General features: G+C 46.4%; 220 protein-coding genes, 3 tRNA genes and 1 pseudogene (2 of these 224 only partly in view). 87 read left to right on the plus strand and 137 right to left on the minus strand.

All coding sequences use genetic code 11. The annotated features are described in order from the left end of the window. From J0M30_12490 to J0M30_12505, 4 genes and pseudogenes are all read left to right on the plus strand, one after another. On the plus strand, window positions 1–372 hold the 3' portion of the coding sequence (locus J0M30_12490; GenBank protein MBN8668312.1) for a 5'(3')-deoxyribonucleotidase. 159 nt of this gene lie to the left of the window's left edge; 372 of the gene's 531 nt are visible here — the last part of the coding sequence; the start codon falls outside the window, past its left edge; its stop codon occupies window positions 370–372. A 59-nt stretch (window positions 373–431) separates the two neighbouring features. Continuing rightward, window positions 432–1688: pseudogene (locus tag J0M30_12495) on the plus strand (DUF2723 domain-containing protein). 2322 nt (window positions 1689–4010) lie between these two features. Then, window positions 4011–5108 carry a VWA domain-containing protein gene (locus J0M30_12500; protein ID MBN8668313.1) on the plus strand — a complete coding sequence of 366 codons (1098 nt, stop codon included), beginning with the start codon at window positions 4011–4013 and terminating at the stop codon, window positions 5106–5108. Between the two features lies 1 nt (window position 5109). Then, entirely contained in the window at window positions 5110–6639 is a 1530-nt protein-coding gene (locus tag J0M30_12505) for a magnesium chelatase (GenBank protein ID MBN8668314.1), read from the plus strand. A 102-nt stretch (window positions 6640–6741) separates the two neighbouring features. Here the strand turns inward: J0M30_12505 and J0M30_12510 are convergent, their stop codons facing one another. The 5 genes from J0M30_12510 to J0M30_12530 form a co-directional block, all read right to left on the minus strand. Continuing rightward, window positions 6742–7221 (minus strand): hypothetical protein, encoded by a 480-nt coding sequence (locus J0M30_12510; GenBank protein MBN8668315.1) that lies wholly within the window; start codon window positions 7219–7221, stop codon window positions 6742–6744. A 56-nt stretch (window positions 7222–7277) separates the two neighbouring features. Then, window positions 7278–8297, minus strand: coding sequence for a UDP-N-acetylmuramate dehydrogenase (gene murB, locus J0M30_12515; GenBank protein ID MBN8668316.1), 1020 nt, complete (start codon window positions 8295–8297; stop codon window positions 7278–7280). A gap of 69 nt (window positions 8298–8366) precedes the next feature. After that, window positions 8367–8786 (minus strand): pyridoxamine 5'-phosphate oxidase family protein, encoded by a 420-nt coding sequence (locus J0M30_12520; protein ID MBN8668317.1) that lies wholly within the window; start codon window positions 8784–8786, stop codon window positions 8367–8369. Next, window positions 8783–9004, minus strand: a complete 222-nt coding sequence (locus J0M30_12525) for a ferredoxin (protein ID MBN8668318.1) — start codon at window positions 9002–9004, stop codon at window positions 8783–8785. The genes J0M30_12520 and J0M30_12525 overlap by 4 nt, the downstream gene beginning before the upstream one ends. Further along, window positions 8997–10247, minus strand: coding sequence for a U32 family peptidase (locus J0M30_12530; protein MBN8668319.1), 1251 nt, complete (start codon window positions 10245–10247; stop codon window positions 8997–8999). Before J0M30_12530 ends, J0M30_12525 begins: the two co-directional genes overlap by 8 nt. Before the next feature lie 150 nt (window positions 10248–10397). Here J0M30_12530 and J0M30_12535 point away from each other — a divergent pair, with 150 nt between their 5' ends. Continuing rightward, on the plus strand, window positions 10398–10826 hold the full coding sequence (locus J0M30_12535) for a 6-carboxytetrahydropterin synthase (GenBank protein MBN8668320.1): 429 nt from the start codon (window positions 10398–10400) through the stop codon (window positions 10824–10826). A gap of 291 nt (window positions 10827–11117) precedes the next feature. Here J0M30_12535 and priA read toward each other — a convergent pair whose 3' ends face one another. From priA to J0M30_12550, 3 genes are all read right to left on the minus strand, one after another. Next, on the minus strand, window positions 11118–13571 hold the full coding sequence (gene priA, locus J0M30_12540; GenBank protein ID MBN8668321.1) for a primosomal protein N': 2454 nt from the start codon (window positions 13569–13571) through the stop codon (window positions 11118–11120). A 245-nt stretch (window positions 13572–13816) separates the two neighbouring features. Then, entirely contained in the window at window positions 13817–14581 is a 765-nt protein-coding gene (locus tag J0M30_12545; GenBank protein MBN8668322.1) for a 1-acyl-sn-glycerol-3-phosphate acyltransferase, read from the minus strand. Continuing rightward, window positions 14581–15057, minus strand: a complete 477-nt coding sequence (locus tag J0M30_12550) for a DUF4258 domain-containing protein (GenBank protein ID MBN8668323.1) — start codon at window positions 15055–15057, stop codon at window positions 14581–14583. Before J0M30_12550 ends, J0M30_12545 begins: the two co-directional genes overlap by 1 nt. A gap of 252 nt (window positions 15058–15309) precedes the next feature. Here J0M30_12550 and mtaB point away from each other — a divergent pair, with 252 nt between their 5' ends. From mtaB to J0M30_12565, 3 genes are all read left to right on the plus strand, one after another. Next, the gene (gene mtaB / locus J0M30_12555; GenBank protein MBN8668324.1) at window positions 15310–16584 is read left to right on the plus strand and encodes a tRNA (N(6)-L-threonylcarbamoyladenosine(37)-C(2))-methylthiotransferase MtaB; all 1275 of its coding nucleotides are present in this window, start codon (window positions 15310–15312) and stop codon (window positions 16582–16584) included. Window positions 16585–16713: 129 nt separating this feature from the next. Continuing rightward, window positions 16714–16788: transfer RNA gene (locus tag J0M30_12560), tRNA-Val, on the plus strand. 55 nt (window positions 16789–16843) lie between these two features. After that, window positions 16844–17134: a hypothetical protein gene (locus J0M30_12565; protein MBN8668325.1), complete on the plus strand. Its 291-nt coding sequence runs from the start codon at window positions 16844–16846 to the stop codon at window positions 17132–17134. Window positions 17135–17162: 28 nt separating this feature from the next. Here J0M30_12565 and J0M30_12570 read toward each other — a convergent pair whose 3' ends face one another. After that, complete coding sequence (locus J0M30_12570; protein ID MBN8668326.1) at window positions 17163–17465, minus strand: ATP-dependent Clp protease adaptor ClpS; 303 nt, start codon at window positions 17463–17465, stop codon at window positions 17163–17165. 183 nt (window positions 17466–17648) lie between these two features. On the opposite strand from J0M30_12570, the gene J0M30_12575 reads away from it, so the two are divergent. The 4 genes from J0M30_12575 to J0M30_12590 all read left to right on the plus strand — a co-directional run bounded on the left by J0M30_12575 (window position 17649) and on the right by J0M30_12590 (window position 21663). Further along, window positions 17649–17723, plus strand: a tRNA-Val gene (locus J0M30_12575). Between the two features lie 48 nt (window positions 17724–17771). Continuing rightward, window positions 17772–18029 (plus strand): GIY-YIG nuclease family protein, encoded by a 258-nt coding sequence (locus J0M30_12580; protein ID MBN8668327.1) that lies wholly within the window; start codon window positions 17772–17774, stop codon window positions 18027–18029. A gap of 63 nt (window positions 18030–18092) precedes the next feature. After that, window positions 18093–20939: a class I SAM-dependent DNA methyltransferase gene (locus J0M30_12585; GenBank protein MBN8668328.1), complete on the plus strand. Its 2847-nt coding sequence runs from the start codon at window positions 18093–18095 to the stop codon at window positions 20937–20939. Between the two features lie 67 nt (window positions 20940–21006). Continuing rightward, entirely contained in the window at window positions 21007–21663 is a 657-nt protein-coding gene (locus J0M30_12590) for a hypothetical protein (GenBank protein MBN8668329.1), read from the plus strand. A 396-nt stretch (window positions 21664–22059) separates the two neighbouring features. Here the strand turns inward: J0M30_12590 and J0M30_12595 are convergent, their stop codons facing one another. Together J0M30_12595 and J0M30_12600 are read right to left on the minus strand one after the other, a co-directional pair. Beyond that, window positions 22060–22500: a hypothetical protein gene (locus J0M30_12595; GenBank protein MBN8668330.1), complete on the minus strand. Its 441-nt coding sequence runs from the start codon at window positions 22498–22500 to the stop codon at window positions 22060–22062. A gap of 258 nt (window positions 22501–22758) precedes the next feature. Next, window positions 22759–23490 (minus strand): esterase, encoded by a 732-nt coding sequence (locus J0M30_12600; protein MBN8668331.1) that lies wholly within the window; start codon window positions 23488–23490, stop codon window positions 22759–22761. A gap of 364 nt (window positions 23491–23854) precedes the next feature. Between J0M30_12600 and J0M30_12605 the strand changes: the two genes are divergently transcribed. From J0M30_12605 to J0M30_12615, 3 genes are all read left to right on the plus strand, one after another. Beyond that, on the plus strand, window positions 23855–24268 hold the full coding sequence (locus tag J0M30_12605; GenBank protein ID MBN8668332.1) for a response regulator transcription factor: 414 nt from the start codon (window positions 23855–23857) through the stop codon (window positions 24266–24268). 14 nt (window positions 24269–24282) lie between these two features. After that, window positions 24283–26964 (plus strand): valine--tRNA ligase, encoded by a 2682-nt coding sequence (locus J0M30_12610; GenBank protein ID MBN8668333.1) that lies wholly within the window; start codon window positions 24283–24285, stop codon window positions 26962–26964. A 131-nt stretch (window positions 26965–27095) separates the two neighbouring features. Beyond that, entirely contained in the window at window positions 27096–27485 is a 390-nt protein-coding gene (locus tag J0M30_12615) for a GxxExxY protein (GenBank protein MBN8668334.1), read from the plus strand. A 41-nt stretch (window positions 27486–27526) separates the two neighbouring features. On the opposite strand, the gene J0M30_12620 is transcribed toward J0M30_12615, so the two are convergent. Then, the gene (locus tag J0M30_12620) at window positions 27527–30352 is read right to left on the minus strand and encodes a hypothetical protein (protein ID MBN8668335.1); all 2826 of its coding nucleotides are present in this window, start codon (window positions 30350–30352) and stop codon (window positions 27527–27529) included. Window positions 30353–30404: 52 nt separating this feature from the next. Here J0M30_12620 and J0M30_12625 point away from each other — a divergent pair, with 52 nt between their 5' ends. The 3 genes from J0M30_12625 (at window position 30405) to J0M30_12635 (ending at window position 34099) form a co-directional block, all read left to right on the plus strand. Next, entirely contained in the window at window positions 30405–30980 is a 576-nt protein-coding gene (locus tag J0M30_12625; GenBank protein ID MBN8668336.1) for a DUF1572 family protein, read from the plus strand. A gap of 26 nt (window positions 30981–31006) precedes the next feature. Then, window positions 31007–32167 carry a Na+/H+ antiporter NhaA gene (nhaA, locus tag J0M30_12630; protein ID MBN8668337.1) on the plus strand — a complete coding sequence of 387 codons (1161 nt, stop codon included), beginning with the start codon at window positions 31007–31009 and terminating at the stop codon, window positions 32165–32167. A 63-nt stretch (window positions 32168–32230) separates the two neighbouring features. Further along, on the plus strand, window positions 32231–34099 hold the full coding sequence (locus tag J0M30_12635; protein ID MBN8668338.1) for a mucoidy inhibitor MuiA family protein: 1869 nt from the start codon (window positions 32231–32233) through the stop codon (window positions 34097–34099). 60 nt (window positions 34100–34159) lie between these two features. Here J0M30_12635 and J0M30_12640 read toward each other — a convergent pair whose 3' ends face one another. Beyond that, entirely contained in the window at window positions 34160–35782 is a 1623-nt protein-coding gene (locus tag J0M30_12640) for an alkaline phosphatase family protein (GenBank protein MBN8668339.1), read from the minus strand. A 156-nt stretch (window positions 35783–35938) separates the two neighbouring features. On the opposite strand from J0M30_12640, the gene J0M30_12645 reads away from it, so the two are divergent. Together J0M30_12645 and J0M30_12650 are read left to right on the plus strand one after the other, a co-directional pair. Further along, window positions 35939–37201, plus strand: a complete 1263-nt coding sequence (locus J0M30_12645) for an aminotransferase class I/II-fold pyridoxal phosphate-dependent enzyme (GenBank protein MBN8668340.1) — start codon at window positions 35939–35941, stop codon at window positions 37199–37201. A gap of 342 nt (window positions 37202–37543) precedes the next feature. Then, window positions 37544–38140: a UbiX family flavin prenyltransferase gene (locus tag J0M30_12650; GenBank protein MBN8668341.1), complete on the plus strand. Its 597-nt coding sequence runs from the start codon at window positions 37544–37546 to the stop codon at window positions 38138–38140. Window positions 38141–38155: 15 nt separating this feature from the next. Here the strand turns inward: J0M30_12650 and J0M30_12655 are convergent, their stop codons facing one another. Both J0M30_12655 and J0M30_12660 read right to left on the minus strand, forming a co-directional pair. Next, the gene (locus J0M30_12655; protein MBN8668342.1) at window positions 38156–38815 is read right to left on the minus strand and encodes an outer membrane lipoprotein carrier protein LolA; all 660 of its coding nucleotides are present in this window, start codon (window positions 38813–38815) and stop codon (window positions 38156–38158) included. A 78-nt stretch (window positions 38816–38893) separates the two neighbouring features. Next, complete coding sequence (locus J0M30_12660; GenBank protein MBN8668343.1) at window positions 38894–41413, minus strand: DNA translocase FtsK 4TM domain-containing protein; 2520 nt, start codon at window positions 41411–41413, stop codon at window positions 38894–38896. 111 nt (window positions 41414–41524) lie between these two features. On the opposite strand from J0M30_12660, the gene J0M30_12665 reads away from it, so the two are divergent. Beyond that, a complete protein-coding gene (locus J0M30_12665; protein ID MBN8668344.1) occupies window positions 41525–43441 on the plus strand; it encodes a sensor histidine kinase in 1917 nt (638 codons plus the stop codon). On the opposite strand, the gene J0M30_12670 is transcribed toward J0M30_12665, so the two are convergent. The 9 genes from J0M30_12670 to J0M30_12710 form a co-directional block, all read right to left on the minus strand. Further along, on the minus strand, window positions 43429–43827 hold the full coding sequence (locus J0M30_12670; protein MBN8668345.1) for a DUF423 domain-containing protein: 399 nt from the start codon (window positions 43825–43827) through the stop codon (window positions 43429–43431). The two genes, J0M30_12665 and J0M30_12670, sit on opposite strands and share 13 nt — an antisense overlap. Then, window positions 43820–44329 carry a shikimate kinase gene (locus J0M30_12675; GenBank protein MBN8668346.1) on the minus strand — a complete coding sequence of 170 codons (510 nt, stop codon included), beginning with the start codon at window positions 44327–44329 and terminating at the stop codon, window positions 43820–43822. The genes J0M30_12670 and J0M30_12675 overlap by 8 nt, the downstream gene beginning before the upstream one ends. Before the next feature lie 14 nt (window positions 44330–44343). Then, window positions 44344–45528, minus strand: a complete 1185-nt coding sequence (locus J0M30_12680) for an acyl-CoA dehydrogenase family protein (protein ID MBN8668347.1) — start codon at window positions 45526–45528, stop codon at window positions 44344–44346. An 89-nt stretch (window positions 45529–45617) separates the two neighbouring features. Next, window positions 45618–46445 (minus strand): orotidine-5'-phosphate decarboxylase, encoded by an 828-nt coding sequence (gene pyrF, locus J0M30_12685; protein MBN8668348.1) that lies wholly within the window; start codon window positions 46443–46445, stop codon window positions 45618–45620. 387 nt (window positions 46446–46832) lie between these two features. Next, entirely contained in the window at window positions 46833–48332 is a 1500-nt protein-coding gene (locus tag J0M30_12690; protein MBN8668349.1) for an SET domain-containing protein-lysine N-methyltransferase, read from the minus strand. A 3-nt stretch (window positions 48333–48335) separates the two neighbouring features. Continuing rightward, window positions 48336–49421: an ATP-grasp domain-containing protein gene (locus tag J0M30_12695; GenBank protein MBN8668350.1), complete on the minus strand. Its 1086-nt coding sequence runs from the start codon at window positions 49419–49421 to the stop codon at window positions 48336–48338. Window positions 49422–49461: 40 nt separating this feature from the next. Continuing rightward, entirely contained in the window at window positions 49462–50742 is a 1281-nt protein-coding gene (gene kynU / locus J0M30_12700; GenBank protein ID MBN8668351.1) for a kynureninase, read from the minus strand. Further along, on the minus strand, window positions 50739–51386 hold the full coding sequence (locus J0M30_12705) for an FMN-binding negative transcriptional regulator (GenBank protein ID MBN8668352.1): 648 nt from the start codon (window positions 51384–51386) through the stop codon (window positions 50739–50741). The genes kynU and J0M30_12705 overlap by 4 nt, the downstream gene beginning before the upstream one ends. Before the next feature lie 27 nt (window positions 51387–51413). Next, a complete protein-coding gene (locus J0M30_12710) occupies window positions 51414–52508 on the minus strand; it encodes an Mrp/NBP35 family ATP-binding protein (GenBank protein MBN8668353.1) in 1095 nt (364 codons plus the stop codon). Window positions 52509–52650: 142 nt separating this feature from the next. On the opposite strand from J0M30_12710, the gene J0M30_12715 reads away from it, so the two are divergent. The 3 genes from J0M30_12715 to J0M30_12725 all read left to right on the plus strand — a co-directional run bounded on the left by J0M30_12715 (window position 52651) and on the right by J0M30_12725 (window position 55690). Continuing rightward, complete coding sequence (locus tag J0M30_12715) at window positions 52651–53250, plus strand: carboxypeptidase-like regulatory domain-containing protein (protein MBN8668354.1); 600 nt, start codon at window positions 52651–52653, stop codon at window positions 53248–53250. 189 nt (window positions 53251–53439) lie between these two features. Next, a complete protein-coding gene (locus J0M30_12720) occupies window positions 53440–54342 on the plus strand; it encodes a 3-hydroxybutyryl-CoA dehydrogenase (GenBank protein MBN8668355.1) in 903 nt (300 codons plus the stop codon). A gap of 130 nt (window positions 54343–54472) precedes the next feature. After that, window positions 54473–55690, plus strand: a complete 1218-nt coding sequence (locus J0M30_12725) for a T9SS type A sorting domain-containing protein (protein MBN8668356.1) — start codon at window positions 54473–54475, stop codon at window positions 55688–55690. Between the two features lie 421 nt (window positions 55691–56111). On the opposite strand, the gene J0M30_12730 is transcribed toward J0M30_12725, so the two are convergent. The 4 genes from J0M30_12730 to ribD all read right to left on the minus strand — a co-directional run bounded on the left by J0M30_12730 (window position 56112) and on the right by ribD (window position 60612). Next, window positions 56112–58019 (minus strand): family 20 glycosylhydrolase, encoded by a 1908-nt coding sequence (locus tag J0M30_12730; GenBank protein MBN8668357.1) that lies wholly within the window; start codon window positions 58017–58019, stop codon window positions 56112–56114. Window positions 58020–58116: 97 nt separating this feature from the next. Continuing rightward, window positions 58117–58725, minus strand: coding sequence for a YigZ family protein (locus tag J0M30_12735; GenBank protein ID MBN8668358.1), 609 nt, complete (start codon window positions 58723–58725; stop codon window positions 58117–58119). Next, a complete protein-coding gene (locus tag J0M30_12740; GenBank protein ID MBN8668359.1) occupies window positions 58718–59596 on the minus strand; it encodes an EamA family transporter in 879 nt (292 codons plus the stop codon). The genes J0M30_12735 and J0M30_12740 overlap by 8 nt, the downstream gene beginning before the upstream one ends. Then, window positions 59584–60612, minus strand: coding sequence for a bifunctional diaminohydroxyphosphoribosylaminopyrimidine deaminase/5-amino-6-(5-phosphoribosylamino)uracil reductase RibD (gene ribD, locus J0M30_12745; GenBank protein ID MBN8668360.1), 1029 nt, complete (start codon window positions 60610–60612; stop codon window positions 59584–59586). The genes J0M30_12740 and ribD overlap by 13 nt, the downstream gene beginning before the upstream one ends. Before the next feature lie 251 nt (window positions 60613–60863). Between ribD and prmC the strand changes: the two genes are divergently transcribed. After that, a complete protein-coding gene (gene prmC, locus J0M30_12750) occupies window positions 60864–61715 on the plus strand; it encodes a peptide chain release factor N(5)-glutamine methyltransferase (protein MBN8668361.1) in 852 nt (283 codons plus the stop codon). A gap of 51 nt (window positions 61716–61766) precedes the next feature. Here the strand turns inward: prmC and J0M30_12755 are convergent, their stop codons facing one another. From J0M30_12755 to pepT, 4 genes are all read right to left on the minus strand, one after another. Further along, window positions 61767–62165, minus strand: coding sequence for a biopolymer transporter ExbD (locus J0M30_12755; protein MBN8668362.1), 399 nt, complete (start codon window positions 62163–62165; stop codon window positions 61767–61769). A 9-nt stretch (window positions 62166–62174) separates the two neighbouring features. After that, window positions 62175–62882, minus strand: a complete 708-nt coding sequence (locus tag J0M30_12760) for a MotA/TolQ/ExbB proton channel family protein (GenBank protein MBN8668363.1) — start codon at window positions 62880–62882, stop codon at window positions 62175–62177. A gap of 146 nt (window positions 62883–63028) precedes the next feature. After that, window positions 63029–63970, minus strand: coding sequence for an SPFH domain-containing protein (locus J0M30_12765; GenBank protein ID MBN8668364.1), 942 nt, complete (start codon window positions 63968–63970; stop codon window positions 63029–63031). Between the two features lie 32 nt (window positions 63971–64002). Then, the gene (gene pepT / locus J0M30_12770; protein ID MBN8668365.1) at window positions 64003–65262 is read right to left on the minus strand and encodes a peptidase T; all 1260 of its coding nucleotides are present in this window, start codon (window positions 65260–65262) and stop codon (window positions 64003–64005) included. A gap of 133 nt (window positions 65263–65395) precedes the next feature. On the opposite strand from pepT, the gene J0M30_12775 reads away from it, so the two are divergent. After that, window positions 65396–65938, plus strand: a complete 543-nt coding sequence (locus J0M30_12775; GenBank protein ID MBN8668366.1) for a hypothetical protein — start codon at window positions 65396–65398, stop codon at window positions 65936–65938. Between the two features lie 94 nt (window positions 65939–66032). Here J0M30_12775 and J0M30_12780 read toward each other — a convergent pair whose 3' ends face one another. After that, entirely contained in the window at window positions 66033–66488 is a 456-nt protein-coding gene (locus J0M30_12780; GenBank protein MBN8668367.1) for a peptidylprolyl isomerase, read from the minus strand. 129 nt (window positions 66489–66617) lie between these two features. On the opposite strand from J0M30_12780, the gene J0M30_12785 reads away from it, so the two are divergent. Continuing rightward, window positions 66618–67844 carry a DUF1343 domain-containing protein gene (locus tag J0M30_12785; protein MBN8668368.1) on the plus strand — a complete coding sequence of 409 codons (1227 nt, stop codon included), beginning with the start codon at window positions 66618–66620 and terminating at the stop codon, window positions 67842–67844. 23 nt (window positions 67845–67867) lie between these two features. Here J0M30_12785 and J0M30_12790 read toward each other — a convergent pair whose 3' ends face one another. Together J0M30_12790 and J0M30_12795 are read right to left on the minus strand one after the other, a co-directional pair. Beyond that, window positions 67868–68485: a response regulator transcription factor gene (locus J0M30_12790; GenBank protein ID MBN8668369.1), complete on the minus strand. Its 618-nt coding sequence runs from the start codon at window positions 68483–68485 to the stop codon at window positions 67868–67870. Continuing rightward, complete coding sequence (locus J0M30_12795; GenBank protein ID MBN8668370.1) at window positions 68485–70422, minus strand: tetratricopeptide repeat protein; 1938 nt, start codon at window positions 70420–70422, stop codon at window positions 68485–68487. Before J0M30_12795 ends, J0M30_12790 begins: the two co-directional genes overlap by 1 nt. A 174-nt stretch (window positions 70423–70596) precedes the next feature. Here J0M30_12795 and J0M30_12800 point away from each other — a divergent pair, with 174 nt between their 5' ends. The 3 genes from J0M30_12800 to J0M30_12810 all read left to right on the plus strand — a co-directional run bounded on the left by J0M30_12800 (window position 70597) and on the right by J0M30_12810 (window position 74953). After that, complete coding sequence (locus J0M30_12800) at window positions 70597–72294, plus strand: hypothetical protein (GenBank protein ID MBN8668371.1); 1698 nt, start codon at window positions 70597–70599, stop codon at window positions 72292–72294. 179 nt (window positions 72295–72473) lie between these two features. Beyond that, window positions 72474–73925, plus strand: a complete 1452-nt coding sequence (locus J0M30_12805; protein ID MBN8668372.1) for a hypothetical protein — start codon at window positions 72474–72476, stop codon at window positions 73923–73925. Between the two features lie 128 nt (window positions 73926–74053). Next, window positions 74054–74953: a methionyl-tRNA formyltransferase gene (locus tag J0M30_12810; GenBank protein ID MBN8668373.1), complete on the plus strand. Its 900-nt coding sequence runs from the start codon at window positions 74054–74056 to the stop codon at window positions 74951–74953. Between the two features lie 79 nt (window positions 74954–75032). Here the strand turns inward: J0M30_12810 and J0M30_12815 are convergent, their stop codons facing one another. From J0M30_12815 to J0M30_12850, 8 genes are all read right to left on the minus strand, one after another. Then, complete coding sequence (locus J0M30_12815) at window positions 75033–75980, minus strand: LysM peptidoglycan-binding domain-containing protein (protein ID MBN8668374.1); 948 nt, start codon at window positions 75978–75980, stop codon at window positions 75033–75035. Between the two features lie 35 nt (window positions 75981–76015). Next, window positions 76016–77386, minus strand: a complete 1371-nt coding sequence (locus J0M30_12820; protein MBN8668375.1) for a hypothetical protein — start codon at window positions 77384–77386, stop codon at window positions 76016–76018. A gap of 9 nt (window positions 77387–77395) precedes the next feature. Further along, window positions 77396–78865, minus strand: a complete 1470-nt coding sequence (locus J0M30_12825) for an NAD(P)(+) transhydrogenase (Re/Si-specific) subunit beta (protein MBN8668376.1) — start codon at window positions 78863–78865, stop codon at window positions 77396–77398. Window positions 78866–78873: 8 nt separating this feature from the next. Beyond that, the gene (locus tag J0M30_12830) at window positions 78874–79182 is read right to left on the minus strand and encodes an NAD(P) transhydrogenase subunit alpha (GenBank protein MBN8668377.1); all 309 of its coding nucleotides are present in this window, start codon (window positions 79180–79182) and stop codon (window positions 78874–78876) included. Window positions 79183–79206: 24 nt separating this feature from the next. Continuing rightward, on the minus strand, window positions 79207–80316 hold the full coding sequence (locus J0M30_12835) for a Re/Si-specific NAD(P)(+) transhydrogenase subunit alpha (GenBank protein MBN8668378.1): 1110 nt from the start codon (window positions 80314–80316) through the stop codon (window positions 79207–79209). Between the two features lie 87 nt (window positions 80317–80403). Beyond that, the gene (locus J0M30_12840; GenBank protein MBN8668379.1) at window positions 80404–81210 is read right to left on the minus strand and encodes a class I SAM-dependent methyltransferase; all 807 of its coding nucleotides are present in this window, start codon (window positions 81208–81210) and stop codon (window positions 80404–80406) included. Window positions 81211–81224: 14 nt separating this feature from the next. Then, window positions 81225–81719 (minus strand): dihydrofolate reductase, encoded by a 495-nt coding sequence (locus J0M30_12845; protein ID MBN8668380.1) that lies wholly within the window; start codon window positions 81717–81719, stop codon window positions 81225–81227. Between the two features lie 65 nt (window positions 81720–81784). Next, window positions 81785–82594, minus strand: coding sequence for a thymidylate synthase (locus J0M30_12850; GenBank protein ID MBN8668381.1), 810 nt, complete (start codon window positions 82592–82594; stop codon window positions 81785–81787). 299 nt (window positions 82595–82893) lie between these two features. On the opposite strand from J0M30_12850, the gene J0M30_12855 reads away from it, so the two are divergent. Continuing rightward, window positions 82894–83286, plus strand: coding sequence for a hypothetical protein (locus J0M30_12855; GenBank protein MBN8668382.1), 393 nt, complete (start codon window positions 82894–82896; stop codon window positions 83284–83286). Window positions 83287–83334: 48 nt separating this feature from the next. On the opposite strand, the gene J0M30_12860 is transcribed toward J0M30_12855, so the two are convergent. From J0M30_12860 to J0M30_12870, 3 genes are all read right to left on the minus strand, one after another. Continuing rightward, entirely contained in the window at window positions 83335–84573 is a 1239-nt protein-coding gene (locus J0M30_12860; GenBank protein ID MBN8668383.1) for a proline dehydrogenase family protein, read from the minus strand. 42 nt (window positions 84574–84615) lie between these two features. Further along, the gene (locus J0M30_12865; protein MBN8668384.1) at window positions 84616–85365 is read right to left on the minus strand and encodes a hypothetical protein; all 750 of its coding nucleotides are present in this window, start codon (window positions 85363–85365) and stop codon (window positions 84616–84618) included. Between the two features lie 249 nt (window positions 85366–85614). After that, the gene (locus J0M30_12870; GenBank protein MBN8668385.1) at window positions 85615–86331 is read right to left on the minus strand and encodes an SDR family oxidoreductase; all 717 of its coding nucleotides are present in this window, start codon (window positions 86329–86331) and stop codon (window positions 85615–85617) included. A gap of 53 nt (window positions 86332–86384) precedes the next feature. Between J0M30_12870 and J0M30_12875 the strand changes: the two genes are divergently transcribed. Both J0M30_12875 and J0M30_12880 read left to right on the plus strand, forming a co-directional pair. Then, window positions 86385–87857, plus strand: coding sequence for a cryptochrome/photolyase family protein (locus J0M30_12875; GenBank protein ID MBN8668386.1), 1473 nt, complete (start codon window positions 86385–86387; stop codon window positions 87855–87857). 86 nt (window positions 87858–87943) lie between these two features. Continuing rightward, window positions 87944–88456 (plus strand): acyl-CoA thioesterase, encoded by a 513-nt coding sequence (locus J0M30_12880; GenBank protein ID MBN8668387.1) that lies wholly within the window; start codon window positions 87944–87946, stop codon window positions 88454–88456. A 134-nt stretch (window positions 88457–88590) separates the two neighbouring features. Here J0M30_12880 and J0M30_12885 read toward each other — a convergent pair whose 3' ends face one another. The 4 genes from J0M30_12885 to J0M30_12900 form a co-directional block, all read right to left on the minus strand. Next, on the minus strand, window positions 88591–89331 hold the full coding sequence (locus tag J0M30_12885; protein MBN8668388.1) for a 1-acyl-sn-glycerol-3-phosphate acyltransferase: 741 nt from the start codon (window positions 89329–89331) through the stop codon (window positions 88591–88593). A gap of 117 nt (window positions 89332–89448) precedes the next feature. Then, complete coding sequence (locus tag J0M30_12890) at window positions 89449–90873, minus strand: T9SS type A sorting domain-containing protein (protein MBN8668389.1); 1425 nt, start codon at window positions 90871–90873, stop codon at window positions 89449–89451. Window positions 90874–91150: 277 nt separating this feature from the next. Then, a complete protein-coding gene (gene rpsA / locus J0M30_12895) occupies window positions 91151–93049 on the minus strand; it encodes a 30S ribosomal protein S1 (protein ID MBN8668390.1) in 1899 nt (632 codons plus the stop codon). Window positions 93050–93233: 184 nt separating this feature from the next. Continuing rightward, the gene (locus J0M30_12900; protein MBN8668391.1) at window positions 93234–94445 is read right to left on the minus strand and encodes an NAD(P)/FAD-dependent oxidoreductase; all 1212 of its coding nucleotides are present in this window, start codon (window positions 94443–94445) and stop codon (window positions 93234–93236) included. A 197-nt stretch (window positions 94446–94642) separates the two neighbouring features. Between J0M30_12900 and J0M30_12905 the strand changes: the two genes are divergently transcribed. Then, a complete protein-coding gene (locus tag J0M30_12905; protein ID MBN8668392.1) occupies window positions 94643–95593 on the plus strand; it encodes a 1-acyl-sn-glycerol-3-phosphate acyltransferase in 951 nt (316 codons plus the stop codon). Here the strand turns inward: J0M30_12905 and J0M30_12910 are convergent. The 25 genes from J0M30_12910 to J0M30_13030 form a co-directional block, all read right to left on the minus strand. After that, window positions 95590–96759: an ATP-binding protein gene (locus tag J0M30_12910; protein ID MBN8668393.1), complete on the minus strand. Its 1170-nt coding sequence runs from the start codon at window positions 96757–96759 to the stop codon at window positions 95590–95592. The two genes, J0M30_12905 and J0M30_12910, sit on opposite strands and share 4 nt — an antisense overlap. A 58-nt stretch (window positions 96760–96817) precedes the next feature. Next, window positions 96818–97642, minus strand: a complete 825-nt coding sequence (map, locus tag J0M30_12915) for a type I methionyl aminopeptidase (GenBank protein MBN8668394.1) — start codon at window positions 97640–97642, stop codon at window positions 96818–96820. A 222-nt stretch (window positions 97643–97864) separates the two neighbouring features. Further along, window positions 97865–99205 carry a preprotein translocase subunit SecY gene (secY, locus tag J0M30_12920; protein ID MBN8668395.1) on the minus strand — a complete coding sequence of 447 codons (1341 nt, stop codon included), beginning with the start codon at window positions 99203–99205 and terminating at the stop codon, window positions 97865–97867. A gap of 74 nt (window positions 99206–99279) precedes the next feature. Then, window positions 99280–99729 carry a 50S ribosomal protein L15 gene (gene rplO, locus J0M30_12925; protein ID MBN8668396.1) on the minus strand — a complete coding sequence of 150 codons (450 nt, stop codon included), beginning with the start codon at window positions 99727–99729 and terminating at the stop codon, window positions 99280–99282. 74 nt (window positions 99730–99803) lie between these two features. Next, the gene (gene rpmD / locus J0M30_12930) at window positions 99804–99986 is read right to left on the minus strand and encodes a 50S ribosomal protein L30 (GenBank protein ID MBN8668397.1); all 183 of its coding nucleotides are present in this window, start codon (window positions 99984–99986) and stop codon (window positions 99804–99806) included. A 61-nt stretch (window positions 99987–100047) separates the two neighbouring features. Beyond that, window positions 100048–100566 (minus strand): 30S ribosomal protein S5, encoded by a 519-nt coding sequence (gene rpsE / locus J0M30_12935; protein ID MBN8668398.1) that lies wholly within the window; start codon window positions 100564–100566, stop codon window positions 100048–100050. A 35-nt stretch (window positions 100567–100601) separates the two neighbouring features. Continuing rightward, window positions 100602–100961, minus strand: a complete 360-nt coding sequence (gene rplR / locus J0M30_12940; protein MBN8668399.1) for a 50S ribosomal protein L18 — start codon at window positions 100959–100961, stop codon at window positions 100602–100604. Window positions 100962–101005: 44 nt separating this feature from the next. Further along, on the minus strand, window positions 101006–101560 hold the full coding sequence (rplF, locus tag J0M30_12945; GenBank protein MBN8668400.1) for a 50S ribosomal protein L6: 555 nt from the start codon (window positions 101558–101560) through the stop codon (window positions 101006–101008). A gap of 87 nt (window positions 101561–101647) precedes the next feature. Next, on the minus strand, window positions 101648–102046 hold the full coding sequence (gene rpsH, locus J0M30_12950; protein ID MBN8668401.1) for a 30S ribosomal protein S8: 399 nt from the start codon (window positions 102044–102046) through the stop codon (window positions 101648–101650). Between the two features lie 163 nt (window positions 102047–102209). Continuing rightward, window positions 102210–102479: a 30S ribosomal protein S14 gene (gene rpsN / locus J0M30_12955; protein ID MBN8668402.1), complete on the minus strand. Its 270-nt coding sequence runs from the start codon at window positions 102477–102479 to the stop codon at window positions 102210–102212. Between the two features lie 29 nt (window positions 102480–102508). After that, window positions 102509–103075, minus strand: coding sequence for a 50S ribosomal protein L5 (gene rplE, locus J0M30_12960; GenBank protein ID MBN8668403.1), 567 nt, complete (start codon window positions 103073–103075; stop codon window positions 102509–102511). Continuing rightward, window positions 103072–103419 (minus strand): 50S ribosomal protein L24, encoded by a 348-nt coding sequence (rplX, locus tag J0M30_12965; GenBank protein ID MBN8668404.1) that lies wholly within the window; start codon window positions 103417–103419, stop codon window positions 103072–103074. The genes rplE and rplX overlap by 4 nt, the downstream gene beginning before the upstream one ends. A gap of 42 nt (window positions 103420–103461) precedes the next feature. Continuing rightward, window positions 103462–103830 carry a 50S ribosomal protein L14 gene (gene rplN / locus J0M30_12970; protein MBN8668405.1) on the minus strand — a complete coding sequence of 123 codons (369 nt, stop codon included), beginning with the start codon at window positions 103828–103830 and terminating at the stop codon, window positions 103462–103464. A gap of 105 nt (window positions 103831–103935) precedes the next feature. Further along, window positions 103936–104193: a 30S ribosomal protein S17 gene (gene rpsQ, locus J0M30_12975; GenBank protein ID MBN8668406.1), complete on the minus strand. Its 258-nt coding sequence runs from the start codon at window positions 104191–104193 to the stop codon at window positions 103936–103938. A gap of 37 nt (window positions 104194–104230) precedes the next feature. Further along, the gene (gene rpmC / locus J0M30_12980; GenBank protein MBN8668407.1) at window positions 104231–104440 is read right to left on the minus strand and encodes a 50S ribosomal protein L29; all 210 of its coding nucleotides are present in this window, start codon (window positions 104438–104440) and stop codon (window positions 104231–104233) included. Between the two features lie 24 nt (window positions 104441–104464). Continuing rightward, the gene (rplP, locus tag J0M30_12985) at window positions 104465–104884 is read right to left on the minus strand and encodes a 50S ribosomal protein L16 (protein ID MBN8668408.1); all 420 of its coding nucleotides are present in this window, start codon (window positions 104882–104884) and stop codon (window positions 104465–104467) included. Window positions 104885–104931: 47 nt separating this feature from the next. Further along, on the minus strand, window positions 104932–105714 hold the full coding sequence (rpsC, locus tag J0M30_12990; GenBank protein ID MBN8668409.1) for a 30S ribosomal protein S3: 783 nt from the start codon (window positions 105712–105714) through the stop codon (window positions 104932–104934). Window positions 105715–105771: 57 nt separating this feature from the next. Next, window positions 105772–106239: a 50S ribosomal protein L22 gene (rplV, locus tag J0M30_12995; protein ID MBN8668410.1), complete on the minus strand. Its 468-nt coding sequence runs from the start codon at window positions 106237–106239 to the stop codon at window positions 105772–105774. Window positions 106240–106313: 74 nt separating this feature from the next. Beyond that, window positions 106314–106586, minus strand: coding sequence for a 30S ribosomal protein S19 (gene rpsS, locus J0M30_13000; GenBank protein MBN8668411.1), 273 nt, complete (start codon window positions 106584–106586; stop codon window positions 106314–106316). 28 nt (window positions 106587–106614) lie between these two features. After that, window positions 106615–107454, minus strand: coding sequence for a 50S ribosomal protein L2 (rplB, locus tag J0M30_13005; GenBank protein MBN8668412.1), 840 nt, complete (start codon window positions 107452–107454; stop codon window positions 106615–106617). 52 nt (window positions 107455–107506) lie between these two features. Then, a complete protein-coding gene (gene rplW / locus J0M30_13010; GenBank protein MBN8668413.1) occupies window positions 107507–107806 on the minus strand; it encodes a 50S ribosomal protein L23 in 300 nt (99 codons plus the stop codon). 20 nt (window positions 107807–107826) lie between these two features. Further along, window positions 107827–108459, minus strand: a complete 633-nt coding sequence (gene rplD / locus J0M30_13015; GenBank protein ID MBN8668414.1) for a 50S ribosomal protein L4 — start codon at window positions 108457–108459, stop codon at window positions 107827–107829. 2 nt (window positions 108460–108461) lie between these two features. After that, window positions 108462–109079, minus strand: coding sequence for a 50S ribosomal protein L3 (rplC, locus tag J0M30_13020; protein ID MBN8668415.1), 618 nt, complete (start codon window positions 109077–109079; stop codon window positions 108462–108464). Between the two features lie 279 nt (window positions 109080–109358). After that, on the minus strand, window positions 109359–109664 hold the full coding sequence (gene rpsJ, locus J0M30_13025; protein MBN8668416.1) for a 30S ribosomal protein S10: 306 nt from the start codon (window positions 109662–109664) through the stop codon (window positions 109359–109361). A 148-nt stretch (window positions 109665–109812) separates the two neighbouring features. Continuing rightward, window positions 109813–111999, minus strand: coding sequence for a right-handed parallel beta-helix repeat-containing protein (locus J0M30_13030; protein ID MBN8668417.1), 2187 nt, complete (start codon window positions 111997–111999; stop codon window positions 109813–109815). Window positions 112000–112065: 66 nt separating this feature from the next. Between J0M30_13030 and J0M30_13035 the strand changes: the two genes are divergently transcribed. Continuing rightward, the gene (locus J0M30_13035) at window positions 112066–112950 is read left to right on the plus strand and encodes a flippase-like domain-containing protein (GenBank protein ID MBN8668418.1); all 885 of its coding nucleotides are present in this window, start codon (window positions 112066–112068) and stop codon (window positions 112948–112950) included. A 20-nt stretch (window positions 112951–112970) separates the two neighbouring features. Next, window positions 112971–114515, plus strand: coding sequence for a glycosyltransferase family 39 protein (locus tag J0M30_13040; GenBank protein ID MBN8668419.1), 1545 nt, complete (start codon window positions 112971–112973; stop codon window positions 114513–114515). Between the two features lie 193 nt (window positions 114516–114708). Here the strand turns inward: J0M30_13040 and J0M30_13045 are convergent, their stop codons facing one another. The 3 genes from J0M30_13045 to J0M30_13055 all read right to left on the minus strand — a co-directional run bounded on the left by J0M30_13045 (window position 114709) and on the right by J0M30_13055 (window position 117175). Further along, window positions 114709–115701, minus strand: coding sequence for a helix-turn-helix transcriptional regulator (locus tag J0M30_13045; GenBank protein ID MBN8668420.1), 993 nt, complete (start codon window positions 115699–115701; stop codon window positions 114709–114711). Between the two features lie 205 nt (window positions 115702–115906). After that, entirely contained in the window at window positions 115907–116884 is a 978-nt protein-coding gene (locus J0M30_13050; protein MBN8668421.1) for a helix-turn-helix transcriptional regulator, read from the minus strand. Between the two features lie 69 nt (window positions 116885–116953). Beyond that, entirely contained in the window at window positions 116954–117175 is a 222-nt protein-coding gene (locus J0M30_13055) for a PspC domain-containing protein (GenBank protein ID MBN8668422.1), read from the minus strand. 103 nt (window positions 117176–117278) lie between these two features. On the opposite strand from J0M30_13055, the gene J0M30_13060 reads away from it, so the two are divergent. The 12 genes from J0M30_13060 (at window position 117279) to J0M30_13115 (ending at window position 130241) form a co-directional block, all read left to right on the plus strand. Then, window positions 117279–119549: an aconitate hydratase gene (locus J0M30_13060; protein MBN8668423.1), complete on the plus strand. Its 2271-nt coding sequence runs from the start codon at window positions 117279–117281 to the stop codon at window positions 119547–119549. 44 nt (window positions 119550–119593) lie between these two features. Next, window positions 119594–120091: a VanZ family protein gene (locus tag J0M30_13065; protein ID MBN8668424.1), complete on the plus strand. Its 498-nt coding sequence runs from the start codon at window positions 119594–119596 to the stop codon at window positions 120089–120091. Between the two features lie 64 nt (window positions 120092–120155). Continuing rightward, a complete protein-coding gene (locus J0M30_13070; protein ID MBN8668425.1) occupies window positions 120156–122306 on the plus strand; it encodes a S9 family peptidase in 2151 nt (716 codons plus the stop codon). 364 nt (window positions 122307–122670) lie between these two features. Then, a complete protein-coding gene (locus J0M30_13075; protein MBN8668426.1) occupies window positions 122671–123111 on the plus strand; it encodes a HAMP domain-containing histidine kinase in 441 nt (146 codons plus the stop codon). A 26-nt stretch (window positions 123112–123137) separates the two neighbouring features. Further along, entirely contained in the window at window positions 123138–123548 is a 411-nt protein-coding gene (locus tag J0M30_13080) for an SET domain-containing protein (protein MBN8668427.1), read from the plus strand. 122 nt (window positions 123549–123670) lie between these two features. Next, the gene (locus J0M30_13085; GenBank protein ID MBN8668428.1) at window positions 123671–125032 is read left to right on the plus strand and encodes a hypothetical protein; all 1362 of its coding nucleotides are present in this window, start codon (window positions 123671–123673) and stop codon (window positions 125030–125032) included. A 151-nt stretch (window positions 125033–125183) separates the two neighbouring features. Next, window positions 125184–125993 (plus strand): 3-keto-5-aminohexanoate cleavage protein, encoded by an 810-nt coding sequence (locus J0M30_13090; protein MBN8668429.1) that lies wholly within the window; start codon window positions 125184–125186, stop codon window positions 125991–125993. Beyond that, window positions 125965–126630, plus strand: coding sequence for an acetyltransferase (locus J0M30_13095; protein MBN8668430.1), 666 nt, complete (start codon window positions 125965–125967; stop codon window positions 126628–126630). The genes J0M30_13090 and J0M30_13095 overlap by 29 nt, the downstream gene beginning before the upstream one ends. Continuing rightward, a complete protein-coding gene (locus tag J0M30_13100; GenBank protein ID MBN8668431.1) occupies window positions 126617–127576 on the plus strand; it encodes a glycosyltransferase in 960 nt (319 codons plus the stop codon). Before J0M30_13095 ends, J0M30_13100 begins: the two co-directional genes overlap by 14 nt. A gap of 11 nt (window positions 127577–127587) precedes the next feature. Next, window positions 127588–128223, plus strand: coding sequence for a DegT/DnrJ/EryC1/StrS family aminotransferase (locus J0M30_13105; GenBank protein ID MBN8668432.1), 636 nt, complete (start codon window positions 127588–127590; stop codon window positions 128221–128223). 19 nt (window positions 128224–128242) lie between these two features. Next, a complete protein-coding gene (locus J0M30_13110) occupies window positions 128243–128827 on the plus strand; it encodes a sigma-70 family RNA polymerase sigma factor (GenBank protein MBN8668433.1) in 585 nt (194 codons plus the stop codon). After that, entirely contained in the window at window positions 128817–130241 is a 1425-nt protein-coding gene (locus J0M30_13115) for a hypothetical protein (protein ID MBN8668434.1), read from the plus strand. Before J0M30_13110 ends, J0M30_13115 begins: the two co-directional genes overlap by 11 nt. 84 nt (window positions 130242–130325) lie before the next feature. On the opposite strand, the gene J0M30_13120 is transcribed toward J0M30_13115, so the two are convergent. From J0M30_13120 to glmM, 3 genes are all read right to left on the minus strand, one after another. Beyond that, window positions 130326–130808: a hypothetical protein gene (locus J0M30_13120; protein ID MBN8668435.1), complete on the minus strand. Its 483-nt coding sequence runs from the start codon at window positions 130806–130808 to the stop codon at window positions 130326–130328. Between the two features lie 156 nt (window positions 130809–130964). Continuing rightward, complete coding sequence (locus J0M30_13125) at window positions 130965–132092, minus strand: cysteine desulfurase (GenBank protein ID MBN8668436.1); 1128 nt, start codon at window positions 132090–132092, stop codon at window positions 130965–130967. A 192-nt stretch (window positions 132093–132284) separates the two neighbouring features. Continuing rightward, complete coding sequence (glmM, locus tag J0M30_13130; GenBank protein ID MBN8668437.1) at window positions 132285–133667, minus strand: phosphoglucosamine mutase; 1383 nt, start codon at window positions 133665–133667, stop codon at window positions 132285–132287. A 58-nt stretch (window positions 133668–133725) separates the two neighbouring features. Between glmM and J0M30_13135 the strand changes: the two genes are divergently transcribed. Further along, window positions 133726–134469, plus strand: a complete 744-nt coding sequence (locus J0M30_13135; GenBank protein MBN8668438.1) for a class I SAM-dependent methyltransferase — start codon at window positions 133726–133728, stop codon at window positions 134467–134469. Here the strand turns inward: J0M30_13135 and J0M30_13140 are convergent. After that, window positions 134463–136484 (minus strand): sulfatase-like hydrolase/transferase, encoded by a 2022-nt coding sequence (locus tag J0M30_13140; GenBank protein ID MBN8668439.1) that lies wholly within the window; start codon window positions 136482–136484, stop codon window positions 134463–134465. The genes J0M30_13135 and J0M30_13140 overlap by 7 nt on opposite strands. Before the next feature lie 107 nt (window positions 136485–136591). On the opposite strand from J0M30_13140, the gene J0M30_13145 reads away from it, so the two are divergent. Continuing rightward, entirely contained in the window at window positions 136592–137182 is a 591-nt protein-coding gene (locus J0M30_13145) for a phosphatase PAP2 family protein (protein ID MBN8668440.1), read from the plus strand. 4 nt (window positions 137183–137186) lie between these two features. Then, window positions 137187–138479 carry an HlyC/CorC family transporter gene (locus J0M30_13150; GenBank protein ID MBN8668441.1) on the plus strand — a complete coding sequence of 431 codons (1293 nt, stop codon included), beginning with the start codon at window positions 137187–137189 and terminating at the stop codon, window positions 138477–138479. Window positions 138480–138486: 7 nt separating this feature from the next. Here the strand turns inward: J0M30_13150 and J0M30_13155 are convergent, their stop codons facing one another. Beyond that, window positions 138487–138981, minus strand: coding sequence for a hypothetical protein (locus J0M30_13155; protein ID MBN8668442.1), 495 nt, complete (start codon window positions 138979–138981; stop codon window positions 138487–138489). Between the two features lie 73 nt (window positions 138982–139054). Between J0M30_13155 and J0M30_13160 the strand changes: the two genes are divergently transcribed. Together J0M30_13160 and J0M30_13165 are read left to right on the plus strand one after the other, a co-directional pair. Next, complete coding sequence (locus J0M30_13160; protein MBN8668443.1) at window positions 139055–139621, plus strand: HupE/UreJ family protein; 567 nt, start codon at window positions 139055–139057, stop codon at window positions 139619–139621. A 36-nt stretch (window positions 139622–139657) separates the two neighbouring features. Beyond that, window positions 139658–142036 (plus strand): M1 family metallopeptidase, encoded by a 2379-nt coding sequence (locus J0M30_13165; GenBank protein MBN8668444.1) that lies wholly within the window; start codon window positions 139658–139660, stop codon window positions 142034–142036. 71 nt (window positions 142037–142107) lie between these two features. On the opposite strand, the gene J0M30_13170 is transcribed toward J0M30_13165, so the two are convergent. From J0M30_13170 to J0M30_13185, 4 genes are all read right to left on the minus strand, one after another. Then, window positions 142108–142293 carry an Arc family DNA binding domain-containing protein gene (locus J0M30_13170; protein MBN8668445.1) on the minus strand — a complete coding sequence of 62 codons (186 nt, stop codon included), beginning with the start codon at window positions 142291–142293 and terminating at the stop codon, window positions 142108–142110. A 10-nt stretch (window positions 142294–142303) separates the two neighbouring features. Beyond that, window positions 142304–142807 carry a hypothetical protein gene (locus J0M30_13175; protein MBN8668446.1) on the minus strand — a complete coding sequence of 168 codons (504 nt, stop codon included), beginning with the start codon at window positions 142805–142807 and terminating at the stop codon, window positions 142304–142306. Between the two features lie 10 nt (window positions 142808–142817). Then, window positions 142818–143681, minus strand: a complete 864-nt coding sequence (locus J0M30_13180; GenBank protein ID MBN8668447.1) for an SPFH domain-containing protein — start codon at window positions 143679–143681, stop codon at window positions 142818–142820. A gap of 183 nt (window positions 143682–143864) precedes the next feature. Continuing rightward, window positions 143865–144554 (minus strand): hypothetical protein, encoded by a 690-nt coding sequence (locus tag J0M30_13185; protein ID MBN8668448.1) that lies wholly within the window; start codon window positions 144552–144554, stop codon window positions 143865–143867. Between the two features lie 78 nt (window positions 144555–144632). Here J0M30_13185 and J0M30_13190 point away from each other — a divergent pair, with 78 nt between their 5' ends. Next, window positions 144633–147164 (plus strand): hypothetical protein, encoded by a 2532-nt coding sequence (locus J0M30_13190; protein MBN8668449.1) that lies wholly within the window; start codon window positions 144633–144635, stop codon window positions 147162–147164. Between the two features lie 97 nt (window positions 147165–147261). Here the strand turns inward: J0M30_13190 and J0M30_13195 are convergent, their stop codons facing one another. The 14 genes from J0M30_13195 to J0M30_13260 all read right to left on the minus strand — a co-directional run bounded on the left by J0M30_13195 (window position 147262) and on the right by J0M30_13260 (window position 157911). Next, window positions 147262–148545, minus strand: coding sequence for an acetyl-CoA hydrolase/transferase family protein (locus J0M30_13195; protein ID MBN8668450.1), 1284 nt, complete (start codon window positions 148543–148545; stop codon window positions 147262–147264). An 85-nt stretch (window positions 148546–148630) separates the two neighbouring features. Beyond that, window positions 148631–149059, minus strand: a complete 429-nt coding sequence (gene aroQ, locus J0M30_13200; protein ID MBN8668451.1) for a type II 3-dehydroquinate dehydratase — start codon at window positions 149057–149059, stop codon at window positions 148631–148633. Between the two features lie 27 nt (window positions 149060–149086). Further along, window positions 149087–150202, minus strand: coding sequence for a glutamine-hydrolyzing carbamoyl-phosphate synthase small subunit (gene carA, locus J0M30_13205; protein ID MBN8668452.1), 1116 nt, complete (start codon window positions 150200–150202; stop codon window positions 149087–149089). A 119-nt stretch (window positions 150203–150321) separates the two neighbouring features. Continuing rightward, complete coding sequence (gene rplQ / locus J0M30_13210) at window positions 150322–150807, minus strand: 50S ribosomal protein L17 (protein MBN8668453.1); 486 nt, start codon at window positions 150805–150807, stop codon at window positions 150322–150324. A 110-nt stretch (window positions 150808–150917) separates the two neighbouring features. Next, window positions 150918–151919, minus strand: coding sequence for a DNA-directed RNA polymerase subunit alpha (locus J0M30_13215; protein ID MBN8668454.1), 1002 nt, complete (start codon window positions 151917–151919; stop codon window positions 150918–150920). Window positions 151920–151990: 71 nt separating this feature from the next. Further along, on the minus strand, window positions 151991–152596 hold the full coding sequence (gene rpsD, locus J0M30_13220; GenBank protein ID MBN8668455.1) for a 30S ribosomal protein S4: 606 nt from the start codon (window positions 152594–152596) through the stop codon (window positions 151991–151993). 112 nt (window positions 152597–152708) lie between these two features. After that, on the minus strand, window positions 152709–153119 hold the full coding sequence (gene rpsK, locus J0M30_13225) for a 30S ribosomal protein S11 (protein MBN8668456.1): 411 nt from the start codon (window positions 153117–153119) through the stop codon (window positions 152709–152711). Window positions 153120–153273: 154 nt separating this feature from the next. Further along, entirely contained in the window at window positions 153274–153654 is a 381-nt protein-coding gene (gene rpsM / locus J0M30_13230) for a 30S ribosomal protein S13 (protein ID MBN8668457.1), read from the minus strand. Window positions 153655–153688: 34 nt separating this feature from the next. Continuing rightward, window positions 153689–153805 carry a type B 50S ribosomal protein L36 gene (gene ykgO, locus J0M30_13235; GenBank protein ID MBN8668458.1) on the minus strand — a complete coding sequence of 39 codons (117 nt, stop codon included), beginning with the start codon at window positions 153803–153805 and terminating at the stop codon, window positions 153689–153691. 36 nt (window positions 153806–153841) lie between these two features. Then, a complete protein-coding gene (gene infA, locus J0M30_13240; GenBank protein ID MBN8668459.1) occupies window positions 153842–154060 on the minus strand; it encodes a translation initiation factor IF-1 in 219 nt (72 codons plus the stop codon). Between the two features lie 121 nt (window positions 154061–154181). Beyond that, the gene (locus J0M30_13245; protein MBN8668460.1) at window positions 154182–154574 is read right to left on the minus strand and encodes a hypothetical protein; all 393 of its coding nucleotides are present in this window, start codon (window positions 154572–154574) and stop codon (window positions 154182–154184) included. Between the two features lie 136 nt (window positions 154575–154710). Next, complete coding sequence (locus J0M30_13250) at window positions 154711–155868, minus strand: homogentisate 1,2-dioxygenase (GenBank protein ID MBN8668461.1); 1158 nt, start codon at window positions 155866–155868, stop codon at window positions 154711–154713. 276 nt (window positions 155869–156144) lie between these two features. Beyond that, window positions 156145–156579 carry a hypothetical protein gene (locus J0M30_13255; GenBank protein MBN8668462.1) on the minus strand — a complete coding sequence of 145 codons (435 nt, stop codon included), beginning with the start codon at window positions 156577–156579 and terminating at the stop codon, window positions 156145–156147. Between the two features lie 228 nt (window positions 156580–156807). Next, window positions 156808–157911 carry a PD40 domain-containing protein gene (locus tag J0M30_13260; GenBank protein ID MBN8668463.1) on the minus strand — a complete coding sequence of 368 codons (1104 nt, stop codon included), beginning with the start codon at window positions 157909–157911 and terminating at the stop codon, window positions 156808–156810. 79 nt (window positions 157912–157990) lie between these two features. Between J0M30_13260 and J0M30_13265 the strand changes: the two genes are divergently transcribed. The 4 genes from J0M30_13265 to J0M30_13280 all read left to right on the plus strand — a co-directional run bounded on the left by J0M30_13265 (window position 157991) and on the right by J0M30_13280 (window position 163373). Next, window positions 157991–158704 (plus strand): tetratricopeptide repeat protein, encoded by a 714-nt coding sequence (locus tag J0M30_13265; GenBank protein MBN8668464.1) that lies wholly within the window; start codon window positions 157991–157993, stop codon window positions 158702–158704. A 74-nt stretch (window positions 158705–158778) separates the two neighbouring features. Further along, complete coding sequence (locus tag J0M30_13270; protein MBN8668465.1) at window positions 158779–159429, plus strand: ribulose-phosphate 3-epimerase; 651 nt, start codon at window positions 158779–158781, stop codon at window positions 159427–159429. After that, window positions 159426–161987, plus strand: coding sequence for a TonB-dependent receptor (locus J0M30_13275; protein ID MBN8668466.1), 2562 nt, complete (start codon window positions 159426–159428; stop codon window positions 161985–161987). The genes J0M30_13270 and J0M30_13275 overlap by 4 nt, the downstream gene beginning before the upstream one ends. A gap of 87 nt (window positions 161988–162074) precedes the next feature. Continuing rightward, window positions 162075–163373 (plus strand): alpha-L-fucosidase, encoded by a 1299-nt coding sequence (locus tag J0M30_13280; protein ID MBN8668467.1) that lies wholly within the window; start codon window positions 162075–162077, stop codon window positions 163371–163373. Window positions 163374–163487: 114 nt separating this feature from the next. On the opposite strand, the gene J0M30_13285 is transcribed toward J0M30_13280, so the two are convergent. Further along, a complete protein-coding gene (locus J0M30_13285; GenBank protein ID MBN8668468.1) occupies window positions 163488–163922 on the minus strand; it encodes a hypothetical protein in 435 nt (144 codons plus the stop codon). A gap of 165 nt (window positions 163923–164087) precedes the next feature. Here J0M30_13285 and J0M30_13290 point away from each other — a divergent pair, with 165 nt between their 5' ends. The 7 genes from J0M30_13290 to J0M30_13320 all read left to right on the plus strand — a co-directional run bounded on the left by J0M30_13290 (window position 164088) and on the right by J0M30_13320 (window position 168036). After that, window positions 164088–165053 carry a PhoH family protein gene (locus J0M30_13290; GenBank protein ID MBN8668469.1) on the plus strand — a complete coding sequence of 322 codons (966 nt, stop codon included), beginning with the start codon at window positions 164088–164090 and terminating at the stop codon, window positions 165051–165053. A gap of 94 nt (window positions 165054–165147) precedes the next feature. Then, window positions 165148–165609 (plus strand): hypothetical protein, encoded by a 462-nt coding sequence (locus tag J0M30_13295; GenBank protein MBN8668470.1) that lies wholly within the window; start codon window positions 165148–165150, stop codon window positions 165607–165609. Window positions 165610–165617: 8 nt separating this feature from the next. Further along, window positions 165618–165977: a fluoride efflux transporter CrcB gene (gene crcB / locus J0M30_13300; protein MBN8668471.1), complete on the plus strand. Its 360-nt coding sequence runs from the start codon at window positions 165618–165620 to the stop codon at window positions 165975–165977. 4 nt (window positions 165978–165981) lie between these two features. Then, entirely contained in the window at window positions 165982–166524 is a 543-nt protein-coding gene (locus J0M30_13305) for an inorganic diphosphatase (GenBank protein ID MBN8668472.1), read from the plus strand. Then, entirely contained in the window at window positions 166521–166949 is a 429-nt protein-coding gene (locus J0M30_13310) for a sulfite exporter TauE/SafE family protein (protein ID MBN8668473.1), read from the plus strand. The genes J0M30_13305 and J0M30_13310 overlap by 4 nt, the downstream gene beginning before the upstream one ends. Before the next feature lie 196 nt (window positions 166950–167145). Continuing rightward, window positions 167146–167664, plus strand: a complete 519-nt coding sequence (locus J0M30_13315) for a sigma-70 family RNA polymerase sigma factor (protein ID MBN8668474.1) — start codon at window positions 167146–167148, stop codon at window positions 167662–167664. Between the two features lie 9 nt (window positions 167665–167673). Then, complete coding sequence (locus J0M30_13320; protein ID MBN8668475.1) at window positions 167674–168036, plus strand: hypothetical protein; 363 nt, start codon at window positions 167674–167676, stop codon at window positions 168034–168036. Here J0M30_13320 and J0M30_13325 read toward each other — a convergent pair. Next, window positions 168033–168554: a DUF1905 domain-containing protein gene (locus J0M30_13325; GenBank protein ID MBN8668476.1), complete on the minus strand. Its 522-nt coding sequence runs from the start codon at window positions 168552–168554 to the stop codon at window positions 168033–168035. The two genes, J0M30_13320 and J0M30_13325, sit on opposite strands and share 4 nt — an antisense overlap. Window positions 168555–168735: 181 nt before the next feature. Between J0M30_13325 and J0M30_13330 the strand changes: the two genes are divergently transcribed. Further along, entirely contained in the window at window positions 168736–169035 is a 300-nt protein-coding gene (locus J0M30_13330; GenBank protein MBN8668477.1) for an RNA-binding protein, read from the plus strand. Between the two features lie 69 nt (window positions 169036–169104). Here the strand turns inward: J0M30_13330 and J0M30_13335 are convergent, their stop codons facing one another. Then, complete coding sequence (locus J0M30_13335; GenBank protein MBN8668478.1) at window positions 169105–169674, minus strand: thioredoxin domain-containing protein; 570 nt, start codon at window positions 169672–169674, stop codon at window positions 169105–169107. Window positions 169675–169953: 279 nt separating this feature from the next. On the opposite strand from J0M30_13335, the gene J0M30_13340 reads away from it, so the two are divergent. Further along, window positions 169954–171348, plus strand: coding sequence for a sialate O-acetylesterase (locus tag J0M30_13340; protein MBN8668479.1), 1395 nt, complete (start codon window positions 169954–169956; stop codon window positions 171346–171348). A 107-nt stretch (window positions 171349–171455) separates the two neighbouring features. On the opposite strand, the gene J0M30_13345 is transcribed toward J0M30_13340, so the two are convergent. Further along, complete coding sequence (locus J0M30_13345; protein ID MBN8668480.1) at window positions 171456–171803, minus strand: cytochrome c; 348 nt, start codon at window positions 171801–171803, stop codon at window positions 171456–171458. A gap of 367 nt (window positions 171804–172170) precedes the next feature. On the opposite strand from J0M30_13345, the gene J0M30_13350 reads away from it, so the two are divergent. Together J0M30_13350 and J0M30_13355 are read left to right on the plus strand one after the other, a co-directional pair. Then, the gene (locus tag J0M30_13350; GenBank protein ID MBN8668481.1) at window positions 172171–173076 is read left to right on the plus strand and encodes a lytic transglycosylase domain-containing protein; all 906 of its coding nucleotides are present in this window, start codon (window positions 172171–172173) and stop codon (window positions 173074–173076) included. 332 nt (window positions 173077–173408) lie between these two features. Further along, window positions 173409–173813, plus strand: a complete 405-nt coding sequence (locus tag J0M30_13355; GenBank protein ID MBN8668482.1) for a hypothetical protein — start codon at window positions 173409–173411, stop codon at window positions 173811–173813. 341 nt (window positions 173814–174154) lie between these two features. Here the strand turns inward: J0M30_13355 and J0M30_13360 are convergent, their stop codons facing one another. Next, window positions 174155–177067 carry an FAD-binding protein gene (locus tag J0M30_13360; GenBank protein MBN8668483.1) on the minus strand — a complete coding sequence of 971 codons (2913 nt, stop codon included), beginning with the start codon at window positions 177065–177067 and terminating at the stop codon, window positions 174155–174157. A 93-nt stretch (window positions 177068–177160) separates the two neighbouring features. On the opposite strand from J0M30_13360, the gene J0M30_13365 reads away from it, so the two are divergent. Both J0M30_13365 and J0M30_13370 read left to right on the plus strand, forming a co-directional pair. Beyond that, entirely contained in the window at window positions 177161–177475 is a 315-nt protein-coding gene (locus J0M30_13365; GenBank protein ID MBN8668484.1) for a hypothetical protein, read from the plus strand. Between the two features lie 65 nt (window positions 177476–177540). Then, a complete protein-coding gene (locus J0M30_13370) occupies window positions 177541–177978 on the plus strand; it encodes a tail fiber domain-containing protein (protein ID MBN8668485.1) in 438 nt (145 codons plus the stop codon). Between the two features lie 83 nt (window positions 177979–178061). Here J0M30_13370 and J0M30_13375 read toward each other — a convergent pair whose 3' ends face one another. From J0M30_13375 to J0M30_13390, 4 genes are all read right to left on the minus strand, one after another. Further along, a complete protein-coding gene (locus tag J0M30_13375) occupies window positions 178062–179138 on the minus strand; it encodes a hypothetical protein (GenBank protein ID MBN8668486.1) in 1077 nt (358 codons plus the stop codon). Between the two features lie 160 nt (window positions 179139–179298). Next, window positions 179299–180444: a T9SS type A sorting domain-containing protein gene (locus tag J0M30_13380; protein MBN8668487.1), complete on the minus strand. Its 1146-nt coding sequence runs from the start codon at window positions 180442–180444 to the stop codon at window positions 179299–179301. Between the two features lie 367 nt (window positions 180445–180811). Then, on the minus strand, window positions 180812–182059 hold the full coding sequence (locus J0M30_13385; GenBank protein MBN8668488.1) for a DEAD/DEAH box helicase: 1248 nt from the start codon (window positions 182057–182059) through the stop codon (window positions 180812–180814). Window positions 182060–182202: 143 nt separating this feature from the next. Next, entirely contained in the window at window positions 182203–182991 is a 789-nt protein-coding gene (locus tag J0M30_13390) for a CHAD domain-containing protein (protein MBN8668489.1), read from the minus strand. 159 nt (window positions 182992–183150) lie between these two features. Here J0M30_13390 and J0M30_13395 point away from each other — a divergent pair, with 159 nt between their 5' ends. From J0M30_13395 to J0M30_13410, 4 genes are all read left to right on the plus strand, one after another. Then, window positions 183151–184617 (plus strand): hypothetical protein, encoded by a 1467-nt coding sequence (locus J0M30_13395; protein ID MBN8668490.1) that lies wholly within the window; start codon window positions 183151–183153, stop codon window positions 184615–184617. Between the two features lie 172 nt (window positions 184618–184789). Further along, the gene (locus J0M30_13400) at window positions 184790–186121 is read left to right on the plus strand and encodes an aspartate aminotransferase family protein (protein ID MBN8668491.1); all 1332 of its coding nucleotides are present in this window, start codon (window positions 184790–184792) and stop codon (window positions 186119–186121) included. A gap of 91 nt (window positions 186122–186212) precedes the next feature. Then, window positions 186213–186494 carry a type II toxin-antitoxin system RelE/ParE family toxin gene (locus J0M30_13405; protein MBN8668492.1) on the plus strand — a complete coding sequence of 94 codons (282 nt, stop codon included), beginning with the start codon at window positions 186213–186215 and terminating at the stop codon, window positions 186492–186494. 9 nt (window positions 186495–186503) lie between these two features. After that, window positions 186504–186803, plus strand: coding sequence for a HigA family addiction module antidote protein (locus tag J0M30_13410; GenBank protein MBN8668493.1), 300 nt, complete (start codon window positions 186504–186506; stop codon window positions 186801–186803). 35 nt (window positions 186804–186838) lie between these two features. On the opposite strand, the gene clpB is transcribed toward J0M30_13410, so the two are convergent. Continuing rightward, the gene (clpB, locus tag J0M30_13415) at window positions 186839–189448 is read right to left on the minus strand and encodes an ATP-dependent chaperone ClpB (GenBank protein MBN8668494.1); all 2610 of its coding nucleotides are present in this window, start codon (window positions 189446–189448) and stop codon (window positions 186839–186841) included. Window positions 189449–189655: 207 nt separating this feature from the next. Between clpB and J0M30_13420 the strand changes: the two genes are divergently transcribed. Both J0M30_13420 and J0M30_13425 read left to right on the plus strand, forming a co-directional pair. After that, the gene (locus J0M30_13420) at window positions 189656–190831 is read left to right on the plus strand and encodes an aminotransferase class I/II-fold pyridoxal phosphate-dependent enzyme (GenBank protein MBN8668495.1); all 1176 of its coding nucleotides are present in this window, start codon (window positions 189656–189658) and stop codon (window positions 190829–190831) included. 134 nt (window positions 190832–190965) lie between these two features. Then, window positions 190966–191988: a beta-lactamase family protein gene (locus tag J0M30_13425; GenBank protein ID MBN8668496.1), complete on the plus strand. Its 1023-nt coding sequence runs from the start codon at window positions 190966–190968 to the stop codon at window positions 191986–191988. Window positions 191989–192078: 90 nt separating this feature from the next. Here J0M30_13425 and J0M30_13430 read toward each other — a convergent pair whose 3' ends face one another. Beyond that, window positions 192079–193797, minus strand: a complete 1719-nt coding sequence (locus J0M30_13430) for an amidohydrolase (protein ID MBN8668497.1) — start codon at window positions 193795–193797, stop codon at window positions 192079–192081. A 120-nt stretch (window positions 193798–193917) separates the two neighbouring features. Between J0M30_13430 and queG the strand changes: the two genes are divergently transcribed. Further along, window positions 193918–194847 carry a tRNA epoxyqueuosine(34) reductase QueG gene (gene queG / locus J0M30_13435; protein MBN8668498.1) on the plus strand — a complete coding sequence of 310 codons (930 nt, stop codon included), beginning with the start codon at window positions 193918–193920 and terminating at the stop codon, window positions 194845–194847. Between the two features lie 47 nt (window positions 194848–194894). Here the strand turns inward: queG and J0M30_13440 are convergent, their stop codons facing one another. Genes J0M30_13440 through J0M30_13455 form a run of 4 tightly spaced genes read right to left on the minus strand, consistent with a single transcriptional unit; the run spans window position 194895 to window position 198770 of the window. Beyond that, the gene (locus J0M30_13440; protein MBN8668499.1) at window positions 194895–195491 is read right to left on the minus strand and encodes a hypothetical protein; all 597 of its coding nucleotides are present in this window, start codon (window positions 195489–195491) and stop codon (window positions 194895–194897) included. Between the two features lie 5 nt (window positions 195492–195496). Further along, entirely contained in the window at window positions 195497–196756 is a 1260-nt protein-coding gene (locus tag J0M30_13445) for a hypothetical protein (protein ID MBN8668500.1), read from the minus strand. A 54-nt stretch (window positions 196757–196810) separates the two neighbouring features. Then, complete coding sequence (locus J0M30_13450) at window positions 196811–198220, minus strand: hypothetical protein (protein MBN8668501.1); 1410 nt, start codon at window positions 198218–198220, stop codon at window positions 196811–196813. Then, a complete protein-coding gene (locus tag J0M30_13455; GenBank protein MBN8668502.1) occupies window positions 198207–198770 on the minus strand; it encodes a sigma-70 family RNA polymerase sigma factor in 564 nt (187 codons plus the stop codon). Before J0M30_13455 ends, J0M30_13450 begins: the two co-directional genes overlap by 14 nt. A gap of 158 nt (window positions 198771–198928) precedes the next feature. Between J0M30_13455 and bioA the strand changes: the two genes are divergently transcribed. Then, entirely contained in the window at window positions 198929–200179 is a 1251-nt protein-coding gene (gene bioA / locus J0M30_13460) for an adenosylmethionine--8-amino-7-oxononanoate transaminase (protein ID MBN8668503.1), read from the plus strand. A gap of 4 nt (window positions 200180–200183) precedes the next feature. Here the strand turns inward: bioA and J0M30_13465 are convergent, their stop codons facing one another. The 4 genes from J0M30_13465 to sppA all read right to left on the minus strand — a co-directional run bounded on the left by J0M30_13465 (window position 200184) and on the right by sppA (window position 204263). Continuing rightward, window positions 200184–200693 (minus strand): DUF2911 domain-containing protein, encoded by a 510-nt coding sequence (locus J0M30_13465; GenBank protein MBN8668504.1) that lies wholly within the window; start codon window positions 200691–200693, stop codon window positions 200184–200186. Window positions 200694–200866: 173 nt separating this feature from the next. After that, the gene (locus J0M30_13470; GenBank protein ID MBN8668505.1) at window positions 200867–201358 is read right to left on the minus strand and encodes an SRPBCC family protein; all 492 of its coding nucleotides are present in this window, start codon (window positions 201356–201358) and stop codon (window positions 200867–200869) included. A gap of 4 nt (window positions 201359–201362) precedes the next feature. Further along, window positions 201363–202472 carry an ABC transporter permease gene (locus tag J0M30_13475; GenBank protein ID MBN8668506.1) on the minus strand — a complete coding sequence of 370 codons (1110 nt, stop codon included), beginning with the start codon at window positions 202470–202472 and terminating at the stop codon, window positions 201363–201365. Between the two features lie 36 nt (window positions 202473–202508). Beyond that, the gene (sppA, locus tag J0M30_13480; GenBank protein ID MBN8668507.1) at window positions 202509–204263 is read right to left on the minus strand and encodes a signal peptide peptidase SppA; all 1755 of its coding nucleotides are present in this window, start codon (window positions 204261–204263) and stop codon (window positions 202509–202511) included. Window positions 204264–204324: 61 nt separating this feature from the next. On the opposite strand from sppA, the gene folK reads away from it, so the two are divergent. Genes folK through J0M30_13495 form a run of 3 tightly spaced genes read left to right on the plus strand, consistent with a single transcriptional unit; the run spans window position 204325 to window position 206680 of the window. Continuing rightward, window positions 204325–204816 carry a 2-amino-4-hydroxy-6-hydroxymethyldihydropteridine diphosphokinase gene (gene folK, locus J0M30_13485; GenBank protein ID MBN8668508.1) on the plus strand — a complete coding sequence of 164 codons (492 nt, stop codon included), beginning with the start codon at window positions 204325–204327 and terminating at the stop codon, window positions 204814–204816. Then, window positions 204813–205445: a deoxynucleoside kinase gene (locus tag J0M30_13490; GenBank protein MBN8668509.1), complete on the plus strand. Its 633-nt coding sequence runs from the start codon at window positions 204813–204815 to the stop codon at window positions 205443–205445. Before folK ends, J0M30_13490 begins: the two co-directional genes overlap by 4 nt. Before the next feature lie 5 nt (window positions 205446–205450). Then, the gene (locus tag J0M30_13495) at window positions 205451–206680 is read left to right on the plus strand and encodes an MFS transporter (GenBank protein MBN8668510.1); all 1230 of its coding nucleotides are present in this window, start codon (window positions 205451–205453) and stop codon (window positions 206678–206680) included. A gap of 18 nt (window positions 206681–206698) precedes the next feature. On the opposite strand, the gene J0M30_13500 is transcribed toward J0M30_13495, so the two are convergent. Then, window positions 206699–207181, minus strand: a complete 483-nt coding sequence (locus J0M30_13500; GenBank protein ID MBN8668511.1) for a YkgJ family cysteine cluster protein — start codon at window positions 207179–207181, stop codon at window positions 206699–206701. Between the two features lie 101 nt (window positions 207182–207282). On the opposite strand from J0M30_13500, the gene gcvP reads away from it, so the two are divergent. Next, complete coding sequence (gene gcvP / locus J0M30_13505) at window positions 207283–210156, plus strand: aminomethyl-transferring glycine dehydrogenase (protein ID MBN8668512.1); 2874 nt, start codon at window positions 207283–207285, stop codon at window positions 210154–210156. Window positions 210157–210439: 283 nt separating this feature from the next. Here gcvP and J0M30_13510 read toward each other — a convergent pair whose 3' ends face one another. Further along, a complete protein-coding gene (locus J0M30_13510; GenBank protein ID MBN8668513.1) occupies window positions 210440–211738 on the minus strand; it encodes a PAS domain-containing protein in 1299 nt (432 codons plus the stop codon). A gap of 161 nt (window positions 211739–211899) precedes the next feature. Then, window positions 211900–213702, minus strand: a complete 1803-nt coding sequence (locus J0M30_13515; protein ID MBN8668514.1) for a DUF4139 domain-containing protein — start codon at window positions 213700–213702, stop codon at window positions 211900–211902. A 141-nt stretch (window positions 213703–213843) separates the two neighbouring features. On the opposite strand from J0M30_13515, the gene J0M30_13520 reads away from it, so the two are divergent. Beyond that, complete coding sequence (locus J0M30_13520; protein ID MBN8668515.1) at window positions 213844–214695, plus strand: dienelactone hydrolase family protein; 852 nt, start codon at window positions 213844–213846, stop codon at window positions 214693–214695. Between the two features lie 8 nt (window positions 214696–214703). Here J0M30_13520 and J0M30_13525 read toward each other — a convergent pair whose 3' ends face one another. Then, window positions 214704–215624 (minus strand): hypothetical protein, encoded by a 921-nt coding sequence (locus tag J0M30_13525; GenBank protein MBN8668516.1) that lies wholly within the window; start codon window positions 215622–215624, stop codon window positions 214704–214706. An 81-nt stretch (window positions 215625–215705) separates the two neighbouring features. Here J0M30_13525 and J0M30_13530 point away from each other — a divergent pair, with 81 nt between their 5' ends. Then, window positions 215706–216362: a J domain-containing protein gene (locus J0M30_13530; protein MBN8668517.1), complete on the plus strand. Its 657-nt coding sequence runs from the start codon at window positions 215706–215708 to the stop codon at window positions 216360–216362. A gap of 98 nt (window positions 216363–216460) precedes the next feature. Here the strand turns inward: J0M30_13530 and J0M30_13535 are convergent, their stop codons facing one another. Together J0M30_13535 and J0M30_13540 are read right to left on the minus strand one after the other, a co-directional pair. Next, complete coding sequence (locus tag J0M30_13535; GenBank protein ID MBN8668518.1) at window positions 216461–217249, minus strand: universal stress protein; 789 nt, start codon at window positions 217247–217249, stop codon at window positions 216461–216463. 92 nt (window positions 217250–217341) lie between these two features. Then, complete coding sequence (locus J0M30_13540) at window positions 217342–217926, minus strand: N-acetyltransferase (GenBank protein MBN8668519.1); 585 nt, start codon at window positions 217924–217926, stop codon at window positions 217342–217344. A 71-nt stretch (window positions 217927–217997) separates the two neighbouring features. Here J0M30_13540 and J0M30_13545 point away from each other — a divergent pair. Continuing rightward, window positions 217998–218071 (plus strand) — tRNA-Met (locus J0M30_13545). 76 nt (window positions 218072–218147) lie between these two features. On the opposite strand, the gene mgrA is transcribed toward J0M30_13545, so the two are convergent. From mgrA to J0M30_13580, 7 genes are all read right to left on the minus strand, one after another. Next, window positions 218148–219149: an L-glyceraldehyde 3-phosphate reductase gene (mgrA, locus tag J0M30_13550; GenBank protein ID MBN8668520.1), complete on the minus strand. Its 1002-nt coding sequence runs from the start codon at window positions 219147–219149 to the stop codon at window positions 218148–218150. Between the two features lie 50 nt (window positions 219150–219199). Continuing rightward, window positions 219200–221266, minus strand: a complete 2067-nt coding sequence (locus tag J0M30_13555; GenBank protein MBN8668521.1) for a tungsten formylmethanofuran dehydrogenase — start codon at window positions 221264–221266, stop codon at window positions 219200–219202. A gap of 57 nt (window positions 221267–221323) precedes the next feature. After that, window positions 221324–221935, minus strand: coding sequence for a fumarylacetoacetate hydrolase family protein (locus J0M30_13560; GenBank protein MBN8668522.1), 612 nt, complete (start codon window positions 221933–221935; stop codon window positions 221324–221326). 136 nt (window positions 221936–222071) lie between these two features. Beyond that, window positions 222072–222647, minus strand: coding sequence for an aminoacyl-tRNA hydrolase (locus tag J0M30_13565; GenBank protein ID MBN8668523.1), 576 nt, complete (start codon window positions 222645–222647; stop codon window positions 222072–222074). Window positions 222648–222762: 115 nt separating this feature from the next. Next, complete coding sequence (locus J0M30_13570; GenBank protein MBN8668524.1) at window positions 222763–223380, minus strand: 50S ribosomal protein L25; 618 nt, start codon at window positions 223378–223380, stop codon at window positions 222763–222765. A gap of 25 nt (window positions 223381–223405) precedes the next feature. Next, window positions 223406–224359, minus strand: coding sequence for a ribose-phosphate pyrophosphokinase (locus J0M30_13575; GenBank protein MBN8668525.1), 954 nt, complete (start codon window positions 224357–224359; stop codon window positions 223406–223408). A gap of 83 nt (window positions 224360–224442) precedes the next feature. Next, the gene (locus J0M30_13580) at window positions 224443–224658 is read right to left on the minus strand and encodes a hypothetical protein (GenBank protein ID MBN8668526.1); all 216 of its coding nucleotides are present in this window, start codon (window positions 224656–224658) and stop codon (window positions 224443–224445) included. Between the two features lie 111 nt (window positions 224659–224769). On the opposite strand from J0M30_13580, the gene radC reads away from it, so the two are divergent. Continuing rightward, a complete protein-coding gene (gene radC, locus J0M30_13585) occupies window positions 224770–225462 on the plus strand; it encodes a DNA repair protein RadC (protein ID MBN8668527.1) in 693 nt (230 codons plus the stop codon). Window positions 225463–225510: 48 nt separating this feature from the next. Here the strand turns inward: radC and J0M30_13590 are convergent, their stop codons facing one another. The 4 genes from J0M30_13590 to J0M30_13605 all read right to left on the minus strand — a co-directional run. Beyond that, window positions 225511–225825 (minus strand): DUF3467 domain-containing protein, encoded by a 315-nt coding sequence (locus tag J0M30_13590; GenBank protein MBN8668528.1) that lies wholly within the window; start codon window positions 225823–225825, stop codon window positions 225511–225513. Window positions 225826–225894: 69 nt separating this feature from the next. Beyond that, entirely contained in the window at window positions 225895–226833 is a 939-nt protein-coding gene (locus J0M30_13595) for a hypothetical protein (protein MBN8668529.1), read from the minus strand. Window positions 226834–226947: 114 nt separating this feature from the next. Continuing rightward, entirely contained in the window at window positions 226948–228378 is a 1431-nt protein-coding gene (locus J0M30_13600) for a SusD/RagB family nutrient-binding outer membrane lipoprotein (GenBank protein MBN8668530.1), read from the minus strand. A 35-nt stretch (window positions 228379–228413) separates the two neighbouring features. Further along, window positions 228414–230686, minus strand: the 3' portion of a protein-coding gene (locus J0M30_13605) for a SusC/RagA family TonB-linked outer membrane protein (protein MBN8668531.1). Its footprint extends 940 nt past the window's final position; 2273 of the gene's 3213 nt are visible here — the last part of the coding sequence; its start codon lies beyond the right edge, outside the window; it ends in the stop codon at window positions 228414–228416.

Here is a 230686-nt window from a genome sequence, read left to right on the forward strand (position 1 = left end):
AAACATGTATATGAACCGGGTTTCTTTCTTACCGCCCCGGTGATCCCGCATAGCCAGGAGGTATTGAAAGCCCTCCACGACCGGTTTGATGTTTTTATCGTCTCGGCCGCCACGGAATTTCCTCAAAGCCTGCCCGAGAAACAGGTCTGGCTGGGACAACATTTCCCCTTTATATCCTGGCAACAAATGGTGTTCTGCGGGTCAAAGACCATCATCCGGGCCGACTGGATGATCGATGACCATTTCAAGAACCTGGACCATTTTTCCGGGGACACCATCCTGTTCTCCCAGCCCCATAACCTTTTACGGGAAAATGGCCGTCACCGACGGGTCCAGGGCTGGACAGAGGTTTGGGATATATTTAATTCCTAATTATTGATTATTAATTATTTTTGGCACTCCCGATAAAAAAGGGGTCAAATCAATACGTTATGAATTTTAGGAAAGTCAATAACATCACCGGATGGGTCGTGTTTCTGATCGCGGCGGTAACCTATACCATTACCCGCGAGGCCACCGGTAGTTTTTGGGATTGCGGCGAGTTTATCGCCTGTGCGTATAAAATGGAGATCCCCCACCCACCGGGATCACCCTTCTTTTCCATGATGGGTAAATTGTTCATCGTTTTATTCAGCGGTGGAAACCCCGAAAATGTAGCCAGCGCCGTAAACCTGTTGAGCGCATTGGCCAGTGCCGCCACCATCTTATTCCTGTTTTGGTCCATCACCCATTTTGCCCGCAAAATGTTTGTAAAGGCGGGTGAGAACCTCGATTCACAACAGATGATCGTTACCATGGCCGCCGGTGCTGTAGGCGCCCTGGCCTATACTTTTAGTGATTCATTTTGGTTCAGCGCGGTAGAAGGTGAGGTTTATGCTCTTTCTTCCTTCTTCACCGCCCTGATCATCTGGGCTATGCTGAAATGGGAGCACGCGGATGAACTGGCAACAGACGCCACGGAAAAAGCCAAGGTTGACCGCTGGATCGTGTTTATTTTCTTTATGATCGGTCTGGCCGTTACTGTTCACTTGCTGAACCTGTTGACCATTCCCCCGATCGTAATGATCTACTACTACCGCCGCTATAACTATTCGGTGCGCGGAGGGATTTTCGCCTTTATCCTCAGTGGACTGATCACGGGTCTGGCCTTATGGATATTTATCTATTTATTACCCCGCTGGTCGGCAGGTATGGACCGCATATTTGTCAACAATTTCGGACTCCCCTTCTTCTCCGGGTTTAGCTTCTTCTTTGCTTTATTGGGACTGCTCTCATGGGTTGGTCTTCGTTATGCCAGCAAAAAAGGCAGCCATCTGTTGCGATTGGGGATCTGGTGTTTTCTTTTCATCCTGGTAGGTTTCTCTACCTATGTGACGACCCTCATCCGCTCGAATGCGAATCCTGTGATCGATATGGCGAATGTGGACAATCCCATGAGCCTGGCCTCTTATTTTGGCCGTGAACAATACGGTAGCGCTCCCCTTTTATATGGCCCCACATTTGAATCACAACCAGTGGATGTCAAAGAAACAAGGATGCGTTATCGCAAAGACTCTACGCAATACAAAGAGTTGGGAAAAGACTTTGAATATGTATATGATAGTAAGGATAAAATGATCTTCCCACGTGTATGGGATGCATCGAATGACCAATACCATTTTGATACCTATGTTGACTGGCTTGATCTGGAAGTGAAGGCCCGTCAGTTGAGTGTGATCACTGGAGTAACACCCGGTGTGGGTGTGCAAACGCAGAATGAGCAGGGACAACCTGACTTTTATGAAGTGGGCGAAAATGCACAGATCACTGTGCAGAAGGGCGCTGTGGTAAGACCCGGTGACCGGATCGCCGTAAAGAAGCCCACTTATGGAGATAACATCGAATGGTTCATGAGTTATCAAATGGGAATGATGTACTGGAGATACCTGCTGTGGAATTTCTCTGGTCGTCAAAACGATCTTCAGGCCTCGGGTAATAAAAGGGATGCCAACTGGATCACCGGTATCTCCTTTATCGATAATGCAAGATTGGGAGACCAATCAAAGTTGCCTGAATCATTGAAAGAGAACCAGGCCAACAATAAGTTATTCCTGCTTCCCTTTATCCTTGGGATTTTGGGTTGTGTGTACCAGTTCCTGTTTCACCGAAAAGACTGGCTGGTCACTTTCCTGCTATTCTTCTTTACCGGTATCGCCATTGTGCTTTACCTGAACCAACCGGGTAACCAGCCCCGTGAACGCGATTATGCCTATGTGGGTTCCTTCTACGCCTTTGCTATCTGGATCGGGCTTTCGCTGGTAGGTTTCTATAGACTGATCAAAGAACACAAGGAAAAACAAAAAGACCTGGTGGCTACACTGACCTATGGTTCCATCCTCACCTTCCTCATTATTTTGATGGCAGGTGCGCCTGGAACAGGGGGAAGCATGCTGATCTCTGCCGTGATGTCTACAGCCCTGTTTGCCGCTGTGTCAACAATACTTTATTTCCTTTTCAATGCCCTATCCGGAAATGGCAAAGCCCTGACCGGTTCGCTTGCGGTTGTTGGACTTGCCATTCCTTTATTAATGGCCAGCCAGGAATGGGATGACCATGACCGTGGTAAAAAAGACCTGGCGCGTGAAACCGCCCGGAATACCCTGGAGAGCTGTCCCAAAGACGCGATCCTTTTCACCTTTGGTGACAATGATACCTATCCGCTCTGGTATGCACAGGAAGTAGAAAATATCCGTCCTGATGTACGCATCGTTAATAACAGCTTGTTGGGAATCGATTGGTATATCAATCAACTGCGTAATGCGGTGAATGGTTCCAAGGCACTGGATGTCGTATTCAGTGTGGATGATATTGAAGGAAACAAACGCAATTACCTGCGCTTCCGTCCTGAACTGAACCAGGAAGTGTATAATGATCTCGACACCGTATTGCAAGCCCTTCGTTTACCCAAATACGAACAGTATTATCCGGTACGCAAATTCAAAGTACCTGTGGATACAGCCAAGGTTAAGGCCAATGGTACATTGCTTCCAACGGATCCGGTTATGACCGAACTGCGTTTGGAAGTTCAGGAAGGAAAGCCGATCACCAAGAGTGACCTGATCATTCTGGCCCTGATCGCCTCCAATGATTGGAACCGTCCGATCTGCTTTACCGCCCCCTATCCGGACCTTGGTTTTTACCAAAACCTGCGTAAGGAAGGAACAGTTTACCGCCTGATCCCTAAAATGGTTGAAGCTCCACAGGCCAATTGGGCTACCGAGCAGGCCATGCGCGAGAATTACCTGGGAGGTACACAGATCCGGGAAAACAATACCGACTCGATGTACAGCCGCCTGATGAATATTTTTGCGGCCGGCTCCCTGAATAAACCTGGTATTTATCTCGATGAAGTTAACCGTCGTGAAGCACTGGGAATGCGGAATGCCTTTGCTGAAATGGCTGGTAACCTGGCCGACAAAGGAAGAAAAGAAGACGGGCGTAAACTGCTCACTAAATTTGAGAGCATGGTAAACCCGGCTAACCTCCCCTATGCAGCAGCTGCCCATTACAATGCCCACAACCAGTCGAGCCTGATCTATATGGAAGCCGCCTACAAAACCGGTGATACCGTATTGGCAGAAAAAGTGAGAAAGGCACTGGTGAAGGACCTGGATGAACAGGAAAAATATTATACCTACCTGAAGAATAGTAAACCTGAATTTTACACCGGGCTTCGCACCGAAGAAGCCATCAACAACAGCCTCAAAGAAGTATTGAATACGGTGTTGTTGCGCTATGACCCCGCGAAGGCCGCGAAGTCAACCCTACCAGAAATTCCTGCCATCCCGCAGCCTGGAGGAGCCGGACAGGATACAATACCCAAGGATACAGGTAAAGTAAATTAACCTTTGTTTCATATTTCAAAGCCCTCCCTGCGGAGGGCTTTTTTATTTTTGAACTGAATCGTTGTTAGCGTGTTATTTATTACTTATCACCGCGAAATATTGTCGTAAATTGGTGAATAGGAAACCATGAAAGGATACCATTTCAGAGGCTATGACCCCAATCAGGAAGGGAAAACAAGATTCGAGCAATTGCTCGATATTTTCCTGCAAATTCTCACCTATACCAGTGGGGATGCGGGCGAAGCTTTGTCCTGGATGAATGAACTGGACAAACAATACCAATTGACCGATGGTGAATATGGGATGGGGGATTTTATTGATGACCTGAAAGAGAAGGGATACCTGACTGACGAGAATCAAAAAGGAGAGATAAAGATCACCCCAAAGACCGAACAGGGTATTCGTAAGAAAAGCCTGGAGGACATTTTTGGCAAGCTTAAAAAGACCAAACAGGGTGATCACCGAACCCATAAGCCCGGACAAGGTGATGAGACAAATCCCGAAACACGCCCTTTTCGCTTTGGGGATATGCTGGAGCAAATCGATTTTACGGAATCCATCCGCAATGCACAGATCAATCATGGCATTGAAGGATTTCATATCCAGGAAGATGACCTGAGCATTAAAGAAACTGATTTTAAATCACAGACCTCTACGGTGCTGATGATCGATATCTCCCATTCCATGATCCTCTATGGCGAGGACCGGATCACACCCGCCAAAAAAGTGGCCATGGCCTTAAGTGAATTGATCACCACCCGTTATCCCAAGGATACCCTGGATATAGTGGTATTTGGGAATGACGCCTGGCCGGTGGAGATCAAAGACCTGCCCTATTTGCAGGTCGGTCCTTATCATACCAATACCGTAGCCGGCCTGGAACTGGCAATGGATATTTTGAGAAGAAGAAAGAACCCGAACAAACAGATCTTTATGATCACGGATGGGAAGCCTACCTGTTTGAAGATCGGTAAACGCTATTATAAAAACAGTTTTGGCCTTGACCGAAAGGTAACCAGCCGGTGTATGAACCTGGCGGCCCAATGTAAAAAATTAAAGATCCCGATCACAACCTTTATGATCGCGACCGATCCCTATCTGCAGCGGTTTGTGCAGGAGTTTACGGAAACGAATAATGGAAAGGCCTTTTTTGCAAGTTTGGATAAATTGGGGGCGTTCATATTCCGGGATTTTGAATCGGGGAAGAGGAAAACAGTATATTGAAATGAAACACAACGAAATAAAGACCTTAGGACAGTTAAAGAAATCGGGGTATCAATCCCGGTCGATCAAAGAAGAGATCCGGCAGAACCTGATCAAGCGGCTCAAGAACAAAGAGAATAGTTTCCCGGGCATCCTGGGCTATGAGGATACGGTGATCCCGGATGTGGAGACCGCTTTGCTTAGCCGGCATAATATCCTTTTTTTAGGATTGCGGGGGCAGGCCAAGACGCGCATGGCCCGGCTAATGACCGATCTGCTGGATGAATACATTCCCGTAATAGCCGGATCGGAGATCAATGATGATCCCCTGCATCCCATCTCCCGTTATTCACTCGACCTGATTGCTGAGAAAGGTGATGATACCCCAATTGCCTGGTTGCACCGGGCCCAACGTTATGGAGAAAAACTAGCCACACCTGATGTAAGCGTGGCCGACCTGATTGGCGATGTGGATCCCATAAAAGCGGCTACACTCAAACTCACTTTTGCCGATGAGCGGGTGATCCATTATGGTATCATCCCCAAGAGCAACCGGAGCATATTTGTGATCAATGAATTGCCCGATCTGCAAGCACGGATTCAGGTGGCTTTGTTCAATATATTGGAGGAAGGAGATGTACAGATACGTGGTTTCAAATTGAGGCTGCCATTGGACATTCTTTTTGTCTTTACGGCCAATCCGGAAGATTATACCAATCGGGGTTCCATCGTTACCCCGTTAAAAGACCGGATCGAGAGCCAGATACTCACACACTATCCCAAGGATATAACAACAGCCCTGGAAATAACCGCACAGGAAGCAGCGGTTACCGAAGAGCAAAGCAAAAAGGTCCGTATCAGTGACCTCGGCAGAAGGCTGATTGAGCAGGTGGCCTTTGAAGCCAGGGGCAGTGAACTGGTGGATAAAAAAAGCGGGGTCAGTGCACGATTGACGATCTCGGCCTATGAGAATGCGATCAGCACGGCTGAACGAAGGGCTTTTGTAAATGGAGAAAAGGAAACACAGGTTTGGATCAGTGACCTGGCGGGAATTATTCCTTCTATAACAGGAAAGATCGAACTGGTGTACGAAGGAGAACAGGAAGGTCCTTACCAGGTAGCCATGAATCTATTGGACAAGGCTGTACGCAGTCAGTTCATAAACTATTTCCCCAATCCCGAATCACTCAAGCGTCGGGTCAAAGGCAAACAGGACCCCGAACAAAAAGACGAAAACCCCTATCGTCCGGTAACCAATTGGTTCGACAAGGGCAATCATCTGGATATTTTCTTACATACCAAAGATGAGGATAAGGTACAACAGCTTTATAAAGTGGAAGGCCTCCATGCACTTGTAAAAAAGTTTTATAAAAATGCCAATGAAAAAGAGTCGGCCCTGCTGATGGAATTTGTCTTACATGGGTTGGCATCCTTTTCGCTGATCAGCAAGAAAATGATCGATGGTCGTATTGAGTTCAAGGACCTGATGGGATCGATGATCAATTTGGGCGGAGGAGATGAAGTGGATTTTGATGGCGAAGATTTTACATAAGTATATATTTATAGCAACGTCGCTAAGACGCAAAGGGCCGCTAAGAATTCTTAGCGGCCCTTTGTGTCTTAGCGACGTTGCGGTTAGAACCAAAAAAGGCTATTATTTCTTTCCACCAAATTTATATCCAAAAGATACCCCACCGTAATAAGGTATAAAATAACCTTTACCAAATATTGGGCTAATAAAGGCGCGGAAGGTAAAGCCACCATCAGCGGGTTGCATCCGGTAACCAAAAGATACGTGTCCGAAGGTAGAAGTAAAGTCACCATCGCTGGAAGAGTTGGATGCGATCACGGGCGTGATGCCTCCGCCTAATTCAAAATAATTTTTTCCATCGCGGCCCATCAGGTAGTTAACTCCGATGGGAATAAAAACAACCCCCACGCGGTCTCCACTGGTACCAACACTAAATCCACCCACACCCACACGACCGCCAAATCCATCATCTGATTTTGCGAAACGTGTATCAAAGTTGATGGAGGCCAGACCGGGTCCACCTAATTCAAAATACATGGATTGGGCTTGTACAGCAACAAATCCGATCAGAGCAAAGGATAAAGTCAAAAGGATCTTTTTCATAAAAGTTGTTTTTTTGGAATGACAAGATAAAAACAAAATCCGCTGTTTTGCAAATGTTAAAGAATATTCACTTCTCTTTCCAGTATCACACCAAATTTACTCTTGACAGATGCCAATATTTCTTCACTGAGGGAAAATAACTCCTTCCCGGTAGCATGACCATAGTTAACAAGGACAAGCGCTTGTTTTTCGTGACAACCGGCGTCCCCTTTCCTATAACCCTTCCAACCGCACTGTTCGATCATCCATCCGGCGGCCAATTTTACCCGGTCGCCCATTACTGAGTACCCAACGATATCAGGGAATTGCTGGCGTAAATTGTTAAATTCCTGGGCACTAATTTCAGGGTTTTTAAAGAAGCTGCCCGCATTGCCGATGAATTGCGGATCCGGGAGTTTGGATTTTCGGATGCGGATCACCGCTTCAGCAATGGCCTGAATGGATAACTGCTGCACGCCCATTTTTTCCAATTCCTGGGTGATAGCACCATAACTGGTATGAAAGACCGGGTGCTTTTTTAATCGGAAGGTGACATTGAGGATAGCCACCTGCCCTTTTAATTCCTGTTTGAACACACTGTCACGGTAACCAAAACGGCAATCGGAATTCGTAAACGTAATGATCCGTTTGTCTTTCAGGTGAAAAGCCTCCAGGTCCAGAAAAGTGTCCCTCAGTTCCACTCCATATGCACCGATATTCTGAATGGGGGCGGCACCTACATTCCCCGGAATGAGAGAAAGGTTTTCCAACCCGGCCCAATTGCGGAGGGTACAATATTGAACAAACTGATGCCAGTTTTCACCGGCACCTACTTTGACATATACATACTCCCTGTCTTCATGTACCTCTTCAATTCCTCTGCAGTCATTTTTCAATACCCAACCGTTAAGGTCCTGAGTCAGTAGGATGTTGCTCCCTCCTCCCCAAATCCATGTATCGCTGGTGACGCTTTTTTGCTGTTGATCCAATAGTCCATCCAACGATTCGGCGGAAGAAAATGATGCAAAATACCTTGCTCTTGCCTCTATACCGAAAGTGTTATAGGGTTTGAGGGAGATGTTTTCGAGGACGTTCATATGGCAAAGGTGAAAAGAAATTACGGAATATTCAATTATCCGTTTCCTGCGAATGGAGGGGAAATTCTTTTACCGGTTCCACTCGATCTTGGTCCCAAATCCCTTACTGCTATCAGTCATCTTGATATGCTGTATCCTGATCACCCAGATATCACCACCCATGGCGAGCGCAAAGGGATAGCGTAAATGATAATCACGGGAGGCATGGGTTGTATCCGGATCACCCGGCCCGATAACAACCCCTTCAAACTGTACACCTTTGACGATCACCGGGTCGGCTTTGCCAGGGAGGATCGTGCCGGCCACCTCCATTTTTTTCGTCATCATTGGCACATGGTGTGAATTGGCATGTGTTTTATAAATTAAAATGACTTTTTCTTCGTCAAAAACATAGAAACAACTAAAGCAATACGGATTCCCTTGCTCATCTACGGTACAAACCGTAGCCGTTTTTTGCTTTCTGATGAATTTAATGATATCCTTGTTCATACCCATTTTATGATATGTACGGGACAGTCGCGGACTACACGCCTGATAAGTTCCTCTTCAATAAGTGGAATTTCCCGTACATAGGTTTGATTTTTCTTTTCTCCTTTTACCAGCGTGGCTTTCCCATCCCTTTTTGACATCCGCCACCAGGCCGGTTGTAATTGATGACAAATACCACAACCAATGCACTTATCCCGGTATTGAATGAGTTTAGGCATTGGCTTCAGTGATCTTATACAATTTATCGCCCGGGGCTACCTTGGTCGCCACCGGGATCGTGATCTTATCTCCCTTTTTCGCCTTTTCCGAAGGTTGGCCATTGACCATGAGTGGTTCCAGTTTCATTTTCACCATTCCATGTGCATTCCCGATCAGCATGACGATATCTCCCTGCTCGAGGCTTCCTGTCTCGATATCAAACTCCCCTACCCCAATTTTCCCATAATATTTCACACCCTTGGCTACATAGATCTTTTTCTCCGTTGCACTGGAACCAGGTGTGGAAGTCCATTCTCCCGTCGAATGTCCGGCATAATATCCTTCCCAGAAGCCCCGGTTATAAACGGCATTCAGGCGATTCAGCCAGACCGTTTTTTTATCCGGCGTATAGGTTCCTGCTTCAATCGAAGCGATCGCTTCTTTGTAACAGCTCGTAGTCTCAAAAACATAATCGGCTCCCTTGCTCCGGCCTTCGATCTTGAGTACATCCACACCTGTTTCTATTACCTGGTCGAGGATGCCAATGGTACATAGGTCCTTGGGAGACATGATATACTCATTGTCGATCAATAACTCTTCGCCCGTCTCCGCATCGGCCACTTTATATGGCCTTCTGCAGTTTTGTACACAGGCACCCCGGTTAGCGGAAGCCCATTGGGAGTGAAGACTGAGGTAACATTTTCCGGAAACAGCCATACACAAAGCGCCATGAACAAATATCTCTACCTGCATGGGTTCTCCCGACACTCCTCGGATGTCCTTGCGCTTTATTTCGGACGTAATATGGGCGATCTGCTGGAATGTCAACTCCCGGGCCAAAACCACCAGATCGGAGAACCGTGCATAAAATTCAACGGCGGCGAGATTGCTGATATTGGCCTGTGTGGAAACGTGTACCGGGATACCCAAAGCCATGCATTGCTGAAATACGGAAACATCCGCCGCAATCACAGCATCAATACCCTGTTCCCGGGCCTCCTTTAAGATCAATTGTAACAGGCGAAGATCATGATCATACATTATGGTGTTCAGTGTGAGATAGGCTTTTACCCCCGACGCATGACATATCCTGACCACCTCTTTGATATCCCCGATCGAGAATCCACCTGAGGACCTGGTACGCATATTCAATTGCTCGACTCCGAAATAGATGGCATCAGCGCCCGCATTAATGGCTGCGGTTACACAGTCCATCGACCCCGCCGGGGCCAGTAATTTTACTTTGGTTTTGGATTTTGTCATTGGCAAAAATGATCGCTGCAAAGTTAACCCAAGGCTCCCCTGCAAAGAATGGCATCGACCTGACAATTATCAATTCAATGGATGAGACAGATCATGCGGTGTTGCCTAACCGTTGCAACCTTTGTAGGTTAACGTTTGAATTGTAAAACCATGATCCGACTCACCAAGATCTTCCACTTTGAAATGGCACATGCCCTTTCCCAATACAATGGCCCTTGTAAGAATATCCATGGACATACCTATACCCTGCATGTGACCATTGGGACAAATGAAAGCATAGAGGACTATATCCCTTCGCCGGGCATATTGATTGATTTCAAACTGATCAAAAAGATCGTTCAGGAAAATATCATTCAGGTTCTTGACCATTCCCTTCTTCTTTCCCGGGAGTACACGGAGCAAAATCCGGCCTGTCTGGCCTTACACAACCTTATCATCTTTGAGGCAGAGCCATCGGCAGAAAACCTGCTCTTATTTATACGCAAACAACTGATCGAATTCCTCCCCGCCGGGGTTGATTTAAAGAAATTAGTCTTGTTCGAAACCGGGGATTCGTATGCGGAGTGGGAGGAGGGGTGACGGATTTTGGATGACAGATGACGGAGGAGGGATGACAGATGTCAGATGACAGATGACGGAGGCAGGCTGTGCGAGACCTCTGGTCTCGCACCTTTCTCCCGTCGCCTCTGGCGACACTAATTAAACAAGACAAAATTTAACTGTACTATAATCGAGTCGCCAGAGGCGACAAGACAATCGTGCGAGACCAGAGGTCTCGCACAGCCTGCCTCCGTCATCTGTCATCTGACATCTGTCATCCCTCCTCCGTCATCTGTCATCCAACATCCGTCCTCTGTCCTCTCTCCTCCCTCAAACCACATCCACATCCGGCACAACCGTCACACTCCGAAAGCTTTTATCCTGGTGCAGGATGGCGATCTGCTCGAGTATATCGCGTTTACATTGCGCGATGAGTTTTGTATCGCGCGGAAGTTTAAAAAGTAACTCCATCAGGTATTGATTCCGTACACGGCCTACAACGGGTTCTGCAGGGCCTACAAGATAGTTTCCGTATTTATTATGTAAGGATTGGGCAAAACGTTCTGCCGCTTTTTCCACCACCTCTTTAAACTTGTGTTTAAATCCTAAATGGATCAACCGGGATAAAGGGGGATAATGAAATTGCTGGCGGCTTTTTATTTCCGCCTCAAAAAAACCTTTGTAATCATGTTGCTGGACAAATTGGAGTACCGGATGTTGCGGTTGCATGGTTTGGATCAGCACCTTTCCCGTAGCTTCTTTTCGCCCAGCCCGGCCACTCACCTGCTCCAATAATTGAAAAGCGCGTTCATGGACCCTGAACTCGGCGAAATGCAATAACCCATCCGCATCCAATACCCCAACCAGGTCGACACTGTCAAAATCGAGTCCTTTGACAACCATCTGCGTACCCACGAGGATATCTACCCGGCCATTCTCAAACTGCTGGATCAGGGTATCATGTGCATTTTTACCCCGGACCGTATCCACATCCATGCGGGCAATACGGGCTTCGGGAAATGTTTCCTGCAATTGTTCTTCGATCCGTTCGGTACCAAAGTTCTTTTGCATGAATTGATGGCTGCCACAAGCCGCACAGGTGACCACGGGTGGATAGGTAGTTCCACAATAATGACAAACCAATTTATTCGTCAGTTTATGAAAAGTGAGCGATACATCACAATACCGGCATTGTGGTATCCATCCACAGGCCATACATATCTGGAGCGGTGAATACCCTCTTCGGTTTTGAAAAAGGATGATCTGTTTCCCTCGATCCAATACTTCTGTGATCGCTTGTGTGAGCGGTTCGGAGAGAATGATCTTATTCCTGTCCTTTTGTATCAGTTTGCGTGTATCGATAAACTCGATCGGTGGCAGATTGACCTCTCCATACCTTTCCATTAATTCTACAAGGCCATATTTCCCCTGCCGGGCATTGTGATAGGTTTCCAGGGCAGGGGTTGCGGATCCAAGCAGGACCTTTGAATCGGGAAACATGGAGGCAAAGAAAATAGCGGCATCACGACCATGATAGCGTGGGGCGGGATCCTGTTGTTTAAAGGAGGAATCATGCTCTTCATCCACGATGACCAGACCCAGGTCCTGATACGGAAGAAAAATAGAAGAGCGGGCCCCCAATACGATCTTTAGTTCCCCTGATCTCACTTTATTCCAGATCTCCACTCGCTCATTCTGGTTGAACCGGGAATGATAGATGCCGATATATCCCCCGAAATGTCTTTGTAAACGCCGGATGATCTGGGAGGTCAGGGCGATCTCGGGTAGCATATAAAGTACCTGTTTCCCCTTTCTTATCTGCTCTTCAATAAGTTTGATATAAAGTTGTGTCTTACCACTGGAGGTAACGCCATGCAGCAGACAAGCTGATTTTTCCTGCAGTTGTTGTTTCACCTCCTTCCAGGCTTTCTCCTGGGCTGGCGACAATTCAAAATCAATTTGAACATGAGGTGCGAGATAGCGGATCCTGTCCACTTCTCTTTTTTCCACGCGCAGGATCCCTTTTTCCACCAGCCCTTTGAGTTGTGCTTCACTGGCGCCTGATTTTTTTAACAGGGAAGGACGAGTTACCTCACCTTCTGTCTTTTCCAAATGGAGATAAGAAAGTAACAATTCCATTTGTTTGGGGGCGCGGGACCAGTTGTTCAGCAGCTCCGCCAGTTTTTCTTCTTCTTTATACATAGCCTCCAGCACCACAAAATGTTCTTTCTTGGGGGTATAGGAATTCTTCAGTGCTTCCCATACATGCGCCAGTTTTTTCTGGATCAACCGGTTGATGACCGGGTAAACATGGGAGGAATCCAGGAGCTGTTGTACTTCCGAAATGGAAAGTTCCTTCTTGATCAATAAGGCTTCCCCTACCAGGTATTCATCATGATCAAGGGTAGAAAAATCCTCACCAAATTCCTCGTTAAACACGACGATCGTTTCCGAGCTCAGTTTGAAATGCGAAGGCAGGGCCGCAGCCATCACCTCTCCTTCACTGCACATATAGTAGGATGCCATCCACTCCCAGAGCCTGAGCTGACTTTCGTAAACCACCGGTTCTGTATCCAGCACATTCAGAATTTCTTTGGGTTCAAAGAATTCCGGTTTCTCCTGGTGGATCCGCTTGACAATACCGGCGTATTTTTTATTCTTGCCCAGGTTCACTTCCACCCGAATGCCGGGTTTTACCGCCTCAGCCATAGAGGTTGGTACCTGCCAGGTGTAGTTCTTGGGCAGGGCCAACGGAATGATGATCTCGGCGTAGCGGTTGGGCATAGGGGGCAAAGCTAAGGATTTAGCGTCTTGGATGACGGATGACGGATGACAGATGACGGATGACGGATGTTGGATGTTGGATGTTGGAGGCTTGCTGTGCGAGACCACTGGTCTCGCAGGATTGTCTTGTCGCCTCTGGCGGCTCGAATTTTTTTCCCATCCTTACTTTCAAATCTATGAATGTTTTGTCGCCAGAGGCGACGGGAGAAACGTGCGAGACCGGAGGTCTCGCACAGCAAGCCTGACTACGCTTTGCCGATCCATGAAGCGCCAACCGATCGCAGTTTTTCCTCCATCACTCCCCGCACCTTTTCTTTTAGTGCTCCGATATCCTCTATGGTCAATCCTTCTACCGGAATCTCCGGAAGAAAAACAGAACGGGAGCGGCCGGGGTTTAAGGAAAATACCGAGCGATAGTGCATCCGGTCATAGGCATCCAGAAAAAGAATGGGTTTGATCGGGGTTTGGGTTTCGATGGCAATGCGAAAAGCTCCGTCATAAAAAGGAAGAAGCGGTTGATCGGTCATATTGAAGGTGCCTTCCGGAAAGATGATGATCGAGATGCCTTTGTTCAAAACGGATTTAAGGTTGCGAATACTTTTAGCCCGGTGTTCTGCATCACTGCGATCAACTTTCACCACGGCATAGGAGTAAATAAATCCAAAAAGGGGGATCTTCTCCATTTCAATTTTACCGAGCGCTCGCATTGGCTGTCTTAGGGTTTTTACCAATTCAGGACCGTCAAGGTAAGAGATATGATTGGCAACAAAAATATACTGCCGTTTTTTGTCATGCGGAGATTCGTAACTATTCCGGTGCCATATCCCGATCAGGAAGTACCAGGCATCCGCCCAGTGCATACATATCCGGTAAATGATATTCCCCCCACGGATCTTTCCAAAAAGGGAAGCCAGCAGTACCAGCGGGAAAATGATGATCAGCATGACCACAAAAAGGGAAAAGGCATAGACCAGATAAAGCCAATGAAAGGGTTTGACCAGGTGGCGCATCAATTCTTGTTTTGGTATTTTTTATCATCCCCCGGGCAGTCGCATTTATAATCTGTTTCCAGGTCAATGACGGTGACCACGGTAGTGGATTCATTGCACTGGGCAAAAATAATCCGAACCCGTTGGTCATCCCGGGTACGTCCTTCAAGGGCATAGCGGGGACAGCGGGCATTCTGGAGATCGCTTTTTTTATAGTTGATGGTGCCGTCACGCATGATCTCTTCCACTTCGGCCTGGGATATTTTTCGACAGGCCATCCGGCATTTTGCATGATTGCTGTATTCGATATAAGAAATGCGGCGGTCGAATCCTCTGTCGCGGTCAACCCGGGAGGCGGGATCCTTTGTCGTAGTGGTGGTTCGGGGTTTTGGAGACGGGGCAGGATTGGCCGGGTCCTTTTTTAGCCACTGAACCAGTACCAGGACCAGGAGTAACAGGCCAATGAGGAGATAGGGGGCGTATTTCTTCAGGGACATGGGCAAATGTAGGAATTTGGGGTGTTTTACCGATCAAAACGTGGTTCACCGCGGAGAACAAGAGAACGCGGAGTTACGCAGAGAAAAATGAATTATTAATTATTAATTATTAGTTCCTGTTTACAAACTGAGTCTTATAGACTGAAACCAGGACAAACAATAATTATTAATCAATAACCTCTGCGTAACTCTGCGTTCTCCTGTTCTCCGCGGTAAATGCCAGAAACGCTAAATTTCGTACCTTTGTCCGCTATGTCAGCCCCCAAAACAGTCGCTTTTCACACCCTTGGCTGCAAGCTCAATTTTTCGGAGACCTCTACCCTTTCCCGCACCCTGGAATCGGAAGGCTTTTTGAAAAAAGAGTTTGAAGACCAGGCGGATGTATATGTGATCAACACCTGTTCGGTGACGGACAATGCCGATAAAGAATGTCGCCAGATCGTTCGACGGATCCAACGACGGGCTCCGGAAAGCCTCGTCGTGATCACCGGCTGTTATGCCCAGTTAAAACCTAAAGAGATCGCGGAGATACCCGGGGTGAACCTGGTATTGGGGGCAGCAGAAAAATTCAATATTGCCAGTCATCTTCGCGAACTTACCCAGGGTGATTCGGGTAAGATCTGTAGCTGTGACGTAGGCGAGGTAACGGGATTTCATTCCAGTTTTTCCATCAATGACCGCACCCGTACTTTTCTGAAAGTACAGGATGGCTGTGATTATAATTGTTCTTTTTGTACCATTCCCATGGCCCGTGGTAAAAGCCGGAGTGATTCGGTGGCGAGTGTATTGGAAAATGCCAGGTCATTGGCCCGGACCGGAGTTAAAGAGATCGTGCTGACCGGGGTGAATCTGGGCGATTTTGGTCGTGGCCCCCATGGAGACGAAGGCTATTCCGAAAATTTCTACGACCTGATTTGTGCGCTGGATGAATTGGAGGGGATCGACCGGTACAGGATATCCTCTATTGAGCCTAACCTGTTGACCAATGCGATCATTGAGAAGGTTGCTTCCAGTCGTCGCTTCATGCCCCATTTTCATATTCCCTTACAAAGTGGGAGCAATAAAATATTGGGACAGATGCGGAGACGCTACAGGCGTGAATTATATGCCGATCGCGTAACGAGTATCCGGGAGCTGATGCCTCATTGTTGTATCGGGGTGGATGTGATCGTAGGGTTTCCCGGCGAATCGGATGCTGAATTCGAAGAGACCCGACAATTTCTGGCCGACCTGGATATTTCCTATCTCCATGTATTTACCTATTCCGAAAGGGATGGTACCCATGCACTCGGACTTGGCCCGGTTGTACCAATGTCCGTCAGGCATGAACGAAATAAAATTTTGCGTGAATTATCCTATCGTAAGATGCAGGATTTCACTCAACGTCATACTGGTCAAACCCGGAAAGTGTTATTTGAAAACCGGAACAAGGAAGGTATGATGGAGGGGTATACCGATAATTATATCCGGATCGTAACACCCTATCGTGAAGAATGGGAAAATGCGGTGGTGGATTGGGTGGTGTGAGACGAGAGGCGTGAGACGTGAGGTGATACTCACGATTCACGTCTCACGACTCACGATTCTCGTCTCACGATTCTCGTCTCACGACTCACGTCTTACATCTCTCAAAATATTCGATATATTTGCCGCCATGGAACGTTAGCTCAGTTGGTTCAGAGCATTACTTTGACAGAGTAGGGGTCACTGGTTCGAGTCCAGTACGTTCCACTACCCGGACAAAGGGAAACGACGGATCGTTTCTCTTTGAATCGGTCTTCACTTCATGAAAAAATTCCACGTGACGATACGGTTTGATATGGATGAGGAATTTATGAACCTGGTCCCACCTCACCGTACCTATATCAATTATCTGATCAACAAAGGCGTGATCGAGCAATATGCGGTCAGTATGGAAACTCAACGCGTATGGATCACCTTATTGGCCAAGGATAAGCAGGAGGTCAGCAAGATTCTGGAGAAATCCCCATTAAAGAAATATTGGACAGAAGAGATTGATGAACTGTTTGTACTCGATGGGCAGCATTACCGGTTGCCTGCAGTGACGCCGAATTGAGGAGGCGTGAGGTGTGAGAATGTATTCACTATGCCACTACTTCTTCGATCGTTGCTCCGATCCCCCGCTCTGTAATTCCATCACAGAGAGGTTTGAGTCGATCGTAGCTGTCTTTTTTTACAGCATATTTTCCCTGGTGGTGAATGATGTAGGAGCATTGTTCAGCTTGTTCATAGCTATGTCCGCAAACTTCTACTAGCGTTTCGATCACCCATTCAAATGTATTGACCTCATCGTTCCAGACGATCAGGTTGCAGGGACCTTCAGTATCCAAGAGGAGTTCCGTTTCTTCGAAGGTTGATTTTTGAGTATGTGTATTTTCCCGAGCCATTTTGGTAGATTAACAAAGATAAAAAAACCCTTTTCATGTACAAGTGTCCAGCCGCGAAGAACCTGGATTATTGATTATTAATTATTTATTTAATTTTTTAGGGTAAAATTTTGTGTGGAAAGGGTGAAGTCTTATCTTTGCCCTCCCAAAATAATTAGCCCTGCTAATGCTTTGGGGATCAAAGGGAGTTTAGCTCAGCTGGTTCAGAGCATCTGCCTTACAAGCAGAGGGTCGGCGGTTCGATCCCGTCAACTCCCACAAAAAGCCTTCACCAAGTGAAGGCTTTTTCTATTTAAACCTATCCCTATGTATATAACCTATATTCTCTATTCCCAGGAAAAGGGCAAATTCTATATTGGTCATACAGGGGGGGCCATTCATGGGCGTTTGAGAAAACATAACTCTAATCACAAAGGATATTCAGGAACCAACCATGATTGGGTGATAATGCACACAGAAGAAATTCAGACAAAAAGCGATGCCTACCAACGGGAGCAAAAGATAAAAGGTTGGAAAAACAGGAAGAAGATAGAACACCTTATTGCTTCCCAAAACCCCGATTAACCCACAATACCCCATTTTCATCAAAAAAAGGGAACTTTCTATTGTCTCCGACAAGATCCGGGAATGACATTTTTGTATATTGCAGGAAACCAACACCTTACAAACCTTATGCCACTTAGTTGGAATGAAATTAAAACTAGAGCCACTTCGTTTTCAAAGGAATGGGAAAAGGAAACAAATGAAGAGGCAGAAGCCAAATCATTTTGGGATGGCTTTTTTAACGTCTTTGGAATTTCCAGGAGACGGGTTGCCACCTTTGAACAACAGGTTAAAAAAGTCAACGACAAACATGGCTATATAGACCTACTCTGGAAGGGAATGATACTAGTTGAACACAAAAGCCGTGGAAAAAACCTGGATAAGGCATTTCAACAGGCCAAAGAGTATTTTCCTGGCCTTACAGACAAAGAACTTCCCAAATACATACTTGTCAGTGATTTTGAGAGATTCAGGCTTTATGACCTCGATAACGGCTCACAGACCGAATTTAAAATCTCAGATTTTGTAAACCATGTCGGCTTGTTCAGTGAGATTGCCGGGTATAAGAAAAGAACCTATAAGGAGCAAGACCCGGTTAACATTGATGCTGCAGAGTTAATGGGTGAGCTCCACGACAAGCTAAAGGCTATTGGTTACACAGGCCATAACCTTGAAGTATATCTGGTTAGGTTGGTGTTCTGTTTGTTTGCTGATGATACAAATATTTTTGAACGAGGCATTTTCAATGAATATTTGGATTTAAAGACTGCACCCGATGGAAGTGATTTAGCCCCCCACCTTGCCCAACTATTTGAAGTGTTGAATACTCCCAAAGAGAGCAGGCTTAAAAATCTTGATGAAAACTTAGAAGCTTTTCCTTACGTTAATGGAAAGCTATTTGAAGAGCATTTACCTACAGCAGCATTCGACAGTGAGATGAGAAACATTCTCCTGGAATGCTGTTCACTGGATTGGGGACGTATTTCGCCGGCTATATTCGGTTCACTGTTCCAGTCCGTAATGGATGAAAAGGCAAGAAGAAATTTAGGGGCACACTATACCAGTGAAAAGAATATCCTGAAATTGATAAAACCCCTTTTTCTGGATGAACTTTGGAAGGAATTTGAGAAGGTAAAGAAAGAAAGTAGGATAAGTGTAGAGAAGTTCCATAACAAAATAAGCAAACTTCGTTTTCTTGACCCAAGTTGTGGGTGTGGAAACTTCTTGATTGTTGCATACCGAGAACTTCGATTACTGGAAATAGAAGTAATAAAAGAATTATTGAAAGACAGTCTGAAAAAGCAACAGGCAGTCACAGATATCGGTATTTACTTACAGATTGATGTTGATAGGTTCTATGGTATAGAGTATGAGGAATTCCCGGCACAGATAGCGCAAGTAGCAATGTGGTTAATAGACCATCAAATGAACATGCTTGCAAGTGAAACCTTTGGGGAATATTATGTAAGACTGCCATTAAGAAAAAGTGCAACTATCAAACAGGGAAATGCTTTAAGAATAGATTGGCAAAGTCTTATTGAACCAATGCCTTGGGAGAAAGAACAGCCACGGTACCATTATATATTAGGCAATCCTCCCTTTATTGGGAAAAAAGAACAAAGTGGAACCCAAAAAAATGACATGGAGTTAATATTTTCTGGAATTAATGGAGCAGGAATCCTTGATTATGTTTCGGCATGGTACATTAAAGCAGCCACTTACCTAACTCAACACCAAATTGAAGAGAAGAATTTGCCAAAAACAATGGTTGCTTTTGTGAGCACAAACTCAATTTCACAAGGGGAACAAGTAGCAGTTTTATGGAATGAATTGTTTTTTAAGAGTAAGATAAAAATTCATTTTGCTCACAGTACTTTTAAATGGAGTAATGAAGCAAAATCAAATGCAGGTGTAAGTGTAGTAATTATTGGTTTTTCAAATTTTGATAGCCCTGAAAAAAGGCTCTTTGAATACGAAGATGCCAAAGGTGAGGCACATGAGTTAAAAGTTAAAAACATAAATCCTTACTTGGTTGAAGGCAATGATATACTTATCCAAAACAGAAAAAAGCCGGTTTGCCAAATTAATGAAATCGTTTATGGCAGTTTTGCTTTAGATGATGGAAACTATACACTTTCAGAGGATGAAAAAGATGATATAGTGCTTTCCAATCCTGATGCTGCTAAATATATCAAACCGTTCATTGGGGGAAGAGAACTTCTTTATTCTGAAAAAAGATATTGTCTGTGGCTATTAAATGCTTCACCAAATGAGATTAGAAATATTGAGAAGATTAAGAAAAGAATCGAAGCAGTTAAACTTTGGAGAGCTAATAGCAACAGAGCTACAACAAAAAAGCTTGCTGACACACCAATGCTATTTGCTGAAGTACGTCAGCCTAATTCTAAGTATCTTGCTTTCCCAACTTTATCTTCGGAAAACAGGAAATATATCCCTATAGCTTTTCTAACACCAGACATTATTGCTTCAAATCAAATATATGTCTTGCCCAATGCCAACAAATTTCATTTCGGAGTTTTAACATCGGAAATGCACATGGCTTGGATAAAATATACATGTGGTAGGTTAGAAAGTAGATATAGATACTCTGCAAGCATCGTGTATAATAATTTCCCGTGGCCTGACAATGCAACAGAAAAACAAAAAGAGACTGTTGAAAAGGCAGCACAAGTAGTATTAGATACAAGGGCACAATTCTCCGATAGCACCCTTGCAGATTTGTATGACCCTAACACAATGCCGCCTGTATTAGTTAAGGCTCACCAAGCACTGGACAAGGCAGTTGATTTATGTTACAGGCCTCAGCCTTTTCCCAATGAAACAAAAAGAATTGAATTCCTATTTGAGTTGTATGATAAATACACAGCCGGATTGTTTGTCGAAAAGAATAGTAAAATCAAAAAAAAATAGGAACCAAGGTTACTAAGCATACAATATTGTACTTTAATTACTTACAATAACTTAAAAAATAAATGTCATGTATTATTTTAAAACTTTGAGTCCAAATGATTGGATGATATTTATAGGCGCCGTTATAATTGCCTTTTTTACCCTTCGGAAATCCTTCTTTTCTGAATTGAAAAATAAACAAGATGGTAAAAACATTGAAAGTATAAAAGTGGATGCCTCAACAATACTAAAAATTCAACAAAAAATTGATGCCACCCAAGATACAATGACCAAAACCTTGCAATCTGTTGAACTAGTCCAATATAAGCTTGCCAAAGTTCAAAACGATATGGATAATTTCATTCGCTTAAATGCTGAACAAGAAAATCAGTATAAAATTAACAGGAAGAATGATGCGAAAATTGAAGCCATTCAGATCTATAAAATAATTGATAACCAACTTGTTCGATTAATCACCCACTCCTACTATACATATAAAGAGTATATGTTCAAAACAAGAGATGATATAAATAAATGTTATGAATCAATTATAAAACTGCGGACGAATATTTACGTTTCCGAAACCCCTGAAATTAGCAGGCAAATTGCTGAATTAGACGCTATTGTAAAAGAGGCATGTAATTGGATTAATTCAAATGATGATATTCCTGAAAATCTTAATAAATTAAATGATAATTTATCCAAATTCTGGGAAAAGGGAAATGAACTATTAAAAGAAGGCTAGTATATTGATAATTACTAAATGTAATTCTCTGAAATTCATTTATTAAAATCCAACACCCATTCTAAGCTTTCATTATTGCGCATATTTCAAACTAATAACTTTGGCAATTAAACCCATATCCATAAGACACCTGGTATAAAATTTATCCTAATACAATTATTATCAAACCCATAAAAACCAAAAAGGACTACCATGCAGCTCTTTCCCGGCTGGAAATCATATTTGATGCAAAGCCCGGCAGTAAAGATGGAGATGAACTGGAAGTTTTAGGCATTCTAATTGAAAAATATGAACAGGAGCACTATCCCATTGGTTCTCCGGATACAAATGAAGCTCTCAAGTTCCGAATGGAACAGGTATAAAGGCCTATTGAACCAGGAAAAAGGATATCCGTCTTCACTCCGAACTCAGTATATGATAATGCTTTTTCCCGGCTTCATTTAATTGTGGTATGCTCATTTTATCAGCCGCCTGGGCTTCGAACCAGACCATTTGAAAACGGGGTAAGGAGGTGAGTTCATTCTCGAGTAAAAATTTCATCTCCCCCGGGCCAAGGATCAACAGGGAACTGACTTGTTCGATCTGACCAATAACCTCGCGGCAAAAATGGAGAAATTCCTGGTTATGTTTTTCCTGCGTCTGTGTTTGCTTGTTGCGCGTTTGTGCCCCTACCCGGGTCTTATTGGATGTTTCCCCTTCGAATCGTGTGCGTCTTCCCAGTCCAGACCGGAGGGTGATACAGGTGAAATGATCCTCCGCATCAAATTTTCCGATAAGGGCTTTTTTCTGATCTATCCAGATGACATAACGATTCAGGTCCGTATTCTTTGTAGGCATGGTAATCCGGTTTGAATCTGATGTGAAAGTAGACAGACCAGAACCAGCTTACAATGAGAACGGTCGGAGGAAATGCTGACCTTTCTCATTTTTGAGGATAACTTTAAGGTAGAGGGCTACCACAGAGTCACAGAGACACAGAGGAAAAAATACATTTTCCTAATTTAATGGCTTTGGGTTAAACAAACGCCAAACCAAAATATTGGAGGGAATTCCAGGCTCTCTGTGCCTCTGTGTCTCTGTGGTTATGCCTTTCTTTTAAAACCTGGTCTCGAGATAATGCGGCAACATGGCCTTCCAGGTTGGCCAATCATGTTTCCATTCTTTGCCCCAGATATCTAATTCATACCAGATCCCTTTTTCATACAAGATCCGGGCAAAGCGACCAGCACTGGTAGGGTCTTCATAATCGCCGCTACCGGAGAGGATATGAATATGTCCACTGCGGCGGATCTGTTCCAGTATGCCGTGATCGGACAGGTTGGGCATATAGTGCATCGGGCTATTGAAGTACACGTCTTCATCAAAATGCCCCTTGGTATATTCAGTCAATTCATATACCCCACTCATCGCAATGACTCCGTTGATCAGGTCGGGACGTTTGAGAAAAAGGTTCATGCTGTGCAAGGCACCAAAGGATGCCCCGCAGGTAATGATCGGTGTCTCGGGACTACTGGAATTTCGGATAAAGGGCACCACCTCGTTGTACACATAGTCGTTCCACTGCTTGTGGCGTACCACCTTATCATACGGGTGCATGTGATTATTCATCCAGCTTTCATTGTTGATGCTGTCAATGGAGTATATCTTAACCTTTCCGGCCTCCACCCATGGCCGAACATGATCCATCAATTGAAAGCGCTCATACTCGAGGTAATCCGCGGATGCCGTGGGCACCAACAATAACGCGAAACCGTAATGCCCATAGGTTGCGATCGGCATTTCTTTGTTCAGGGAAGGGCTGTACCAGGAAGTCAATTCTCTTTGCATGTTTTCCAATTTTCTGGGGGCGAAAATAGGGTTCTTTTTGAGGAGTAAGCAGCCCTGACCCCTCTTTCCCCTCCATCTGGCCTATAAAATAATATTGTAAAAATACTTGGTAATATTCACGAGTGTTTCTACTTTTGTATTTCAGTATTTTTACTGCTTAGAATCGATTTCCATCCCCTTGCTTTCTACCCTTAAGTGACCCAATCACCTTTAAAAACCTAATTTTCAATCCTTTATTCTTAGTAAAAATACTAACTGAATTTAGGTAGAAATACGTATTTCTCATTGCAATTTGCAACCTGGAAGTTCCAGACAGAGTCTTGAAAAGCAGGCGCTGTTAGAATGGCCTACAATGAATGTAAGAATGGAAAAAAACCTCATCCGTATCATTCTGGTCGAAGACCATGAAATGGTTCGGGCTTCGCTGAAACAACTGTTTAAAGATATCCGCCATATTGAAGTGGTGGCTGATTGTAGCAACGGATTGGATGCCATAGACCTGGCTTCCGAATTAAAACCGCATGTTGTTCTGGTCGATGTCAATATGACCCCGATCGATGGGTTTGAGACCTCCCGCCGTCTCCTGGATAGCGAACCCGCTGTCCGGGTGATCGGCCTTTCCATGAATACCCACCCCCATTATGCCCAACGTATGTTAGACAACGGTGCCAGGGGTTATGTGACCAAAAGTTCACCCTTTGCGGAGATACTCCGGGCCATCGAAGAAGTACATGAAGGGATCGTCTATATCTGTGAGGAGGTCAGGAAGAAGATGTAAATTTGCCGCTCATTATGGAACTGAGCAAAAACTTTGAACCAGGGACCACGGAAACCAAATGGACCTCCCACTGGAAAAAAAAGAAATATTTTGAAAGTCACCCCGACAACCGGCCCCCTTTTACGGTGGTCATCCCCCCTCCCAATGTTACCGGTGTGCTCCATATGGGCCACACCCTCAATGAAACGGTACAGGATATCCTGATCCGTCGTGCGCGGATGAGTGGATTCAATGCCTGCTGGGTTCCCGGAAGTGATCACGCCTCCATCGCCACGGAAGCGAAAGTGGTGCAAATGCTTGAAAAGGAAAAAGGGATCAAAAAAGCCGACCTGAGCCGTGAGGAATTCCTTCGCTACGCTTTTGAATGGAAAGAAAAATATGGTGGAATCATCTATAATCAGATCGAGCGACTGGGATGTAGTGTAGATTGGAACCGGGTGAACTTCACCATGGATGATCATTACTACAAAGCGGTGATCGAGATTTTTATCAACCTGTATGAAAAAGGATTGATCTATCGCGGCGCCCGTATGATCAACTGGGACCCCGAAGCCAAAACAGCCCTGAGTGATGAAGAAGTGGAATACAAGGATATCACCGGTAAGCTGTATTATGTAAAATATTATGTAACAGACAACCCCTCATCAACCAACACAGATCCGTCGTCAGAATATATAACCGTTGCCACCCAACGCCCGGAAACCATTATGGGGGATACTGCAGTTTGTGTGAATCCCAATGACCCGCGCTATACCCACCTGAAGGGAAAATATGTGATCGTACCGCTTATTAACAAACCCGTACCGATCATTTATGATGAATACGTATCGCTTGATTTTGGAACCGGCGCCCTTAAGGTTACCCCGGCCCATGATATCAATGACTATAACCTCGGATTGAAATTCAATCTCCCGGTTATTGACACATTGAATGAGGATGGTACACTGAGCGAAGCGGCCCAGGTATTTGTAGGCATGGACCGTTTCAAGGCACGTAAAGCGGCGGTGGAAAAATTAAAGATTGACGGCCTGCTGGTAAAGGAAGAAGAGTACAGCACCCGCATGGGGTATTCGCAACGTACCAATGCCGTGGTGGAGCCCCGGATCTCTACCCAATGGTTTGTGAAGATGAAAGAATTGGCCGAGCCGGCCCTTAAGGAAGTATTGGAAGGACGTATTCGCATTCATCCAGGTGAGAAATTCCTGGCCACCTACAAATATTGGTTGGAAAATGTAAAAGACTGGTGTATCAGCCGGCAACTCTGGTGGGGTCAACAGATCCCTGCCTGGTACACCCCAACCGGTGAATTTGCCGTTGCCGCCACCCGTGAAGAAGCCTTCGCGAAATTGACGAGCATACATGGTTCACGTTTCACGATTCAGGATCTCACCCAGGATCCTGACGTCATGGACACCTGGTTCTCCTCCTGGCTTTGGCCCATTGAGGTATTCAATGGCATCACCGAGCCGGGCAATAAAGAAATCAACTATTACTACCCCACCTCGGTATTGGTTACCGGACAGGATATCATCTTCTTCTGGGTTGCGCGTATGATCATGGCCGGAATGGAATTTAAACAACAGAAACCTTTCCATGATGTGTATTTCACCGGCATGGTAAGGGACAAACAAGGCCGGAAAATGAGTAAGAGCCTTGGGAATTCCCCCGACCTGTTGGAACTCATCGATCGCTATGGCGCCGATGCCGTACGGTTTGGGATCATGATTTCCTCCCCTGCAGGTAACGACCTGCTGTTTGACGAATCTACACTGGAACAGGGTCGTAATTTTAATAACAAGATCTGGAATGCACTTAAGTTGGTAAGGATGTGGGGACAGAATACTGTTGCATCCACAGAAACGGAAAACGATTTCGCCGTAACCTGGTTTGAACAGCGACTTCGCCAGGCAGAAATGGAAGTGAGCGAATTAATGAAGGACTTCCGCCTGAGCGAAGCCCTTAAAACCATCTACTCCTTAATATGGAATGACTTCTGTAGCTGGTACCTTGAATGGGCCAAACCTGCCTATGGCCAACCTATTTCCGAAAAAACCTACCGGAAGACAATCCAGTATTTTGAACAATTACTCCATTTGCTGCATCCCTATATGCCATTTGTAACTGAGGAGATTTATCACCTATTACAGGACCAATCGGATGACCTTTGTGTTAAACAATACAGCCAGAAACAAGATTTCGATAATTTAGTAGTACAAATTGGCCAATTTCTCAAGGATGATATTTCTCAAATTCGAGACGCCAGAAACAAATCAGGCATTAAACCATCCGAACCTATTCCTTTTGATATGAATGCTACTTCATGGAGAATATATGGCAAATACATAAAGGATATTATCCATATTTTAGAGAAACAATGTAATATTAAAATTGATCAATCAATTTCGCTGCCAGATAACATAGGTGAAACAATAAAAAACCAAATTGTAGTAGTTTCATCCGATCGCAAATTCTTTCTTGTACCGACGACAACTGTAAGTACAGAAAATCAAAAGCAAGAATTAGAAAAAAACCTATCCTATTTAATAGAATTTCTGGCTTTGACTGAAAAGAAATTAAATAACCAAAAATTTATTTCAAACGCTAAACCAGAAGTGATTGAACTTGAAAAAAAGAAAAAAGCAGATACAGAAGACAAAATCAGGACAATAAAAGATACCTTGAAGACCATGAATTGATTTAAACCACAGAGGCACAGAGACACAGAGGATTTTGAGGTTTTCACCATTGCCACATCAGAAAAATAACATATTCTGATGTGGTTTTTTTATTTAATTGTATTTCTTCATCTATTAGCTTTAGAAATAAAATGGAACTGGAAGAATACAATTGGATTACAAAAATAATCATAGACTGCTGTTTCCACATACATAAAGAATTAGGGCCTGGATTATTAGAAAGCGTATACCAGAAATGCCTTGCGTTGGAATTAAGAGAAAGGGAGTTAGATTTTCAGGAACAAGTTAAACTACCCGTCATATACAAAGGTCAAAATATTGGCCTGGAATTCAGGCTTGATTTTATCGTTGAAGAAGCAATTATAATCGAATTAAAATCTGTCGATACTATTCATCCCATTCACCAAGCCCAGATAATAAACTATTTAAAAATATCAAATTTGCCAGTAGGTTTACTTATCAATTTCAATGTCCCATTAATAAAAAATGGCATAAAACGTTTCATTAACAATACCCATTAAAAATATCCTCTGTGTCTCTGTGCCTCTGTGGTTAAAAAAGTCTACCTGGGTATAATCGCCACAGGCAAAATTATTTCAAACCAATTATCTCCTGCCCTGCGTTGCAAGAACAGATCATCATCCAACAGATGATTGATCCGGAAACCAAAGGTCAGCTCATATTGATTCCACCATTTGGTGTCAAAAAAGAACTCTGCGCCGACGCTTCGAAGATCCCTGGATAGTAATTTATTATTGGAAAAAACGCGTTGAAGGTCATAAAACCCATTCCCCCGAATACGCTGGATGTAGACAATGTTCCCAACCCCCCAATCCGGGAGAAGTAAAGGAAGGTGATAGTTAACGGATATCTTCCACATCCGCGAAAAATAATAATCGGTAAATCCCCTGGCCCCGGCGAGACGGTTAGCAAAGAGTGCCCGGCTAGTATCCCGCTGCTGAAAAATTCCGGAAAGAACGATCGAATGATTTTGCAGAAGCCCGGGCAGATAAATGTTTCCATTGGCTAAGAACTGATACCCCTCAAATTTGGTAACTGCATGGCGATGCTGTACCTGGGCATTGTATCCAAACCGCGGGAATATATGCTGACGTGCCTGTTGCACCTGCTGGCTCCAACTGATAAAGTGTTGGAGATAGGTAAAACTATTAGTGGTAAAATTATTTTTATTGGGCCCTGTGTTAAACTCATTACGCAGAAAATAATTGGTCCCGAAATTCAGGAAATTGAAAAATCGTCCTCTGGTCAGGTTCAAAGGGATATTAAACCCTATACGTGTATCCAACTGGTTCCATTGCCGAAGCTGGCTGTTCACCGAATCCTGCCGGGCAAACGTTAATTGGGTTCCCACACTCAGGTATGGAAACCAACCCCCAAATGTCTCCGTGATTCCCAGGGCATGGGTCTTTTCATTTTGGTTATAGAGATAATACCATTCTGACTCAAGCGTGTTCAAAACATTATTACCATATAATGAAAAACGGAATTCCGGGTCTTCATAATAAGGCCTCCAGCTATGGAAATTCAACAACCGGGTAGCCTGTTTGTATTTTGTTTCTGAAAAACGGGTAGCCAGGGTCTCCTGTAAGAATCCGGTGCGTCCATCCAAAGTTCCGCCAACAGGAAATCGTAAAAGGGGCAATTGATCCTCCATCAGATAGAAAGGTTTTGAACCTTTCTCCACGGCCTGTTTCACCAACTGATAACCTTCGGCTGTAAACCGGGAATAGACAACCGAATCCTCTCTGGCATTCACAAAATAATATCCTCCCCCACCCTGTGTTATGATCCTGAGTTCTTTGGAATCAAGTGAAACAGAGAATACATCATCATTACCCTGGTAAGAGGCTGTAAAATAAACCTGATTATTGTTGACCTGAGGATATCCGATCACCGAATAGGTAGGAGGCGTAACCCAATCCAAATCTCCCGAGGATAGGGTAAAACGTCCCAGGGCCATTCGCCCATCGGGTAAGCGCACGGCCGTTACCAGTTGATCATCATTGATAAATTTTGGATCGGTAAATACATATTGTCCGGTATTGGGCAATTCCCGGGTTAATTTTCCATCCGAAGCGGACAATAAATGAAGGGCATTGGTTCCTTCAGCGGTCATCTGAACGGCGACCACTGTAGCGCCATCTGGCGAAATATCAGGTGTAAAATATTTGGATTTCTTCGTGAGTACTTTTTGTTTACCCGTTTCAATATCCAGTAAGCGCAATTCACTATAGTCACGCCAGCCCCAACGCACAGCTGGCTGGTATGCAGCATATACGATCTTCCCATTACGATAACTGAATTGGTCATCCAGGGAAATATCCCTGGTCCGGACCTTTTTGGGTAACCCACGCTGATGCACATAAAATGCCGGTCTGTGCCGATAGGTTGTCCGTAAAAAGATCAGTGAGTCATCCCCTGCCTGGTAAGGAAAGAGATCATTCTGCAGATATCTTTTATTGACCGGCAACACATTCACCTGCCCTTGCTCGGGAACTGTTGCCTGTATCTCCTTATAATAATCAAAGGCTTCGCGGGTAAAGGTTTTATAATCCACCCCGGCATGGGTCTTGATCGCTTTTTGGAATGGATAGAACAATCCCTTGAAGGCACTGGCGTCGTTGGTCACTTTCGACCAGAAGGATGGGCCGTATTTACTACGGCCATAGTTGACCAGCAGATAACCCAGGGGATAATGGGAAGGGACAAAATCTTTCAGGGAACCATTGCGCAATTTCATCCAACTGTATTTCTTTCCTTCATTCCAGAGAACCTGGTATTGGTTGAGGAAAAAAGGAAGACGACCCCGACCTTGCAAGGACAGGCGGGTTTCATTATAAACCGCATCCCCTTCATAGAACCAGTCGGGAATGGATGCATTGATAGCTACTGCCAGCCCCTCTTCACCAAAAAGGGTATGCATGAGTTTGCTGGCTCCGTTACGAAAATTATTGAACTGCTGAACATGCCGGTATTCGTGAATGGTGAGGGCATCGACCCAGTTCAGGCTTCCCAGTTCAAAGTTATTCAGGGAAGGCGTCAGGTAAAATTCACTGCGAAAAGGACCTAGGCCTACATACCCATTAGAGATGGTGGTTTGATTCTGAAGCACCACATCCACTTTAAAGAGTTTCTTACCCAGAGCAGAAACGCTATCCCTTGCCATGGCATGAATAAACGAGGCTGCACGCTGAGCCCTTGCCTCCTGCCCGTACGGAAAAATCACCCGAACCGTATCCGTATTGATCTGTTTCCATTTGTGCGAAGGCGGATTGCCACCGAATTCCTGTGCCGAGGAAGTCAGAGAAAATAAGAAATTAGAAACGAGAAATAAGAAATAAAGAAGGGAAATTTTGAAAGGGCGCATGCCGGCAAGTTTATGGAGTAATTTACAAAATAATAGCGGTAATTTTATACTCATGCAAAACGAATTTCTTATTTCCGCCAGGAAGCAATTTGCTTTTTACAAACAGCTGGGCGAAAAAACCTTTGACCAGCTGAAAGATGAGCATTTGTTTCACCAATTTAATGAAGACAGCAATAGTGTGGCCACGATCGTTAAACATTTATGGGGCAATATGCTATCCCGTTGGACAGATTTTCTTCATTCCGATGGAGAAAAGGAATGGCGTGACCGCGAAGGGGAGTTTGAAACACCGGTCAGTTCCCGTCAGGAAATGATGGAAAAATGGACTGAGGGTTGGGATCGTCTGTTTCAGGCGCTGGAAAGCTTGCAGCCTGAGGATCTTGACAAAATTATTTACATCCGTAACCAGGGACATTCCGTAATGGAAACCATACTCCGCCAATTGGCCCACTACTCCTATCATGTGGGGCAGATCGTTTTTGTTGGTAAAATGCTTGCCGAAAATGGATGGACCTCCCTGTCCATTCCGCGCGGAGAATCGGCGAACTATAATAAAGACAAATTTTCCCAGCCCCGGAGCAGGACGCATTTTACCGATGAATTTTTGAAAGGAGAAAAAGAGAAATGAAGGATAAATTCCGGGCCATATTACCGATGGAGAACAGGTTGAGTACTTTGTTCACAGAATTTTTTCAGAGTGAAAAGGCTGGTGGTTTCATCCTTATCGGTTGCACGATCATATCCCTGCTTATTGCAAACTCATCCTGGGGTGATTCTTATATTCATTTCTGGCATGAAAAAGTGGGTGGACTTTCCATCGAGCATTGGATCAATGATGGATTGATGGCTGTGTTCTTTTTATTGGTGGGTCTGGAGATCGAACGGGAGTTATATGTTGGGGAACTTTCGGAATGGAGAAATGCCATGTTGCCAATTGCCGCGGCCCTGGGAGGAATGCTCATCCCTGCCATCTTTCATTTTGCATTCAATACTGGCACCCCTACGGTGAATGGCTTTGGTATTCCCATGGCTACCGATATAGCCTTTGCGCTGGGTATTCTTTCCCTGGCAGGCAATCGTGTGCCCGTCAATTTGAAGATCTTTCTCACGGCCCTCGCCATCATTGATGACCTTGGAGCAATTCTGGTGATCGCTTTGTTTTATACAGATGATCTGAACCTGATCTATTTATTTTCCGGATTAGGAATTTTCGGTGGTTTATACCTGATGGGAAGATTGGGTGTACAAAAGCTCATTTTTTATATCCTGCCCGGATTATTGCTTTGGTTTTGTTTTCTCCAATCTGGTGTACATGCTACGATCAGTGGAGTATTGCTGGCCTTTGCCATACCCTTTGGAAAAGGCGATGAAGGGTCTCCCTCGTATCGGTTGCAACATTTTCTGCATAAACCCGTGGCCTTCTTCATCCTGCCTGTTTTTGCTTTGGCAAATACGGGCATAGTGATTGTGGAAGGATTTCACCGGTCTCTTTTTACAGCCAATAGCCTGGGGATCATGGCCGGATTGGTATTGGGAAAACCCATTGGAGTTTTAGGGTTCTCCTGGCTGGCGGTAAAGATCCGGCTTGCCACTTTGCCATTGGGTGTAAATTGGAGTAAGATCCTTGTGGCTGGGATCATTGCCGGCATCGGGTTCACGATGTCCATCTTTATTACCCTGCTTGCTTTTTCAAATCCGGATCTGGTAGTATCCTCAAAAATGGCTATCCTGTTGAGTTCCATTGTTGCTGCTCTATTGGGCTGGCTGGTTTTATATTTGACTGGCATTAAAAAGAAGGCGGAGATTTCAAAATAATCTTCTCTTCTCAGAATCTTTTATGTAATTCAGCGATTTTGGACATCTCATAAAAAAACTTTTATGAGATTCATTACACTCCTTCTGATTTTTGCAGGATATAACCCCATACTTGGCCAGGAAAAGAAACCCCTTAAATCACAGATCGAAAAAGTGACCCTCTACCTTGAAGGTGCACAGGTGGAGCGGGTGTATAAGGGGGTAGTTGGGACAGGCCGGATGGTTCTGTCATTTGATAATGTATCTCCGCATATCGATAAGCAGAGTATCCAGGTACAGGCCGATCCGTCCCTGGTGGTTTATTCTGTTTTGCATCAGATCAATTTTATGACGGAGCAGGAAAAAAGGGAAGAGATCACTTTACTGGAGGATAAGAAAATGGTATTGGATGAAAAACTGGCTATGGAGCGAAATATGCTGGCGGTTTTGGGTCAGGAAGAAATATTGCTTTCCAAAAATCAGGACATTGGTGGGAGCAATGGGATAAAAGTGGTTGACCTGAAAGATGCAGCGGATTTTCAACGGGCGCGGCTAACCGAGATCTTTCAAAAAAAGCAGGAAACCAATCAGCGTATCCGGAAAATCGAGGTTGAAATGGGTAAATTGATCCGTCAACTCAATGAACTCAACCAGAAAAAAGATCAGTTCACATCGGAGATACAGGTTTCGGTAGACAGCAAATCAGCTTCCCCCGTCAGCATTACAATACGCTACCTGGTACAGAAGGCGGGATGGAGTCCGAGTTATGATGTCCGGGTCAAGGATATCACACAACCAGTCGACCTACAATATAAGGCCAATGTATTTCAACAGTCCGGCGAGGATTGGAAGAACGTTAAACTCTTTTTATCGACCGGAAACCCCAATGACAAAGGAAGTAAACCCGAATTAAAACCCTGGTATTTGCGATACAATTCCATACCGGTAAGACCTATTGCCCAAAAGGGATACAATTCATTTGAATATATATCCGGCAGATTGTTAGATGAAAAAGGGCAACCACTATTGGGTGCTTCGGTTATTGTAAAAGGTACCAGTCAGGGTGTAGTGACGGATAATCAGGGAAATTTTCGCATACAGGCGGCCCAGTCACAAAGTACCCTGGTGGCTTCGATGGTAGGATATGAGGCCATTGAATTCAATGCCTCCAAAGGTGCTGTTGTCAATGTATCTCTGGTGCCAAGTACGCGGTTTTTGGAGGAGGTGGTTGTGGTAGGTTATGGAAGCTCACGATCGGCGGGGGAATCAAATGACTATCGAGAGTCACCAACCAACAAAAAGAAACAACAGGTCAACGCCATCTCCACGGTTACCACCTATCAACCAACCACAGTCGTGTATGAGATCAAGGAACCGTATTCCATTCCCAATGATGGCAAGACTTATGCGGTAGAAATTGATGCGTATGAATTAAATGCGAGTTATGAATATTTTGCCGCCCCAAAACTGGAACCGGATGTGTATTTAACGGCCAATATTGTGGACTGGCAGGATCTCAACCTTCAACCCGGAGAAGTGAATTTATTCTTTGAAAACAATTATCTCGGTCAATCTTTTCTGGATGTATTAAATGCCAATGACACGTTGAAACTTTCTTTGGGCAAGGACAAAGGGGTTGTGGTAAAACGAACCCTGCTCAAGGAATTCAGTACCCGAAAATTTCTGGGCAGCAATAAAACAGATACAAGACTGTATGAGATCACAGTTCGGAACAATAAGAACCAACCCATTTCGATCACCATCGAAGACCAATTGCCTGTCAGTACCGACAAAGAGATCGAAATACGGGACAAGAAATATGAAGGCGCCAAACTGGAGGAAGAAACACAGAAACTAAGCTGGCAATTTACCCTGGATCCAAAAAAGGAAAATAAATTAAAGGTGGGGTATGAAGTGAGGTATCCGAAAGAGAAGGTTTTGTACCTGGACTGAGAATAAAAAAATAAGGAAGTCGGGAAGTATTTTCTTCCCGACTTCCTTATTTCACATTTCTTATTTTATTACTTCCGAAATTGGTTTCCCAATCGCTCCACTTGGCATTTGAATACGCAACAGGGCAGCGAGGGTGGGTGCAATATCGGTCATATAGTATTGGTTGGTGGAACGTCCTTTTTTGATCCCCCACCCCATCCACACCAGAGGGATATGGGAGTCGTAGGGATACCAGGAGCCGTGTGTGGTACCTGTTTTTCCACCATAAAAATTACCGGGTTTCAGTATCACCTGAATATCGCCACCCCGCTTGGCATTATAGCCCTTAAGGAACATTTCTTTTACTTCTGTTGGCAGATTGGCTTCAATGATCTCTTCGTTGTCAAATGCATACAGCACACCCTCTTGCTGAAGGAGGAAATGAATAATGAATTTTTTGATGGCATCGCGATCGGCGTCAGCGCTGTCAATGGCTTTATCATTCAGGTAGAACTGATAATTGGCTGCGTCCAGAATCAGGTTGGGAATCCCAAATTTCTCTCCCAACTTTTTCTGCAGATCGGAGGTGGTTGACACCAGGCTTTTACCCGGAAGTCTATTGGCCTGATCAAACCCAGGTACATGTGCTACAGCATGATCGGCGGTTAGGAATACTGTGTATTGTCCTTTTCCTACCTTGAGGTCCAGGTAAGCAAAGAAAGCGGCGAGGTCACGGTCGAGGCGGAGATAGGTATCTTCAATTTCGATGGAATTGGGCCCAAACTGGTGACCCACATAATCCGGAGAGGACAGACTGACGGCCAGGATATCCGTGATATTGTCTGCGCCCAGGGCTTCGTTTTCGATGGCTTTGCGGGCAAAATCAAGGGTCATGGTATTACCATAGGGTGTAGCAGAAATCAACCCATAATTTTTTCCAATCTGAGAAGCCAGTTCATGGGGAAATACAGGTTTGGATTCATGCCCATACTTACCTTCATATGGCATGTCATCCTTATCACTTTGTACATAGGAAGTGATTGGGTATAATGTATTCCAGTTTTGTTTATAAAAAGAGTCTGTGATCTTTCGGTTGTTGAATTTATCCACCCAGGCCGGAAGGGTTTCCATATAGTAGGTACTGGTCACCCAGTTTCCGGAGCGGCTGTCGTACCAATAGGCGGCATTGGCGGAATGTCCTGCAGGAAGGATACCTCCCCTGTCTTTGATGGCAACACCGATGGTTTTTCCGCGAAAATTGGTAGCCAGTCGCAATTCATCACAAATCGTGGTTGCCCATAGGTTACGGGGTGATTGAGGTTCGGCCTTATCTGACCCTCCAATTACTTTTACCGATTTATCCTCGGTACAGTACACATCCCGTCCCAGGGCCTTATCGTACCATTCATTTCCCATGATACCGTGAATGGCCGGAACACTGCCTGTATAAGCGCAGGTATGTCCGGCGGCTGTTACCGTTTGGGCATAGGGGATATTTGTATTATCACAGGTGAACCCCTCTCCCAGCATCCGTCTGAACCCTCCGGTTCCATAGCGTTCGGCATACCGGTACAGGAAATCCCAGCGCATCTGGTCCACCACGATCCCGACAACAAGTTTGGGCCGGGAAGGGACAGGGGCCGGTTGGGCAAAAAGGGAGACGGAAGACAGCAGGGCAAGCAGACAAACCAGACGGTATTTCATGACAGAAACATTTCGCCGAAATTAAGGATTTGCCTGTGAAATCACCCTGGTTTTGAATAGGTTAATAAGAATTTCATGGGGCAAAAAAATCGCTCCGAATCACCCCGGAATAAATTACCTTTGCGCCATTTGAAACCCCTCAAATCACGCGAAAATATGGGAGATATATTTGAAAGACTGGTCACGAATTACGGTCCAATCGGGCAACACAGAAAAAATGCCCATGGCTATTTTGCCTTCCCCAAATTGGAAGGAGATATCAACAGCCGGATGAATTTCCGCGGCAAAGAAAAGATCGTTTGGAGTTTAAATAATTACCTGGGATTGGCCAACCACCCGGAGGTACGCAAAGCCGATGCGGATGCCACTGCTCAATATGGCCTTGCCTACCCCATGGGCGCGCGGATGATGAGCGGAAACAGCAATCACCACGAACAATTGGAAAAAGAACTCGCTGAGTTTGTACATAAAGAAGATTCCATTCTCCTGAACTACGGTTACCAGGGAATGAGCAGCCTGATCGATACACTGTGCAACCGTCATGATGTGATCATTTATGATGCAGAAAGCCATGCCTGTATCATTGACGGACTTCGTATGCATGCTGGTCATCGCTATGTTTTCAAACATAATGACATGGCCGATTGCGAAAAACAATTACAAAGAGCCACGGCCCTGATCGAAAAACAAAATGCAGGTGGTATCCTGCTGATCACCGAAGGTGTATTTGGTATGGCCGGTGACCAGGGAAAATTGAAAGAGATCGTTGAACTGAAGAAATCTTATTCCTTCCGTCTCCTCGTGGATGATGCGCACGGTTTTGGCACATTGGGAAAAACAGGTGCCGGTGCCGGAGAAGAGCAAGGTATTCAGGATGGCATTGACCTCTATTTCTCCACCTTTGCAAAATCCATGGCCTCTATTGGTGCCTTTATCGCCGGAGATGCCCAGATCATTGATTATATCCGTTACAATATCCGCAGCCAGATCTTTGCCAAGAGTCTTCCCATGCCCCTCGTACTGGGTAACCTGAAAAGACTTGAACTCCTGCGTACCAAACCCGAACTAAAAGCCAAATTGTGGAGCAATGCCCTGAAACTTCAGAATGGCTTGAAAGAACGTGGGTTTGATATTGGCAAAACAGATTCCGTAGTAACACCAGTGTATATGAAAGGTGGTGTGGAAGAAGCATCCGCCATGGTGATGGACCTGCGTGAGAACTACAACATTTTCTGCTCGATCGTTGTATATCCTGTTATTCCCAAAGGACATATCATTTACCGCCTTATCCCCTCCGCTGCCCATAACGATGAGGATATAGCGCTGACCCTGAAAGCCTTTGAAGAAACGAAGAAGAAATTGGATGCAGGGGCTTATAAAGTGGCGGATGTGCCAAATATGGCGGAAACAAAAGCCTGATAAGTCTATTTAACCAAAGAGGCGCAGAGACGCTGAGAAATAAAATTCTCTTTGTCTCTGCGCCACTTTGGCTATAAAAAAAGAACCCCCGAATAAATTCGGGGGGCCCTAATCAAAAACCATTAACCATTAAACCTTATCCTATGAAAATTCGTTGCTAAGTAAGTTAATAATTGAATAACAAACACCATGTAATTGGTGTTTTTTATGCCCGAAAAGGATAATTTGTATAGCTGTTCGTGAATTATTGATTTATATCAATGTTTCAACAGTATTTTGTAGATTATATTCTACAAGAACCTTTATCATGCAACGACGATACACTTATCTAATTTTGTTATTATGACAGCGCGCCCACAACAGACTTCTTCAGCTTCCCTTCACCGGATCGCGGTAGCCATTACCGGGGCCAGCGGTTCGGTCTATGCCAAATGTCTATTGGATAAGCTTGTCCTGTTAAAGGATCAATGGGAGGAGGTCTCCGTTGTCATGACCGACAATGCAAAGCAGGTGTGGTCAACCGAGCTTGGAAATGAGCAGTATGATCAATATCCATTCCGGTATGTGGACAAGAATGATTTCATGGCTCCTTTTGCTTCGGGATCGGGTCGGTATGGGACGTTGATCATCATACCTTGTTCCATGGGAACGCTCGGACGTATTGCCAGTGGTATCTCAAATGACCTGATCACGCGTGCAGCCGATGTTATTTTAAAAGAAAGAAGAAAACTGATCTGTGTTGTGCGGGATACACCCTATAATCTCGTGCATATCCGAAACATGGAAACCGTTACACTGGCAGGCGGGATCATTTGTCCGGCCACACCTTCATTCTATAGTCGGCCTAAAACCATCGAGGAGGTTGCCGCCACGGTCGTTGACCGGGTCATTGACCTTGCCGGACTATCGCAAAATACCTATCGCTGGGGAGAAGAATAAATTAATTCAGGGCGATCACCGAAGATCGATCACTTCCACACCAGGGTAATTCTTGGCTTCAAAAACAAATTGAGAATCGGCAATGGTCGTGTTGGGAGACATGGTATTGACTGAATATACATAGGTACTTCCGCCTTTTTCCAACACTTTGGTGCTGCTGATCGTCTTTGCTGTTTTGTCAACCGAAATATACACTTTATGGAAGGGTCTGGTTTTATCGGTAGGGGTCATTTCAATTTCCTGAATGGTTTTGGTGCCTACCTTTTTTTCGCCATTGAGTTTGTATAAAAAATCTTTATCGTAGAAGTTGGTGAATAATTTCTGGGGGGTGATGGAGCTGCCCGATGCATCCAGTTTGGTGATGGTGACCTCATTGGCTGAATTATCATAGGTCCAAACATTGGAACCATCACAGAATATCTCCTGGCCAACAAAGCTCACCCGGTATTTATTCCCTTTCATATACACGGTGCCATTCTTGGTGGACAATACCTTCCCTTGCGCATTTTCCACTTTATAGGTAAAGGTGGATTTAAGGGTCTTAAAGGTTTTGAATTTGGCGCTAACCGCATCCAGGACCTTCTTGGCTTCCGGGTCATTAGTCGCAGGTTTCGTCTGAGCCTGACCATTATATATCGTGCTGATCACCAAAAGGATCGTCCAGATTGACTTCATTTATCCAGAATTTAAGTCCGCAAAGATACGCAAATACGCCTATATGACGGAGACCGGGGCCAATAGGTTGTATATCACCTACAAACTGAGGTTGGAAAGGTGCTGATCGAGGTCGGCTTCTGTTTTTATTAACACTTCCCTGGCTTTGCTGCCCTGGCTTGGACCGACCACACCGGCCGATTCGAGCTGGTCCATAAGCCGGCCGGCCCGGTTATACCCCAGTTTCATCCGGCGTTGAAGGAGTGACGTAGAGCCGATCTGGTTCTGAACAATGACCCGGGCGGCATCTTCAAAAAGGGAATCCCGTTCATTCATATCAAAATCCCGGCCTTCCAGGTCCTTTTCATCAATATATTCGGGGAGGAGAAATGCCTGGGGGTATCCTCTTTGTTCACCCACATGCTCCACTACCCTTTCCACTTCAGGCGTATCTACAAACGCGCATTGTAGACGGATCAGTTCTCCATGATGGGAGATCAGCATATCCCCTTTCCCGATCAGTTGTTCCGCGCCGCCTGCATCCAGAATGGTACGGGAGTCGATCTTGGAAGAAACCTTAAAGGCCACCCTTGATGGGAAGTTGGCTTTGATGGTACCGGTAATAATATTAACCGAAGGTCGTTGGGTAGCGATGATCAGGTGGATACCCACCGCACGGGCCAACTGGGCCAAACGGGCAATGGGCATTTCGATCTCTTTTCCTGCCGTCATGATCAGATCCGCAAACTCATCGATCACCAGTACAATAAAAGGAAGGTATTGATGTCCTTTTTGAGGATTTAGTTTTCGCTTGACAAATTTTTCATTGTACTCCTTGATATTCCGGGCACCTGCTTCTTTAAGCAGGTCATACCGGTTATCCATTTCAATACATAGTGCGTTGAGGGTATGTACCACTTTTTTGGTATCGGTAATGATCGCTTCATCATCTCCGGGCAGTTTCGCCAGGAAATGTTTTTCGATCAGTCGGTACAGACTCAATTCCACTTTCTTCGGGTCGATCAGGATCAGCTTTAATTGCGATGGGTGTTTTTTATATAACAGGGAAACGAGAATCGCATTTAATCCTACCGATTTACCCTGCCCGGTGGCACCCGCCATCAACAAGTGAGGCATGGAGGTAAGATCCACAATGTAATTCTCGTTATCGATCTTTTTGCCCAATGCAATGGGAAGGCTATAGGTATTGTGCTGAAATTTTTCGGAGGAAAGCAAAGTGCGCATACTCACCACACTTTTCTTGATATTGGGTACTTCAATACCAATGGTTCCCTTTCCGGGTATAGGGGCAATGATACGAATGCCCAGGGCGGCGAGGCTAAGGGCGATATCATCTTCCAGGTTTTTGATCCGGGAAATACGCACCCCTGCGGCCGGAACGATCTCATATAAAGTAACCGTAGGACCAACGGTAGCGCTGATCTTTTGAATATGGATATCGTAATTCTTCAGGGTATTGATGATCTGGTTCTTATGGGTCTCCAACTCTGATGTATCCTGCACGATCTTTTCACTGGCATAATTCTCCAACAGGTCGATCTTGGGGTATTTATAATCGCGCAGGTCAAGGGTGGGTTCGTAAGGAGGCAGGTTTTCATAGGTCTTTTCCGTTTCCTCCTGATGGGTTTCCGGTGTGGATTTGATCTCTAATTCAAGATCACTCACCTCCACCGGTGGTATGATCTTTTTTGGAAGCGGTTCAGGTTCTACCGGTAATTCAATGGACGCAGGTAATTCGGGTTCCACTACCGGATCCTCTATCGGCGCTGGTTCTTCCTCTTTTTCAATGATGGAAAAAAAGGGTTCCTGCTCTTCAATGACCGGAGGAATCACCACCGGGCTGCCCTTTTTAAGGCGATTGCCTTTGGTATTATTTTCCGCATACAGGTCATTGATGGTTTTGCCACCGCCGGCGATCAATGGCTCCACTGCTGTGGTCACTGATTCCTCTTCTCCAACTGGTACCGGTTCAATTTTTTTCTTTTCCGGCAGATTGAATTTGGGATTAAACTGCCAGATGATATAGGCCAGGGCAATAACGAGGAGCAATAATCCTGTTCCAAACATGCCCATCAGGTTGATCAGCCAGTTGCTGATCATGCGACCGGTGCCGCCACCGAATGGGAAATCGGTCCCTGCCGTTACAAAGGCCAGGGAAACGGATAAAACCAGCATACCAATGGTGACATAACGAAGATTGCGCCAGAGCGACCATACCTTTCTTTCAAAAAGCAGGTTTACGCCCAGAATAAAGAAAAAAGTACATATGAGAAGAGAGGCAACGCCAAATCCTTTAAATATGAAGAAATGAGCAGTAAGCGCGCCCAACCTGCCCAAAAGATTGGAAACAGTGATATTATCTTCAAATAAGATCGACGCGCCCTGAAGCACTTTATCCTGATCTTCCTTCCAGGTAAAGAAATAGGATATAAAGGAAGTAAATAGCAGCAGTGAGACCAATAAGGACAGGGCCCCAACGATCTTCCAGGTTCTTTCGTCACGGGCGATCTGCCGGATATCCAGTTTTGCCTCTTTCTCCGTCTTCAGGGGCACCCCCTCAGCCTTTGACACCGTTTTTTTCTTCAGCTTGTTCGCCATAGGGCAAAGATAAAGTTTACCTTGTTTTGCCCGAAAATACCACGAAAGTGTTATTGCCCTGCCACTTATTTCCCAAAGGGGAACTGTATTTTTGTCGGGTACCGTCCATCCATGAGGCGTTCTAACCCAAAAATGGCTTTGTGCCGTAGCTATTGCTTGTCATTGACCCTGGTCATGACCCTGGTCCTTCCTGTAAGGTCCCTGGCACAGGAGCGTCCGCTTGTGGAGGTGGATACGATCCGGTTTGGTTCCCGGATACTCAATTCCTGTCAATTTGCCCTTGTTCCATCCAATTTCGCCATTGACCAATGGCCGGCTGTTAAATGGCAACAACTAAGCTCCCATAATTTCAAGATCACACCCGCCGAGAACTCTAAAAAAGTATTGGTTCGATTCCTGCTCGTCAATAAGACGGATACCGCCAGGGGGTTTTATTTTTTCCCCGGCTTTTATTATAAGGACATCATACTATATAAAAAGGCTGGTGAAAAAGCCATTGCCTTTCCGCGAATTCTGCCCGATCATCCGGATAGCATCGGCTTCAGGTACCTTTCCATTCCCGGGCGTGATACCTGTGAAGTATTGGCAGTACTTACCAATGAGAAGACCTACAATACCGTCATTTCTCCCCGCCTGATCCGGGAAAGTTTCTATGTGCCCTATATGATCCAGTTTCTGAACAAGTATCGGGATATTGACATGGTCACCTATGTGTTCAGTGGATTATTATTGATGATGATCCTTTTTTCCCTGGCCAGTTATGCCATGGGGGCCAATCGTGAATTTCTGTTCTATGCCGGATATGCTTTCTTTCTTGGGGCGATGTTGTTTACCAAATCCATGTTCAATTTCCAGATCAACCCCACAAGTTATCTGTTTGAAACCTTCCTCGATTTTGTATTGCAGGCCATAGGTCACTGTTGTTACCTGGCTTTCATGATCTACTTTTTGGATACCAAAAAGGCGCACCCCTTCCTGCATCGGTTATATAAATTTGGTATCCTTTGGGTGCTGATGGCGATCCTGGCGTATAGTGTGCTATACTACGGCACAACTGCTTATTTGCCGGTCAACCTGGTTGAAAATGGCACCAAATTCTTTCTCATCCTGCTGGCTATCATCTTTATGGTCTATAGTGCCCGGCACTGGGATGATCAATTGTTGCGTTTTCTTTTTTGGGGCAACCTGTTACTTATCGTTTTCTCTATTTTTTCCCAATTGCTGATCCTTATCCCCGACCTGCGATCGAACAACAGTATTTTTTATAATTCGCTTTTCTATTATGAGGTGGGCTTATTCCTTGAATTGATCTTTTTCCTGGTAGGTCTCACCTTTAAAAACCGTAGACAGATCATTCTCCAAACCCGTGAACGGGAACGGTTGAAGATAGAGAATGAGCGAAAGGAATTGGAGAAACAGATGGCGGTGATGGCCGCGCATCAGGAGGAACGTGAGCGGATATCCGCTGATATGCATGATGAACTGGGGTCAGGTATGACCACCATCCGCCTGATGAGTGAGATCGCCAAGAAGAAAATGAAACAGGAAGTGCCGGTGGAACTGGAGAAGATCTCCCAATCTGCCAATGATGTACTCAATAAGATGAATGCCATCATCTGGAGTATGAATAGCGGAAACGATACGCTGGATAATCTCATTTCCTATATCCGGGCCTATAGCATTGAATATTTTGAAGGGACACCGGTACAATGCAAGGTGAATACCCCACCCCAGATTCCCGAGCGCCAGTTGACCGGTGACAAACGGCGGAATATATTTCTATGTGTAAAGGAAAGTCTGAATAATGTACTCAAACATGCCCAGGCCTCCCAAGTAGAGATCGATATACGCATCAACTCCGATCTGATCATCACCATTTCAGACAATGGCACAGGGATTGACCTGGCTAAATTGCGTGAATTTGGCAACGGATTGAAAAATATCTCTCAGCGGATGACGAAAATCGGTGGAGCCTTTTTTATTGAAAACCGGAATGGAACGGTCACGAGCCTGGTCTATCCTTTATAAGGTGATTTTACAACAGCCCAAACTACAAATACCCATCCCAGTATAAAGGCTACTCCTCCAAATGGAGTGATCAGTCCCCAACCACCCAGGCCAACGGTGGAAGTAGCTTTGAGGTAGGTTAGCAGATAGAGCGAACCTGAGAAAAGCAATATCCCCCAGCCAAAACAGATGGCGGCATAGGACAGGAACCGCGAAGGGAATTTTTCAACCAATATCCCGGCAAGGATCAGGGCCAGTGCATGGATCATCTGGTATTGCACCCCAGTCTGAAATGTATCGACCGTTTCAGCAGGCACCAGTTTTTTTAACCCATGTGCGCCAAAAGCACCCAGGGCAACAGCCAGCCCTGCAAGGGCGGCACCTATACTGATATAACGTTTATGCATGTAATATTTTTTGCAGGATCAGGTCCAGGCGATCCTCTTCCTCCTCCTGAATGATCACATCGGCCTGTTCATAATAGATCCTTCGGTCGCCAATTTTTTTCTGAATAAAAGAACGCAGTTGGTCATCGGATAAATCGCGGAGCAAGGGGCGTTCTTCTTTTTCTTTCACGAGGCGTTGAAAGAGGATTTCCGTAGGTGTATTGATCCACACGGTGAGACCAGCCTCGTTCATGTACCCAATATTGTTATAATAACAGGGGGCTCCTCCACCGGTGGCCATAACAAATGCATCATGGCTTTCGGTGAGGATATGCAATACTTCTTTTTCTGTTTGGCGAAAAAATTCCTCGCCTTCTTTTTCAAATATTTCGTTGATGGATCTTTCCTGGTGATTGACCACTTGCTCATCAAGATCAAAAAAAGGAAGCCCGAGTTTCTGGCTGATCAGCCGACCGGTGTGGGTTTTCCCCGAGCCCATGAATCCGATGAGAAATATTTTCATGTTGTCATTTCCATTTATTTGAAGGCATTGATACCCGTGATATCCATTCCCGTAATGAGCAGGTGAATATCATGGGTGCCTTCGTAGGTGATCACGCTTTCGATATTCATCATGTGGCGCATGATGCTGTATTCACCGGTAATGCCCATACCACCCAGGATCTGTCGTGCATCGCGACATACCTGTTGGGCCACTTCGCAACCGGTGCGTTTGGCCATTGAAACTTGCTGAGGGGTAGCGCGACCCTCGCTCATGAGTACCGCCACGCGCCAATTAAGTAATTGTGCTTTGGTAATTTCAGTAACCATCTCTGCCAGCTTTTTTTGCTGCAATTGGAAACCGGCAATGGGTCTACCAAATTGTATCCTTTCTTTGGCATAACGCAGGGCGGTATCATAACAATCCATAGCGGCACCTATCGTTCCCCAGGCGATACCAAAACGGGCCTTGGTCAAACACCCCAATGGGCCTTTTAATCCCTGCACATTGGGAAAGATATTTTCCTTGGGCACTTTTACATTATCAAAAACCAATTCACCGGTAGCCGAGGCACGCAGGCTCCATTTACCATGGGTGGTAGGCGTAGAAAAACCTTCCATTCCTCTTTCTACGATCAGTCCGCGAATGATACCTTCTTCATCCTTGGCCCACACTACCGCAATCTGGGCGAAAGGTGCATTGCTGATCCACATTTTTGCCCCGTTAAGGATGACGTGGTCACCAGCATCACGGATATTTGTCAACATGCTACTGGGATCGCTGCCATGATTGGGTTCGGTCAAACCAAAGCAACCCAGCCATTCACCAGAGGCCAGTTTGGGAAGATACTTCTTTCGTTGGGCTTCACTGCCATAAGCATGGATCGGATACATTACCAGGGATCCTTGCACAGAGGCCGTTGATCTTACACCACTATCTCCTCTTTCGAGTTCCTGCATCATCAATCCGTAACTGATATAATCCAAACCCCCACCGCCATATTCTACCGGAACAGTAGGCCCAAAGCATCCCAGGTCACCCATCTGCTTAACGATGAATTGCGGAAACTCAGCGCGCTGGGCATAATCCTCAATGATCGGCGAGATCTCCTTTTTTACATAATTCCTTACCGATTCACGGATCAGTTTGTGCTCTTCGGTCAGTAACTCGTCAATTTGAAAATAATCCGGGCTTTGAAAAAGGTCTGTACGGGCAGCCATGTGTGAGGGGTTTTATAGTGCAAATTTAGGTACTAAAAGCTAATGGCTAACAGCTATTAGCTTTTAGCTGTTCGCCTATGGCCATGAACTTATAATGCTGTGACTTTGGGTAGGTTTTTCAGATAGCTGGCCATCTCCTGTTGATATTGTTGGGCGATGGCGCGGGCTTCGGCGGCAAAATCTTCCTTCTCGGAGGCATAAAGAATGGCGCGACTGACATTCACTAAAATGCCCCCATCCCCGATCATTGCTTTTTCCGAGATCTCCTTCAGGCTACCACCTTGAAATCCCACTCCCGGGACCAGATAAAAGTGTTGAGGAGTCCTTTTGCGGATATTAACAAACGCATCGGCCTGGGTAGCTCCGACCACAAACATTAGATTATCGGGAGTCCCCCATTCCGAAACCGTGCTGAGTACTTTTTCATATAACAGCTCCTCCCCACTTGGTTGGAGTTCAAAATCACGGGCGCCTGTATTGGAGGTCAATCCCAGTACGATTGCCCATTTCCCCTTGTATTGAAGAAATGGTTTGACACTGTCCTCGCCCATATAAGGCGCGACTGTAATGGCATCAAAGGGAATGGTTTCAAAAAAAGCTCGTGCATATTGATCCGAGGTATTGCCGATATCGCCGCGTTTGGCATCGGCGATCAAAAAATGGTCTGTACCAATATAGGCAACGGTTCTTTCCATTACCTCCCATCCCTTTGCGCCAAGGGCTTCATAAAATGCCGTATTGATTTTGTAACTGACGCATAGGTCCCGGGTAGCATCAATGATCGATTTATTGAAGGCAAAGACCTTATCGGGGTTGGATTGCAACACATCCGGGATTTTTTTGGGGTCGGTATCCAGGCCGACACAGAGGTAAGAACCTTTCTGGAAAATATGCTTCGTGAGTTCCTGGCGGGTCATGCGGCGAAGATACGGAATGTGGGGGGAGGAAGGGGAGGTTGGGGGATGGAGGACGGAGGACGGATGACAGAGGACGGAGGTTGGATGACAGATGACAGATGACGGATGACGGATGTTGGATGTTGGATGTTGGATGACGGATGGCGGAGGCTTGCTGTGCGAGACCTCTGGTCTCGCACGATTCTCCCGTCGCCTCTGGCGACTAAAAAACCATTTTATAAAGATGTTATAGGTTGTTATTCGAGTCGCCGGAGGCGACAAGAGAGAAGTGCGAGACCAGAGGTCTCGCACAGCAAGCCTCCGCCATCCGTCATCTGTCATCTGTCATCCAACATCCAACATCCGTCATCCGTCATCTGTCAACTGTCCTCTGTCATCTATCCTCCGTCATCTGTCTTCTGTCCTCCTCCCCACCCTTACTACCTTCTCCTTCGATTCAGGTTGGCGGGAAATGGCGGTAAGACGTTTGCCACGTTCGCGTTTGGTGACGGAATTACCAGCAATGCCTTTGATAACACCCCGGCAGTTGGCAGACCCGCAGCGACATTCAAAAGGCTCGGCGGTGCGGTCGAGCAGGGTGGCGTAGTCCAATGTTAGTTCTTCTCCCTTTCCAATGGGCCGGCGGGTGAGAACATTTAATCCATCATAGGAAGTATTGGGATCACAGCTATGGTTTTGCGGGGCCCATTGCAGCGGGTCATCATCCCATAAAATATATACTTCAGTACTAATGGGATAGGCATAGCGGCGAAAATGTTCTTTCATTTCTTCGGGCCAATGTTTCTCCACATGACGACGGGTTACAATCCGCTGGGCCCTTTCTTCGCCTTTGAAAATGATCTCCCCGGCTGGAATTTCTTCGGTGGCATAAATGCCATAGCCAGCAATGGAGTTCCCTTTGATCCGGAATTTCTTTTGACGGCGTTTGTGCCGGGCAATACCTTCGGCCACCATGTGATGGAGGAATCCTGATTGCCCAATGCCGTCGTATTTCAGGATAAAATCGGCGGACCCTTCATAACCATCCGAATAAAATACCGAGCAGGTAAAATTGATCTCGAGAAAATAGATCTCATTGCGGTCATTGACCCTGAAATCCAATCGCGCATATCCCACCCCGTTAAATGCATTGAATATCCTTTCAGCCGCCATCTTCAATTCGATCTCGAGCACGGTATCGTTACAAGGGACATTGCAATCGGGATGAAGTTCGGAGGTTTTTAAGGCATAGGTCTTAAAAGCACGATTGGGAGGAAAAACATATTCCACTGGTTTGAAAACCGTACAGGTTTGCTCCGGGTGGGCATTGGCCGCCACCAGTACCGTGAACTCGCGTCCGGCAATGTATTCTTCCACAAGCAATTCGCCGTATTCCGGGAGTAGTTCCTCCACTTTTTGCCGGAGTTCCTTTTCTTCTGTCACCATGGAGTGCTCATCAATACCGAGGCTATCCCCCGCTTTGGATGGTTTTACAAAAAGAGGATAGGTCAACTGGTTATTGATCCCTTTCAAATCATCGGTATGTTGAACCAATACATAGGCCGGGGTCCTGACCCCTTCGCAAAAGGCCACATATTTCATCAATGGTTTGGGGGGATCATACAAATTGGAGCTGGGTCCGGTAAACGGAAGATTGAGTAATTCAAGCGTGTGAATGACATCAATGGAAGGAACTTCCCATTCCAGATAACCTTCACAAAGATTGACGAATATATCATACCCTTTCTTCGACAGGTCACGCAATTGGCGATAGGTAGTGAGTTTATTCAACAGCACATGGTCAACCGTAGCCTCCGGATAGAGTGCTGTCAGGTTCCTGGCCGGATCATAATACTGATAATCTACCGCGGACGTTGAATAATCGGGTTGTAGCACACAGATCTTCATACATTAGGGTTTATGACGCTTCAGCGCATCCTCGAGTATCTCACAGGTGAGCTGGGTAAATGATTTTCTGGCAAATCGAAGGATCGCGCCGATGGAAGTAAAATTCTCATCCTCACTCAAACCGCATTGGGCATTTACTTCCAATACATACATGTTTCCCGTTTCCTTATCCATTCGAATATCTATACGCCCATAACCCGTGCCGCCGACTGCTTTATAGGCCGCGAGACTCATTTCGCGAAGGGGGGCTAATAATTCTGCTTCCGGCTCACCGTAGTTATAAAGAAACTGATCATTGTCAACCGGTTTCTCGTCTTCATAGGTTTCCCATAAACGGTCATAAGAAAGAAATTGTTCCGTATCCGGTAATCCCTGGTGGAATAACCGTTCCGCCGGGGGATAAAAGATCAGCTCTTGTTCACCGCTTCCCACAACCAGGGTTGTAAACTCCCTTCCTTTAATAAAGGCTTCTGCTATGATACCTCCACCAGCCAGGTCCCAGCCGTGGTAACCCCCTCGCATTTCCTCCAACCGGGAGATACATTCCTCCTCTGTATGGACCACATTTTTAATACCAATACCCATACTTCCGCCGGAGATAGCCGGTTTCAGTATCAGGGGACTTCCTATCCGGTTAAACAAACCATTGAGGTTGGAACCATCTTCAGTCATGACCTCCCATTTGGGGGTAGGAACCCCCGCTGCCTCAAAGGCCTGCTTCATGGGAATTTTGGAAGTGGTGATCTCATAGAAGAAACGGTTGGAACCTGTAAATACCAATCCTTCTTTTTTCAAAGCCTCAATGACCGATACACCAGGTGTTCCATTGATCTCATCCCCGTCGCACAAATTGATCACCAGGGGTTGTTTACCATTGGCAGATGAACCTATCTGGCGAATGATATCGTTGTAATCATGTATCCCTACCGGTTGCCATTCCCATTCACATTTCAATTCATCAAAGACCCGGGTGTACTCTTTAATTCCTTCCGTAAAATCATAATAGTATTGCAGATTGGGGTCATCCGTATGGAGATACGGAGCCAGCACCCAGACCTTATATGAAGATAATGCCGATTGGATATTCATGTACCCAAGCAATATAAAGTCTATTTATTAACTGATAAAACTATATTTCTAACATTTCCTTTAAATAACTTCCGAATAACCAAACCTCATGAAAGGAGTTGTATAAAGGAACGGGGGCAACCCGAATAACACCGGGTTCACGCCAGTCGGCCATGACCCCTTTTTGGGTCAGGTGGTCAAAGACCTTCTTTCCATTTTCAGGAAAATAAAGGGATACCTGGCAGCCATGCTGGTCTTGCTGCACGGGAGTTAATATTTCCCATTGGGATGCATTGGCTGAATCCTGGCGGATATGATCCAGGATAAACCATAACCAGGCCGTCAGCTTTTTTTGTTTGGCAAGTATATTGGACCAACCGGCTTGTTCTATAACAGATAAGGAGGACCGGTGTGCGGCATAAAGAATGAGCGAGGGTGTACTCAATTGCCAGCCTTCCGCCGATTGAATGGGTTTAAAGCCGGGTTCCATTTGAAACCGGGTCTCTTTTTCATACCCCCACCAACCAGCCATCCGGGGAATGGAGGTATCCTGATGGAATCGTTCATGAATGTATACGCCGCCTACGGCACCCGGTCCGGCGTTGAGGTATTTATAAGAACACCAGGCTGCAAAGTCAACATTCCAGGCATGGAGTTGCAAGGGTATGTTACCAGCGGCATGAGCCAGGTCAAATCCAACCCGGGCACCTACTGCATGACCAGCCCTGGTTATAGCTTCCATATCAAGCACCTGCCCGGTATAGTAATTGATCCCGCCCAATAAGACAAGGGCCAGTTCATTGCCCGTATCCCGGATCTGTTGAAGGATATCTGCTGTTTGCAAAGTGGCTTCTCCCTCCCGGGGCTTTAATTCAATCAGGATATCCTCGGGAACCATTCCCCGTGACCGGAGATGCGTTTCAAACATATACTGGTCGCTCGGAAAGGCCTTTGATTCACAAATGATCTTTACCCGTTTGCCCGAAGGGCGGTAAAAACTGACCATCAGCAAATGCAGGTTCACCGTAAGTTGGTTCATTACAGATATCTCCTCCGGCAGACAGCCCATAACGGTGGCCAATGGCCGGGTAAGGGACGCATGATAATCCATCCAGGGTTCCCGGGCATGAAAAAAACTTTCCACCCCCAGTGCTGACCAGTCATCCAGAATCGTTTGGATATAGCCTTTTGTGCGATGGGGTTGAAGACCCAGTGAGTTGCCCAGGAAATAGATCTTATTATTACCTGCCGGACCGGGAAGGATGAATTCATTCCGCATAGAGGACAATGGATCCTCTAGGTCCAATTCGCGGGCAAAGGTTTCGGAGAATTGAAAATTCATACGACGTTGGGGGGATAAAGTGATGACTTCCTCTTTTTCATTTCTTCGGCAATGAACCGGGCACCAGTATCCCCGTTGGACAATTGATCGATGATCTGCTGGAAACTTTTTTCATCTCGGTTCTGGCTGAGTTTAAACACATGCTCAAGCCTTTTGACCTCTATTTCAAAAGGCCTTATTCCTTTCATCATCTTATCCAGGTACTCAGCGGGCAAATTATCAAATACAGTTGAGGATTGCGGATTGTTCTGTTCAAAATGGAGGGTTAGTTTTTTCATGATCCCTACCAATTCCTCCTCTGATCCAAAACGGATCGGGCCATGGGCGTGTACCGACATGTAATTCCAGGTGGATCCCATATGAGGCATGGTATACCAGGTAGCGCTTACATAGCAATTGGGGCTGGTAAATACGGCCAATATATTTTCCGGAAATGCCTGAAAGGCTTTGATATGATCGGTTGCCTTGCTCATATGACCGATCAGGAAGGTTTTGCCATCACGTTCTTCGAGAAGAACGGGCACCTGGGTAGCAACGGGGCGTCGTTGATCATCCACCCCAAACAAAAGGGCAAGGGGATGGGCCTGCATGAAGGCCTTTATCTCCCCGCTATCGGGTTCTTTGAAATCAGGAAGGTTGTACATGGGACAAAAATAAGTCCCTTGCCCGGATCAGGACACTACTTCAATAACTTTTGTGGCTCCCATATTGGCATTGCGCATGGCGATGCTTCGTGCGGCGAGACCGGCAAAATCTTCAAAGGCCTTTCGGGTCACGGCATCCTCACTCAACATGATCGGAACGCCTTTGTCGCCCCCTTCGCGTATGCTTTGTACCAGGGGTATTTGTCCAAGGAAAGGGATATCATACTCATCGGCGAGACGTTTACCCCCATCCTTTCCAAAGATGTAATATTTGTTTTCCGGCAATTCTGCAGGGGTGAAATAGCTCATATTCTCCACCAGACCTACGATCGGCACACTGATCTGTGCCTGCCCAAACATGGCGATCCCTTTTTTGGCATCGGCCAGGGCTACATCCTGGGGGGTTGTGACGATCACTACACCGGTAACCGGTACGGTTTGCATAAGTGTCAAATGTATATCACCTGTACCCGGAGGCATATCCACAACCAGATAATCCAGGTCACCCCAATACACTTCGGTTACAAATTGCCGGATGGCGCTGCTGGCCATAGGGCCTCTCCAAACCACGGCATTCTTTTCATCCACCAATAATCCAATACTCAGTAATTTGATCCCAAATTTTTCCAGGGGAACGATCATGCCCTTTCCATCCACTTCCATCATCATGGGTCTTTCCCCCCGCACACCAAACATGATGGGTACGCTTGGGCCATAGATATCCGCATCCATCAACCCTACTTTGGCTCCGCCTTTGGCGAGGGCCAATGCCAGGTTGGCTGAAACGGTACTCTTTCCCACGCCTCCTTTACCACTGACCACAGCTATGATATTTTTTACCTGAGGAAGCACGGCACCGGTGTCTACACGTTTGGTCGACGTATTGGAGGTAAAGTTCACTTTTACCTCGGCTTCCTTATTGACCAGGAGTTTAACGGCATGAACACAGGCATTCCCGATCATGTCTTTCATGGGGCAGGCCGGGGTTGTGAGCACCACCGTAAACGAGACCTTGTTTCCTTCAATCTCAATGTCTTTTACCATGTTTAAGGTCACCAGATCCTTTCCCAGGTCAGGTTCCTGCACATTACTTAAGGCCTCGAGCACTTTTTCCTTCGTCATTTTAAAAGCTTATGTTAAAAAAATGAATGGACTGCAAAGTTAAACATCCCGCCTGCTTTTTTGTTTCCTATTTAAGTAACTAGTCCCTATTTTTGGCGAAGTGAAGAAAATTCTGCTTTATACCATCGTTTTGCTGCTCTTGATGCCTGCTCGCTCAAAAGCCCAATTTGAGTCCGTACGTGATTCTGTAGTACAACTTTATGGTATTGTAATGACCGCTGACAGCCTGGTAGGAATCCCCGCAGTAAGTATTGTGGTCAAGGGTCAGAACCGGGGAACCATCACCAATGCAGAAGGTGTTTTCTCCATTGTTGTGTTAAAAGGAGATATAGTAGAATTTACCCATGTAAGCTATAAATCGAAACTGGTCACCATTCCCCGAAATCTTGATGGCAACCAATATAGCGTTGTTCAGTTAATGGTGGCCGATACTGTTTACCTCCCGGCCACGATCATCAAACCCCGGCCTACCCCTGAACAGTTTGCCCGCGATTTTGTGAACGCTGAAGTGGATGATGATGACCTCGAAGTGGCCCGAAAAAATACAAGTATCGCTGCCCGGAGGGCATTATTAAAGACCATTCCTTCCGATGGACGGGAAGCAACGAATATACAGCTCCGTAATGTGGCCAACCGTGCCGTTTATGCCGGTCAAACCCCACCCCTGAATATCTTCAACCCGGCTGCCTGGGCCGATTTTATTGATTCTTGGAAGAGAGGGGATTTCAAGAGAAAAAATTGATGACACGAATTTTTGCGAATCTTCACGAATTACACGAATTTTTTATTTCAGGTAATTAAGATCTTCTACGTCTTATATAACTTATAATTCGTGCCATTCGCGCTCATTCGTAATAATTCGTGTAATTCATATTGTCATAAGTTCTAAAAATGTTTCTCCTTACTTTTGCCCCATTCTAAATCAATCCTCATGTTCAACATTGGAGATAATGTTTCCGTCATTGGTGCAGGCACCATGGGAAACGGGATAGCACATGTATTTGCTCAACACGGTTTTAAAGTTACTCTTATTGATATTGCACAGCCCCAACTGGACCAGGCGGTGGCAACGATCGGCAAAAATCTGGACCGGATGGTTGCCAAGGAGATCATCCGTAAGGAATTAAAGGCTAAAACACTGGATAATATCCGTACAGCCACTTCCATAGAGCAGGGTGTGAAGGAAGCTTCTCTGGTGATCGAGGCAGCCACGGAACAAACAGAACTCAAACTTCGGATCTTCCAGCAATTAGATACCTCTGCACCGGCGGATTGTATCCTCGCCAGTAATACTTCTTCCATTTCCATTACCAAGATCGCCGCAGTAACCCAGCGTCCGGATAAAGTGATCGGTATGCACTTTATGAACCCGGTTCCGGTGATGAAACTGGTGGAAGTGATAAATGGCTATAATACAAGCAAAGAGGTTACTGATACCATTATTGATCTGAGTAAGCAGTTGGGAAAGGTTCCCTGTGTGGTGAATGACTATCCAGGATTCATTGCCAACCGCATCCTGATCCCGATGATCAATGAAGCGATCTCCAGCCTGTATGAAGGTATTGCCGGTGTGGAAGAAATAGATTGTATCATGAAACTGGGAATGGCCCACCCGATGGGGCCCCTTCAACTGGCCGATTTTATCGGACTGGATGTTTGCCTCTCCATTTTAAAAGTACTCCACGATGGTTTTGGCCATCCTAAATATGCCCCCTGCCCCTTGCTGGTCAATATGGTAACCGCCGGAAAACTGGGCGTTAAGACAGGTGAGGGCTTTTATGTATATACACCGGGTAAGAAGGAATTGGTAGTGAGCAGGAGGTTTGTTTCCTGATTTTCCAAATTCCGGAAATCCCGTCCAAACACGGGAAACTGGCACACCCCACCTACTATATAAAATATTGATTTTCATTTAAATAGGAGTCTGGCATTGCTTTGGACTTATCCCTGCCAAACCCCTAAAAATGAAAACTAAATTCTACTTCATCACCCTGATCGCCGCTCTGCTGGCTGGCTTTCAAACCCTGGCCCAGTCCAACAACAATTCCGGACCCATGGGCATCCTTTTCCAGGAAACCTTTGGTAAAGGAAATAACAAAACTTCGCTGCCTTCTGGTCGTACCACGTATTCTTACAATTCCGGTAGTTCTATATCGGATGGTGAATACCATCTTTACAAAAAAACCAATGGTCGCTCTGAATGGCATGCCTCGAATGACCATACCGGTGACGGTAACGGTCGTGCGATGGTGATAAACGCCAGTTATGCTGCCGGTGAATTCTACCGCGATACAGTAACCGGATTGACCTCTAACTCTTATTACAGCATCTATTTGTACGTGATGAATGTAAATACCCTGGGTACCTGTGGTTCATCTGCCCTGCTGCCCCGCTTGCAGTTTGTGGTAGAGGCCTACAATGCCAACGGAACTTTTACTCAATTGACCTCTTTTACTTCCCAATATATTGCCCAAAGCGCCAACGCTACATGGGTACAGGTGGGTGGTACCTTTACGCTCGGTGCCGGACAGACCAGCGTACGCTACCGCATCATCAATAACCAAACCGGTGGTTGTGGAAATGACCTCGCTATCGATGATATCACTTTTGAGCGCGTTATGTCTACCCTTCCTGTTACCGGTTTGCAAACCACAGCCATCCGCAATAACAATGATGTGAATGTAAAATGGCAAACACTGACCGAATCTAACACCAGCCATTTTGTGGTAGAGAAAAGCACCAACGGTAAAGATTGGGAAGCCATCGGTACAGTTGCTGCCGCCGGTAACAGCATCTTCAAAAAAGAATACAGCCTGAACGATACCAAACCCGCTGCCGATAATTATTACCGTATTCAGCAGGTGGATATTGATGGAACTTTCACCTACTCCAATGTAGTGACCATCAAAGTGAACGCTACGGTAATCAAAGCCAGCACCTACCCCAACCCCTTTACCAATGGTGTACAGGTAGATATCAAGGCAGAAACCAACCAGTCAGTGATCATTAACCTGTATGACCTGAATGGTAAAGTAGTAAAGCAATTGAATGCTGAATTACGCAAAGGTTCTAACAGTGTTGCTGTTAACGACCTGAAAAACATTCCTGCCGGTATGTACCTTCTGGACATCACCAGCCGCGAAGGACAAAGCATCTACAAAACCAAACTGATGAAGCAATAAGCTATACAAATTTCGTTTTACATTTCAAGGGTTAAGGACGGCCGTCACAGAAATGTGGCGGCTTCTTTTTTTAATTGAGGATTTGAGCCTGGGGAGATGAGAGAAATAAGATTTCAATTATGACTTGAACAGATAATGGAAAATGAATCCAGAAAATGGATACAAATCTGAATGCTGAAAATTGAGGATGTTGTGTTTCAATGGATTAATTATTGGCACACAAATAGCCTATAGATTAACACGAATACGAATCAAAAACTAGTTAAAATCCATCAACCGAAAAAAGACCAACAGATCCAGACCATCTAAAACCTGAGTCTTGTATCTGAAAAACCAAATGATCCAATCCACCTGAGAAAAACAGATTTTCACTGAATAGGGTTAAAAGATAGCCGCCACCAATTCGTGGCGGCCTCCTTTTTTATTTTCGTCCCATTCGTTTTTTCATCTCTTCAACCGGGAAAAAAATGATCCTTCCCATTTGTTCCTTGCCGCGATAAGTTACCACTTTTAAAAGGGAAACGTCTTTGGGCAAGGTCAGGGGTTTTGTATAAATGGGATAATATTGGTCAGGGAAAGAATAATCGAGGCTATAATGGATATTCAGTCCTTCAACTTCCGTATCCATCTGCACCACGATCTCGCCCTTTGCATTGGTGGTGAATTTAAAATCGGGTTCAAACATGCTGCGGGCATATTTTTTATCGGCCGCGTCAAATCGTTTAAAATGCATTTCCACTTTTGACACAAACCCGGCCCAATTCTTTTGCGCAACCGGCGACCAGACATCTTCAGCCAGCGCAAGACCCCGCGGCCAGGTCATGTATTCAGCGTGGCGCATATTGTACACTTGTTCTGTCCACAGGTTGGCTTGACCACCCAAAATATATTGGGATTCCACACCAGCTGGAAGCGGATCAAATTCATAAACCTTTTTTAGCCGGAGGCTGGCATAGACCGGGGGTTCGATAATGCGATCACCTTGCATATAGTCAATATAAACATGGGTCGTGGGGCTCATTACCACTTCATGCTTTAGTTTAGCTGCTTCGATACCTCCTTTGGTGCCCCGCCAACTCATTACAGCCGCGTTGGGTGCCAGGCCTCCCTGCAATATTTCATCCCAGCCAATCAATTTCTTTCCTTTGGAGGCTACGATCTTCTCTACGCGTTTAACAAAATAACTTTGTACCTCGTCCAGATTTTTGAGGTTCTCTCTTTTCATCAAGGCTTTGATTTCCGGCATTTTCTCCCAGAAATTACGGGCTGTTTCATCCCCACCCATGTGAATGTATTCAAAGGGAAATACGGCCGCCAGTTCGGTAAATACCTTATCGAGGAATTCATAAACCTTCTCATTGGCCGGGCAAAGTGTATTATCGATCAATCCATAAAAATGTCCACTCGGGGGCCATTCCATGATCTTCTCCCCCGAGCGCACCTGATAATTTTTCGCATCGGGTGTACAGGATAATTCGGGATAGGCGACCACTGCCGCCAGGCTATGTCCAGGCACATCTACCTCAGGAAGGATATTGACAAACCGATCCTGTGCATAACGGATCAGTTCTTTCAGATCCTCCTGGGTGTAAAACCCGCCATAGTCCTTTGGCTCATCGGCAGTGGGTTTGGTCATATCCCCAAACCGACCGATCCGATAGGCCCGCCAGGCCCCGACAGAGGTCAATTTGGGAAGTGATTTGATCTCGATCCGCCAGCCCTCGTCATCGGTCAGGTGAAGATGCAGGAGATTGAGTTTATACTTCACCATCTGATCGATGTAGGATTTCACTTCTTCTTTTGTGAAAAAATGCCGGGATACATCAAACATAAAACCCCTCCAACCAAAACGGGGATAGTCCACAATGGAAACCTGCGGCACGGACCAATCGGCACCCGGCTCAGGTGATTTACCTTCTACGGCCGGAGGTAATAGCTGAAGTAATGTTTGTACTCCGTAAAATAATCCGGCAGGTTGATTTGCTTTGATCACCACTCCATTTCCTGTCGCTTCCAACCGGTAACCCTCCTTGCCGATCTCCGCATCCAATGTGGGAATCAGGAGTAACCGGACCGCTGCCGCCGCATCAGCGGGATTGATGGTGACTGTTTTCCCGCTCGTGGCCTGTATCTTTCCCGCGAGGTGTTGGGCGGTCTTCATTACTTCCTCCTTGGCGAGGTCACCGCCTATGACCAGTGAATTTCCCAATTGGTAACGCCCCTGTCCCATAGTAACTGAAACGGGTTCGGGTATGATATTGAGGGATTGCTGGCTTTGGGCAACATTGACCAGGAAAAATGCAAGCAGGAGCAGAATTAAATTTTTCATGTGGCTATTTTATTTTTATGTACCGTCGATTAATCGATTTTGTGGTTTCTCGCTGTGCTCGCTAAGAAGCGCGGCGAGCGTCGCGTGAAACAAAAATTCAAGACACTTTTTCGACCTCTACTGTATAAAGATCCTTCAATTTATACAATAATTCATCTTCCCTGTTACGGGGAATATTCACTTCCATCATACAAAACAGCTGGATCTCATTTTTGATGACCTGACATCCACATTGTTTGAGCAGGGTCATCACCGGGTTCATCTGGGTATAGTCAAACTGAAGCCGGTAGGGCACGACCACAGCCCTTTGGACAAGAGGAACTGTTTGAAGGGCCATGGCTGTACTGTTTTTATAGGCGTTGATCAATCCGGGCACTCCCAACAAGGTACCTCCAAAATACCTTACCACCACCACCGCCATATCCACCAATTCGCGACTGTCTATTTGTCCCAGTATGGGACGACCCGCACTACCGGAAGGTTCGCCATCATCACTGCTTCTGAATAGATTTCCATCGGTACCCAACCGGTAGGCAAAGCAATGGTGAACGGCCTTAGGATGTTCTTCCTTTAATTGCTGAAGCCGGATTTTGAAATCATCAACCGACCGTATGGGAAAGGCATAGGCCAGAAACCGGCTTCCCCGGTCTTTGAATTCGGCAAGAGATTCCTTTTCGATGGTATAAAAAAAGTCACGGTTATCCATACGCGATCAGAGCGATAGCCCCTAATGATAAAATGATTCCCAGCCAGTTTGTTTTGGAAAGATGCTCACGGAATACGATCCAGGCGGTCAAGGTGCTGAACAACACGATTCCCATATTATTTACCGGAATGATCATGGAACTGTTTGCTGCGTATTCTTTGAGCACCATCACGAGGCACCAGATGGAAAAATAGTTGGGCACACCGATCATGATCCCACCCCAGATAGCTCTTTTATCAAATTTCTGCTTTTTGACCAGCAATTGATACCCCATTAAAATTAACCCAATGATGGCAGCAACAGCAAATGCGGAAATCAGATAATTATTCTTATTGGATTCGTTCAGATGGGTGGTTTCCACATATTTGATCATGGTGTCCAGTAATCCCGATCCGGCAAAGATCACAACAGGCAAAAGGATCAATGTCCTGGTGAATTTTTTACCCGACGGTTCGGTATTTCCGGAAGGCCAACAGGTGAGCGCCACCGCACCAAGCGCTACTAAAACACCTATTATCTTCAAAACGGTGGCCTTCTCATTGTAGAGATACAAGGAAAACAGGAAGGGAATAACCAGGGAAAGTTTATTGGCCACGGACACGACCGAAACACCCATTTGCTGAGTGGTAAAGCCGATCAAATTGAATAAAGCTATAAAGGTAGCACCCATGATAAGAGCCCAGCCGATCCAGCTTTCATGGACCAATGAGGTCGTAAAAGGGCTTGCCCCATTGAATATTGAACCGGTGATGACACAGACCCAATAATTGACCACAATGGCCTGTGACAAGGGAATATTGAACCTTTCCAGAATTTTGAATGAAAGGACAAGCCAGGAGGACAATATGATACTGCCGATCAGGAATAGCATTGGCTGTTTTTGAAATATTCAATCCGGTCACCTACCCAATCCGGACCGGGTATCCTTATTGCACCTGTGAGTATTGGCGCCATTGTCCCTTCTTCCACAACCAGCGAATCATTGGTTATCACCCGGGCTTCATCCCAGGCGCCGGTTTGAATAAAAGAACCCAATAATGCCGCCCCGCCTTCTACCAGCAAGCTTGTTTTTTTAAGGGTGTACAGGTGATTAAGGATTTGGTGGACAAGATCGTTCTTTCCGGAGACTTTTAAAAAGTTCAGGTTACCTGACTTTTCCTCTTTCCGGGAATTGAAGATCAGGGTGGGAAGGCTGCCATCCAGCAGTTTGAGTGAACCTGGCAATTTCAGGTCAAGGTCCACTACTGCCCTTACAGGTTGGGCGCCACCAAACCTGTTGGTCAGGGCGGGATCATCCAGCAAAGCAGTACCTGTGCCTACCAGTATGACCGCTTCCTCACTCCTCCATTGGTGAACCAGGCGTTGGGTGGTGCTATTGCTGATCAGTAAGCGCTCCTTCCCGTTTCCTGAAATATATCCATTGGCCGTTTGTGCCCATTTAAGCACTATATAGGGACGTTTCTGCTCATGAAAAGTGAAGAATCGTTTATTCAATCCGCGGCATTCTTTTTCCAAAACACCTGTCACTACCTCGATCCCTGCCTTTTGAAGTTTTTCTATACCCTTACCATTTACTTCTAAAAAGGGGTCACGTGTACCGATGACCACCCGTCGGATACCTTCAGCAATGATACGGTCAGCACAAGGCGGGGTTTTGCCAAAATGCGCACAGGGTTCCAACGATACATAGATGGTGGATTCAGGGATCAGGGGTCTATCAGCTTCGGGAACACTGTCCAAACAATTTACCTCCGCATGGGCCTGACCATACACCTGATGATATCCTTCCCCAATGATCCGGTCATGATGAACCAGTACGGCACCCACCATTGGATTTGGAGCCGTAGCGCCTGCACCCAATTGAGCCAACTGCAGGCAACGGAGCATATAGGTTTCATGTGCCATGATAGCAGCGAATGTACGAGGTATTGGTGAGTTGGATGACAGATGACGGATGACGGGTGACAGATGACTGATGACTGATGACTGATGTTGGTTTTTATGAATTTGGAAGGGAGGTGATTTTTGCATTTTTCGTAATTTGGGCACTTGTTTCATATAAATCTTAAAAAGCTAAAAGCAAAAACCTAAAAGCCAAAACCTAAAAGCCAAAAGCTAATAGCTAATTTCCAACAGCCATGCATCTTTCCTCCGCCCGAAATATTATCACTAAGCAGCTTGAGCCCGTATATCTTGAAAATGAAACACCCCCTATGACAGATATCCTGATCGAATGGGTAACGGGTCTTGACCGCCAGCAGCAAATAGCGCAACCAAAGAAGGAGATCACGGAAGAACAACAACTATTATTGCAGGAGGGGGTAACACGTTTGCTGTCATTTGAACCTATACAATATATCACTGGTCATGCCTGGTTTGCCGGAAATAAATTCAGGGTTGGCCCGGCTGTTTTGATACCACGACCTGAAACTGAAGAACTGGTTGATTGGATCCTAAAAGACAGGCCTGATAAAGAAAATTATACAGTCCTGGATATCGGAACCGGTTCGGGCTGTATCCCTATTAGTTTTAAGAAAAAACGGCCAGGCTGGGCAGTCGCGGCCATCGATATCAGTCAGGAGGCATTGGCTATTGCAAAGGAAAATGCGGATGACCTGGCTGTGGAGGTTGTCTTCAAAGCCATTGACCTGACGGATGAAACAAGTTGGCCAGGTCTGGGTGAGATCGATCTCCTCGTCAGCAATCCGCCATATATCCCCTGGAGTGATTGGAATACTTTGCCTGAAAATGTAAGGGAACATGAGCCTTCAGAAGCATTGTTTGTCCCCGATACGGACCCCCTTTTATTCTACCGCCTCATTGCTCAATTGGCTAAGCAGCAACTTAAAAAAGGGGGCGCGATCTATCTTGAGATCAATGAAACACTTGGCGTGGAAGTTGTTTCCTTGTTTCAGGCACAGGGGTTCACTTCGATCGAGTTGAAGAAAGATATGCAGGGGAAACACCGAATGATGAGGGTGGAAATTTGAGAAAAAGGATTTCCTCCTGTCAAATTTCCGGGTGTTCACATGGACAAATTACTACTGCACATTTGCCACCACCTTTGCTCCGGCCCGTTTAGCGGCGCGCATGACCCGGAATACCTCGCCATAGTAAGAGATCGTATCTGCATTGATCACCACAGAGGGTGTGTCGATCAGGGGTTTTAACCGAAGGACCTCGGCCATTAGCAAAGAGTCCAGCATTGCGGGATCCACCTGTTTTTGACCCATAAAGAAATTCTGATCCTTATCAATGGAGATCACAATATTTTGTTTGGCCTTGGTATCCTTGGTTCCGCGGGGGTTGTTCACCTTGATCACATTGGGGTTGGCCAGTGTGGAAACGATCAGAAAGAACATCAGCAGGATAAAGATGATGTCGTTCAGTGAATCCGTGAACACTTCAGGCTCGGCCGTCAATTTTTTTCTCAGCTTCATAGGCTTATTCTATCGGGTGGGTTCCTGTAATACATCCAGAAAATCGGCTGCTGCCACTTCCATTTTATTTACGTTCTTTTCCAACATGGTATGGAGGAAATTGTAGCAGAGGTAGGCGATCAGACCAATAACCAGACCTGTAATAGAGGTTACCAGTTTGGTATAGATACCTCCGGCGATGGCGCTCAGGTCAAATTCACCGGTTGAATTGATCTTAAAAAACAATTGCATCAGACCAGCCAGGGTTCCCACAAAACCAAAGATGGGTGCCGCCCGGGATACAACTGAAAGGAAGTTCAGGTTCCGCTCCAGGTTATACATTTCGATCTGGGCCACATTCTCCATGCTGCTTTCGATCATGTTGATGGGTTTGCCGATACGCTGAATCCCTTTGTCCACGATCCGGGCCACAGGATTATTGGTATTCTTGGCGAAACTCCGCGCCGCGGTAATATTGCCACTGGTGATATGGTCACGAATGATATTCATGAAATTACCATCCACTTTAGAGGCTTTATTGATCGCGATATAGCGTTCAAAGAAGAAGAAAACGGTAAGGAGGAACATCAAAGCCAGTGGAATCATGATCCAGCCCCCAAGGGAAAGCAGTTCGATGATACTCAGTTTGCCGTCTCCATTGGAATCCCCCTGGAGGACATTGGTGGCGGTATTGGCTAATTGGCGTAAGGTGTCGGTCTGCAATAGAAATTCAAGCATGGGTCACTCTTTAGGTCGTAAATGTAGTTTATCGGTCAGGAATTCAATTTTGATGCCAGCTATTATTTATTAACAGCTGTGCAAACAACGAAAAAAATAATGCCGCATTTTAGGCGGCATTCGAATTTCGGAATACTTTAACAAGCTTATTTCCCGGCGCCAACCTGTTTCATCATCATGGCCTGGATCTGGCGCATGGTATTTTCCATGCCTTCGGGGCTACCATCGAGGAAGATCACGTTGCCTTTGCCATATTCGGCAAAATTCTTAATGGCTTCGGTCCACATGGAGAAAAGGATCACGTTGGTATCCAGGTTGGCCTGTTTCATCTGCTCAGCGGCCTGGGTCATACCTTCGGCTACTTCTTTACGGAAGAGTGCCACCCCTTGTCCTCGTAAGCGGGCTGCTTCGCGTTCTGCTTCCGCGGCGATCTTGATGGCATTTCCTTCGGCTTCGGCCGATTTGGTCTTGGTGATAAGGAGGGCCTGTCCTTCGTTCTCGGCGGCAGCTTTAAGGTTATTGCTCGCCACCACTTTGCTCATTGAATCCAGGATGAGTTTGTCAAAGGTGATATCGTTGATCTGGAGATCAAGCAAATGATAACCCCAGGTTTCAAGAGTATGATCGATCTCCGCTTTTACATATTCAACGATCTCTTTGCGCAAGGCAAGGATCTCAGCTTGTTTTTTAGTCGCCACAAAGGAGCGGATATTTCCTTCGATGGTGCGGATCAGCGCCTGCATCAGGTCACGATCGGCAATGAATTTGAAGGCGACCTTTTTGATCGTTTCCTCGTCTGCATTCTGTACGGAATAGAGCAGCATGCTTTTGAAATACACATTGGCCTGGTCCGATGTTACAGCCTGGAATTCCAATTCCACCGACCGGTTTTGAATGGATATCTTCCGGTATACTTTTTCCAGAAACGGTATTTTAAAGCGCAAACCGGGAGGTGCCACACGACGGTATTTACCAAAGAGCGTGATCACACCGATATATCCCTGATTGACTGTAAAAAGTCCACTAAAGAAGAATAAAACAATGGCAAGCAGCCACCAATACGTTGAAATATAATGTTCGAGTCCCATTTGAAAAATATTTGACACAAGTTAACGAATCCCTATTCACCCGCTCCACTTCTTTTGGCACAAATTTGCACCAGGTTCACCAGTGTTTCAACACTCTTTTCCATATCCTGCACGCTGACATACTCATACTTTCCATGCAGGGCCATTTCACCGGTAAAGATATTCGGGCAAGGGAGCCCCATAAAGGATAACCGGGCACCGTCAGTACCCCCGCGAATGGGCTCGGATATAGGCTCTATACCCGCTTCCTGCATGGCTTCACGGGCAAATTCAACCACCTGAGGATGCTGATCCAGCACCTCGATCATATTGCGGTATTGTTCCCGGGCCAAAAACTCAGCGTTGGCACCCGGAAAACGCTTTAGTGTTTCAAGTATCTTATCCTTGAGGTATTCCTGGTAGGCGGGTAATTTGGGTGTATGGTGGTCTCGAAGGATGAATTCAACAGTTGCTTTTTCAACCGTTCCCTGCATCTGAACCGGATGAACAAATCCATACCTACCTTCTGTTGCCTCCGGTGCCAGTTCATCTTTGGGCAGCGAATCAATAAAGTGACTGGCCACTTTGAGGGCACTGACCATTTTGTCCTTGGCATCACCTGGATGGGCGCTGATGCCATGAAAGATCACGGTGGCGCCATCTGCAGAAAAGTTCTCATACTCCAGGGCCCCTCTCTCGCCACCATCCAGTGTATAGCCAAAATCGGCACCGAGTTTTTTCATATCCAGTTTATCCACTCCTTTCCCTATTTCCTCATCGGGTGTAAACAGCAGGCGGATCTTACCATGTGGAACAGAAGGATGGGAGATAAGGTATGCAGCCAGGTCCATGATAATAGCAACACCTGCTTTATCATCCGCTCCCAACAAGGTGGTGCCTGACGCGGTGATGATATCCTCTCCAATTTTCTTAAGTAAATACGGATGTTGTGCAGGTGTGATCACTACGGATGGATCATCGGGTAGTACAATATCACCGCCATCATAATGGCGGTGAAGCAGGGGTTTCACCCCGGTACCTGAACAATCGGGCGAGGTATCCATATGCGCGCAAAAACAGATCACGGGTACAGCCTTATTAACCGTGGCGGGAATGGTGGCAAAAACATAACCCCATTCATCCATTTGGACATCTTCAGCCCCCATGGCCTTTAATTCCTCCACCAAGACCCGTCCGAGGTCCTTTTGTTTTTCGGTGGATGGGAAGCTCCCGGAATGGGGGTCGCTCTGCGTGTCGATCTGAACATACCGCATTAGTCTTTCAGCCACTGTATATTGATAGTCAAGGGACATAGAGGAATTTTAGGGTTCGAATATACATGAATCCCTGTTTCCGCCCTGTATGAAAACAGCGCGTTTATCAAAAACCGGGTGGATTAAAAATGAAAATGCCTTACCTTTTAGGTGAACCAAACCAACGATTAACATGAAAAAAATGCTCATTGGGGCCATCGTGGGAGGATTACTCCTGATGGTCTGGCAAACACTTTCCTGGACAGTACTTCAACTTCACTACAAGGCCACAGAGTACACCCCCAAACAGGATACGATCCTGGCAGTATTGGAGTCGCAATTAGAAAAAGATGGATCCTATTTTATGCCTGGCCATCCCAAAGATGCGTCCATGGAAGTAATGGAAAAAACAATGGCCGATGCCGTAGGCAAACCCTGGGCGCAGGTTAGTTATCATTCCAAATTGGAGGATAATATGACCATGAATATCATCAGGGGATTATTGGTTGACATTGTGTTGGCCTGGCTGCTTTGTTGGGGATTATCCAAAATGAATGCACCCTCATTTTCCACTATATTACTTACCAGCCTGGGGGCGGGATTGATCGCCTTCTTAAATGGCATTTATACCATGCATATCTGGTTCGAATCATTCGACCTGATGAATCATCTCGTCGATTCAGTTGTGAGTTGGGGATTGTGTGGGCTGTGGCTGGGATGGTGGTGGAAAAGATAAGTACACGAATTAAATCGAATGACCCGAATTGCACAAATTCATAAATAAAAATTCGTGCAATTCGGGTCATTCGTCTTCATTCGCGCCACATATTCTATGGCATCAAAATAATCGGGCTTCCCCCAACTATTTCTACCAATTCAATATCAAACACCAGTTCTTCGCCGGCGAGGGGGTGGTTGGCATCGAGAACCACATTTTCACCTTCGATCTCAGCTACACGAACCTGGAATTGTTCTCCGGATGCATTGTTCATTACCAATGGCATTCCCACTTCTACTTCCATTCCTTCGGGGAAACGGTCTTTAGGGAAATTGATCATCATATCGGGATTACGGGGGCCATAGGCATCATCCACGGGAATCGTCACGGTCTTTTTATCGCCAACGACCATACCCATTACTCCATTATCGAATCCTTTGATCACCATACCACTGCCTACTTCAAATTCAAGGGGCTGGCGTCCCGCGGAACTATCGAAAGTTTCACCACTGGTTAATTTTCCATGATAGTGGACTTTCACCTTATCGCCACTCTTTACCTGTTGCATTTTTTGTTGTTTTTAGTCAAAAATAAAGGCGGAAAGGTAGCCCATAATTCCTAAATGCAACCGGGAAATATTTTAGGCCGTCTATATCAAATATTTAGTGAAATTGGGAAAAGTGAATTATGTTTAATCATGAAACAGATCCTTGCCATACTTAGTCTTCTTGCCCTGCTCAATACCTCTGCCCTTTCCCAATCAGACAGGGTCATTGCAGGAGCGGAAAGGATTTCGGTTTACCTCCCTATGCTGGAGGGCCGGACCGTTGGAATTTTTGCCAATCAAACCTCCATGGTTGGCAATACCCATTTGGTAGATACGTTGCAGAAATTAGGGGTCAAAATCGCTGCCATTTTTGGCCCTGAACACGGGTTCAGGGGTAATGCCGATGCCGGTGAAAAAGTGGCTAATTATATTGATAAACAAACGGGTATTCCGGTCATCTCCCTGTATGGGAGCAAGAGAAGACCCTCACTGGAAGATGTGAAGAATATTGATATCCTGATCTTTGATATCCAGGATGTCGGTGTTCGGTTCTATACTTATATTTCCTCCCTCCAGGAATATATGGAAGCGGCCTTTGAATATGGCAAACCCCTGCTCCTGCTTGACCGGCCCAATCCCAATGGCCATTATGTGGATGGCCCGGTTCTCGATCGCAAATTCCAATCCTTTGTGGGAAAACAACCGGTACCCATCGTGTATGGCATGACGATCGCGGAATACGCCATGATGATCGCCGGGGAGAAATGGCTGAGTGAAAAAGCCAATGAACGTTTTGATCATTACCGGACAGCCCAAAACTCGCCCGATACACCTTTTCATTTCCAGGTGATCAAGTGCAAGAACTATACACACCAAACGCCTTATGAATTACCGGTAAGACCCAGTCCCAACCTGCCGGATATTCAATCCATACTTCTATACCCCTCCACCTGTTTCTTTGAAGGCACCGTATTGAGTGAGGGCCGGGGAACGGATAAACCGTTTCAGGTATTTGGCCATCCGGCCTATCCAAAAACCATGTACTCCTTTACTCCCAACCCCAATGAGGGAGCCAAGAGTTCCAAACTTTATGGGCAACTATGTTACGGTTGGAACCTTTCCGGAACTGCAGCAGCTGTCAGGAAAGAAGTGGACAATAAGATCCAGCTAAAATGGATCTTGGATGCCTATCAGTTATTCCCGAAAAAAGACAGCTTCTTTATTCCCAATCAACATTTTAACCGCCTGGCCGGTAATGATATTTTGATCCGGCAAATAAAAGAGGGCAAATCAGAAAAAGAGATCCGGGATAGTTGGGAACCGGAACTGTCAAAATTCAAGGCAATACGGAAAAAGTATCTGCTTTACGAAGAATAGTGATCTGTCAAATTCCCAAATGTTCAAATTAGTCGACTCTGCGTAGCCATTCGAATCAAGGCTGCAATGTTTTTCGCTTCGAATTTGGCCAGCAGGTTTTTTCGGTGTGTGTCGACAGTGGATACACTGATAAATAATTTTTGGGCGATCTCATTATTGGTCATGCCATCGGCGATCAGTTCGAGAATTTCTTTTTCGCGTCGGGTAAGAACAGGCACCGGAGTTTCGGCGGATTGACGAAGTGATTGAGCCGCCTCCAAACTCAGGTAGAGTTTGCCCTTCATCACCTCCTGTATTCCTTCCATCAATTCTTCCTGTGAAGCATTTTTCAGAAGGTAACCAGAGGCCCCATTTTCCATCATTTTCTGGATAAAACTCTGCTGGTTAAATGTGCTTAATCCAAGAATAAAAATTGTGGGAAATGCCTTTTTAACTTCGACACAAAGGTCGATCCCACTTTTATCGGGGAGATTGATATCCATCAGCACAACATCAACTTCATTTTGTTTCAGGAAGGCGAGACAGGAGGATGCCGTCATGGCATGTCCTACCCATTCGATCGAGGCTTCGTGTTGAAGTAAGGATCGGATTCCTTCCACCACCATATAGTGGTCATCCACAATGAATACTTTCGTCGGCATCATGAATTGATTTCAATATGAATGGATGTTCCTTTACCGGGCTCGGATTGTACATCCCAGCGTCCTTTGAGGTAACTGATCCGGCTTTGTATATTGGTCCACCCAATACCCCTTGCCCCTTTGAGAATAAGCGGGTCAAAGCCTTTGCCATCATCTTCTACAGTAATGCTGGTGCCCTCTGCCGTATGTCCCACCTGTACAATGGCTGTTCTTGCCGCGGCATGTTTCATCGTATTGTTCAACAATTCCTGTACGATCCGATAGATCGTGATCGCGGTGGATTGTTCCCAATGTACCCCATCCATACCAAAGGATTGATAGGTGACGGTTAAAGCGCCTGATTGGTTAATGTCGTTGCAGAAATCGCGGAGGGCTGTATCCAACCCAAACTTTAACAGGGCTTCGGGCATCATGTTGTGCGCGACGCGGCGCATTTCCTTGATCGAGCTGTCCAGCATATCCATACTCCGCTCAAAAGCCTGTTGGTTTTCGGGCGTCATGATCTGGTTTCCTTTCATGGTATTCAATGAGTATTTGATTCCGGATAACATGCCTCCCAATCCATCATGGAGGTCTTTGGCCAGGCGGCTTCTTTCCTGCTCCTCCCCTTTCAGCACAGCCTCGGTTGCCATGAGTTGCTTTTCGGTCTCCAGTTCCTGGATTCGCTGTACCTGAAGGCGCTGTTTGTGCCGGTAGTTAAGATAGAGCAGAGAAGAGATCAGTAAAAGAGCGACCGCTCCTCCGATCAGCATATAGTTAAGTGTGGTCTTTTGCCTTAGGCTGGCCTGCTGCAGGCGTATCTGATTATCCTTCCGTTCGGATTCATACTTCTTTTCCAGTTGCAGCGTGGTTTGTTGAACCAATTCACCATTGAGGCTGTCCCCCAGAATGGTTGAAGTACGGAGGGCTTCTTCTGCTTCCTGCACCCGGTGCATGGCAAAAAGTACACTGGATAAGGTTTCTAAATTCCTTCGGTGTTGCACCCGTTGGTCAGAATAGGTGGTGATCTCCAGTGCCTGGTCCATGTGTTTTTTGGCCAATGGGAGTTCATTTTTCCATAAATAGTAAATGGCCATTCCGCGGTTGGCAATGGCTTCACTTTCCTTCGCCCCCATTCGCTGGCTCAGCTCCAACGCCCTTTTGAAATAAGGATATAGCTGGCTATACTGATTGGTCTGTATCAGGCAATCGCCCAGGTTGAGCATATTTGTGGTTTCGATCTGGAGATCACCGATCTCCTTACCCAATGCCAGCGATTCTTTAAAATAAGAAACGGCTTTCTCCATCTTGCCGGTGTTCACATAACTCAACCCGGTATTACTGAGGGCAATCGCCAGTGAATATTTATCCCCGGACTGCCTAAAATAAACGATCGCGCCTTCTCCCAATTCGATCGCTTTATCATACCGGTGTAATTCCGCATAAAGCAATTGTAGAATATCCTTGCTTTTCGCTTCCAATTTCTCATTCTTAAGCAACGCAAACACTTTTTTTCCTTCCTCATATTGAATGATAGCGCTATCATACAGTCCGGCATATTGATAGGCCGTCCCGGTATTGAACAGGCATTTTGCCAGATACTCTGTATGATTGATCTGCCTTGCCAGTTCCACCGAACGATGGTTGAGTTGAATGGAGGAATCATAACGCCCCTCCATGTTCAGTAGGTAGGTATAGTTGGTGATGAAACGGATCTCCCCCAGGGTATAATCCATCTTTCGGCTAAGTTCACGGGCCTGGCGATAATAGGCTTTGGCTGTGCCGGGTTCGGTTCCTTCATACTGTTGCCCGATACTGATCAACAGGAGTACTTTATTCGTATCCTCTTTGGCGGCCGGTAATAGGCGAAGCAGACTGTCCCTGTTCATGAGCTCCTGTCCCTGGACAAAAAAGGGCAAAAACCAAAAAAGACCAGTATATAGTAATAGCGACTTCATAAAGAAAAGTAGAAATAATACCTCATACTACAAATTAACAACCATGCAACCCCTCCCCTTCTCCCCCTTTTCCATGATTTTTCAATAATTCTAAAATCTCCTGTTTTTAGGGGAGTGATTGAGGGTTCGTCTGATTCTATTTTCGACCCATCAATCACAAAAAATAAAAATAAAATGAAAAAGACCTTAGCGTTGCTCCTTTTTATGGTAGCCATAGGAAATCTGGCACAGGCCCAGTTTCAACGCGTATCAAAAACCCCGACCAAAGCGACCTCTCAGCCCATTAAGCAGGTGAAAAATCCGGCCGCCACACCCAAAGTAATTGGTACGGTGATCAAGCCTGCCGGTAACTTCACCAATCCTACCCATGTATATACACAGCCCGATGGTGGACGCCTGTATACCACGATCCGGCAGAACCCGCAAAATGTCACCAACAACTTTGGTGGCGTAATTAAAGAAACCGTATCCGGTCGTACCGAACAAAACCAGGGAATGGACAATTGTGTCAGTGAGGTAAAGAACATCAACGCCCAAAGCCTGACCTTCATGAATGTCAACTACAATCAGCAGGCCATCCATATTTTCCCGGGGGCCATCTATTCCTTTACCAATTTCTTCTCCGGTAACTTCCGGCCATTGGAACAAGGACGTAACGCCATCACAATTGCTACCGATAACCTGGCAAACAGCACCGGCTCCACCTTTGAAGAGGTGACCAACCCGACCATGAACAACATCAACAGTAAGATCGCAACACTGATCCGCCCATTTTCCACCACAACAGGAAGCGCGAATATCCAGTACCGTGTTTTTACCTCAGACAATGATGCCGACCTCTCCATCAAGCTGTCTGCCGGAGGTGGTTATGCAGGTTTTAAAGCCTCTGGCGGTTTCAATATCAGCCAGACAGAAAAGAAATACTATCTCACCATAGACGCCATCAAGCCTTTGTACACACTGACTACTTCCGTACCAGCGAGTGGCTTCTTTTCCGATAAAACCATCGAGGCCAATAACCCCAACCTGATGGTGATCAAGAGTGTGACCTATGGCGCCAGAGTATTGGCCAACCTGGAGATCACCGTTGTTACCAATAAAGACGATGTGGATTTCAAAGCCAGTTTTGGCGCGGATAGCGGAAAAGGTGTTTCAGCCAATGCCTTTGCCACCTTCAATTACTTAAAAAGCAGTAAAGCGGCTTCTACCACGGCCAATGTGTATATCATTGGTGGCCCCATGAATACAACCATTCTTTCTACAGATAAACTGCAAACAGAGATCACCGATCTGCTTTCAAGATGTAATTATCAGAGCGCCCAACCCATTTCCTATTCCTTTATGGACCTGAACGGGAATATCCTGGGTATTGAAACGGCCACTGATAAATTCACCGTCAGAAAATGTGTGCCCAAATCTTCCACCTACCGGCTTTCTACCGCCACGATTACCCTCTATACAGGTAAGGACAATAAGGAGCAAGGATCAAATGCCATTGCGGAACTGGTGAATTCCAAAAACCTGATGGTAGCGGAGAATAACTTCAACAATATTGAATTCAAAAGCTCCAACGATATTGCCATGCATGTACGGTCAGGGGTTAACCCCGATGACCTGCTCATGGAATCCTTCTCCAGTTCCGGAGGCTATGTAGATGTATTTTTTGATCCCAAACCGATCTTCCTTGATTTTGATGCCTGGAATATTACCGGCGCTGTAATCACCTTGAATTTCATGGATCAAAATAACTCCATTGTGCAAAAACAGATCCAGTTCAATAACCTGGCCGTGTTAATGCAAAAAAATCAGCAACGTCTCCGCCTGCCCTTTAATGGACTTTTCCAACCAGGTGGTGCGTTTATGCCGAATTAAGATTACAATTTGGAGATTCGGGATTTTACCGCAGAGAACAAGAGGACGCAGAGTTACGCAGAGGTTTTATTGATTATTTATACTTATTCCTTTATAATTTCTCAGCGTTACTCCGCGCCCTCTTGTTCTCTGCGGTAAATCCAAAATCTCCCATTTCTTCAAATCAGCAAATGACCAAGATGAAACTCCTCCTTCTCCCCGTCTTTCTTCTGGCCCTGCTGCCAACCTTTGGGCAGAAGAAAGTAGATCCGGTTACACAATCGGCCATGGCGGGTATTTCATTACCTGCCAATAGCCGAATGGACAAAAGGTTTTTGTCCGAAACCGGGGCACGAATATTATTGGAGCTCGAAAGCAAAAAATATGGTACCGGTATTGGTGCGGTGGAGGTATTGTACCTGCCGCCTGTTTCAACCTCCGGTTATAATTCAGATTCGCTGATCGATCAACTGATCACCCAGGGTTGGAACCTTGCGCCCGTAGAAGGTGATGATAAATTTGTGTGGTTGGAAAAAGGTGGTCAGTACCTGATGGGTTATTTTTCGATGGATAAAAAGGAAAGCAATCTCTATTTTGGAATACCCGAGCAGGCACCTGCAGTTTCCTTTGAGCCCATGCAGGACCCCAATGCCGGTGGTGGTCAAACCTACTCGCCTCCCCAGAACGAAACCACGGTGAATAATACGCCGGTAAACAATGAGCCCGATACCAATACCCCGGTAAACAATACCCCGGTCAATAACACCCCCGACCCGGGTACTCAGGGACAAATGGGATCCTCAGGCAATACCCTTCAGAATTCAGGTTTTACCGAAACACGTTTTGATAATGGCTGGGTCAGTACAGCCAAGGAAGACTGGGTAGAAGTGGTAAAAGGGAATATAAAAGTCATCCTTCATTACCCCAATCCCAATGCCAATTCGACAAGTTCAGATATGGCCGATAATTGTGGAGTAGCCTGGAACCTATTGGTGGCTCCCCGGTATAGTTCCATTCAGAATTATCAACTGGGTCCAAATCTCCTGGATTGGGAGAAAGCCTATTTCTGTCAGGCCACTCTTACCGAAAACCAGACCGGGCAACGGGTATTGGTTTCCCTTTTCAGAAAAGCGAGTACGGTTTGGATGGAAGTAGTGACTCCCGATGAACAGAGCTTTGCCAATGAGTTTGGTTTTACAATGCAAACCCTTCAAAACGCGGGGTTGGATGTTTGGAACAAGATAAAGCTGATGTATGGATACAATCGGTTTGGGGTAAAAGAATTTGAACTGACCGGTCTTTGGGCAGACAGGTTTTCCAGCAATACCTTTTATGCCAACATTTACACCGGGGCCAGTGCAGGCATGAGCACCTATTCCAGTTCACAGGAATTTGACTTTTTTGCACCAGGGCGATATAAATGGAATATCGTCGCGGCCAATTCATATGGTGGACAAACTCAATTTGCCTCTGCAAAGAGTGAAGGAAATTTCAAGATGGTGAATGACTGGCAGGTCTGGTTTTCCGACATCGAGAAAAAACCAAAGAAATACGATGTGTATTTCTCCTATATCAAAGGAGCAAAAGTATTATGGATGAATGATGCGGAATATCCGGGCTCGGGGATATTTAGTGGGTATATGAAGAAGTGAGGGATGAGGCGTGAATCGTGAGACGTGAGATGAAACTCACGATTCACGTCTCACGATTCACGTCTCACGTTTAACAATTCGCTACCTTCGCCCCAATGAAATCCCTCCCCTCCCTCCGGATCATTTTCATGGGCACGCCTGAGTTTGCCGTTGCTTCACTGGATGCGCTTGTGCAGGCCGGAGCCAACATTGTGGCAGTAGTGACGGCACCAGACAAACCTGCTGGCAGGGGCATGCAACTCACCCAAAGTGCGGTTAAAAAATATTCGGTGGACAAAGGGATCGAGGTTTTACAACCTGAAAAATTACGTGACCCCGTTTTTATTGACCGCTTGAAAACCCTGAAAGCGGATATACAGGTTGTGGTTGCTTTCCGGATGTTGCCAGAAATGGTTTGGAATATGCCTCCTATGGGTTCAGTCAATCTGCACGGGTCCTTATTGCCTCAATACCGCGGCGCTGCCCCTATAAATTGGGCAGTAATAAATGGTGAAAAGGAAACCGGTGTTACGACCTTTCGGCTTAAACATGAAATAGACACGGGTGATATTTTATTACAGGATTCCTTTCCGATTGGCGAAAATGAAACTGCGGGAGAAGTTCATGACCGAATGAAAGAAATTGGTGCGCGATTATTGGTCAGGACCATCGAAGGTTTGGCGGATGAGACCCTGAAGGAAAAACCACAGGATAGTTTTCCCGTTTCGTCACTCAAACACGCGCCTAAAATATTTACGGAGACCTGCCGGATCAATTTCAGCCAATCAACCGAGCAGGTGCATAACCTGATCCGGGGACTTTCCCCATTCCCTGGTGCTTTTACCACCCTTCAGGGAAAAACCTTAAAGATCTATCGTACAGAGAAAGAAATAACGCCTCCGCAGCAGGCTTTTGGTGAATTTGTAACCAATGGGAAAAATGAACTCAAATTTGCCTGTAGCGACGGGTATGTTCAGGTGAAGGAATTACAGATGGAAGGAAAAAAGAGAATGGGCGTGGAAGAATTTCTAAGAGGCTTCCGAATTTAGCTATCCTTGCGTCCCTTTGCGCCCTGGCGTCTTGGCGGTAAAGTAACTTAACCGCAAAGACGCTAAGGCACAAAGAAGTTTACCACTCGATTTGAACAATGAATTTCTCGGTATTGGCTTCTGGGATTTCAAGTACTGAAGAAGCCGCGTTGCTGATCCGGATATCCAGGCCTTGATTAAGTTTGATCCCCGCCATTTCTCCCAGTACTTTAGCATAAACAACCTTCCCATTCTCGGGATTGGATAGCTTTACGATCGTTCCAGGCAGCACATTATCCATTAACAGGTAAAACTTACCATCCTGCCAGCCACTCAGGGTTTTGAAAATACTGGCATTGACGGTCTGTTGTTTTGAAACGGGCTGTAACTTGATCTGCTGATCAAAGAAGGCTTTAAAGTAACCCTCTGCCCCGGTTCTTTGCGGAGTGGGTTGAACTGGTTTTGGATCAACCTTCACTTGCTCGGATACAACTGGCTTTTGAGTTTCCACTACCGGCTTTTCCTGTACGATCTCGGGTTCTGCAGGTTTAACCGGATCTTTTGTCTCGGGTTTATTGGCAACAACTTCAGGTTTATTCTTAGCCCATTCATCGGAAATAAGATAACCGATAACAAGGTATTGTCCGGCAGCGATATTATCCGACTTCAGGCCATTCCACTGGCGCAATTTTTCTGCTGTAAGTTTTTTGGAAAGCTGACTAACCCGAAACAATCCTTCACCCTGACCGGTCACATAATAAACAGGAGTGCCTCTTTGCGCCTGAAGATTGAAATTAGTATCCGTTAATGGAACCTGGATAAGCTGACCAATGGCCAGTCCTTTAGACATATCCCAGTTATTATAGGAAGCCAGGTGACGGGGATGAACATTATACAACCGACCGATTGAATACAGGCCTTCTTTTGCCGCTACGGAATGCTCCAGATAGAGTCCGTTCGATCCTTTTTTGACCACCAGGCGGTTGTCCTGAGCGATTACCAACATATTGACCGCCAGGAACAATCCTAAAAAAATCATCTTCTTCATACGATCCGGGTTTGGCCTGCAAAGATGAGGAAATTTTACCCATTCGCTCCATCCTCTTTGAGAATTCGCAACTCTTTGGGATAGTAGTTATTGACGCGATTGGGCAACACATTGACCCATCCCAGGTTATGCCCCGAAAATTGGGCCAGTTGCCACCCACGGATTGAGCCACCAGTGATCTCTTTTCGCTGCAAATAACGGATGGCCTGCTCTTTATCCAGGTCCAAGCGGGGGATTTCGTGCGGAATATATCCGGTCATTGCGAGGGCATGGTCCGGGATCAATTTATCCCGCATCCATTCACCTACCCGAAAACCCGCATTGACCACACGGAGGGACTGGAATAAAGCCCCTATGACCTGCTGGCTTTCTTCCTGTATGGCCTGAATGAATTGCTCATGTTTCCACAAAAAGAGTCCGTCCTGTTTGATCCAGGGGGAAATATCAGTCTGTTCTTTTCGGGATAAGGGGCTGATCTTTTTTTCTTTGCTGTAAGCCGGTCCTTCCTCCCCATGCGGTTTACGAAAACAACCCAGAAAGAATCCCTCGCCTTTAACCTGATCGGGCCAAAATCGGTATCCTCTTGCTCCTGTAGTTGATTCGGTTTCAACGATCCTCCATTCATTTTCCAAAGTGAGCGAGATGGATTCCAATCCACCTTCCTGTATTAACCAATCCAGGATCGATTCATCCTCCTCCTTTGAATAGGAGCAGGTGGAATAGATCAATATTCCCTCTTTTTTTAACACGGGTAAAATATCCGCTAATATCCGTTGTTGGCGCTGACTGCAGAGTGTCACCGCTTCTTCGCTCCATTCATTTATCGCGTCAGGATCACGTCTAAACAAACCACTTCCGCTGCAAGGCGCGTCGACCACTACAACATCAAACCAGCCTTCCAGGCGGGTAAAATCGCGAGGATCATTGTTCGTAACCACCACATTGGCCCCGCCCCACTTCATGCAATTCTCATAGAGGATATGACTTCTCGAACGGATCACCTCATTGCTCACCAAAAGGCTGTCATTGGAAAGCAGGGATTGAAGATGGGTGGACTTACCTCCCGGGGCCGCACTGATATCCAATACCCGCAAGGGCTTTGACAGATCAAGCGATTGGCGCATGGCCTGTTCGAGGAACATGGAACTGGCTTCCTGTACATAATACGTTCCCGCATGAAAGAAGGGATCGAAGGTGAAGGATGGTCTTTTCTCCAGATAATAACCGAATTCCGACCAGGGAACTTTCTCTGCCACAGGAAGAGAAGCAGGAGCGATAGAGCATTTAAGAGGATTGATCCGGATGGACGTCAATGATCCGGACTCGCCATGTACTTGCATGAACGCCTCCCTGTTAAAACCAGGCAGGCCATTCAGTGATTGCAACAAGGCAGCAGGTATTGGCACGCAAGGAAATTAGATGCTTTTGATTTCAGCGATAAGGTCCTGGAGTACTTTCTTCGCATCGCCAAAAAGCATGGAGGTCTTTGGCCGGAAAAACAGATCATTCTCAATGCCTGCATAACCCGGTTTCATGCTTCGTTTGTTCACGATAACTGTCTTGGCCAATTCCACATCCAGGATCGGCATACCGTATATGGGAGAAGAAGGGTCAGATTTAGCCGCCGGGTTCACCACATCATTCGCACCCAGGATCAACACCACATCGGTATTATGAAATTCCTCGTTGGCTTGTTCCATTTCCAACAATTTATCATAAGCTACATCAGCCTCTGCGAGCAGCACATTCATATGACCGGGCATACGACCTGCCACCGGATGAATGGCATATTTTACCTCTACCCCTTTGGCTTCAAGTAATTTTTCCAGTTCATGACAGGCATGTTGTGCCTGGGCAACGGCCAATCCATAGCCGGGAACAATAAAAACCTTCTGGGCATAGCTCATCACCACGGCGGTATCACTCAGGTTGATCTCCTTGTAGCTACCTTGTTGGGTTGATCCACCGGCAGCGGCTTTCGCACCTCCGCCAAATGACCCGATAAGTACATTCGCCAATGAACGGTTCATGGCTTTACACATCAGTATCGTTAACAAGGTACCTGCGGCACCCACCAGGATACCCCCTGTAAGCATCACTTTATTATCATAGAGGAAGCCCCCACTGGCAGCGGCTACACCGGTAAAGGAGTTCAGCAGCGAAATAACCACTGGCATATCTGCTCCACCGATCGGTAACACAAAAAAGACACCGTAGATCAACGCGAGCGCGAAGATCAGGTAGAAGAGCAGGTGGCTCGAAGCAGGCACCCATCCTACGACATACACGGCCAATCCCAAAATAACCGCCAGCAACACAAGATTGAATATATGCTGACCGGGAAATGCAAAGTCTTTCATCCGGCCATTCAATTTAGCCCAGGCCACCATGGAACCTGCAAAGGATACGGACCCGATGATCAGGCCAAGCATGATGGTGATCAACATTCCTGCGGGAACAGGAAGTTGAAGTATTTCAGTGGTACCTACCACGTCTGATACATAGGACTCTTCGATGCTGATTGAAAAATTATTATTGGCTAAATGATCGAATTCGATAAAAGAGATAAGCGCGGCACAGGCACCACCCATTCCATTGAACAGGCTGACCATTTCCGGCATGGCGGTCATCTTTACTTTTTTAGCCGCCAGGGTTCCCACGATCGAGCCGATCAGGATACCACCAAAAATCCATCCGTAGTTATGTAATTTATTTCCGGCCTCGTCACGATACAGAAAAATAGTACCCAGAATGGCAATGGTCATTCCTGTAGCGGCCACCCAGTTTCCTTTTCGGGCAGTAGCAGGATTGGAAAGCATTTTCAGGCCAATGATAAAAGTGATCGATCCGATCAGGTAACTAAGCGTAAGTAGGTTGAGATCCATCATTCGAATTACTTTTTCTTTTTGAACATCTCCAGCATACGGTCGGTGACAACAAAACCACCCACCACATTCAGGGTTCCAAGTATCACGGCCAGAAAGCCGAGTATAAGGGCCAGATAATTATCGTGTTCAGCCTTGCCCATCACAATGATAGCACCAATGATCACTACTCCGTGAATCGCGTTGGCCCCACTCATCAATGGCGTATGTAACACACTGGGCACCCGGCCAATGACCTCAATACCCACAAAGATCATCAGGATCACGATGTAGATGATCTGCTGATTGGCTGTTATCCATCCGAGAATTGAATCCATTTTTATATTATTTCAATAAAAAAATTATTTGACCCGTTCATGCACGATCTCCCCTTCATGGGTGATACAACTTCCCTTTACGAGATCGTCTTCCCAATTCAGGTGAAGCTGGCCTTCCTTGGTGATCAGCAGGGCCAGAAAATTCAGGATATTCTTACCGTACATTTTACTTGCATCCGAAGGCATGGTCGCTTGCAGATTGGAATTGCCAATGATGCTGACCCCGCCTTGTACAACGGTCTCATTGTTTTTGGTAAAGGGTGTATTACCCCCTGTAGCGGCTGCCAGATCGATAATGATGGAACCCGGGCGCATGGCAGCGATCATTTCCTCTGTGATCAGGATCGGGGCTTTTTTACCAGGGATCTGCGCCGTGGTAATGATAATATCTGCCTTAGCAGCTGATTCAGCGATCCGGGCTTTCTGCCTTTGCATAAAATCTTCGGATTGCTCTACGGCATATCCGCCAGCTTTTGAGGCATCGGCGGCTCCTTCTACTTCAATGAATTTCGCACCCAGACTCATCACCTCCTCTTTCACAGCCGGACGCGTATCGAATACTTCTACTACCGCACCCAGTCGGCGCGAAGTAGCAATGGCCTGGAGACCAGCTACGCCGGCCCCTAATATGAGCATTTTTGCGGGGGCAATACTTCCTGCCGCGGTCATGAACATGGGGAAATAACGGGAGTAAGAGGCAGCTGCAGTCAGCACGGCCTTATACCCGGCGATATTAGCCTGCGAACTCAATACATCCATGGCCTGGGCCCGGGTGGTACGCGGCAGCATATCAAGGGAAAAGGTTGTGATCTTATTCGTAGCCCATTGTTGCATGATGTCTTTCTGAAACAATGGCTGGTATACACCCAACATCACCTTTCCGGCAAAGGAAGGACCACCCGCTTCTTCCGGCGTATGGATTCCCAGTAACAGATCAGCCGAGGCAATCACCTCAGTCCGGCTTGTAACCCTGGCCCCGGCCTTAGTGTATTCACTATCCGGGCAAAAGGCCTTGGCCCCTGCATTTTCTTCAACAATGATCTGGATACCTTTCTTGGTGAGGGTGGCGGCCGCTTCCGCCAGAAGGGATACTCTGGACTCGTATGCGGGTTCTTTTAGAATGCCTATCGTCATATGGATAAATTCCAGGGTCGAAGGTAACGAATTTTAGGTTGTGGGAACAGGTGATAATTGTTAGCTGAAACCCTGATTATTCCACTCTTAGTACCGAATTGTGAAGTGAACCTTCTCCTTGAATTCCTCCCGAAAGAATACGATGCCAATAAAGAAGAGGTCAAGACTGCACTGTACCGCGGGATTCTGACATATCTCCCCCCAGGCTTCTTCCATTTCCCGGCTCCAATGTATATCATCAAATATCAGGATCGTTTCGGGTCCGGCATGTTGGAGCAAGGCTTTAAAATACCGCAATGTGGGCTCTTTCCGGTGGTTGCCATCAATAAAGACCATATCCGGTCTGCCCAGTTTTTCCAGGGCGGGTAAAAGAGTTTGGTCAAAATTTCCTGTCACCACCTCAATATTCTCCAACCCTAATTGATTAAAATGATGGGTGGCCAGTTCAGCAATGGAAGGGGCTCCTTCGAGCGTAAGAAGTTTAACCTTTTCGTTTGCCTGTGCCAGATAGGCACTGGTTAAACCAAGCGAAGTACCCAACTCCAATATCTGTTGTGATCGATAATACCGGGCGATACGAAAAAGGAGCTGGGCATACTTGGGCGGTTTAGCGGCATGGGTGGCAATGCTGGAGATGGACCGTTGATGTCCGGCGCCAGTGGTAGTACCTGCTCCAAGGTCTTCCACCGATACCATCCGCTTATCGTTGATTAATTTTTTTCGTAGCGACTCCACTTTTTCATAGGCCGGATAGGTTGCACGATCGTTCAACACCTGTTTGATGAAACCAAACACAAAGGGAGAATGGGTGCCATGCCCTTTACCATTGGAGGCGGAGAAATAGTAATGCAGGTATTTACCAATGAACCGGATTCTATGTAGCCAGTTTCCCATTTATTATTGCTTGATCAGGGTCTGGCCTCCCAACGTTCGAAACTATATGCGTATTTGTTCTTTTCATCCGGTTGGCAATCTCTTTTGAATGCCAGTTCCCATTTGGAAGGATCGATGGCGGGAAAGAAAACATCGCCTTCAAAATCCTGATGTATCCGGGTCAGGTATAAACGTTGCGCGAGTGGCAGGGCCAAAGAGAAAATCTCTGCTCCTCCGATTATGAATATCTCTTTTACATCCAATGCTTCCGCGATTTTCTTCGCGCCCTCCAGCGAGTCAACCACATGTGCGCCTTCCGCATTGAACTCATTGTTTCGACTGATCACAATATTGGTTCGTCCGGGAAGGGCTTTTCCCAATGACTCCCAGGTCTTTCTCCCCATTACAATGGGCATGGCCCAGGTGGTGTTTTTAAAATATTTCAGGTCTTCGGGAAGGTGCCAGGGAAGGCGGTTCTCTTTACCGATGACGTTGTTTTGGGAAACCGCAACTATGAGAGAAATAACCATTGAAATAAGGAATAAGGAATTTGAAATAAGGAATACAAAAATAGGGCATCCAGGCAATTCACTTATTATACTGCTACGGGGGCTTTTATCGCCGGATGTGACTGGTAATTTTCCAAGGTAAAATCTTCAAACTTGAAATCAAATATATCTTTTACATTCGGATTGATCTTCATGACAGGGAGCGGAAATGGATCACGGCTAAGCTGAAGATTTACCTGATCCATGTGATTGCTGTAAATATGTACATCTCCGAATGTGTGGACAAAATCACCTGGCTCCATATTACACACCTGTGCCATCATCAGTGTAAGCAATGCATAGGAAGCAATATTGAATGGAACGCCGAGAAATACATCCGCACTGCGCTGATAGAGTTGGCAGGACAAACGTCTTTTCCCATTGGGGCCGGGAGCAGTATAAAATTGAAAAAGCGTATGACAGGGCATAAGCGCCATTTCGGACAACTCCCCTACGTTCCAGGCACTGACGATCATACGACGGCTATCCGGGTTATTTTTTAATTGATGGAGAACATCCGTAATCTGATCAACCACCTTCCCATCCTTTCCTTCCCAACTTCTCCATTGCTTGCCATAAACCGGACCCAGTTCTCCCTGTTCATTCGCCCATTCATTCCAAATACTCACTCCATTTTCCTTTAAATAGGCAATGTTTGTTTCACCTTTTAAAAACCAAAGCAACTCATGAATGATGCTTTTTAAATGGGCCTTTTTGGTGGTTACGAGGGGAAATCCTTGCTGCAGATCAAACCGCATTTGATAACCAAAACAACTCCTTGTACCGGTCCCTGTCCGGTCACTCTTATCCGTACCATGATCTAAAATATGCTGAAGAAGAGAAAGGTATTGCTGCATGGGCGCAATTTAGGATGAAATGAGGAATGTCGTGAGAGATGGGACGTCAGTCGTGAATCGTGAGACGTCAGTCGTGAGGCGTGAGGCGTGAGTCCGGGACTCTTAAATTATTGTAAAACAATCAGTTGATGTATTTATTGACGTTTTACTACTCACGATTCACGTCTCACGATTCACGTCTCACGATTCACGCCTCACTCCTCACGCTCCCCCCTTGACCACAAACAGAAAAATCCCTGACCAGTCTCAGCCCGATCCAGATATATGTGAAATAACTTTCGCTTATAAAGCGGTTGTTTATGACCAACACCAACAGACTCTACAAGCAACTTGGCAATTTATTCTATGCCATTGCAGCGGCTGATCGAAAAATCAGACCTGAGGAAAGAAAAAGCCTGACTGATGAAATTCAATACACGTGGAAACATTATGATGAAAGCACAGACCGTTTTGGTACCGACAGGGCCTATGTGATCCAGTTTGAATTTGATACCATGGAAGAAAATTATGAAACGGCGGAAGATGCCTACCGTGCTTTCGAAATTTATTTTCAGGAATATGAACGTGAAATAGATGTGGATACCCGCAAGCGGATATTTAACAGTGCCCGGCATATTGCGGAAAGTGTGAGAAAGATCAATCACCCGGAGTTAGACTATTTAGTTCGTTTAAAGAAGTTATTGGAAGTTTAGGGAAAAAAGAATAAGAAATAAGGAAGGTTAACTACTTATTCCTTATTTCTAATTCCCTCCCCCTCTTCTTTTTAATTCTTTTGTTATCAGCCCCAGTTCTCTGCCCGTTTGTCCTCCAATAGAAGTGTTTTCCTGGGCACGGCGCATCAGGTAAGGTATCACATCGCCAATGGGGCCAAAGGGCAGGTATTTACTTACACTGCATCCTGCATGGGCCAGGTTGAAGGTGATATTGTCGCTCATGCCATATAACTGGCTGAAATGAACATGGGGATGATCCAGCGGGAGATTCTTTTGTTCCAGCAATTGGGTGGTAAGCAGATTGCTATATTCATTGTGGGAAGCCACGATCAACGCAATACGGTCGAGGTGGTCTACACAAAAACGAACCGCATCATTGAAATCACGATCGGTACTTTCTTTATCGGGTTGTATCGGAGAAGGATAACCATTTTCCACTGCCCTTTCTCTTTCCTTTTCCATATAGGCACCACGAACGAGTTTGGCGCCAAGGATAAACTTGCGTTCCAGGGCGGCTTCATACGAGTCCTTTAAAAAAGCCAGGCGATCGTGGCGATAATGTTGCGTGGTATTGTACACCACGGCCTTCTCTTTGTTAAAGGCATCCATCATGAGGATGGTCAGGGCATCCACCGGATCCTGTATCCATGTTTCTTCCGCATCGATCAGCACCCCAACACCTGCTTCTGCGGCTGTTTGGGAGATCTTCATTAGCCGGTGTCTGACGCGATGCCATTCCTCTCGTTCGGCAGCTGGCAGTTCATCAATAGCCTTCAGATACCTTTTCATCAGGGAGCCGGGCAGGGCATGCATCATGGTATCGAGCTTTTCCAATAAACCGGTTCTTGATAAACCGGTCACCTTTACACTCATAAAAGGAATATTGGCCTGCGATGCTGCATAGCGTATAACACGGATAAACTGCTCACAGGATTCATCAAAACCCTTTTCCCCATCATCCCCCCCTTCTACCCCATAGTCCAGGATTACTTTTACTTTATACTCACCCAACTTTTTGGCCACTGTTGCGGTCTCCTCCAGACTCTCCCCGCCAACAAACTGCCTGAATATCGTATTGCGTACAATGGGTTTGACAAATGGGATGTTCCACCGGATAGCGGCCGGGGTCAATGCAATGCCAGCCTTTACAATCCAGGGTCTGCCCATCATGGAAAACAGAAAATGGGCCCGTTTTAATTCTTTATCGGTCTTGTAATGAAAGGCCAGATCGGTATCATCAAAGGAAATAGTAGGGTGTTGCTCCATGCTAACAGTCGTTGTGGTGCAAATATAGGAGAAATGAAAAGCTTAGTTGCTGACCCTTTTCCGGCGAATGGAAATTAGCGGTGACCGGGTATGCGTCGGCTCAATTGCCAATGACTTTTTCTCCCCGCTCTCGATCCAGCTCAGGTTGATCCTGAGCCGGTTTTTTAACAATGATTCATTGACAAACAGGACCTCATTGGTGGTGGAATCGGCCAACTGGATACGCAACCGTAAGGGGTTGGTAAAAATATCATGAAGCGAAATGGAAGGGAATCCATCCAGGTAAACCGAAATAGAATCCCCTTGTTTTCGGGCGGCTGACCTTACCTCCATGACCAACTCGGTACTATCGGTGAATATTTCCGCAACCCGTTCAAATCTCCTTTCTGCGGGTGGAAGATATAAACCGTTTCGCTCCACAAACAGAAAGAGGTCCTCTCCGTACTTCTCGAGTTCTTCGCTGGTACTACTGCTGACCTCAAACGCCGTTTGAACAGTGGAAAAATTACTTACCGAGGCATTGGGGCTTGACCATACGCCTGCCAGGCTCTTCCCGTTTGGCTCTGTAGGTATAATGACCGCTGACATACTCCGCAGCCATCCGCATGTTTCTTCATTGAGGTTCACCTGTCTGACAATTTTCTCCCAGGTCAAAAACACCCGGTTCTGATCGCGTGCACCAACCACCAGGTAATCACATCCGGTCACTGTGTTTTTTTCAAATCCGCGGAGGTACATCATCCCCCAAAGGCGGCCAGTAGAGTCTTCTTCCAGTTCAAGGGTCATCCGCATCTCCTGGTCTTTGAACCCATTGATGGCGATCTTCCCTTCCCAAATTCCGGTAAGGGATTGTGAGAAAAGCGAAAGCGGAATGAACGCGATGACGAGTAAGGAGAGTTTGATAGTTGGTTATTTTGGGAATTTGAAAATGTGTGAGGTGCTAATTTATGAAAGTGAGATTAATAATTATCTCAAATTAACAAAAATTGAACACCCTCTTTCCCAATTCCCAAAATCCAAAATTCACCAATAGGTCAATGATTAAATAGCCTGATGGTTAAATGGCTGTAACACCATTTCATTCACCACACCACTTACCGGTTGCTGGCAGAGGAACCAGATGGCGCGTGCGGCTTCGGTGGCGACGATCATTTTGTCGCGTTGTACCCGGAGGTCAATGGTATCCCAAAACGGAGAATCCACTCCACCCAAAAACAGATTGGTAATACGTATATCCGTTCGTTTTACTTCTTCGCGTATGGATTGCATCATTCCCACCAAACCATATTTGGCCGCGCAATAGGCCGCCGCCCCACTCATGGGAGTCTTCCCGAGAATCCCGGGAATATTTATGATCAGTCCTTTTTTTGCTTCTTTCATGCCGGGCAAAAAGGCCTTGACCAGATTGAAAGAACTAACCAGATTGGCATCAATCATTTGGTAAAGATCATTCAGCGATAATTGGTCAAACGGTTTGATCACCCCGGCACCCGCCGCATTGACCAATATATCGATCCGGGGTACAAGGGCATGGATCTTTTCCGCCATAGCGGCTACCTCGGTCTCTTTTGACAGGTCTGCTAAGAAGACCCGATCAGAAGAAACCTGGCAGGCTTCAGCCAAACTCAGGATTTTTTCGGCTTTCCGTCCTGCCAGGTAAATAATTGCACCGCTTTGCGCCAGCAGCCTGGCTGTTTCTGCACCAATGCCACCGGTTGCTCCGGCGATCAAAATATGTTTGCCTTTAACTGATTCCAATTGAATTTCTTTCCACCTACAACAATGCCTGTCTGGATTTGTTTGAATAGAAAATGAAAACAGCCGGATTGATATTTCCCCACCAGCTTTTTGATCCACATCCTCTTCTTTCATTGGGGATACCTTTATTTCTTGTGGAGGAATATCTGTTCTTCCGACAATACAGGTTTCACAAAAAGAAACTCGTTTTCCACCGGGCCTCCATGAAGGGTTTTGCCAATCGAATTCTTTCAAAAAAGGTAGAATATCATTACATAGCGGCTACAGACCCCCTTTCGGATATACGCTTGTTGATACCCGCGCTTGCCCGGGATGGCTTTAAGAAGATCATCTATATTGATACAACCGATAATTGGCTGGAAAAGAGAATACAAAAATCCATACACGAGACAGGATTGCGTTCAGAAAAACTATCCTCTCCGCTCTTCCTTAACCGAATGGAGGAAGTGTCCCAATTTTTTGAAACCAGAAAGACCTATTTCCAAACCGACTTTTATACCTGGCAACGGAAAAAGAGAAACATCCTCCTTACTCCGGAAGGTAAACCGGTAGGAGGTAAATGGACCTATGATGCGGAGAACAGGGAAAAGTTTCCCCGGAAGGCCATAGCTCCATTAGTAGACCTTCCCCTGCAAAATGAAGACGTTGCCGAAGCAACAAAATATGTAGTACAATATTTCTCCGGGAACCCGGGTACGACCAAGGATTTCTTTTACCCGGTGGATCATGGATCTGCGCTTTCCTGGTTTCGGGATTTTCTGGTCCATCGCTTTGCGGCATTTGGCCGTTATGAGGATGCCATGGTGATGAACGAACCGATCCTGCATCATTCTCTGATATCTCCATTGCTAAATGCCGGTCTGCTTTCTCCTCAACAAGTGATTGAGGAAACCCTGGCTGAATCGGACGCCCTGGCCATTCCCCTGGCTTCACTGGAAGGTTTTTTGCGACAGGTTATGGGTTGGAGAGAATTCATCCGGATCGTATATGAACGGGAAGGAAGCAGGCAAAGGACACATAACTACTGGAATCATACCCGAAAGATCCCTTCTGCATTCTATACGGGGGAGACAGGCATCCTTCCGGTTGATACAGTGATACGGCGTGTATTGGAAACAGGCTATTGCCATCATATCGAAAGACTGATGGTTCTGGGAAATTTTATGCTGCTTTGCGAATTTGACCCCGATGAGGTCTATCGCTGGTTCATGGAACTTTTTATCGACAGTTATGACTGGGTGATGGTCCCGAATGTATATGGCATGACCCAATTTGCCGATGGTGGATTGATGACCACCAAACCCTATATCAGTGGAAGCAATTACCTGTTAAAAATGGGTGATTGGGAAAAAGGACCCTGGCAGGAAACCTGGGACGGATTGTTCTGGCGGTTTATGCATGTACACCGGGATTTTTTTACACAGAATCCACGGTTGGGAATGCTGGTAAAGACCTTTGATAAAATGCCTGTTGAAAAAAGAAACAAGCATTTGAAAAACGCAGATGAATTTCTATCCAGGCTTTAGATCAGGTGTATCTGCACCAGGCAAACCATGACCGTTGGTTGAATAAACCCAGACCACAAACCCTTAATTTTGCTTAAAATTTGATTATGCGGGAAAAGACACCCTCTGACAGTTATACGGTGATGACCGAACTGGTATTACCCAATGATACAAATACCTTTGGCAACCTGATGGGTGGCCGGTTGATGTACTGGATGGATATTGCCGCGGCATTGGCAGCTATGAAACATTGCAGTTCCCCGGTGGTTACCGCTTCGGTAGATAATATTTCTTTTGAAGCGCCGATCAAATTGGGAAATGTGGTGCATATTGAAGCCAAGGTTTCCCGCGCCTTCAATAGCTCCATGGAAGTTCACCTGAATGTTTGGGGTGAAGATGCGATCCAGCAATTCAAATACAAAAGCAACGAAGCCTATTATACATTTGTCGCCCTTGATCCAAATGGGAAGCCACGCCCTGTACCCGGATTGGTTGCGGAAACAGAAGAGGAAGTAAAACTCTTTGAAGGGGCTTTGCGCCGTCGGCAAATACGCCTGATCCTGGGTGGAAAAATGAAACCGGATGATGCAGCGGAGTTGAAGGCCTTGTTTGTGAAGTAGTGATTTGTTTTCACCGCAAAGAACAAGAGAACGCGGAGTTCCGCAAAGGAATATAGCAATTTGCTTCTATCATTAGCACGAGGATATAAAAATCTCTGCGTAACTCTGCGTTCTCTCGTACTCTGCGGTAAAACCTATAACTCGGGCCTGAATTTTTTGCTTTGTTCAATCGCATCCATCACTTGTTCCAGTATGAGTTCGGCGGGAGCTTCATAATCGATGGGTAATGGCTCCTTGAAGGTGACCGATAATTGGGTACCTGGTTTTTTCAATTTCAACCCTTTTTTATTGAACGCTCTTCCAAACCCTTCGATCACCACGGGTACCACGATGGGTTTGTGGTATTTGATGATGAGGGCTGTGCCCTTTCTGCCGGGGGCATAGGGGGTTGTGGTTCCCTGGGGAAAAGTGATGATCCAGCTTTCTTTTAAGGCGCGTTCTATTTTCCGGGTATCGGAGGGGTCCAACCCTTTTCGCACTTCGCTCCCACCCTCTTTCCAGGTTCGTTTAACGGTCAGCGCACCCGCAAGGGTGAACAGCCGGCTGATCAAACTCCCTTTCATCGTTTCTTCAGCTGCTACATAATATACACGGGTGAACGGGTTGAGTAAATAATAGGGAACACCCAGTCTGTTCTTTTTCCCCCATTTTACAGCACAAAAAATGTGGAGAAAGGTGATCACATCGGCAAAGTAGGTCTGGTGATTGCTGACAAAAAGAACATTCTGTTTTGGAAGGCTGCTGATATGTTCGGTGCCCCGGATGCGGAGTCTGTTGACCCAAACGAGACCCGGGTAAGAGAGTATCCCGACAAAGGCATACACGAGGGCTTTTACCCATCTTGCGTTCTTGATTCGTTCTTTCCAGGTTGCCATGATTCTTGCTACCAGCTAGTTTGTGGCCGCTAAATTAGACAATTAATCAAAAAAAAGGGGCGCCCTAGACAAGGCACCCCGCAGGTTATTAAACCTGAGCATGATTCAGCTGAATCGTCATCGAACAATAGAAAATTTGCAGGTACTTACTTCCGCTTCGTCTATCATTTGCAATGTGTACACGCCCGGTTGCAACCTGTTGAGATTATTGATACTGATGGAATTGTTTCCTTCATAAACGGTGGCCTTTTGCGTCAGCACCACTTTTCCGGTGAAATCAATGACCCGGAGGTCCACCATTCCTTTCGATACGGCGGTCATGCGTACGGTAGCATTTCCACTTACGATCGGGTTGGGGTTGATCACGATACCGCTGATCGCTTTGCTGCTGCGACGGATCAGGACGGTCGTGCTATAGGTGAATTTGCCATCCAGATCCACCATTTTAAGTCTGTAATAAAAAGCATTGCCATTCACACTGCTCAGGTTATCCTTAAGCTCATAGCTCCTGGTTTGTCCGGGGCCACCTGTAGGGTTGACCAGACCAACATTTGTAAAGTCGATTCCGTTCACACTACGCTCTACCTCATACTGGCGGAATTTTACTTCATTCTCAGCGGTCCAGTTCAGGATAGCGCTGCCTCCATTGTATCTGCCGGTGAAACCAAGCAGGTGTACAGGGAGGGTGGATTGAGAGGGGAATTCAAAACAGCCAAAGCGTCCACCATACTGGCGGGTGGGCTGACCAAAGTTGGTTGCGAGGCCACCTGATTCGTAGTTATAACCCATACGATAGGTGATAAAGGACTGGGCAACCCCGTATTGTCCGGCAACGGCTACTTCCGCGCAACGAGACACTCCATCTCTTTCGCAAACACTTCCGGCAAACCCTCTCCAGGTACTGGCATCTCCAGTGTACTGATAGGCCACCAGTTCGGTATTGCTGTTTCCGTTGATGGTCAGTGGTGGTGCTTCACGGAATACACCGGTTTCGCGAAACCAGCGTTGACCGGTCATAGAGCCATCCACATCATAATGGACATAGTTCAGATTCGCCAAAACGGCGGGTACGGTAAAGTCGTTATTGCTGACCGGGTTATCAACGTGCAGGTAAAAACGAACAGTGAACTGCACATAACCATCACGGTCGGTAGCGCCCAGGTTCTGGTCCGGAGAGATCCGGGGGGCGAAGAAAGAAGCGATACTGATACCACCCTGGTCAACTGCTGCATCATCATCTACACTCTGCAGGATGGCACGATAGGTAGCATCCACGGATACCGTGGCATGCACACGTTGTCCATTCACAAGCGCTACATCGGTAAAACGATAGACCTGGGTTGCGGCATTAAAAGTCCCACCCTGGAAATTCGTCACCACGATATTAGAGCCCGGAGGACAGATGTCAATATTTGCATTTGTGGTACAAAAGGAGGCGTTACAGCTAATCGGATTGGCAGGGACGCTTCCTGGCGCAGATTGCGCATAGCTTCGGTTACTCAGCCATAATAATGGCGTAAGGAGTAGAAAATATTTGATCATGCTTCAAGTTTTAACGTATTCCGAGGGTTTAGCGGATATGGATACGTAGGCGGCAAATGCTCAGCCTGCTGAAGCTTTTCAGAATAAAAAATTGGACTAATAGAGGTTTTGAAGGAAGATTGGTCGGATTAGTGGTGTCTCGTGGATAGAAGGATACGCAAAGTAGAGGGTGTAACGATGTTCTAGATGCAAACCTAATATCCGTTTTTTGATTTTGCAAGTATTCTAAGAAAAAAACCCCTCCGGGGAGGGGTTTTTACGATAGTGCTATTCAGAATCAGCTCTTTGCTTCGTCGCCAGAGCCTTTCTCTTCTTCTTTCAATTTGGCCTTGATCTCGGCCAGGGCACCCAGGTCACCCAGGGTGGCTTTTTCTACCTTGCTCTGGATGGTTTTAACAGCCTTCTTGGTCTTTTCCGATTCTACGCGGGCTTCTTTTTTAGCCGCTTCTTTTTCATCGGTTTTGGCTTGTTCCCAGATACGGGTATGGGAGATCACGATCCGCTTTTCATTGCGATCGAACTCGATCACAACGAATGGACGGTTATCATCCACGACGATGGGTTTACCATCTTCGGTGCTGAGATGACGGCTGGGGGCAAAGCCTTCCAGTCCGTAAGGAAGCTGTACCACAGCGCCTTTGTCATCGCGGCGGATAACGGTTCCTTCATGGATGCTGCCAATGGCAAAGGTATCCTGAAGGGTATTCCAGGGATCTTCTTCCAATTGTTTGTGTCCGAGTTGGAGTTTGCGGTTATCCTTGTCAATGCCCATGATGATGACATCGATCTTCTCTCCTACTTTCGTATAGTCGGAGGGGTGATTAAAGCGCTTCAGCCAGCTCAGGTCGGAGATATGGATCATACCACCGATACCGGGGGCCAGTTCCACGAATACACCATAAGGTGTGATATTCTTTACTAGACCGTTGTGACGGCTTTCCAGCGGGAATTTCACTTCGATGGTGCTCCAGGGATCTTCGCTGAGTTGTTTGATGGAGAGGCTCATTTTGCGGCTGTTCTTATCCAGCGTCACCACTTTGGCCTCATGCTCATCACCCAGTTTGAAGAATTCTTTGGCATTGATCGGTGTATTGGCCCAGGTGATCTCACTTACGTGCACCAGTCCTTCTACACCAGGGAGGATCTCGAGGAAGGCGCCATAGTCTTCGATATTCACTACGCGGCCTTTGATCACTTCACCTTCTTTGATATTCTCAGGCAGCACATCCCAAGGATGTGGGGTCAGTTGTTTCAGACCCAGGCTGATACGTTTTTTCTCGTCGTCGAAATCCAATACCACCACATTTACCTTCTGGTCCATTTTCAGCACCTCGCTTGGGTGGTTGATACGACCCCAGGAGATATCGGTGATATAGAGCAAACCGTCCAGGCCACCAAGATCCATGAAGGCACCGAAATCGGTGATGTTCTTCACAGTTCCTTCCAGTACCTGTCCTTTTTCCATCTTGCTCATGATCTCGGCACGTTGTGCTTCGATATCGCTTTCGATCAGTGCTTTGTGACTTACTACGGCATTCTTGATGGTTTCGTTGATCTTCACCACTTTGAACTCCATGGTCTTACCAACAAACTGATCGTAGTCGGTAACAGGTTTAACATCGATCTGAGATCCGGGAAGGAAGGTTTCCATTCCGAATACATCCACGATAAGACCACCTTTGGTCTTGTTGGTAACGGTACCGGTAATAACCTCGCCCGTTTTGTGAACTTCCATGATACGCTCCCAGGCACGTGTGATACGAGCTTGCTTGCGGCTCAGGTTAAGGTGACCATCCCGGTCCTCTTTTTCCACTACCATTACTTCCACTTCATCACCGATCTTCAGATTGGGGATGTCACGGAATTCATTGAGGGAAACCAATCCATCACTTTTGAAACCGATATTCAGTACAACATCAGTCTTGGTAAGACCAACCACCGTACCAGCCATCAGTTCTCCGTCTACGATGTTACGGAAAGTAGCATCATACACTTTGTCATACTTCTCTTTTTCGTCCTTGCTGTACAACGATACATTGCGCTTGTCAATTGACCAGTCAAAATCGTCGTGAGCAGTCTCCACAGGTACATTTTGTGTCGCTGTAGCCGCCACGGTTTCCACCACGGGCGCCTCCTGGGATTCAGCGTTTGGGTTAACAATATTGTTTTCAGACATGATAAAATTCCCGAGGGATTTAATTCGGGGGTGCAAAGATAGGAAATTATTTCAGGCGAAACAAGTAAATAAACGTTTGAAAATCAAGGAGTAAGAAATGAGAAATAGGGAACATAAAAGAAGGAATAAGGAAGGGGTTGCCCTACTACCTTATTCCTCATTTATATTCCTGATTCCTTATTTCTTATTTCTCAATGCCCACCGCTTTTGCCACACAAAACCCGCTTGTCCAGGCATGCTGAAAATTGAATCCGCCAGTCACTCCATCCACGTCCATGATCTCTCCGGCAAAGTATAATCCCGGCACGATCCGGCTCTGGCAGGTTTGGGGATCTATTTCGGAAAGTTTGATACCTCCTGCTGTGACAAATTCCTCTTTAAAGGTTGTTTTACCCTTTACCTCGGCTTCCCAGGCAGTGAGCAATTGAATCAGTTTATTCGTTTCCCTGGCTGGTAATTCACCCCATCGCTGTTCTGGTTTTAACCCGGATTGATAGAGGAGAAATTCCCAGAGCCTTGCCGGTAATGAAACCGGGCATCGGTTGATTGCACGTCGTGGATGCAGTACACGTTGTTCCTGAAACAGGTTTCTCCAATCGTTCTCTTTCATTTCTTCCATCCAGTTGACCTGTACAGAGAAATTCCAGTTGCGTGCCGCCAGTTCGCGGGCACCCCATGCACTGGATTTTAAAACGGCTGGACCACTCAATCCCCAATGGGTGATCAGCAGCGGACCTTGTTGTTCCAGTTTTGTCCCTTGTATCCTCACCCGGGCGGTTGGTACCGATACGCCCATGAGTTTTGAAATAGGGTGACCCGGTAGATTAAACGTGAATAAAGAAGGAACAGGTCGTTCGATAGAATGGCCCAGTGCCTCGATCCAGGCAAAGGATTCTGGTTTTGCATAGCCTCCCGTGGCGATGCATACGGCTCTGGTCAAAACGGATCGGCCATCCTTTAATTCAATAAAAAATCCGTTTTCATTTTTTTTTACCGCTATTACATCGGCCTGCATCCACAGTTCAACGCCATATTGATTGATCTCCTTCATCAGACAATCAATAATTGTTTGCGAAGAATCGGATGTGGGAAACATCCGGCCATCGGGTTCTGTTTTTAACTTCACCCCTCTTTCCTCAAACCAGTTCACTGTGTCCGTTGTGAAGAATTCATGAAAGGATTTTTTGACAAAGTTTTGTCCCCGGGGATAGCGTTTACTCATTTCCCCTATATCAAAACAGGCATGGGTGACATTGCACCGCCCCCCACCGGATACTTTTACTTTCGAAAGTAGTTTACCCGATTTCTCCAATACCAACACCTTTATGCCCGCATGTAGCCTGGCCGCATTGGCCGCACAAAATATGCCGGCTGCCCCTCCTCCTATAATGACCAGGTCAGTCAACGTGTGTTAAATTGATTTAGAAAAAATGAAACCATCGGTTGAAACGATAATCCTCATCAAATATAGGATGGCCTAACCCAAATGCAAGGGGTAGGATGTAATGTGTTCTCGCGCATTGGCGATTAAACCAAAAAAATCTTACTAATTAAAGTTTCCAAAAGTCAGTACATTTAAAAAAACTAACGCTTTTGCTTTACGCTGCGCTCAAAATCATTGGGCAACCTGCCATCCGGATCTTTTGCAAGAGAGTGGATATTGATGATCCATCTTTTCTTCGGGAAAAAGGCCCCTTGCTTTTGGCGGCCAATCACCCCAATTCCTTTTTGGACGCCATCATTCTCGATCTGTATTTTGAAATGCCCATCTATTCTTTGGCCCGGGGCGATGCCTTTTACAGCCCCTCTGTCACCCGGATACTTACGGCCCTCAAGATACTGCCTGTGTACCGCACCAGTGAAGGGGTAGAGAACCTGTCTGATAATTACAAGACCTTTGATAGTTGCCTTGACCTGTTCAGGAAAAATGGCGTGGTGTTGATGTTCAGCGAAGGCAAGTGCATTAATGAATGGCATTTACGACCCTTGAAAAAAGGTACAGCGCGTCTTGCCATCAAGGCCTGGGAAGAAGGGATACCGCTGAAGGTGTTACCCGTTGCCCTGAACTATGATTCCTTTGACAAATTGGGGAAAACGGTGATTATCCGTTTTGGGAAAATGATCCACAAGGAAGACATTCCCTTTGATCAACCGGATGGTCAGCGAAACAATGCCTTCAATCAATTATTACGCGCCGAACTTGAAAAAGGTGTTTTTGAAATTGATAAACAAGATGAAGAAAAAAGAGAAGCCTTGTTTGAAACCAAATCACCGGTCTGGAAAAAAATAGTATTGGCTGTTCCTGCCCTGTTGGGCTGGCTCACCCATGCGCCCCTCTATCTTCCTTTGAGAACCTGGGCACGAAAAAAATACCTACGCTCCGATCACTACGACTCCGTAATGATGGGGCTTTTATTATTGGCCTATCCTGTTTACCTGATCTTGTTTACGCTGGTGGTTTCTTTATTGTTGCCTATTGGTGTGGGTGCCCTGGGTTGTTTTCTGCTCCTGCCTCTGCTGGCCTGGTGTTATGTACAGGTTTAGTCAATGGTAACCGGGTAGTCATGGAGAAATTTCAGCCAAGGCTGAATGGAAATTCCATTTGATCGGTTCTCAGTTTGGTTGCCGTTATATATCACCCACCCTTTTTTTTGCCCGGTAAGTTTTTGGTAAAAAACAAGGTTGTCAGTGTATGCATCGTTGATCGTTTTACCTGATTTTATTTCAATGGGGAGTCCCATTGTTCCTTCATCCGCGATCACATCGATCTCATGACCGGTTTTATCCCGCCAAAAAAAGTAGTTGGGCACTTTCCCCTGGTTAGTCTTTTTCTTATATAATTCGGAAACGATCATTGTTTCAAATAGATTTCCTTTTATCGGATTATTTTCCAACAAGCGGGCATCGGTTAATCCCAATAAGGAGCAGACCAGACCTGTATCATAAAAATAAACCTTGGGGCGCTTGATTATGACTTTATTGAAGTTTCGATAATAGGGTCTTAATAAAAAAATGATAAAACTACTTTCCAAGATACCGATCCATGACTGAATGGTTTTGGTGTCCACCCCTGCTTCTAATGCCAGGGAGGTCAGGTTGAGCTCATGCCCTGTTCTTCCGGCAAGTAGGCGCATGAACCGCTCAAAAATAATCAGGTCAGTGATATTTTTAATTTGCCTGACATCACGTTCAATATAGGTCCGGATATAATTAGGATACCAATCCTCAGGCGCTATCTTTCTGTCATGTACCGGAGGATACAGCCCTTTGATCAGGAGCTCGTTTATCTCAGGTTTCTGGTCGGGGGTAAATAACTCAAGAACGGAAAATGGCAATAATTGTATCATAGCCACTCTTCCAGCCAGACTTTGTGTGATGTTTTGTTGAAGGAGATAATTATTCGATCCTGTCAATATGAATTTGCCAGATTCATTTGTATTATCCAATCGCTCCTGGAGGTAGGCAAAAAGATCAGGGACTCGTTGAATCTCATCAAATATGGCTCCTTCACTATTCGCTTCCAAGAATCCACGAGGATCTTCCTGGGCATACTTTCGGGTGTCCGGGTTCTCCAGAGAAACATATTTCTTATCGGGGAACAGGCTTTTGACCAAGGTTGTCTTTCCCGATTGACGGGGGCCTAATAGGGCAACCGACTTAAATACTCCAGCCAGGCTCCTGATCTTATCCGATGCTAATCGATTGATCATGAACAAATTTAATGATTTTTGGACAAATATGGAATCAGATTCCATATTTGTCCAAATACTACATAACAAATTGACTGTTAAATGAATAGGAAGGAGAAAGCCAGGTATTCCTTTGCTCGGCTTCTTCGATGGGATGATAATTAGAAAGGATATCCGCCTTGTCTTTGCGAATGCATACATCATGTTCAAAGTGTACGGAAGGTTTACCGTCCTTGGTTCGCACGGTCCAGCCATCTGACTCCGTGTACACTTCTTTTTTTCCCAGGTTGATCATGGGTTCAATGGCGAGCACAAGTCCTTCTTTGAGTTTGGCGCCGGTACCTCTGCGACCATAGTTGGGCACCTGTGGATCTTCATGCAGGGAACGGCCAAGACCATGTCCCACGAGTTCACGCACAACGCCGTATCCATGTTTTTTTTCGGTATGCTCCTGGATAGCAAAGGATATATCTCCGACCCGGTTGCCTGCTATCGCTTTTTCAATGCCTTTAAAGAGCGATTCTTTGGTAACGTTTATAAGCTGTCTTGTTTCTTCTCCGGGGTCTCCAATAGAAAAAGTATAGGCATGATCACCATGCCATCCATCCAAAATGACACCCACATCGATCGTAATGATATCTCCTTCCTTTAATTCTTTTTTATTAGGAAATCCATGTACCACCACATCATTGACGGAGATACAGGAATTGAAAGGATATCCATTATATCCCAAAAAAGAAGGAATGGCTTTATGATCACGGATATACTCCCCGATCCGCACATCCAGTGAAAGGGTATTGATACCCGGTTTTAGCATAGCCGCCACTTCCGTCAGTGTATGACTGACCAGTAGCGCACTGGCGCGCATTTTCTCGATCTCCTCCGATGATTTATAGTGGATCATTGGGTGCAAAAATACGAAAATTTCAGGAGGGGAAATAGCTGGAAGCTAAAAGCGCTTAGCGGTTAGCTTTTAGCTTTTGGATTCTTTGATCAGGTAAATACTGCAAATCTATGTAATGGAAAACGGGTTGTAAGCTTTTTAAACTTACAACCCGTTTCTATAATTTCTTACTGTCTAATAAGGTACAGTCCCAACTAAATACTAAAAGCCAATAGCTAATAGCTATACCTGTACTTGCGAAGCCGTTTGTCTGCCCTGAATTCTTCCGCTCTTCATGAGGCCATCATACTGGCGCATGAGGAGTTGGGTTTCGATTTGTTGCAGGGTATCGAGGATAACACCCACCATGATGAGCAGGGATGTACCACCAAAGAAGGTAGAGAACCCTTGTGTAACTCCGAGGCGTTGCGCGAATCCGGGAAGGATACCGACAAAGGCCAGGAGGATGGCTCCGGGAAGGGTGATCTTATCCATGATGGATCCGATATAATCAGCGGTAGGCTGTCCGGGTTTTACACCCGGAACGAATCCATTGTTTTGTTTCAGGTTTTCGGCGATCTGTTTCGGGTTGAAGATAAGGGCCGTGTAGAGGAAGGTAAATCCTATCACAACGACGGCATAGATCAGCATGTACCAGAAATTGCTATGATCGCGGAATATGTTGGAGATATTCTGCCCGGTCTGTGTCTTGGTCAAAGAGAACAGGGTCGGGATGAACATGATGGCCTGAGCGAAGATGATGGGCATTACACCGGCGCTGTTGACCTTCAGGGGAAGGAACTGGCGGGCTCCGGCGAATTGGCGATTGCCACCGGCTATCTGTTTGGCATAATTGATGGCCACCTTACGTGTACCCTGGATCAGCATGATACATCCGAGGATGATCGCGATCAGGATAACGATCTCCACGATAAAGATGATGATCTGTCCGGGGCGGGTTGTTTTTGCAGAAAATTCCTGGAGGAAAGACTGGGGCAGACGGGCCAGGATCCCCACCATGATGATGAGGGAGGTACCATTGCCAAGGCCTTTATCGGTGATGCGCTCACCCAGCCACATTACGAAGAGGGTGCCGGCGGTGAGTACGACCACGGTAGATAACCAGAAATAAGCGATGAAATTAGGGTTGATGGCACCGCCTGTGGTTTGGTTCAGATAGGTCACATAAGCGGAGGCCTGTACCAGGGTAACGGCTACGGTGAGGTAGCGGGTCCATTGGTTGATCTTTTTACGACCGCTATCTCCTTCTTTCTGGATCTTTTGCATTTGAGGGACCAGTACGGTCATCAATTGCATAAAGATCGAAGCGGAGATATAGGGCATGATACCGAGAGCGAAGATCGAAGCCTGGGAGAAGGCTCCACCCGCAAAGGTATCGATCAATCCCAGCATACCCCCCTGGTTAGAGCTGGTGAATTCGGCCAGCTTGGCGGGGTCGATACCGGGTAATACGATATGCGCACCGATGCGGTAGATCAGGATGAGCAGCAGAGTAAAAGTGATCTTGTTCCTCAGCTCCTCGATACTCCAGATATTCTTGAGTGTTTGAATTAACTTCTTCACGAGTGATGATCAGTTTATGAGCCTGTAAAGAAAAAAGACGCAAGTGAAATTGCGTCATTGCAAGTTAGTGAAAATTAGCTTATCAATTCTACGGTTCCACCTGCAGCTTCAATGGCTGTTTTAGCTTTTTCGCTGATGGCGTTTACGCGGAAGGTCACCTTGCTTTTCAGTTCACCATTTCCCAGGATCTTCACTTTGTCAGTCTGGCTGATCAGCCCGTTGACATAGAGGTTTTCCATGGTAAAGTCGGCGATCTTGTATTTTTCTACCAGGTGGTCAACCTGTCCGAGGTTGAATACCTTATATTCTACACGGTTGAAGTTCTTGAATCCGCGTTTGGGAACACGACGCTGGATGGGCATCTGACCACCTTCGTGGGCCATTTTGTTTTTGAAACCACTACGGCTTTGATGTCCTTTGTTACCTTTTGTGGAGGTACCACCTTTACCGGAGGCTTCTCCGCGTCCTAAACGTTTTTCTTTGTGAACGGCGCCTTTGGCAGGCTTAAGAGTGTGAAGTTTCATTGCTTTTATTTTTAACTCATCGCCCCGAAAGCATCAGGGCTCGCTTGAATAATAGGTTGGGTAAAAGAAAGGGCTTATGCCAGTTCTTCTACTTTCACCAGGTGATTTACCTTACGAACCATACCCAGTACCTGCGGAGTGGCTTCCACTTCACGGCTGGAGTTGGTTTTGTTTAGTCCGAGCGCCTTAAGGGTCAGTTTCTGACGTTCCGGCCGGTCGATCGGGCTTTTTACGAGGGTTATTTTTATCTTTTTCATTTTCGATGAAGGAGGTTTTCTAACAGCTATTAGCTTTGGGCTGTTAGCTATCAGCATTTACTTATCCGTTAAAGACTTTCTTCAATCCGATGGTACGTGTTTTGGCGATGTTGATCGGCTCACGCAACATGGCGAGTGCTTTGAAGGTAGCCTTTACCACGTTGTGTGGATTGGCAGAACCCAGCGATTTGGCCAATACGTCGGTTACTCCAGCGCTTTCCAGAACGGCACGCATGCTACCTCCGGCGATCACACCCGTACCATGAGCGGCGGGTTTGATCAATACTTTGGCTGCGCCTTCTTTCGCCCACTGATCGTGAGGGATGGTACCGTGCATAATGGGAACCTTGATCAGGTTCTTTTTGGCATCTTCGATCCCTTTGGTGATCGCTTCCTGGACTTCTTTGGCTTTACCCAGTCCATGTCCAACGACTCCGTTTTCGTTACCAACGACTACCAGGGCGGAGAAACTGAAAGCCCGGCCACCTTTGGTTGTTTTTACCACACGGTTGATCGCTACTACCTTGTCTTTCAACTCCAGGTCGCCAGCTTTAACTCGGTTTAAAATAACTTTTGCCATTATCTCGTATTGAAATTTCTTGATTAATTAAGCGATTAGAATTGAAGTCCTGCTTCGCGGGCGCCATCAGCTACTGCTTTTACGCGGCCATGATACAGGTTACCCCCCCGGTCGAAGACCACCTGGCTAAGGCCAAGGTCAACGGCTTTGCGGGCAATGGCTCCACCAACCAGCTTGCTTTTCTCCGTGCGTGTACCTTTCTGAGCCACGATATCTTTATCACGGGAAGAGGCGCTTGCCAGTGTCAGCCCTTGGCTGTCATCGATCAGTTGAACATAGATATCCGTATTGCTCCGGAACACCGCCAGGCGTGGTTTCGCAGCGGTTCCGCTTACTTTAGCGCGGACCCGGAACCGGATATTCTGTTTTTTCTGTGTCTTTACTTTGGGGTTCATCGTCTTTTATTTTGTTCCCGATGCTGCCGGGATCATGTTAATAATTATTTACCAGCCGCCTTACCAGCTTTCTTCCGTACAATTTCACCAACATAGCGAACACCTTTTCCTTTGTACGGCTCAGGCTTACGAAGCCCACGGATCTTGGCTGCCACCTGACCCAGCAACTGACGGTCGATACCTTCCAGGCTGATGGTTGGGTTTTGTCCTTTTTCCTGTGCAGTGGCCAGTTTCAGTTCTTTCGGGATCTCGAAAACGATATTGTGCGAATAACCCAGGGAAAGATCCAGCAGGTTACCCTGGTTGGAAGCTTTGAAACCTACCCCGATCAATTCAAGGTCTTTCTTAAAACCATCGGTCACCCCTTTTACCATGTTGGCCACCAGCGCACGATACAAACCATGCATGGCACGGTGACGGATCTGGTCGGTTGGACGGACAAAGGTCACTTCGTTATTGTTCACTTCCACTTTGATATCGCGGTCAATGGCCTGCTTTAATTCACCTTTGGGTCCTTTTACGGTCAGGGTGTTGTCGGCAGCCACGGAGATGGTTACTCCGGCGGGGACAGTGATCGGTTTTTTTCCTATACGAGACATGTTTGATCTGTTTTATGATTGATTGTTAGGTTGCTGACCGGTCAGCCGGGTATAGGTTCGGCTTAATGTATCGGCAACGATTACTTCTTAATAAATGTAGCAAAGCACTTCTCCACCCACATTCTGCACCTTGGCATCTTTATCGGTCATCACTCCTTTGGAGGTAGACAGGATAGCCACACCCAGGCCATTCTTCACCCGGCGGAAATCAGCAGGCTTTGCGTATTGACGCAAACCGGGACGGCTGATGCGCTCCAGACTTTGGATAGCGGGTGTTTTGGTTTGGGGATCGTACTTCAAGGCGATCTTGATGAGACCCTGTTTATTATCCTCCTCGAATTTATACTTCAGGATATAACCCTGCGCGTACAAGATTTCGGTCATGCGCTTTTTGAGGTTGGAAGCCGGAATCTCTACGATCCGGTGTCCCGCCATCTGTGCATTACGGATTCTGGTCAGGAAATCTGCAATAGGATCTGTTACCATTTTATAACTATTATCAGTTTTTTATAAATTTTTTCTTCAAGAGCGTTTTCGAGTCGTGAGTCGTCAGGCGTGAGTCGTTCAGGCTGTAAAGATTTTTCTTTCTCACGTTTCACGCCTCACCTCTCACGATATTATTCTCACGCTTCACGTAACACGAACGAACTTACCAGCTGGCCTTCTTCAGTCCGGGAATCTTCCCGTTCAGGGCCATATCCCGAAGGGCAACCCTGGAGATACCGAAGTAACGGACATAACCTCTTGGACGGCCCGTTAACTGGCAACGGTTTTTCAACCGTACTTTGGAAGAGTTCTTAGGCAATTCATCGAGTGCCTGCCATTCCCCGGCAGCTTTAAGCGCGGCGCGCTTTTCTGCGTATTGGGCGACCATGCGCTCTCTTTTCTTTTGCCTGGCTTTTACGGATGTCTTAGCCATGTTTTATTCTTTTCGTTTTTGTTTCTAAATTATTTGGCGGCGTTACGGAATGGCATTCCCAATTCCTTCAACAGTTCATATGCTTCTTCGTCGGTGTTGGCGGTGGTCACAAAAGTGATATCCATACCCGTGATCTTGTTCACTTTATCGATATCGATCTCGGGGAAGATGATCTGTTCGGTAACACCCATGGTATAGTTACCACGACCGTCGAAGGATTTCTCATTTACGCCTTTGAAGTCACGTACCCGGGGAAGGGCCACGGAGATCAGGCGATCCAGAAATTCATACATCTTTTCGCCACGCAGGGTTACGCGTGCGCCGATGGGCATGTTCTTCCGGAGTTTGAAGTTGGAGATGTCCTTCTTCGACATGGTTGCTACGGCTTTCTGACCGGTAATGGTGGTCAGTTCGTCGATGGCGATATCTACCAGTTTCTTATCGGTCACAGCGCCATTCACACCTCTGTTCAGGCAGATCTTCTCCAGTCGGGGGGCCTGCATCATGCTGGTATAAGAGAATTTCTTCACCAGGGCGGGCACCACTTCAGCTTTGTACTTGTCCGACAGACGCGGAGTATATTTCACGGTACTCATTTTTTACCTCCCTTGGGTTTGCTTATAGTTTTAAATACGCGTTCGGTCTTGCCGTCTTTTCTCACCCGGCTCACCCTGGCTCCGGCCTTTTGGGCGGGATCCCACAATTTCACGTTGCTGATGTGGATGGGGGCTTCTTTTTTAATGATGCCTCCAGTGGTATTCTGGGCAGATGGTTTCGTGTGACGGGAAATGATATTCACGCCTTCAACGATCACCTTTCCTTCCTCTACCAGCACTTCTTTTACGAGGCGGGGTTTGGACAGGTCCTTATCGTCGCCAGTTATGACCACCACATTATCGCCTTTGCGGATATTGTACTTGGGTTTAAATCTTGATTTCATCATTTTATCATTATGGGTGAAACCCGGTTAGTTCTTAATTTATTAAAGCACCTCTGGGGCCAGTGAAACGATCTTCATATATCCTTTATCACGCAATTCCCTGGCAACAGGTCCGAAGATGCGGGTTCCGCGCGGCTCGTCGGACTGGTTCAACAATACCACGGCGTTGTCATCAAAGCGGATGTACGAACCATCTTTGCGACGCAGCTTATTGGTGGTGCGAACGATAACGGCCTTGGCAACGGTTCCTTTTTTGATACCGCCGGCAGGAATGGCATCTTTCACGGTCACAACGATCTTGTCGCCGATCTTGGCATAGCGCTGTCCGCTATTTCCCAATACGCGGATACAGAGCACTTCTTTGGCACCGCTGTTATCGGCTACGTTCAACCTGCTTTCTTGCTGAATCATATATTTGAGCTTTTGGCTTTTAGCTGTTAGCCAGCTTTCAGCTATTTTTCAATTTTTTTACTTGCTTTCAAAGCGAATAGCTATTTCCTGATAGCTGATCGCTTCTTATTTAACTTTCTCAACAATCTCCACCATTCTCCAGCGCTTGGTCTTGCTCAGCGGACGAGTCTCCATGATCCGTACTACATCTCCGATGCTGCACTCATTCTTTTCATCATGAGCATGGAACTTGGTCGTCTTCTTTACGAACTTACCGTAAATGGGGTGTTTTACTTTACGTTCAACAGACACGGTGACCGTCTTGGTCATCTTGTTGCTGGTTACCACCCCGATCCTTGTTTTGCGCAAATTTCTTTCGATCATTTTGTATTGATTTTACTACCGGCTGGCGGTCGTTCATTTATACGCTTAGCTGTTTATTTTTCAATTCCGTCTTCAGGCGGGCGAGGTCACGGCGAAGGTTCCGGATGCTCACGGGATTCTCGAGGGGAGAAATGGCGTGGGCGAATTCCAGTTTTTTCAACCGCAGTTCGTCTTCCTGAATCTTAGCTTTCAGGTCTTCCTGGCTAAGCTCTTTGATACTCTTTAAAAAATCGGCGTTCTTTGCCATCTTTTGTCGATTTTATATTTTCAATTACGCAACGAGATCCCTGCGTATCACAAATTTTGTTTTGATCGGCAATTTACCGGCAGCCAGTTCCAGGGATTCGCGAGCGATCTGCTCGGTTACTCCATCCACTTCAAACAGGATACGACCGGGTTGTACCACGGCAGCCCAGAACTCCAGGTTACCTTTACCTTTACCCATCCTCACTTCAGCCGGTTTGCGGGTGATCGGTTTATCAGGAAATATGCGGATCCATACATTACCCTCACGTTTCATGTGGCGGGTCAAAGCCTGGCGGGCCGCTTCGATCTGGCGGTCGGTGATCCAATGTTCATCCAGTGCCTTCAATGCATAAGATCCAAAAGAGATCATGGTGCCACGCTTCGCATTTCCTTTCATGCGACCCTTTTGCATCTTCCTGTGTTTCGTTCTTTTCGGTTGTAACATGGTTTCTTATTTCGAGTTACTTTATTCGTTTATTCAGTTGTTGGGAATTAACCTCTGCGGTCACGGCCACCGCCGCCACCTCTTCTGTCACCACCACCTCTTCTGTCGCCACGGTCACCGCGGTGATCGTCCCTTCTTTCCCTTCTTTCAGTGCCTTCGCTCTTGCCACCGGCTACGAAATTGGGGTTGAGGTCACGTTTGCCCAATACTTCACCTTTACAGATCCATACCTTGATCCCGATCTTACCGTAAACGGTTTGAGCGAAAACGTTGGCATAATCAATATCCATCCGGAATGTATGCAGGGGCACACGGCCTTGTTTCAATTCTTCTGTACGGGCGATCTCAGCACCATTCAAACGACCGGCCAGTTTTACCTTGATCCCTTCGGCACCCATACGCAGGGCAGAAGCGATGGACATTTTGGTAGCGCGTTTGTAGTTGATACGGTTCTCGATCTGACGAGCGATGGTATCTGCTACGATCATGGCATCGAGTTCAGGACGACGGATCTCCAGGATATTGATCTGGACATCATCCTTCCCGGTAAGCTTCTTCAGCTCTTCTTTAATACGATCTACTTCTCCACCCCCTTTACCAATGATGATACCGGGTTTGGAAGTATGGATGGTCACGATCAGTTTACCCAGCGTACGCTCAATAACGATCTTCGAGATACCACCCTTGTTGATACGGGCGTTCAGGTAGGTCCTGATCTTGTTGTCCTCGATCAATCGCAGGCTGAAATTCTTTTTATCAGCGTACCAGTTAGATTCCCATCCGCGGATGATGCCTAACCTGTTACCAATCGGATTTGCTTTCTGACCCATATTCTTTTTTTGTTTCCTTTCCGTTCTTTCTTCAGGCGACCGGAAAGAGAAGTTTATTTATTTAGTTTTTTTCGTCGCTGCTTTTTTGGTGGCGGTCTTTTTAGGGGCTGCCTTTTTTGCTTTCGGGGCCGCTTTCTCTACCACTTCCTCTGTTACTTCGGCTACCGGCTCAGCTTTAACGGCTTTGGCTCCTTTTACATCCACGATCACGGTAACATGGTTGCTACGCTTCCGTACACGGTATCCACGACCCTGGGGTGCGGGGCGAAGACGTTTAATTGTTCTTGCTCCATCTACGAAAATGGTTTTAACGACCAACTGGCTTTCATCTCCACCTTCGTTCTTCTGTTTCCAGTTGCTGATCGCGCTCATCACCAGTTTCTTCAGGGGAACCGCGGGATGTTTGGGGTTATGTTCCAACTCGGCCAGCGCTTTCTCCACCTGCATGCCACGGATCAGATCCGCCAGCAAACGCATTTTGCGGGGCGAAGTGGGATAGTTTCTGAGTTTAGCTACTGCTTCCATATTTTTTATTTGCCGTTTTCGGTTTGGAGTCGATCCCGGGTTTTCCCCGGTCTGTCATCCTTTCCGCCAACTAATTATGCTATTTTCTTACTTGAGTGTCCTTTGAACTGCCGGGTCGGTGCGAACTCGCCCAATTTGTGACCCACCATGAATTCGGTAACATAGACCGGGATGAATTTATTCCCGTTATGCACAGCGAATGTATGTCCGACAAAATCGGGGGTGATAGTAGAGCGGCGGCTCCAGGTTTTGATCACACCCTTTTTTACCTTTCCTTCCGACATGGCCAACACCTTTTTCTCGAGGTGGCTGGCGACGTAAGGACCTTTTTTAATTGAACGAGCCATTTATTATCTCAGTTTAAGATGATTCAAATTATTTAGCCAGTTTGCTTCCGTTCTTCCGCTGCAGGATCAGTTTATCGCTGCCTTTGTGCGGCTTGCGGGTCTTCTCTCCTTTCGCATATTTACCAGTACGGCTTCTGGGGTGTCCACCTGAGGCACGACCTTCACCACCACCCATTGGGTGATCGACGGGGTTCATGGCCACACCGCGGTTGCGGGGACGGATACCTCTCCAACGGTTACGACCGGCTTTACCCATGCTTTGCAGGTTGTGATCGCTGTTGCCAACCACCCCTACGGTAGCATAGCAATTGATCAGCACCTTGCGCAATTCGCCGCTGGGCATTTTCAACACGGCATATTTTTCTTCTTTGTTGGTCAACTGGGCAGAGGAACCTGCGCTGCGGGCGATCTTACCACCCTGACCAGGTTGCATCTCGATATTATGTACCATGGTACCGAGGGGCATATTCTTCATTTGAAGAGAGTTGCCGATCTCAGGCGCTACGGCGTCACCGCTGATGATATTCATCCCTACGGTCAAACCCTGGGGAGCGATGATGTAACGCTTTTCGCCATCGGTGTATTCCACCAGGGCGATAAAGCAGGTACGGTTGGGATCGTACTCAATGGTCTTTACTTCCGCCTGGATCTCTTTCTTATTGCGTTTGAAGTCGATCACACGGTATTTCTTCTTGTGTCCACCACCGATATAACGCATGGTCAGGTGACCAGATGAGTTACGTCCGCCGGTGCTTTTCTTTGTCTCCACCAGGGACTTCTCGGGTTTGTTAGTGGTAACTTCCGCATACGCGTTCCCGATTCTCCAACGGGTTCCTGCGGTGACCGGTTTATATTTCTTCAGTGCCATGCTAAATTGTTTTATGCGAACTTATCAGCCTCGCGGACTATAATTTTTTACTTTAAATATTCGAATACAGATCGATCTCTTCGCCTTCCGCCACTGTTACAAATGCTTTTTTGTAAGGGGGTTTCTTTCCTGCTACATAGCCAGCCTTGGTCATACGGAATTTGTTCTTGGCGGGTACCACGAGGGTGTTTACATCCACTACGTTTACGCCGTAGAAGCTTTCCACCGCTTTCTTGATCTCCAGCTTATTGGCAGCCTTAGCGACCTTGAAAGCGTAGCGGCGCAGTTTTTCCTGCTGGGCATTCGCTTTTTCGGTGAGGATGGGCTTAATCAATACTTCAGAAAGTTTCATCGCTTTGTTATTTATAGTTATTAAGCTTCAACGGTTGCTTCGGAATAGAGTTTGGCCGCGCTTTCAGTGAACACCAGTACTTCGGAATTAACGAGATCGTAGGTGTTGAGTTCCCGGTTCAGGAGTCCCAATACGGTAGGCACGTTCTGCATGCTGAGGTAAAGGTTATCGTTGTAATCGGGCATGATGAAGAGCGTTTTTTTGTCGGCTACCTTCAGGTTGCTGAGGATGCCTACAAAATTCTTGGTCTTGGGGGTTTCCATTTGGATATCCTCCACAACCACGATCGCGTTCTCCTGGGCTTTGGCCGACAGCGCAGAAACACGGGCCAGGGCCTGTACTTTGCGGTTCAGCTTGATATCATAAGCATGGGGCTTAGGACCGAAGATGGTACCACCACCCTTATACAAAGGGTTCCGGATATTACCCTTACGGCTTCCACCAGTACCTTTTTGACGGTGCAGCTTACGGCTGGCTCCTTTTACTTCGGCACGGGTCTTTACCTTATGGGTACCTTGACGCTGAGCGGCGAGGTATTGTTTTACCGCGAGATAAACCACGTGGGTATTGGGCTCAACACCAAAGATGGCTTCGGGCAACTCAACGGTTCTGCCGGTTTTCTTTCCCTGTATATTTAATACGTCGACTTGCATAATTATTTCTGGATTAAAACGATTGAACCATTGTGGCCCGGAACGGAACCACTTACCAATATGTAGTTTTTCTCGGGCATGATCTTGATCACCTTCAGCCCTTTCATTTTCACGCGATCACCGCCCATACGGCCGGCCATGCGCATGCCTTTGAATACACGGCTGGGATAAGAAGATCCACCGATCGAACCGGGGGCGCGCTGACGGTCGTGCTGACCGTGCGATTGCTCACCTACCCCGCTGAATCCATGGCGTTTTACAACACCCTGAAAACCTTTACCCTTGGAAGTCCCAACCACCTCAACAGTATCGCCTTCGGCGAAAATGTCGACAGTAATGGCCTCCCCGAGGTTCTTCTCGAGCGAGAAATCACGAAATTCTTTGACAAATTTTTTGGCTGCGGTTTGAGCCTTGGCGAAATGATTCTTTTCAGATTGGAGCGTTTGCTTTTCTTTTTTGTCGCCAAAAGAAAGCTGGAGGGCACTGTAGCCATCTGTTTCCTGTGTCCGGACCTGGGTCACTACACAAGGGCCTGCTTCAATAATGGTGCAGGCAGTTTGCTTGCCACCAGGATCGAAGATGCTTGTCATCCCAATTTTTCTTCCGATTATACCTTTCATTTTCTTACGGTTTATCCCCGCAAGGTTATACAAGACATTCCGAAAGAATCATCGGAATTCAATCCTGGTTTATCGACGACCTTTTCCTGAGTTTTCTACTAGAGAAGGGGAAGTACCGGCGACAAACAAACCTCGAAGGGCTTGTTTATTATGTTTTACGACCCAGAGCTGTTTCTTCAGACCTTCGCCTGATTGACAGATAGGATAAATCAACTATTTCAATAAAAAAGAACTACTACAATTACGTATCCTGAAAATCAGGCCATCCAATCACGCAGGTTATGCCTTGATCTCTACCTCTACCCCACTGGGCAGATCGAGCTTGCTCAGCGCATCAACCGTACGCGAAGAAGAAGTGTAAATATCCAACAAGCGCTTATGCGTCGCCAGTTGAAACTGCTCACGGCTCTTCTTATTCACGTGAGGAGAACGCAACACGGTAAAAATTTTCTTGCGGGTAGGCAGGGGAATAGGTCCTGTTACTACTGCGCCTGTGCTGCGGACAGTTTTTACGATTTTTTCGGCAGATTTATCTACCAGATTGTGGTCGTAGGACTGTAATTTGATTCTGATTCTCTGAGACATACGTCAATACCCGCTTTTCTTACGGGAGTGCAAAGGTAGGGGGTTGGGTGGAAATGGACAAAGAATTGGAAAATAATTTTCCGCAAAAGCTAAGGGCCAATAACTAAAAGCTAAGAGCTAACGGCTACCGGCATTTAGCCATTAGCGCTTAGCCTTTGCGTAACACTTTGAGATTCAATGTCGCGAACCCGCCTTTTTCCACATGCTCCACCTGGAAATGGTGCATTCCGGCCTCGAGTTTTAATTGGACCTTTTTATTGGGGGATTCATCAAATTTATACAAAGAAGGGTTCCATTCGTCCACGATCATTTTCCCATCCACGTAAAGCCTGACGGCATCATCCCAGGTAATGCTGAATTCGTAGGTACCTGCCTCCATTTCCGCTTTGCCTTCGGCTACGGTGATGAATTTTTCGTAGGTCTGGCCCTCAGCCTTTATCCCACCCCACCAGGCATATTCGAGCTTGGTGGTCTTTTCCGTTTTTACCGGTCTAACCCGGGCGTTAGGGGGAAAGAGAGACCCGGATTTTAACGGGTCATGAAAATCGGGATCATAAGCATACCAACGCACCTCAAAATCAATGGGCATAAAATATTTTTCAAAGGTGAAAAGATGACCGCTGTTCCCAGTCCGGCCAAACGGATCTGTAAATGCCGGGCCTGTATATTCCAATTCGATCCGGATATCTTCCATTTTACCCTTTCCCTCTTTTATGCAGGTAAAGGATCCCGGGATTGAACCTTCGGTGGCACTTAGACCTGTGACGCCTTTTGCCGTTTTAAGTTTCCATTGTCCGGCCGGCCCTAAAACCGAGAACTGCAACTTTCCGGAACTATCAACCGGATTTTCCAACCAAACCAGCGGATACCGGTAATCATAAGGTCCCCACGCGGTCATTCGGATATTTTTACGTCCGGCCATAGCCCCCCCTCCTTTAAATGGATCCTGCGGATCGGGTATCTCCGGTACAAATTCAGTGGTATCCACGGAAAGTGCTTTGTCCATTGCCGCATTGAACCCCGTATCCAACCCGGTAACAGTTCCATCTATCGCATACAGTGAATTGTACTGATCATAGAGGTTTTCAAAAATGTTCAGGTCCTGTGTCCCTTTAATATTATATACAATCCCATTGCGGAGAAAATTATTAAAAACGATCTTATAATTCCGGCTTCGGGTATCCCTGGCTTTGGCATAGCCCCAGTCGGTGGGTTGGGTTGGCCTTGACCAGAGCCGGATGGCTTCCTTACTTTCCTGGAAAATATTAAAGGTGATCTGGTTATCCTGACCGTGTTCTATGGCAACATCGATCCGGTTATTCCTGAACTTATTTCCTGAAATAATGGAATTGAAACTATAGCCTCCCCAGATACCATGGTCACATTCAAATATCCGGTTGTTGATGATCTTATTACGGCTGAAAGTGACCTCCACTCCATTGGTAGGCGCATAGGAGAAATCATTTCCGGAGAGCACATTGTCATTACACCCCCCCTGCCCATTGTCCATAGTGGATTGCCCCGCCCAGAGGAAAAACCCATCCCCACCATGTGTTACGGCATTTTTGTAAAAGAAATTCCGGTTGCTTTGTTCATATACCAGTATGCCTGCGCTGTCCTGCCCCCGGTTGTACACACCATGGCTATAACCCCGTACATTGAAATTGATCTTGTTGTAAGCAACCGTATTATCATTACACCGGTACATCCCGATTCCAATTCCAGAATTAAACGAAAAGTCATTATTATATATCCTTCCGTTGTCACAATCCTTCATCATCAGGGCGTTTTGTCCGCCGGTCACGCGACAATACCTGATCTCCGCCTTGTCACAATTCTCCAGGTAAATGGCTGCCCCATAGCGCAACCATTCATTTTTATCATTCTGGTGATAACTCATCCAATCCGAAATATCTTCTTTTTCCTGGGTGCTATTGAGATAGGGCCGGTAATTATAACTAAGGTCGCAATGATCCAGGGTAAGTCCTTCCACATTGGTGGCCCGGATCGCTACTTTAAATCCATGTGCGTTCAGGTTACGCAAGGTGATGTTCTTTCCCCCTTTGATCCAGATACCTATACCGGCAAAAGCATCGGGACGTTGGGTCTCTTTGTTCCCTTGCAGAATGGCTTCGCGAAAATCCACTGTGATATTATTTCCTTCGATCAGGATCACCGAGGCATCCATTCCCCCCGGTGCCTCCAGGCGATACACCCCGTTCTTGATCTTGACCGATCGGGTGATCTTTTTACCCTGGAAGAGTTTCTTTTTCTGGGCCGGTAATTCAAGTACCGCAAAAGAGATCAGCAGGAGAAGCCAAATTTTTTTACTCATGATTTTACATTTACTTGCGTCCGGTGCCGTATAAATTTATTCACCCCTGGGCAATTAAAGAACAATATGACGGAAATAGCTCAAAAAAAGAAGGGAATACCGGGTTGGCTGAAACTCAGCGCCAAAATTCTGGTTACGGCTCTTTGTTTCTGGTATATTTCCGGAAAGATCAATTTTGAGTCGGCAAAAAATGCCTTCTTGGAAGCCAACTGGTGGTGGTTGGGGCTTGCCCTAGGCTTACTGACCCTATCCAAACTCTTTTCCTCCTTCCGGCTGAATATCTATTTCCGAAACATAGGACTATCCCTTTCAGAAGCATTGAATCTACGGCTTTATTGGCTGGGAATGTTCTACAACCTTTTTTTGCCCGGAGCTATAAGTGGCGATGCCTACAAAGTCATTTTGCTGAACCGTCACTATCAGACTTCCTACAAAAAAGCCTCCGCGGCGGTTTTACTTGACCGGTTCAGTGGCTTACTGGCACTTGGACTTATCCTCGCACTATATGGCTGGGTCATCCTCCCTCCCTCCTATCTTCCTTATTTATTACTGGCTGGCGCTGTGGGAGCCGTTGGAGTTCTTTACTGGGTTACCCGACGCTTTTTCCCGGAATTTACGCCCGGGTTCTGGCCCACATTTGTGTGGGGACTGGCGGTTCAGGGAGTACAGGTCATCTGTATTTACACCATTATGGAGGCGCTGGGTATCCCGGCCGCCCAACATGAATGGATATTTATATTTCTTGCCGCGGCCGTGATCTCAGTACTGCCCTTATCGCTTGGTGGTGGATTGGGCACCCGTGAATTTGTTTTTGTCGAAGGCGCAAGGTTCTTTCATCTTTCGGAAGAAACAGGGCTTGTGATCAGTCTGCTGTTTTACCTTATCAGTGTCATTGCCTCCCTGCCAGGTTTGTATTATGTTTTCCGTGAACCGTTGGGAAGGCGACAATAAATCCGCATTACCTTTGTCCCATGAAGGAAAAAAACTATGGCTGGCTGATCTTATTACTCGCCGCTATACTTTTAATACCTGGCCTGGGTAATACCACTCTTTGGATCTATGATGAGGTGAGGAATGCCGAATGTGCCCGTGAAATGTATGAACGGAGCGATTGGATCGTCCCAACCTTTAATGGTAAACTAAGGGCGGTAAAACCACCTCTTCATTATTATTTCATGTTTGGCGGTTATTCGCTTTTTGGGGTTTCGGAATGGGGCGCCAGGTTTTTCTCAGCAGTATTTGGCATACTCACTGTAATCATCACCTATTTTTTCACAGCGCGTTTTTCCAATCGCCGGCAAGCGCTGATCACCAGTCTTATCCTGTTGTCTTCCACACATTATCTTTTTCAATTCAGATTAGCTGTTCCCGATCCTTATCTGATCTTTTTTAATGTGCTGGCTTTGTTTAGTGGCTATGCTTTTCTGCGGGAGGGAAAAAGCGGTTGGATCTATCTCTGCGCAATGGCATTGGGACTGGGTACACTCGCAAAAGGGCCTATAGCGATCGCATTACCTGGCATGGGATTGTTCTTTTGGATAGTCTGGCAAAGGGAATGGAAAAAATTACTGGATCTTCGGATCATATGGGCTGGTATCCTTTGCCTGGCCATTGCGGTGCCCTGGTATTTATTGGTGCATAAAGCCACCGATGGCGCATTTACCCGGGGATTTTTTATTGATAACAATATCAATCGCTTTTCGTCAACCCTTGAAGGACATGGAGGCATTTTCCTGCTTATTCCCCTGTTTATATTTCTGGGAATGCTGCCTGCTTCTGTCTTTAGCCTGGAAGCTTTTCGGAAAGGGAACCAATTATACACCGACTCTTTTTTACGCTTTGCTTTGACGGCTTTTGGGGCCTATCTGATATTTTATAGTTTTTCCGGGACCAAACTCCCCAATTACCCTTTCCCGAGTTATCCTTTTCTGGCGATATTGCTGGGAAATTATTTCAATAAGGCATTGGATAAAGGAGGAATGCGATGGTATCCCTTGTTATTGCTGCTGGTGATCACGATAGCCCTCACGATTGGCGCTTATTATGGCATTCAATCTGAATCGGCCACTCGGTCGGAGGCTTCGCTTTCCACATTTGCGATCCTCTTAGTGATCGGGGCCGGGCTGGCCTTGTATTTTGCCATTAAGAAAAAGGCCTCCCTGGTATTGGGAAGCCTGTTTATTTTTTATATGGTCTTTCATTTATTCTTTTTGCATCTGCTCTATCCCCGGCTTTATCACAACAATCCACTGAATCAAACCATTGAAACCGTAAAACAATATGATACGGTGGTGGGTTATAAAAACTTTCAACCTTCTTATACCTTTTACCTGCCGAATCGAATTCACGAATTTGACCATGCAGATTCCTTGCAGCAGTTCATTAAGGATAAAAGGGTAATTGTGATCACCCGTACCGAACACCTGAAGGACCTTGAAAAAATTCCCTTGAAGGAATTAGCGCGGCATCATGATATTTTTGAATTGCCAACGACGGTGGTGTTGGGGAAGGAATGAGTTTCGTGAGGCGTGAGGCGTGAGACGTGAGGCGTGAGACGTGAGAGGTGAATGGTGAATAGTGAATAGTGAATAGTGAATAGTGAATAGTGAATAGTGAATAGTGAATAGTGAAACTTAATACGTATAATTTACCACCCCAAAAATATTTTCACCATTCACTATTCACTATTCACCTCTCACGTCTCACGCCTCACCCCTCACGAACTTCGCGCATTTCGCTGGGCAATATCCCAAACTCCTTTCTAAAGGCTACGGAGAAATGACTGAGGTTGGTATATCCAACCTGCATACCCACTTCCTTAATGGTCATATTTTTTTCCTGCAGCAGGTTACGGGCATGAATCATTCGGCTTCGTTGAAAATACTGGTAAACGGGAAGTCCAAACAATTGACGAAAATCGGTCTTGAATTTAGATGCGCTCATGCCAGCCTCCTTGGCCAGTTCATTGATGGTTGGAGCGGGTTCAAGAAAATCGTTTACAAGATGTTGCTCGGCTTTGCGAAGACGTTCTTGTTCAAACAGGGTAAAGTATCTTGTATTTTTCTCACTAAGTTCCCGTTTCATCCGGGAAACAAATTTCTCGAGCAGGAGCTTGATCCGGATCACGCTAAAGAAATCATCCCAGGCAGTAGCATGGTCATGTGTGAATACTTCTTTTAACCAGATCCTTTCTTCTGACCCCAAGGGCACCCGCCACATTTTGGATTGCTGCAATTCAAGGAATTTGAGCAGGCGTGAATTATCCATATTTTCTGGTATCGCAGACTGCATCCATTCGGGTTGAATGAGGATACGCAATGACCTTACTTTTTTCCCACCGTTCCTGGGTTGTTCCAATTCATGATCGGTAAAGGCCAGGATCATGTCGGAATATTCAAAGGGAAGGCTTTCCTGTTCGGTCATACCCGGTTCATGTTTGCTGCAATGCTCAATATGGTCGTACTGAAGAACGAAAATGGGTTGACTCGTTTTATGCCCGCTAAAGGTAAAATCGATCTTGTAGCAACATTCGGAAATGATGGCGGAAATGCCATTGCCCAGATTATAGGCCTTGCAAAAACCTTCCCCAATGTGACTGGGCAAGGCAAGTCTATCATTATCAATTTGTTGACCAAGCCCCTCTGCTAACAATTTCAACAGAACCCGACTATCCCCTTCTAAAGATATTTTTACACCAATCATAACTTCACAAGTTTAATGCGGGTGCAAAGGTAAGATGGTTGTTTAAGCAACTTGTGCCTGATTCGGGCATTTCTTTACCTGTTGCGGACTATACCTTGATTGGCCAGGATTACCGGATTTGAGGATTTGGGCAAATATCGAGATAGGGGTTTGAAAATGGAGGTTTATACTCATTTCCTGCTATACAAATTCTCCCGAGGACAAATTATAAGGAACTCGGTAACTGATTGAATTTCCGCTTAAAAGCTGCGCTGAAATTGCTCAGGTTGGCATATCCTACGGCATGTCCGACCTCGGAGACGGTATAGTTACCGCTCATGAGGAGCAGGCGGGCCTTTTCCATACGGTGGTCCTGAAAATAGCTGTAAACAGGTGCCCCGTAGATGGTTTTGAATATCTTTTTGAATTTGGAGGGGCTCATGGCGGCTTTTCGGGACAGGGCAGCAATGGTGGGTGCCGGGGTTGAAAAATCGCTAAGGAGTTCCTGTTCGGCGGCCATGAGGCGGTTAATATCTTCCCGGGAAAAGTCACGGGCTTCCGGTACCATGACCATTTCCTTTTTTAACCAGAAACAAAACTTCTCGATCAATTTGAGGATTCGTGACTGGTAAAATATCAGTGGTTTTTCTTCGCTCTCCGATTCCACCAGCTCCTGGATGATGGTTTTGGACTCGATATCCATTTTCCGGTAGATCAGTCCCGCGGTTTTCAAACCCAGGTAGCGAAGCAATACATCTTTGTTGGCAGCGATATCAAGATTATAGTGCATCCACTCGGGGGTCAGGAGTACACGGATCCCGCGAATTCCGGTCCCTTTGGAAATATAGTAGGTAACCCCATAAAGAAAACTGGTCAGGTATTGGGCCGCGCGTTGTCCATCGGAAAAGGAAGATATATCGGAGCCGATCTTAACCGTAAATTCTTTAACCTTGGTCAATTCTTCCGATATAAACGTATAGTATTCGCGATCGTCCTTTTTTCTTTCCAGAAGGATATCTTCTTTCAAATAGAAGTCGGAGATGATGGCTTCCATCCCATCCTGTAATTCGATCAGGCGCATGTATCCCTTTCCGATCCGGGGATGGAATACGAGTTTTTCCCCATCGAAGGGGCTATCAAGGGCGAGGGCAAAGTCCTTTAGGAATTGCCGGAAATTCGTCAACTCATACTCGAAGGATATCATTTTCCCTTTTTAAGAAATGATTGCAGTAATCAGGCAGGCTTAACCGGTTTCACACGGAGGTGTAATCCATCACAGGTAGCGGAAAGGGTTTCTTCGGGCGGCTAGCATATAATTTTTCACATTCATCCAAAAGGCAAGGATCATATATATGATCAAAGGTGATCCCATGGTTAACATGGATGTCAGGATAAAATACTTTCGTATGTGGGAAGAAGCGATTCCAAAACGATCACCGATAGCGGTACAAACGCCAAATGCTTTCCACTCCACGAATTCTTTGAACCGGTTCATAGGACTAATTTATAAAATTTGAACAAACCCGCCAATATGGAGTTATTCAGACAGTGTTATTTTGTACTTTCGCACCACGATTTAAATCCTCAAAACTATCTCCATGGTATTCGATCTCGACCTCATCAAAAAGACCTACGCTGAAATGCCTGCCCGGGTGGATGCCGCCCGAAAAGCCCTGGGCCGCCCCCTGACCCTGTCAGAGAAAATTTTGTACGCCCACCTGTGGAAAGGCGTTCCTATTCAGGACTTTGTCCGTGGTAAAGCTTATGTGGATTTTGCCCCTGACCGGGTGGCAATGCAGGATGCGACCGCCCAGATGGCCCTGCTCCAGTTTGATACCACCGGAAGAAAAAAGGTAGCGGTACCTTCTACGGTACATTGCGACCATCTGATCGTGGCCAAAAATGAGGGAAAAACCGACCTGAGCCGGGCGATTTCCGATAATGAAGAGGTGTATAACTTCCTTGCTTCCATATCTAATAAATACGGCATTGGTTTCTGGAAACCCGGAGCCGGGATCATCCACCAGGTAGTGCTGGAAAACTACGCCTTCCCGGGTGGAATGATGATCGGTACCGATTCCCACACGGTCAATGCCGGTGGATTGGGCATGATCGCGATCGGGGTTGGTGGAGCGGATGCCTGTGATGTAATGGCCGGGTTAAGCTGGGAACTCCTGATGCCAAAACTGATCGGGGTAAAACTGACGGGCAAGCTGAATGGCTGGACCGCCCCCAAAGACGTGATCCTGAAGGTAGCTGGCATTCTCACCGTAAAAGGAGGAACCAATGCGATCGTAGAATATTTTGGCGAAGGCGCACAGGCAATGAGCTGCACAGGTAAAGGAACCATCTGTAACATGGGTGCCGAGATCGGTGCCACTACTTCCACTTTTGGTTATGACGAAAGCATGAGTCGTTATCTGAAAGCGACCGGACGTGCCGAAGTTGCTGAAGCGGCCGATAAAATCAAAGAATACCTCACCGGCGATCCTGAAGTATATGCCAATCCGGAGAAATATTTTGACCGGGTCATCGAGATCAACCTGAGTGAATTGGAACCCCACCTGAATGGGCCCTTCACGCCCGATCTGGCCACGCCTATTTCACAAATGAAAGAAGCAGCCACTAAGAACAACTGGCCTACCAGGATCGAAGTAGGTCTGATCGGAAGTTGTACCAACTCTTCATATGAGGATATCAGCCGGGCGGTAAGTCTGGCCAAACAAGTAAAAGAAAAAGGCCTGAAACTGAAATCAGAGTTCACCATCACACCGGGTTCTGAGCAGGTACGTTATACGATCGAACGCGACGGGTTTCTGGATGTATTCGGGCAAATTGGCGCCACTGTTTTTGCCAATGCCTGTGGTCCCTGTATTGGTATGTGGGACCGTATGGGTGCTGAAAAGCAGGAAAGAAATACGATCGTGCACTCTTTCAACCGGAACTTTGCCAAGCGTGCCGACGGTAACCCCAACACACTGGCCTTTGTAGCTTCTCCTGAACTGGTGACCGCTCTGGCCATTGCAGGTGACCTGACCTTTAACCCTGTAACAGATACCCTGGTCAACGACAAAGGAGAGCAGGTTAAACTCGATCCCCCATCGGGAGATGAATTACCCCAGAAAGGTTTTGCGGTAGAAGATGCCGGATACCAGGCCCCTGCAGAAGATGGAAGTAAGGTGCAGATCGATGTAAAAGCGGATTCCAAACGCCTGCAACTTCTCTACCCCTTTGCTGCCTGGGAAGGCACCGATATAAAAGGACTCAAGCTTCTGATCAAAGCCAAAGGAAAATGTACCACCGACCATATTTCCATGGCCGGACCCTGGTTGAAATTCCGTGGCCACCTGGATAATATCAGCAATAACCTGCTGATTGGTGCTACCAACTATTTCAATGAAAAAACAGACTCCGTTAAAAACCAATTGACCGGTGAATATGGTACTGTTCCCAATACGCAACGTGCTTACAAGGCCGCTGGTGTTGGAACCATTGTGGTGGGAGATGAGAACTATGGAGAAGGCTCCAGCCGCGAACATGCTGCGATGGAACCCCGTCACCTTGGCGTGAGAGTGGTATTGGTAAAATCCTTTGCACGTATTCACGAGACCAATCTTAAGAAACAAGGGATGCTCGCCCTGACCTTTGCCAACAAGGAAGATTATGATAAGATCCGTGAGGACGATAGTTTTGATATCATCGGGCTGACCTCCTTTACGCCCGGAGTTCCCCTGAAGATCGTGTTGCACCATGCTGATGGCACACAGGACAGCATAGAAGCCAATCATAGCTACAATGCACAACAAATAGAATGGTTTAAAGCCGGCGGAGCGCTTAATGTGATCCGCGCGGAATTCGCAAAATCATAAATTAACCATGCCGCTGCTCAAACAGCGGCATTTTTTTTCTTTTCATGACTTATCGCTCCCGAAAAATAGTAGCCGGAATCCTGCTGGTGATTTGCCTGGCAGTGTTGGGGCGTTTTGTCCTTTTCAAAAAACCATTGGGCTATTATCGCCAGTATTTTAAGAGCGCAAGTATGCGTGCCGACGCGATCGAAGCCAACAAGGCCAATAATAACTATGTCCTTTTTGCCACGATCAGAAAATTTTATAAAAGCCGCCGCCTCCGCACTGAATACAAAGTGGATAATATCGGCGGAAATATTATAGGCTTTATTCCCCTGGGATTTCTTTTCCCTTTTTTCATGGGGAGGAAGTTAAAAGGAATTAAGACCATCCTGGCGGTGTTCCTTATCAGTCTTGGATTTGAATGGATTCAGTTAAAAACAGGCATAGGTGTTTTTGACGTAGACGATCTTTTCCTCAACACGACCGGTGGATTGATCGGGCTTATTCTTTATTATGGGGCGTCCTGGATGTTTCGCCCTGCACATCAGCCGATCCATTGACCGCCTATACAAATGCCCTCTTTTTTTACACAAAAAAAACTACCTTCCTGTAAAATACAACTACATGAAGAAACTGCTTTTACCACTGGGAACACTTTTCTTCCTGGTGGCTTGTAATGACCAGGGACCAACGGCTTCCCTTGTTTCTTTTAAACCCATCGACGTGAAATATCCGGAAACAAAAAAAGACACAACCGTAATCGACAATTATTTTGGAACCGCTGTTGCTGACCCATATCGCTGGCTGGAGAATGATACCAGCGCTGAAACAGCCGCCTGGGTAAAGGCCCAAAATGAAGTTACCAATGGTTACCTCAACCAGATACCTTTCCGCGATGCCATCCGGAAGCGCTATACCGAATTATTTAATTACGAGAAATTCTACAGCCCTTTCAAGGAAGGCGGATTTAATTATTATTACCTCAATTCCGGCTTGCAGAATCATGCAGTTCTTTACCGTGAAAGTGAAGAAGGTAAGGAACGCGAAGTATTTCTGGACCCCAATACATTTTCTGCCGATGGTACTACTTCCCTGTCGGGCATCAGTTTTAGCAAGGATGGTTCGATGGCGGCCTATAACATTTCACAAGGTGGAAGCGACTGGCAGAAGCTTGTGGTTATGAATGCAAAGACCAAACAACAAACAGGAGATACCCTTGAATTAAAATTTAGTGGCGCCAGTTGGAAAGGAAATGAAGGGTTCTATTATAGCACCTATCCAAAACCGGTTGATGGAAGTCTGCTTTCAGGCATGACCTCCAATCATAAATTATATTTCCATAAACTAGGCACACCACAAAGCGAAGACGTTATGGTGTTTGGTAGTGATACCAAGCCAACCCGCTATATTTCCGGTGGTGTGAGTGAAGATCAGCGCTGGTTGTTTATCTATACTGCCAATGAAACATATGGCAACGGGCTTCTGGCCATGGATCTTACCAAACCAGGCTCTCCGGTCATTACCATTGTTGGTGACATGAAGAACTCCCATGGAGTGATCGACAACGACGACCAATACTTTTATATCCAAACGGATAAAGATGCCCCGACCAGCCGGATCGTAGCAGCACCTATTGCCAACCCTGGCCCGGAAAACTGGAAAACCATCATCGAGGCCAAACCCGAAGTGCTGACAGCTTCCAGTGGTGGGGGTTATATTTTCTGCACCTATCTCAAAGACGCGATCAGCAAGGTTTCCCAGCATGATATGACAGGTAAACTGGTTCGTGAAGTGGAAATCCCAGGTATTGGTTCAGTGGTAGGTGGATTTAGCGCCAAAAAATCAGAGAAAGAACTTTATTTTGGATTTACTTCTTATACCACTCCCCTCACTATTTACAAATATGATATTGCCTCCGGCAAATCCACTCTTTATAAGAAATCGGCCCTGAAATTCAATCCGGATGACTACGAATCCAAACAGGTATTTTATAATTCCAAGGATGGGACGAAAATCCCCATGATCATTACCTACAAGAAAGGGACTAAAATGAATGGCAAGAACCCTTGTATGTTGTATGGATATGGCGGGTTCAGCGTAAGCCTGACACCTTATTTCAGTACCTCATCCATGATCCTGCTTGAAAATGGAGGAATCTATGCCGTTCCTAACCTGCGCGGTGGTGGAGAGTACGGAGAGGATTGGCATAACGCGGGTATCAAAACAAAAAAACAAAATGTATTCGACGACTTTATAGCCGCCGCCAAATACCTGGTGGACAGCAATTATACCTCGCGCGAACTACTGGCAATTGCCGGAGGAAGCAATGGTGGCTTGTTGGTAGGAGCTTGTATGACACAGCAACCTGGTATGTGCAAAGTGGCCTTCCCTGCGGTAGGTGTCATGGATATGTTGAGATATCACAAATTCACTGCCGGAGCCGGCTGGGCCTACGATTACGGAACTTCGGAAGACAGCAAGGAAATGTTTGATTATCTCCATGGGTATTCACCGATCCAGAACCTCAGACCCGCATCTTATCCGGCCACCCTTGTCACTACAGCCGACCATGATGACCGCGTAGTGCCGGCCCACTCATTTAAATTCGCCGCCACCTTACAGGAAAACCACCATGGCGCCAATCCTGTCCTGATCCGTATTGAAACCAAGGCGGGTCACGGAGCCGGGAAAAGCACCCAACAGGTCATAGAAGAAGAAACGGATAAGTGGAGTTTTATGTTTTATAATATTGGTTTGCAGCCGAAGTATGAGTAGTGGGGGGGGGGATGGTGGATGTTGGATGACAGATGACAGATGACGGATGACTGATGACTGATGACAGAGTTGCCTGAAGATCTAAATCTCCAGCTAGAGGTCGGTCATCAGTCATCCGTCATCTGTCATCTGAACTCCAACATCCAACCTCCGTCATCCGTCATCTGTCATCCGTCATCCGTCCTCTAAGCCCCCTTGTAGTATATCCTCCACACAGCCCCAAAAAATATTTACAGATAAAGGACATCCATCTCTATTTTTCCAGATGGGGTACAGGCTTTTCTTTGTATAGCAAACGAAAACGAGCAACGATTAGCCTTATCCTATGAACAATACCTATGTCCTAAATCCTGATCCGTTTTTTATGCAAGACCCTATGAACAAAGATCGTCGGGTGGGTGATCATCCTGCTGGTTCGCTAAAAACCATGGTTGATCACCTGCTCAATGCGGTCTTACCGGAGAGTGTCAGACAGTCTACCTTAATCATCAATGATATTGAGAAAAGGGTTGATTGCCAGATTAGTGAGAAAATGTTAACCTTGGTATTGGGCAATATTCTGAATGAGATTGTAAAAAATACCCACAATGGATGCATCCGTATCAAAGCGAGTCCGGATGGGGAGACCTTCTCCTTTGGGGTTGACCAAGGCAATTTCCAATTTACCCCCACCTTTTATTATTTCATTGAAACCATCCAGGTCATAGCCAGTCATCTGGGCAAAGATTTCCAGATCGGTGTCGAAAAGGGCCCCCGTTTCTTATTACGAATCGGCTTTAGTCATATTGGTCAAAAAGTAGCGTGAAATAAGCGAAACCACTATCTTGTGGCATGACCAAAGAGGAACTGCTCAACGAATTACAAAACCACACATGGATCGCCATACGCCCCTCTCCTGTTGAGGGAATTGGCGTTTTTGCCCTGCGTGATATTCCGGCAGGAACAAGGGGGTTGTTTTCCAAGGGCGTTGGCGAATGGATTCCTGTTTCCAGAAAGGAAGTGGCCTCTCTGCCCAACCATGCACGCGCCCTTATTGAAAATTACTGCTTGTACGATGAAGAGAATTACTTCATCGCTGATTATGGTTTTAAGGTCATGGACCTGGTCAATTACCTGAATCATTCTGAAACCCCCAATCTGATTTCCATCCGGGATGGGGAAGACTTTGAAACCACCCGGCTTATCCTTTCCGGGGAGGAGCTTTTTATTGATTATGGCAGTATCGTGGACAGTCAGGAATAGCTTTCCCTTAACACATCCTTTTGTTAATGTGCATTTATTGAGCAACTTTTAAGAAAATGCGGAACTCTTTTGGATAGAGAACAGTTGTTAGGTTCTCATTTAATTATTCAAAACTGTCGCGCATGAAAAAGCTACTACACTTGTACCGCCCACTCACCTTGGCTGCTTTTCTTCTGGCTCTGCTGCCTTCGTTGAATACGATGGCCCAGCGGGAGTTTGATGAGGAAGTAACCCTTCAAACCTTTTATGACGAACTGGAGCCTTATGGGCAATGGGTGGACGATCCCGAATACGGATATGTATGGGTCCCCGATGTGGAAGACCCCGATTTCCGTCCTTATAGTACCAATGGCCATTGGGTGATGACCGAGTACGGTAACACCTGGGTTTCCGATTACGACTGGGGATGGGCCCCCTTCCACTATGGGCGTTGGGCCTTTACTGATTACTATGGTTGGATCTGGATACCAGATACCGAATGGGGTCCTGCATGGGTAAACTGGCGAAGCAATGATGAATACTATGGCTGGGCTCCCCTTGGCCCTGATGTAACCGTGGATGCCGCCATTGCACCAGATTATTATGCGCCCGATCCGTGGTGGACATTTGTACCGCGTACCTATATCTATCATGATCGCTGGTATGATTATTACGTCCCCTACTACCGCAACCGGTCCTATATAACCGCCACCATCATCATTGGTAATACCTACCGATATGATAACCGTCGCTATCTCTGTGGACCGGATATATATGATCTTCGTCGGGGTGGGATCAATGTGAACATCTTTAGCATTACCAACATCAACCGACCAGGTCGTACCATTATACGTAACAACTATGTAAATATTTATCGCCCGCGATTTAATAACAACCGGGGTGATTACAGACCGGGACGCCTGGTATCAAGGGATAATTTCCACCGCGACCGTCGGGATTTTGTACGGGGCGGGAACTACGACAGAAACCGCAGATATTCCGGAAACGCAAATGGCATCCGTGGAAGACAACCCGGTGGTCAGATCCGGAATGGGAATAATAACCGGCCCCCCATGGCGGAACGACGTTTCAATGGAAACAGCAACCGCAGACCTGAGATCCGTGGCAATGAGCGCCCTTCCAATGAAAGACGCATGAACGGAAATGTGGAAAGGAGACCCAATAATCCCGGCAACAATAATGGACGCCAATTTCGGACACCCGAAAACCGGGGTTCTAATCCGGGTAACCGAACCGGTGCAGGTTCTGAAAACCGTCGGTTCAATAGCAATTCGGGCAACAGACCCCCGCAACGCGAATACAGAGGCCCCTCCACATCTCGTGGAAACGGAGCAGGTAATAGTGGAAACAGCCGAGTAAATACCCGGCCATCCGGTGGCGGATCCAACCGGGAAATAAACCGTGGCGGCAGCAACCGGGGAGGCGAAAGCCGATCTGGCTCTGGCAACGGTAACAATAATAACCGGGGACGCCGGGGCGGTTGATAAAGTGATCGGAGAATTTGAGAATTTGGGAATCTGGGAATTTGAAGATGTGTAAATTTGGGTATGTATACATCCTCTCATTTCCAGATTCTCAAATTTTCAAATTAACCCTTTGCCCTACCCAACCATTATCAACTTTTGTCCTACCGGAATGGTACCCACCAGGGACCATTCTCCATTTGTCCCTTTAAGCCCATCAGAGATCATCGAAGAAGTGCATGAGGCATTTGACCTGGGCATCACCCTGGTCCATCTGCACGCCCGTGACGAAACAGGAGCCCCTACCCCATCGCAAAAAGTTTATTCCACCATTATTGAAGGGGTGCGAAAACATTGTCCGGGTTTATTGATCTGTGCCAGTACCTCCGGGCGTACACATCCTTCCTTTGAAGACCGGTCAGCGGTTATCGAATTACGCCCCGATCTCTGTTCCCTTACCCTGGGTTCACTCAATTTTCTACACGAGGCCTCACTGAATCCCCCGGATATGATCATGGCGCTCGCAGAAAAAATGAGTCAGTACGGTGTACATCCCGAACTCGAATGTTTTGATATGGGTATGATCCATTTTGGTAAACACCTCATCAAGAAAGGTCTGTTAACAGGGCCCTTTTACTGGAACCTGTTGTTTGGAAATACGGCAGGCTGGCAGGTCAGCCTAACGGAGATGGGAATTGCCGCCAATGAATTGATGGGTGATGAACATCTTTTTGCTTTTGCCGGTATTGGAAAGGATCAGCTCACAGCTAATGCCATTGCGATCGCCAAAGGCTGGGGTGTACGTGTGGGATTGGAAGACAATCTTTGGTGGGATGCTGCCAAAACGCGTAAAGCGGATAACCTCTCTTTATTACGTCGCATTCACTCCCTGATGGAGATCCATGACCGTCCGCTCATGACTTCTTCCTCGATGGGTAAACTCGGATTCTACAATGCGCAACACATTCCTGCTGGGATATAGTGAGGCCATGATCGCCATGGTACTGGAAACCCGAAAGGCCCAAGGGTTATCCGGAAAAGTATTCATCATCCTTAACCAGGATATCGAAGAAAAATATCCCTATCTCCCATCTGGTGTACAGGTAGAGAAAATAGCGGCTCCTGACTGGAAGATACCTTCCAATGAATTTGACCTCCATTTTGGCGTGGGCAAAACCGCTACCAAAAAATTGATCTATGCTGCTTTTGAAAAATCACATGGCCTGGAGAAAAGCATGTTCACCAACCTGGTTCATCCTTCCCTGGTTATCGCTTCATCCGTGAAACTTTCCACTGGTATTTATGGAGAACCCGCCTCGGTGCTTTCTCCCTTTGCTGAAGTCGGATTTGGCGTAACCATCAACAGAGGTGTTACCATTGGGCACCATACCGTAATCGGCGATTTTGTTTCCATCAATCCAGGCACCCATATTGCGGGACATTGTCATATTGGAAACGATGTACTGATCGGAATGGGTACAAGTGTATTTGATCATGTGAGTATTGGAGAAGGTTCCGTGATCGGTGGGGGAAGTGTGGTGACCAAAGACATACCCGCTGGTGTACTTGCGTATGGACAGCCCTGTAAAGTTATCCGCTCACTTCATGACCCCGTCTGATACCAACATGCTGGTTTCTGTCTGTCTCCAAACCTACCAACAGTCGGCATTTATTCGCCAGGCCATTGAGTCGGTATTGGCGCAGGAAACTGATTTTCCATTCGAGATCCTGATCGGGGAAGATGATTCTACAGATGGCACCCGGGAAATCTGCCAGGAATACGCGCAGCGATTTCCAGGGAGGATTCGGCTTTTTCTACGACATGAACATGAAAAGATCTACATAAATGGGGTAAAAACCGGACGGTTCAATTTTCTTTCCAACCTCCAGGCAGCCCGGGGTAAATACATTGCCTTGCTGGATGGGGATGATTATTGGCCCGATACCCGAAAATTGCAAAAGCAGGTGGATGCGCTGGAAAAAGATCCTTCTTTTTCGATTTGTTTTTCACAGGTAGAGATCGAACAGGATGGTGTGACAAGGCCATACAAGGCTGTGCGCGGGACAAAGCATATTTTCACCATCACCGACCTGGCCCTGAATTGTTTTATTCAGACATGTGCCATACTGTTTCGTAATCCGGGTTTTAGCCAGGTACCGATCCATTTTTATGAAACCCCTGTATTGGATTATGCCCTTTATCTCTACCTCGCCTCCAAAGGGAAAATCTTATATTTGAAAGAGGCCAAAGCCGTATATCGCTTTCATGCGCAAGGGTTTTGGACGCTCACTCAAAAAGAAGAACAGGTAAGAAAACTTTGGCTTTTTCTGGACCGGGTCATTCCTGAATATAGTGGATACGTTCAAGAAGCCCTGGTCATGCAACGCCGCAGGTTGATTCGCACGTTGGTAAAACGACATATACGGTTGGGTGAAAAACAAAAACTGGCGGCCCTGTTGAAGGAAATTGAACAACGCAGTCCAAAGGATTACCCATCCACTCCCTATCTCATGATAAACCGGATTCGATATCAGGTAAAAGGTCTTTTTAAAAAGTCAAGCTAATATTATTGCTGATGAGATACCAGATGCATCACAACCCCTATAAGGTGGTGAACATGTTTGAAGAGGAAATGGCCAGGTACACCGGTGCACCTTATGCAGTAGCGGTAGACTCCTGTACCAATGCGCTCTTTCTATGCTGTAAATGGTTTGGGGTAAAAACTGTAACCATTCCCGCGCATACCTATCTATCCGTTCCACAATCCATTCAACATGCAGGTGGGGAAGTGCGCCTGGAAGACATAGCCTGGTCAGGAACCTACCAGCTCAAGCCCTATCCGATTTATGATTCCGCCTTACGTCTAACCTCCGGGATGTACAGCCCCGGACGGTTTATCTGCCTGTCCTTTCATTACAAAAAACACCTGCCCATTGGCAAAGGGGGTATGATCCTGACCGATGATCTCCAGGCCGTGGAATGGCTGCGCAGGGCCCGTTATGAGGGACGAGGGGCCCAGTCTTATGCCCAGGACCAGGTACCCTTTCCTGGCTGGAATATGTATATGACCCCGGCGGAGGCGGCAACAGGTCTGTCATTAATGCATAACTTATTGATTCATAACAAAGATCTTGTAGAGGAGCCGGGGTATCGCCACTTGTCCGAATTTGGGTTCATGCAGGCAACCCTGGCCGCTGACACAACGATTTGATTTCTGTAAAACAACCACTTTGCTGTCTGCACATGATCTGCTCCTACACATTGAAGGATGTGTAAAAAACAGCAGGGAGAGCCAAAAAATCATTTATAGCTCTTTCTATGGCTATGCCATGGCCATATGTGACCGCTATGTCAACAACCAGGACGATGCCCTGGAGATCATGAATGATGGTTTTTTGAAAGTGTTTATGGAGATCGGACGTTTCAAACCTGCCTTTGAAGATGTGAATAGTTCATTCAAAGGCTGGCTTCGCAAGATCATGGTATATACTTCAATCGACCATTTCCGGAGAAACAAGAAACACCGGATCCTGACGGAGATTGAACCGATCGTTTATCAGTTGCCGGCCTGGACAGAAACCGCCCTTGACCATATCTCCTACGATGAGATCATTCGGTCGATACAATTTCTTTCCCCGGCCTACCGGACCGTACTAAACCTGTTCATCGTTGAAGGATTTAGTCATGAGGAGATCTCCCGGCAATTGGGCATTTCCATCGGAACCTCCAAGTCCAACCTGGCCAAGGCAAGAAAGCAATTACAGAAGATTCTTTTAAATGAAAATAAAATAGAGGAAAATAAAAATGCTGTCTGAGGATTTTGATAAGAAGATAAGAGATGCGGCTGAAAACCATCATCCTGCCTACCGAGAAGAGGCCTGGAAAAATATGTCCCGCCTGCTCGGAAAGCATCTCCCCGAAAAAGAGAAAGAGCGTAAGCGATTTCTTTGGTTCTTTCTCCTATTTGCGGGATTACTTGCAGGATCTGTACTCATTTTTTTGCCTAAGGCCCGAAAGAATTATCAGGTAGCTACTGAAAAAACCAGTGGTGAATTCCAGCCTGGCCAGGGTAAAGAAATTGAAGGAGATAAAAATCAACCTGTTTCCGAAACGCCAACCAACCCCGGTGAACAGAAATCCACCACCCTGAATACTGAGGTACAGAAAACCACCAAAAGTTCCAAGAGTGGTTCCAATAACAGCTCCATTGCTCCTGCCGAAAAGAAAACCGACGTTTCCAGTAACGAAACCCTATCCCTCAATTATAAATCCGCAACCAGATCGAAAAGAAGCATTGACCCGGTAAGCTCCACGAAAAAAAGTAAGCGGTCTGCCGCCGGTAACAGAACGAAAAATTCGACCACCGGGTCAATGAAAGAAGATCTGTCGGAAAAAACCTTACCTGAATCACAAGGATCAATATTTGTGCAGACAATTAACCCTCCCGATCCGATCAATGAACAACCTCTTTCAACCGCTGAATCAAAAATCGAGGAACAGGCACCTGCTGCCACAACAGAGCATAAGGAGACCAAGGATGCCCCTGGCCTGGCCATGAACAAAACATCTGAAGCAGATTCCACCTTGCAGCAGACGGACCCGAGTCCGGAAAGAAAGGGAAAACCAGGTTTTGGGTCCAAATGGTCCCTGATATTATCCGCCGGGCCTGATCTGAGCTTTGCCAGCGGAAAAGCAGGCAGCCTGGAAACGGTAAAGGGCATTGGGATCGGCTATCAAATCAATGACCGGTTCAGTTTGCGTACCGGGTTCTATACCGCCCGCAAAATCTATACAGCGGAAGCAAAGGATTATAAGTTTTCCGGTAACGTGGGTAACTACTATCCCAATCTCAAGTCGGTGGACGGAGATTGTATTGTTTATGAGATCCCGCTATTATTAAACTATAATATTGTAAAAGGTGACCGGTCTTCCTGGTTTGTTTCGGGCGGATTGAGTACTCTCTTCATGCATCAGGAGGAGTATAACTATTATTATAAACCCTGGCCAACAGGAAACTATGTGCATAAGAAATGGATCGTTTCGGATAAGAATAAACACTATTTCTCCCTATTAGCCCTTTCCGCAGGATATAGCCGTAAACTCAATGACAGGTTATTTATTCAGGCCGAACCTTATATGCGTTTGCCCTTAAAGGGAGTGGGTGAAGGAAAGGTTGATCTGAAAAGTGCCGGTGTTTTGTTCTCGATCGGCTTTAAGCCCTGGAAATAGAAATAACGTTTAGCGAATACACAAGGCGCCAGGAAACTATAGAGTTCCCTGGCGCCTTTTTAATTTATCTGGTAAAAACAGATCTTATTTCCCGAAGGTGAATACCGCAGAAACACCGGCCCATCCAATGGTACCGTTATTTGAAATGGCATTGTAACTTCCGGTGATTTGAACAGATCCGGTTTTGAAACCAACCTGAGGTTTATAGGCAAATCCGCCACCGTTTGCATTACCCGTAAAAAATCCATAACCTACCTGCGCGCCTACAAAGAAATTTTCCGTGGCATTGTACCGGGCACCTGCCAGTAAAGGAACAGCGCCAAAATTCAGACCACTGTTGTTCTTCTCCAGGAAATGAGCATATCCGGCGGTTACGATTCCGCTTACCTGGTCATTAAAACCAAATTCTCCCTGTGCTTCCGCTCCAATAACAAATGAACTGGCATTGGAAATTACACCTGTAGGCAAGGCTGCATTGACCCCAACTCCAAAGGTAAACCCGGATTGAGCATTCACACCGGCCAATAAGAGGCAAAGCATCAGCGATAAAAGTCCTTTTCGTTTCATGAATGTACTTTTTAATGATAAAATGTTGATTGCGGGCGCAAAGTAAAAGGGAGTAAGGTGGCTTCCAATACCCCTATGACATAAACGTCCAACTAGTACACTGATGAAGTAAATAGGCTGATGAGTGCTGTTAGAAAGTTGACTAAAAATTCAGACTCAGAGTAGTTCTTTTAGCAAATTGACCACACGATCGATCTCTTCCTTCGTATTGAAATGGCTGAAGGAGAAACGTACAGCCACCCGGTTGGGATCATTATGCATGGCACGTATGACATGGGATCCCTGATCGGCCCCACTTGTACAGGCACTGCCTCCCGAAGCACAGATATGATGAATGTCGAGATTGAATAATAACATTTCCGATTTCTCGGATTTGGGGAAGGACACATTCAGCACGGTATAAAGATTCTTCCCTTCCAGATTACCGTTGAATTTTACATCGGGTAATTGCTGGTTAAGCGTCCGGATCATATACTCGCGAAGGTCGGATACATAGGCACTATCCTTTTCAAAATTCGCCATAGCGATCTCGAGCGCCTTGGCAAAGCCAACAATGCCATATACATTTTCGGTGCCCGCACGCATATTTCGTTCCTGTCCGCCACCATGAATAAAGGGTTTGATCTGAACATTCTCATTCACATAAAGGATACCTGTTCCCTTTGGGCCATGAAATTTATGGCCGGCCCCGGAAATGAAATGAACAGGTGTATTCCGAAGATCCATGGGGAAATGCCCTACCATCTGAACGCAATCCGAATGAAAAATGGCATTGTATTTTTTACAGATTTCTCCGGTTCGCTGAATATCCAGAATATTACCGATCTCATTGTTGGCATGCATCAATGTTACGAGACATCTTTCGGGTTGGGCGGCCAGTTGTGCTTCCAGGTCATCGAGGTCCACATCACCGTTGGGTAATATTCGCACAAATGAGCTGGTCACCAGATCCTGATGATCATAGTGTTCCACTGTATGGAGTACCGCATGGTGTTCGATCGGTGAGGTGATGATATGCCGGCAACCCAGGTCACGGATCGCGGCTGTGATGGCCGTGTTATTGCTTTCGGTTCCACCACTGGTGAAAAAGATCTCGGCCGGATGGGCATTGAGTAAACGAGCCACTGATTTGCGGGCACTCTCAATCGCCAATCTGGTCTCCCTGCCATAGGAATAGATCGATGACGGGTTCCCAAAATGCGTTGTCAAATAAGGCAACATGGCCTCCAGCACTTCGGGATGAAGCGCCGTTGTAGCAGCGTTATCAAGATAGATCCGATTCATGGGAAGCAAAGGTAGGAAAACTAGGGAAGATGGTTGGATGTCGGATGACAGATGACGGATGACGGATGACAGAGGATGGAAGTCGGATGTAGGATGTTGGATGTTGGATGTTGGGGATAGGTCAAAGGACCCCTGTCATCCGTCATCTGTCATCCGTCATCCAACATCCAACCTCCAACATCCGAGATCCCCCTACAACACCTCCCGAATATCCTCCATCAATCGTTTGGCCATATTGTCGGCCTTGGATTCGAAATCGCTTTCGGCATAGATGCGGATGATCGGTTCGGTATTGGAGGATCGAAGGTGAACCCAGTCGTTCTCAAACTCGATCTTCAGGCCATCTTCGGTGTTGACCGGATGATTCTTATATTTTTCGCGGATCTTATCCAAAACAACAGGCAGGTTGACGCCTGCTTCTAATTCTATTTTGTTTTTGGAAATAAAATACTGGGGATACAATTTCCGAAGGGAAGCAATGGATTTCCCTTTTTGAGCGAGATGAGACAGGAATAAAGCGATTCCGATCAGCGCATCCCGGCCATAGTGAAAGTCGGGTACAATGATCCCGCCATTTCCTTCTCCACCAATAACCGCATCTACCTCTTTCATTTTTTTCACCACATTCACTTCACCAACGGCAGAAGGAAAATATTGTCCGCCATGTTGCAGCGTCACTTCTTTAAGCGCCTTCGTACTGCTCATATTGCTGACCGTATTGCCCTTTCGTTTTCCCAATACATAGTCCGCCACTGCCACAAGTGTATATTCTTCGCCAAACATGGATCCATCTTCATTGACAAAACAGAGCCGGTCCACGTCGGGATCCACTGCAATACCCAGGTCCGCTTTCTGTCTTACCACTTCCCTGCTCAGATCAACCAGGTGTTCCGGAAGTGGTTCGGGGTTATGGGCAAACTGTCCATTGATCTCTCCGTTGAGGACCACGATATCCTCCACCCCCAACGCATTTAACAGGGCCGGCACATAAATGGCACCTGTTGAATTAATGGCGTCAACAACTATTTTAAACTTCTTTCCGGCAATGGATTCCCGGTCTACCAACGGATATTCCAGAATGGCCTGGATATGTTTCTCAAGATAATTTGTATGGGAAATGGTCAGGCCCAGTTTGTCTACGGTGCTAAAGACAAAATCTTCCCGGGCTGCAAGATCAAGTACCTCTTTTCCGGTTTCGGCAGAGATAAACTCCCCTTTTTCATTTAACAGTTTCAGCGCATTCCATTCACGGGGGTTATGGCTTGCCGTAAGAATAATGCCCCCATCTGCCTTTTCCATCGTCACGGCCACTTCTACCGTTGGGGTGGTTGAAAGGTCAAGGTCTACAACATCGATTCCCAGTGCATTCAGGGTGCTGTTCACGAGGTTTCTGACCAATCCCCCGCTGATCCGCCCGTCCCGTCCGGTAACGATCTTTACCTTATCTGTTTTCCCCCTGGAAATGATCGTGCCATAGGCCGCTGTAAAACGGACCACATCCAGGGGAGAGAGTGTTTCGCCAGGTTTACCGCCGATCGTACCACGTATGCCAGAAATGCTTTTTATCAGTGCCACAGTGATGATAGTTTGAACGCAAAATTAATGGTTTAAAGAACAAGTATATTTGCAGGGTATGGGCAACAAGAATTGGTATGTGGATTGGTTCAATTCCCCTTTTTACCATAAACTCTATTTTCAGCGGGATGAAAAGGAAGCGGCTGCTTTTATCGATCACCTGATCGAACACCTGCAACCCCTGCCCGGTTCCCGCATGCTGGATATCGCCTGTGGAAAAGGCCGGTACAGCCGCCAATTATCCGACAAAGGTTTTTTTGTTACCGGTATTGACCTGGCCCCGGACAGTATTGAATATGCCCGGCAGTTTGAATCCGATAACCTGGAATTCTTTCAACACGATATGCGCCTGCCCTTTCGGGTCAATTACTATGATTATGGCTTTAACTTTTTTACCAGCTTTGGCTATTTCGCCAGCCGTCGCGAACATGAGGATGCCATGCGTACGATGGCAGGAGCGTTGAAAACAGGTGGAAAATTGATCATCGATTATCTCAATCCACACTATGCCGAAGACCACCTCATTCCTGAAGAGAACCGGCAAATAAAGGATACCAGCTATGAAATACACCGCTGGCAGGAAGAGGGCTACTTCTTTAAACGGATCAAAGTAACCGACCCCACACTCCGCCAACCAATTGAGTACACTGAACGTGTGATGAAATTTAGCCTGGGTGATTTTACTGAAATGCTCGCCTATGAACATTTCCAGGTAAAAGAAGTATTTGGCAACTATGCCTTGCAACCTTATGATGTTAGAAAATCGCCCCGGTTGATCGTAATAGCAGAGAAGTATCAGTGAGCGGGCTGTTTCGGATTATTGATCAACATCCATTTGGCCGTTTCATACCAGGCCTGCGTCAATTCCGACATCTGCTTTTTGATCGAATCTGCTTGCTTTCCTGCCGGATCAACAGCCCCGGGTTGAATGGCGTGCAATTGCGGATCGGGGAAAAAAATTCTTCCGGTGGTATCAGGCTGGTCACCCGAGGTCATATCAATGTTCATGGTAAAATAGTACTGATCGGTCACCAACCCAATCCTGCCTTGACCGTTGATGATAAAGGCCATGTGATTCTTATGCGCCGCATCCAGTACATTTCTGCCGAGTGTGGTATTGACATAAGGCTGGCTTAATAAGCCCGCCATGGTTGGGAGCACATCGATCTGGGATACCACTTCCTCTCTTTTTTGTGGTGTCAGCAAGTAAGGAGCATAAAAAAGAAGGGGCACATGTTCATCGGTCAATCGTTGATCGGTCCAGGGTGCCGGGTATATTTCCCGCGCATTTCCGGACACACCATGATCGCCTACGAATACAAAGATGGTATTGTGAAAATAGGTTTCCTTCTCCGCTGCCTCCATGAATTTTTTTATGCAATAATCCGAATACCGAAAGGAGTTGAATTCGTCCGGTGAATCAAAACCAAATCGTCGTAAAGAATCCCGGGAAGGGTTTAATTTTTCAAAATCACTGTCCTCTTCCGGTATCATAAAGGGGCGGTGGTTGTCAGCCGTCTGAATGATGGCGAAAAAAGGTGATTGCTGCTGTCGAAAAACCTGATTGGCTTCCAGAAAAAGGTTCTTGTCACTGATTCCCCATACATTGATCCGTGGCGAAGTAAACTTGCCATCGGTATACATCTCCAGTCCGTCAATGTTTTTCAGGATCCCTTCAAAGTTGTTGAATTCCGGACTCCCCCCCAGAAAATACATTTTCCGGTAATCCTCAAAGCTATTAATGATCGTATGCTGGTTTAGCGCCAGCGGGTTACGGGTAGAGAATTTATACAACTGTACATCGGGGATACCGGTAATCGTAGCAAACAAACCACGGGCAGTAGAGAAATGCGGCGTAAAACAACGGGAGAAAAAGATCCCCTTATTGGCCATTTCCTGAAAATAGGGAGTCGTATTGAGGGGATTACCACTTAAACTGCTTTTGTACATGGAAAAAGACTCGCAGAGAACCAGAACGATATTGGGTTTGCTTTCAATGGAATTTCCATGAGGCAGGTATTGCCGGCGATAGCTAAAGGTGCTTCGGTCACGCACCTGAAGCAGATCAGCCATTATCGGATAATATTCCCTGGCCTTTGATTCGTTGATCTGTGGCTTTCTGAAACGCAGGGTGGAAAAGAAATTCTGCAGGGGATTCAGTGCCAGATAGGATTTGAAATTATCTCCCATGCGAAAGGCCCGGTTCCAGGTGAGTGGGCGCAAACCCAACCCGTAGACCAGAACCAGCAGGAAAACGGCGGCTATGATAAACCAGCTTCGGCGGTAAGGTATCTTGTGTCCATCGGTCCGGTTGATAACAGTCCAATGTGAACGGTGATACATCCAGCGAAAGAACAACACCGCAACCACCAATCCCATCACCAACCAGAATAAGGGATAGGACTGCCACAACATGGAGAGGGAAATGCTGGCATCTTCCGCAAAGTTGAGGGCGCCGGCATCCAATCGGGTGCGGTTATAGGTAAAGCTTCCAAAATCGGCCGCAAAAAAGAAAAAGAGGATAAAAGTGGCAATGGCCAGGTACCAGGTCCACCACTTTTTATTCTTTTCGGAATAAAAGGGAGACAAACGAGGTGAAAGGCTTACCAGAACAATGGGCAGCAATACCAGCGCGATCCAGCGAAGATCATATCCAAGTCCCAGCCAAAAGGAAGGCAGGCAATCAGACCAACCCAGTTTCTCCGGCCGGAAGGCAAAAAAGGTAGCTAACCGGAATATCGTAAAGATCGCCAGGAAAAGGAGGAACAGGTTGATGACCCAGAGGATGGTCTTGGGTATTTTATAACGAACCAGCATTGGAATGCAAAAAAACGGAATATTGAACAACCCGTCAACCTCCAGGGCAAATAATGCGACCGTTCAACTAATTTTGGGGCATGATTAGCGGAACTTATCTGATTTCCATGATGGATACTTTGATTTCGTGGGACAGACATGTTTTTGAATGGATCAATCGTGGCCTTGCCAACTCCTGGTTTGACCAGGTATTTCCCTATCTCCGTAATTCGGTTTACTGGACTCCTCTTTATTTATTCCTTTTTGTCTTTTTCACGCTCAATTTTGGGCGGAAAGGCTGGTGGTGGGTGTTGTTCTTTCTTTCCACAGTCGCCATGACAGATATGGTCAGTTCCCAGGGGTTTAAAATGTATTTTGAACGGTTGCGACCCTGCCAGGACCCGGATATGATCGATCATATCCGCCTGGTGCTCGACCGTTGCGCCGGAGGTTATAGTTTTACATCCTCCCACGCGGCCAACCATACCGGGATCGCCATTTTCTTTTACCTGACCACCCGTGGTTTTTTGGGCAAATGGGGGCTAATCGCGTTTGCCTGGGCAGCTTTGATCGGGTTTTCCCAGGTTTATGTTGGTGTTCATTATCCACTGGATATACTCGGTGGAGCCTTTATTGGTTTGATTTTTGGCTCGGCCACGGCCTGGGTCTTCAACAAGAGGTTTGGATTCAGTATCTTCGATAAAGCACCAACTATATAGGTTAATGGAAATATTTATTCTGGCGGGTCTGATCTTGTTGAACGGGTTATTTACCATGTCGGAAATTGCACTGGTCTCGGTGAGAAAAGGCCGTCTGGAAAGCCAGGCGGATAAGGGAGACCTGAAGGCCAAAAAAGCCCTTGAACTGGCTGAAAACCCCGAATTGTTTCTGTCGGCTGCCCAAATCGGAATTACCCTGATCGCGATCCTGACCGGGGTTTACTCCGGAGAAAAATTCAGTGGCGATCTGGAACCTTATGTGGCACAGGTGGAGGTTTTGGCTCCCTATGCGGAAACGATCGCTACTACCCTGATCGTCATACTTGTTACCTTTCTTTCTATCGTATTTGGAGAATTGATCCCCAAGCGGATCGGGCTTTTAAGAGCCGAAATGATCTCGCGTATGGTAGCGGGGCCCGTCACCTTTTTTGCCAAACTCACCTACCCCATTGTCTGGCTGCTTAATTCAGTCAGTAATATTTTTTTCCGCCTATTTAATATCAAACGGCTCAAGGAAGATGCGGTGACGGAAGAAGAGATCAAGACCATGATCACCGAAGGAACGGAAGCTGGTACCATTGATGAGGCCGAACAGGAGATCATTGAACGGGTGTTTCACCTGGGTGACCGGAATATCACCTCTCTGATGACCCATCGCAGTGATATCATCTGGTTTGAACTCAATGACTCCGAAGAAAAGATAAAAGAAAAGATCCTGGGTGAACCCCACTCGCTTTACCCGATCTGTGATGGGGATATTGATAACCTGAAAGGGGTGGTTACGTTGAAGGACCTTTATATCACCGAGGACTCCGTTCAGTTCAGCAAGATCATGCAACCCGCCTTGTTCATCCCGGAGAATAATTCGGCCTATCAGGTATTGGAAAAATTTAAGACCAGTACCCAGCATGCCTGTTTCATTGTGGATGAATACGGCACCTTACAGGGTATGATCACCCTCAATGATATACTGGAAGCTATTGTGGGAGAATTACCCCAACCCGATATCATGGATTATGAGGTCGTCGAGAGATCTGATGGCTCCTACCTGGTGGATGCACAGATTCCTTTTTATGAATTCCTGGATAAATTTGAAAAAACAGAATGGATGAACGAAGGGGAGCATGAGTTTGACACTCTGGCCGGATTCATCCTGCATGAATTGGAACATATACCTCAAACCGGAGAGACCTTTGAATGGAAGGGATTTACTTTTGAGATCATTGATATGGATGGTCACCGCATTGATAAAGTGATGGTGAAGATCAGTAGTGGAATTCGCGAGGAAATGGAGTGATCCCCCATTACCTGCTCCATTCAAACTGCACCGTTCTTTTCGGAAAATCCAGTTTATAACTTTTACGTTCACCCCCTGCGGTTGCATGAACCAGATTGATCTGGCTTTCATTGTAATCATGGAGAATGCTCACATCCAATTCGAGTTTCTTTACTGTCGGCACCCCCGACACCTGGCAATACGCCCAAATCGCCTCTCTTTCTTCTTCAAAGCCAACAAACTCCAGCTTTACAGGTTTGCCATCCGCTTTTAAAACCAGGTGCTTTTGAATATAATCGGTCACCAGTTTATTCTGCGTCTCCTTTTGGGAGGCCACTTTAAAATCAACCAGGGTGCCATAATTCTTGAGCAGGACCGCTTCCAGATCATCCGTAAAAATCTTGCAACTGATCTCCAGGGTCTTTTCATCGGCATTATGCTCCACCTCGATCACACTCACATAGAAGGGGTGTAACAAGGCCAGTATGCCTATTGAGAACCATTTATATAAGCCATCTACCATTGACATATTTTTTTGCCAGATTACAAAAGTCTGATTTATTTTGATGTTTTCTATAAAAATGCAAGATTTCTGGATCTATTTCGACATGGGGAAGGACCATATTGCCGATTGGAAGGGATATGACCATATCTTGTTTGTTTTGGCTCTTTGCTTGCGGTACACGGTGGCCGACTGGAAAAAGGTGCTGGTTTTGGTAACGGCCTTTACTATCGGGCATTCGATCACCCTGGCCCTGAGTACGTTGAATTATGTGGATATTCCTTCCGATTGGATCGAATTCCTGATTCCGGTAACCATTTTGATCACCGCCTTGAGCAATTTGAGTGTCAAAAAGTTTGATTTCAAGAGCCGCTTCCCTTTGATCTATTTTTTTGCCTTATTCTTTGGATTGATTCATGGACTTGGTTTTTCCAACTACCTAAAGAGTATCTTAGGAAAAAATGACAACCTGGTGGCTGATCTGCTGGCCTTTAACCTGGGGCTTGAACTGGGTCAGCTGATGATCGTGGCCCTGGCCATGTTGATCTCCTGGATATTCCTGTTATTGTTACGGGTGGAACGAAGAACTTATTTGTTATTTGTATCTGGTGCAATATTTGGCATCGCCATGATCATGACCCTGGAAAGAATTCCCTGGTAGCTAAACATCGTTTTCAATAAACAAAACCATACATACATGAGGTCACTACTTGTCTTTTGCGCCTTCCTGCTAACCCTTTCGATGGGTTCCCAGGCGCAAAACACGCAAAACAACCCGGGTTCCAACCACGGGAACAAATTTGAGCAGTTAGGTAGCATTCTCCCTACGCCAAATGAATACCGCACTGCCAGCGGCGCCCCAGGCCCTAAATACTGGCAACAGCGGGCCGATTATGATATCAAATGTGAACTGGATGAAAAGAACCTGAAACTGACGGGTAGTGAAACCATCACCTATTTCAACAACTCACCCAACACCCTCACCTATCTCTGGTTTCAATTGGATGAGAATGAACATAGCACGGTAAACAATGCCGGTTATGAAGATGGAAGTTCCATTCCCCGCCAGGCCAGCCCGCAGACACTTGACCGGTTGCAAGGTTCCAAAGAAGACAATGGGTATGGACATAAAATTGCAAAATTGACCGATGCCTTGGGCAAACCACTCAAATACACGATCAACAAAACCATGATGCGGGTGGACCTTCCTGTTCCCCTGAAACCTGGTCAGCAATATGTCGTAAAAATTGACTGGAGCTATAAGATCGCCGACCGCATGACCATGGGTGGTCGTGGCGGATATGAATTCTTCCCCGGCGATGGTAACTATCTTTTCACCATCACCCAATGGTATCCCCGTCTTTGCGTTTACAGTGATTTCCAGGGCTGGCAAAACCATCAGTTCACCGGTCGTGGTGAATTTGCCCTCACCTTTGGCAATTTCAAAGTACAGATGACGGTTCCGGCTGACCACGTGATCGGCTCCACCGGTGAATGCCAAAATCTTGCCCAGGTACTTACCCCCGCTCAATTGGCCCGTTGGAAACAGGCACAGACCGCCAAAGAACCTGTAGAGATCGTTACCCTGGCAGAAGCAAAAGCTTCTGAAGTGAAAAAAAGCACCCAAAAGAAGACCTGGGTCTTCAAAGCCAATAATGTCCGCGATTTTGCCTGGGGTTCCTCCCGCAAATTTGTATGGGATGCCATGCCCGTAAATGTAGAAGGTAAAAAAGTGATGGCGATGAGTTTTTACGGAAAAGAAGCCTATGGACTTTATCGCCCCTATTCCACCAAGGTTGTAGCACATACGATCAAGACCTATTCCAAATTCACGATCCCCTATCCTTATCCGGTTGCCCAAAGTGTGGAAGCCGCAAATGGTATGGAATATCCGATGATCTGTTTCAACTTTGGACGTACCGAAGATGATGGTTCCTATTCCGAAGGCACTAAAAACGGTATGATCGGTGTGGTAGTACATGAGGTAGGACACAACTTCTTCCCGATGATCATCAACAGCGATGAACGTCAATGGAGCTGGATGGATGAAGGCCTTAACACCTTTGTGGAATACCTGGCAGAAGAACTGTGGGATAATAAATTCCCCAGCCGTCGCGGACCCGCCTTTACCATTACCGACTACATGAGCCTTCCCAAAGATCAGCTCGAACCCATCATGACCAATTCTGAGAATATCATTGGATTCGGTCCGAATGCATATTCCAAACCCGCTACCGGATTGAATATCCTTCGCGAAACCATTATGGGTCGTGAATTGTTTGACTTCTCTTTTAAAGAATATGCACGTCGCTGGGCCTTTAAACATCCCGAACCCGCTGACCTCTTCCGTACGCTGGAAGATGCAAGTGGCGAAGACCTCGATTGGTTCTGGAGAGGATGGTTCTATAGCACCGATGCCTGCGATATCTCACTCGATACCGTGAAATATGCCAAACCGGAAATTGCAGACGTTACCAACATGCTTAAGGAAACAAAGACCAAAGTAAGTCTTCCCAAACCTCAGGTAAATACATTCGAGGATGTTTCCAAGATCCGCAACCGCGAGGACAAATCGATCCAGTTCCAAACCGATGTTGATACCACTTTGCGTGATTTCTATTGGAAATATGCCCGCGGCATAGAGTCTTATGACACCACCAAGTACGAAGTAACCAATCCTCCCCGTGTGGAAGAAATGGATGAGGCCACCAAACAGGCTTACAGCAACAAACACCTGTATGAACTGACCTTTAGCAATAAAGGCGGATTGGTGATGCCCATCATCCTTGAATGGACCTTTGAGGATGGCACCACAGAGATCGAGCGCATTCCCGCACAGATCTGGAGAAAGAACGAGAACAAGATCGTTAAGGCCTTTGTGAAGGATAAAAAAGTGAAGTCAGTGAAACTGGATCCGTTTAAAGAAACAGCGGACATCAACGAGAAGAATAATTCCTGGGGAGAGATCGCAGCCGAACCCAGCAAGTTTCAGCTGTTCAAACAAAGACAGGCTGCCCGTGGCCAATCGCAAGGGATAAACCCAATGCAGAAAGCCCAGCAGAAAAAAGGCTTTTAATAGAAATAAGGAACAATAAAAAAGGAATAAGGAAGTATTGAACTACTTCCTTATTCCTTTTTTATTGTTCCTTATTTCTTATTTTTCCCTGTGCCTTCCTCCCCTTTCTTCTTTCCTCTTCCTGCTTCCAGTAATTTCTGGTGAAGCAAATATTCGATCTGTCCATTGACACTGCGAAACTCATCCGCAGCCCATTTTTCCAGAGCCTTGTAGGTTTCCGTATCTATCCTGAGTACAAAACTTTTTTTCTCGCTCACCTTATTGGATTTAAGATGGATCGGGGACCAGTGCCTCGATGGCCCGGTAAAAGCCTTTTACTTTCTCCGAACCTATAAAAATTTTCTTTCCGGAATGAAGTACAAATTGTACTCCTTCTTTTGTGCCTGTGTGCTGAACATGCCCGTATCCAAAGACCATGCGTTTGGAACCAATCTGTAAAAAAGGGCTTTTCCGTATTCGTGCTTCTTTAATATCATACCTGGATACCTGCCGGTATTTTCGGGAAAATGGCCTCCATCGATAATAGACCGCCCAATCGGTCACGATCAGTTCAAGACGGGTGATATAAAATCCATAGAGTATGGAAAGGTTTAGAATCAGTACAAACGGTACAACAAACCAAGCCTCTTTTTTATCATCAGCACTCAGAGCCAGGATAGTGATACCAATGGACATCACAATGGGTGAGATCAGCAGTAGCCAGAACCAGGTCTGGCTAAACCGCTGTGTCTCTTTGAAGACAATATTTCCTTTGATCTGTTTGTCTTGCATACTATTGGGATCATTGATATAAAGTACCGGTGTTCAGGATCGGTTGAACAGAACGTTCACCACAGAGAACAACCATCAGGTTGCTGACCATGGCTGCTTTTTTCTCTTCATCCAGAATTACGATATCTTTTTTATTCAGCATTTCCAATGCCATTTCAACCATGCCTACAGCCCCTTCTACGATCTTGGTACGTGCCGCTACGATGGCAGTAGCCTGTTGCCTTTGCAACATGGCACCCGCGATCTCCTGGGCATAAGCCAGGTGCGCGATACGGGCCTCCCGAATGATGATACCCGCAGGTGCCAGGCGATCGGCCAATTCCTTTTCCAGGATACCATTCACCTTATCACCACCATCACGCAATGTAATGTCTGCATGCTCATCCTCCAGGTTGTCATAGGGAAAACTATTCGCCAGGTGACGTACCGCCGCCTCGCTTTGAATTTTTACATAGCCTTCATAATCTTCTACCTCGTAAGCGGCCTTGTAGGTATCGCCTACCTGCCATACCACTACGGCGCCGATCTCGATGGGATTACCCATTTTGTCATTCACCTTCAAGGTCTGCCCTTGCAGGTTCTCCGCCCGCATGGATATCTTCTGCTTGGTATACAGGGGGTTGACAAAGAACAAACCGTCCTTTTTCACTGTTCCCACATAATTACCAAAGAAGTTCAATACCCGGGAGTGGTTGGGGTAAATGACCATTAATCCCGCCATGACGAAAAAGCTGGCAATGAGCAGGATAACCGCCGCCGCGATGATCCATCCGCCTTCCTTGATCCGGATAAAGAAATAAATAGAGGCGGCCATCATGACCAATGAAATAAGCAGTGCTAAAAAACCCGACATGGGGTTGGTGTTCTTTTCCATATTAAGAGTGATTTATTTTGATATCATTTCGATATCAAATGTACAAAGATTTCCGTGATCTCCAAATTTTTTAGGAAAAACCGGGAAATAAGGAATAAAAAATAAGGAACAAAGAAGTACGTGTACCTACTTCTTTGTTCCTTATTTAATATTCCTTATTTTTTATTCCTTATTTCTTATTCTTTATCCTCCGGTCTTCCCATCCCTTACTTTTACGGCCTTTTTACCGGAGTTCTTTTTTTCAAACTCGAGTACCGTTTTGGGTTTGGGGGTTGCTCTGTTGCCCAGGGAATCGGTGGTGGGTTTATAGGAATTTCGCACATCGATCGGGGCCAGATCATCCAGTCCGTTTTTGAGTTTGTCGTGTACGTATTCTTCTGTTTTTTCAATGGTTCCGAAATCGGGGTCATAGTATTTCCAGGTGCCATGACGAAGCGTGGTCCCTTCCAGTTTTACTACAACGTGATCAACTATGCGGGTGGGGTCATCAATATCATAGACCGCGACGGTGTCGTAGGGGTTCTCCGGGTTCACCGATTTCCAGCTCTCTTCGCGTACCAGAGCGCCCCAGCGATTGTAATAGAAACATTTGCCGTGCTTGTTTCCCCATTTATAATTTTCGATGGCCTGGATATCGCCGGTTAAATAGAACTGTTGCCAGCGGCCTTCCTTCAGGTCGTTGACATAAACACCCTGCTCCTCATAACCGGGTTCTCCCCGAAGAGGTTGTACCGTAATGACCCAGCGGCCTTGCTTTTTCCCGTCAAGGTCAACGATATTCAGGGTATCGCCCCTTACCCCCGTGATATAGCTTTTATACTGGCCATATCCACTCAGGCTGATGAACAGAAATAAGGAAAGAAGATATCGCATAGTTTAGTAAGTTTGAATCCCTCCCGCTCCCGCGGGAGAATACCAGAACTAAGTTACTAACGAAAAATCGCTTTGTTTATGAGCCGACTGTTAAAGTTCCTACCGGTATTATTCCTCGTACAACCCCTTCTTTCCCTGGCTCAGCCAGCGCCGACACCGGCCGCTGAACGCCTGAAAACCATGGAACAAAGAAAAAACCTGCATGACCGCTCCGTGCTGAATGGGACCGCTTTTCGAAGCATCGGACCTGTGACCATGAGTGGCCGTGTAGTGGATATAGAGGCCAATCCTGAAGACCCCACCGAATTCTATGTGGCCTATGCCAGTGGAGGACTTTGGCATACCACCAACAATGGGTTGTCCTTTGTCCCGGTTTTTGACTCAGCCGATGTGATCACCATTGGCGATATCGCAGTGAATTGGGAAAAAGGGATCATCTGGATAGGAACCGGTGAAGTGAACAGCAGCCGCTCATCTTACGCGGGTATTGGAATCTTTAAGAGTGTGGACAAAGGCAAGACCTGGCAATACAAGGGTCTCCCCGAATCACACCATATCGGTAAAATCCTTCTCCACCCTACCGACCCGCAAAAACTGTGGGTAGGGGCACTGGGACATCTGTATTCACCCAATGCCGAACGTGGCGTATTTATGAGTACAGATGGCGGAGATACCTGGAAACAAACGCTGTTCATAGACAATAACACAGGCGTTGTGGAAATGGATATCAACCCCAAAAATCCCCAGGAAATCTATGCAGCGGCCTGGTACCGTACCCGGCGCGCCTGGAATTTTGAAGAAGCCGGTCAATCAAGCGGCATCTATAAAAGTAATGACGGAGGGGTGACCTGGTCGCTTCTGACCAATGCCGCAAGCGGGTTTCCTACCGGTGATGGGGTCGGGAGAATTGGATTGGCCGTTTATCCAGGTAACCCAAACATGGTATACGCGATTCTCGATAACCAGGCTGTAAAACCTGATACCTCCGCAAAAAAGGGCACTACCTATGAACTGGAAGATCTCAAAAACCTGACCGTTGAACAATTTGGGCAACTGGATGAAAAAAAATTGGATAGTTTTTTACGGGACAACCGCATGTCTGGTCGTTATAAGGCAAAACAGATCAAGGATGATGTGGCGTCAGGTAAGCTCAAACCAACGGCCATATATGACTTTCTCGATGTGAACACAGGCTTTGAAGGTTCCCCGATTGGATGTGAAGTATATAAAAGCCTGGATGCAGGCAAGACCTGGAAAAAGGCCAATGAGAAAGACATACCGATCTTCTTTACCTATGGGTATTATTTCGCCAAGATCTATGTGTCTCCATATAACCCGGAAAAAGTATATGCCCTGGGATTCTCTTCCATGGTTTCTTATGACGGAGGGAAAACCTGGAGCGAAATGGACAAGGACAATGTACACGCCGATCATCATGCGCTCTGGGTCAACCCCAAAAAAGATTCGCATTTGATCAATGGAAACGATGGAGGCGTCAACATTACGTATGATGATGGTAAGGTCTGGTTCAAAGCAAATACCCCGGCGGTAGGTCAGTTCTATGCCATTACCACGGATAATGCAAAGCCGTATAACGTATATGGTGGATTACAGGACAATGGGGTATGGTCATTCCCTTCCCAATCACCACGCAACTCCTTTTCCAATTCGGGATTGGGATTGGCCGATGGAACCGAGAAGAGTTTAGGTGGTGGAGACGGGATGCAGGTACAGGTAGATCTTCGGGACAATGCGACCACTTACTATGGCTCTCAATTCGGGAATTATGTTCGTCGCGTATTGGGCCAAGCCGGCAGAGCAGCGCGGATAACCCCTTCTCATCAATTGGGTGAAAAACCTTACCGGTTCAACTGGCAAACCCCCATTCATTTGAGCAGGCACAATAATGATATTCTGTATTTCGGAAGCAATCATTTTCACCGTTCCCTCAATCAGGGTGACAGTATGAAAACCCTGAGTGCCGACCTGACCCGTGGCCGGGTGGATGGCAATGTTCCTTATGGTACCATTACCACCCTGACAGAATCCCCTTTACGTTTTGGCCTGTTGTATGTTGGTTCGGATGATGGCAACCTGCATCGTAGCCGGGATGGTGGTTATACCTGGGAAGCTTTGCACGCCCAACCAGCCGATCCCAAAGCAAAAAAGAAGAAAACAGATACGAAATTAAACACCCAGCAACTCTGGGTAAGCCGGATAGAAGCCAGTTATGCGTCTGAAAACAGGGTCTATGTATCCTTGAATGGCTATCGGTTTGACCACTTCCTTCCTTATCTCTATATCAGTAATGACCAGGGTGATTCCTGGACACGTATTGGTCTTGATCTGCCCAATGAACCGATCAATGTGGTTCGTGAGGATCCAAAGAATGACAGCATCCTGTATGTAGGTACGGATGGCGGATTATATGTAAGCCTTGACCGGGGGGCCAGCTTCATGATGTGGGATAAAGGGCTTCCACGGTCTGTTCCCATTCATGATATTGCCATTCACGAGCGCGATAACGAGATCATTTTGGGAACACACGGAAGAAGCGTGTATGTTGCCAAGCTGGAAGAAGTAAGGAAAAAAATGTCTTCCAAGAAATAGATTGACAAAAGGCTGCGTCCCTTAGAGCTTTCGCGTCTTCGCGGTTAGGTCTTACCGCAAAGACGCGAAGGCGCTAAGGGACGCTATCATTTTAGGATCAGAAGGCTTTGAAGCGCTCAAAGCAAGCTCGCTCGAGGTTTTCCCGGTCGTCGGGGTGAGAGATATTGATCAGCGCACGGGCCCTGTCACGCAGGTTTTTACCGTAGAGATAAGCAATCCCGTATTCGGTGACCACATAGTGAACGTGTCCTCTGGTTGTTACCACGCCGGCTCCTTCTTTAAGGAAAGGAACGATACGGCTGATGCCTTTGGTGGTTCGACTGGTGAGGGCAATGATGGGTTTACCACCTTCGCTAAGGGCCGCTCCCCGCATAAAGTCCATTTGTCCACCGATACCACTGTACTGCCGGGTACCGATAGAGTCTGCGCAAACCTGACCGGTTATATCTACTTCGATGGCACTATTGACGGCCACTACTTTCGGGTTACGCCGGATCACATGCGGATCATTTACGTAGTCAATATCCAGGAATACAAAAGATGGGTTGTCGTGTACGTAATCGTATAATTTTCGGGTGCCTACGGCAAAACCCGTCACAGTCTTATATGGGTGAATTCTTTTCTTTGAGTTGTTGATGATGTCCTTGTCAACCAGGTCAATGATACCATCGCTGCACATTTCGGTATGAACACCCAGGTTTTTGTGGTTGTATAAAGATTTAAGGACCGCATCAGGGATGGTACCAATACCCATCTGGATGGTGCTGCCGTCTTCGATCATTCCGGCAATATGCTTTCCGATCTGGAATTCCTCCTCCCCTGTTTTCGAACCATAATCCACTTCGGGTAAAGGCTCTTCATGGTAAACCATGTAATCAAAGCGTTCTGTATGGATCAGGCTGTCGCCGTGTGTACGGGGAACGCTGGGGTTAACCTGAGCAATGATATGATGCGCGGTATTCACGGCACTCCGGGCAATATCTACCGATACTCCCAGTGAGCAATACCCATGTTGATCGGGAGGGGAAACCTGGATCAGGGCCACATCAATATCCATTTGATTACGGAAAAGATCGGGGATATCACTTAAAAATACCGGGATGAAATCCGCACGGCCATCGTTGACCGCTTTTCGTACAGACTCCGATACAAACATGCAATTGATATGAAAAGAATCTTTGTATTCGGGTTTATCAACCGTAATATCACCCTGTACGGTAATAAAGACCAATTCAACATCTGTCAATTCGGGGGCCTTGCGGGCCAATTCACGAAGCAGATACAAAGGGGTTTGGGCACTACCCTGGATAAAAACGCGGCTACCGGATTTGATCACAGATAAGGCCTCCTGGGCTGGGGTATAGGTTACCGGAACTTTCATGATTCAATCAAATTTAGCTGAACACAAAGCTATTAAATTGTCATTCCCCTGCATTGATTCATTGGAGACCTACGCCTGATATACATCAGGCCTTTTGTTGAGCAAGGAACCATTGAAGCGCGAGTTCGTACCCATGAAGCCCTAAACCAAATATGCTTCCCCGGGCCTGACCGGAGACATGAGAAAATTTACGAAAGTCTTCCCGGGCATGTACGTTGGAGATATGGACCTCGATAACGGGGGCCTTAACAGCCGCAATGGCATCCCCGATGGAAACGGAGGTATGCGTATATCCGCCCGGGTTAAGGATGATACCGTGGTGATCAAAACCGGTCCGTTGTATCTGGTCGATCAATTCACCTTCCACGTTGCTTTGGAAATAGGTAAAACTGACCGATGGATATTTACCGGAAAGTGTTTCCAGGTATTGCTCAAATGATTGATCACCATAGATCTCCGGTTCCCGCTTTCCCAGCAGGTTAAGATTGGGGCCATTGATGATGGATATCCGCATAGATCAGGGTGCTTTCAGCGAATTTACCTAATTCCCGCTTGCCACGGATGTTTTCATCAGGTCGATGAATTCGTCAAACAGATACCTCGAATCGTGTGGGCCGGGTGTCGCTTCGGGATGGTATTGTACCGAGAATGCAGGTTTACCCTTAAGCCTTATCCCTTCAATGGATTGATCATTCAGGTTCAGGTGCGTGATCTCAATATGTTCTGCCTTTCTCACCGCTTCCGGATCAACGCCAAACCCATGGTTCTGCGTAGTGATCTCACTTTTTCCGGTCACCAGGTTCTTTACCGGGTGGTTAAGACCGCGATGGCCATGGTGCATTTTAAAGGTGGGGATATCATTGGCAAGGGCCAGCAATTGGTGCCCCAGGCAGATGCCAAAAGTGGGTTTGCCCTCCTTGAGTAATTCTTTGACGGATACGATGGCATAGTCCATGGCCGAGGGATCCCCGGGTCCGTTGGAAATAAAGTATCCTGTTGGATTAAATTCCTTCAGCCGCGAGGCGGGTGTTTTTGCCGGAAACACTTTCACGTAGGCCCCGCGATCGGTCATGCACTCCAGGATATGTTGCTTACATCCAAAATCAAGTACCGCTACGCGGATCGGGGAATAAGGATCCCCCAACTCATATTCCTGGTCGGTGGTCACCTGCGACGCAAGCTCCAAACCCGCCATGGAAGGCACTTTGGCCAATTCCTTCTTTAATTCATCCACATCCAGAATCTCGGAGGAGATGATACAGTTCATGGCCCCTTTGGTGCGGATATGAGATACGAGTGAGCGTGTATCCACACCCTCGATGGCCACAATATTGTTCTTTTTTAAATATTCATCCAATGACCCATGGGCCATTTTGCGGCTGTATTGATCTTCCAGGTTACGCCCGATCAGTCCGCGAATCTTGACCGACCCGGATTCAACGTCTTCATTTTTAACCCCATAATTCCCTACGTGTACTGCATTCATGATCAGGATCTGTCCGAAATAACTTGGATCGGTAAATACTTCCTGGTATCCTGTCATGCCGGTGTTGAAACAGATCTCACCGCCGGTTGTACCGATGGCGCCAAAAGAAAAGCCGTGACAAGTGGTTCCGTCTTCGAGGAGCAGGATCGCGGGGGATGGGGTAGCATTCATGGTTTAGAAAGATTTTGCAAAAAAAAGGAAAAAAGGGGTGCGGTCAAAAGTTAATTGGTAACATAAAAAAGGGGCCCTGTAAACAACAGGGCCCCTTGTATGAATAAAGTGATCGGTCATTATTCTTCTCCTTTGGTTTCAGCGGCTTCTTCGGCTCCGGTCTCGGAAGCTTTTTTAGCTCCGCGGCCACGACGGGTTTTCTTGGCTCCGTCTTTGGAAGCATCACCGGCTGTTTTACCATAGATCTCGTTAAAGTCAACGAGTTCGATCATGGCTTTCTCGGCATTATCACCAGGACGTGCACCCAGTTTGATGATACGTGTATAACCACCGGGACGGCCGCCTACTTTTTCAGCAACCAGGCCAAACAATTCCTTGATGGCTTCTTTATCCTGCAGGTAGCTAAATACCACACGACGTTGATGGGTCGTATTGTTTTTGGCTTTGGTAACCAGGGGTTCTACATACGTGCGCAAAGCTTTGGCTTTGGCCAGGGTGGTAACGATCCGCTTGTGGGTGATCAGCTGAGCGGCCAGGTTACTGAGCAACGCATCGCGATGTGCTTTGGTGCGGCTCAGGTTGTTGATCTTGTCTCCGTGACGCATGACTTTGTGTTTTTATCGACTGCACCGTGTCAGGAATTGCAGCCGGTTATGAATAGATAATCAGAGTTAGAAGCTAATAGCGATTAGCTAATAGCCTTAAGCTTTTTTAGTTACAGTTCATCCGGATCTACGCCGAGTTTAACGAGGTCCATACCAAAGGACAATCCTCTTTCGGTAAGTACCTGCTCGATCTCAGCCAGTGATTTTTGACCAAAGTTCCGGAACTTCATCAGGTCTTCCTGCTCGTATTGAACCAGCTCGCTCAGCGAGTTGATCTTGGCGGCTTTCAGACAGTTGAAGGCACGAACAGAGAGGTCGAGGTCTTCCAGCGGGGTCTTCAACACCTTGCGCAATTGCAGGGTTTGTTCGTCCACCAGGTCTTCTTTCTTCTCTTCTTTATTGTCAAAGGTGATGTTCTCGTCGGTGATGATCATCAGGTGCTGGATCAGGATCCGGCTGGCTTGTTTAACAGCCTCTTCGGGGTGAATGGTACCATCGGTAGAAACTTCCATGATCAGCTTTTCGTAGTCGGTCCGCTGTTCCACACGGGTGTTCTCAATGGTATATTTTACATTCTTGATCGGCGTATAGATGGAATCCACGGGGATATAACCCAGCGGGGCATCTTTGGGTTTGTTCTCTTCAGCAGGAACATACCCACGTCCTTTACCGATGGTCAGTTCGATATCGATCTTGGCAGAGGAATCCAGGGTGCAGATCAGTTGCTCCGGGTTCATCACCTGGAAGCTCTGTGTAGCCTGGCCGATCATACCGGCGGTAAATTCAGTTGTATTTTTTACGGAAAGGATGATCCGCTCATTGGCCACTTCATGGTCAACGATCTTCTTTAAACGAACCTGTTTCAGGTTCAGGATCATCTCCACCACGTCTTCGCTCACACCAGTGATGGTAGCGAATTCGTGCTCCACTCCCTCGATCTTCACGCCTACAATGGCATAACCTTCGAGGCTGCTCAGCAGCACCCGACGGAGGGCATTACCAACGGTGACACCATAGCCAGGCTCCAGCGGACGAAACTCAAACTGGGCTTCAAAATCCGTGGCCTTTTGCAGGATGATTTTATCAGGTTTTTGGAAGTTCAGAATGGACATATTAGCGATTTAAAAGGTTGACAAATTGGAGCTATCAGCAACTGGTGCCAGGCACCAGCAGGCAAAACAGCTTACTTAGAGTACAATTCCACGATCAGTTGTTCCTTGATATTCTCAGGAACGCTTTCACGCTCGGGATACGCGATAAAAGTACCCTTCATCTCGGTTTCATTCCAATCCAGCCAGCTGAATTTGGGGTTCTTTGCGCCAATGGTGCTGGTAATGGACGTTTTCTCTTTGGTACCTTCTTTCAGACTGATCACATCGCCGGGTTTAACCTCAAAGGAAGGAGTATTTACTACTTCTCCATTTACGGTGATGTGTTTGTGGCTGACCAACTGACGAGCAGCAGGACGGGAAGGAGCGATACCCATACGAAACACGGTGTTATCCAGACGCGCTTCGAGGAGTTTGATCAGGTTTTCACCTGTTACCCCTTTGCGACGGGCGGCTTCTTCAAATGTTTTACGGAATTGTTTCTCCAAAACACCATACGTGTATTTGGCCTTTTGTTTTTCGCGAAGCTGAAGGGCATACTCTCCAAGGGTCTTACGCTTGCGTGATGCACCGTGCTGACCGGGAGGGTTGCTGTTTTTGTTCAGCCATTTTCCATTACCCAGAATGGGCTCTCCAAAAATGCGGGAGATCTTGGTCTTTGGACCAGTGTAACGTGCCATAGTTTTTATTCATTTCCGCTTTTTTAAAACCGGTGAGCAGATCGTTGAAAGCGGTAAAAATTAATCTGTCACCCTTTAGTTAAATGAACCTGAATGGCGATTCAATATGTTGTTATACTCTTCTCTTCTTGGGCGGACGGCAGCCATTGTGTGGCAGCGGGGTCACGTCTTTGATCATCACTACCTCGATACCCGATTGGGAGAGGGAGCGGATGGCGCTTTCGCGGCCGGAACCAGGACCTTTTACATATACATCCACACGCTTCAAACCGGCGTCAAACGCGGTCTTTGCGGCATCTGCAGAAGCCATCTGAGCGGCATAGGGTGTGTTCTTTTTAGAACCACGGAATCCCATCTTACCGGCACTGCTCCAGGAGATCACCTGGCCAGTTTTGTTGGTCAGGGAGATGATGATGTTGTTAAAGGAGGCCACTATATGGGCATCTCCGTAAGCGTCCACTTTTACCACCCGCTTTTTGGCGGCGGCTTTGGCGCTTTGTTGTTGTTGTTGTGCTTTTGCCATCTGAGTTGAACTAGGTAATCTTTAGTTTAAAATCAATTCGCTTTTGGCGAACCGGACCGACCCTCCTCCTGCACCAGGTATCCGCGATCGTTCCGTAAAATAAGGGTGCATATAAAAACCGAAAGCTAATAGCCTGGGGCTATTAGCTGTCCGATTATTTCTTCGGTGCCTTCTTCTTACCGGCAACTGTCTTCCTCTTTCCTTTACGCGTCCGGCTATTGGTTTTTGTACGCTGGCCACGAACCGGTAACCCTTTACGATGACGAAGTCCACGGTAACAAGCGATATCAAGCAAACGCTTGATGCTCATTTGAACTTCTGAACGAAGCTGGCCTTCCACCTTGAATTCCTCCGTGATGGTGTTACGGATCGCATTCAGATCACTATCATTCCACTCGTTCACTTTCTTGCTGCGATCGATATCATTCTTGTCCAGAATGTAACGGGCCGTAGATGGACCAATACCATAGATATAGGTCAGTCCAATTTCGCCTCTTTTGTTCTTGGGTAAATCAACACCGGCAATACGTGCCATAAGTTATCTTTTCGTTTTTGTTTGTAATACTTAATTATCCCTGACGCTGCTTATAGCGGGGATTCTTCTTGTTAATGATGTACAGCTTACCCTTTCTGCGTACGATCTTGCAGTCGGCGCTGCGCTTCTTTATGGATGCTCTTACTTTCATGTTATTCAGCTTTTTGCTTTTAGCGAATAGCTATTTTTATTTATACCTAAAAATAATTCGGCCTCTGGAAAGGTCATATGGACTCATTTCCACCCCAACCTTATCTCCCGGAAGAATGCGGATATAGTGCATCCTCATTTTCCCGGAAATAGTTGCCAAAATCTCGTGACCATTTTCCAACTTGACCCTGAACATCGCGTTCGATAAGGCCTCGATGATGGTGCCGTCCTGTTTAATTAAGGGTTGTTTTGACATATTTTTTGGGAGCGCAAAGATAAGAGTATCACCCCGAAAAATAAAAAAAGAGGATGTTTTTTTCCACCGGCCGGTGGAAAAATCGGCTGTTTTGGCAGCTAATTTGAAAAGTGGTTGATAATCAAGGCCTTTCCAATGGAACCTTGGTCATCGATGCATGGAGGTTTTGAAGCTCATGCACCGCCAGGGGAACTTCAAAATGACGCCGGTCTTCCCGGTACCACATATCCACTTTGGAGAAATTACCCTTTTCGGGTAAGACCATCCGGAATGCCCCCCGCTTGTATTTGATTGCACCCTCCTGGTCCTCCGCCTCAAATCCCAATCTTACCAACTGGGTATCATCCAACGCCACAGGGTAGATATCCTGCTGGGGATACCAGAATTCCTGGATTCCGTTATCGATCAGGGCCAGGTGTTCGATCCGGTTGGTTTCAACCACCTCCCCTTCACGCATCAGGCCATCGTCATTTACCATGACAATATCGCCCGGTTTTAAATGTCCGATTTTGATCATATGGCATTTTTTTCCTCCGAAAGTTAAGGTATTACCGGATAGTGAAAGAATGATTCCTGTTTTGGAATACATTGATTTCACAGATTTCGCAGAATCCAATAAATCTGCGAAATCCGCGAAATCCTGGTTTACCTTATTCGGCCCATGACATCACATACCCTTCATTCTCAATCTCTAAGGCTTGCTTTGTCAACATCAGGGGACGGAAAGTATCCACCATAACGGCCAATTCTTTTGTTTCCCGGGCCCCAATGCTCTTTTCTACAGCCCCGGGATGAGGCCCGTGGGGAATTCCGGCCGGGTGCAGGGTGATCATACCCCTGGTCACATTCTTCCGGCTCATAAAATCACCATCCACATAATACAAAACCTCATCGCTGTCGATATTGCTGTGATTATAGGGTGCTGGTATGGCATCGGGATGATAATCATACAACCGGGGTACAAAGGAGCAAACCACAAAGGCATTGGTCTCAAAGGTCTGGTGTACCGGTGGTGGCTGGTGCACCCTCCCGGTTATGGGTTCAAAATCATGGATGGAAAAAATATACGGATAGCAACACCCATCCCATCCGATCACATCAAAGGGATGCGTGCCATAATGCAGCCCATACATGATCCCTTTCTTTTTTGCCCGAATGAGAAAATCGCCTTTTTCATCATAGGTCTTCAGGTCCTGGGGCGGACGGATATCTCTTTCACAATACGGAGCGTGTTCCATCAATTGTCCGTATTTACTCATATACCGCTTTGGATACCGGAGCGGGGTGAAGGATTCCACAATAAACAACCGGTTATTGGCATCATTAAAATGGATCTGATAGATCGTCCCCCGGGGGATGACAATATAATCACCATACGAAAAAGGCAATTCGCCATACTGGCTTGTCACTTTGCCACTTCCTTCATGCACAAAGATCATTTCATCGCCATCGGTATTCTTGTAAAAATAATCGGTCATGCTTTTCCGGGGGGCGGCCAGCACAATATGACAATCACTGTTGACCAATACCGGAACGCGGCTTTGCAAAAAATCATCCTGTGGTTTTACATGAAAGCCTTCAAAGCATCGATGCTGTAACATTTTTTCCTCGGCTACCTGTGGCGATACATCCTGTTGCGGCTCGGTGCGTATGATCTGTGTAGGGGGATGACAATGGTACAACAAACTGTAGTCGTCGCTAAACCCTTCCGTTGAAAATAACTGCTCACTATACAGCGAGCCGTCAGGTTTGCGAAACTGTGTATGACGTTTATGGGGAATATTTCCAAGTTTATAGTAATGGGGCATGGCAAGGGAGTTGTTGGTGAAAAGAATAAAGTTATGGAAAGCCGAGGGAGGCGGCTGTAAACTAAAAGCTAATAGCTATCAGCTTTTAGCTTTAAGTGATAGCTCGAGTGTGGCCAGCAGGAAAACATATTTCCATTGGCGCTTATCTATCCAATAGGTGAAATTTCTATGCAGAGGCATATTTAAAGTTAGGCAAAAAAAATCACCCTCACGTATTCGTGTAATCTGTATTATCCGTACAATTCGTGTAATCCGAGTAATCCGTGTATATAAAAATTAAAGACCGGGAAACCAGGGTCTGCCAATACCTTCCCGGAAAGGCCAGGGAACTACGGCAAGAATCAGGATCAGGGCGATGAGGTATAACCAGCCGGCGGCTTTATAATTCAGGTTCTTGGCTTTTCCCCTGGCTATGGTGATCAACACAATCGCGATCAACATTCCAGCTAAATGCTCAACAGCCCAAAAACGAGCCACCGAATCCTTCATTACCTCTCCAAAACCAATATTCTGAATATTCTTTAAGCCAAGCCCTCCAGTCACCCACTGGTAAATTCCCAATAAAAAAGTGGTATGAGCGGCGATCAACAACCACAGACTCGAACGACGCAAGCCGGCATTCTTAGTAAAGGAATGTATCAAGGCCAACACCAGGAAAATAAGGATGACCCAGCGAAGGACGTTATGGAGATGGAGAAGACCGTTGTACATACAAAGAATTTTGTGGGTCAAATGTAGGGAGAAAACTTGAGACGTGAGACGTGAGGCGTGAGACGTGAGACGTAAGGCGTGAATAGTGAATGGTCAATAGTGAATAGTGAATCTGGATGGTTTCCGCTCACGTTTCACGTCTCACGAACACTATTCACTATTCACCATTCACTATTCACCTCTCACGCCTCACGAAACTCACGCCTCACGCCTCACGAAACTCACGCCTCACTCCCCTACCCAATCCGCCAAAAACACATTCGTGTCCCGGGTGCCTCCGTTGTTCCGGTTACTGCAGAAGATGATCTTCTTTCCATCCGGACTAAACATGGGAAAGGCATCAAAGCCTTTGTCACGGCTGATCTTGGTCAATCCGGTACCATCTTCATTGATGGTGTACATATTAAAGGGGAACCCACGTGCGTATTCATGATTGGAGGCAAAGATGATGCGTTTACTATCAGGCATAAAAGAAGGTGCCCAGTTCGCCTTACCATAGCTGGTCACCTGCCGGGGATTGCTGCCATCGGCATTAGCCACAAATACCTCCATATTGGTTGGAGCTACCATGTTCTCTGCCAATAATTCCTTGTATTCTTTAACCTCGTCGTCAGTTTTAGGACGTGAGGCCCTCCAGATGATCTTGGTGCCGTCCGGGCTGAACCAGGCTCCTCCATCATACCCGAGTGTATTGGTGACGCGTTTTTCACTGCCTGTTTCCAGGTCCATGATATAAAGATCAATATCCCCTTCTTTATCACTGGTATAGATCATCTTCTTGCCATCAGGCGATAAGGTGGCTTCTGCATCATATCCCCGCGCATTGGTCAATTGCTTCACGATCTTTCCATTCAGGTCAGCCATAAAAATATCATAGGTAGGATACAAGGGCCAGATATAGCGGTTGCCATATTTCGTCCGATCGGGTACCGGGGGACATTCATCTCCTCCCAGGTGAGTGGATGCATAGATAATATGTTTCCCATCCCGGGTAAAAGCTGCACAAGTGGTTCTGCCCTTCCCCGTGCTCACCATTTTGTATTCAAATTTTTCACCCAGTTTTGGCACTTTTCCCACAAATATCTGGTCACAGGTCAGCCCTTCTTTGGGATTGGTTTTCTGAAAAACGATCCATTTCCCGTCAAAACTGAAATAGGCTTCTGCATTGTCACCTCCAAAGGTCAATTGTTGCAGGTTCTTAAAATGCGTTTCCTCCGGATAAATCAACGTATCCGCATAAGAAGTCGCTGAACTGGCTCCACCCGACATTGGCCGGTGACAAGCTCCCAGGACCAAGCCCAGGGTTAGAAATATCAAAAATGGAAATCTCATTTTCTGCATGAAAAAATTTTTGCAAAGCTATTACCTTGAATCAGGTATAAATGTCAGACTTTTGTCATAACAATTTACCATGAACCGAAAGTATTTTCTCCCCATATTGACCATCCTTTGGGTGTCCTGTCAAAATGCAGAACCAAAAAAAACAGAAACAGGTGAACCGGGCAAGGATACTTCTTCTGTTATAAAGGACATTCCTCTGGTTCCACCCTCGGATACCACGGATCCTGCAGTTTATGCCAATTATTTGTTCCGCTTGTCGGAGCAACAGGAGCAAAAAGGGGATACAACAGGTGCCATAGGCACACTGGAAAAATTGGTTCAACCCGGAGAGCTCACCCAGGCATCGCTACGCCTGGCCAATCTGTATGCCGCAACACTAAATCCCAAGACCCTGAATTTTTGCAATGAGATACTGGCAGCCAACCAGGAACGAAATGCCCCCGAGCCCTATTACTTCAAAGGGGTGTACTATGATAATATGGGGCAACAGGATAAAGCACTAAAGGCCTTTGATGCCAGCATTCAAAGCGACTATAATTTCATTGATGCCTATCTGGAAAAAGGAAGGATCCTGTACAAACAAAAGAAATATAATGAGGCATTGAAAGTGTATCAACTGGCATTAACGGTATCAAATAGCTTTGCAGATACCTATTACTGGATGGGGCTGTGCCAGGAAGCACTCGGGCAGAAAGAAGAAGCCTTACTGAATTATAAACGGGCCTATGGACTTGATAAGACCCTGACCGAAGCCAGGGAAGCAGCAGAAAAAATCAAACTCTAATCTCCCTTTTGATTCGGGAAATCCTTAAAATCCTAAATAAACCTTACTTTTTATAACTTGCAAAAAAAACGCCGATGCCCATTGTCGCCCCTTCACTTCTCTCCGCCAATTATCTCGACCTGCGTAAAGACTGTGAAATGCTCAACGAAAGCCAGGCCGACTGGTTTCACCTCGATGTGATGGATGGGCGGTTTGTCCCCAATATCACCTTTGGCCCCATGATCATTCAATTCGTAAGGGCTGCAACTTCCAAGATATGTGATGTGCATTTAATGATCGAAGAGCCGGAAAGATATGCCGCGCAATTCAAGGCTGCTGGTGCGGACTATCTTACCGTACATTATGAGGCCTGCCCCCACCTTCACCGCAATATTCAGCAGATCAAAGAACTGGGAATGAAGGCAGGTGTGGCCATCAATCCGCACACACCGGTGGATGTTTTAAAAGATATTCTTCCGGAGATCGATCTGGTTTGCCTGATGAGTGTGAACCCTGGTTTTGGCGGACAGAAATTTATTTTGCATACCCTGACCAAGATCCAGGCATTGCGTAATATGATCGACACCTGGTCCCTCCCTACCCTGATCGAGATCGATGGTGGGGTAACCCTCGACAATGCAAAAGATATCATTCAGGCCGGCGCCGACGTATTGGTAGCCGGTAATACTGTTTTCAAATCCCCGGATCCGAAGTCGACGATCGCTCAATTAAAATCGATCGGATGATTTTTTTAACCACAGAGACACAGAGATATAGTGTAAAAAAAGTTTCTCGCTGCGCTATCTGGAAAGCACTTCGTGAAACAATAAATCCAAAGAACCTCTGTGCCTCTGTGTCTCTTTGTTTATTTCTCTCTTTTTCTGCATTTTCCCAAACTTTTGTTAGCGGTAAGGTCCTCGATGAAAATGAAAAGCCCCTCCCCGGTGTATCTGTCACCATCCTGGGCAAACGCACCGGTGTAGTTACTACGGACTCGGGCACATTTCGCATTCAGGTAACCCCCGGTCGGGCCTTTGCCATTATTTTCAGTTATACAGGATATTCCACCGAGCAACGAAATTTTTTAATGAACGAAGGGGAAGAAGAAACCCTTACGGTGCGATTGGAAAGGGGAACCCGCACCCTCGAAGAAGTGATCGTAACTGACCGAAGAGAAAGAAATGAAGCCGGTTTGATCCGTCTCAATCCTAAATCCGTTATCAATCTGCCTGCACCTGTCATGGGGGTGGAGAACCTGATCAAGATCTTTGTTGGTTCCAATAACGAACTCACCTCGCAATATTCTGTTCGCGGTGGGAGCTATGATGAGAACCTGATCTATGTAAACGATTTTGAGATCTTTCGTCCTTATCTCGTACGCAATGGCCAGCAGGAAGGATTAAGCTTTATCCATCCGGAACTGGTCCGAAATATCAATTTTTACAATGGTGGCTTTCAGGCACGCTATGGGGACAAAATGAGCAGTGTGCTGGATATCCAATATAAACGTCCTCGTCAATTTGGCGGAAGTGCCTATGTCAGTATTCTGGAACAAGGGTTTCACCTGGAAGGAACCAGCGGAAATAATAAACTCAGTTATTTGATCGGTGCCCGAAACCGGAGTAACCGCAACCTGTTAAGCCGGCAGGAGACACAAGGAAACTATACCCCCTCCTCCGCCGATCTGCAGACTCTGATCACCTACCAATGGAACAGTCGCTGGCAAACCGAATTCCTGGGAAATATTTCCCAAACCCAATTTACCCTGATACCTCAATTCAGTCAGCTCACCTCCTCTGTCTTCTCCCCTTTCTTCAGCGCCAACCTTGGATTGGATATTTTCTTTGAAGGAAGGGAAAAAGATCTCTACCGTACCAGAATGCTGGGTATGTCAACCACCTACCAGCGAAATCGCCACCTGCGGCTGAAATGGCTGGTTTCACGTTTTGAAAATGATGAATCAGAAAATATAGATATCACCGGAGCCTATCTTTTTGGCGAACGGGATTTTGACCAGAGCCAACCAACCTTTGGACTTATCATCAATCCACTGGGTGCCGGGGTAACGCAGAACTATGCCCGAAACGAATTAAAGGTCACCAATTGGAATTTCTCCCACCGCGGACAACTGGAAAAAGGGAAACATGCCCTGCAATGGGGTATTGGACTGGATAAAACCCTGATCAATGACCGTTTGAATGAATGGGAATACAAGGATTCTGCCGGGTACTCCCTGCCCTATGATCCCAACGGACTTTCGCTTAGCCAGGTGATCAAATCGAAGGCCGATCTCGACATCACCAAGGTATCAGGTTTTCTACAGGATAATCTGGTATTTGGCGACACCTCACACACATTTACTTTACAGGCAGGGCTACGGTTTAATTATAATACGCTGAACAATGAGCTCCTGCTTTCTCCCCGCTTTGGCGCGTCCTGGAAACCCCGTGGAGAAAAGGATATCATCTTTCGTGCGGCACTTGGCGCTTATCACCAGCCACCTTTTTACCGGGAACTTCGCCGCTATGATGGAACCGTGAATACAAGCCTCAAAGCCCAACGCAGTTGGCAGGTAACCGGAGGATTTGACTATAATTTCAAAAAAGGTGACAAACCACTTCGTTTAACCGCTGAGGCCTACTATAAAAACCTGACGAATGTAGTGCCCTACGATATAGACAATGTACGTATTCGGTACTTTGGAGAGAATATGGCCAAAGCCTATGCGGCCGGGCTCGAATTGCGGTTGTTTGGTGAACTGGTCAAAGATGCCGAGAGTTGGGTCAGCCTAGGGTTTATGCGCACACGGGAAGACCTGGAAAATGATTTCTATAAAATCTATACGCTCGATTCACTCAATCAGCCCACTGATAGCAGTACGGTTGAAGGAGGTTGGCTACGCCGGCCCACCGACCGGTTGATCACCTTCGGTTTATTTTATCAGGATTATCTCGCTACCAACAAAAACCTGAAAGTTTATCTCAACACCATCTATGGCACCAACCTGCCTTACAATATACCCGGCAGTGTCAAATACCGAAATGCCCTGGTGATCGAGCCTTATATTCGGGTGGATATTGGCTTTAGTGCTTTGCTATTGGATTCCGACAGGACCAAGCGGCGCAGCCATAGCCCCTTCCGTGGATTTGATAATATCTGGGCCAGTTTGGAAGTGTTCAATCTAATTGACCGGGACAATACCATCTCTTACCTGCTCATCAAGGATTTTGCCAATAATGTATTTACCATGCCCAACAGGCTTACTCCAAGACTCGTGAATTTCAAGATCGTGGCCCGGTGGTAGGAATAACCCTTTTTACGGAAATTTAAATTTTACCAATGAGGGGTGAGGTGAAATGGATATTTTCCTACCTTGAGGCAAACCACCAACATGAGAAGGATTGTTTTTCTCTGCCTTGCCTGTTTCTATATGGGCATTAGTTTTTCCCAAACCAATTACAAGCCATCCGCTTCCAATCTCGAGAACCGAAAAGACTTCCAGGATCGAAAGTTCGGGATGTTCATTCATTGGGGCATTTACAGCCTGCTTGCTGATGGGGAGTGGGTCATGCACCAAAAAAAGATTCCGTACGACAAGTACCAAAGAATGGCGAATGCCTTTTATCCACATTCCTTTGATGCCAGGGAATGGGTGCGCATAGCCAAGCAGGCAGGAATGAAATACATCACCATTACTTCCCGCCACCATGATGGCTTTAGTATGTTTGATACCAAAGCAAGTACCTACAACATCATGCAGGCAACGCCCTTTAAAAAGGACCCCATGCGTGATCTCGCCGAAGCCTGCCGGGCAGAAGGCCTGAAACTGAATTTCTACTATTCCCTGCTGGATTGGGGCCGGTCAGATTACGCCTTTGGCAAACCCATTGTAAATGGCAAGCCGGAAGGGGGTGACTGGGACAGTTATATCCGGTTTATGAAGGCGCAGCTAACTGAACTCCTGACCCAATATGGGGACATTGTAAGCAGTATCTGGTTTGATGGAGATTGGGAAAGAAAGAATGCCGATTGGCGGTATGATGAGATATATGGGCTTATTCACCAGTTAAGACCCGATGTAATGATCGGTAATAACCATCATGATAACCTGAAACCCGGAGAGGATTACCAATTATTTGAAAAAGACCTTCCCGGAGGGAACTCTCATGGATGGGGAAGCGGATCGGTTAGCCAGGGTGTACCCCTCGAAACCTGCGAAACCATCAATTATTCCTGGGGTTTTAATATCAATGATAAATCATACAAGTCAACCCATACACTTGTCCATTACCTCGTTAAAGCCGCCGGACAAAATGCCAATTTTCTGCTTAATGTGGGCCCTCAACCGGATGGAAAGATCCAGACGGAATTTGTGGATACCTTAAAGAAAGTAGGCGAATGGCTGCAGGTATATGGAGAATCGATTTATGGAACACGGGGCAATCCCGGAGGACTTGAACCCTGGGGTGCCATTACACATAAAGGGAAGGAAAGTTTTGTGCATGTACTTCAACCGGTGAAAGAATCTTTTATTCTCTGTCCAAATTATACAGGCAAAGTAACAGCGGTAAAAGTTTTTGAGAATGGAAAGCCCCTGCGTTGGAAACAACAGCCGGAAGGATTGTTTATTTATTTAGAAGGATTGCCTGAAAATGACCTGGATCGTGTGATTCGGGTGGAAACGAAGTAGTGAGACGTGAGAGGTGAGACGTGAAACGTGAGAAGGAACATACTTACGTCTCACGCCTCACCTCTCACGATTCACGTCTCACGCCTCACGCCTCACGTCTCACCTCTCACGCCCTTAATGGTTCTCAAAATCAAACTTATGCTGCTCCCGGTAGGCCTGAAAAGCGACCGGATCGCCATAGGGTCCCTGGTATTTGGCGGAGCCAAAACCGAGGATCGGCCAGAATACGATACCTAATAACAGAAGGCCAACAGTAAAGCCTTCATCTTTCCCAAAACTCTTCGACATCATATTGATCAGCCAGATCGCGAAGACGATGTTGATAAACGGGATCAGGCAGAACAAGGTCCATACACCTGGCTTACCCGTAATTTTTGTCATAATGTAAATGTTGTAGATGGGAATGATAGCGGCCCATCCCGGCTGACCGGCTTTTACAAATACTTTCCATTGCGCCGCAATAAGAAAGACCATAAGCGCCAGCCAAAAAATGATGAGTCCGGTTGGAAATTGGTAACTGCTGTACCCGTAATCATTGTATTCATTCATAGTCGTTGGTTTGAATCAGAAATGTAGGAAAAAAAAGAATGAGAAGAAAATATTAATATTTTAATAATTCTATTCACAACTGTGAATAATTAACTTTAGGAAGTCCAAGTTTTTATTGCGTATTTTTAAGTGACAAGTGAATTTGACCATTAAAACTGAAGCGCATTGACAGACACGATCATCAACCTCGAAACCGTAAACCCTATTGAGTTCTTCGGTGTAAACAACGGCAAGCTAGACATCCTCAAAAAGAAATTTCCCTTACTCAAGATCCTATCGCGGGGTACCCAACTGAAACTGAGCGGACAGCCAGAGCAGGTGGAGTCTGCCCGGGAGAAGATCGTACTCATCGTGCAGTACCTGGAACGGAACGGGCACATGAGCGAGAACTATTTTGAGCAGATCCTTGGTGGTGATGATGCCGAGACCGTAGATCATTTTGTTGACCGTAACCCCAATGATGTGTTGGTATTTGGGCCAAATGGTAAAACCGTCAGGGCCCGAACCGCCAATCAAAAGAAACTCGTTCAACAGGCCGAGAAGAATGATATTGTATTTGCGATCGGTCCTGCCGGTACAGGTAAAACCTATACGGCTGTTGCCCTGGCAGTACGGGCCCTGAAGAATAAAGTGGTAAAAAAGATCATCCTCACCCGTCCGGCTGTGGAAGCGGGTGAAAGCCTCGGTTTTCTTCCCGGCGATCTCAAGGAAAAGATCGATCCTTACCTGCGGCCATTATATGATGCACTGGATGATATGATTCCGGCTGATAAGCTTGGTTATTATATGACCACCCGCACCATTGAAATCGCGCCGCTGGCCTATATGCGTGGCCGTACATTGGATAATGCCTTTATTATTCTGGATGAGGCCCAGAATGCCACCGATCTGCAGTTAAAAATGTTTCTTACCCGTATCGGTGCCAATGCCAAGGCCATCATTACCGGGGATATGACCCAGGTGGACTTGCCACGCAACCAGAAGAGTGGTTTGCAAACCGCAGTACGCATTCTCCAAAATATTGATGGAATTGCCCATATTGAGCTGGATGAAGATGATGTGGTACGTCACAGACTGGTGAAACAGATCCTGCGGGCGTATGACAGGGAGAGAAAGGAGGAAGGACAATAGCTATTTTCTCACGGAATGCACAGAAGGCACGGAAATTCAGTTTCTGTGCCTTTTGTGTTTTCTGTGAGAAAATATTCATTCGTAAATTGCCGATATGAAAAGACTTCTCCCATTCCTGCTGGTATTGGCAGCGTCCTGTAATAATGAGGACAAAAAAGCCAGTACAGATACCCCCGAAGACGACCTCGATGCCGCACGCACCTTTATTCGTGCCAACCTGGATGGACGGATCGAAGATGCCCGCAAACTTCTGCTGGAGGATTCGGTCAACCTCCAATACTTCAATGTATTTGAAAGGAACTATGAGAAAATGGATCCGGAATCCAAGCGGATGTACCGGGAGTCTTCCATCAATATCCACAAACACCGGATGGAAAATGATTCTACCGGTATTCTCATATTCTCCAATTCATACCGAAATGACCACGACACCCTGCGAATTCAACGGATTGCCGGGGCCTGGAAAGTGGACCTGAAATACCTATTTGAACATCCGGCCGATACGGTCAAACCAACGGTTCCCGTTACGCCCTCATCTGATACCACACTGAAATGATCAGGAATATGCTTTGGGTTGCATCCGGCGGAGCGTTGGGGAGCGTGCTCCGGTACCTGCTTAGCCGGTGGATACAATTGTCACAACCCGGGCCATTCCCCCTCGGAACCCTTGCCGTCAACCTGACGGGCAGTCTCCTGATCGGAATATTATTTGGCTATCTGACAAAGACGGAAACCGGATCGGAGGATTTGCGCTTACTGATGATGACGGGCTTTTGCGGGGGCTTTACAACCTTCTCGGCACTTACGCTGGAAAGCCTTCACCTGATCAGGGATAACAGAACAGGACTATTCTTTTTGTATATTTCAGTCAGCCTGCTGCTGGGTATTGCTGCTACCTATGCAGGATGGCGAATAATCAAATAAACACATGATCACCGTAAACCACCCCTGGCATGGCGTCCATTTTGGAGATGGAGCCCCCCGTATCGTGAATGCGATCATCGAGATCCCTGAAGGTTCACGTACCAAGTACGAGATCGACAAAGGAACCGGTCTGCTCAAACTGGACCGTGTCATCTATTCTTCCTTTCATTACCCGGTGAATTATGGGTTTATCCCTCAAACACTTGGTCAGGATAATGACCCGCTCGACATACTCGTCATCTGCTCCCAGGCGATCCAACCGCTTTGTCTGGTTGAAGCGGCCGTGATCGGTAATATGCAGATGATCGACACGGGGAAAAAAGATGACAAGATCATCGCGGTAGCCCTCAATGATCCTTCGGTGAATCACTATAAGAACATCGAGGAACTCCCACAGCATTTTCTGGTGGAACTCAAAAATTATTTCGAACAATACAAGGTGTTGGAAAATAAAAAAGTAGAGATCGATAATTTTCAGGATAAAGCCGAAGCCTTAAAGATCATCCAGGAGGCGATCGAATTTTACAAGCAGAATTACCGAAAATGAAAAAAACTATGTCCACGGAAATGATTCTTCTGGTGCTCGTGCTGGGCCTCGTAGCCGGCATCGCGAGCGGCTTGGTCGGCATTGGTGGCGGTATCGTACTGGTTCCGGCGCTGGTCTATTTTTTAAATTATACCCAACATCAGGCTCAAGGAACCTCATTAGGTGTACTCACCTTCCCGGTGGTGATATTGGGTTTTCTGTATTACTATCAGGAATGTAAAAAGAACGGTGTGCCGATTGATTTCCGGGTGATCGGGTTGTTGGCTGCCGGTTTTGTGATCGGTGGGCTGATTGGAAGCAAGATCGCTCTGCGAATCGATACAGTTATGTTAAAAAAAGTGTTTGCCGTAGTGCTGCTCTACTCGGCTTTTAAGTTGTTGGGCTGGGATCAATGGTTATTCCGGTCAGTAAAACAACTGTTTTAATATGGAATTTCACAAACGCTGCGTCTAAATTATAGCCTTCGTGCTCATTGTGCCTCCTTCGTGTCCTTTGTGTCCTCCTACGCAGAACGATCGTAGAGGAAACAAAGGACACGAAGGGGACACGAAGGACACGAAGGGAAAATGCGAGGAATTGAAGCCCCACACCTACGACCATATACCCGATTCGGAACTGCTCATGCGATTTTCCACCAGCCAGGACAATAAATGGCTGGGCGTATTATTGGAGCGGTACACCCTTCTTCTTTTCGGGGTATGCATGAAATACTTAAAAAATGAAGAGGAGGCCCGCGATAGTGTACAGCAGGTTTTTCTGAAAGCCATAACTGAATTGCAGAAATACAAGGTGGAGTATTTCAAAAGCTGGATCTATATGGTGGCCAAAAACCACTGTTTGATGAAACTGCGTGACAGGCAGGGAAAGATACCTACTGAACTGGAAGATAACCATCCCGCGGAGGAAACGGACAGGAATCTGCTTGTAGAGACCGATAAGAACCTTGAACGGATGGCCGAGGCGCTTGAGGAGCTGAACAAAGAGCAAAAACAATGTATAACTTTGTTTTACCTCGAAAAAAAATCCTACCAGCAGGTAGCCGGTGAAACTGGTTTTTCCCTGATGCAGGTAAAGAGTTATATTCAAAATGGCAAAAGGAACCTGAAAATAATCATGGAGAGAAAAGCCACGGATCGATAAGAAAGTAAGATGTCGCAAGACCTGAAAAACATATTATCCAAATTCTCCTCGGAGGTCGATCAGCAAACCCTGCTGAAATACCTGGAGGGAAAGCTGTCGGAACAACAGAAGCATGAGGTAGAAAAACAGATGCTAGACAGTGAATTTGAGCAGGACGCCCTGGAAGGCCTTGAACAGGTTCGGCAAAAAGAAAAACTGGCTTCCCTGGTAGAACAAATGAACCGTGACCTTAAAAAGAAAGTGGCGAAGAAAAAAAGGTTGCGGGATAAATGGCGGTATAAAGACCAGCCCTGGATCTATGTGGCCGTTTTGATCGTGCTAATTCTGGCCATTATCAGTTATGTCATTCTGCGCTTAATGATGAAATCCTAGAGCAGGGACTGACGGTTGGCTTTATCTTCCCGTATCATTTCCCCATATCCCATATTTCGTGACAGGGCATTTACTGCCAAAGCAATCCTTTTTGTTTTGGTTGCCTCCGTTTTAGCGGACTCGATCCACTGACTAAAATATTTCTGGTGTCCTTTGGGCAGGGTTTGAAAATAGCGCAGCGCCGATGGTTCATCTTCCAAACAGGACATGAAATCGGATGATAAAGGCATTTCGCGGTCATCACAGGTTAGTTCCACCTTAACCATTGCACCGTGTTTTTTCCCTATTCCTTTCCGCATGGTGGCATTCACGGCCATGATGAACGAACCACCCCCCATGGGTATCAAAGCCACCTGCTCGATCTTATATGTATCCAGTTTTCCTTTTACCCGAAAGGATTGCTTTTGTCCCGGTTTTAGCTTTTCCGCCAGGTCTGCAGGTACTTCAATATAGGTCCAACCCGTCTTCTCCCCTTTTGTGTTGAACTTTTGCAGGGCTGTATTAAAAGATATCTTCATTGAATTAAAAAATAGTTCCTTAAATTAATGAATCCCTCACTAAAATGGCGTATCTTCGCGGCGTCAATTTGAGTTTTACCGCTTCGATAATGGAAAGTCTTAATTTCTACGCATCACTGCTAATAGTTAGTCTTCTTTACAGGCCGGTCCCTCAAGCATTTTTTAAACACAATTTTTGTAAATGAACATTTACGTTTCAAATTTAAGCTTCAACGTAACAGATGAAGACTTAAGATCCTATTTTGAGGAGTATGGCGAAGTATCTTCTGCCAAAGTAATCACCGACAAATTCACTCAGCGCAGCCGCGGATTTGGTTTCGTGGAAATGGGTGATGATGAAGCCGCCCGCAAAGCAATCGCCGAGCTGGATGGAGCCACTGCTGATGGCCGTGCCATCAAAGTGACCGAGGCTAAGCCCCGGGAAGAAAGACCCGCTGGTGGACAGCGCCGTTCTTTTGCCGGTCAAAATAACCGTTGGTAATCTTACCATCGAACGCACAAAAAAAGTCGGAACAATTGTTCCGACTTTTTCATTTTAAACCGATCCCGGTTACGCTCTCGCGCGGGACGGTGCTTTACGCTTTGATTTTTTAATCGCTGCCTCAATCTCTTTGCTCAGGTTGGCAAAAGTGGGTTTACCTTTTAAAGGCGCCCCATTGATGAAAAAAGCAGGTACTTCCTTCACTCCTAAACCGATGCCTTCTTTCAGGTCATCCTGTACCTGCCAGCCAAACTTACCGTTTACCAGGTGGTCCAGGAATTTTTTATCGGTCACACCCGCTTCGCGGGAGTGGAGTTTCAAACTGGTGGTACCAAGGCTCCGCCTGTTCTGGAACAATACATTATGCATTTCCCAAAACTTGCCTTCCTGGGCCGCGGCGATCGCCGCTTCACCAGCCTTCATGCTTCGTTGATGGATCATGGTTTGAGGGAAATGACGAAAATTGAATCGGATCTTCCCTTCATATTCTTCCAGTAGCTGTTTCACGATCTCATTCGCTTTCGCACAAGCCTCACTCTCATACTCACCAAATTCCATTAATGTCACCGGGGCTTCCGGGTTTCCAACAAAAACATCTCGAGGTTCAATGATTATTTCTTCTTCCTTTTTAAATGCCATAAAATTCTCCTTTTAAGTATTTCCCTGTTTGGGTAACGGACCTATATAATAACCGCATTCCGGGAATATAGTTCTGTCCGATGGGAAGCCCGGAAGGTAGCATATTTTGGCCTACCGGCTTAGGGACGGGGATAAAAAGGGTGTTAAGAAATGAATACGTCTAATTATCAAATAGTTAGATATTTATTTATTCATAATACTGAGTATAAAAAACGACAAGGCCCACCTTTTCGCCTGTTTTGGCTTCTTTACCTACCTTTAGCCAAATACCCTTCCATTATGATACGTTTTGGCGCATTTCTGGCTTTTGCCCTGGTCCTGTTTTTCCCCCTTTCTTTGGTCGCCAATATCCGTCTCCCTGCCATATTTGGGGATAATATGGTCCTCCAGCAGAACAGCCGGGTACGCATCTGGGGCTGGGGTGACCCGGGGGAAAAGGTATTTATCACTTCAGGCTGGAGTCCCCATGCCGATTCGGTCGTAGTAAACAGCGATGGTAAATGGGAAATCCGCATTCAGGCACCGCCTGCGGGTGGGCCGTGGAATCTGACATTAAAAGGCTGGAACACGATACAGTTAAAAAACCTGATGTCCGGCGAAGTCTGGCTTTGCAGTGGCCAATCGAATATGGAATGGAGTACGAGCAACAAGAACAAACAGATTCTTGAGGAACTGCCCAATAGTGCCAATGATCAGATCCGGCTTTTCCATATACCACGTACAACCGCAGAAACCCCACAAGATAATTGCGAAGGGGAATGGATGGTTTGCGGTCCGGAAACATTAAAGGGTTTTAGTGCCGTTGGTTATTTTTTTGGAAAACAATTACAGGAAAAATTGGGTGTACCGGTAGGTCTGGTCATGTCTGCCTGGGGTGGAACACCCGTGGAGCCCTGGACTCCGGCGGCTGTAATCGAGAATAACCGGGTCATGAAACAATGGGCCGATATGCTTCGCCCCAATCCCTGGGGTCCTCATCGTCCGGGTGTTTTGTATAATGGCATGATCGCTCCGGTTATCAAATTTGATTTTGCCGGCGTGATCTGGTATCAGGGTGAAAGTAATACAGGCACCTACCAGGGGTACGCTACCACTTTTACCGGCATGATCGGATCATGGCGTGAGATGGCACAAAAGAACCTGCCGTTTTATTATGTACAAATCGCTCCTTATGCATACAGTGGGGTCAACACAGGTGCCTTGTTGCAGGAACAACAGACCCGTACACTTGGATTAGGAAATACAGGTATGGTTGTGATCACCGACCTGGTGGATGATGTGAAGAACATTCATCCGGAGAATAAAAAAGATGTTTCTCTGCGGTTGGCCAATCTTGCCCTGGCAAAAACCTACCATTTACCCATAACCGGATATCAATCGCCAATCTATCAACGCATGGAAATACGGAAAAATGAAGTATCCCTTTATTTTGACCATGCAGAAGAAGGATTGATGATCAAAGGAAAAACAGCCACCGAATTCTTTATTGCCGGTGAAGACAAGGTCTTTCAACCTGCCGAAGTAAAGGTGGTAGGGAACAAGGTCATTGTAAAAAATAAAAAGATCCCTCAGCCTGTGGCAGTACGCTATGGATTTGGAAATACCTCCATTGGAAATGTCTTTAGTAAGTCGGGGTTACCGGTGACTCCGTTTCGGACTGATAATTGGGAGTAGGATGACAGATGACGGATGACAGATGACAGCGTTTTTCTGTACGAGACCTCCGCCATCTGTCATCAGTCATCCGTCATCTGTCATCTATAATCCAACACCCAACCCCCCTACTCCGCCATCCCCTCTTCCTTCCATTTCTTTATTAAAGCGATCTCATCGGCGCTGAGTTTTTCTCTTTTCATGGGCATGAAGCCTCTTTCGCCTGGATTGAGTTCCACACGTCGAATGATATCATCGGCCAGCTTTTTTGTTGATTCATAGTTGTCGAGTGGTGTTTTATTTCCTCCGGCCACATGACAGGGAGAGCATTTTGCCATGATCAATTCTTTCACAGGGCCTGCATAACTTGTTACAGGCACAGTTTTTGTCTCTGATTTCTGCGGGAAATTCTTTTGTGAGCAGGAAATGATGATAATGGTGCCCGTAAGAGCCAAAAGAATTGCTTTTTTCGACATAATGTTGGTTTAAGTTCTTGATAATGTGGTTACTTGTCGTTGATTCAACGTCAATTTAATGTTTTCGTAGATTTTCTATGACTTTTTTTCAGTGGAAAACTTATATCGGTGATAGTCAGTTCCTCAGGGTGTCATGATGATTTTACGAATGCGTTTTAACATAATCTCCAAAAGTCGCCGACTATCTTTGCGGCGGCATGTGTAGATATACCTGTCACAGTACCACCCGGCCGAAATATGAAAATACCCGATCCGACCCCGGCCATTTCTGTACTGTCTCCCATACTCCTGTGAAGCCTTCCAATATCCGTCGGTATTGTTAACGAAAAACATGGTAATGCTAAAAAAACTATGGAAGGTTTTCTTTATGACCTTATTGCTTCTTGCCGGAAACGGGGTATTGGCTTTTGCCGCTCCGAACAAGGGAGGAAACGAACCTGGTCACCGGGCTACAAATCCCTTTTACCGGGATACGGCGCTCTTTCGTACTCACGCCTTTGACATTCAAGGTGTATGTATTTGCATGGAAGACATAAGTGAAGATCACTTGCCAAAAGCACCCCGGATCCAATTAAGGAAAGAAGCCGAAGATTTTATTGAAGATTACATCAAGGAGAACCGGTACATGATGGATAAGATCATGCTGAATGGAAAGCAATCGCTGACCACCATTGATCGGATCTTTGGTGCACGGGGAATCCCCCTCGAATTAAAGTACCTCGCGGTGATCGAATCAAAATTGAAACCCTCCGCAGTTTCAGCGGTAGGGGCCGCCGGTATCTGGCAATTCATGCCGGGAACAGCACGTGGACTTGGATTAAAAGTTTCTGGTAAAGTAGACGAAAGAAGGAACAACCTGAAAAGTACACTGGCGGCAGCCAAATACCTGGAACGTCTATATTTGATCTATGAAGACTGGTTATTGGTAGTGGCGGCTTACAACTGTGGCCCTGGTGGTGTGGATAAAGCCATCAAATCCTCAGGAAGCCGTGATTTTTGGAAATTACAACGTTTCCTGCCGCGTGAAACCCGACTGCATGTAAAAAAATTCATCAGCACACATTATTACTATGAAAACCACGGTAGCCTGGTAACCCTTACACGAGAAGAGACTCAGTCGCATATCAAGGCGGCAGCTTCTTTCCTCGCGAAATACCAGCCCGAAGAACAGTCACCCCTGCCTACTGATCCTGATCCGGATTCCACCGTACACACCAGGATCACTGCCATCTTGCAGGACCAAGATCAGTTCTGGGTACTGTTGAAAAAATAACGCCACCCTTTGAATGAGCATAAAAGACCCCGCTTTAAGCGGGGTTTTTTTTGTTGGACATCATATCAAAAATCCGCTGAAACCCTTTACTGTCAAGGGTTTTAAGTTTTCTTTACCACCTTACCCATGCGATGAGGAACTCTTTTTTGATTTGCAGGTGCTTCCCTATCGACCTACTTTTACATCATCAAACAGCCATTCAAGGCTACTCTGCAAGAGAAAGTACCCTAACGACCTTCCCATATAGCCCCTCACGATTGTTTACCGTTCGTTTGTTTGCCGCAACGAGTTTTAGGAATCAACAAACACGTAAACACTTAAAAATTCACTTTATGAAACAAGTAATCAACAACATGAAAACCGTAGTAGCTGCCTTTGTGCTGGTACTGACCCTGGGATTTGCAAACACAAGTTTTGCTAACAATGGCGAAAACACCAATGCCGTTGAACTGAAATATCTCGGCAACCTTAAAAATCAACCGGTATTCCAACTGAATATCAAAGGTGCCGTTGATGCTGAATTCATGGTACGTATCACCGATGAGGCCAACAATGTAGTTTATGCCGAAAAACTGAAAGGCCTGGATATCTCCAAAAAATTCCAGTTGAGCGATGAGGCCCTCGAAAACAGCCTGCTCACCTTTGAGGTCATCAATAAAAAAGACAATTCCGTTACCACTTTTAAAGTGCGTAACAATACCCGTACCGTACAGGATATCGAGATTGCGAAGTTGTAAGTTGGTTGGTGTTAGAGGACTGATGACTGATGACAGATGACGGATTTTGGATGTTGGATGTTGGATGTTGGATGACCGATAACGACTAAGTGTATATTAAATCTCGAAAAAAGAAAATGCGAAATATTGTATTTCGCATTTTTTTTATTTATTGTTTTTCACTCTAATTTCACTCCCTCTGTCATCCAACATCCAACATCCAACATCCAACATCCAACATCCGTCATCAGTCATCATTCATCTGTCATCCCACATCCCACATCCAACATCCAACATCCAACATCCAACCTCCGTCATCTGTCATCCGTCATCAGTCATCCAACATCCGTCATCCACCAAAACTACACCAACGCCTCAAACAACACATCCACCGGATGTTTCGCCTCTACGCCTGTACCATCTTTCACCTGATGACGACAACTGGTGCCGGGTGCGGCAATGATGGTTTCAGTACTTGCTTCACGTACCGCCGGGAACAGCACCAATTCCCCCACTTTCATGGAAAGATCATAGTGTTCTTTTTCATAACCAAAACTACCAGCCATACCACAACAGCCGGATGGTATCACTTCTACTGAAAAATTCTCCGGAAGAGAAAGCATCTTCTGGGTAAACGATACAGAAGAAAGCGCTTTCTGCTGGCAGTGCCCATGGAGTTTGATCTGTTTGGGAGATTTTGTAAAAGATGACGCACTGATCTTTCCCTTGTCGATCTCACGGGCCAGGAATTCATCGATCGTAAAGACGTGCTTTGCCAGGGCTTTGGCCTTTTCCCATTGCGTATCGGAAGCCAGGTCGATATATTCATCCCGGAACGTAAGTATCGCCGAAGGCTCTACGCCGAGCAGAGGTGTCTCTTCATTAACTAAAGGTGCCAGCAGAGAAATATTGCGGTTAGCAATCTCTTTGGCCTTTCTCAACAACCCTTTTGATAAAGAGGCACGGCCACTTTCCACATGCTCCGGAATGATCACCGTATAACCGAGGCGCTCAAGTAATTGAATGGCATGGATACCCGTGCCGGTATCGCTATAGTTTGTAAACTCATCCACAAAGAAATAGACTTTGCCCAGTTGGCCGGACGATTTCTCTCTTTTTCTGGAAGCCCATTTCATTACCGTAGTGGAATGAAGTCCGGGCAGGCTGCGACGCGGATGGAAACCGGCAATGGATTTAATGAGGCCGGAGGTAAAGTTATTCTTCACAAAAAAATTATACGCTCCTGGCCAGATAGCTGCCAGCGAAGAAGAACGATTGAAACCCGCGATCAGTTTGGCCCGAAAGGGAACGCCATGCGCATCATAGTAATGCTGCAGAAATTCAGCTTTGAGCTTGGCAACATCCACATTACTTGGACATTCCGATTTGCAACCTTTGCAACTCAGGCAGAGGTCCATGACCTGATAGATCTCTTCGTGATCAAACCGGTTGATCTTGGTGGAATGGGTCAGAAATTCACGAAGGATATTTGCCCGGGCGCGGGTGGAATCCTTTTCGCTACGGGTGGCCATATAGGAAGGGCACATGGTACCTCCGCTCAAATGTGTTTTGCGACAATCACCACTACCATTGCATTGCTCGGCATGCAACAGTATATCCATGTTTTCAAATCGAAACACCGTATCAAACCGGGGGGACTGCTGACCGGGCGTGTAACGCAACATCGTATTCATGGGTGGCGTATCCACGATCTTGTTGGGATTGAAAATATGTTGCGGGTCCCAGGCCTGTTTAATGTCATTTAGCAGCCCATAGTTCTTCTCCCCGATCATTTGGCGAATGAATTCACCACGAAGTCGCCCGTCACCGTGTTCGCCGCTCAGGGACCCCTGGTAGCGTTTTACCAATTGGGCAATTTCCTGGGCAATGGTGCGGAACATCTGGTTACCCTCTTCTGTTTTCAGGTCAAGAATTGGGCGCAAATGGATCTCCCCCGATCCCGCATGGGCATAGTGTACCGAATGAAGTCCATAGCTTTTTAAAATGGAATTGAACTCCCGGATATAGGCCGGCAGGTCATTTACATCCACCGCTGTATCCTCGATAACGGGAACCGGCTTCTTGCTTCCGGGCATATTTCCCAGCAAACCAAGGCCTGCTTTCCGCAGGGTCCATATCTTCTTGGTATCCGCACCAAATAAAAGAGGATAGTGATAACCCAGTCCAGCTTCTTTTAATTCTTCTATACACCGGTTGGCATCGGCCAATACTTCTTCGCGTGAATGGCGGGCAAACTCGATCACGAGTATCGCACCGGGATCGCCCTCGACAAAGAAGCGGTTCTTTTGTTGTTCAATATTATTCTTTGTACACTCCAGAATATAATGATCGATGAGCTCGCTGGCGCTGATATCATATTTTAACGCGATCAGGTTGGCACGCAACGACTCATCAATGGTGTCAAAATGGACACACAGCAATCCCACCTCAGGAGGTGGCAATGGCACCACATTCAGTTTGATCTCTGTGATAAATGCAAGGGTGCCTTCAGAACCGGCTATTAATTGACAAAAATTAAACGCAGGCCCTCCTGCAGAAAAGGGAGCGGTTTCCACCAGCAGGTCAATGGCATATCCGGTGTTGCGTCTTTCAATGGTACGCTTGGGATATTCTTTCCGGATCTCCTGTTGATTTTCATAATTACTCAATAACTGTCGAACATTCCGGTAGATCGACGCTTCAAGAGTATCGCCCTCACATTTTTGGTGAAATTGTTCAATATCCAGGGCCCCAAATACCGCTTCGGTACCATCACTGAGTAAGGCTTTAACTTCCAGCAAATGTTCACGGGTACTGCGGTACACCACTGAATTGGACCCGCAGCTATTATTGCCTACCATTCCTCCGATCATCGCCCGGTTGGCGGTAGAGGTTTCAGGACCAAAAAACAGCCCATGCGGTTTGAGGTACATATTCAACTCATCCCGGATGACCCCGGGCTGTACTTTCACCCATTTTTCCTCCTTGTTCAGTTCCAGAATGCCGGTAAAATATTTAGATACATCCACCACGATCCCGTTCCCAACGACCTGGCCAGCCAGGGAAGTGCCCGCGGTACGCGGAATAAGGGAACTGCCGGTCTTTTTGGCAAATTCAATAAGTAACCGGATATCCTTCACACTGCGGGGAATAGCTACGGCCTGGGGCAATTCACGGTAAGCAGAAGCATCGGTGGCGTAGAGGGTACGCATGGCCTGATCGTCATAAAATTCTCCTTCCAGACGGGAGGCCAGTTCCTGGTATTGTTCCTTCATATAGGTGGGTCTACTGCCTTCAAAATTAATTGTTTTGCAGGAGTGAAAACAATTGGCTTTTTGATTTGTAAATTTGTGTACCAACATTTGTTCATGCCCGCGCAAAAACCATATCGTTCCTGGGTCATCCTGACCCTTTGTTTACTCAGTTTTGGAGGAATGGTCTATTCCGGTGCTGTCAAATGGATGGAAGAGCAGGTTATTACCCAGTCTGTTGACCTGGGTGATGAGAACCAGCCTGTACCGGAATCCGGCACGGAATGGGAAGAGGAGTCTATGTATGACCACCCGGGTTTGTTTGGCGATTTACTCCCCTCAGGCTCTGTCACCCCGTTGAATGATTTCCTGGACCTGTCTTCCTCCCTGGTCTATCTACCGACCCACACTCCCCCACCCGATCTGGCCTAGTGCCTTTTCTGCCGATTGACCTATAGTTAGTTATCCAACGATTTATTGACCAAAAATTTATCATCATGAAAAAGCATGTAAACGCTTTATTATTTGCCTTATTTATTCTTTTAGGTACCGCATCGACTATTAACGCCCAGTCCATTTCCGACCAGGAGATCAAAACCAATATTCAATCGATCGCTCAGCCATTGCAAAAGTTGAACGCGCTGGAGCCACAGGTTTTTGAATACAACACAAAACGATATGCGCATTTGTCCCTGCCCAAAGGCCTGCAATATGGTTTTATGACCGAAAACGTGGAAAAAGTGCTACCCGGCGCAATCAATACGACCCGGTATTCTTTTATGAAAGGGAAGAATTCCTACCAGCAGACACTGGTCAGGAGTACGGACCTGCAAAGCCTGATACCCTTGTTGGTGGCCTCTATCAAGGAACAACAATCACAGATTGATGTCCTGAAAGCCGAAGTGGAAATGCTAAAGAAAAAGGCAGGGATGTAATTTTAATTTATCTCCCGCAGTGTATAAAAAGAAGAGGACGGCCGCTATGGCCGTCCTCTTCTTTGTGTATGCTGTAAGAAATACTATTGATATTGAATATATAAAGGCCGTGGCTTCAAGGCCACTAATTCGGATGGTGTGAGTAACCGTCCTTTTTCTTTCAGATCATTTTTATAAAAGAGCTTGAACCCTGTAAATTCAACTGGTTCGCGGTAAATGAATTGTTTATAGGTGGTGATCTTCTTTGCCGGATGTCCCCAACCATCCATGTGCATGACCATTTGCACTTCCGGGCGCGTTTTGATCTGTTTATAGTTGGTCACCATGCCCTGGGTAAAGCGGTGTATGACGAGCACTTTGGGGGGCAGGCTATTTTCTTTAACCAGTTTTTCGAGGTAATCGGCCGCATAGTTGATGTCGGAGGCATCAAACTTTCCGATCACTTTTCCGGGGGCCTGTCCTCCTTTCATTGAAAATTCAGGATCGATACCCAAATGGACGTTGGGTAAACGAAGATATTTATCCAATTCGGGTATTTCCTGTTGCAAGGTGCTAAGTCCTACCTGAATATCGAGGAATACAATCGCATTGATCTTCTCCGCCATTTTCAGGACCGAGTCGATCTGATGAAAAGGCATCCGCAACCGGTATTTGCCGCCTTTTCCGGGGCTTCCTTGTGCGGTTACGGCAATATAATGGAGGGCAGGAATGGTGACCGTTGTACTGTCTGCCGCCTGCCATTCGGCTACCTTGGCCTGCAGGTGGTTCAGTACCTCTTGTTTGGGCAGTTCACCCAGGATTCCCATTTGTTTGGAATAAAGGTTACCGTAATAGGCGATGATGCGATGGAAGGGCAATAAGGCACCTGGTTGGTATTCAACGCCGGTTTTTACCGGCCAGCGTCCGGAGGAGTCACCATTGGCCATCAGACGGAGTTGTTCCATATAGGCAGTCTGGTCATACCTGCCTTTATTGTCAGCCAGGCTATCCTTCTTTTTCTCCGTGCTATCATGGATTATACCCAGGGCTCCTGCCCCATTGTTATTGGATTCCAACAAAGGCTTAAGCAGAAAGAAGCCAGCGGTAGCCCCGGCAATCAGAAGGGAATAAAGGCCAAATGTCTTCAGGGAAGGAAGGGAACGGGAAACGGTTGTACCCATAGGAGTTGAATTGGATTTATTGGTTCGTTTCATCTAACGTGCAGATTAAGAAAATAGTATGCCAAAAAAAGCCCCGCGGTTTAAGCAAGGTAGGTCAAAAAGTACCTATTTTGCTAAAACCGCGGGGAAAACAAATCCGAACTGCCTTTTGGGCTAACCCTTACTGAAGCATTACTTTGAATGTTTGGGGCTCGCTACCACCTTCTACCGTTACCACATACATACCTTTCTGGAGACCAGCAGTATTCAGGGCAACCTGACCAGAGCGGGCAATATTTTGTTGAGCAACCATCTTACCACCCAGGTTGAATAATTTGATCGTATAGTTTTCATTTTCGTTGCTGGATACAGTCACATTCAGGTTCTCACCGGCGTGGAGCAGGGTGGGACGAACATCGAATGTAGCACCACCAGTGAAGCGGATCATGGCAACACGGCTGTAAGAATAAGTTCCGTCAATATCCACCATTTTCAGGCGATAATAGGCAGTAGCCATTTTGGTTTTTACATTGATATCCGTGAAAGAATAGTTACCTGTTACAGCATTGTTCGAAGCGATATCGGCAACTTTCTCAAAAGGACCAACCGCTGTGGCAGAACGCTCGAGTTCAAAATGGTCAAAGCGGATCTGTTTGTCAGTTTCCCATTTGATCAGGGCGTTGTTTGTACCAGATTTAGCGGCGCTGAAACCAAGCAATTGAACCGGCAGGGCCTCAATAGATCCTACCATGCTAAAACCAATTACCTGGCCATTGGGGTTGTTCGGACTGTTGCTCCCTGCGCCATAAACAATGGTAAGGGTTTTTACAGGTACACTGGTTCCAAAACTAACATAAGAAGGATTGGAGGAGAAAGAGGAGTTATTGCCTTTTCCTTCCAGGATGTTCAGGTTGGTTCCTGTAACTTCAGCAGAACTTCCGGCAGAAATAGTAGGGTAAACAGTGGTGTTCACATTATTCTTTGCACTGATGGTCAGTTTATCATCCCAGCCACCATTGGAATAATCAACATCATACACATAGAAATAGACACCTTTAAGGGGAACAGTAAAGGTAATGGTGTAAGTGATCGTGGTGGTTTTGTTTGACCAATCAACGCTTTCATACAGGTATCCGCCATTTGTACTCTTATAGCTGGGTTCGCCTGAAGCATGACCAGAACCAGTGATGGATACGGTCATTTTTACGTTGTTAGATGTTACATTGTAGGAAGTGGAACCATCATTAAAATTGTTCCAGGAGAAACTTTGAGCCTGAAGGCCGATTGTAACCATCAGGGTGATCAGTAGGGTGTAGATTTGTTTCATAAATTCGGATTTGTTTGAAACAGGGTATCCGAACAATGTGCCAAATCTCAACGAACTAAAAATCAATTATTTACTCGTGCCAAAGTTCAATTGGATTCCGGAATTGGGAGGGATTTTCCGGGAAATGGAACGCGTGAGGCGAGAGGCGTGAGTTTCGTGAGGCGTGAGGGGTGAGTTTCGTGAGACGTGAGGCGTGAGTTTCGTGAGACGTGAGAGGTGAATGGTGAGAGGTGAATAGTGAATAGAGATGAGTCTCTACTCACGATTCACGTCTCACGTCTCACGTTCATCATTCACTATTCACCATTCACCATTCACCCCTCACGTCTCACGAAACTCACGCCTCACGAAACTCACGCCTCTCGCTTCACGCCCTCTGCGTAAACGCCCGTCCATACCGTTTTCCGCCTGCTCTGCGGGCATTTCCAAAACTGGAAGGTGCTGAGCCGGTGGTTGGTTTGGCCTGTTGTATCTGATTATACATAGAGGGAACGTCGTAAGGATGGTCCTTTACAACGGGGATGGTCTTTTTGATCAGTTTTTGGATATCACTGAGGAAGATCTTTTCACTCCAGTCGCAAAAGGAGATGGCTATACCACTTGCGCCGGCACGACCTGTACGACCGATACGGTGTACATAGGTTTCGGGCACATTGGGCAATTCATAGTTGATGACGTGTGTAAGTTCATCAATATCAATACCCCGGGCGGCAATATCTGTAGCCACCAGTACTCTTGTCTTGCGTGACTTGAAATTGGAAAGGGCCTTTTGTCGGGCATTCTGAGCTTTATTACCATGGATCGCCTCGGTGGGAATCCCGGCACGGCTCAGGCTTTTGGCAAGGCGGTCTGCCGCATATTTCATCTGCGTAAAGATGAGAACCGATTCAATCGCAGGATCCTTTAATATCTCGATCAATAAAGGAAGTTTGTTTTGCTTATCACAATGATAAACTGCCTGTTGGATCAGGTCCACCGTAGAAGATGGAGGTGTAACCTCTACCTTAATGGGATCCTTCAGTAATATTTGTGCAAGCTGCCTGATTTCACCGGGCATGGTTGCCGAGAAGAAAAGGGTCTGGCGTTGCTGGGGCAGACGGGCGATCACCCTTCTGACATCCTGTACAAATCCCATATCTAACATACGATCGGCTTCATCCAAAACAAAGAACTGGATATGATCCAGGGCAATATGTCTTTGTTGCATCAGGTCAAGTAAACGGCCTGGTGTGGCCACCAAAATATCTACACCCCTGCGAAGAGCTTGAACCTGGGCATGTTGAGAAACTCCACCAAATACAACGGTATGTTTAAGGGGGAGAAAACGGCCATAGGCCTCAATGCTTTCCCCGATCTGAATCGCGAGTTCGCGGGTTGGGGTTAAAACAAGCGCACGGATACCTTTAACAGGTTGATCCTCTTGGCTCATCAATTGAAGGATAGGGATGGTAAATGCGGCGGTTTTGCCGGTGCCTGTCTGGGCACACCCGAGCAGGTCTTTTCTTTGTAAAACAACAGGAATGGCTTTTTCCTGAATAGGGGTCGGTTGCGTATAACCTTCCTGGCTAAGCGCTTTGAGAACAGGCTCAATGAGCTGTAATTCGTTGAATAACACTATTAACTATTTAATTTGAAAAATTTGGTAAGGCTATCTCCGTGAGGGATACTTTACCCGCCTTACGTTTTGCCTTCACAGCAACATGGAGAATGTAGGCTCCAAGGAGGGAGTGCGAAACATCAAGAGATGTAAAGGTACTATTATTTATCGGGAAATAAAAATGCAGCCAATTGATTCTCTGAACGTTTAACAAGTCGTTTGCGCCTGGATGTTATCCTTTTACTCAACTTTCGCCCGTCATTTTGAGTGATAACTCCCTTTGAAAGCCCCTGTTCAACAAATTCTTCCAGTACTACCAGATCCTGAATCTTTCCCAGCAGATCAAGATGCTTGTTCAATTTTCGCAACTTTCCCTGGGCATGTTGGGTGAATTCGCAAAGAAACAAAAGGTCTTTCAGGCGCTTCCGGATCTTGTGAAGAGGTCTGGGCTTTTGCTGAAAAAGCCCCGCTGCCTTTTTTAATAATTTGTCTTCTGCTTTTTGAAGTGTTTTAGACTGGGGTAATGGATGGCAACCAGAAAAAAAGATCTTTACCCGATCCAGATAATTAAAAACACCAGAAATATCATACTCTTTAATAGCCGATCTGGTAAATCGTTTTGCCTTTATCAATTCCCGGTGAAAGAACTGATCCATCCCTTTTGCATAAAAGCCCTGGTGTTGACAAATTTGGATACTCTGTTCCAGGTTCCGTTGATCTCCACAAATCCTGAAAAGTTTAGCAGTCAATTTAAAATCGCTTTTCCAGGGTATATGATAGAGTTCATCGAGTAAGCGTGCCGTCATTTTCCATCTTTTTACTGACACCCGGACCTGATGAACGATATCCGCATCTGCCCTTTTACGCAATTGCCCGGTGAACTGTTTAAGTTCTCCTGCCTTTTCCTCTAAGAAATTCAGGAATGTTATTTGGGCAATCGGCTTTTTCAAGTTCATTGATTTGATACCCTTGAAGTTACTCTGATTTTTAAAAAAATCCGATGACCACTGTCAGGTTAATCAAAGGTTGGGAAATCAGGCGTATCCGTGATTCGGGTCAGGCCCTTCGCCAAAGAACCAGCCTACATTTATCCCTCAAAAATCAGGAGCATGGATGCAAGTTTGACCCTTTCGGTATTTCAGCAACTGGATCGGCTTATTGGTAAAATGAAAAATGAGACCGAAAAAAGGCGTGAATTCCTTGCATTGATTCCGGAGGACTACCGGCTCTCCGCTACCAACCTGATCCATTACCTTACGCTGCGCAATGAGGACATCCGCGACCTGCAGGATGAACTTCACGTACTGGGTTTATCCTCTCTGGCAAGTTCTGAAAGTCATATCCTGAGCCAGATACAATCTATTATGAAACGATTGGGCAAAGAATTTCCGGAGGATGAAGTCGAAGCTTGTACATACGATTATAGTCTTGCTAAAATGGAAAAGGAGCAACGTAATTTATTTGGGAATAAAATGGAGGATGGTATCCCCTACATCATGGTCACCTTTGACAGTTCCTTTTCTGAGAATTACGCCATCATCAAGACCTTGCTTCAAAACGGAATGAATGTGGCAAGAATCAATTGTGCCCACGATAATGAGGCTGTGTGGGCGCAAATGATCCAATTGATCCGCCGGGCAAGTCAGCACACCGGTTTGGATTGCAAAGTGTATATGGACCTGGCAGGCCCAAAGATCCGTACCAAATTGATCGGAAGAGGGCTGGATAAGGGCAAAGTAAAAATTGACGAGGGTGAATTGATCTGGCTGGCTGAATCCCTGCCTTCCGGTTTAGAAGAACAGGTAGTGATAAGCCCGAACGAAAAGGATGTATTGTTGCATGTGGAGGAGGGCCACCGTGTCTACCTGGATGATGGAATAATCAAAGGGATCGTGGAGAAAAAGGAAAAGGATAAACTGGGGGTTAGAATCACGCGTGTCTCTTCGGTTAAAAAACAAATAAAGAATGACAAGGGTATCAATTTCCCGGATTCTGAATTGGCCATCGCGCCATTGACCAGTTTTGATATTTCCTGTTTGCCATTTATTTGTAATCACGCGGACATGGTAGGCTATTCTTTTGTTCGCTACGCCAGTGACTTAAAGGAGCTTCAACTAAAGCTCCAACATTTTTCATCCGACCCACCGGATATCATCATAAAGATCGAAACACCCCAGGCTGTGAAAAACCTGCCCTCCTTGCTCTTGCAGGGAATGCAATCCGGATCCTGCGGAGTAATGATCGCCCGGGGCGATCTGGCAGTAGAAATAGGCTTTGAAAGAATGGGGGAAATTCAGGAAGAGATACTTTGGATCTGTGAATCCGCCCATATACCCGTGATCTGGGCAACCCAGGTTTTGGAGACACTCAACAAATCGGGTGTGGCGACCCGGTCGGAGATAACCGATGCCTCGCACGCGGCATTGGCAGAATGTGTGATGGTCAATAAAGGTGACCATACCATTGAGGTCATTGAAACCCTGCGGGATATTCTGCTCCGTACAGGCGGGCATCACAGCAAAAAAAGATATATTTTCCGACCACTGCGTATAGCGCAACGGTTCATGAATCACTGACCACTAACCCTTTGAATAAAGGGCAACGCTGTTTCCTTCTGAAGCATGAACATGGCCATTTAATCGTTCACCCACCAATGCATGTTTTGCACTAATGAACCCTTAAAGAAAACATAACCTTAATATCCCGGTCAATTTCCCAACTTCGTCATATAACCCAGAAATAGCCTGTATGAACAAGACTCCCTTGCTTACAGAAGGTGATGTGAACCTCTCTCCTTTTCGGGCGGAATGGATAGAAGGCCTGGACCATGAAACAAATGAACTACTTCAATCCGATGCCCGCTATTTCCTTCACCAATCCCTTTCCACTCCCTGTCTGAATGTGATCGAATCGGCCGAAGGCATATACATCACCGATATTCAGGGAAAGAAATACATGGATTTTCATGGGAATAATGTTCATCAGGTTGGGCATCGAAACCCCTTTGTCATTGAAAAAGTAAAAGCCCAGTTGGACCAATTGCCTTTTTGCCCCCGGCGATATACCAACCAACCGATCATTGAACTGGCAAACAGGTTGACAGGCTTAATGCCTGCTGGCTTATCCAGGGTGCTGTTTTGTCCGGGAGGCACCAGTGCGATCGGCATGGCCTTGAAACTGGCGCGGGTAATCACGGGCAAAACGAAAGTCGTGTCCTATGTTGATTCCTTTCACGGCGCGTCATTGGATGCGATCGCCGCTGGTGGTGAAGCACAGTTTAAAAAATACATGGGTGAATTTCCAGATACCATCAATATCCCGGCGCCTGACAATTACCGTTTACCCGAAGTAAGTGAGGCGACTACCTTAGCCGCCATAGAAAATATTCTTAAGGAAAACAAGGATGTAGGAGCCTTTATCGCGGAGACCGTTCGCAACACGGACGTACAGATTCCATCCTATGCTTATTGGAAAAAGATCCGTGCGCTTTGCAATGAATACAAAGTTCTATTGATTCTTGATGAGATCCCGATCGCTTTTGGCCGCACAGGAAAAATGTTTGCTTTTGAACATTATGACATTGAACCGGATATTCTGTGTCTGGGAAAAGGATTAGGTGCGGGTATCATCCCTATGGCCGGAATCATTGTACGGGAAGAATATAATATTGCCGAAGAGGTTTCGCTGGGACATTACACCTTTGAAAAAAATCCTTTGGGAGCCGCTGCAGGGTTAGCGATGCTGGATTTTATCGATCAACATAACCTGCCCGATCAGGTGAAATCCAGCGAAGCCTATTTACATAAGGCGCTCACCGGCCTAAAAAATCAATATCCGGTGATTGGCGATATACGAGGAATTGGGCTGCTCTGGGGGATCGAATTGGTAAAGGACCCGGTTACAAAGGAAAGAGACACCGAGCTGGCTTCGCGTGTCATGTACCGATGTCTGGAAAAAGGATTAAGCTTTAAGGTCTCACAAGGGAATGTGTTACAATGGGTGCCTCCGTTGACCATCCGGGAGACTGAATTGCAGGAAGCTGTGGATATACTGGAAACGGCATTGACACAAGAAATTTGAAGCCCCAACTGGGTTTTCAAATAAGAATTAAGTTTTGGCGGTTTTTCAACTAAAATACTTACCTTTGACGTTAGTAACGTAATCCGTAAGTATGATTATTTCTTTTGGTGATAAAGAGACCGAAAATATCTGGATAGGGATTAGGGTAAAAAAATGGCCTATTCAAATTCAAGAAATAGGACGTAGAAAACTAAGAATGATCAATAATGCCGTTGACTTAACCGACTTGAAAATACCGCCAGCAAATAGACTGGAGAAACTGAGTGGAAATCTCAAGTTTTTCTATAGTATACGCATTAATGACCAGTGGAGAATTATTTTTAAATGGTCAGCGGGCAATGCATCAGAAGTTGAAATTATTGATTATCATTAAATGAGCACTATGGCAAAGTTAAAGAACATACACCCCGGCGAGGTCTTAATGGAGGAGTTTCTGATTCCGTTTGAAATTTCTGCTTACCGATTAGCCAAAGACATAGGTATTCCTCAAACAAGGGTCTCCGAAATTTTAAAGGGAAATCGAAGGATAACAGCTGACACTGCCTTGCGGCTTAGCAAATACTTTGGCAACTCTGCAAAATTCTGGCTTGGTCTTCAGGATGACTTTGACCTGGAGGAGGAAGCGATTGCTAAAAGAAATTCCATAAACTCCATAAAGGCTATACATCCAAAAGCAGCCTAGCAGAATACCTCAAGGGTATGTGTTGAAAACTAATACTAAACTTTTTCAGGAGCTTCATTGCGAAATACCACTACCCCATCAAATACATCTACTAATACAGGTCTTGACCTGTCTATTTCCCCAGCCAGTATTTTCCGGCTCAATTGGTTCACGATCTCTTTTTGGATCAACCTTTTTAGTGGTCTTGCCCCAAACTGTGGATCAAATCCCTGCTCTGCCAGAAAATCGATCGCATAATCCGTAAAGACCAGTTCGATCCCGGTTTCGGCTACCAGTTTTTTCAGGTTATTGAGTTGGATATGTATGATGCCCTTGATCTCATTACGCAACAAAGGCTGGAACAGAATGATTTCATCCACCCGGTTGAGGAACTCAGGACGAATGGTTTGGCGTAACAAACCCATTACTTCCACCCGCGTTTTTTCTACCACGTCCTCCTTGTTGGCCTCATTCACCTTCTCAAAATTCTCCTGAATGATATGGCTTCCCAGATTGCTTGTCATAATGATGATGGTATTTCTGAAATTGACCACCCGGCCTTTGTTGTCCGTTAGTCTTCCATCATCAAGTACCTGGAGCATCACATTCCAAACATCCGGATGAGCCTTTTCAATTTCATCCAGTAACACTACACTATAGGGTTTACGACGGACCGCTTCTGTCAATTGACCACCTTCCTCATAACCCACATAACCGGGAGGGGCACCCACCAGTCTGGACACCGTATGTTTTTCCTGGTACTCACTCATATCGATCCGGGTCATCATGCTTTCATCATCAAACAGATATTCAGCAAGGGCCTTTGCCAGCTCAGTTTTTCCAACCCCGGTTGTTCCCAGGAAAATAAAGGAACCGATCGGTTTACGGGGATCCTGCAGACCCGCCCTGCTACGGCGTATCGCATCGGCTACCGCCGTAATGGCTTCTTCCTGCCCTATCACACGCTGGTGGAGATGGTCTTCGAGGTTCAACAACTTTTCCTTTTCACTCTGCATCATCCGGCTTACCGGAATGCCGGTGGCTTTGGCCACATTTTCGGCGATATCCTCAGCATCTACTTCTTCTTTCAATAACCGTTTTTCACTCAACCCAGAAAGCTGAACAGTGAGGTCCTCGATCTTTTGTTCCTGCTCCTTGATCTTTCCATACCGTATCTCAGCCACTTTACCATAGTCTCCGTTTCTTTCGGCTTGTTCGGCGCTTAATTTCAATTGTTCGATCTCCGCCTTGGCATTCTGTACTTTCTCCACGATCTCTTTTTCTTCTTTCCATTTTGCCTTAAAAGTGTCCCGTTCCACACTCAGGTTAGCGATCTCTGTATTAAGTTCCCTTAATTGTTCTTCATCATTCTCCCGTTTGATGGCCTCGCGTTCGATCTCCAGTTGCCGGATCTGTCGTTCGAGTTTATCAAGTTCCTCTGGCATACTGTTCATTTCCAGTCGCAGTTTGGCCGCACTCTCATCGATAAGGTCGATGGCCTTATCGGGCAGGAAACGATCAGTGATATAGCGTTGTGATAATTCTACCGCAGCTATGATGGCTTCGTCTTTGATCCGCACATGGTGGTGGGTTTCATAGCGGTCTTTCAGCCCGCGAAGGATGGAGATCGCATCTTCCACCGAAGGTTCATCGATCAGCACTTTTTGAAACCTTCTTTCCAGGGCTTTGTCTTTTTCAAAATATTTTTGATATTCATTCAGGGTGGTAGCACCAATGGCACGCAGTTCACCACGGGCAAGGGCTGGTTTGAGGATATTGGCGGCATCCATAGCGCCCTCTCCCCCACCTGCCCCTACCAGGGTGTGTATCTCATCAATAAAGAGAATGATCTCTCCTTCACTGGTCGAAACCTCCTTGATCACTGCCTTTAACCTTTCCTCAAATTCACCTTTGTATTTCGCCCCAGCAATCAGTTGCCCCATATCCAATGCATAGATCACCTTGGAACGCAGGTTCTCGGGCACATCTCCATTTACGACCCGCATGGCAAGTCCTTCCGCAATGGCGGTCTTACCTACGCCGGGTTCCCCTACCAGTATGGGGTTGTTCTTACTACGACGGGAAAGAATATGCAGGGTGCGGCGTATCTCTTCATCACGACCGATGACGGGATCGAGTTTTCCCTGCCGCGCCATCTCATTCAGGTTCTTGGCGTATTTATTTAACGCGTTGTATTGTTGTGATTGGGTTTGAGAGGTTACAGTTTCCCCCTTCCGCAAATCCTTAATGGCCGCGGTCAATCCTTTTTCGGTAAGTCCTGCATCCTTGAGTAATTTGGCCGTGGCATCATTGCCTTGTACAATGGCCAGGAGCAGGTGTTCAGGTGTCACAAATTCATCACCGTAGGATTTAAGGGCGGCCCCGGCCCGAAGTACCACACTATTTGCTTCGCGACTGATGGATTGGGCAGGTTCACCACTTTGCACCTTGGGTAATTTCTGAATCGCTTCATCCAGTTTGTTCTCCACCAGGTTCAGGGTCACATTGTTTTTCTTTAACAGGTATTCCACCGGGGAATCCTGTTGCTCCAACAAAGACTTGAGTAAATGCTCAGTTTCAATGTTGGGGTTCCCTTCATTGAACGCAAGTTGCTGGGCCGACTGGATGGCCTCCGCTGCTTTTATGGTAAAATTGGAGAGGTTCATACGATTAAATTAGGTTACACGAATTGGACCGATTTCACGATTTCCACAGATTCCATTCAAATAGTTGTCCAAGCTTGTTTTTTTACCAAATTTGTCATTAAAGCTCCGGCATTTCTGCCTGAAATGCAGGTTGGTGGCGGATTTCCTGCAATTATTTCAGAATGAACATTATACAATAACTTTGCCCTCCAGCATTTTTTAAACCGTATGAGTAAATATCACCCCGAGACCGAGGCCATTCGTATACAGACCCCACGCACCTGGGAGAATGAACATTCTACCCCCTTGTTTCTCACGTCCAGTTTTGTATTTGATAATGCAGAAGATATGCGTGCCGCTTTTGCGGAAGAAAATGACCATAATATCTATTCCCGGTTCAGTAATCCTACGGTAGATGAATTTGCTTATAAAGTGGCCATGATGGAAAAGGCTGAAGCCGGTCTCGCTACAGCCACAGGAATGGCTGCTGTGTTTGGCACTTTCATGACCTTTTTACAAAGCGGGGACCATATCCTTTCCTCGGGTTCCGTGTTTGGAAGTACACATACCATTTTAACCAAATACATGGGCCGCTGGAAGATCGAATTTGACTATTTTGATATCAACAAGCCCGAAACAATTGAAGGATTGATCCGGTCCAATACCCGGATGATCTACGTGGAAACACCTTCCAATCCCGGACTGGATATCATTGACATGGAATCGCTGGCGCTACTGGCGAAAAAACATAATGTGCTATTGGTCGTCGACAATTGCTTTGCCACCCCGGTGTTACAGCGGCCGATCGAATGGGGGGCCGACCTAGTGATTCATTCGGCTACCAAATGGATGGATGGCCAGGGTAGGGTCGTAGGGGGTGTGATCGCCGGAAAAGCCGCCCTGGTGCGGGAGATCTATCTGTTCTTAAGAAATACCGGGCCATCACTCTCTCCCTTTAATGCCTGGGTATTGACCAAGAGTTTAGAAACACTGTCGCTTCGTATGGAGAGACATTGTCAAAATGCGCTTCAACTGGCGACAGCCCTGCAAAACAACCCGCATCTGGTTCAGGTAAAATATCCTTTTCTTTCTTCGCACCCGCAACACAATATTGCCAAAAAACAAATGACGGGTGGAGGTGGAATCGTTTGCTTTGAACTCAAAGGAGGACTGGAAAGAGGTCGTCGTTTTCTGGATGCTCTGAAAATGTTAAGCCGTACTTCAAACCTGGGCGACAGCCGGAGTATTGCCTCGCATCCGTCTTCCACCACCCATTCCAAATTATCTGAAGAAGAAAGATTATCAGTTGGTATCACCCCGGGGCTTATCCGCATTTCCGTTGGCCTGGAGCATATTGACGACATTCGGGAAGACATCGAGCAAGCCCTTACAGCATCCGCCTGATTTCTTGGTGCACTTTGTGCATCCTTTGTGTCCTTCGTGTCCTCCTACGCCAGCCATGCATAGGAGGACACGAAGGACACAAAGGATGCACAAAGAACACAAAGGAAATTCGTAAATTGTAAAGAAAAAGTACCATGAGAACCACGCTTCTTCTATTGCTTTCTTTATCCCTGCTTTCTACCGCTCAAGCTCAAACAAGCTTTACCGACCTGGATGATTTTCTGGAGTCCAACAAAGAAAAGCTGGGAAAGGATTTCAATGTCATGCTCTGGAAGAAGGATGATACGGTTGTATATCGCAAGCAGACCAATCCACAATTCCGAAGCAATGTACAGGCTCCCATTGCAGCTTCGAGTCAATGGCTCACGGCAGCGCTGGTGATGATGTTTGTGGATGAAGGAAAGGTATCCCTGGATGACCCCGTAGTAAACTATGTGCCTGAATTTGGAAAATATTTTAAAAACTATATCACGCTTCGCCATTGCTTGTCTCATACCACTGGCATTGAGGCCGAAGCTTTGAAGCTTTCCAAACTTTTTGACAAGAGTAAATTTGAGAACCTGGAAAAAGAGGTAAACTCTTTTGCCGCCAAAAACATAGCAGCCAATCCCGGGAAGGAATTCTATTACAGCAATATTGGCTTGAGTATTGCCGGCCGGGTGTTGGAAGTAGTGGGTAAAAGAAGGTTTGACCAGTTGATGACCCAGAAATTATTCCGTTCATTGGCCATGCGCCGCAGCACCTTTAGTAATTTGATGGGTGGACCGATCAATCCTTCGATCGGTGGAAAATCATCTGCTGATGATTACATGAATTTTCTGGTCATGTTACTCAACAAGGGAAAGTTCCGGGGGCAGCAAGTACTTTCTGAAGAATCCGTAGCCGAGTTGATCAAGATTCAAACGGGTGACCTGCTGATGAAATACCTTCCTGATGCGGGCAAAGGTATGGGATATGCTTCCGGGGCCTGGGTATTGGAGGAGGATGGTAACGGAAATGCGACATCCCTGATCTCTCCAAGCCTGTTTGGATTCTGGTCGGTGGTGGATTTTAAAAGAGGGTATGCCTTTCTGCTCCTACCCAAGGAAATGGTAGAGAATGATCCGATATCCTTACACAAGGAAATTATAGAGATCATTAATCCCCATTTTGAATAGAGGTTTGTTTCTCGCAGCGTACGCAAAGGATAGGACGGCCGCAGCGGGCGTTTTAAACTTGGCGAACGCTGCGAGAAATATAACCAGATCCTATTTGCTATATGTATACTTCAGTTTCCCGTTTACGATTGTCATCATTACTTTAGTATCTTTTATTTCTTCATCCTTACAGGTAACCAGGTTGTTGGATAAGAGTACAAAGTCGCCATATTTACCCACTTCAATGGATCCTTTTACTTTTTCCTGGAAGGAAGAATAAGCGTTCGCCAGGGTATAAGAGTGAATGGCCTGTTCACGTGACATACGCTGTTCGGGATAAAATACAGTACCATCTTTCAATTGACGGGTTACACTCGCATAATAACAGGCGATCGGATCCTCATCTTCTACCGGCACATCGGTACCATTGGTGACCACTACTCCGGCTTTGAGGAAGGATTGCCAAACATAAGCCCCTTCACGTGAGCGTTGTTCGCCCAATCGTTTAGGCACAAAGGGGGCATCGCTGGTACAATGAATGCCTTGCATGGAGGCGATCACATTCCATTCTTTGAAACGGGGTATCTCAGTAGGGTTGACATGCTGCGCGTGTTCAATACGCCAGCGGTGGTCTTTGGTTTTATCCTGAGCAATTTTTTTTGCATACAGATCGATCAATTCCCGGTTGGCGCGGTCACCGATGGCATGTACACAGAGTTGCAATTGATTATCCCAGCAGAAATCGGCAATGGCCTGGAGCGAATCAAGATTAAATGTAGCCTCTCCTACCCAACCCGGCCGATCGGAATAGGGTTCAAGTAACCATGCCCCATAGGACCCAAGTGCTCCATCGAGCGAAACTTTAACCGCTTTGACGGTGAGATGGGCATCCCCGGCATCAATGATCGGAAAAACACCCGCATTGGCGCGGAGTACACTGTTTCGTTCCCGCACCATCAGCCAATGCCGAATATTCAGTTTTCCGGAATCTGCCAATTCCTTCATCCATTTTACCTGAGTAAAGGAGGAACCGGCATCCTGAAAACTCGTAATTCCTTTTTTCAAACAATCTTCTTCTGCCAATCTTATACTTTCGGCCCAACGTGCTTTTTGTTCATCCTCCGTTTGTTGGTTCACAAATGCCGCATAAGCCTTATTGACCAGCGACTGGGCTGTTTCTGCAAGAACGCCAACCACCCGGCCTGTCTTGTCCCGAACGATCTCCCCACCTGAAGGGTTTGGTGTATTCGCGTTTATTCCTGCTAACTCCATGGCTTTGGCGTTTACATAACTGCTATGTCCGCTGGCATGGGAAAGCAATACCGGGTTATTGGGAGATACTTTATCCAATTCTTCATGATAGGGATACCCCAGAAAATTAACGGCCGGTGCAGGGTTCCATTTTTCCTGGTGCCAACCCCAACCAATGATCCAATCACCGGGTTTGGCTTTGCTGACCGCTTCTTTTACTTTTTCCACGATCTCATCCCAGTTCTTTACTGTCATCAGGTTCAGGCTGACCAAAGAAGCGCCTAACCCATGTATATGCCCATGCCCTTCGATAAAACCGGGCATCAGAAATTGTCCTTTGCAATCTATGGACTCCGTTTGGCTGCCAATAAACTTCTCTGCTTCTGTATTGCTGCCTACGAAAATGATCTTCCCATCTTTCACCGCTACAGCTTCGGCTGTAGGTTGTGCCGGGTTTACGGTGTACACCTGGGCATGGTGAAGTACCAGGTCGGCCTGGTTCTTTGAACTGGCACAGCTGCCCAGAATGACGATTAAGGGAAGAATGACAAAGAAGGATTGAAAGGATGATTTTCTCATATACAGAAGTTTGCCTTTCAAAGATAGGGATGTTTGCTATCCGATATTCCTCAGGATGCAGGGACATAAAGAAGCGCAGCAAAGGTGACAGGAAACTTTAATTTTGATTATTATTGAAAGGTGGGAACCAAACAACAACATACCGCAACGATCAAAGTACTGGCCCGGGAATTGGGTTTTGACCATTGTGGCATTGCCCGTGCCGAAGCCCTGGAGGAAGATGCCCGTCGCCTCGAAAAATGGTTGGCAAAAGGTATGCACGGAGGGATGGCCTATATGGAAAATCATTTTGACCTGCGTACCGATCCGCGAAAACTGGTTCCCGGCGCACGTTCGGTCATTACCCTTTTGTTGAATTATTTTCCGGAAAAAGAACAAAATACCTCTGCGCCGCAGATCTCCAAATATGCATACGGAAAGGATTACCATGAGGTCATTCGCTCCAGGCTGAAGGACCTGTTGCAAATGATCAGGGAAAAAGTGGGCGAGATCAATGGCCGGGGCTTTGTGGATTCCGCTCCCGTGCTGGAACGAGCCTGGGCACAAAAAAGCGGTTTGGGATGGGTCGGAAAGAATGGGAACCTGATCACGCGAAGTGGTGGATCATTTTTCTTTATCGCCACCCTGATCACCGACCTTGATCTTGAACCCGATGATCCTTTTGCCCGGGACTATTGCGGCACCTGTAATAAATGTGTGGAAAGTTGCCCAACAGAAGCCATACTTCCGGATAAAACGATCAATGGCAGCCAGTGTATTTCCTATTTTACGATTGAGCTGAAGGACCAGTTGATACCGGATGCAATGAAAGGAAAATTTGACAACTGGATGTTTGGTTGTGATACCTGCCAGGATGTTTGCCCCTGGAACCGGTTTTCTACCCCTACCCTGGAGAGCGCTTTTCATCCGCTGCCAGCAGTCCTGAATTTTACTTCGGCAGAATGGGAAGCGTTGAGCGAAGATGCTTTTAAAAACATCTTCCGTGACTCCCCACTGAAGCGGGCGAAATGGGAAGGGGTGCGGAGAAATTTGAGGTTTCTGAAAGGTTGAATGCACACATTGCTGAAAGCAGGATGAGCGTGGAATTTTAGTGCATCCTAAAACACCCTGAATCCCACTTTCAAATCCACCCGATTAAATTCATATTTGACTGACCGGTTAGTTTTGATGTTTGTGGTTGTAGAAGGATCCCAAACAGTCTCCACCCATTTTTCCGTCATGGTCTTTGAGGAATACCCCAGCGAAATACTGATTCCTTTCCCTTTTTTACTTTGCATTTGAACTCCAAAACCTCCTTGCAGATACCTGCCATGATCAAAGGTTGACGGGGTGTAAAATTGGCCACCCCAGATCCAATCATAATAATAGAAGCGTTGAAATTCGGTAGGCCAGGCAAAATTAGCTCCGGCACCGGCGTACAGAAAGGGACGTTTCTTCTGATTGCCAAAATACCGCTTTGCCTCTGCATAGAATGGAACCGATCTTTTTTCGTAAAAATCAATTTCAGTTGTTCCACCAAATTGCCAGGCCCCCCATTCCACACCTGAACTAAACCCAATGGAACCATCAACGGTTTGCGTGCCATTCAGTAGGGTGATCTGCGGTTGAAGATAAAAGGCTGATTTTTTTTGCCCAAAACCTGTTCCGGTAGCTAATAGTAGAAAGACGATTATTATGCCTGATGATTTTTTCATGTAGATTAGTTTTGAATAGTGAGCTTACTTAGGACAACAGGTGAAGATGGATTGTTATAGTTCACAAAATATACTCCATCGTAGGCCACTACCAGTGCCAACCCATGCAATGCGATCACATCAAGGGGCAACAATCCGGTCAGGGTTCCCAGATTGGTGATCTGCGTAGGACTGGAAACATCCATGAATTTCAGCCCTTCTCCACCGTCGCAAACCATAAGGATATTCCCATCCTTGGAAAGGCCCGAAGGAGACGACATAAGATATGTTTTGACCAATACCGGAGAGGTGATATTTGTGATATCCACTACATCCAGTTGATTGGAGAATCCACCGCAGAAAGAGCCACCACGAAGGGTTACATAGGCATAGTTTCCGTCGGCTATCACCGGATCACAGGAGCGGATATGTGTTACCTGAGATAAGAAGTTTGGTGCATTGGGATCCGACAACCCATATACGTACATGCCAGTTTGCGAGCCTATAAAAAGTTTGTCCTGATAAGGAAATACGGTCTCAATATCTCCTCGTGGGAAATTCCGGGTCCCGATATAGGTTGGCGTAGCCGGTTGCGCGGTATTGAATACTTTCAGATCCATATGGCTAACCGTATATAACCGGTCATTATAAAGCGCAAACCTCGCCTGTGATCCTCCAATTCCGTTGCTTACCCCGGGGTTGGCATTGGGTGAAGCATAATTGCTAAAGGCCTGGGCACTTAATACCCCCATATCAAAAAACACTTTTGCTCCACCGCCTTGTGACTGATAATCGCTTCGGATGGTTGTGTCTACCCTAACCCACTCTGTGATCACCAAGCTGGTATCGACCATATATCCAGCCTCATAAATGCGATGAGGGAAAACCCCTTCCTGGTAGTATGCCAGGCTAACATTGGTGGGGTCAGAAATATCAATACTCATCAGATCGGAATAACAATCGGCATAGAGGTAGTTTCCCCTTACGGCAATATCCACATTGCCTGGTATATGAATAAAACCCTTTTTAACCGGGGAAGCGGGATTACTGAAATCAATCACGTGTACCCCCTTATTGTACTCATTCAGGAAAAGGTAGTTGCCTTTAACAAATATCTTACCAGGAACATGTATCTCCTGATTGTTATCATTTTTTATGGCAGCTTTTACTTCAGCACGGGTATGATATACGGGACGGAAGAAAGTGTATTTCTCTTCCATTTTGTCCTTGATACAGGAGCTTAATAAAGTTGTAAGCGCCAACAGGGAAACAAGTATGTATCGCATAAACAGGTTTTTGAAGTTGACAACGCATTTATCCAATGCGTTGCATCTGATTTTTTAAAAAGGAAAAGTCAATTGAACACCGGAGAAATGGCTGGCTTTAAGATCACCGACCTCTTTTTTGTAAAAACTATGCAAGCCCGCCTGGTAGGTTAACCCGATACCGAGGGGATGTCTGGATGCATTGAACAAACTTGTACCAAAACCAAGCTGGAGTTGCCATTGGCTCTTTCGTACCTGGTCGCGGTCATCAAAATAACCATATCCTCCATATACGAGTCCACGGGCCTTAATGACCTGACCATACAGGAGTCCGGTTTCAAGTTGCAACGGCAGGTTTTTGCTTTTCCCGATCTTCCACATCATGGACATGGGTAATTCAAGTACCAGGTAACGGGAACGGAAGTTGGTGAATGTTCCTCCCCGATAGAATCCGGCCGATTGATCACTTAAGGAAAAATTTGGGCTGGCGGCGCTATCGCGGTAGGCCCCTACCTGGCGATCATGACTATACTGAGCAAATCCGAGGCCTGTTTTAAAATAATGCTTTGGTCCAACCGGGAATTGCCTGCCCACCATAAACCCATACGAAAATGCAGCTTTGGGAAGTGTTTCGGAGATGATTGTCGCATTGGAATTACCGGTTCCACTTCCGGGGCCGTTAAGATTTCCCGCAAATGCTTTTTCGGAGGTCCCTCCAAAAAGCGGATCAGCTATATTGTAACCACCTGCTTTAACAGCGAATATCCATTTCGGAGACCGACGGGAAGAAGGCTTAATAATTGAAGGAGATTTGGCATCAAGCGTTTCCATCCAATGAAATCCGGAGGAGAACCAACCATTCTTTAATGATTCAGGTTGAACTTTGAATAGGTTAGCGGGTGCTATACTGCGTTTTACCTGATCTGTGATTTCCGGTAAGGTATTTCTTTCCAGCACTGGTTTCCCGGCTGAAATTTCCTCCGCGGAGTTAATAAACCCAACGCTTTCGTTTACTGATTCAGGATTGGTTACATTTTTATCTTTTAATGGTTTAATGGTAATTGATCTCTTCCTTTCAATGGCCAATTCGGGTGAAGCGGTTATCTTTTCAGGTGCGGTTATCTGTTCAGGTCGGGAAGAAAGTTCCGATGCATTTTTCCCAGCCTTTTCCTTTGGCGTTGGTAAGGTGTTGGCTCCCGGGTCAACTGTCATGTTCGAACTTTCCTGCTCTTTCTTTATCGCTTCTTTGACTGTTGTGGGCTGTACGGTGGTCAGTTCGGAGGATGCGTTGGAGTCCGGTCTATTCAAGAGAAAATAGGTAGCCATTGCTCCCCCGAGCAGGATGGGTAGCAACCAGAAAAGAAAACGACGGCGTTTTCTCTCCCGGATCTTTTCCTCCACGATCAGCCATACATCATCGGAGGGAGGAAGCTTGAATCCCTCCATCTCTTCCTGTACTCTTTTTTCAAAATTATTGGTCGGCATACGATCCGGTTTTATAATTGATCTGATTTTTTCTATCCAGCCAGGCGATCAGCAGGCTTCTGGCACGTGCATATTGGGATCGGGATGTACCCTCATGGATACCCAGCAATTTGCCGATCTCAACATGCGTATATCCCTCTACGGCATAAAGGTTAAATATGGTCTGGTATCCCAGTGGTAATTGGCGGATCAATTCTGCCAGTTCCTTTCCACTTACCCGCCATTCCGGGTCTTCATCGGACACCGGATGAAGACCTTCGTTTTCGAAAGAAAGCTCTTGCCGGTAATGTCTGTTCTTCTTCAGGTAATTAAGCGCCGTGGTCACCATGATACGTCTTACCCAGGCGCCTAATTCACCATCAAACCGGTATTGATCCAGGTGATGAAAAACCTTAACAAAGCCTTCCTGAAGAATATCCTCTGCATCGGTAATGGACTTGGTATAACGATAGCACAGACCCAACATACTTTCAGCGTAACGCTCGTAAAGCAGTCGTTGGGCCTCAGGCTTTCGCCGAAGACATTCTTTTACCAGTTTCCTTTCATCCATGGATTTTCAATAAAAACACACCCCTGGGTGGGAATTATTGATGATTGATTGCTGATTATTAATTTTTATACAAATAGGTGACAACGCGCTTCTCTCGTTCGTTGCACCCACCCTATCCTATTTTTTAGTTCGTTGAAAATGAATGAGTAATTTTGAATATGGATTCGATCTCCCAAAGGGATGGCCGTTTTCTCTGGCATCCTTATACCCAGCACCGCCTGGCGGCACCGTTTACTCCCATCACCCGGGCCAAAGGCTCTTATCTATTTGACGAGTCGGGAACCCCCTTGCTGGATGCGATCAGCAGTTGGTGGACCACTCTGCATGGGCATGGACACCCCTATATCGCCCAAAAGATACATGAACAAGCCCTGAACCTGGAGCATGTCATCTTTGCCGGCTTTACCCACGAACCCGCGGTGAATCTTGCCGGTCGCCTATTGCCCCTGCTTCCCGGGGATATGAGCCGCCTCTTTTTTTCCGATAATGGTTCCACAGCGGTGGAAGTAGCTTTGAAAATGGCGATCCAGTTTCATCAGAATCAGGGCCGGCCAAATAGAAAAAAGATCCTCGCGCTTCAACATGCCTATCATGGAGACACATTTGGAGCCATGAGTGTAAGTGAACGCGGCTTGTTTACCCAGCCCTTCAATGGGCATTTATTTCCGGTGGAATTCGTGGATATTCCAACGGAGGAAGATGAATCCTGGAAACTTCCTTCCCTATCCTGGGAGGAGATCGCCTGTATCATATACGAACCTGTTGTACAGGGAGCGGGAGGTATGCGGATGTATCACCTGCCCTCATTGGAAAAGCTTCTTACCCAATGCAGGGATCAAGGAATATTATTGATCGCTGATGAAGTGATGACCGGTTTTGGCCGGACAGGTACCCTCTTTGCCAGTGAACAGATTCAGGTTTTACCTGATATCGTTTGTATGTCAAAAGGTTTGACAGGAGGTACCTTACCTATGGCCCTCACCGCCTGCCGGGAATTTATCTATGAAGCCTTTCTGCAGGAAGACAGGCTAAAGACCTTTTTCCATGGCCATTCCTTTACTGCCAATCCGATAGGTTGTGCTTCTGCCCTGGCCAGTCTTGATCTGTTACAGGATGCGGCATGCCAGGAACAGATTAGATTGATCGTAACCCGTCACCGCCAAAAAGTGGAGCAATGGAAGTCGGAAGGACGGTTTCTCCAACCACGTAGTGCAGGTACCATTCTGGCCTTTGAAGTAGAGGACAAAGAGAATAATTACCTCAATACCCGGAAGGAAGCGATCATGCAAATGGCACTAAAAAAGGGGGTGCTATTGCGCCCCCTTGGAAATACGGTTTATTGTATGCCTCCCTATTCAACGAACCAGGAAGAGCTTGATCTGATCTACCGGGTCATGGAAATGATCTGAACGATCATTTGATCATGACACTGGCCTGCTTGTCGCCCCAGTTGATCGTCATCTTTCCGTTCTTGTCAATCGTATAGGTGAGTTTCTCTGAAAAAGTTCCTTTCTCGGTTTTAGCCGGAATCCGAGCCACATCATCAGATTCTTTATAGCTATACGCACCCCATTGGTCCCAGGTTTTGTTGAAAATAAATGTCCAGGCATCATTGTCTCCAACGATCACAAAGAACCCATATTTACCTGCTTTTAAAGCCTGGCCTTCGATGGTGAGATCCTTGTCTGTTTCAAATACGGTGGCTTTATTGGCACCGGCTCTCCACACTTTGCCCGACATGGGTTCAAGGTTATCGCCAATGGTCCTTCCCTTTACAGATGGCTGTCCATAACTCACGGTTACAGTAGCTCCATTATCCAGTGTTTGTTTGGCGGTAGCGGCAGGACTGGCAGGGGGGTTGCCTTGTCCACAAGCGACCAGACTAATACTGGCAGCAACAAATAAAGAAAATAGTGATTTCATGGTTTTTAAATTTTATTAAAATTAGTGAATTTAGATTTACTGAAAAGAACAAGAGAACTTATAAGAATTCCTGAATATAGATTATTGATTATTACCAATGCTGAAACTATGTTTATTTCATTAAAACAATAATTAATAATAAACAATCAATAGTCAAAAAGTAACAATCCGTGTTATTCTGATACCTCCTTCAGCCGCGCCAACCCCTTTTCCATCTGGACTCCATACAGGCTTTCATAAAACAGACTGGAGAATTTTTCCCAGGGATACCACCCGAGTTTAAAATCCATATACCATTGAACGGTCAATGAATCCTGTTGTCCAATATGCATCAGTTTCCAACCGCTTTCGAGAGACCGGCCACTTTCGGAACGCATGGTACTCAGAATTTGGTCAGGGGTACGTTCTGTGATTCGAATACCCGTTCCTTTTATTTGGAGGGAGTCCGATCCGATAAAGGAAGGCGTCTCGCCTGATTCAGAAAGTATGGGATACCAGGAAGGCCACTCCTTCAGGACCGCTATCCGCTGATAGACGCTATCCTTTGGCGCAGCAATATTAACAGCCTTGGATATGCGCAAATGACCCGGAATAAAAAGGGAGATCACGGTAGCCAGTAAAAAAAAGGCAAGGAGACTGACAAAGGCAAGTTTGATGAGTTTCATATTGTTATTCCCAACGGAAAACTTTTATAGCCAGAAAATAGATCGCGATACCCCAAATACCCAGTATACCGATCTGTTTCCAACAGGCAGATAAATGAGCCCCTTCAAAGGCCACATTTCGCATGGCATCGTTCAGGTGCTTGAGCGGGAGAATATCAGCGATCGTTTTTAACCAGGTCGGAAATGCATCGGTGGTAAAAAAAGTACCTCCCAGCAAAAACTGGGGCAATGTGATCAGGTTGGCAAAGGGAGGGATCACACTTTCATTCTTAGCAAGACCACTGACCACAAAACCAAATCCCATAAAAACGATCAACCCGATCAGGCTGAGTACCATCAGTTCCAAAAAAGTAACAAACCCGTTAACCAGGGTAAATTTAAAGGCATAATGTCCGATGAGCAGGATGACCACTGCAGTGATCATACCAAACAACACCCGGCTTATTCCCTCTCCTAAAACGATATAGGTGCGGTTGATGGGAGTAGCAAAAAAACGTTTCAGCACCAGGGTCTGGCGGAGATTAAAGAATATGAAAGCCACACCAAATACACCCGCACTCAGCAAGGAGAACCCCAATTGACCGGGCAGGATAAAATCGATGGTACGATAAATACGCCCCGGGATCTTCGTCACTTCATTACTGATCGTAGCAACTGTTGGTACATTTCCCAATTCTTGTTTGTCGAGCGTTTTGACCACACTTTCAAGTAAAGACCTCAGCACTTGTATATTCTGAGGGTTTACTGCCTCCGATGTTTCAAGATGAATGATATAGGCCGGAGAGGCTTGTATCCTGTTCTTTTCAATATTCACAATCGCCGTCATCCTGCCTTTTTCAAGATCTTCGCGTACAGAAGCCGTATCCTTGTCTACAATGGTGATCCCCTGCCAGCTCTTGATCGCATAATATAATTTACTGGTGGTATCGCTTTTTGGTGAAAGAGCAATCCGTACGGAAATGCGGCCACTGCTGCCCAGGAATCCAAACACGAGGATAAAAACAAGGGGGAATACAAAACTGAAAACCACAGCAGAGGGACTGCGAAAGATGGCTTTCAAACTGGCCCTTGTGATGGCCAGCATGGCCTTAAATTGATTGTAAGGTTTCTTCATGATAAGTTAGGTGGGCAAAGGTATTGGTTATATCCCTTACTCAAACCGGAATTGAAAAGGTATCCTGGCCTGTGGTGTACTGGTCAATTCATTGACCCTCCTCCATTCCACAAAGAGTTGCCAGTTCATAGTACCCAATTCTTCTTTCATTTTTTCCTCAAGGCCTGTTTGTGGGGCGGCACCCAGCATACGGTTCAGCCAGGACGAAGGCTCGGGATATTCTTTAACCCTGTATTCTTTCAATTTGGCCATGCTGGCCGCCGCATCCACGGCATCCTGAATGCCTCCAAAACGGTCAATCAAACCGACCTTTTTCGCAGTACCTCCACTCCATACCCTTCCCTGGGCAATGGTCTCCACAAAGGCGGTATCCTTTTTTCTGCCATCTGCCACGCGCTCTTTAAAATGAGTATAGATCTGTTCCACTTCCGATTGGATCAGTCTTTTCTCGGTATCGTTCATGTTGCGGGTAACCGAAGGCATGTCCGCATACGGACTGGTCTTTACCCTGTCAAAACTGATACCCAATTTATCCTTGAAGAAACCTTCCATACCCGGAATGATACTAAATACACCGATGGATCCAGTCAGGGTCATTGGACTGGCAAAGATGCTGTCTGCCGCACAGGAGATATAATATCCTCCCGAAGCGGCCACGTCGCCAAAGCTGACGATCACCGGTTTTTCTTTTTTGGCCAATTGTACCTCTCTCCAGATCAGTTCACTGGCCATGGTGCTGCCACCGCCTGAATTGACCCGGAGAACAATGGCTTTTACATTCTTATCCAGACGTGCTTTGCGGATCAATTGCTGATACGATTCGCCTCCGATGTTCTCATCATTGCCCTTGCCGTCTACAATATCTCCTTCGGCGTAAATCAGGGCGATGCGGTCGCCTTTGAATGTTTTATAGCCCCCTGTTTTGTAGTATTTGTTGATGGAAACAAATTCCAGCTTATCATATTTGCCAACACCCAGTCTCCCTTTGAGGGAATCTCTGACCTGGTCATCATGAATCAGGCCATCCACCAATTTTCTTTTTAATGCATCCTCCGGATAACGGATCGATCCCGAATCGGCCCATTGGCGAAGTTGGGTGGTATCCAGGTTACGGGCATCTGCTACACGGGAAAGGAAAAGACCGTTGAGTTCCTCCAGCCAGGTACGGGTTTGCAGCCGGTTTTCCTCCGACATTTTCTCCAGCCGAAAAGGTTCCGTGGCACTCTTGAACCGACCTGCATAGAATACCTGTGCCTGTATATTCAACTTATCGAGGGTTCCTTTGAAAAAAGCGTATTCGACAGAGAAACCTGACCATTGAAAATCACCTTGCGGGTGTATAAAAATATCGTCGGCCACACAGGCCACATGATAGGCTCGTTGGGTCATACGGTCTCCATAGGCCACAACAAACTTGCGGCTTTCCCGAAAATCAGCCAGAGCTTCCCGGATCTCTTCACTTCCGGCAAATCCATTGGCGTTATTATTGGCTTTGATAAATATCCCCCGGATCAATTTGTCATCCTTCGCCTTTTTGATCAACCGGAGCACATCATACAATCCCGGTACATCCAATTCATCATCACTGGAAAAAGCAGAAAGGGGGTTCTCTTTGGCCTGCTCACGAAAAGATTGGGACAGATCAAGCAAAAGAACCGATCCATCGGCCACCACCGGTTTACTTTCACTGGTCAGGCCTCCAATAACTGCCGCCAAAAGAAAGAATACGACCAGGGAAAAAATAACGAGTGCCAATAGGGAGGCAAAAAACACCTTGAAGAAACTCCGCATAAAACCAAAAATTAGATTCCATCAAAAATAAAGATATTTGAAGCGATCCATCCTGTTTGTTATGAATAAGGCATACCTACTTATAGGCGGCAATTTGGGTGACCGGGAAGGAAACCTGGCCCGGGCCCGATTGGAGCTGGAGACGCAGGCCGGCACCATTGTTTTGGCCTCAGGTCTGTATGCCACAGCGGCCTGGGGAAACACAGAACAGCCTGATTTCCTGAACCAGGCCCTGGAATTGCATACAAATTTGAATGCAAGGCAACTCATCCGCCGTATCCTGAAGATCGAAAAACAAATGGGACGTATCCGGGCAGAGAAATTCGGGCCCCGGATCATCGATATTGATATCCTGCTTTTCAATGAAGAGGTACACGATATCCCCTTCCTGAAAGTACCCCATCCGGAACTACCCAACCGCCGGTTTGCCCTGGTACCACTGGCAGCGATCGCACCACAAATTCTTCACCCCCTTTCTGGAAAAACAGTGGCCGATCTGTTGGCTCACTGCGTCGACCAGGGAGCAGTAAAATTGGTTAGCTTAGCGACATGAACTATCATTTTATTACGATAGAAGGAAATATTGGAGCCGGTAAAACAACGCTTGCACACCTGCTAAGCCGGCACTTCAATGCCCGACTGGTATTGGAGGAGTTTGCAGACAACCCCTTTCTGCCAAAATTTTATGAGAACCCCGGGCAATTTGCCTTCCCCCTTGAACTTTTTTTCATGGCCGAACGGTACAAGCAATTAAAAGACCTTATTCAACAAAAAGACCTGTTTCAAAATATCACGATCTCGGACTATCTCTTTACTAAATGTCTGCTCTTTGCCAAGGTCAATCTGCCCGAAGATGAATTCAGATTGTATCAACGACTATTTGAGATCATTCACCAGCAATTGTTACAACCGGATATTCTGATCTATTTGCATGCCCCCGTTCAAAAACTTCAACAGAATATCAAGAAAAGAAACCGTTCGTACGAACAGACCATCTCCGATAATTACCTGTTCAGTTTACAGGAGACCTATACACACTATATCCGGCAACACAATATCCGGACGCTTTTTGTTGATGTCAGCAATGCTGATTTTCTGGGCAATGAAAAACATTTACAAACCATCATACAGGCGCTTGACCATGATTATGATCATGGACAGCACTTTATAACCCTGCCCTAAATCCAGTGCGGCGAATCCCTTCCTATATAATCAACCGGGAGTTCACCCTTTTTATCCTTGTCCGGATACTGTTTATCGCCGGATTAAGGATGACCCCGGTACTTATGGGTTGGCAATTGTATGAGATCACGGGAAGTAAACTGGCCCTGGGTATGCTGGGATTAAGCGAAGTGATCCCGGCGATCCTGCTGGCCCTTCCTGCCGGGGTACGGGTAGATCATAGTAATAAACACCGTCTCATCACCTTTTGCATTGCCGGCTACCTGTTCCTGATGCTGGCCCTTCTCTATCTTAGTTCGAAATGGTCTCCGATCACGGGTTCCCGGTTCTGGATGGAATGGAGCATTTATCTTGTTTTCTTTGGCACCGGTGTTATTCGCGCCTATAGTTCCCCGGCTTTGAACTCATTTTTGGCCCAACTGGTACCCGCACAAGCCCTGGTAAAAGCTGTATCCATCAATAGCATGACCTGGCTGGTAGCGGCTGTGGCCGGGCCTGCCCTGGGAGGTTTATTACTTGGCTATGCCGGTATCACGGTTGCGCTAACCGTCAGTTCTTCTTTATTGGTGATGGCCCTGATCCTCTTTGGTTTTATTGCCCCTAAGCCGGTGAGTTGGAAAAAAGGGACCACCAGTACCTGGGATGGGGTTACTGAAGGGTTGCGTTTTGTCATAGGACAAAAGGCGCTCCTGAGTGCCCTTACCATTGATATGTTTGCGGTATTGTTTGGTGGAGCGGTGGCCTTGCTCCCTGTTTTCGCCAAAGATATCCTGCAGGCCGGGCCCATCGCGCTTGGATGGTTGATGGCCGCTACTTATCTCGGCAACTTTGTCGCGATTGCCTGGCTCACCGCCCATCCGCTAAAAGGAAAGCAAGGGCGAACACTGATTTACTCGGTTGGAGGGTTTGGCCTTAGTATCCTTTTGTTTGCCTTGTCAGAAAATGTGTGGTTGAGTTTTATAGCCTTGTTTGTAGGTGGTTTGTTTGATGGGGTAAGTGTCATCATCCGGGGCACCATTGTTCAGTTATTTGTACCGGATGAAATGAGAGGGCGGGTTTCTTCAGTGAACTCCATCTTTGTCAATTCCAGCAATGAACTGGGGCAGTTTGAAAGCGGGGTAACAGCCTCGCTGATGGGAACTGTTCCTGCTGTTCTTTTTGGCGGCACGATGACCTTGCTGGTGGTGGTGGTATCGTGGTTTAAGGCTCCGAAGTTGCGGGAGTTTGAGTATTGAGGGAAGAAGGAATATTCCTTATTTCTTATTTTCCATCAACTTTTCAAGAACCAGGAAAGTGATCGCACAAAATTCCACATTTTTTAATGTCAATTGTTTTCTTTTCAACAAAACATCTTCATCGGTATAAGGGAAACGGGCACAATCGGAGGGGCGTACATCGTAAATGGAACAAAAATTATCCGCGCCTAAAAACGGGCAGGGAGCCGATTTTACTACAAAATCTCCTTCTTCATCTACGCGTAAATAAGTATCGATAAATACGCTTTCCCTTTGTCCGAGGTGACGACTGATCCGTTTGATATCCGGGGTCTTGAACCGGGGGGAGTAGGATTTACAACACCTGGCACAGGACAGGCAATCCACTTTGGCCGTGGCTTCCACGTGGATATCCTGTAATTCACGCAGGACCTTGGTACGGTCGGCCCGGTTCAGAAAGCGCTCGTAGGCCTTTTTATGCTCAGCGGCCTTTTTTTCCCAATTTTCCGGCAAGGAGTGCATGGTGCAAAGAAAGGGAAAAAGGCCTCCAGAATACACAAATTATACAAGACATGGAAAATCTCCCTGTACAATGCTAAATTTGCACAACTTTTTTTAATCGTATGAACCTCTTTGAACTACAGCAAAACGAATTCAGGTCCCGGCATATTGGTCCGGGGGAAAAAGACAGCCAGGAAATGCTTCGCATCATTGGAGAACCCTCGCTTGAATCCCTGATCAGTAAGACCGTACCAGCAGATATCCGTATGGCGCAGGCCCTTGACCTGCCGCCTGCGATGAGTGAAAATGATTACCTCCGTCATATCCATGAGGTTTCCCTGAAAAATAAATTGTTTAAGAATTACATAGGCCAGGGTTATTATGATACCATCACCCCGCCGGTCATTCTCCAGAATATTTTTGAGAACCCGGGATGGTATACCCAATACACGCCCTATCAGGCGGAGATCGCCCAGGGTCGGCTGGAAAGTTTGTTGAACTTCCAGACCATGGTAAGTGACCTTACCGGTCTCCCCATTGCCAATGCATCCCTGCTCGATGAGGCAACTGCTGCGGCAGAAGCGATGACCATGTTCTTTAACATGCTTAACAAACAGGATCATATTGAGCGTCCACGGTTTTTTGTAGACAAGGAAATTTTTCCGCAAACCAAAGACGTTCTTTATACCCGTGCCCTGCCTGTAGGCATAGAATTGACAGAAGGCGATTACAAACAGGCCGGAATTGACGCTACTTATTTTGGCGCCATCCTGCAATACCCCAACGACAAAGGCTCGATTGAAGATTACCGGCCATTTATTGAGAAAGTGCACGCCGCCGGCGGCTACGTTGTTATGGCCACAGATCTATTGGCCCTTACCCTGCTTACCCCTCCGGGTGAATTGGGAGCTGATTGCGCAGTTGGATCCGCCCAGCGTTTTGGAGTACCTCTTGGATTTGGAGGACCGCATGCCGCTTTCTTCTCCGCCAAAGACGATTTTAAACGCAATATCCCAGGACGTATCATAGGTGTAAGTGTGGATGCACAGGGACAAAGGGCGCTCCGCATGGCCCTGCAAACCCGGGAACAACATATTAAACGGGAAAAAGCCACCTCAAATATCTGTACAGCCCAGGCCCTGCTCGCGAATATGGCAGCCATGTATGCTGTCTTTCACGGTCCGGAGGGATTGAAACAGATCGCCAAACGCGTGGCCCTGCTTACCCAGGTCGCTGCAGAAAGTATTGAAGAAAGAGGATTTGACCTTGTATCAGATACCTTCTTTGACACTTTCACGGTAAGGACCAATGAACAAGCCGCCATTCGCGAAAAGGCCGAGCGCCAACAGATCAACCTTCGGTATATGGGGAAAGACCTGATCGGTATTTCCATTGATGAAACCACCAACGTGGCCGATCTCTTTGATCTGATCAACTGTTTTGAAAATGATACAGACCCGGTTGCCTTTGAGATAGCAGATGAGATCACCCTGGATCATATTCCAACCTCATTGACAAGGACCTCCCCATATCTTTCGCATCCCGTTTTCAATAACCATCACAGCGAAAGCCAGATGATGCGGTATATAAAAACGCTGGAGAACCGCGACCTATCGCTGAATCATTCGATGATCTCATTGGGAAGCTGTACCATGAAATTGAATGCCGCTTCTGAAATGATGCCCCTGAGCCTGCCGGGCTGGAGCAAGGTGCACCCTTTTGCACCTGCTGACCAAACTAAGGGTTATCAAAAGATCGTAGAAGAATTAAGTGAATACCTCTGTCAGATCACTGCCTTTGATGCATGTAGCCTGCAACCAAACAGTGGGGCCCAGGGTGAATATGCAGGACTGCTCACCATACGCTCCTTTCACGAAGCCAATGGTGACCATCACCGAAAAGTAATGCTTATACCGATATCTGCACACGGTACCAATCCAGCTTCAGCCGTGATGGCGGGTATGAAAGTGGTTGTGGTAAAAGCACTGGATAACGGATATATTGATGTAGATGACCTGAAGGCCAAAGCCAGCCAATACGCCCACGAATTAGCGGGCATCATGATCACCTACCCCAGTACCTATGGTGTGTACGAGGAAACCGTTAAAGAGATCACCCGCATTATTCACGAACATGGCGGACAGGTATATATGGATGGTGCCAATATGAATGCCCAGGTAGGTCTTACCGCACCCGGATTGATCGGCGCAGATGTGTGTCACCTCAACCTGCATAAGACCTTTGCCATTCCGCACGGCGGTGGTGGCCCCGGCATGGGCCCCATTTGTGTAAAAGAACACCTGGCCCCTCATTTACCCGGACATGTCAATAATAGCCAGGATGCACGAACCGGAGCCGTCAGTGCGGCCCCCTATGGCTCAGCCTCTATCCTCCTGATCTCCTATGGGTATATCCGGATGCTAGGTAGCGAAGGAGTAAAAGCAGCCACGGAATACGCCATCCTGAATGCCAACTATATGCGGGCCAAATTGGAGAAGGATTTTGATATTCTCTATACCGGCTCCCAAAATACCTGCGCCCATGAATTCATTGTGGACCTAAGGCCATTTAAAAAATCGGCCGAGATCGAAGCAGAAGATATTGCCAAACGCCTGATGGACTATGGCTTCCATGCCCCCACCATGAGTTTCCCCGTACCCGGCACCATCATGATCGAACCTACAGAAAGTGAAGATAAAGGCGAACTCGACCGTTTCTGTCAGGCCTTGCTCCAGATCCGCCAGGAGATACGCGAAATCGAAGAAGGCAGGTCAGATAAAAAGGATAATGCGTTGAAAAATGCTCCACATACGGCCGCAGTAAGTACTTCAACTGAATGGAACCATGCTTATAGCCGGGAACAGGCGGCCTTTCCACTTCCTTACGTGAGACTGAATAAGTTCTGGCCTTTTGTAGGTCGTGTGAATAACACCTATGGTGACCGAAACCTGGTTTGTACCTGCGAACCGGTGAGTAGTTATGCTGAAACTGAATAAAATTATACGATAAAAAAAATTTTAATTTGATCTTGGTCAATAGTTAAAAAATACTAACTTCATTACCTTATTTTCATAAGATAAGGTTTAATGGTTGACCCCGCTATTCTTAGCGGGGTCATTATTTTTTTATACTATGTAAAATGGCATGTCATTGAAAAGGGACAAGGATTTGAAAAAAAACTTGCTTTTTATATGATTCAATTTTCTTTATCTTTAACTTGAATTTTCATAGGATAAGGTTTAATGGTTTGCCCCCGCTATTCTTAGCGGGGACATTTTTTTAAAGGGCCATGGCCAGATCCTGTGGTTTTTCCAGATTGGTTGCAAATTGGGCCCGGATCCGGCATCCTTTACCAGGTGCGGAATGGATATCCATCGTCCCCTGATAGGCCAGCAGCCGGCTTTGCATGTTTCGCAGCCCCACCCCGGATTTTGCATCTGCCGGGTCAAATCCTTTGCCATTGTCGGTGATCTCTAAGGTGACCAGGTTCCCCTCAAAACGCAGTTGAACAGCAACCTTGGTGGCAGACGCATACTTGGTGATATTATTTAATTGTTCCTGAATGATCCGGTAGATCATCAGTTTATGTTCATTTTCAAGCACCCCTTCTTTTAACCCTTTCTCCTTCCATTCAAACTCAAAAGAACTGACCCGGTTGATATTTGCCACCAGGTTTTGAACAGCTGTGGCAAGACTCATTTTGCTAAAGACAGGGGATTGAATACTGGCAGACAGTTGGCGAATCTCCGTAATGGAATCGGTTATCAACTGAGTAGTTTCTGGCAACAGGTTTTCGCGATGTTCAGGAAACCTGGCCATATCCATCAGGTACATTTTAGCCACAGAAAGTAACTGACAAACATTGTCATGAAGTTCCCCCGCCCAGCGGTTTCTTTCATTCTCCTGTGCCTTGATGATGGTACGGGTCATTGCCCGTTTATATTTCAACTGTTGTTTGTAATGTTCAATTTGCAGATTTCTTAACTCGCTCACATCCTGAACAGCTCCGATCAACCGCACGGGCTTGCCCGAAGATTGACGGATCAGGAAGGAACTGAAAATAACCGTATAGTACTTATCATCTTCTCCCCGCAACCGCAACTCTGTTTGCCAGGAAATCCGGTTCGAGACCAGCAAGGTCCTGTAGCCCTCCGAAATACGTCCCACATCTTCCGGATGAATACGCGAACGATACGTGACCCAGAAATTAGGAATAGGTTGATCCGTACAAGGAACAAAGAATTGCATCTTTTCATTTACCAACGCACTGTCGGTTTGAAAATCATAATCCAGAATGCCTTCGCGGGCAGCTTCATTCAGGGCCTTGAATTTGCGTTCCAGTTTCTCGTTAAGCTGGAATGACGACTCCAGGTTGCGGTTAAAACGCTCCCCCAAAAAATATATAAGGGCGGCCGAAGCCAATACAAAAAAAATGCCTTTGCTGGCCTGGATCCTGTCCAGCATTTCGGCATTTTGTCCGGATATCCGCAAGGCGATCGAATCGCCTACCAGTATCCATAGCACACTCACCGAGAGGTATACCAGCGCCAGTTTACCAGAAGGTGAGATCGTTGGCATGTTAATTCTCATAGTAAATAAAAATGGTGGAGTCCAAATTAGACAAAGGCATACCCTTAATAGGTGATACTATACATAAGAGTTTCTGAGCCTTGTCACCTATAAGGTCATGCCAATGTCATGGTTAAGGGATTCTACTTATGGAAGGTGATGGGGAAATATTAGTTCAAGTTGATCTGCCTGTCCTTCGGATACTTCACACTATATGCAAAACGGATTTTTCTCGATTCACCGGGAGCGAGTTCAAGTTTCCAGGTCAACACCCCGACATCTTTGTTGTTCATTGCTCCTCCATCTTCTTCCAATTCAACTTCAATATCTTTCAGGGTAGAAAGGGGATACTGATCTTTTAACATCATGCGAACGGTATCTTTCTTATTATTCTTCACGGTCAGTTCATAGGTGATCTTCTGTAATTTATTGCTGCCCAAAAATTTCACGCTGCTAAAGTCTGCCAGTTTTTCTTTTTTCACCACTACCCGCTTATCCCTGCCCAAGGTAAGGTTCAGGGTATCCTGTGTAGAATTTGGATCGATAAAGGATTTGCCTACATAGGTTCCTTCAAAAATGATATTTGCTTCACCCGGCATCAGGTTGAGTTTTTCCCAATCCGCCACCTCTGCCAGCAGATAGGAATCCTTGTCCAATCTCGGCACGCTGTAATACTTGTAAAAGGTGGCTAACTCATATTGAGTAAGGGTAGCCGTTTGCTCTTTTCCATTGGAGGGGATATCAAATGGCATATCAATATCAAAGGAAACATTCAGTTCGTTATTGGACACTGTTACATAATCCTCCAACCCGTCTTTGAGTGTTACTAACACTACTCCGTTACTACCTCTGGTGCCGTAAAGAGAAGTGGCTGCTGCATCCTTTAGTATATCTACCGACTTGATGGTTGAAGGATCAATTTTTGCAAATTCGTCGGCCGACATAGGGGTTCCATTGACAACATACAAGGGAATATTATAATCACTCAGGGAAGCTGCACCTCGAATTTTGATATTTGATACGGCACCCGGCACACCCATGGTATTACTGTCACTGGAATATCCCTGTATCCGGTTGCTCATCAACCGACGGTCCATCACTGCCACCGGGTTTATATATCCCAGGAACCAGGATTGCAGAACGGGTGCATTCCCCCACTGATTGGGCAGTGAACTGGAGAGGGAAAGTTTGACTTTCTTCCAATCCATTCCGGTTGTTTGTACCATCTTGGCCTTATAGATCAATTTCATGGGCTTTTTGATATCATCTACCCGCACATCATAGGTTGGTGTCCAGTAGGCATTGGGGGTGATATAGGAAATATTGAAATCAAAACTCCCGGCCAAAGCGGAATGAACTGTAATATGCAGTCGCCCGGTGGTACGTGAATTCTTTTTCTCTTCTTCATATACCTGCGCCTGTAACTGATTTTTAATCATGACCCATTTCTTTTCCTGTGTTTGCAGGTTCAGAAGATCATTCTTTATATCCACAATCTTTTTCTCATAGTACTCCATAAGCTTGGCCAGTTCTACCACAGTCAACCCCTGCTGGCCTTTGATGTCTTTATTTGACTTCAGTACATCCAGTAGATCTTCGGCGATTCCCTTTTTCAGGTTGATCTGTGCCAGGTTCTTGTCGACATTTTCGATTGAATCCGAAAGAAATTTGATCCTGGCACTTACTTCGGGTACAGTCAGGTGGTCGGTGGTAAATTCCACCGCCAGAATGGTTACCCCTGCCGGGCAACTAACCTGCACACTGTTGATATCAAGGGTATTGCTGATGTTTCCCAGCAGAAGATCATTGTGACCCTGAATCAGGTTTACCCCCGCAAAATGGTTCAACTCAGCGCCACTTCGATAAATGGTAGCTGATTTGAGCTCGGTGTTCACGACCCTGGGATCATTTCCGGCATTCACTAAACTAACTGTTAAGAAAAGGCCAATGAAAAGACTGAATATCTTCTTCATAAATGTTTTTTCTTACCGATGCGGTAAATAGGGATATTACACAAAAACGCCGGGGAATTGCCCTGTCTGCCAGAAATAACAAGACAACCATTTCTCATTTTAATTCGTTAAATTGAATATCCAACCAAAAACGAAACGATCATGGACCAACGCATCATCCATCTTTACGATGAATACACCCATAAACCGCTCAGCCGCCAGGATTTTTTAAAAAGGCTCTCCCTACTTGCCGGAAGTACGGCCGCTGCCATGGCTTTATTACCTATGTTGGAAAACAACTATGCCAAAGCCGCGGTCACTACCCAGGATGACCTTTTCACCGAATACATAAAATATCCGGGGGTGCCGAATGAAATGACCGCCTATATAGCCCGTCCAAAAGAGGAGAAGAAATACCCGGCCATAATTGTCATTCACGAAAACCGCGGACTGAATGCCCATATTGAAGATGTGGCCCGGCGTGCGGCTCGTGCCGGTTATCTGGCCATTGCGCCTAATGCCCTGTCTGCACTGGGTAAAACATTTGCTAATGAAGATGAAGCCCGTACAGCCTTCCGTGACCTGAAAGCCGAAGACAATCTTCAAAACTTTATTGCCGGATACAACTATCTCTCGTCAAGAAAAGATTACAATGGCCGGGCTGGTTGTGTAGGCTTTTGCTGGGGAGGTGGAATGTCAAACGACCTGGCTGTTAACCTGCCGGGATTAAAAGCAGCCGTTGCTTTCTATGGCCGGCAAGCCAATGCAGCCGATGTGCCTAAAATAAAAGCTGCCGTTCAATTGCATTATGCCGGTCTTGATGAACGGATCAACCAGGGTATAGCCGCCTATGAAGCGGCACTTAAGGAGCAGGGTACGCATTACGAATTGTATATGTACGAGAATGTGAACCATGCCTTCCACAACGATACGGCCGGCGCAAGGTATAATGAAGAAGCGGCCAAACTGGCCTGGGGACGAACCATCGAGTTTTTTGGAAAACATGTAAAATAGCATCCGTTTTACCGGCCGGTAAACCGATTGACGAGATCGATCACTTTTTTCCCATCTGCACTTTCAAAACGATACCTGACCAGGTATTTTTTATTATTGGGTTCCTGAGGAGCCAGCGGAACCGTCACCAGGATATTCACCTTATCCTTTTCCTGGCTGTTGGTTTGTGCCACGTAATGACCGATCGACTTGGCGGGTAATTTTTCCTCACCTTTTTCATCATAGATCCAAACCTGCCATTTTCCACCCTTTCCCTCTTCCGGAGTAAGGCTTTTTATCTCCGGAATGCGAATGGAATGATAAAGGGATTTCGGGAAATAAAGACTGTCCATATAGGTTTCCGGTTTGCCAAAGGTTACACCAGTGGCAATCACCTCATACCCTGTGAAAGATTGAGCTCCGGTGGTCACTGATGTCTGCTCAAGGGGAATACCTGATTCTACTATCTGTACGGGAAATATCATCCGCAACTTGCCCTTCCCTTTCAAATCAAAAAAAGTGATATAGAGTGTACACTTATCTCCTGCTTTAGTTTTTTCATTAAAGCCCAGGTTGAGCTTAAGCGATTTTAAACTAAACTCATCCATACCGATACCGGCCTGGTTGCCAAACATATTCGGAGCATAACCCAGCGTATCTTTCTTTTCGCCAAGGATCAGTACTTCCAATCCGGGATAAGACCGGCCTTCCGCATCCTTTTTAAATCCGGTAGGTTCTTTGAGTTCGATCTTGAATTCTGTTTTGATCGGCAAACGGTTGCTCGTCCAGGTTTGTCCATCCAGACTAACCTCAATACGCGTAGCATTCAACCCTTCTTTGAAATACCGTATTCCCGTAAATGGAAGTACCCCAAACTCCTGCGCCAGGCTAAAAAAGGGCGATAAGAAAAAAAGAGAAAGGACTATCAGCAGATGAAAGGGTTTGCGCATCCGGAAATTTTTATTGAAAGTATAATGAATTCATGGCAATGCCAATACCCTGGGCCGGGTATTGCCTATCTTTAGGGCTTCATGCTGTTAAAAGATTATTATCAGATCCTTGGATTGGAACCTGGTGCCGGTGCCAGAGAGATCAAACAAGCCTATAGGCAACTTGCCCATAAATTTCACCCCGATAAATCGGGCGGGGATGTCTATGCCCAAACCCGCTACCTGGAGATAAAAGAGGCCTACGAAACTTTGATCAATCCTGCCCGAAAAGAAGCCTATCTCCAGCAACGCTGGTACCAGCAAAGCATGGGTAAAAAAATGACCAGCACCGGAGCCGATACACCCGAAACCATCCTGAACAAGGCAATCGAGATCAACCGCTATGCCGCCTCTTTAAACCCCTACCGGATCGACCGGATCACGCTCAAACAATACCTGGCCGATCTTCTGGATGACGCCAGCATTTCAATGCTGAATACATTTAAGGAGCTTTCGATCAATGAGCAGATCGGGCTCCTATTGCTTGAACCTACCGGGCTGCTTCGCGCCCAGGACGCAGAAGAAATCATTTACCGGATAAAAAAGATCCTCCTGCCCGATGAACACCTGCAGAAAAAAGCCGATAGCCTCCTGGATCAACTCCGCAATGCCGAACGAAAAAAGAACTACGAACCGTGGTTGCTGGTGTTGCTGACGGTGATATTATGTGTGGTGTTTTTTCTGGTTGGAAGGAAGTGAGGGGAGGCGTGAGACGTGAGTTTCGTGAGGCGTGAGGCGTGAAGCGTGAGACGTGAGGCATCTCACGCTTCACGTCTCACGTCTCACGCCTCTAAAATTCATTCCCCTATCGCCAGCACCGGTGTCGCAATCTGAAAAACAAGGTTCTGTGTATGCGAAGTATTGAATAACTTCTTAAACCAGGAATGTTTTTTAGGTAAGACTATGACCACGTCTACAAATTGCAGCTTGGCAAAATCAACGATGGCTTTCTCGGTCTTATCCGCATAAACATAGGGAAATGAATGAGGCACATTTTTTAACATAGTGCCTACCATGCGTACATCCATCACGGCTTCGGGTGGGTTTTCGCTGGTTGTGGGTAATATGCTTAACACAAATACTTCTCCGCCCGTAAGCTGAAGTGTTTTGATGAGTGGAATAACGGGTAACTGTGAAAAATCGGACCGGTAATCTACGGCCAGGGCCAAACGTTGTATGCCATGAAAGTCCGCTTCAGGGGGTATGACCAATACGGGTACCTGGCTGTCTTCAATGACGGAATAGGCATTGCTTCCCCATTTATACGGATCACCTCCTGAAACTCCATTGGTGCCCATGAGTACCAGGTCCACTTTAAATTCACTGGCCACTACCGGAAGCAGGTCTTTCAGCTTTCCATGCCGGGCACTGTATTCAATCGATCGGAGTCCAAATAAACCAGGCTCAATATCCAAGCGAAGTTGATCCATAGCTGCCTGAACCTCTGCATCTGATTTAACCGAGGCCGGGTCATTCGCATGAAAGATCACCAGGCCGGCGTCTACTTGTTTGGCCATCCGGATGGCATAGGCAATGGCATTTCTCGCTGTGGCCGAAAAATCAGTGGGAACAAGAATCTTGCTCATGATAAACGGTTTGGTGAATAATAGTATGATCCAATATACCTTTTGTACCCGTTTATTTCAATGACATGAGCCGGCGCCGGCAATGACTCTGCTCAAAGCAAGGGAGAGGCCCGATGTTCATTTAGAATGGATTGGACCACAGTCTGATCCAGGTCACCAAAAGCAATAGGCGATTGAGGTTGATAGGGATGTTCCTGCAGTTTGATCTGCATCCAGGCTACATCATGCCACACATCCAATTTGAAACCTACTTTGTCATAAGTGGCAAAATGCCTGAACCCGATCTTTTCATGAAAACGAATGGAGGGCGGATTTGGAAGCGTGATCACCGCATAGGCATTGATATACCCCATTATCCGCAACAGGTGTAAAAGGGTAAGATATAATCTATTTGCCACGCCTTTACCCCTCGAACCGGGGGCCAGATAGATCGATGTCTCTACACACCACTTATACCCTTCCCGTTCCCGGTAACGGCTGGCATAGGCATAACCGGTGACCTTGCCGTTGGTTTCCTCCACCAGCCAGGGGAATTGAGGTAACCCCATCCTGACACGGGAAGTAAACTCCTCTATCCCAGGCACCAACACCTCCTGGGTAATCCCGGAATGCAGGATAAATGGCTGGTATATTTCAAGCATGGACGGGGCATCCCCGGGAGTAGCAATTCGAAGCATAATGATTATAAAGAATGAAAATAATCCATTTTCCCAATTCAGGTCCTCGCTGTATATTTGCACCCCATTTTGGCGGGATAGCTCAGGTGGTTAGAGCGTTGGATTCATAACCCAAAGGTCTCGGGTTCAACTCCCGATCCCGCTACAGATATAAGGCTCCGAAGGAGCCTTTTTTTATAGAGATCAAAAGCTAATAGCCAATAGTTAACAGCTGATTACCCTTAGTTTGTTCTCCCGGACAGAATCATCTCTATTCTGGCTAATTCCCCTTCGGAGAAAGAAACCTGATTGAGCGCCCCCAAATTATCGTTTAATTGAGCCACGGAGCTGGCCCCGACCAGCACCGAGGTCACTCGTTTGTCCTTCAGGAGCCAGGCGATGGCCATCTGTGCGAGGCTCTGACCTCGTTCGCGGGCTAATTCGTTCAAGGCAGTAATACGGGCCCTGACCTCCGGAGTAATGGTCTTGGATTGAAGAAACCCATGTTGCTTGGCCGCCCTGGAACCATCCGGGATACCTGTGAGGTATTTGTTGGTGAGCAAACCCTGGGCCAGGGGCGAAAAAGGTATACAACCCATGCCATGCTCTTCGAGGGTATCCAGCAAACCATTCTCCACCCAGCGGTCAAACATGGAATAACGGGGTTGATGTATGATACATGGTGTACCCAGTTTATTCAGGATCAGCATGGCCTTCCAGGTCTCCTCCGCTGTATAACTTGAAATACCCACATATAAGGCTTTCCCGCTTCTGACAGCTGAATCAAGGGCCATCATCGTCTCTTCCAACGGCGTATCGGGGTCTGGTCGATGGGAATAAAAAATATCTACATAATCAAGCCCCATCCGCTTCAGGCTTTGGTCTAAACTCGCCAGGAGGTATTTGCGTGAACCCCATTCGCCATAGGGGCCAGGCCACATGAGGTATCCGGCCTTGGTAGAAATGATGAGTTCATCCCGAAGCCATCCGGTAAAATTATTTCGCAGGATGCGGCCAAAATTCTCTTCTGCTGAACCCGGAGGCGGGCCATAATTATTTGCCAGATCAAAATGTGTAATGCCCCGGTCAAAGGCCGAGAGAATCATTTTCTCTGCCTCGACCTGATCATCCACATGACCGAAATTATGCCATAAACCAAGGGACAATTGAGGCAATTTCAATCCACTGTTACCGCAACGGTTATAAACCATCGAATCATAGCGATTGGGAGAAGGCGTGTACATAACAGTAGGAATTTGGTGAAACAAAGATAACAGCTAATAGCTGTTAGCTGTTAGTATTGGAAGAGATCTTTAATAATCCTGCTGATCTTCTGCGGGCTTGGCAGGACTGCCGCCTCGAGGTCTTTATTCAACGGAATAGCGGGTACATTCAATGCCCCGCACACTTGCACAGGAGCATCAAGCCATTGAAAACATTGTTGCGCGATACGACCGGCCAGTGCTTCGGCAAATGAATTGTTCTGCTGTTCCTCGGTAAGTACCAGACAGCGACCGTGCTTTTTCACGGTTGTAAAAACAAGTTCCTCATCCAAAGGAAAAAGAGTGCGCAGATCAAGTATATCCAGGCGACCGGGATATTCTTTTTCCACCTGCTTTGCCCAATAAACACCCATACCGTAGGTAATGATACAGGCCGTATTTCCCTCGGTCACCTGCCGGGTATTTGCAGCCAATACCAGGTTGGCCTTTCCGAATGGAAGGATATAATCCCTGGATGGTTCGGTTGTTTTAGCCTCCTCCGTACCCGGTACCTTTCCCCAATACAAACCTTTATGCTCCAGCATCACCACGGGGTTCCCATCATAATAGGCCGCTTTCATCAACCCTTTCATATCAGCAGCATTGGAAGGATAGGCGATCTTGATCCCTTTGATGGACAAAAGTGTGGATTCAATACTACCACTATGATACGGCCCGCCACCTCCATATGCGCCAATGGGCACCCGAATGATGGTGGAAACCGGGAATTTTCCCCGGCTCAGGTAACATGATTTGGATATTTCACTCACAAGTTGATTAAATCCGGGATAGATATAATCCGCAAATTGAACCTCCACAATGGGCTTTACTCCTGTGGCGCTAAGTCCTACAGTGGACCCAATTATATAGGCCTCCTGTATGGCTGTATTGAACACCCGGTGTTCCCCAAATTTCTCTCCCAGTGTGGCCGCTTCGCGGAATACACCACCCAGCCGTTTCCCTACATCCTGGCCGAAAAAGATACACTCGGGATGTTCCTCCATCAATTCGCGAATGGCGAATAAAGCCGCATCCACCATCATCACTTTTTCCTTTCCGGCCGGTTGCCGTTCTCCTTTTTCTTCGATTACGGGACTTGGGGAAAATATGTCCTGCGTGGCGGTTTCCGGTGCAGGTTCCGGTGAAGCCACCGCACGGTCAAAGTCGGACCTCACTGTTTCAGCCGCATTTTTTTCTATTCGTTGTATTTCTTCCTCTCCCACTCCTTTTTCCAGCAATAATTTTCGCAGCAAAGGACGTGGATCGAAACGCGACTGATCATTCAGGTCAGACTCTGTTCGATAAAATTCTTTGCGTACACCACTTGTATGGTGGTTCAACAGGGGAACCCGGGCATGAACCAGCCAGGGTTTTCTGTTTTTCCGCACATCATTGATCACGGATGTCATGGCGTCAAAAGCGGCAGAAAAATCCGTCCCGTCGATACTGATCTTTTGCAAACCCTTGAATCCATCTGCATATTCATAGGCATTCATCGCACGTGTTTCGGAAGCTGTGGCACTGATGCCCCATTCGTTATCCTGTACGAGATAAATGATCGGTAATTGTTTTAGGACGGCAAACTGAAGCGCTTCGCTCACCTCACCTTCGGTAACGCTTCCATCACCCAGTGAGCAAATCACGATCGGGTTTTCTCCATTTGGTCCTTTTACCCTTTTTTCAGATCCTGTTTGTTCGAGATACTGTAATCCATGCGCTACACCGGTGGTAGGTATTGCCTGCATTCCGGTAGCACTGCTTTGATGGATCATCCGTACCCTTCCCGGGTCGTTGGCATTGGGATGGGAGTAATAGGATCGGCCACCGCTAAACGGGTCGGCATCCCGGGTCAACAATTGAAGCATGAGTTCGAAAGGTGTATAGCCAAGTCCTAACAAGAGGCTTTCATCGCGGTAATAGGGGCTTACAAAGTCACCCGGAAGAAGTTGAAACCCGGTGGCCAGTTGAATAGCTTCGTGCCCCCGCGATGTGGAGTGAACATATTTACAGATCGTGCGGTTGGCTTCATAGGTCTCGGCCATTTCCTTGGCCAGACACATAAGGCGGTACGCGCGTATCAGAATAGGCGTTTCGATCATGGCCCCAAAAATAATCAGGATTTTGGGATGGAAAGGATTTAGTTGATGAGTGCCCGGTTACTTGACTTCCAGGTTCAGGAGAACCTCATCTTCAAGATAACCTTCCAGTTCATCACCTACCACCAATTCACCGACCCCTTTTGGAGTGCCGGTAAAAATCAGGTCACCGATGTTAACAGAAAAGTAGTTGGAGATATGAGCAACGATCTCATCAAACGAGTGGATCATCAATTCCGAGCTGCCCTGTTGGACAAGTTCCTTATTCTTATATAAACTGAAATTGATATCCTTTTTGTTTTTGAGCGCGTTCAAAGGAATCCATTTACCAATGGCGGCGGAATTATCCCAGGCTTTGGCTTTTTCCCAGGGAAGGCCTTTTTCCTTTAATTCGTTCTGCAGGTCACGTGCGGTAAAGTCGATCCCTACAGTTACGGCGTCATAATATTTATTGGCAAATTTTTCCTGAATATACTTCCCATTCTTGCTGATACGCAGCACCAGTTCACATTCATAATGCAATTCGTTGGTGAACTCGGGATAATAAAAAGGTGTATGTGGTTGAAGGAGGGCGCTTTTGGGCTTCATGAATATCACAGGTTCATCAGGAACCTCGTTTCCCAACTCTTCAGCATGGGCAACATAGTTACGGCCTACGCAAAATATCTTCATAAAAATGGAGCGTTTACAGTTAAATACATCGGATACTATTCCACAGGACTGTTCATCCCATATATTCCGGCATCATAAAACGATTGGATTCTAATACATTGAAGGGGCTGCTAAATTAAGTATTCCCCTTCAATTCTCATAGCGAATACTCTTTATTATTTACTTCGTTCATGGCGGCCGTCAGGCCCTGGAGGATGAATAAGTCGATGGCTTCAACGGCTTTAGTGGCTTTGAACCTGACCAGGGGGAGTTCCTTTTCGGACCATCGGCCAAGCACAAAATCGGATTGTTTTCCTTTCGGATAATCGTTCCCGATGCCAAACCGAAGCCGGGGGTATTGGTCAGATCCAAGCACTTCTTCGAGGCTTTTCAGCCCATTATGGCCGCCGGCGCTTCCCGAAGGTTTTATCCGGATCTTGGAAAGCGGGAGGGCCAGTTCGTCGACGATCACAAAGGTCCTTTCCAGGGGGACCGACAGTTTATCTGACCAGTATTTTACGGCCCTTCCACTCAGGTTCATAAAGGTGGAGGGCTTGATGCAGGTCGCTATTTTGCCTTTGATCTTGAATTCAGCCACAGCAGCCAGCCGGTCGGTTTGGTAAAACCCACCATGTTTGGCGGCAAACTCGTCAACAATATCAAAACCGATATTGTGACGGGTCTGTCGGTATTCCTCTCCAATATTTCCCAGGCCAACGATGAGATACCTCATGATCGAAAATTACCTTCTTTTTTAGAATATGAACCAAAAGACATAAAAAAACACGCAGGCCTGAACCTGCGTGTTGATTATTTGAACCGGACGAGCGAAGTCCTCTCCAGTAGGCTTATTTTTTCTCAGCGGCAGGAGCAGCGGCAGCAGGGGCAGCGGGTTTATCACCAGCGGCTTCCTCTTGTTTCAGCTGACGGGTCATTACCACAGAAGCGATAGGAATACGGGGAGAATTCAACACCTCGTAATTATCGGCCTTTACATCTTCTACACGGATGTTCTCGTTCAGTTTAAGATTTTCGACATCCACTTCGATCACCTCTTTCAGGTATTTGGGATAGGTCTTGATCTTCAGGGATTTCATCTTGATATTCATCTTACCACCGTCTTTTACTCCGGAGGCAACACCAACGAATTTCAAGGGAATGGTTGCAACAACTTTTCTGTCTTCTACCAGTTCCATCAGGTCAACGTGAATGAGTTTGTCGGACACTTTATCAAACTGCAGGTCTTTGAGGATGCAGCGATAGGTGTTTCCGTCGATCTTTACCTCGGCCAGTTGGAAGTTCGGTGTGTACACCAGCGGTTTGAATTCGACAGCCGGCGCGAAGAAACTGATTTCTTTGGCACCCCCGTAAATTACACCTGGCACTTGATCCTGAGAGCGAAGCTGGCGGGTGGCTTCTTTGCCGTGTTCGGTCCTCAGTTGTCCTTCGATTGTAATCGTGTTCATGCTATGTTAATTAAAATGGTTACGCTTACTTGTTCCTTCTTTGCGAATGGATAAAGAGACTGGTGATGCTCTTGTTCTCAAACGCGTTCCGGATCGTGGTGGCAAACAAACCGGCGGTAGAAAGCACTTTGATCTTTTTGTACTCCTGCCGCAGGGGGATGGTATCACACACGACCAATTCTTCCAACACACTGCTTTCAATATTGTCGTGGGCCTTTCCACTTAAGACCGGGTGAGTGATCATGGCCCGTACGGTTCGCGCTCCTTTTTCTTTGAGGAGTTGCGCACTTTTGGCCAGGGTTCCACCCGTATCACAGATGTCATCAATGATGATCACATCCCTGTCTGTCACATCCCCGATAACAACCATGCTCGAAATCTCGTTGGCCCGCTTCCGGTGTTTGTCGCAGATCACCATTTCCACTTCAAAATAACTGGCGATCTCACGGATCCGGTTGCTGGCTCCCACATCGGGGGCCGCAAAGGTAAGGTTTTCAAGCTGAAGTTGCTCTATGTAAGGGATAAAAACAGCTGAACTGTCGAGGTGGTCCACCGGGATGTCAAAATAGCCCTGAATCTGGGGTGCGTGGAGGTCCATCGTGATCACCCGATCGGCGCCAGCAGCAGTTAACATATTGGCTACCAGCTTACTACCAATCGCCACCCGGGGGCGGTCCTTGCGGTCCTGGCGGGAATAGCCATAATAGGGAATAACGGCGATGATCCGGTAGGCTGAGGCCCTTTTGGCTGCATCGATCATCAGGAGCAGCTCCATCAGGTTGTCTGAAGGGGAATAGGTGCTTTGGACCAAAAAAACAAAATCTCCCCGGATACTCTCCTGGAAGATCGGTTGAATCTCCCCATCACTGAACCGTTGGATGGAGACGTTACCCAATTGGGTACCATAGCGTTTACAGATCTCACGGGCCAATTCCTGGGAACCGGTTCCGGCAAAGATCTTTGCAGTAGGTGTTTGCATAGCCTTATTCGAATGTGCGGCGAAGATAATGTTTCATCGCATAGGCCACAAACACCCACCGGTATTTGGAGGAAATTAATGGGCTATTGAATAGAAGCCACAGAAACGACTCCGTTATTCGATGCTTCTGCCTTTTTCTCAGCTTTCTTTTCTGTTTTTACATACGAACTGTTGGCGTTACAGCTGTAAAAGATTGTAGAACAGATAAAAATGGAGAAAAACAGGGCAACGGCATAAACTCCGGCAAAAAACAGGATGGGATGCAAGGCGCCCACGGGGGTAAAGGTTCTTCTTCTCATAGATGTTGGATCGTTTGTGTTTTCAAAGGTTGTTGGATGTCTGGTTTACAACGACGGCCATACCGTGTAAGTTGTATTGACGAGGATAAATTTATTTTCTAATCTTGGCCCATGCAAGAGAATTATTACCCGATAAAACACTGGGCAAAGGACGACAGGCCGAGAGAAAAATTACTTATGAAAGGCCCGGCTGCCCTTAGCCATGCCGAGCTTTTGGCGATCCTGATGCAGAATGGAACCAGGGAAAGATCCGCGCTTGACCTGGCCCGTGAGGTCATGAAATTGGGAAACGATGACCTGAATCAACTTGGAAGATTGACAATCAAAGACTTAATGACCATCCGCGGAGTAGGTCAGGCAAAGGCCATCATTCTTACGGCCTGCCTGGAGCTGGGGCGTCGCCGTCAGGCCACAGAGGCCCTCTCCCAGGACGCTATCACCAGCAGCAAGGATGTAGCGGGCTACCTCCAACATCTGCTAAAGGACCATACCCATGAGGTCTTTGCAGTACTCTTTCTCAACCGGGCCAACCGGATCAACCATTTTGAGATCATCAGCCAGGGAGGGATCACGGGTACCGTGGCCGACCCGCGTATCATATTTAAAAAGGCCTTACAGGAGGAGGCGGTAAGTATCATCCTTTGTCATAACCACCCCTCCGGTAATCTGAAACCAAGCCGCGCCGATCAGGAACTCACCCAGAAAATCAAGGAAGCCTCCCAGTTTCTGGATATCAAACTGCTGGACCATATTATCGTGAGCAGAGAGGGGTATTACTCGTTTGCGGATGAAGGCGGGTTGTAAGGCGTGAGACGTGAGTCGTGAGACTTGAGATATCTCACGTCTCACGACTCAGGCTTGCGCCGTAGGCCCGCCAAAATTCATTGGAATCGAAATCTCTTCGAGGTCTTTGATTACCCCGTTGGCTGATTCATAGCGCTCGATATTTTCCACCAGGGCTTTCATAAAACGTTTGGCGTGTTGCGGGGTAAGTATGATCCTGGATTTTACTTTGCTTTTAGGCGTTCCGGGCATCACATTCACGAAATCGATCACAAACTCAGCATGGGAATGTGTGATAATGGCCAGGTTGGCATAACTGCCTTCGGCGATCTCCTCGGATATCTCAATATTGAGCTGATTGTGGGGGGCGTTTTGTTCAGACATGATAATGATTTAAAATAAAACAGGGGGTAATGATACCCCCTGCGAAATTAGTTGAAAGATGTTACAACCTTAGCGCGGACGCAGATAGGTCAGGGTGTCAAACTTTTGTCTGGTTGGTGTACCAGCCCACTGATAAGCAGCGTAGATGGTCTTGGTGGCCGGATCGTAGCGGTTGTTGGCACCTGCAATAGGTTGTAAAGCGGGGAAACCAAGCGGTACAGCGCGGGGACCAATATTTGAAAGAGTAACTGTATTGTCGGTATTGATGGTCATACGCACCTGAAGGCTGGGGCCGGAAGCATCGCCAAAATAGGTTAAACCTCCTGTTGAGAAGTTGGTAAACACGGTAGCGAAATCCCAGTCAATGCTGCGGGGACCGGAGCTCGGGAAATCCCATTCAGCAACGGTTCCATTACCACCGATGGTTACTGTGGGGTGGACCAGACGATAGCGAATACGGTAAACACCATCCCAGGCATTTTTGGCGCCTAACTCAACTGCCATTTTGCTTTTTGCTCCGCTGATTTCAGCACCAGGTGCTTCAGCCAGGGCAAAGCCCAATCCCACACGACCAAGTGTAAGAAGTGTAGTGGGGTTCAATACGATCTTCAACGTTTTGGAGAACTCACCCGGCTTGAAGGTAACTGTCCAGTACTGACCATCAAATGGATTGTCGGCATGGCTGGTATAAACATTGCGTGGAAGTTCTACTATGCCATCACCGATAAGTTCGGTGATAGCTGTATTGCTCAGCGCTATTTTAACTACCTGTGTGCTGTTCAGGGTAGCTTCATTAGGTGTATTACGACGTATCTCGATCAGATCAACGGTGATATTGCTGGCCACCAGATCGAGGGCGATATTCTTTGCGCCATTCTCTGCTTCAGGCAGGAGAACCAATGTTTTTTCGTTGCTTTTGATCTTGCTGGTTTCTTCTGCTTTTTCGCAGGACACCAACATGGACAATGAAATAGATGCAAAAAGGACAGGGAGTATACCTTTTCTCATATGTAGTGTTTACAGTTAGTTGTAAGGCACTAAATTAAGGGAATTCTCGGGGAAAAATAAAAAAAAGTGGGGCCTTTGGGCCCCACTTTCTGGTATGTTGAAAAACATGCGGAATTAATTATCCCACCATACTTTACCCCACTGAGAATCAGACTCCCCGGATACAGTGTATACGGCGGTTCCGTTTTCCCAGTTTGTCTTGTTGTTCTGCTGCTCGGTAGTACCGTGCGGGAAACGACGGGGAATGGCGTTAGCCTGGCCAGGTGCGGGAGCCAGAACAGGGTAACCTGTCCTTCTCCAGTTGGCAAACCCTTGTGAACCATTGGGGAAGAAAGCCAGCCATTGCTGGGTAGCGATCTTGGCCAATTCAGTTCCGGAGGTCAGGGCTACATCGGCATCAGCCATGTAGTTACCAAAGGCGGTGGCATTGTAAACACCCCACTCTTCCCAGCTGGCCTGGATACCATTTTGGTACAGGGTAGCGGCATTTTCGGAGGTCCAGCCACGCTGTGCAGCTTCTGCACGAGCGAGCATGATCTGAGAAGCAGAGATAATGGTTACAGGATTGGTCGCTGTACGAAATGTATTGCTCATCATACGAGCCCAATTGGTGTTGGCATTGGCGAAGGCAATAGCATCATCGCGGGTAAGCCCGTATTCAAAACCTACCGCAGAAGAGCCAAAAGCGTTCACGCGGGAGTCAGCATTCTCCACCAGCCAATCCGTTACTGTAGCAGAAACAGCAAGGTCACGACGCTGGGTGATGTTGTAGTATTGGTAAAAGGGGTTGTTGAAGTTACCACCGGGGAAAGCCAGTTTAGCGTTATCAGCATTGGCTGCAATAACACCGGCAGACAGGGCGGAGTTGAACTCCGTTTGTCCCAGAGAGGCATTCACTTTCGACATCCGGAGAGCCATCAGCAGGCGGATGGAGTTAGCGAATTTTTTCCACTGATCGATATCCCCATCAAACAGGATATCACCCTGAGGAGCACCACCACCATCAAATTGGGCAACGGCGGCTTTCAGCTCATTGATCAAGGCAGGATAGATATCCTGTTGCTTATCATAGGTCTGATCCAAACCGGCGCCTTTAAGGGCGTTGGTATAAGGAATGTCTCCCCAATAGTCAGTAATCTTCCAGAAGAAGTAAGCCTTCAGGATACGGGCCACGGCGATCTGGTTTGCATTGGAACCATACTTGCTGGCCGCTTCGGGGCTGGACTCGTTTGTGTTGATGATGTTTTGAAGATCATAGAGGGGGCCTGTATAATACCCACCCAGATCAAACGTAGGTTTAGCATAACGAGAAGCGTCTGTGTACTGGGTTTCTGCACCAAACTGGCAGTAAAGTCCGGCCACGGTGGAAATTCCACCCGCATCCCAAACATCATTGGCCATTTGCGAAAGCACGTTGGTCAACAAGGCTGCGGTAATAGGGGTGGTAGTGGCATTGGGATTGACGTTGGTGTCACCAAAATCCACCTTCTTACAACCGGCAGCAAAAAGACCAGCGGCCAGGACAAAGAGGGTTATTTTTTTCATATTATGTTTCATATTTGACGTGTTTGGATTGAGGATTAGAAGGTTAATTTCAGGTTAACACCGATCGAACGGGAACCAGGGAACTGACCATTCTCACCATAGATCGCCGAGATCTCGGAAGGATCAAAATTCTTGGTCTCGCTGTAGATCAACCAAAGGTTACGACCGATCACGGACAATGAAGCACCCTGGAAGGTTTTCTTCAGGAAGCCGATCTTCGAAACAGGCAGACGATAACCAAGGCTTATTTCTCTCAGTTTCACAAAAGTCAGGTCGTGTACAAAAGGTTCAGCGATCTGGTTGAAATAGAACTGTCTCCAGTAAGTGGTCGCATCCAGGTAAACATCAACAGGTGTTTTTTCATCTACTGAGCTAACCCCTACTACGTGAACACCACCGCCATCTGCCAGGGCATCCCGTATATTCTTACCGTTATCATTGAGGCTTGCGGTTGCCTCATAGAGACCAGAAAAATGTCCCCACTGCTCAGACAGGGAGAAAAATTTACCGCCAAACTGATAATCCACTAACACGGTCAGGTCAACATTCTTGAAAGAGAAGGTATTCAATACACCGCCGGTTACTTTAGGAATAACAGAACCCCATTCTTTGCTGGCGTCACGAACGTACTGACCCGTTGTTGGGTTAACGACCATCAGGCCATCAGCATTACGCTTGATACCACCGCCGCGGAGCATACCCCAGTCTTTTCCTTTGATCTGGAAGGCACGGGCGAAACGGGTACCAAAGGAACCACCAGCAAGTAGCAATTCAGTTTGACCATCAATAATCTCCTTCACAGGGTTGCCGATCAGGTAACCAAAGGTTTTGGAGATATTCCAGTTGAAGTTTTTGCTCGCAACAGGAGTAGCAGTAATGATCGCTTCAATACCATAACGGTCAACGCGGGCCGCATTGGTAGTGGTAGTGGTAAATCCGGTTGTAGAAGGCAAACCTACGTTTACAGGCGCCTTGTCATTGATCTCATGATAGTAGACCAGGTTCACACCGAGTTTGTTCTTCAGGAATTTCAGGTCAACTCCGGTTTCGTAGGTAGTCACCACAGAACCATTCACCGTAGGATCGGGGAAGGTATTGGGTGTACCCATCAGGAAGTTGCCATCCCACAGGAACTGGTTGGGAGAATACACAAATCCAAGGGCATAAATACCCAATGGAAGAGGTTTTTTACCCCAGCTTCCAAAGAACTTACCATAGGTAAACCAGCTTGGCTTAGACTTCATCAGTTCAGAGAAGATCAAGCTTACACCGGCAGAAGGAGAGAACAGGGCATTATCATTCGGGTTGTTGGTAGAATACCAGTCCTGACGAAGACCAAAGGTTACGCTCGCTACTTTCTTATATTCAATATCACCGGTACCAAACAGGGAGTTTACCTGATAGGCTGACCGGGTATTCGAAATAGAAGGCTGGGCAGCGGAGTTGGTAATAGAATAAAGGTCGGGAACGTTCAGCCCGTTATTGGTATTGGCAGCCACGTTCTTGGTTTGTTCTTTCTGAATGTTGCCACCCAGGATACCAGAAACAGAGAAATCACCAAACTTGTTATTATAAATAGCCTGTGCTTCGTAATCGTAACGTTGGAATACGTTATTCGATGTGGCATAGGAGGCCAAATATCCGGCTTGACCGGCACTGGCTTCCAACAGAGAGGTTACGATAGTTTCGTTATTAGATGTGCGGTAGTTTGTACGGATTGTACCTTTTACGCGGAAATGGTTATCCAGTTTATAGGTCAGGGACACATTTCCCCAGGTACGGTTCAAACGCTGAATGTCTGAACGACCTTTCTGGTAAGAGTAGAAGTTGTACCAGTAGTTACCGATGATATCATCGTAACCACCTGCCCCATCGGGGTTGGTCAACAGGTTCCAGCTCATATAGGTACCATTGGGCGATTTGTAATCAGCCAATTCTTTCAGAATGTCCATGTTCAGGTCGCGATGGAACCACTGGCTGAATGAACCAGATGAATTGTTGGAGTAGGCATCACTGAATTCACCACGAATTTGCTGGGTTACATAGTTGATATTGGCATCCACTGTGAAGTGGCTGTTCAAATCAAAACTGAGGTAAGAGGAAACAAAATTCTTGTTGGAATAAGAACCAGGCAAAAGACCTTTCTGATATTGATTGGTCATGGAAACCCGGTAAGAGGTTCCGTTGTTGGATTTACCAAAAGATACGTTGTTATTGGTAGTGATACCTGTATTCCAGAAATCCTTCGTGTTATCTGGCTGAGGGCTCAGCGAAGCTGTTTTGAAGGAATAAGGATGATTGGGGAACC

It is taken from the genome of Chitinophagales bacterium (assembly GCA_017303415.1).
In the GTDB taxonomy this organism is placed as follows: domain Bacteria; phylum Bacteroidota; class Bacteroidia; order Chitinophagales; family Chitinophagaceae; genus SpSt-398.

Coding starts and splice junctions, on each gene's coding strand:
- J0M30_12500 (MBN8668313.1), top strand. CDS start 4,011: ATGAAAGGATACCATTTCAGAGGCTATGACCCCAATCAGGAAGGGAAA.
- J0M30_12505 (MBN8668314.1), top strand. CDS start 5,110: ATGAAACACAACGAAATAAAGACCTTAGGACAGTTAAAGAAATCGGGG.
- J0M30_12510 (MBN8668315.1), bottom strand. CDS start 7,221: ATGAAAAAGATCCTTTTGACTTTATCCTTTGCTCTGATCGGATTTGTT.
- murB (MBN8668316.1), bottom strand. CDS start 8,297: ATGAACGTCCTCGAAAACATCTCCCTCAAACCCTATAACACTTTCGGT.
- J0M30_12520 (MBN8668317.1), bottom strand. CDS start 8,786: ATGAACAAGGATATCATTAAATTCATCAGAAAGCAAAAAACGGCTACG.
- J0M30_12525 (MBN8668318.1), bottom strand. CDS start 9,004: ATGCCTAAACTCATTCAATACCGGGATAAGTGCATTGGTTGTGGTATT.
- J0M30_12530 (MBN8668319.1), bottom strand. CDS start 10,247: ATGACAAAATCCAAAACCAAAGTAAAATTACTGGCCCCGGCGGGGTCG.
- J0M30_12535 (MBN8668320.1), top strand. CDS start 10,398: ATGATCCGACTCACCAAGATCTTCCACTTTGAAATGGCACATGCCCTT.
- priA (MBN8668321.1), bottom strand. CDS start 13,571: ATGCCCAACCGCTACGCCGAGATCATCATTCCGTTGGCCCTGCCCAAG.
- J0M30_12545 (MBN8668322.1), bottom strand. CDS start 14,581: ATGCGCCACCTGGTCAAACCCTTTCATTGGCTTTATCTGGTCTATGCC.
- J0M30_12550 (MBN8668323.1), bottom strand. CDS start 15,057: ATGTCCCTGAAGAAATACGCCCCCTATCTCCTCATTGGCCTGTTACTC.
- mtaB (MBN8668324.1), top strand. CDS start 15,310: ATGTCAGCCCCCAAAACAGTCGCTTTTCACACCCTTGGCTGCAAGCTC.
- J0M30_12565 (MBN8668325.1), top strand. CDS start 16,844: ATGAAAAAATTCCACGTGACGATACGGTTTGATATGGATGAGGAATTT.
- J0M30_12570 (MBN8668326.1), bottom strand. CDS start 17,465: ATGGCTCGGGAAAATACACATACTCAAAAATCAACCTTCGAAGAAACG.
- J0M30_12580 (MBN8668327.1), top strand. CDS start 17,772: ATGTATATAACCTATATTCTCTATTCCCAGGAAAAGGGCAAATTCTAT.
- J0M30_12585 (MBN8668328.1), top strand. CDS start 18,093: ATGACATTTTTGTATATTGCAGGAAACCAACACCTTACAAACCTTATG.
- J0M30_12590 (MBN8668329.1), top strand. CDS start 21,007: ATGTATTATTTTAAAACTTTGAGTCCAAATGATTGGATGATATTTATA.
- J0M30_12595 (MBN8668330.1), bottom strand. CDS start 22,500: ATGCCTACAAAGAATACGGACCTGAATCGTTATGTCATCTGGATAGAT.
- J0M30_12600 (MBN8668331.1), bottom strand. CDS start 23,490: ATGCAAAGAGAATTGACTTCCTGGTACAGCCCTTCCCTGAACAAAGAA.
- J0M30_12605 (MBN8668332.1), top strand. CDS start 23,855: ATGGAAAAAAACCTCATCCGTATCATTCTGGTCGAAGACCATGAAATG.
- J0M30_12610 (MBN8668333.1), top strand. CDS start 24,283: ATGGAACTGAGCAAAAACTTTGAACCAGGGACCACGGAAACCAAATGG.
- J0M30_12615 (MBN8668334.1), top strand. CDS start 27,096: ATGGAACTGGAAGAATACAATTGGATTACAAAAATAATCATAGACTGC.
- J0M30_12620 (MBN8668335.1), bottom strand. CDS start 30,352: ATGCGCCCTTTCAAAATTTCCCTTCTTTATTTCTTATTTCTCGTTTCT.
- J0M30_12625 (MBN8668336.1), top strand. CDS start 30,405: ATGCAAAACGAATTTCTTATTTCCGCCAGGAAGCAATTTGCTTTTTAC.
- nhaA (MBN8668337.1), top strand. CDS start 31,007: ATGGAGAACAGGTTGAGTACTTTGTTCACAGAATTTTTTCAGAGTGAA.
- J0M30_12635 (MBN8668338.1), top strand. CDS start 32,231: ATGAGATTCATTACACTCCTTCTGATTTTTGCAGGATATAACCCCATA.
- J0M30_12640 (MBN8668339.1), bottom strand. CDS start 35,782: ATGAAATACCGTCTGGTTTGTCTGCTTGCCCTGCTGTCTTCCGTCTCC.
- J0M30_12645 (MBN8668340.1), top strand. CDS start 35,939: ATGGGAGATATATTTGAAAGACTGGTCACGAATTACGGTCCAATCGGG.
- J0M30_12650 (MBN8668341.1), top strand. CDS start 37,544: ATGACAGCGCGCCCACAACAGACTTCTTCAGCTTCCCTTCACCGGATC.
- J0M30_12655 (MBN8668342.1), bottom strand. CDS start 38,815: ATGAAGTCAATCTGGACGATCCTTTTGGTGATCAGCACGATATATAAT.
- J0M30_12660 (MBN8668343.1), bottom strand. CDS start 41,413: ATGGCGAACAAGCTGAAGAAAAAAACGGTGTCAAAGGCTGAGGGGGTG.
- J0M30_12665 (MBN8668344.1), top strand. CDS start 41,525: ATGAGGCGTTCTAACCCAAAAATGGCTTTGTGCCGTAGCTATTGCTTG.
- J0M30_12670 (MBN8668345.1), bottom strand. CDS start 43,827: ATGCATAAACGTTATATCAGTATAGGTGCCGCCCTTGCAGGGCTGGCT.
- J0M30_12675 (MBN8668346.1), bottom strand. CDS start 44,329: ATGAAAATATTTCTCATCGGATTCATGGGCTCGGGGAAAACCCACACC.
- J0M30_12680 (MBN8668347.1), bottom strand. CDS start 45,528: ATGGCTGCCCGTACAGACCTTTTTCAAAGCCCGGATTATTTTCAAATT.
- pyrF (MBN8668348.1), bottom strand. CDS start 46,445: ATGACCCGCCAGGAACTCACGAAGCATATTTTCCAGAAAGGTTCTTAC.
- J0M30_12690 (MBN8668349.1), bottom strand. CDS start 48,332: ATGAAGATCTGTGTGCTACAACCCGATTATTCAACGTCCGCGGTAGAT.
- J0M30_12695 (MBN8668350.1), bottom strand. CDS start 49,421: ATGAATATCCAATCGGCATTATCTTCATATAAGGTCTGGGTGCTGGCT.
- kynU (MBN8668351.1), bottom strand. CDS start 50,742: ATGAATTTTCAATTCTCCGAAACCTTTGCCCGCGAATTGGACCTAGAG.
- J0M30_12705 (MBN8668352.1), bottom strand. CDS start 51,386: ATGTACAACCTTCCTGATTTCAAAGAACCCGATAGCGGGGAGATAAAG.
- J0M30_12710 (MBN8668353.1), bottom strand. CDS start 52,508: ATGACGAAGGAAAAAGTGCTCGAGGCCTTAAGTAATGTGCAGGAACCT.
- J0M30_12715 (MBN8668354.1), top strand. CDS start 52,651: ATGCCTGCTCGCTCAAAAGCCCAATTTGAGTCCGTACGTGATTCTGTA.
- J0M30_12720 (MBN8668355.1), top strand. CDS start 53,440: ATGTTCAACATTGGAGATAATGTTTCCGTCATTGGTGCAGGCACCATG.
- J0M30_12725 (MBN8668356.1), top strand. CDS start 54,473: ATGAAAACTAAATTCTACTTCATCACCCTGATCGCCGCTCTGCTGGCT.
- J0M30_12730 (MBN8668357.1), bottom strand. CDS start 58,019: ATGAAAAATTTAATTCTGCTCCTGCTTGCATTTTTCCTGGTCAATGTT.
- J0M30_12735 (MBN8668358.1), bottom strand. CDS start 58,725: ATGGATAACCGTGACTTTTTTTATACCATCGAAAAGGAATCTCTTGCC.
- J0M30_12740 (MBN8668359.1), bottom strand. CDS start 59,596: ATGCTATTCCTGATCGGCAGTATCATATTGTCCTCCTGGCTTGTCCTT.
- ribD (MBN8668360.1), bottom strand. CDS start 60,612: ATGCTCCGTTGCCTGCAGTTGGCTCAATTGGGTGCAGGCGCTACGGCT.
- prmC (MBN8668361.1), top strand. CDS start 60,864: ATGCATCTTTCCTCCGCCCGAAATATTATCACTAAGCAGCTTGAGCCC.
- J0M30_12755 (MBN8668362.1), bottom strand. CDS start 62,165: ATGAAGCTGAGAAAAAAATTGACGGCCGAGCCTGAAGTGTTCACGGAT.
- J0M30_12760 (MBN8668363.1), bottom strand. CDS start 62,882: ATGCTTGAATTTCTATTGCAGACCGACACCTTACGCCAATTAGCCAAT.
- J0M30_12765 (MBN8668364.1), bottom strand. CDS start 63,970: ATGGGACTCGAACATTATATTTCAACGTATTGGTGGCTGCTTGCCATT.
- pepT (MBN8668365.1), bottom strand. CDS start 65,262: ATGTCCCTTGACTATCAATATACAGTGGCTGAAAGACTAATGCGGTAT.
- J0M30_12775 (MBN8668366.1), top strand. CDS start 65,396: ATGAAAAAAATGCTCATTGGGGCCATCGTGGGAGGATTACTCCTGATG.
- J0M30_12780 (MBN8668367.1), bottom strand. CDS start 66,488: ATGCAACAGGTAAAGAGTGGCGATAAGGTGAAAGTCCACTATCATGGA.
- J0M30_12785 (MBN8668368.1), top strand. CDS start 66,618: ATGAAACAGATCCTTGCCATACTTAGTCTTCTTGCCCTGCTCAATACC.
- J0M30_12790 (MBN8668369.1), bottom strand. CDS start 68,485: ATGCCGACGAAAGTATTCATTGTGGATGACCACTATATGGTGGTGGAA.
- J0M30_12795 (MBN8668370.1), bottom strand. CDS start 70,422: ATGAAGTCGCTATTACTATATACTGGTCTTTTTTGGTTTTTGCCCTTT.
- J0M30_12800 (MBN8668371.1), top strand. CDS start 70,597: ATGAAAAAGACCTTAGCGTTGCTCCTTTTTATGGTAGCCATAGGAAAT.
- J0M30_12805 (MBN8668372.1), top strand. CDS start 72,474: ATGAAACTCCTCCTTCTCCCCGTCTTTCTTCTGGCCCTGCTGCCAACC.
- J0M30_12810 (MBN8668373.1), top strand. CDS start 74,054: ATGGGCACGCCTGAGTTTGCCGTTGCTTCACTGGATGCGCTTGTGCAG.
- J0M30_12815 (MBN8668374.1), bottom strand. CDS start 75,980: ATGAAGAAGATGATTTTTTTAGGATTGTTCCTGGCGGTCAATATGTTG.
- J0M30_12825 (MBN8668376.1), bottom strand. CDS start 78,865: ATGGATCTCAACCTACTTACGCTTAGTTACCTGATCGGATCGATCACT.
- J0M30_12830 (MBN8668377.1), bottom strand. CDS start 79,182: ATGGATTCAATTCTCGGATGGATAACAGCCAATCAGCAGATCATCTAC.
- J0M30_12835 (MBN8668378.1), bottom strand. CDS start 80,316: ATGACGATAGGCATTCTAAAAGAACCCGCATACGAGTCCAGAGTATCC.
- J0M30_12840 (MBN8668379.1), bottom strand. CDS start 81,210: ATGGGAAACTGGCTACATAGAATCCGGTTCATTGGTAAATACCTGCAT.
- J0M30_12845 (MBN8668380.1), bottom strand. CDS start 81,719: ATGGTTATTTCTCTCATAGTTGCGGTTTCCCAAAACAACGTCATCGGT.
- J0M30_12850 (MBN8668381.1), bottom strand. CDS start 82,594: ATGCAGCAATACCTTTCTCTTCTTCAGCATATTTTAGATCATGGTACG.
- J0M30_12855 (MBN8668382.1), top strand. CDS start 82,894: ATGACCAACACCAACAGACTCTACAAGCAACTTGGCAATTTATTCTAT.
- J0M30_12860 (MBN8668383.1), bottom strand. CDS start 84,573: ATGGAGCAACACCCTACTATTTCCTTTGATGATACCGATCTGGCCTTT.
- J0M30_12865 (MBN8668384.1), bottom strand. CDS start 85,365: ATGCGGATGACCCTTGAACTGGAAGAAGACTCTACTGGCCGCCTTTGG.
- J0M30_12875 (MBN8668386.1), top strand. CDS start 86,385: ATGAAAACAGCCGGATTGATATTTCCCCACCAGCTTTTTGATCCACAT.
- J0M30_12880 (MBN8668387.1), top strand. CDS start 87,944: ATGCGGGAAAAGACACCCTCTGACAGTTATACGGTGATGACCGAACTG.
- J0M30_12885 (MBN8668388.1), bottom strand. CDS start 89,331: ATGGCAACCTGGAAAGAACGAATCAAGAACGCAAGATGGGTAAAAGCC.
- J0M30_12890 (MBN8668389.1), bottom strand. CDS start 90,873: ATGATCAAATATTTTCTACTCCTTACGCCATTATTATGGCTGAGTAAC.
- rpsA (MBN8668390.1), bottom strand. CDS start 93,049: ATGTCTGAAAACAATATTGTTAACCCAAACGCTGAATCCCAGGAGGCG.
- J0M30_12910 (MBN8668393.1), bottom strand. CDS start 96,759: ATGATCAATCGATTAGCATCGGATAAGATCAGGAGCCTGGCTGGAGTA.
- map (MBN8668394.1), bottom strand. CDS start 97,642: ATGATCCACTATAAATCATCGGAGGAGATCGAGAAAATGCGCGCCAGT.
- rplO (MBN8668396.1), bottom strand. CDS start 99,729: ATGAAACTTCACACTCTTAAGCCTGCCAAAGGCGCCGTTCACAAAGAA.
- rpmD (MBN8668397.1), bottom strand. CDS start 99,986: ATGAAAAAGATAAAAATAACCCTCGTAAAAAGCCCGATCGACCGGCCG.
- rpsE (MBN8668398.1), bottom strand. CDS start 100,566: ATGGCAAAAGTTATTTTAAACCGAGTTAAAGCTGGCGACCTGGAGTTG.
- rplR (MBN8668399.1), bottom strand. CDS start 100,961: ATGAACCCCAAAGTAAAGACACAGAAAAAACAGAATATCCGGTTCCGG.
- rplF (MBN8668400.1), bottom strand. CDS start 101,560: ATGTCTCGTATAGGAAAAAAACCGATCACTGTCCCCGCCGGAGTAACC.
- rpsH (MBN8668401.1), bottom strand. CDS start 102,046: ATGGTAACAGATCCTATTGCAGATTTCCTGACCAGAATCCGTAATGCA.
- rpsN (MBN8668402.1), bottom strand. CDS start 102,479: ATGGCTAAGACATCCGTAAAAGCCAGGCAAAAGAAAAGAGAGCGCATG.
- rplE (MBN8668403.1), bottom strand. CDS start 103,075: ATGAGTACCGTGAAATATACTCCGCGTCTGTCGGACAAGTACAAAGCT.
- rplX (MBN8668404.1), bottom strand. CDS start 103,419: ATGAAATCAAGATTTAAACCCAAGTACAATATCCGCAAAGGCGATAAT.
- rplN (MBN8668405.1), bottom strand. CDS start 103,830: ATGATTCAGCAAGAAAGCAGGTTGAACGTAGCCGATAACAGCGGTGCC.
- rpsQ (MBN8668406.1), bottom strand. CDS start 104,193: ATGATCGAAAGAAATTTGCGCAAAACAAGGATCGGGGTGGTAACCAGC.
- rpmC (MBN8668407.1), bottom strand. CDS start 104,440: ATGGCAAAGAACGCCGATTTTTTAAAGAGTATCAAAGAGCTTAGCCAG.
- rplP (MBN8668408.1), bottom strand. CDS start 104,884: ATGTTACAACCGAAAAGAACGAAACACAGGAAGATGCAAAAGGGTCGC.
- rpsC (MBN8668409.1), bottom strand. CDS start 105,714: ATGGGTCAGAAAGCAAATCCGATTGGTAACAGGTTAGGCATCATCCGC.
- rplV (MBN8668410.1), bottom strand. CDS start 106,239: ATGGAAGCAGTAGCTAAACTCAGAAACTATCCCACTTCGCCCCGCAAA.
- rpsS (MBN8668411.1), bottom strand. CDS start 106,586: ATGGCTCGTTCAATTAAAAAAGGTCCTTACGTCGCCAGCCACCTCGAG.
- rplB (MBN8668412.1), bottom strand. CDS start 107,454: ATGGCACTGAAGAAATATAAACCGGTCACCGCAGGAACCCGTTGGAGA.
- rplW (MBN8668413.1), bottom strand. CDS start 107,806: ATGAAACTTTCTGAAGTATTGATTAAGCCCATCCTCACCGAAAAAGCG.
- rplD (MBN8668414.1), bottom strand. CDS start 108,459: ATGCAAGTCGACGTATTAAATATACAGGGAAAGAAAACCGGCAGAACC.
- rplC (MBN8668415.1), bottom strand. CDS start 109,079: ATGAAAGGTATAATCGGAAGAAAAATTGGGATGACAAGCATCTTCGAT.
- rpsJ (MBN8668416.1), bottom strand. CDS start 109,664: ATGTCTCAGAGAATCAGAATCAAATTACAGTCCTACGACCACAATCTG.
- J0M30_13030 (MBN8668417.1), bottom strand. CDS start 111,999: ATGAGTAAAAAAATTTGGCTTCTCCTGCTGATCTCTTTTGCGGTACTT.
- J0M30_13035 (MBN8668418.1), top strand. CDS start 112,066: ATGACGGAAATAGCTCAAAAAAAGAAGGGAATACCGGGTTGGCTGAAA.
- J0M30_13040 (MBN8668419.1), top strand. CDS start 112,971: ATGAAGGAAAAAAACTATGGCTGGCTGATCTTATTACTCGCCGCTATA.
- J0M30_13045 (MBN8668420.1), bottom strand. CDS start 115,701: ATGATTGGTGTAAAAATATCTTTAGAAGGGGATAGTCGGGTTCTGTTG.
- J0M30_13050 (MBN8668421.1), bottom strand. CDS start 116,884: ATGATATCCTTCGAGTATGAGTTGACGAATTTCCGGCAATTCCTAAAG.
- J0M30_13055 (MBN8668422.1), bottom strand. CDS start 117,175: ATGAACCGGTTCAAAGAATTCGTGGAGTGGAAAGCATTTGGCGTTTGT.
- J0M30_13060 (MBN8668423.1), top strand. CDS start 117,279: ATGGTATTCGATCTCGACCTCATCAAAAAGACCTACGCTGAAATGCCT.
- J0M30_13065 (MBN8668424.1), top strand. CDS start 119,594: ATGACTTATCGCTCCCGAAAAATAGTAGCCGGAATCCTGCTGGTGATT.
- J0M30_13070 (MBN8668425.1), top strand. CDS start 120,156: ATGAAGAAACTGCTTTTACCACTGGGAACACTTTTCTTCCTGGTGGCT.
- J0M30_13075 (MBN8668426.1), top strand. CDS start 122,671: ATGCAAGACCCTATGAACAAAGATCGTCGGGTGGGTGATCATCCTGCT.
- J0M30_13080 (MBN8668427.1), top strand. CDS start 123,138: ATGACCAAAGAGGAACTGCTCAACGAATTACAAAACCACACATGGATC.
- J0M30_13085 (MBN8668428.1), top strand. CDS start 123,671: ATGAAAAAGCTACTACACTTGTACCGCCCACTCACCTTGGCTGCTTTT.
- J0M30_13090 (MBN8668429.1), top strand. CDS start 125,184: ATGGTACCCACCAGGGACCATTCTCCATTTGTCCCTTTAAGCCCATCA.
- J0M30_13095 (MBN8668430.1), top strand. CDS start 125,965: ATGCGCAACACATTCCTGCTGGGATATAGTGAGGCCATGATCGCCATG.
- J0M30_13100 (MBN8668431.1), top strand. CDS start 126,617: ATGACCCCGTCTGATACCAACATGCTGGTTTCTGTCTGTCTCCAAACC.
- J0M30_13105 (MBN8668432.1), top strand. CDS start 127,588: ATGAGATACCAGATGCATCACAACCCCTATAAGGTGGTGAACATGTTT.
- J0M30_13115 (MBN8668434.1), top strand. CDS start 128,817: ATGCTGTCTGAGGATTTTGATAAGAAGATAAGAGATGCGGCTGAAAAC.
- J0M30_13120 (MBN8668435.1), bottom strand. CDS start 130,808: ATGAAACGAAAAGGACTTTTATCGCTGATGCTTTGCCTCTTATTGGCC.
- J0M30_13125 (MBN8668436.1), bottom strand. CDS start 132,092: ATGAATCGGATCTATCTTGATAACGCTGCTACAACGGCGCTTCATCCC.
- J0M30_13135 (MBN8668438.1), top strand. CDS start 133,726: ATGGGCAACAAGAATTGGTATGTGGATTGGTTCAATTCCCCTTTTTAC.
- J0M30_13140 (MBN8668439.1), bottom strand. CDS start 136,484: ATGCTGGTTCGTTATAAAATACCCAAGACCATCCTCTGGGTCATCAAC.
- J0M30_13145 (MBN8668440.1), top strand. CDS start 136,592: ATGATGGATACTTTGATTTCGTGGGACAGACATGTTTTTGAATGGATC.
- J0M30_13150 (MBN8668441.1), top strand. CDS start 137,187: ATGGAAATATTTATTCTGGCGGGTCTGATCTTGTTGAACGGGTTATTT.
- J0M30_13155 (MBN8668442.1), bottom strand. CDS start 138,981: ATGGTAGATGGCTTATATAAATGGTTCTCAATAGGCATACTGGCCTTG.
- J0M30_13165 (MBN8668444.1), top strand. CDS start 139,658: ATGAGGTCACTACTTGTCTTTTGCGCCTTCCTGCTAACCCTTTCGATG.
- J0M30_13175 (MBN8668446.1), bottom strand. CDS start 142,807: ATGCAAGACAAACAGATCAAAGGAAATATTGTCTTCAAAGAGACACAG.
- J0M30_13180 (MBN8668447.1), bottom strand. CDS start 143,681: ATGGAAAAGAACACCAACCCCATGTCGGGTTTTTTAGCACTGCTTATT.
- J0M30_13185 (MBN8668448.1), bottom strand. CDS start 144,554: ATGCGATATCTTCTTTCCTTATTTCTGTTCATCAGCCTGAGTGGATAT.
- J0M30_13190 (MBN8668449.1), top strand. CDS start 144,633: ATGAGCCGACTGTTAAAGTTCCTACCGGTATTATTCCTCGTACAACCC.
- J0M30_13195 (MBN8668450.1), bottom strand. CDS start 148,545: ATGAAAGTTCCGGTAACCTATACCCCAGCCCAGGAGGCCTTATCTGTG.
- aroQ (MBN8668451.1), bottom strand. CDS start 149,059: ATGCGGATATCCATCATCAATGGCCCCAATCTTAACCTGCTGGGAAAG.
- carA (MBN8668452.1), bottom strand. CDS start 150,202: ATGAATGCTACCCCATCCCCCGCGATCCTGCTCCTCGAAGACGGAACC.
- rplQ (MBN8668453.1), bottom strand. CDS start 150,807: ATGCGTCACGGAGACAAGATCAACAACCTGAGCCGCACCAAAGCACAT.
- J0M30_13215 (MBN8668454.1), bottom strand. CDS start 151,919: ATGTCCATTCTGAACTTCCAAAAACCTGATAAAATCATCCTGCAAAAG.
- rpsD (MBN8668455.1), bottom strand. CDS start 152,596: ATGGCACGTTACACTGGTCCAAAGACCAAGATCTCCCGCATTTTTGGA.
- rpsK (MBN8668456.1), bottom strand. CDS start 153,119: ATGGCAAAAGCACAACAACAACAACAAAGCGCCAAAGCCGCCGCCAAA.
- rpsM (MBN8668457.1), bottom strand. CDS start 153,654: ATGGCACGTATTGCCGGTGTTGATTTACCCAAGAACAAAAGAGGCGAA.
- ykgO (MBN8668458.1), bottom strand. CDS start 153,805: ATGAAAGTAAGAGCATCCATAAAGAAGCGCAGCGCCGACTGCAAGATC.
- infA (MBN8668459.1), bottom strand. CDS start 154,060: ATGTCAAAACAACCCTTAATTAAACAGGACGGCACCATCATCGAGGCC.
- J0M30_13250 (MBN8668461.1), bottom strand. CDS start 155,868: ATGCCCCATTACTATAAACTTGGAAATATTCCCCATAAACGTCATACA.
- J0M30_13255 (MBN8668462.1), bottom strand. CDS start 156,579: ATGTACAACGGTCTTCTCCATCTCCATAACGTCCTTCGCTGGGTCATC.
- J0M30_13260 (MBN8668463.1), bottom strand. CDS start 157,911: ATGAGATTTCCATTTTTGATATTTCTAACCCTGGGCTTGGTCCTGGGA.
- J0M30_13265 (MBN8668464.1), top strand. CDS start 157,991: ATGAACCGAAAGTATTTTCTCCCCATATTGACCATCCTTTGGGTGTCC.
- J0M30_13270 (MBN8668465.1), top strand. CDS start 158,779: ATGCCCATTGTCGCCCCTTCACTTCTCTCCGCCAATTATCTCGACCTG.
- J0M30_13275 (MBN8668466.1), top strand. CDS start 159,426: ATGATTTTTTTAACCACAGAGACACAGAGATATAGTGTAAAAAAAGTT.
- J0M30_13280 (MBN8668467.1), top strand. CDS start 162,075: ATGAGAAGGATTGTTTTTCTCTGCCTTGCCTGTTTCTATATGGGCATT.
- J0M30_13285 (MBN8668468.1), bottom strand. CDS start 163,922: ATGAATGAATACAATGATTACGGGTACAGCAGTTACCAATTTCCAACC.
- J0M30_13295 (MBN8668470.1), top strand. CDS start 165,148: ATGAAAAGACTTCTCCCATTCCTGCTGGTATTGGCAGCGTCCTGTAAT.
- crcB (MBN8668471.1), top strand. CDS start 165,618: ATGCTTTGGGTTGCATCCGGCGGAGCGTTGGGGAGCGTGCTCCGGTAC.
- J0M30_13305 (MBN8668472.1), top strand. CDS start 165,982: ATGATCACCGTAAACCACCCCTGGCATGGCGTCCATTTTGGAGATGGA.
- J0M30_13310 (MBN8668473.1), top strand. CDS start 166,521: ATGAAAAAAACTATGTCCACGGAAATGATTCTTCTGGTGCTCGTGCTG.
- J0M30_13315 (MBN8668474.1), top strand. CDS start 167,146: ATGCGATTTTCCACCAGCCAGGACAATAAATGGCTGGGCGTATTATTG.
- J0M30_13320 (MBN8668475.1), top strand. CDS start 167,674: ATGTCGCAAGACCTGAAAAACATATTATCCAAATTCTCCTCGGAGGTC.
- J0M30_13325 (MBN8668476.1), bottom strand. CDS start 168,554: ATGAAGATATCTTTTAATACAGCCCTGCAAAAGTTCAACACAAAAGGG.
- J0M30_13330 (MBN8668477.1), top strand. CDS start 168,736: ATGAACATTTACGTTTCAAATTTAAGCTTCAACGTAACAGATGAAGAC.
- J0M30_13335 (MBN8668478.1), bottom strand. CDS start 169,674: ATGGCATTTAAAAAGGAAGAAGAAATAATCATTGAACCTCGAGATGTT.
- J0M30_13340 (MBN8668479.1), top strand. CDS start 169,954: ATGATACGTTTTGGCGCATTTCTGGCTTTTGCCCTGGTCCTGTTTTTC.
- J0M30_13345 (MBN8668480.1), bottom strand. CDS start 171,803: ATGTCGAAAAAAGCAATTCTTTTGGCTCTTACGGGCACCATTATCATC.
- J0M30_13350 (MBN8668481.1), top strand. CDS start 172,171: ATGACCTTATTGCTTCTTGCCGGAAACGGGGTATTGGCTTTTGCCGCT.
- J0M30_13355 (MBN8668482.1), top strand. CDS start 173,409: ATGAAACAAGTAATCAACAACATGAAAACCGTAGTAGCTGCCTTTGTG.
- J0M30_13360 (MBN8668483.1), bottom strand. CDS start 177,067: ATGAAGGAACAATACCAGGAACTGGCCTCCCGTCTGGAAGGAGAATTT.
- J0M30_13365 (MBN8668484.1), top strand. CDS start 177,161: ATGCCCGCGCAAAAACCATATCGTTCCTGGGTCATCCTGACCCTTTGT.
- J0M30_13370 (MBN8668485.1), top strand. CDS start 177,541: ATGAAAAAGCATGTAAACGCTTTATTATTTGCCTTATTTATTCTTTTA.
- J0M30_13375 (MBN8668486.1), bottom strand. CDS start 179,138: ATGGGTACAACCGTTTCCCGTTCCCTTCCTTCCCTGAAGACATTTGGC.
- J0M30_13380 (MBN8668487.1), bottom strand. CDS start 180,444: ATGAAACAAATCTACACCCTACTGATCACCCTGATGGTTACAATCGGC.
- J0M30_13395 (MBN8668490.1), top strand. CDS start 183,151: ATGGATGCAAGTTTGACCCTTTCGGTATTTCAGCAACTGGATCGGCTT.
- J0M30_13400 (MBN8668491.1), top strand. CDS start 184,790: ATGAACAAGACTCCCTTGCTTACAGAAGGTGATGTGAACCTCTCTCCT.
- J0M30_13405 (MBN8668492.1), top strand. CDS start 186,213: ATGATTATTTCTTTTGGTGATAAAGAGACCGAAAATATCTGGATAGGG.
- J0M30_13410 (MBN8668493.1), top strand. CDS start 186,504: ATGGCAAAGTTAAAGAACATACACCCCGGCGAGGTCTTAATGGAGGAG.
- clpB (MBN8668494.1), bottom strand. CDS start 189,448: ATGAACCTCTCCAATTTTACCATAAAAGCAGCGGAGGCCATCCAGTCG.
- J0M30_13420 (MBN8668495.1), top strand. CDS start 189,656: ATGAGTAAATATCACCCCGAGACCGAGGCCATTCGTATACAGACCCCA.
- J0M30_13425 (MBN8668496.1), top strand. CDS start 190,966: ATGAGAACCACGCTTCTTCTATTGCTTTCTTTATCCCTGCTTTCTACC.
- J0M30_13430 (MBN8668497.1), bottom strand. CDS start 193,797: ATGAGAAAATCATCCTTTCAATCCTTCTTTGTCATTCTTCCCTTAATC.
- J0M30_13440 (MBN8668499.1), bottom strand. CDS start 195,491: ATGAAAAAATCATCAGGCATAATAATCGTCTTTCTACTATTAGCTACC.
- J0M30_13445 (MBN8668500.1), bottom strand. CDS start 196,756: ATGCGATACATACTTGTTTCCCTGTTGGCGCTTACAACTTTATTAAGC.
- J0M30_13450 (MBN8668501.1), bottom strand. CDS start 198,220: ATGCCGACCAATAATTTTGAAAAAAGAGTACAGGAAGAGATGGAGGGA.
- J0M30_13455 (MBN8668502.1), bottom strand. CDS start 198,770: ATGGATGAAAGGAAACTGGTAAAAGAATGTCTTCGGCGAAAGCCTGAG.
- bioA (MBN8668503.1), top strand. CDS start 198,929: ATGGATTCGATCTCCCAAAGGGATGGCCGTTTTCTCTGGCATCCTTAT.
- J0M30_13465 (MBN8668504.1), bottom strand. CDS start 200,693: ATGAAATCACTATTTTCTTTATTTGTTGCTGCCAGTATTAGTCTGGTC.
- J0M30_13470 (MBN8668505.1), bottom strand. CDS start 201,358: ATGAAACTCATCAAACTTGCCTTTGTCAGTCTCCTTGCCTTTTTTTTA.
- J0M30_13475 (MBN8668506.1), bottom strand. CDS start 202,472: ATGAAGAAACCTTACAATCAATTTAAGGCCATGCTGGCCATCACAAGG.
- sppA (MBN8668507.1), bottom strand. CDS start 204,263: ATGCGGAGTTTCTTCAAGGTGTTTTTTGCCTCCCTATTGGCACTCGTT.
- folK (MBN8668508.1), top strand. CDS start 204,325: ATGAATAAGGCATACCTACTTATAGGCGGCAATTTGGGTGACCGGGAA.
- J0M30_13490 (MBN8668509.1), top strand. CDS start 204,813: ATGAACTATCATTTTATTACGATAGAAGGAAATATTGGAGCCGGTAAA.
- J0M30_13500 (MBN8668511.1), bottom strand. CDS start 207,181: ATGCACTCCTTGCCGGAAAATTGGGAAAAAAAGGCCGCTGAGCATAAA.
- gcvP (MBN8668512.1), top strand. CDS start 207,283: ATGAACCTCTTTGAACTACAGCAAAACGAATTCAGGTCCCGGCATATT.
- J0M30_13510 (MBN8668513.1), bottom strand. CDS start 211,738: ATGCCAACGATCTCACCTTCTGGTAAACTGGCGCTGGTATACCTCTCG.
- J0M30_13515 (MBN8668514.1), bottom strand. CDS start 213,702: ATGAAGAAGATATTCAGTCTTTTCATTGGCCTTTTCTTAACAGTTAGT.
- J0M30_13520 (MBN8668515.1), top strand. CDS start 213,844: ATGGACCAACGCATCATCCATCTTTACGATGAATACACCCATAAACCG.
- J0M30_13525 (MBN8668516.1), bottom strand. CDS start 215,624: ATGCGCAAACCCTTTCATCTGCTGATAGTCCTTTCTCTTTTTTTCTTA.
- J0M30_13530 (MBN8668517.1), top strand. CDS start 215,706: ATGCTGTTAAAAGATTATTATCAGATCCTTGGATTGGAACCTGGTGCC.
- J0M30_13535 (MBN8668518.1), bottom strand. CDS start 217,249: ATGAGCAAGATTCTTGTTCCCACTGATTTTTCGGCCACAGCGAGAAAT.
- J0M30_13540 (MBN8668519.1), bottom strand. CDS start 217,926: ATGCTTCGAATTGCTACTCCCGGGGATGCCCCGTCCATGCTTGAAATA.
- mgrA (MBN8668520.1), bottom strand. CDS start 219,149: ATGTACACGCCTTCTCCCAATCGCTATGATTCGATGGTTTATAACCGT.
- J0M30_13555 (MBN8668521.1), bottom strand. CDS start 221,266: ATGATCGAAACGCCTATTCTGATACGCGCGTACCGCCTTATGTGTCTG.
- J0M30_13560 (MBN8668522.1), bottom strand. CDS start 221,935: ATGAAGATATTTTGCGTAGGCCGTAACTATGTTGCCCATGCTGAAGAG.
- J0M30_13565 (MBN8668523.1), bottom strand. CDS start 222,647: ATGAGGTATCTCATCGTTGGCCTGGGAAATATTGGAGAGGAATACCGA.
- J0M30_13570 (MBN8668524.1), bottom strand. CDS start 223,380: ATGAACACGATTACAATCGAAGGACAACTGAGGACCGAACACGGCAAA.
- J0M30_13575 (MBN8668525.1), bottom strand. CDS start 224,359: ATGCAAACACCTACTGCAAAGATCTTTGCCGGAACCGGTTCCCAGGAA.
- J0M30_13580 (MBN8668526.1), bottom strand. CDS start 224,658: ATGAGAAGAAGAACCTTTACCCCCGTGGGCGCCTTGCATCCCATCCTG.
- radC (MBN8668527.1), top strand. CDS start 224,770: ATGCAAGAGAATTATTACCCGATAAAACACTGGGCAAAGGACGACAGG.
- J0M30_13590 (MBN8668528.1), bottom strand. CDS start 225,825: ATGTCTGAACAAAACGCCCCCCACAATCAGCTCAATATTGAGATATCC.
- J0M30_13595 (MBN8668529.1), bottom strand. CDS start 226,833: ATGAGAAAAGGTATACTCCCTGTCCTTTTTGCATCTATTTCATTGTCC.
- J0M30_13600 (MBN8668530.1), bottom strand. CDS start 228,378: ATGAAAAAAATAACCCTCTTTGTCCTGGCCGCTGGTCTTTTTGCTGCC.